Below are 227575 nucleotides of genomic sequence, written 5' to 3' on the forward strand. Positions count from 1 at the left end.
TACGAATGATAGGGCGTGCTGATGATCGCGATACCGCCCGGGACGAGCAGTTCATCGATCGCCTCGGCATAGCGTTTCGGCGAGAAGACATGCTCGGCCACCTCAAGGCTGACCACGGCATCGAACTGGCCGAAGCGCGCCGCTAGATTTTCGTCCGAGGAACCAAGTTCGAGGCGGCACTGCGGAAAATTCTTGTTGGCGATCTCGATGCCGGTCTCCGACGGATCGATGCCGGCGATCTCATAACCGAGACCGGCCAGTGCGATTGCGTTCGACCCGTTGCCGCATCCGAGTTCGAACAGCTTCTTGCCCCTGGCATTGGCCTCAAGCGATGCGCGCACGGCAGGGAAAAGATAGGCATGAGTGTGCGACACCCCGCTGTTGGAAAAGCCGTAATCGACGATCGACGATGTCTGGGTCATGCCGGTTGCTCCAATCCCCTGTGGCGCTTCGGCTGATCAGCTCGTGATCGCGTAAAGTGCGGCGGGGCGCTCCTCGTCGGGGCGGCGCGTTTCAGCCTCGCGCGCGACCACCTTCAGGTCCTCGCGCACCATTTCGGCGCACAATTCGTCGAGCGTGGTGGTTGCTTCCCAGCCGAGCAGGCGCTTGGCCTTGGCCGGATTGCCGATCAGCAAGTCGACCTCGGTCGGACGGAAATAGCGCGGATCGACCTTGACCAGAATCTTGCCGGTCTTGCGGCAGGTGCCGACTTCATCGACACCGGCGCCGCTCCAGTCGATCTGCTTGTCGACCTCGGCGAATGCCTTTTCGACGAACGAGCGCACCGTCTGCGTCACCCCGGTGGCGAGAACGAAATCGTCACCCTTTTCATGCTGGACGATGCGCCACATGCCCTCGACATAGTCGCGCGCATGACCCCAGTCGCGCTTGGCATCAAGATTGCCGAGCCATAGGGTTTCCTGCAGGCCGAGATGATTGGCCGCCACCGCGCGCGTGATCTTGCGGGTGACGAAGGTCTCGCCACGCAGCGGGCTTTCATGGTTGAACAGGATGCCGTTCGAGGCATGGATGCCATAGGCTTCGCGATAATTCACCGTGATCCAATAGGCGTACATCTTGGCCGCGGCATAGGGCGAGCGCGGATAGAAAGGCGTCGTTTCGGACTGCGGCACTTCCTGCACCATGCCGTACAGTTCCGATGTCGATGCCTGGTAGATGCGGGTCTTGTCGACCAGGCCAAGGAGGCGGATCGCCTCCAGCAGGCGCAAGGTGCCGATGCCGTCGGCATTGGCGGTATATTCCGGCGTCTCGAAGCTGACCGCCACATGGCTCATCGCTGCGAGATTGTAGATCTCGTCAGGCTGAACCTCTTGCACGATACGAGTCAGATTCATCGAATCCGTCATGTCGCCATAATGGAGATGAAGCCGTGCGCCCGCCTCGTGCGGGTCCTGATAGATATGGTCGATGCGTCCGGTGTTGAACGAGGATGATCGGCGCTTGATGCCGTGAACTTCATAACCCTTGGCGAGCAGAAGCTCCGAAAGATAGGCACCGTCCTGCCCGGTCACACCGGTGATCAACGCGGTTTTCGTCATGAGATGGCGCTCCAGGCGAAAAATATCGGGTCCAAACCGGTCGGTTTGAAAGACGCCGTTGCCATAGCAGCATGCGCTTATACGTCTAGTGCCGCAGTTGCGAAGAGAGTGCTGGCGGGATTTGGCAGCCAAAAGACGTAAGCATCGAGTTTTCTGGATTTTTTGTAAAAATCAGACGCCCATATAGCTGCGATACCAGTCGACGAAACGCGGTACGCCGTGCTCGATCGAGGTTGTCGGCATGTAGCCCAGATCGCGCTGGATCGCTTCGATATCGGCGAAGGTATCCTTCATGTCGCCGGCCTGCATCGGCATCGCGACGCGGATCGCGGGCGCACCGCACGCGGCCTCGACCAGTTCGATCAGCCGGTCGAGCTGTTCGGACTTGTGGTTGCCGATATTATAGAGCCGGTGCGGCGAGATGCTGCCGCCCGCCTTGATCTCACCGTCATCGGCGGGGGGGTGATCCAGACAGGCGATGATGCCGGCCACGATATCGTCGATATAGGTGAAATCGCGCCGCATATCGCCGCCATTGAAGACGTTGATCGGTCGACCTTCCAGGATCGCCGAGGTGAACAGCCACATCGCCATGTCGGGTCGACCCCAGGGGCCATAGACGGTAAAGAATCGCAGCCCGGTGAGTGGCGTACGATAGAGATGGGCATAGGTATCGCTCATCAGTTCGTCGGCGCGCTTGGTCGCGGCGTAGAGTGAGAGCGGGTGGTCGGCGCGGTCGTCGACCCTGAACGGCAGGGTCGCGTCACCGCCATAAATCGACGAGGATGAAGCATAGACCATATGCCCGACGCCGCGATGGCGGGCGAGTTCGAGCATGTTGAGATGCCCGGCGATGTTCGAACGGATATAGGCACGGGGATTGTCGATCGAATAACGAACGCCAGCCTGTGCACCGAGATGGACGATGCGATCGAACGCATGCGCCGACAGCGCGGCGTCGAGTGCCTCGTCGTCGGCAAAGTCGAGTTCGAGAAACTCGAAATCGCGATTGGTGCCGCGTCCGATCTCGGCGAGGCGCGCATGCTTCAGCCGCACATCGTAATAATCGTTGAGATTATCGATGCCGATCACGCGTTCGCCGCGCGCAAGCAGTTTCTGCGCGACATGCATACCGATGAAACCGGCGGCGCCGGTGACGAGGATTGCTGGCCTGTTCATGCCTGCTTCCTACGCGCAAGCCGTTGACAGATCGATACCGTGAATAACGACGGCGTTTGCGCAAGTGCGTTCATCCGGTTATGTGGGCAGTTCGACGCCCAAGCCACGGTGCTGCAGCGTTTTTTCGCGTGCAACGGGCCATTTATGCTGCGCATTTTCAGTTTGCCTTATGTGCGTCGGCCGATCGGCATCGCGCTTGGGGCCAGTCTTGCGATCAACGTGCTGACGCTGGTCACCCCACTCTACCTGACGCAGCTCTATGACCGCGTGATTCCGTCACGAAGCGGCGCGACGCTGATCGCGATTGCCGCGATCACATTGGTGGCGATCATATTGACATCGTTGCTGGAAATGCTGCGAGGCTTGGTGTTCGCACGGGCTGGTATGGGACTCTATGCCGAGATGGAGGCGGACGTGCTCGCGGTGTCGCGAAAGTCGGCATTGGCGGGCGCGCCGGGCCGTCGTGCGCGGGCGTTCGAGGATCTGGAGCAAGTTCGCGGCTTTGTGACAGGGCCGATTCCGGCGGCATTGTTCGACCTTTTGTTCGTGCCGCTGTTCGCGATCGTGTTGTTCGCGGTTCATGTGTGGATCGGTGTGGCGAGTCTCGGCTGCGCCATTGCGCTGGCGATTGCCGCCTGGGCGAGTCGGCGAACCATGGCGCGCACCTCGGACGAGATCGTCATGCGGCAGCGCCAGGCCGGCGACGCGCTTGAGGCGCATCTCGCCTCGGCGGAAAGCGCCACCGCGATGGGTTATGCCGGTCGTGCCGAGAGCCAGGCGGCGCAACTGAACCGGCTATCGCTGACCGCGCAGATTTCCAGCACGGTGTCGACCAGCGGTGTGGCATCGATCGCACGCGGGATTCGCTCGGCAAGCCAAATCCTGATTCTCGCGATTGCCGCCTGGCTCGCGGTGAATGGCCAAGTCAGCGGCGGTTCGATCGTCGCCTGTTCGATCGTTTTCTCCAAGGCGCTGGCGCCGATCGACCAGATCCTTGGCGCCTGGCGTCAGGTTTTCAGCGCGCGCAGCGCCTGGGCGCGGCTCGCGGGAATCGAGGGCGAGGGTGATTTGCGAGATACGCTGCGCCTGCCCGCGCCGCGTGGCGCGGTGGCGTTCGAAAACGTCATCGCGGCGTCGCCCGGTGGCACTGTGCCTATTCTCAAGGGCGTATCGCTCGCGCTTCAGCCCGGGCAGTCGGTCGGCATCGTCGGGCCGTCGGGGTCGGGCAAATCGACGCTTGCCAAGGTCATGGTCGGCGCCTGGGCCGCGGCACGCGGGACCGTGCGGATCGATGGCGCCGACATCACCCAGTATGACGCCGAGGAACTTGGCCGCCCTATCGGCTATCTGCCGCAGAACGTGACATTGTTGCCCGGCACGGTCGCCGACAATATCGGACGGCTGAACGAGCGTGACGACGAAGCGATCGTTGCGGCGGCGCGAGCGGCCAATGCGCACGACATGATATTGGGGCTTCCGCAAGGGTATGACACGCCGGTGTCGGGGCTGGGGTTCGGCCTGTCGGGTGGGCAGCGGCAGCGGATCGGGCTGGCACGCGCGCTGTATGGCGATCCGATCCTGGTGGTGCTCGACGAACCCGAAACCGGTCTCGACGGCGAGGGTGAGGTGGCGCTGAACCAGGCAGTGCAGGCAGCGCGTCGTCGCGGCGCTACCCTCGCGGTGATCGCGCACCGGCCGTCGCTGGTCCACACGCTCGACCTGTTACTGGTGATGAACGCCGGCACGATCGTCAAATTCGGCCCGATGGTGGAGATATTGCCGCAATTGTTGCCGCAGAATCAGAAACCCAGCCAGGTTGTGCGCACATGACCGACATACCCGTTCCGCGTAACGCCGAAGAGCGGCAGGAACTCGCCGAAACGCTGTCCGATCCGATCGCACGCGTGACGAAACGGCTCGCGATCGGCTTGGGCGTGGGGATTGCCGCGATCTTCGCATGGTCGGCGCTGGTGCCGATCGCCAGCGGCGTCGTTGCCGAGGGGCGCATCGGCGTCGAAAATAAACGCAAGACGGTCCAGCATCTCGATGGCGGGATCGTCAAGGAGATCGGCGTCCGCGAAGGGTCGAAGGTCAAGGCGGGGCAGTTGCTGTTCCGGCTCGATGACGGAGATGCGCGACTTGCGGTGCAGGTCTTGCAGGCGCAATTCGACTCGCTGCTCGCCGAGCGTGCCGCGCGGGAAGCCGAATTGACCGGGTCGAGTACGATCACTTTCCCGGCCGAATTGCTCGAGCGGGCATCCGAACCTTCGGTCAAGTCGGCGATCGCAACCCAGCGTTCGGCGTTCGCCGCGCGCCGCGCCGCGCCGGGCGGGGCGGGCAGGAAACCGGCATCGACCAGCGTGTGGTTCAGCTCGGTCAGGACGCGCGGGGGTCGACCGCGCAATCTACTGCCAATGCCGAACAGCTTGAACTGCTCGAACGCGAGATCCGCGATACCGAGACGCTGGTGGAAAAGGGTTATGCCACACGACCGCGCTTGCTTGCCCTGCAGCGCGCCGCAGCGCAGCTGCGTGGCCAGCTGGAATCGACCAATTCGCAGACCGCGCGATCGCGCGCGCAGATCACCGAGGCGCGCATTGCGCGCAGCCAGGTCGAGCGCGAGGGCGGCGTTACCGCGGCCGACGCGTTGCGATCGGTTCAATCCGAACTGGTCCAGCTGACCGAGAAACTCTCGGCAGCGCGCGAGGTCCTGGCGCGTAAGCGCATTCTCGCGCCGGTCGACGGCATCGTTGTCGCGCTCGCCGTGACGACGATCGGTGGCGTCGTTCGTCCGGGCGAGGCGCTGCTCGACATCGTGCCGACCTCTCAGCGGTTGATTGTTGAGGCCCAGATCACCCCAAACCACGCCGACGACGTACGGCGTGGCCAAAAGGCGTTTGTGCGACTCGAGGCGGGCGGTTTCCAGATGGCACCCGTGCTCGAGGGCGTCGTGCGCAATATTTCCGCCGATGCGCTCGTAGATCAGCGTACGGGGGAACGTTATTTCAACGCAAGCGTCGAGATTCTCTCGGCCAAGGGCGTGCCCGAACGTCTGCTCAAGCCCGGCCTGCCCGCCGCTGTGATGGTGCGGACCGGGCAACGCACCCTGTTCGGTTATTTCCTGGAGCCGATCTCGGTCGCATCGTTCGGTGCGATGCGGGAATAGCCCGCCCGACGGCGGAGGCGGCACTGGCGATCATCCGGACAGCCTTTGCCGATGGCGTTGCGAAGGTCGATGTGCTGCGCAACGGCGAGCGGCGGGCCTTCGTCATCCATGCCGAAAAAGCATGTGTGACCGTGTTTCAGGTGGTGACGGACGATGCCATGAATGGTGCAGCGGACGGCATTTATGCTCAGGTGTCGAGCGATCTCGCCGCACTGGCAGAAACGGACGACGAACTGGCGGCTGTGCTTGCGCACGAGCTTGCGCACAATATCCTCCACCATCGCCTGCGGCTTGACGGGTTGTCGGTGAGCCGCGGCTTGCTGGCGTCGTTCGGGCGCAACGCGCGGCTCATCCGTCAGACCGAGATCGAGGCGGATCGGCTGAGTATCTATCTGCTATCGCGGGCGGGGTTCGATGCGGAAAAGGGCATGGTCATCTGGGAGCGGCTTGGCCGGCGGGCATCCGGATTGCGCGATACGACGCACCCCCAATGGCGCGAACGGCTACGGCTGATGACGGTCGAGCGCGATCGACTGCGCAGGGACGGCAACATCGCGCTGGCCGCAGATCTGGCGGCGGCGGTTGCCGCCGCATCGCGTTGATCACCCCGCCAGGCGGAGCGGCTCCGTACGCGGTTTTGGCTGCGGCTGATCCGGCCAGATTCCGCGCGTGTCGTAAACCAGCTTGTCGATCCGTTCGTCGAGCGGCACCGATTTGAACATGTCGTGGTCGACAAGGACGATCATGATCCCGCACGTCTCGATCGCGGTGTCGATGTCGGTCAATGTCGCGCCCGATCCGTCGAAAGCGCCGGGCAGGCTGCGCGCATAGGGTTCGACCACATGGATACGATCGCCGAAGCGGTGCGCAAGTTCGCTTGCGACCTTGAGCGCTGGACTTTCGCGGAAATCGTCGATGTTTGCCTTGAAGGCGAGGCCGAGACAGGCGACCGGCATGCCGGGGTGCGCCTCGATCATCGCCGCGGCGCGATCGATCGCATAATCGACTTTTGCGTCATTCACTTCGCGCGCGGTGCGGATCAAGGGCGTGTTGGCACGGTCGGCATGGACCAGGAACCAGGGATCGACCGCGATGCAATGGCCGCCGACACCGGGGCCGGGGGACAGGATGTTGACACGCGGATGGCGGTTGGCGAGGCGGATTACCTCCCACACATCGACCTCCATCGTGTCGGCGACGCGGCTGAGTTCATTGGCGAAGGCGATGTTGACGTCGCGAAACGCGTTCTCGGTCAGTTTGGTCATCTCCGCCGCGCGGCTCGTCGTCGTGACGCAGGCGCCGCGCACGAAGCGGCGGTAAAAGGCGAGCGCCTTGCGTGCGCAACGTGGCGTGATGCCGCCGATCACGCGGTCATTGTCGATCAGTTCGACCAGGATGCGCCCGGGCAGGACGCGCTCGGGGCAATAGGCGATGGCGATATCTGCGCTCTCACCCGTTTTGCCTGGTACTTTGAGGTCGGGGCGAAGCTGAGCGAGCAGGTCGCGGACCTTCTCGGTCGTGCCGACCGGCGAGGTCGATTCGAGGATCACCACATCACCCGCCTTGAGCACGGTCGCGACGGTGGTCGCGGCCTGCAGGACGTAACCGATATTGGGTGCATGGTTGTCGGCGAAGGGTGTGGGGACGGCGATGACGAACACATCGGCCGGTTCGATCTGCATTGAGGCGCGCAGGCTGCCGCGCGCCACCACACCGGAGACGAGGCCATCGAGGTCGACTTCCTCGATATGCACCTTGCCCGAATTGACCGTGTCGACGATCGACTGGGTCACATCGACGCCAAGTACCTTGGCCCCGGTGCGCGCGATTATCGCGGCAGTGGGAAGCCCGATATAACCGAGGCCGACGACGACGACATTAAGTTCAGAATCCGAAATCATCGGCGATAACCTTTGCGATCCTTGCGGACGCATGGCCGTCGCCGAACGGATTGTGGGCGCGGGCCATGGCCGAGTAAGCGCCCTTGTCGTCGAGGAGAGTTGATATTTCGGAAACGATCCGGTCGGGATCGGTACCGATCAGCTTCGCCGTACCCGCCACGACGCCCTCCGGCCGCTCAGTCGTCTCGCGCATGACCAGCACAGGCTTGCCCAGCGCCGGCGCTTCCTCCTGCACACCGCCCGAGTCGGTCAGCGCGATGTCGCACAGGCCCAGCGCGCGCACGAAGTGAGGATAATCGAGGGGGTCGACCCTGGCGACATTGGCCCGGTCGCCGAGCATTTCGTCCATGACCGACACGACATTGGGGTTGGGGTGCACCGGAAACAGGATCGCGGTGTCGTCGCGGTCGGCGATGCGACCGATCGCGCGCGCGATATTGGCCATGCCGTCGCCGAAATTCTCGCGCCGGTGCGTGGTGACCAGGACGATGCGCTTGCCGGCGAAGCGTACGGCGATCTCGTCCAGTCCAGCCGCCATCAGCGGGTCGGCGGCGAGCTTTGCCTGAGTCGCGTAGAGTGCATCGATGACGGTATTGCCAGTGACATGGATCGTAGCGGGATCGATATTCTCGCGACGCAGCGCTTCGGCGGAGGTTTCGGTCGGGGCGAAATGCTGATCGGCGATCGGCGCGACGATGCGGCGATTCACTTCTTCGGGCCAGGGTTGATAGATATTGCCGGAGCGCAGGCCGGCTTCGACATGGGCGACGGATATCTTGCGATAATAGGCCGTCAGCGCGCCGACCATTGCAGTCGCGGTGTCGCCTTGGACGATCACCCGATCGGGTTTCTCGGCATCCATCACCTCCCCAAGCCCGGTGAGCAGGCGCGCGGTCAAGCGGTCGAGCGACTGACCCGGCTCCATGATGTCGAGATCGATATCGGGCGTGATACCGGCGATCGCCAGGACCTGGTCGAGCAGCCCGCGGTGCTGCGCGGTGACGCATGTACGGACATCGAGCCCCGGTGTCTGCTTGAGCGCCGCGATGACGGGAAACAGCTTGATGGCCTCGGGGCGCGTGCCGAAGACGAGCAGGACTTTGCGTTTATCGGCCACCAACTATTCCCATTTTCATTCGCGCGGAACGAATAACGGGAGTTGTTTAAGGTCGCGCTAACCGGCTCCGCATCCCGAACATCCGGGATCCTTCGGCAAGATGATCGTGCGGAAGCGGAAGGCGAGGGCGTCGGCGAGCAGCAATTTTCCCGCGCTGTCATCACCGAACCCGACGATCGTGCGCATCGCTTCCAGCGCGGCGAGGCTGCCGAGCACGCCGGTCATCGCGCCGAGCACTCCCTGTTCGGCGCAACTCGCCTCGGCGCGATCGGGGTCGCTGCCGACGAAACAGCGATAACAGGGCTTGTCCGCTTCCCAGCCGCGAAACACGCCAAGCTGCCCTTCGAACTGGCCGACAGCGGCCGAGATCAGCGGGATATGAGCGGCGAACGCGGCATCCGCGACCGCGAGGCGAGTCAGGAAATTATCGCAACCATCGAGTACGACATCGGCGCCAGCGAGTAATGAGCCCGCGTTGCCGGAATTGATCCGCACCGTATGGGTTTCGACGTTGACGTTCGGGTTGAGCCGCGACACCGCAATCGCCGCGGCGGCGACCTTGGGCTGACCGATATCGTCGCTGCCGAACAATGTCTGGCGTTGAAGGTTGGACAGGTCGACCGCGTCGTCGTCGATCACAATCAGCCGCCCGACGCCCGCCGCAGCGAGATATTGGATCGCCGGGGACCCGATTCCGCCCGCGCCGACGACCGCTACAGTGGCGCTGTGCAGCTTGAGCTGCCCCGCGCCGCCGACTTCTTTCAGCACGATATGGCGAGCGTAGCGCTCCAGTTCCGCGTCGGTCAGTGACATCGCTTCAGAACCAAAACCGTAAGGGTCATTTTTCCCAGTTATAGCTCATGCTGGTGCGGTACCAGGTGTCTGTGGCGGGCGATCCCTTGATATTATCGCGCGCCATACTGAGCACGAGGCCCGCGCTATATTGTTCAACAGTCGGGCAATCGATCGCCTGGGGGACGATGCGCTTCACCGTGCCACCCGGCACGACCAGCACGGCCAGGGAAATGTCGATCCGCTTTTGTCCGTCGATGCGTTTCGGCGGCACGCAGCGGCCAGCCTTGACCTCGTCGGCCACGAAGGTCGTCAGCCCGGCGGCATAATCGGGCTGTTTGGTGAAAGATAAAGGCGCGAGTGCCGACCAGTCCTTTGGCGGGCCGAGGTCGGGCACGGTCAGGACCGGGGCCGCCGCCTGCAAGGCAAGCGCGACGATCAGTGAAATCATCATCGTCCTGTCGATCCAAAGCCCCCGCTACCGCGCACAGTATCGTCAAGCTCGGCCAACTCGTCCAGAACTGCGCGTTGGACCGGGGCCGGAACGAGTTGGGCGATCCGGTCGCCGCGCGCGATGACGAAGGGCTCCGCACCGAGATTGGCAAGGATCACCTTCACTTCGCCACGATAATCGCTGTCGATCGTACCGGGCGTGTTGAGACAAGTGACGCCATGTTTAAGCGCAAGGCCGGAACGTGGCCGGACCTGCACCTCATAGCCCGCAGGGATGGCGATGGCGAAGCCGGTGGCGACGGCGGCGCGGCCGCCCGGCGCAAGGGTCAGATCTTCGGCGGAAACGATGTCCATGCCCGCAGCGCCGTTGGTCGCGTAAGCGGGCAGAGGGAGGTCTATGCCGTTAGGCAGGCGCTTCAGCGCGATGGTGATCGGAGTCGTCATGCGCCCTTCAATAACCATCGCTGATGGCTTGTCGAAGAGGTGTTCTGCTTTTGCTAGGTAAAGGATGGCTGACAGGATGGTGAAACTCCGGCAACCGCAGATTACAATCTGAAATCACGCAAACCTTTCTCGTAGGCGGCTTCGGCTTCGGCAAATTCTGTTTTCCGCCGTCGAAGATTGCGCCGGCGCCATTCGGTCATCGCTGCGATGAACAACGCCGCGCATGCCGACATCAACGCGAGTCGTCGTTGACCGCCCATCGCGGCAAAAACGCACCCCCAGCCGGTGGCCATGGCGCTCAACCAACCGAGCGCCGTGTGAAACCTAGCAACGCGCCACTCCAGTGGAGCTTCAGGGCGTCCGCTGCGTGCGTTGCAGCTGAAGCCCTTCGTGTCATCGAACATATGCAGGAGTCGCGGGAGCATGATGGATCCTAACCGATGGTAGCCACGAGCACATCGGCAATTCGATTCGCCAACCGGGCCGCTACATCCTTCTTGGGCAACTTATCCCAGCTTTCGACCCCCGTTTCGGTGACGATATGCACGGTGTTCGACTCGCCACCCATCACATCGCCCGACACGTCGTTGGCGACGATCCAATCAACCTGCTTGCGCAGTCGCTTGGCGGTGGCGTGTTCGATCACCTTTTCCGTTTCGGCGGCGAAGCCGATCAGCAATGCGGGGCGGCGCGGGCTCTTCGCCAGCCCCGCCAGGATGTCCGGATTTTCGACCAGATGAAGGACGGGCGGGGATCCGTCCTTCTTGATCTTCTGTCCTGCGCTCTCGACGCGCCAGTCGGCGACGGCGGCGACCATCACCGCGGCATCGGCGGGTAAAGCTCTATCCACTGCGTCCGACATCTGCAGCGCGGTTTCGACATCGACACGATCCACTCCTGCGGGCGTATCGAGCGTCACTGGTCCGGCGATCAACGTCACGCGCGCGCCCAGTTTCGCCAGCGCACCGGCAATGGCGAAGCCCTGCCGCCCGGACGAGCGATTGGCGAGATAACGGACCGGGTCGATCGGCTCATGCGTCGGTCCCGCGGTGACGAGGATATGCTTGCCGGTCAGCATTCAAGCGGAAAGATGATGCTGGATCGCGGCGAGGATCGCTTCGGGCTCGGGCAGGCGACCGGGGCCATATTCGCCGCATGCCATCGCGCCTTCGTCAGGTTCGAGCACCGTCACGCCATCACCGCGCAGCGTGGCGATGTTGCGGCGCGTCGCGGCATGGCCCCACATACGCACGTTCATCGCCGGCGCGGCGAGCACCGGCTTGTCGGTGGCGAGCAACAGGGTCGTCGCCAGATCGTCGGCGATGCCGGCCGCCATCTTCGCCATCAGATCGGCGGTGGCGGGGGTGATGACGACCAGGTCGGCCTCGCGGCTGAGCTGAATATGGCCCATTTCAGCTTCGTCCTTGAGATCCCACAATGTCGTATAGACCTGATTTTCCGACAGGGCGGCGAGAGTCATCGGCGTGACGAAATGCTGTCCACCGGCGGTCAGCACGCATTTCACCTCGATCCCCGCCTTGCGGCACAGGCGGATCAGCTCGCATGCCTTATAGGCCGCGATGCCGCCGCCGACGATGAGCAGAATCTTCATCGGGTCAGCCCCCTCTTGTCAGTCTGGTCACCGTGATCTTGCGCCGCTCGGTCGCCGCGCTGATCAGGTCGCGCACGCCATCGGGCGCGAAAGCGAGTCCGACCAGGATCGTGGGCGCGATCATCAATCCCCAATAGAAGGTATCGACCCGTCCGAACAGGCCAAGCAACGCAGCATAGCTGGCGAAGATCGCCAGCGCGCGTAGCGCCAGCGCGTCGTTCCAGGCCGCCCATCCGAACAGAGCCAGCCCGATGAGCAGCGCGGCGATCCAGGCCGGCGCGAGGTTGAGTGCGGTCGAGAGCGTCATCGTCTTCACGAAGAAGCCGAATCCAAGCATGCCGGCCCAGCCCGGCGAGCCCGGATCGAGTGGCCGGACGACTTGCGCAACGGCATGAGCATGAAGAACGACGACGACCGCCAGCACGCCGACCGGCACGCACCAGCCCAAAGCTTCGCGGCGATGCCCCTCGGCAAAGGCGAGAACCGCCATGATCCCCACATACAGCGCCGCCGTTTCGCGGATCAGCATCGCGATCAGGCCAAAGGCTGCTGCCTCGATCCAGCGATCGGGCCGGCGCAACGCCAGCGACAGCGCGATCAGCAGGCCCGCCCAAACCTCATGAAAATTGGCCAGTTCGGGCTGAACGAACACGACCATCCCCGCGGCGAGCAGGATCAGCGCGATGGCGAAGGGCGGCGCGCGCGCAAAGGCCGGGCGCAGCCGGATGAACCAGGCGAGCATCACCGCCGCTGCAAGCAGATAAAGCAACACGACGGTTACCCCGTCGGGAAGGGCTGCCTGCACCATCGCCAGGGTCGGCAGGCGGAATGTGACGAAGGGCTTGAGCGGATAATTGCCGGTGCGGAGCGCATAGGCGGTGACGGTATAATAATTGCCGCCCGCGCGGACGCCTGAGACGATCGATTCGTAAAGCACGACATCGGCCTGATCATCGGCTCGCTGCGCCGGGTCGTGGCTGACCGGTGGCGGCCCCGGAGAGGCAAGGGCGGTCAGCGTCGCGGCAAGGAGCAGGGCAAGCACAGCGAGGCCGAAACGGGCCATGGGTGCTCTGAGACCGGCGAAGCGGCTTGGCATGGTCAGCCAGAGTGGGGTGAGGGGACGGGGCATTTCTTCAGCCCCTCCCTTTTAAGAGTTCGGCAGCAGCCCTGCCCCCCGGGCAGGGCCAAGGGCTGCCGAACCGGGTTGGGATGGGTGCGCGCGTCTGCGCGCCTAAAAAGACTCGTTGCGTCAGGCGTAAAGCCCAAAGGGGGGCATCGAGCCCCGCTTTGGGCTGACCCACCCCTAGCCCCTCCCTCAAGAGGGAGGGGATGAAAAAGAAGCGCGCTTGCGTCACCCCAACACCAGCCATACCACCGCCGCGCTCGCCAGTGCGCTGACCACCGCGACAGCGACATAACGCCATCCGCCACCGATCCGCACCACCTCGATCTCACGCAACGGTGGCGCCGGTGGGGCGCCGCCCGGCGCCGGATAACGTCGCTCGATATTGCGGATCAGGTCAGGCAGCCGTGCCAGCGTGCGCAGGTCGGTGATGAGGCGGTCGGCGATCGCCGCTTCGGGGCCGAGCTCGGTCCTGATCCATTCACGCACGAACGGCGCGGCCGATTCCCACAGGTTGATATCGGGGTCGAGGCTGGTCGCAACACCCTCGACCATCACCATGGTCTTTTGCAGCAGCAGCAGATGCGGCTGGGTCTGCATGTCGAAGTCGCGTGTGATGTTGAACAAGCCGTCGAGCATCATGCCGATCGACATGTCCTTGACCGCCAGCCCGCGCATCGGCTCGCCCACCGCGCGGAGTGCCGTGGCGAACTCCGCGACATTGTGATGCGCGGGGACATAACCCGCCTCGAAATGGATTTCCGCCACGCGTTTGTAATTGCCGGTGATCAGGCCGTAGAGAATCTCCGCCAGCCACACCCGCGCGCGCCGGTCGATCCGGCCCATGATGCCGAAATCGATCGCCGCGATCTTGCCGTCGGGCAGCGCGAACAAATTTCCCTGATGCATGTCAGCATGAAAAAAGCCCTCCGCGATTGCCTGGCGCAGAAAGGCATGGACGAGCGTATCGGCGAGCTTCTTTCGATCATAGCCCGCCGCAATTAGCGCATCGCGATTGGACAGCTTGATGCCGTCGACCCATGCGAGCGTCAGCACCTTGGTTGTAGTGCGCTGCCAGTCGATCGTTGGGATGAAGAAGTCCGGCTCGGCGGTCATCGCCTCGGCCAGTTCGGACGCTGAAGCGGCCTCACGTCGCAGATCGAGTTCACGCAGCGTCCAGCGCTTGAACGTTTCGATCACGAGGCGCGGGCGTAGTCGTGACAATTCGCCACCCATCGCCTCGATCTGCGCCGCCGCCCATTGATAGGTATCGATTGCGTGCGCGAATTCCTCCTCGACGCCGGGCCGCAGCACCTTGACCGCGACCTGGCGGCCATCGGTGGTAACCGCACGGTGAACCTGGGCGATCGACGCGGCGCCGACCGGGACCGGATCGATCGACTGGAACAGTTCGGCCGGGTCACGACCGAATGCACGAGTCATCGCGGCGTGGATCGTCTCGTACGGGACCGGCGGCAGCGCATCCTGCAGGCGGAGCAGGTCATGCGCCGCGACATCCCCGACGATATCGGGCCGGGTCGCCAGCGTCTGCCCCAGCTTGATCGCGGCAGGACCGATCGCCTGCAGCGCATCGGCATAGGCCGGCACCTTAGGTACGCGCGCGCCAATCCGTAAGGCGCGCACTGCGCGACGAAGAGACGCCGGCGTGTTGGGGTCGCGCTCGATGCCGCGTAGCGCCCCGTGACGTGCCAGGATGCGGCCCCATTTGAAGAGGCGCCAGAGATGAACTGCTGGAGCGGTCACGCCCGTTAGATCTTCCAGCCGCTATGGATCGCGACCAGCCCGCCGAGCATCGGCTCGACCTGGGTCTGCACGAAGCCGGCCTCGGCGATCATGCCCTTGAATTTCTCCATGTCGGGGAAGCGGCGGATCGATTCGATCAGATAACGATAGCTGTCCTCGTCCTGTGCCAGCAGCTTGCCGACCTTGGGTACGATCTTGTGTGAATAGGTGTCATAGATTTCGCCGAAGCCGGGCCACAGCGTCGTCGAGAATTCGAGGCAATAGAAACGGCCGCCGCGGCGCAGCACCCGGTGCGCCTCGCGCAGCGCCTTGGGAATATCGGTCACGTTGCGGATGCCGAAGGCGATCGTATAGGCATCGAAGAAGCGGTCGGGAAAGGTCAGTACCTCGGCATTGGCCTCAGTCCAGACCAGCCCGTCTATGCCGCGCTTGGCGGCGCGCTCCATGCCGACCTCGAGCATTGCGGGATTGATATCGGCGACCGTTACCGCCGCGTCGCTTGCCGCAAGCCGAAAGGCGATGTCGCCCGTGCCGCCCGCCATGTCGAGAATCTGTTCGCCCTCGCGCGGTTTTACCCGGCGCACGAAACGGTCCTTCCACAAGCGGTGCATGCCACCAGACATCGCATCGTTCATTAGGTCGTATTTCGACGCGACGCTGGTGAACACACCGCCAACGCGGGCGGTCTTTTCGGAAGCGGCAATGTCTTCATAGCCAAAAGAGACGGTGTCGGTCATGGGGGCCGCTCTAGCTAAGCATCGGCTCAAGCGCAAAGCCGCGTTGACCCTTATTGTCATTCCCGCGAAAGCGGCAATCCCGCTGCCCTGGCGTTCGATGGCCCGTGCGGGGATGACGGAGACCGGATGCCTGAACTTCCCGAAGTAGAAACCACGGTGCAGGGGCTGCGTCCCGTCCTCGAAGGGCAACGACTGGCCAATGTCGAGACGCGGCGTGGTGACCTGCGCCATGCCTTCCCGGTCGACCTACGCCAACGGATGACGGGCGCCGTCGTGACGAGTCTCGGACGCCGCGCCAAATACGGCATGATCGACACCGATCGCGGCGATACGATGATCTTTCATCTCGGCATGTCGGGGCGATGGCGAGTCGATCCAGGCGAATTGCTGCCGCACGACCATCTGCTGATCGATACCGAGGCGGGTCGGCGGCTGGCGCTCAACGACGCGCGGCGATTCGGTTTCGTCGATCTGGTGCTGACGGACGAACTGGATCTCTATCCGCCATTTGCCGCGATGGGGCCGGAACCGCTCGGGCCCGATTTGACCGCGGATCGTCTGCTCAAGGCGCTGACCGGGCGCAAGGCGTCGATCAAGCTGATGCTGCTCGACCAGCGGATCGTCGCGGGCCTCGGCAATATCTATGTCTGCGAGGCACTGTTTCTCGCGCAAATCTCGCCGAAACGCGAGGCGGGGCGGATTTCGCTGCCCCGGCTCGAACGGCTGGTCGAAGCGATTCGGACTGTGCTGGAGGCGGCGATCGAGGCGGGCGGATCGAGCTTGCGCGACTATGCCCGACCGGACGGCGAACTCGGCTATTTCTCGAAACAATTCGCCGTCTATGGCCGTGAAGGCGAGCCGTGTGGATGTGGCGGAACGGTCAAGCGCTACACCGAAGGTGGTCGTTCGACCTTCTGGTGCCCGAAATGCCAGCGCTGACGGTTGACCGACGGGGCTGTCTTGAGTAATGAGCGCGCTTTCCGGGGCCGTGGGCTTTTCCGCCTGCGCCCTTTTCTATTTTAGATCAGAGGGCTTCATGGCGAACACGCCACAGGCGAAAAAGCGTATCCGTCGCAACGATCGTCGCGCGGAAGTAAACGGCAACCGGGTTGGTCGCATCCGCACCTTCATCAAGAAGGTCGAATCGGCGATCGCGGCTGGCGACAAGGACACCGCCGCCACTGCACTGGCAGCGGCGCAGCCTGAACTGGCGCGCGGCGTCGCCAAGGGCGTGTTCCACAAGAACACCGCGTCGCGCAAGTTCGCGCGCCTGACCAAGGCGGTCACCGCACTCGGCTAAGCCTTTATGGCTTCGCGAAAAACGCCCGCCGGGACATGTTCCGGCGGGCTTTTTGTCGTCCCCTCGACCGTTTGCGGTAACCATGTGAGGCCGCGGAACGTGCTGCGGCGCACCCTGAAAATCGGCTGACGGAACATATATAGAAACGTCAGGATTCACCGCGATTCGCACAGGCACGATTCTATCGGTATCTGAGTTAATCGCGTTATTACAGTGACTTGTAAGATTTCTGACGGGAATCCTTGGCTCATGCGGAGTCAACCGGATTATTTCAATTTTCTGACAGCCTCAGGCCTTGATCGACTCGCTGCGATCTTCATAATCAGACCTTCGCCACGACGATATCAGTCGTGCGCGCCAATGCGAAAGCTTTGCTGTCGGCGGACCTTGATTCCGACTGCGGGATGTTTTTGCCGGTCGAAATCAGGCGATGCGGGGGCAGAAACCAGCATCGCGCGGAGGGGGTAGTGCGTGACGGGGATGGATAACGGGTCAGCCAATCGACCCGGGCATCAGAATGAGAGTGCGAAGGCATGGGCAACCGTGCGTGGCCATTTGCGCGAATCGGCGGGGGTGCGCCTGTTCGACCAGTGGCTGAAGCCAATCGAACTGATCGAAAGCGGCGAGACCGATACGATTCGCCTCGCGCTGCCGTCCGCCTTCATGACCAACTGGGTCCGCAACCATTACGCCGACCGCCTTGTCGCGGAATTCCGCGCTATCCTGCCCGAAGTCCGCAGCGTGTCGATCGAGACTCGCACCGCCTCGGTGGCGCCGGCCGTACTAACGGTCGAATCGTCAAGCGCACCGGTGGCCAAACCAGCAGTGCCGTCCGCGCGTCCGTCGCTCGATTCGCGCTTTACCTTCGACCGATTCGTCGTCGATCAATCGAACAAGGTCGCGTTCAACGCGGCCAAGGCGCTGGCCGAGCCGGGCAAGCCTCGGTTCAGCCCGCTGTTCCTCCATAGCGGTACGGGGCAGGGCAAGACCCATCTGATGCACGCGATCGGCCATGCCTATCTCGCTGCATGCCCCGACGCCTCGATCATCCTGATGTCGGCCGAACGCTTCATGTTCGACTTCGTCTCGGCGATGCGCGCCAAGGATACGCACGCTTTCAAGACGCGGCTGCGCTCCGCCGATATGCTGATGATCGACGATCTGCAGTTCATCGCCGGCAAGGATGCGACGCAGGAAGAATTCTTTCACACCATCAACGAAGTGATGGGCGCGGGCCATCGCCTGGTGATTAGCGCCGATCGCTGCCCGCAAGGGCTTGATGGGGTCGAAACGCGGATCACGTCGCGGCTGTCGGTCGGTCTGGTCGCCGACATCAAGACGCCCGATCTGGCGCTGCGCCGCGCGGTGCTCGATCGCAAGCTCGCCGACCTGCCCGAAGCGAAAGTGCCGGCCGAGGTACTCGACCTGCTCGCGTCGCGCATCACCGCGAACATCCGCGATCTCGAAGGATCGCTTAACCGGCTCGTCGCTTATGCGCAGCTGACCGGCGAGGCGATCGACCTGGATTTCGCAGTGGCGACGCTCGGCGATGTACTGCGCGGTGCCGAACGCCGTGTGACGATCGATGAAATCCAGAAAGCGGTCTCGGCGCATTTTGAGATCAAGCCGATCGACCTGGTTTCAGCGCGCCGCGCGGTGGTCGTTGCGCGCCCGCGCCAGATCGCGATGTATCTGGCCAAGCGCCTGACCACTCGCTCGCTGCCGGAGATTGGCCGCAAGTTCGGCGGCCGCGATCACTCCACCGTGATCCATGCGGTGCGCCGGATCGAGGCACTGCGCGACACCGACCGCGAGATCGATGGCGCGGTGCGGATGCTGCTCCGGGAGCTGGAGGGCTAACGCTTCCTAAAGGCCAGGCCGTTTCGGGAAATCGTATGGCTTGCGCCTCTCGATCTCTCCGACTGGGCCGAGTGCCCGCAAAGCTTCCATCAACTCGGTAAGCTTGCGCTTCTCCGGAGAGGGGGCCGCTTGGGTAGCGTGTTTTGCATTCGATATATTTGCGTCAGGCTCCAGCGAGCGTCAATCACGCCACGAATATTCGCCCGACACATTCTGGAGCAACGCCCGGACCGGATCGAATGACCCCACCCCGTTCGTGCTGAGCTTGTCGAAGCACCGCTCTTCTTTTCCCACCACAGGAAAGAAGAACGGCCCATCGACAAGCTCAGGGCGAACGGAGGTTAGCGGATTAGCAGCTCGACAGCCGCCTCACACGTTCAGCCCCACGGCACGTTGCGCCTCGGCCAGCGTCGGTGCGGCCAGCGCGGTGGCCCGGGCGGCCCCCTTCACCAGCGCATTCTCCACCGCTGTGCGATCGTCTAGCAGGCGCGTCAACTGGTCACGGATCGGACCAAGCTTGGCAACCGCCAGATCGGCCAGCGCCGGCTTGAACGCCCCAAAGCCCTTGCCGGCGAAGTCGCTCATCACCGCGTCCGGCGATGCATCCGACAGTGCCGCATAGATCGTCACCAGATTCTTCGCCTCCGGCCGGTCGACCAGGCCGGCGAAGCTATCGGGCAGCAAATCGCCATCGGACTTCGCTTTTTTCAGCTTCTGGACGATCGTGTCGTCGCTATCGATCAGATTGATGCGCGATCCGTCCGACGGGTCGGACTTGGACATCTTCGTCGATCCGTCGCGCAACGACATGATGCGTGGCGCGGCGGCCGAGATCAACGGATCGGGTAGCGGGAACAGCTCGACACCGAAATCCTGGTTGAACTTGGTCGCGATGTCGCGTGCGAGTTCCAGGTGCTGCTTCTGATCATCGCCTACCGGCACATGCGTCGCCTTGTAGAGCAGCACATCCGCCGCCTGCAGCACCGGATAGGTGTAGAGGCCGACACTAGCGCCCTCGCGGTTCTTGCCCGCCTTGTCCTTCCACTGCGTCATGCGGTTCAACCAGCCGGTGCGCGCGGTGCCGCCCAGGATCCAGGCGAGCTCGCTATGTTCGCGCACGCGCGCCTGATTGAACAGGATCGCACGGTCCGGATCGATGCCGGCGGCGAGCAGTGTCGCCGCCATTTCGATCGTGTTGGAATTCAGTTCCTTAGGGTCGATCGCAACGGTCAGCGCATGGAGATCGGCGAGGAAGAACAGGCAGTCTTCACCGGACCCCATCGCATCCTGCATCGCAACCCATTGCTTGATCGCGCCGAGATAATTGCCGAGGTGGAGATTGCCGGTTGGCTGGATGCCGGAGACGACGCGCATTGGAACTTCTTTCAAATCAAACGGGCTTGCGACGCAGCAGCGCGCGCAGATCGGCGGGGCGATAGGCGCGCAACACGAAGCAGGCGACCGCGTAGACCAGCCCGCCGGTGCCGACCAGTATGAACATCGCCGCCCAGCGTGTCAGGCTTGGCCCGGTGGTGTAGGGCGTGAACAGATCGTCGAGGAAATACATCGCGATCCCCATGACCAGCGCTGCGCCGAGCAAACGGATCGCGCGGTGACGCAGCCGCAGGTCGGCGACGAAATGGCCGCGCTTCTTGAGCGCCAGATAGAGCAGCACGACATTGACGCAGCTCGCCAGCGCGGTTGCCAGTGGTGGTCCGAGATGCTGCAGCGGCACGATAAAGGCCAGGTTGAGTATCAGATTGATACCGATCGCGATCGTCGCGAAGCGTACCGGCGTCTTGGTATCGGATCGGGCGTAGAAGCCCGGCGTCAGCACCTTGACCAGAATATAGGCGGGCAGTCCGATCGAGAAAGCAGCGAGCGCACCGGCGGTCGCCAGTGTATCGGCGCTGGTGAAGGCGCCGTGCTGGAACAGGGCTGAAATGATCGGCACGCCGCACACGATCAGCGCGACGGTGGCGGGCAGGGTGAAAAACAGCGCCAGTTCCATGCCGCGGTTCTGCGTTTCCATCGCCTCGGCCTCATGCCCCTTGCCCAGCTGACGCGAAATGGTCGGCAGCAGGACGGTGCCAAGGCCGATACCGATCAGGCCGAGTGGCAACTGATTTAGCCGGTCGGCATAATAGATATAGGACACCGACCCTTCGGGCAGCAGGCTGGCGGCAAGCGCGGTCGAGATGACGAGGTTGATCTGTACCGCGCCGGCGCCAGCCGCGGCGGGCCAGATCAGCGACAGCAGGCGCTTCACATCGGGATTGAGCCGCGGGCGTTTGAGCTTGAGCTTCACGCCGGCACTGCGGCACGCCCAGATCAGCCAGAGCAGTTGCAGCACGCCGGACAGCGTCACCGCGATCGCCTGGTTGCGCGCGGTGCCGAGCGGGTTGGTGTGGAAGAACAGCAGAGCGGCGATCAGTGTCGCGTTGAGCAGGATCGGCGCGGCGGCATTGATCCAGAAACGGTGCAACGAGTTGAGGATTCCGCCGAGCAACGAGACCAGGCTGATCAGCAGCAGATAGGGGAAGGTGATCCGCGACAATTCCACCGCGAATTCGAATTCGGCCGTCGAAATGCCGTTGAAGCCGCCAGATAACGCCCAGGTTACGGGATAAGCGGCCAGCTCCATCACGACCGTCATGACGATCAGGATCGGCAGCAGCACTGACAACGCATCCTCGGCGAAGGACACACCCTTGACCAGGCTGCCTTCCTCGTCCTCTGCCATCTTGCGATTGAACATCGGAATGAACGCAGCGGAAAACGCGCCTTCGGCGAAAAGCGCGCGGAACATGTTGGGCAGGCGAAACGCGATCAGAAACGCATCCGACGCGAAACTCGCGCCGATAAAGCGCGCGAACAGCGAATCGCGGACCAGCCCGAGCACCCGACTGGCCAGCGTCAGCCCGCCGACCGATCCGAGTGCACGGGTAAGGTTCATCGCTAAAGCCTAACCAAATTGTCCGTTCGGACTGAGCCTGTCGATGCCTTGTTCTCCCCTCCGGCAATTAAGAGGAAGAACGGTCCTTCGACAGGCTCAGGACGAACGGGGAGTGAGACGCGCCCCCGATCAGGCTGTGCCGGTTTCCCCGGTGGTGACCGCAGGCTGGCCGTCGGCGGCTGCCTGTTGCTGATAGAGCGCGGCGAAATCGATCGGCTCGAGCATCAGCGGCGGGAAGCCGCCATCGCGGATCGCATCGGCCAGGACCCGGCGTGCGAAGGGGAAGATCAGGCGCGGCGCTTCGCCGAGCAGGAAAGGCTGGATATGTTCGGTCGGCACGTTGCGGATACCGAAGAGTCCGGCATAAGCGAGCTCGGCGATGAAGGCGACCTGGCCATCGGCCTCGGCGCGGACGTCGATGCGCAGGATGACTTCGTGCACATCCTCACCGACCTGACCCGATCCGATGTTGAACTGGACGTCGATCTGCGGCTGGTTCGGGTTCTGATAGACCGCCGGCGCGTTCGGATTTTCGAACGAGAGATCTTTCACATATTGCGAGATCAGGCCGACGGCGGGCAGCGTGTCCTCGCCATTCGCATAGGGCTCGCCGCCGGTCGCAATATTGTCCTGCTCGTCCATCGAAACTTGATCCTCTTATATCCGTAAAGAATGTAGGCGTTGCGTCCTGTCGCGAAAGGGCGCGTGCCGGTGGGGCGCGACTAGCAGGGGGCGGCGGGTTGTTCAACGGGCGCGACGCAAGCGGATTGCAACACCGTGCGCATCATTTGAAACATTCGCGCGTTGTGCCTATGTAGTCCGTTAGCCGAATATCGGAGACCCGAGTGTTTTACGTAGTTCTTCTCGCGATGGTGGCAGGTTTCCTTGCGCTGCGTCTGTATATGGTGCTCGGCAAGCGGACCGGTCATGAACAGCCCTTGCCCAAGGCGGCTGAGGATCGTCTGCCGATCACTACGCTGCCGCGCCCGATCGAGGCAGCGCCGGAGCCGCGTGAACTGGTCAATCGGAACATCGATCCGAAGGCCGAAGCTGGTCTGCGCGCGATCGTCTCGGCGGAAGCCGGCTTCGATGTCGGCCAGTTCGTCGAAGGTGCGCAAAGCGCCTATCGCATGATTCTGGAGGCTTATTGGAAGGGCGACGAGGAATCGCTCGGCTGGCTGGTCGAGGATGAGGTCAAACAGGCATTCGCCGACGCGATCGCCGCGCGCCGTGACGCCGGGCATGTGCTCGACAACCGCCTCGTATCGATTGAACGTGCGATCATCGCCGATGCCGCACTCGATGGCCGCAATGCGCGGATCACGGTGCGGTTCGATGCCGATATCGCCGCAGTGACGCGTGATGCCGAGGGCAATCTCGTCGCCGGGTCGATGAGCGACGCGGTTGAGACGCATGATGTATGGACCTTCGCGCGGACGCTGAAGAGCAGCGATCCGAACTGGAAGCTTGCCGACACCGACGAAGCCTGATTTGGGCTTGAACTAGGTTTGAAGGGGATTTGAGCATGCGCCGCTGGGGGGTGGCCGCGCTGGCCTTGATGCTGGGCGCGTGCGGTGGGCAGATGGTCCCGCCGTCCAATCCGTCTTCCGAGCCGCCGGTGCGTCAGCCGGTCGCCGCCAAGCCGATCGCCGCGGCACCCGTGACTGCATCGACCGGTGCCCTTACCGCGGCAGTTGCGGGCGCGATCGCCGGTCCGCCAATCTATTCGCTACCCATCACCGATGCGCAGGCGGCGCACGCGCTGGTGGCATTCCGCCTGAGCTGTCCGTCGCTGATCAAGCGCACCGACACGTCGGGCCTGACGCGCGGCGCTGACTGGCAATCGGCATGCGCTGCTGCGGCCACGGCACGAGCCGGAGAGGCCCGGGCGTTTTTCAATCAATGGTTCGAAAGCGTCCAGGTCGGCGACGGCCGCGCCTTTGCGACCGGCTATTACGAACCGGAGATCGCCGGTTCGCGCGATCGCCGCACTGGCTATGACGTCCCAATTTACGGCCGTCCTGGCGACTTGATCGAAGCCGATCTTGGTCAATTCGTCGAAGACCTGAAAGGCAAGAAGATCCGCGGCCGGCTCGATCGGGGTGCGCTGGTGCCCTATTATGATCGCACGCAGATCGAAACCGGCGCGCTCACCGGTCGCGCGCCGATCATTGCATGGGCAGCAGACCCGGTCGAGATTTTCTTCCTGCAGATTCAGGGGTCGGGCAGGCTCAAACTGCCCGACGGCTCGGTGATGCGGATCGGCTATGATACCCAGAATGGGCGCCCCTATACCGGGATCGGCGCACTGATGAAGGAACGCGGCCTGCTCAAGCCTGGTCAGACGTCGATGCAGGGTATCGTCGCCTGGCTGCACGATAATCCCGTGCAGGGCCGTGACATCATGCGCGAGAATAAGAGTTTCGTGTTTTTCCGCGAACAAAGCGGTGCACCGATCGGCGCGATGGGCCTGCCGGTGACCGGCCAGGTCAGTGCGGCCGCCGACCCGAAATTCATGCCGATGGGCGCGCCGGTCTTCCTCTCGCTCGATCGTACCGATGCGACCGGCCTGTGGGTCGTCCAGGATACCGGCGGCGCGATCCGGGGCAGCAACCGGATCGACACATTCTGGGGTGCGGGCAGCGAGGCCCGCGCAATTGCCGGCGGCATGAGCGCGCGAGGGTCGGCGTTCCTGTTTCTGCCGATCGGTACATTGACGCGGCTGGCGGGGGAGGCCGCGCGTGGCGGAGCGGCCGTTAAGCCCTGATGAAGCCGCGTTATGGGCGCGCGTGCTTGAGACGGTGCGGCCCATGCGCGTGGCAAAGACCCCGGTAAAGGCGGTGGCACCGGTCGCTAAGGCCGCTCTTCCCGTGGCGGATCGCGACCTCAAGCCACGGCCTGCACCGCCGGCAAAGATGCCGAAAAAGGCACCTGTGGCTCAACTTCGCATTCCCGTGGCACCCCCGCCGCCCAAAAAAACGGTGAGCAAGGAGCACGCCACGCTCGACGGATCCTGGGATCGCCAGCTGTCGCGTGGAGCGATCGCGCCGGATCGGGCGATCGACCTTCACGGACATAATTTGTCCACCGCCTACACGACGCTCGACAGCGCGCTCGACCGGGCGATCCGCGATGGCGACCGGGTTGTGCTGCTCGTCACCGGCAAGCCGCCACGCCCTGAAAGCGAGCGTCCCCATGCGCGCGGTGCGATCCGGGCTGCGGTTGGTGACTGGTTGGCCGGGTCGCGTCACGCCGCCGCAATCGCCGCAGTACGCGGCGCACATCCGCGCCATGGCGGGACCGGTGCGCTCTATATCATCCTGCGAAAACCGGCCCCGAAACCGGCCCCTAAACCGATGGGTACGAGGAAAAATTAACCTATTGCGCGCAATGTCCGCCTTTGGACCGGAATGGCGGGATTGCCACCGCGGGGGGATCTATAATCGCGATGGAAGGCGTATCGCTGAAGAGTCGTGCCATCGCTTTTGCGATGTGCGCGGGCGCGGTCGCGTTCATCCTCGCGTTGGTCGCGACCTCCAGCGGTAATATCGATATCGCCAATATATCGCGCGCGCTGATCCCGGCGATCGTGTGCGCCGTAATGTGCTGGGCATCGGCGGAACGGGCGATATCGACCACTGCCTCGTCGATCGATTCCGCCATCGCACGGCTGACGCGCGCCGCACATGGCGACCTGGATGGCGAGATTCCTTCTGAAATCGCTGAAAACGTGCCGCAGCTGGCCAGCGCGATGCGCGGTTTGTTTCAACAACTTGGCGCCAATCTGGAAAGCGTCCATCGCCTCGCGATGTTCGACCCGGTAACGGCGCTGCCCAACCGCACTAATTTTCGCCGCACCTGCGAACGGGTACTCAGCGATATGCCACAGGGCACCGACGCGGCCCTGTTCTTTATCGATCTCGATCGTTTCAAGGTGGTCAACGACACGATGGGCCATGCGATGGGCGACATGCTGCTCGGCATGGTCGCGAACCGCCTGCGCGCGGTGGCGGACCGGGTGGTGACGGAGATCGGTACCTCCCAACCGTTGATTGGCCGGCTCGCTGGCGATGAGTTCACCATCTTCTTTTCCGACCTGCGCGATCCCGCCGACGCCGCGCGGATCGGCCGCGGCATTTTGTTCGCGCTTGCCGAAGCGTTCGATCTGGCCGGTACGGAAGTTGAGATCGGCGCTTCGATCGGCATCGCGATGCGACCCGAACATGGCATCAACCTGACTGACCTGATGCGTGCGGCCGATGCCGCAATGTACCATGCCAAGGCGAACGGGCGCGGGCGCACGGAGTTTTTCAGTGTCGCGCTGGCCGAACAGATCGCCGACCGTGCCCAGCTCGAAAGCGACCTGCGCGAGGCGATCGAACAGAATCAATTCACGCTCGTCTTCCAGCCGCAGATCGGCTTGCCGGCCGGGCGGATTGTTGCCGCCGAGGCGCTGTTGCGCTGGCGTCACCCGCGTGACGGGCTAAGGTTGCCCGGCACTTTCATCAAGCGCGCCGAGGAGACCGGCCTGATCGTCGAGATTGGCGAATGGGTTATCGCAACTGTCGCCGACACCATTGCGCGCTGGGGCAAGATGGGGATCGAGCAACGCCTGGCGATCAACATCTCGCCGCGTCAGCTCGACCATGCGGCGTTCTTCCGCCGCCTGCGTGCGGCGATGAAGGCAGCGAACGCCCCGGCGCATCTGCTTGAGCTCGAGATTACCGAGACGCTGGCGATGCATTGCAGCAGCGAGGTGATCGAAGCGATCGCTCAATTGCGCGCCGATGGCGCGACGATCTCGATCGACGATTTCGGCACCGGCTATTCCAATCTCGCGCGGTTGCGCGATCTGCCGGTCGACCGGGTCAAGCTCGACCGCAGCCTGATCGAACATATCGCCGACAGCAACGAGGCCCGCACGATCGCACACGCGGTGATCGGGCTGATTCATGGCCTTGGCTGCGAGGCGGTGGGCGAGGGGATCGAAACCCAGGCACAGGCGGACGTGTTGCGCGTGATTGGCTGCGACGTGATCCAGGGATATGCCATCGCCCTGCCGATGGATGAGGAAGCCTTTATCGCCTGGTCGCGCACTGACGAGCGGCGCGCGCTCGCGGGGTAATCCAACCTTCGCTCGAAACGAACGGGAAAGGGGAACGATCACGCGATCCCTTCGACCAGCTTCCGATAGACGATGAAGCCGCTATCTTCGCCGACTTGATCGTACAGACGTCTGGCTACCGCGTTGCTCTCATGCGTTTGCCAATAGACCCGACCAGAGCCGGCGATCCGCGCGCGGTCATGGACCGCAGTGATCAGCGCGGAACCGATACCCCGACCGCGCGCAGCTTCGGTGGTGAAGAGATCCTGAAGGTAACAGGTATCGGCGATCGCCGTCGTGCTGCGGTGAAAGAGATAATGCGCCAGGCCGAGCAATTGCCCGTCATCCTCCGCCACCAGAGCATGGACCGGCTCCGCGGTATCATGGAAGCGGCCCCAAGTTGCCTGTGTGATCGCCGGAAAAAGTGCGGTCGGACCGGCCCTGCCGTAAAAGGCGTTATAACCATCCCATAACGGAAGCCAGGCATGGAAGTCGGCCAGCGTCACCGGGCGTATGCGAATGTCGGCCATTGTCAGCCCTTTCTTATATCTGTCCGGTTCCGGTTGCCGGTTCGGCCAGCGCCCGCTGGAGGATGTCGGCATAGATGTCACGCAAGGCGAGGAGGTCGTCGAGCGCGACCGCTTCGTCGAGCTTATGCATTGTCGCATTGACCAGCCCGAACTCCACCACCGGGCAAAGCGCGGACAGGAAGCGTGCGTCGGACGTGCCGCCGGTAGTCGACAGTTCCGGGCGTGTACCGATATGGGCCTCGATCGCGTCGCCGATCAGGGTCGAGAAAGCGCCAGGCGGCGTCAGGAAGGCCTCACCGGAGATGCGCGCGATCAGCTTACCCTCCGGTGCATGAGCATGGACAATGGCTTCGATCCGCTCGACCAGATCCTCGCCACGTTGCAGATCGTTGAAGCGGATGCTGAGCCGGGCCGAGGCATGGGCTGGAATGACGTTGGTCGCGGGGTTGCCGACGGTGATATCGGTCACTTCGATATTCGACGGCTGGAACCAGTCACTGCCGGCATCGAGGGTGATCGCATCGACGTCCGACAGGATCGACACGAGTCGGCGGATCGGATTGTCGGCCAGGTGCGGATAGGCGACATGGCCCTGCTTGCCGGGGATATCGATCCACATATTGACCGATCCGCGCCGCCCGATCTTGATCATATCACCGAGCCGAGCCGCGCTGGTCGGCTCACCGACCAGGCACAAATCGGGTTTCAGCCCGCGCTCGGCCATGCGCTCGATGATCGCCACGGTGCCATAGGTCGCGGGTCCTTCCTCGTCGCCGGTGATGATCAGGCTGATAATGCCGTCGGCTTCAGCGGGGATCGCCGCCACAAAGGCGGCGATCGCGCCCTTCATATCGACCGCGCCGCGTCCATGGAGCAGGCCGCCGCGGATTTCGGGCTCGAACGCACCACTGGTCCAGCCACTGCCCGGCGGTACGACGTCGAGATGGCCCGCAAAAGCGAAGTGTTTGCCCGACGCGCCGCGTACCGCGAGCATATTCTCGACTGGTCCGTCGGGCGCTTCGCCGGTCACGAAGCGCTCCACGTCGAAGCCCAGTGGAACCAGCGCCGCTTCGAGTACATCGAACACCGTGCCACGGGCGGGGGTTACGCTGTCGCAGGCGATCAGCGCCTTGGTAAGGGCGACGACTTCGGGCAGATTGTCTTCAGTTTGCATGGAGGGGACATTGCCCAAGCTCGATCTCGATACAATCCCGCAGACCAATGCGACGGGCTATCCGCCCGAATATGCGCGGCCGGTTCAGGGCCGTTGGTACAGGCGTCTGGCACCCGCGAGCGGGCTTTCCGACTATGGCGTCAGCCATGTCACGCTGGAACCCGGCGCCTGGTCGTCGCAGCGCCATTGGCATGAGTGCGAGGACGAATTCGTCGTGATGATTTCTGGCGAAGCGGTTCTGGTCGACGATGCAGGCGAGCAGATCATGCGCGCTGGCGACTGCGCTTCATTTCCGAAGAACGACGGCAACGGTCATGTGCTGCAGAATCGCAGCACCCGGCCTTGCGTGTTTGTCGCTGTCGGACGTCCCAATGCCGGCGATTGCCACTACCCCGATATCGACATGCACATCGCCGATGGCGGCGGTTTCACGCGCAAGGACGGCAGCGCCTTCTGACTCCTCTCCCGGCCAAGGGCAGGTTTCGACCGAGCAAGCCCTTGTCTGCACACTGTTCAGGACGGCACCGTCACCCCGGCGTCGCGGTGCCGCCGGTTGCCGCAAACCCAGCAATCGCCGCGTCTCCGGCTGCGCTTTCCGCCGAACGGGTGACGACGCCTTGCGAATCACATAAGTACGTGCTTATGTGTCGGCATGATAGAGAATGACATATTCAAGGCTCTGGCTGACCCCACCCGCTGCGCGATCTTCGAGAAGCTGGCGACCGGCAGCATGAACGCCAGCGCTTTGCGCAACGGCATGAAGATCAGTCAGCCTGCCATGTCCCAACACCTCTCGGTTCTGCGGAGCGCGAGACTGGTGCGGGAGGAACGACAGGGGCGCTTTGTGAACTACGAGGTCGATCCAGACGGCTTGGCACTCATAGCTGGATGGCTGGCCAAGTATCGCGCCTATTGGCCCGCGCGCATCGGCGCTCTCAAAGCCTTGCTGAAGGATATGGATCAATGACCGACGGAAAGACCGACGACCATGACAAGGGCATTGAGCTTGAGTATGAAATCGATGAGCCGCCGCATAAGGTCTGGCGCGCAATAAGCATTCCGGAATTCCGGGAGAACTGGCTGCCGAAAGAGGCATTGGCCGATCCGGAGGCGACCTCTCTCATGCCGGGGCACGAGGTCCGCTACCGCATGCGCGAAAGCGATCCGCCATTTCTGGAAAGCGTGGTCACCTTTCGGATCTCCCCCAACGCGACGGGCGGAACCAGTCTGCGGATCATTCACGAACTTACGGATATGAGGTTCGATCGGATGACCCGCGCCGCCGCAAACAATAACGGCCTGATCCTCATGCTCGCCGCCTGACGCGGCGAGCCCCCTTAAATTCTGGAAGACTGGAATTCGCCGATGCGCGAAGCGATGCAACTCGTCCCTATGGTCGTAGAGCAATCAAGCAGAGGGGAGCGATCATTCGATATCTATTCCCGCCTTCTTCGTGAAAGGATCATCTTCCTCAACGGCGAAGTGAACGACACAGTGTCTGCGCTCGTGTGCGCGCAATTGTTGTTCCTCGAAGCGGAAAATCCCAAGAAGCCAATCAGCCTCTATATCAATTCCCCCGGCGGCATGGTGACGAGCGGCCTCGCGATGTATGATACCATGCGCTACATTCGCGCTCCGGTGCATACGCTCTGTATGGGGACAGCCCGCTCGATGGGATCGTTCCTGCTGATGGCGGGTGAACCCGGACAGCGGGCGACACTGCCCAATGCGAGCATCCTCGTCCATCAGCCATCCGGTGGCTTTCAGGGGCAGGCATCGGACATGCTCATCCATGCCGAGGAAATCAAACGGACCAAGCACCGATTGACGCGCCTTTATGCCGAGCATTGCGGACGCAGCTATGAGGAATTTGAACGCGCGATGGATCGCGACCGCTTCATGACCGCGGAGGAATCTCTGGAATGGGGTTTGGTCGATCGCATCCTACAGGTCCGTGAAGAAAATCTGGACGCAACGGCATAAGCATCGCCCCGGATTTAAATGGTCTGTTCATGCGTAGATTGGTTGGAAGAACGCCTCCAGCCGCCCGCGCACGTTGCCTGTCCGCCTCCGTCAAAACGAAGGAGGAGTTGGTGTCCCAACGCTTATTTAGCCAGCGTCGCCGATTGATCGACCGGCACCACAGGCAGCCACACGCGGCTCGGTGTCGCGCCGCCACGCTCGATCGTGACCGTGGCTTTCCGATAGTCCGATTTCTTGGCGAGGAAGATGTTCGGCACATAGGCCTGAGGGTTGCGGTCGTAGAGCGGGAACAGGCTCGATTGCACCTGCACCATGATACGGTGGCCGGGCTGGAACACATGGTTCACCGTTGGCAAGCGGAACTTGTATTCCTGCACCTTGCCGGCCGGGATCGCCGATGGTTTTTCCAGGCTGTCGCGATAGCGCCCACGGAAGATGTCGAGGCTGATCGGTAGCTGATATCCGCCCATTTTGGGGTCGGACGCGACCTGATCGGGATAAACGTCGATCACCTTGACCACGAAGTCGCCGTCCGTGCCGGTTGTCTTGGCGAAGATATCGGCGATCGGCGCGCCCGACACGCGCACCGCGTCGGTCAGCGCCGGCGTCTGATAGGTCATCACGTCGGGCCGCCCATCGACCCCGCGCTGATCGCTGACCAGCCAGTCGCCCCAACGGCCATCGCCGAAATTCACCGGCCGCGGCAGATGCGGCACTGGCTTGGCCGGGTCGGAGACATAGGAATCGCCGCCGGCTTGCGCCTTTTCGAAGCCGAGGCCGCCATCGTCCTGCAGGTAGATCGGGGTCAGCGGCGCGGCACAGCCCTGCTTGCAGGCGAGCGGCCAGTTGCTGAACCGGTCCCAGTGATTCTCGCCGGTATTGTAGATTGCGGCGGCGGGCAGGTTCGCCGGCGGGCCGTCCTTCAGATACTGGTTAAACAGCGGCAGGACCATCTCGTCGCGATATTGCTCGGCGGTATCGCCATTCCACTCGAACACGCCGAGCGAGCGGCCTTCGCGGTTGATCTGGCTATGGCGCCACGGGCCCATGACGAGGAAGTTATTGCCCATCTTGCCCTTGGCCTTCAGCGCCTCCCAAGCGGTGATCGCGCCATATATATCCTCCTGATCCCACAATCCCTGTTCCCAGATGGTCGGCACGTTGGATAGATTGGCCGCGATCAGCTTGTCGAGCGCCTGGCCCTGCCAGAACGCGTCATAGGACGGATGCGATACCATGCGCTGCCAATAGGGCAGTTGATCATAGCCCGACTTTTTCGCCCAATCGCCGGCCGAGCCGATGTTGCGGAAATTGTCGTAATCGTCATAGCCGCCGGTCGGCGGTGCCTTGCCGTCGCCCTTGTAGCCGGTTTGCGCGCCGAGCCAGGCGATGTTGGCGAGCCGGAACGCGCCGTTATGCAGCCAGTCGTCGCCCATCCAGCCATCGATCATCGGACTTTGCGGCGCGGCGACCTTGAGCGCGGGATGCGGGGCGAGCAGCGCCATCACGACGGTGAAGCCCTCATAGGACGATCCGATCATGCCGACCTTGCCGTTCGATTGGGGCAAGTTGGCCTTGTTCACCAGCCAGTCGATCGTGTCATAGGCGTCGGTGACATGATCGACTTTGGTCGGGTTGAGCGGGCCGATCACCGGGCGAGTCACGACATAATCACCCTCCGACCCGTATTTGCCGCGAATGTCCTGATAGACGCGGATATATCCCGCCTTGACGAAGCTTTCATCGGCCAGGTTCAGCGTCGAGAGCATGCTCGGGCTGTCCATCCGCATCGCGCGGCCTTTGGCGTCGTACGGGGTGCGCGTGAGGATGATCGGCGCATTGGTCGCGTTCTTGGGGATGACGATCACGGTGTAGAGTTTGGTCCCGTCGCGCATCGGGATCATTTCCTGGCGCTTGATGTAATCATTCTGCGCGTTGGGCGGGGTGAACCTGGCCGGGATGTCTCCGCCGGTCGTGGAGCGGTTTTCAGCGGTTTTGGCCGGGGGTGAATCCTGTGCGACGGCGGGAGACAGAGCGAGCGCAGCCGCTGCTGTGAGCAGCATCGGTTTCATCATGGGGAGGCATCCTGCGACTATCGTTGATGGCGCAGTGGTGCAGCCGGCAGATGGCGAATGCAACCGCCTGGCAGGGATTTATCGAGGGAGGGTATAGGTTGAAGGCAACCCCATGACATTGCGTCGTCAAGCTGTCGAAGTGGCGGGTCCGGGGAGAAGGCCTGGCGCGGTCAGGGTGGTCCTGCCCGCCTGGTGTTCGCGCTGCTCGGCCAGGGCCTCGCGGTACAGCGTCACATTGGCCTGGGCAAAGCGGACCCATGGCAATTTCGCGGCGCGGTCGAGCCCGCGCTGACGCAGCGCGGCGCCAAGGCCTGGCTCGCTCACGACGCGATGCAGCGCCGCGGCGATACTGGCGATCTGGTTGGGATCGATCAGCACTGCCGCGCCGCCGGTGACTTCGGGCATTGCCGACACGTTGCTGGTCACCACCGGGCATCCGCATGCCATCGCCTCGGCGATGGGATTGCCGAACCCTTCGTAGAGCGAGGGATGACACAGCGCGAGTGCGCCATTGTAGAGTACGATGAGCTGTTCGCGGTCGAGATGGGGGACGAACAGCACGCGATCCGCCACGCCCAACGCGGCAGCGCGCGGGAGCAATACGGCGGCGCCATCGCCCTGCCGCTGGACGAAGACCAGCGCGATATCGGGATCGCCGCGGAACGCCATTGCGAACGCCTCGAGCGCGGCGATATGATTCTTGTACGGCGCATATTGTCCGACCGTCAGGATGTAGCGACGACCAGCCAGCGCGGGCAGGGCGATCGCGCCACCATCCTGCGTGGCCAGCCGGCGGAAATCGGGCGCGACGCCCGATGGCGTGACACTGGTCCGTTCCGCCGCCACCGGGTCGATCGTGGCGATCTCGTCGCGGGTCGCCTGACTGACCGTCGCGATCCGTGTCGACCGATCGAGCGCATGTTTCAGGCCATGGCGGTAAAAGGCGCGATCAATGCGCCCACGCAGGCCCGGTTTCGCCGCCCAGTCGGGGTGCTTCAGCCACATCACGTCATGCACCGTGGTGATGCTTGGCATGGGTAGGCCATGGGGCAGGATGTTGGCGGGCGCGTGGAACAGGTCAACGTCACTCAGGTCGGTCAGGCGCGACATCATCCACATCGTTGCCGGCCCGTTGGCGGCGAACGTCACCGTGCGCTCGGTCACGTTCGGCGCGGCCGACAGGATCGCGGGAGCTTCGAGGTGTTTGAGCAGCAGGAAGCGCAGTTCGGGCGCCAGCGCCGGGGCGTGATCGACCAGTGCCTGCACCACTTCGCCAATCCCGCTCGGCCGCTCGCGAATATAGCGGCAATCGATGCACACCAGCGGCGCCTTGATGACCGGATCGGGATTATCTGCGGTGGCGAGAGGGATGGTGGGATGACCTTCAGTCGAGGAGTCGATCGGCATGCCATGGCTTGGCGGATGGGTGAATCGACACTCAGTCGGCGGGAACCTCGAACTTCTCGATCACCCATTCCTCTTCCTGCGCGGCCGCGATCCAGTCCTGCATGAAGGGGTGCTGGATCACCGCATCCATATAACCGGCGGCGAAGCGCGCGATCGGCAGGCTGTAGGTAACAATGCGGGTCACGACCGGCGCGAACATGATGTCCGCCGCGCCGAACTGGCCGAACAGGAATTCGCCGTCGCCGCCGAAGCGCGCACGCGCCTGCGCCCAAAGCTCCATGATCCGGCCGAGATCGGCGAGCACATCCTCGTCCGGGTGCTTGGGCGGAAAGGCTTGCCTGATGTTCATGCTGTGCTTGCGGCGCAGCGCGGTGAAGCTGGAATGCATCTCCGCCGCCATCGATCGCGCCATCGCGCGTGGCGCATCGTCTTCCGGCCAGAATTTGGCCCGCTCGGTCTTTTCGGCGAGGTATTCGACGATCGCCAGGCTGTCCCAGACCACCGCATCGCCATCCCAGAGGATCGGCACCTTGCCCGATGACGGCGCGAACTCGTCGCCCTCGCGGCGTTTGTCCCATTGCTCGTCATAGAGCGGAACGACGACCTCCTCGAACGGCAGCCCTGACTGCTTGCACGCGAGCCAGCCGCGCAGCGACCAGGATGAATAGGCCTTGTTGCCGATGATGAGCTTAAGCATGGGGCCGGGGGATAGACGGGCAGGCGGCGGGCGGCAATCCTCACAAATTCCTCCCTCGCGCAGCGGGGGAGGAATTAGGCTTTTCTACAGGCCCTTGCTTGGGTTGATCAGGAATTTCTCGCCGGTCGCCTTTTTCGCATAGGCGGCGATGATGTCGGGCTGCAGCGCCTCGGCGAGCGAGATTTCCGACGTGTAGTGGCTGGCGAAGGTGGTGGTCAGTTCGGCGGCGACGCGCGCGCGCATGCGCTGGCCGACTTCGGCACCGGCCTTCATCAGGAAATAGGTCAGCAGGAACCCGCCAATGCCCCAGGCCATCCCGGTGTTGCGACCGATCTCGGTCGGGCGCAGGTCAAGCACGCCATAGATATAGACCTGCTTGTGCGTGGTCGAACCATAGCGGCTGTAATCGGTCATTTTCCGCGTCGCGGCGACTTCCATCGCGGCGATGATCTGGCCGGCGAGCGGACCGCCGCCGACCGCGTCGAACGCCAGCGTCGCGCCGGTTTCCATTAGCGCGTCGATCAGTTTTGCGCGGAAATCGGGCGCGGTGCTGTCGACGACATATTTCGCACCGATATCGCTCAGGATCTTCGCTTGCGCTTCGCTGCGCACGATGTTCACCAGCGCCACGCCATCGGCAATGCAGATGCGGTTGAGCATCTGACCGAGGTTCGACGCGGCGGCGGTGTGGACCAAAGCGGTATGACCTTCGGCGCGCATCGTCTCGACCATGGCGAGCGCGGTCAACGGATTGACGAAACAGGAGGCACCCTGTGCTGCAGTGGTGCCTTCGGGCAGGACCAGTGCGTCGGATGCCTTCATCACGCGGTACTGCGAATACATCGACCCGCCGAGCAGCGCGACGGTGCGGCCGATCAGGTGCTTCGCGTCGTCACCCGCGTCGACCACGACGCCGGCGCCTTCATTGCCCACAGCCATCGCCTCGCCAAGCCGTGCCTGGAGCGAGGGGAGGATCGCCGGAGCGACCGAGGCGGTCACGGTCGGGCGCTCGGCGGTGCCGCCGGCCTGGATCGTCGACAGATCGGCAGGGCCGAGCAGCAGGCCGAGATCGGAAGGGTTGAGCGGCGATGCCTCGATCCGCACGACGACCTGGTCAGCGCGCGGCGCGGGGATCGCGACATCGTCGAGCGACAGGCGCAATTCACCCTCAGGCGTAATCAGCGAGCTGAGCTGGAGTCCGGTAGTGATCGTCATCGCTTGTTCTCCGATATTTGCGTAGCGATATGCAACGGAACGGTCGTGAGGGCGAGGGGAATTTGCCGACAACAGGCCAGACGCTCTCCGGCGTGCGACGAAGAGGACAATCCGGCAGTCGCGATCTTTTTATTCGATGGCATGGATATCGACATCATTTGATGGCTGACCAAACTCGACCTCAGCCGGCCTCTCGAATTCCACAGCTACGGCATTCAGGATCGCGCCGCGTTCGTCGCGCCGTTCGCCGCGGACCAAGACCGGCGCGAAATCCGCATCCCGTTCAGCGCGTTCCGCAGCAGGGATGAGCATGCGGCACTCGACCTGGCGCGGCTCCGTGCGCTGATCGTGCAGCTTGACGGCGAGCCGGGCGGCAAGGCCTGGCTCGAACTGGCCAATGTGCGCTTTTATTAAGCGCGTTCAGAATTTGAACCACAGCCCGGTGTAGACGCCCCGCTCACGCAGCGCATTGCGCCCGGACACCGTCGCCAGGCCGCCCAGTTGCAGTGACACGCGATCGGTCAGATCATAGACGCCGCCAGCGTATATGTTGCTGTAGCGATAGGAAGGAAAAATTCCACCGCCCCGGCCGTCCGACCAGGTATTGAACGAATTGCCGATGAACATCAGCCGTTTGGTCGCGTGCAGCCCAAGGGTAAAGTCGCCATTGACTTCGTTGGGCTGGTCGCCCGCGCGGTAGCGATAACCGCCCTCCGCGCTGACAAAACCGTCGAGCTTGCCGATCTTGAATCCGTATCCGGCCTGCGCACGCGCGTCATATTGCGGATCGGTGCTGCCGATCTGCGCAACGACATCGCGCCGCCGGACACCTGGGATGAAGCCGCTGCCCTGTAACGAGACGACGAACCCGTCCTTGTCGATCAGCTTATAGCGCGCGCCGATCTCGGTATAACCCAGGCCGGTGCTGTCATCGCCTTGCTCGACCGTCACCCGCCTCAGGCTCGGTGTGAACAGCAGGGTAAGGTCGTCGGTTATGCCAAACTCCGTCTGGAAATAGGCTTGGTACTGGTCGTAGTCGGGCGCTTGCCTCGCTTCCCCCGACGCATCGTAACTTTCGCCAGCGTGCGAATAGATTGCGCTCACGATCACCCGGCCATCGCCCTTTGCCATGGTCCATGGCCCAGCCTTGGCCGGGGTCGGAACGAGCAGCGCAAATAGCGCAAGGGATGGTCCGGACCACAGCCCAGTTGGCACGCGCATATCTTCTCCAGGTAATGGCTTCGATTACACAACGCGCCTAGATAGGGGAAGTGCCCGACGATCCAGCACTCGCCGCAACCGATGCGCGAAAGGCCGCTTTTTCCCGCCGCTCGGTGCTCGCTGGCGTCGCGGCTGTGCCTTTGGTCGCGGCGGTTCCGGTTGGGTCACCGACGCTGCAGGAAGCCGCCGGGCGCGCCGGCATGTTGTTCGGCGCCGCCATGCGCGCAAACGTGATCGCGTCCGATGCGGCGTTGCGCACCGCCGTCGCGCGTGAATGCGGTGTCATAACGCCTGAACTCGAACTGAAATGGGCCTGGATCGAACCGCAACAGGGGCGGTTCGTGTTTCGCGATGCCGACCGCATCGCCGCCTTCGCCAGCACCACCGGCAAGACGATGCATGGCCATGCTTTGCTATGGCATCAAAGCATTCCGCCCTGGGTCGCGCAGGTGTTGGCGGATCGACCCGATTGGACGATCATGCGTCGTTTCATGGCTGCGGTCATGCCGCGCTACGCCGCGACTGTCCGGACCTGGGATGTCGTCAACGAGCCGATGGAGATGGGCCACCGCATGGACGGACTCCGTCCGTCGCCATTCCTGCAGGCATTCGGCCCCGACTATATCCACCGCGCGCTCGACGAAGCTCGTCAGGCCGCCCCGCGAGCGACGCTGTTCATCAATGAATATGGCCTCTCCCATGATCTGCCCTGGCAGCGGGATAAACGCTATCTGCTGCTCAAATTGCTCGAGGGGTTGAAACGCGCGGGCGCGCCGGTCGACGGTGTCGGTATCCAGGCGCATCTCGAGTTGGTCGATCAATCGTCGTTTCGCGAGCGGGTGCTGGCCGATTTTCTCGACGAACTCGGCAATCTCGGGCTCCAGGTCCGGATCAGCGAACTTGATGTCAAAGAGGCCGATCTGACCGCAACGGTTCCCGTGCGCGACCGGCGTGTCGCCGACGCGGTCGGTGCTTATCTGGATGTCGCGCTCGACAACAGGGCGGTTGGCAGCGTGACTTGCTGGGGCCTGACCGATCGATATTCCTGGCTCGACGAAGGTCGCAATGTCGGCAACCGCGGCTTGCCGCTCGATCGCGATTTTGTCCCCAAGCCGGTTTATGACGCGATCCGCCGCGCCTTTGAACGAAGACTGGTAAATGATTGATAAACCACGCCTGATGCGCCGGTTTTAAGCGAGCCCGCCGTAACGTTCCCGTCCAACAACGGGTTTGGACCGGCATATCATGGACATCGGCGCGTCACGGCGCGATTTATTGGCGACGATGTGCATCCTGCCCTTGGTCGCAATAAGTGGTTCGCGCGGTTTCGCGGCGGTGCCGCCGCTTCCGTTATCGGTTCCACCGGTACCGGTGCCGATACCATTGCGTGCGGGTCGCTTTGGCACCGCCGTTCGGCCTGATCAGCTGGTCGAAGCATCCCCCCTGCGCGACGCGATCACGGCCGATTGCGACCTGATCGTCCCGGAATATCATGGCCAGTGGAGCGCGGTGGAATGGCGTCGCGGCGATCCCTGGTATGGAAATTATGATGCGATCACGGAATTCGCATCGGCGCACGGCAAACGCGTGCGCGGCCATTCGCTGATCTGGGAACAAATGACTCCGGACTGGGCGCGTGAGGAGATGCGCGACAAGGGAGATTGGCGCACGATCGAACGGCATTTCGCGACGTTGTTGTCGCGGTATCGTGGGACGATCGGAGAATGGATCGTGGTCAACGAGATGATCGATACTGAAAACGGTCATGGTGATATGCGGCGCACCGGTTTCCAACGCGCCTATGGCAATGACTATGTTCGTCGCGCGCTTGAGACGGCGCATGGGTTCGACCCTGGCGCGCGACTGATGATCAACGATTATAGCCTGTGCCACGACAATCCGGTCGATGAAGCGCGGCGGATCGCGCTGTTGAAGCTGGTCGAGCGTCTTAAGCACGATGGCGCGCCGCTGCATCTCGTCGGGTTGCAGGGCCATCTCGAGCTCGCCAAGGGCAAGCTGCCGCAAGCGCGGCTGGCGCGCTTTCTCGCCGAACTTGCCGCGATGGAGGTCGAGATCTCGATTACGGAGCTCGACGTTCTGGAGGCCGACCGCACGCTGCCGGTGGCGCAGCGCGACCGTAACGTCGCCGACGCGATTACTGCCTTGCTTGACGTCGCACTGGATCAACCCGCGCTGACCAGTGTGGTGACCTGGGGGCTGAGCGATCGCGATAGCTGGCTGCAGGACTGCGCGCCTCAGACCAAAGAGGCACAGACCTGCACACCGGTCGATTGTGGCCGGCTCAACCGCGGGCTGCCTTATGACGGCGAGATGGCCGCCAAGCCGGTGCGAGAGGTGCTGGGTCGGGCGATGACCTGACTCAAACGAGCAGCTTGCCCCGCTCCAGAGCGGCCATGCTCTCACCCGAACGGTCCGCCGGCGTGTCGCCGGTCCGGACCCAGTCGATCAGTTCGGCCATGCCGGTCTCAAATCCGCGCTGCGGCCTAAAGCCGAATACGCGATCGATCTTTGCGATATCGGCGAAGCAGTGACGAATATCGCCGACGCGGTAGCGACCGAGGATTTCCGGCGCGATATTTTTGCCCAGCAGGCGGGCAAGCGTCTGCGCAATCTCTCGTACCGTCACCGAATGGCCGCTGCCGATGTTGAACGAGTCCCAGATTCGTGCCTTGCTTTCGAGCACGACCGCGAATGCCTCCGCGACATCAGCGACATGGACAAAGTCGCGGCGTTGCTCGCCGTCCTCGAAAACCAACGGCGGCGCGTCGTTAAGCAAGCGTGACACGAAGATCGCCGCGACACCGGTATAGGGATTGCTCAGTGCCTGGCGTGAGCCATAAGCGTTGAACAGCCGAAGTGCGACTGTCGGGATATCGAGCGCGCGACCGACCGTCAGGAACATCTCCTCATGGTCGCGCTTGTTGATGGCATAGATCGAGCCGGGCTGGAGTGGTTTCTCTTCCGTGGTCGCAAGCGGCTCCAGCAGTTCGTCATCGTCCGCGGGCTCCCATTGCTGCAGGCGCAACTGGTCGATCGACCGAGGCAGCGGCGCCACCCGTGCGCCGGTTGCCGGGTGCCGATACGCGCCTTCGCCATAGATCGACATCGAGGACGCGACCGCGATCCGCTCGACCTTGTGATCGGCCTGATTGAGTACTTCCAGCATGGTTGCCGCGCCCATCACATTGTTGCGGGTATAGTCGACGATGTCGGTCATGCTCTGCCCGACCCCGACCGAAGCCGCGAGGTGGACAAGGTGGGTGACGCCGTCGAGCGCATCGGTAAAAAGCTCGCCATCCAGTACCGACCCGCGAATGCGCCGCGCCTCTCGGTTCAAATAGGTCGGCCAGCCCTCGGCATCGACCGGCACGTCGGCATGGACCTGGGGCAGCAGCGCATCGAGCACCGTTACCTCAAATCCCCGCGCGATCAGCGTGTCGGTTAGATGAGATCCGATGAACCCGGCGCCGCCGGTGATCAATGCGTGTCGACTGGACATGGTATCTCCCTTAAATTTCATGCGTGATGCGGCGGACAAGCGATGCGTTGGCGTCAACCTTTTCGGTTCGTTCCCAGATCAGCCCGCCGTCGCGCCGGTACATCCGCCAGCCGATCCACAGCGGCACGATCCACACCAGACCCCAGATCATCAGTGCGACCGGATTGCAGCGCAGGAGGTAGCGTAGCCGGTCGCGGCGCCGTTCGAGCACCAGTGCGGTGCGTTGCCAGATGGATCGATAGAGCAGGCACAGCGACAGCACCCAGATGGTGACGTTCGCCGCCGACAGGATGATCGTCCAGGTCGGCAGCGGCCCAGAGCCTGACACCAGTCGCCACATCGCCCAGGCGCCGACCGGCAGCCCGATCGGATTGATCCAATAGCTGAGGCAGGGGATCAGGATCATCCATGCCTTGACCCGGCTCTGCCACGAATAACCGAGCGCCTTGAGCGGCACATCGAGACTCTGGAAGAAACCGGCGACCCAGCGTTTGCGCTGCGTGATGCCGTGGCCAAAGGTCGTCGGCACCTCTTCGATCAGCGGGTTGTCGATATAGCCGAGGCGCTTGCCATTAGCCCAGAAACGCAGACCGACTTCGGGATCCTCGATCGTGATCCAGGGATGGAAACCACCCAGTGCGAGAAGGTCGGAGGCCTTGAAGAACAGGCCTTTGCCGAGCACCCAGAAAGGCTGGCGGCCGCCGGCGGTCAGATGCTTATATTTGCGCCCGTCCCACGCCATATGGTCGAATGCGTGCCAGCTTGCCGCCAGCGTATCATTGAGATTGCCGGCGATGTTGCTCGCCTGCAGCACATCGAACCGTCTGATGCCGATCGCCGCGGCGATCAGGTGATCGGGCGGCGGGCAGCTGTCGGCGTCGATATAGTTGACCAGGAAATCGCTGCCGCCCCGCTCGCGTGCGGCGAGCGTATAAAAGGCATAGATCAACTGACGCGTTTTTTTAGGCGGCAGGTCGCGGTTTTCGGCGCGAGAGCCCTGATGCCACCAATAGCATTTCGGATTTTCCGACCAGGCGTCCCAAACCGTCGACCATGACGGATCGCTGGTCGCCGGAATCTCCATTATCTCGAGGAAATCGAACTCCTGCTGGAGCCGGCGCAAACTGGCGATCGTTTCCAGATCATTGGAATTGGGAATCGACATGACGCGAAACAGGCCGGCTGGATAGCGCAGGTGGCGCAGGCTGAGAAAGGTGGTGCGCATTGTCCCCTCGAGCTCGCGCAGCACCGGATAGAACAGGACGATGCGCGGATAATCGCCCGGCTCCAGATCCTGTTCTTCCGTCATGTCGACGCGATCGACCGGCAGGCGGAACAGGTAGATATCGATCATGGATGCAAGCGCGTAGAGGATCTGCGTGCCGATAAAGAGCGCGCACAACAAAACGGTCACGGATTCCCCGTAAAGCATCATCACGCGGCCTAGCGGACAGGCACGACGCGGCGGCGTCGCACCTGATTTCCCTCAGCAACGTAATAATAGGCCGTCATGCCGCGTCCTGCCCCGGCTTGGACTTCCTGACCGAGGGCCGGAACGACCAGGCGGTAATCAGCGACACGGCCAGCACGGCCGCGAGGATCAGCAACAGGCGTTGGTTTTGTTGCCACCAGGACGGTGCATTCACCGCTGTGGCGATCGCCAGGCGTGGCCGGGTCGATGAGATCGGCGTCACCGTTCCATCATCGGCGACCAACGCGACATCACCCTGATCAAGCCACATCGTCGCCGGCGGACCGGTCCGCGCCGGACGGATCCACAGGATCGGCCGTCCGTCCGCCTGCACCAGTTGGACGATCGTCGCATCGTGTGAGTCCGGCAGATCGAACGCCACTTCGCTACTCGCTCCGGTCAGCGTCAATCGGCCGCCCAGCATCACGAGCGGCGCGGTTGCGCCGGGTGGCGGTGTATCGGCGATTAGAATTACCGGTCCTGCGGCGGGCATTTGCCGCCATGAAACCGTGATCGGCACGCGACCATCGAGCAGCCCCGCCACGGCCTTGGCGGCAAGCGGTAATGCGTCGGGGCCGGGCAATACGACCGTGACGCCGGCATGGCTTGCTGCGGCAAAGTCATGAAAGTCACGAACCGGACCGGCGCCGCCCAACCGCACCATGCTCGATCCCAGCAATTGCGCTGGCCAGCCGCGCGGTATGTCGCCGCAATCGTCGCGGCGGCCACGCGTGATCCGCACCGCGATACCGTTCAGGCTGTGCATCAGGCCATCCGGCGCGTCGACATTCAAGCGGGTCCGGCCCGACCGGTCGAGCGGCGCGCTGCCCAGTAATGTGTCGTTGAGCCAGGCCGAGACGCTGTCCGACGGATCGGTCGAGAGCGCGGCGACATCGATCGATAGCCCGACAATGGTCTTGCCGATGGGCAGGCGTGACGCCGGGACCGCGAGCGCCCAGCCACCCTCGCCGGCGATCGATGTCGGGCTGAGATCGGCGCCCAGATCGGCGAAGGTCAAAGTGTCGGGTATATTTGGCGTGATGGCGAGATGATCGATCTTGGGGGCCGCAAGCGTGTCTCCGACGCGCGAGAAAATCGCCCGCGCCGTCGTTGCGGGATCGCGCCCGCCGATCGTCAGCGCAATCATATTGCCGTTGCTGGTTGCACTGAGTTCCGGATCGCCAACATTACCGATCCGGATATAGCGAGCGGGCGCGGGGGGTGTCGTTGTGACCAGCGCACCTCCACCACGCGCGGCGATCACCGTCAGTGCCGCCGCTGCCTGGGCAGCGTTGATGCGCGCAGGAAGCACCACGCTCGGCGCGGTACCAATCAGCGCGGCGGCCGCGCCCGCTGGCATGGTCGCACCGGGGACAATATCGAGCGCGAGGCCGCCTGCCGGATCGAGTCGTAAATGGTCGGCTGCAGTCCTGCGGTCGAAACAACGATTGGGCGTCGCGCCGCCGCTATAGATAAGCGTGAGGTGCAGCGTCCCACCAGCGATCGCGTCGCGCGGAACCGGCAGGTCGATCATGCCGTTGGCACCGATTGCCACCTGCCCGAGGACCCTGTCACGCGCCATGATGGTCAGGGTTCGCGCGACCGGTGTCGCGGCCACCGCGTCGAACGGCAGGATCAGCCGGGTGACAGTAAACCAGGAACCGTGAGGCACGCGGAAGAATAGTTCCTGGCGTCCCTCCAGCCCGGAAAAACTGACGCCATCACGATAACCGATCGAGGCCAATGACAGCATCGGTGCGGCCGCACTGGATGTTTCGATACGACCGGATGCCGCGGCTGGGCGGGTGTCCGCCTGGCCAATTGCGGCCCCGTTCATTGTCATCAATGATACTAAACTGCAGGTGGTGATTACGCACCTGACAACACGGCTTACCGCCATAGATACCCCTACGCCTACACGCAGGGAGGCCGAGCTCGTCTCGGCTTCTTATCCGTGTTGAGGTATCGGCTTCGCATCCGCATTGATTGGTAAACAATACATTAGCACCGATTCGGTTGCATCTCAATCGAAACATATTCTCGGGTTTCGAGGTAAATCTTGCTTAAATCACGGTCGTCCGAATGTCGCGCATCACGTATGTGCAGAGGAAGTCTATGGCAAAACCTGTTCGAACGTATATTTTTGAGGTCGAAGCAAAGGAGGATGCGTATTGGATATCCGTATCGACACCGCGTCGCGTATTATTAGCGCATCGCCGCAAACCCTCTACCACGCCTTTCTCGACCGCGACGCCTGGCTCGATTGGCTGCCACCCGAGGGCATGACTGGCACGATCGATTTGTTCGAACCTTGGGAGGGCGGCTGCTATCTCATGACGCTCCACTACGACGTGCCGCACCCCGAAACGCCGGGCAAGGCGTCCGACGATAGCGATATGGTTCGCGGGCGCTTCGTCGCGCTGGTGCCGGATGAGCGTGTCGTGCAGGTGGTCGAGTTCGAGTCTGACGATCCTGCCTATGCGGGAGAGATGACCATGACCTGGGCGCTGGCGCCGGTGGCGGGCGGGACCGAGGTGCGCATCTCATGCGAAAATGTGCCATCGGGTATCAGCCCGGAAGACCATGCGCTCGGCCTGGCATCCACGCTCGATAATCTGGCGGCGTTCACCGAATAAACCCGATCCCGCTCTAGACATAATGCGGCTCGCCATGTTCGCGCAGCGCTTCGTAGTGAACCAGTGCAGGCTCCGGGCCGAATGCGGCGGGCTTGCCGTCGCGGAACGCCCATTCGCCCCGGTCGCAATCCTCGGCACGGACATAACCGTTGATGTACAGCCGGCGCTGATGGTTCGACCGGTTGGTGCCCGATCCATGCACAAGGTAAGGACTCCACAGCGCGAGGTCGCCGGGACCAAGCACCACGTCGATCGCATCCTCGGGCGACAGGTCGGCAGAGAGCAGGGCGGAATCGCTCATCGACCGGCCGAGGACTTCGACCGAAACGTCCAGGTCGATATCGCCGCGCACGTGGCTCCTGGGAATGAACCGCATGCAGCCGGTTTCGGGTGTATGCGGATCGATCGCAAGGCCAGTCTGGATATAGGAGGTGCCAAGGTTGCGGTACGCTTTGTCGGGCTTGCGAAAGCGCGAATCCTGATGCCAGGCGAAATCACCCTGACCACCCGGTGCCTTCCAGTGGAGCTGGTTGATGATCTGCTTCAGGTCGCGCCCGATCAGTGGCGCGAGAATCTCCACGATACGCGGATCCGTCCGCACGCCGTTGAGCACTGCTTGATGATAGGATGGCCATTGCGTCATCCGCACTTGCGGCCCGCTCGGTCCCTCGGCGACATTGTAGAACAGATTGCCGTGCCGGAAGCTGCGGCCGTGCGCGACGCCCTCGGCATGGACCTGATCGATAGCGGCGCCGATCATCTCGATCTCGGCCGAGGAAAAGACACCGCGCACGATCGCATAACCGTCACGCTGATAGCTGGTGCGGAACTCGCTATCGATACTCGCCATGTCCACTCCTTCCATCGGCCGCGTCAATCGTCGTTCGGCGACCGGTAAATCTCTTCGTCCAACTCACCCTCCCAGCGCGCGACCGTGGTCGCGACGGTAAGGTTGGCGCTTGCGCTCGGCACGGTGCGCGTCATGTCGAGCAGCCGGTCGAAGGGCAGCACGAAGCCGACCACCAACGCGGTCTGTTCTGGCGCTACACCGACCGCCGAGAGTACCGCGGCGAGCATGAACAAGGAGGCTGAGGGGACGGGTGCGGTACCGAAAGCGGCGAGCGCGCCGGTCAGCAGCACCAGGCCGTAGACGCCGGGGGTGAGCGGGGTACCGAACGCCTGCAGCGCGAACATGCTGAGCAAGCCGACATACATCGCCGTGCCGTCCTTGCCGATGCTCGCGCCCAAAGGCAGCACGGTCGAGAAGACCGGGCGTCCGACACCAAGATTCTTCTCCGCAACGCGCATTGCGACCGGCAGGGTCGCCGAGCTCGACGCGGTCGAAAAGGCGACGACCAGCGCGTCGACGATACCGCGAAAGAAGGGCAATACCGGCAAGCGCGCGGCGAAACGCAGCAACAGGCTGTGCACCACAACGATCTGGATCAGCGAGCCGATCACGACCGCGAGTGCGAGCCAGCCGACATGCACGAACACCGCCGCGCCATTGGCCGCAACCGCGCCGGCGATCAGCGCGAAGACGCCGAACGGCGTCGCCTCCATGACGATGCCGACGATCCGCAGCAGCACCGCCGAAAGCGACTGGAGCAAGGCGGCGAAGGGTTTGCCCGCTTCGCCCGCGACCACCGTGCCGACCCCGAACAGGATCGCGACGAAGATCAAGGCGAGCATGTCGCCCTTGGCCAGCGCCTCGACGATGTTGAGTGGGATGATCCCGATCAGCTGGTCATAGGGCGTGACCGGATCGCCCAGCGGATGCGCGACCGCAGTGCCGATCGGCGCGCCGATCCCCGGCCGCACGAGTGCCGCGACCGCCATGCCGACCGACACGGCAATGGCGGTGGTGAAGGCGAACAGTCCGATGGTCCGCGCGCCGAGCCCGCCGAGCCGCTTGGGATCGGCCAGCGCGGTAATGCCCGAAGCGATCGTTACCAGCACAATCGGCGCGACCAGCATGCGGATCGCGCGCACGAACAGATCGCCCATGAACGCAACCGCCGGGGTCGCCGACGGCAACACCAAAGCGAAGATCAGCCCCAGCGCCAGCGCGCCGAGTACGCGTTTCCACAGGGCGATCGCAAACCAGGTGCGCAGCACGTTCAAGGGCAGGAACCGGGCGTCGGTTTGTGCGGGAGCGCGCGTCCCGCCGCGCGGCGCGTTAGCACGCCCTTGTCGACCGTCAGGACGCCGTTGACGATCACCGTGCCGACCCCGACGGTCAGTAGCGTCGGCTGTTCATAGGTCGCGCGCGGCGCATAGCGTTTCGGGTCAAACACCACGACATCGGCGAACGCGCCGGGCTTCAGGTGTCCGCGTCCCTCGAGATGGAAGGTGTCCGCCGTCAGTGCCGAACTGCGCTCGATGAACTCGCGCAAGCTGATGACCTTATCGGCAACGACATATTTCGCATATTTGCGCGCGAAGGTCGCATAGACTCGCGGATGCCCGGTCGAGGCGTCGGATCCGGTCATCACCCAAGGCTGTTTCATGAAAGCGGCGATGTCGGGCTCGATCTGGTTGAATGATGCAACCGACGGATCGTGCAGACGGATCAGCGCGATTGCGGCGGCGAGCGGGTCCTGTTTGCGCGCCTTGGCGATCTCAGCCAGGGTACGGCCCTTGAACTGCCCCTCGGTGATCAGCAGCGATGCCGCGCCGCCGCGCTTGCGCAGATTCTCCGTCATGCCGGTGCGCAACCGCTCGGCAAGCTTTGGATCGTCGAAGCGCTTGAGCAACGCGACGCGTCCGCCGTCCTGCGCCCAGAGCGGGATCAGCGATGCGACCAGACTCGTGCCCGATGCCGACCAGGGATATTGATCGGCGGTGACGTCCTGTCCCGAACGGCGTGCCGCCTCGACCTTGGCGATTATTGCGCCGGACTGCCCCTGCACATCGACGCCGAGTGCCTTGATGTGCGAGATATGCACCGGCAATCTGCCGAGCCGCCCGATTTCGATCGCTTCGTCGATCGCCGCGGCGAGGCCGACCGTATAGCTCGATTCGTCGCGGATATGGCTGTCATAGATGCCGCCGCGCTTGCCCGCCTCGGCGGCGAGCGTGCCCACTTCTTCGGTCCTGGCGAAGCTCTGAGGTGCGTAGAACAAGCCGGTCGAAAACCCCATCGCGCCCTGACACATGGCGCTTGCGGTCAGCGCCTTCATCCGGGCCAGTTCGGCGGCGGTCGGTGCGCGGTCCACCGCGCCGATCACGCGCCCGCGGATCGCACCGAAGCCGGCATAGGCGGCGAAGTTGATCCCGACCGGCAGCGTCTTCGCGCTGGCCAGCACCTTTGCGACATTCGGATCGCCACCGCCGTCATTGCCGATAAATGCAGTGGTCACGCCCTGCATCAGGAACGGAGCGATCAGGCGCGTCGCGGCCGACCGGTCGGTCAGCGATTTTTCGATATGAGTGTGCGGGTCGATGAAACCCGGCGCGACGATCATGCCGGTCGCATCGATCGTGCGTTTGGCGGTCACATTGGCATGGCGCCCGACGATGCGAATGCGGTCGCCGCTGATCGCGACGTCGCCGACGAACGGCGCATCCGATCCGGTATAGACGGTGCCGCCGCGGATCAGCATATCGACCCCTTGCGGCGCCGGTGCCGCGCCGGGTGCCAGGGCGGCGGCGGTTCCCACGGCGATGATGCGCGCGATGCGTTTCATATCGTTCCCCAGAAACCTTGTGCCGGAGGGGTGAGCATGCCGCTCTCGTCCCCGACGCCACCCGACCGATCCTCTCTGAGCCAGATCGGACCGTCAAGGTCGACAAAGTCCGACAGCCGCGCGATGTGCAGGGCAGGGGCGATCGACAGTGACGAACTGACCATGCATCCGGTCATCAGCCCAAGCCCGCGCGCGCGCGCGGCCTGAGCCAGTTCGAGCGCGGCGGTCAGGCCACCGGACTTATCGAGCTTGACGTTCACATGGCTGTAGCGCCGCGCGATCATGTCCAGATCTGCAGCGACATGCACCGATTCATCGGCGCAGATCGCGATGGATGACTTGAAGCCTTCGAGCCATGCATCGTCATCGGCCGGAACAGGCTGTTCGAGCAAATCGACTCGCGCCTCGATCAACACCGCCTGCATCGTTTCGACGAGCGCCTGATTCCAGCTCTCATTGGGATCGACAATCAGTGCAGCATTGGGTGCAGCATGTCGCACCGCGCGAATCTGTGCGGCGGGGTCGTTCGCGTCGACCTTGACCTTGAGCAACGGCGAGTCCGCGACCGCCGCCGCGGCCCGGGCCATTGCCTCCGGCGTGTCGATCACGATGGTCAGTGCGCTGGCCAGTCGTTCCGGCTCGGGATTGCCGATCAAGCTCGCGACGCTCCGGCCCGACCGCCGCGCTTCCAGGTCCCAGAGCGCGCAGTCGATCGCGTTGCGTGCGGCGCCGGGCAGGAGCAGCGCCAGCAGATCCTGCCGCGTCGCGCCCCGCTCGATCACTGGACTGACATCGTCAATTGCCGCGAGCGCTTTCTCGATGCTCTCGCCATAGCGCGGATAAGGCACGCCCTCTCCACGGCCGACCAAATCGCCATCAGTGATCGTCACCGTCACGACATCTGCTGCAGTCTTGACGCCGCGCGAGATGCGGAACGGCGCGATCAGGTCGAACCGGTCATGCTGCGCGTGGAGAGACAGCGTCATGCGAGCAATCGGTCGATCACGCTCTCGACCCCGAAGCGCATCGGATCGGTGCAGGGCAGGCCAAGTTGCGCGGCGGTGTCATCGCACTGCGCCCGTGCTGCTTCGGGCGTCATCGCCGAGGTGTTGAGGCACACACCGACCGCGCGCACCGCCGGGCTGGTGAGCCGCGCGACCTGCAGGTTCATCGCCAGGCATTCCTCGATGCCGGGAAGCGCCCGCCCCGGAATGCCGCGCATATCGGTGCGCATCGGATCGTGACACATCACGATCGCCTCGGCCTGGGCACCGTGGAGCAAGCCGGTCGAGACACCGGCAAAGGACGGGTGGAACAGCGAACCCTGTCCTTCGATCAGGTCCCAGCCGTCATCGTTGCGCGCCGGCGCAAGCTGCTCGATCGCACCTGAGATGAAATCGGCGACAACCGCATCGACCGGCACCCCGCCGCCCGCGATCAGGATGCCGGTCTGCCCGGTGGCGCGGAAGTCGGCGGCGACGCCGCGAGCCCGCAGCGCGGTGGTCAGCGCCAGCGTGGTGTACATCTTGCCGACCGAGCAATCGGTGCCGACGGTCAGCAGGCGATGGCCGGCACGGGCATAACCATTGCCGACGACGAGGTCCGCCGGCGGATCGCGCACGTCGAACAATTGCAATCCGCGTTGCTCGGCGAGCAGAGCAAGCTGCGGCACGTCGCGCAGCCGTTGATGCAGGCCGGCCGCGACGTTCATGCCCACCTCAAGCGCGGCGACGGCATCGGCGATCAAGTCGTCGCCCATCTTGCCGCCGGAATTGGCGATGCCGAGGACCAAAGTCCGCGCACCTGCCGCAGCGCCTTCGGCCATGCTCATGCGCGGCAGGTCGAGGGTGAACGGGCAATCGTCGTAACGGAACTCGCCGACACAGGCGTCGCGGCGGAACACGGCAAGGCCGCGCGAGGTCTTGATGCCGACGGCGTCGGTGCTGTGACCGAGATACAGGAGATAGGGTGCAGGGATCATCCGGGAGATCGTATCGCCGCCCTGTGCCGTATCCGGCATAGTGAGTGCGCGGCTGGCTATAGCTTCGCGTTATGGAGTGTCGATCACGCGCGCCAGCGTGTTGAGGAAATCGGTCGCCAGTGCGGTCGGTGGGCGGTTGACCAGGAACATGGCATGCACGTCGAACGTCAGCTGTGGTTTGAGCGGCCGGATCGACAGGCCGGGCGCAAGCGACGCCTGTGCGGTGAAGCTGTCGACCACCGTCATGCCGACGCCTTGTCGCACCAGGGCCGCAGCGATGTAAAAGGTCCGCGCCGACACCATTTCATCGAGTTCGAGATCGAGGCGCTGTAGTTCCTGCGCGAAGAGATGTCCCATCGGCCCGCTGCCCGCCAGGCTGATGAAACGCCGTCCACGCAACGCCTCAAGTTCGATCCGCGGCGGTGCGTCGGGCATATCCTGTTCGCGGTACAGCACGACCAGTTCACCTTCGCCGAGCCAGCGATGGCTGATCGGCGTTGCCGGCGGCACCTCAAAGGCGAGCGCGATATCGGTCTCGCGCTCGTACAGCTTGCGCAGCAAATCGTCGTGATGGACCGTTTGCAGGTCGAAGCGCACTTTTTCACGAGTGCGAAGGAAACGCGATACCGCGGTCGGCAGCGCGTCGAGCGCGAGCGACGGCAATGCGGAGATGCGCAGCATGCCGGTCGCGCCACGCTTCAGATTGCGCCCCGCCTCGCGCAGCGCATAGACCCGGTCCTGGATCTCGCTCACTTCGGCGAACAGGCTATGCGCGTCTTCGGTCGCGACCAGGCCGGCATTGGTGCGCTGGAACAGCTGGAAGCCGAGAAGCGATTCCGCATGGCGCAGCATTTTCGATACCGATGGCTGCGACACGTTAAGCGCGCGCGCGGCTGCGCTGACCGAGCCGTTGACGTACACGGCGTGGAAGATTTCAATATGGCGCAGGTTCATCGGTGGCCAGCTTTCGACATAGGATCAGCCTAGGGAGATTTGGCGATCATGCAAACCGGCGGCTGGCCATCCCTATCGGCGGGATCGGACGGTGTTTGAATCGCAACGCAGGGGTGGGAGCGAGAGGAGATATGGGACACCGGATGTGCAGTATCTTTGGTGCCGGACGATGGACGGTATCAAGCACGAGAATCTACAGAAAATATCCTATGTTCAATAGGTTGATTGCCCTTCTGCATTTCGCAGGGCTACTGGCCGAAATAGATATCGTGTCCCCACAACAGGCTTTGGTGATCATGCAAACGGCCGGCTGATCGTTGTCGATCGGCCGGCCGCTGGTATTGGCTGCAATGATGCTGCTGGAAAGTCTCAGGCCTGGGCGCCGATCACCCGGACATGGCCATTACCGTGCGCCATGCGCTTCAGGCCGGGAACGGCAGTCATCACATCGGCGAGCATCGCGCCGCGACCGGCAAGCGCAGCGACGCCACTGGTCGCCTTGAGATCGGGCACGATCGCGAGATAACCATCAAGCGCATGGCGACGCGCTTCATTCTCGGTTTCGGCGTCGAGCGTGTCGCCCTTGGGCATGACCAGCACGACGTTGAGCTTGGTCTTACCGCGCGGCGAGGCAAAATAGCCGTCGATGATCTTGCCATTGGCAAGCGCATAACGGCCCTTGAAGATGCTGAGGCGACGATCGGTCGGGTCGATGGTCGCTGCCATTGCGGGCGCGGCCATGGCTGGTGCGCTGAGGCCGGCGACTGCCGAGGTCGCGATCGGCACTGCGGCTATTCCGCCGACTACGCTGCGGCGGTTAAGCGGCTTTGCAACGATGCTTTCAACCGGTGCTGCACCAAGATCAGTTTCGTTCGACATGCTGGCCCCCAAAATGTCGCCACAACGGCATTATCGACAGCGTAACGATACATTCGGATCGTTACAACCATTTGCTCTACCCAATTGCTGCCCCGGCAATCCTATCGGGCGAGCATCACCTCGTCGATGTGGCGCCGGCCGCCGGAGCGGGCGAGTTGCACGAACACATCGACGGTGCTGCGGACATAATGATGCACATCCTCGCGGCCAAGCTGGGTGCCGGTTTGCAACACGAGCAGGGTGATCTGTTCGATCGCGCGTTCGGTGCTGTCGGCATGGACCGTGGTCATCGATCCGGGATGCCCGGTATTGACCGCGCGCAGGAAGGTATAAGCCTCATTACCGCGCAACTCGCCGACTATGATGCGGTCGGGCCGCATGCGCAGCGACGCGGCGAGCAGGTCGTCGGCGGTCACCCTCGCTTCGCCGAGCTCACCGCGCGCGGCGAGCAGGCCGATCGCATTCTCGTGGCGCAGCTTCAATTCGGGTGTGTCTTCGATCAGGATCAGCCGCTCATCCTCGGGGATTTCGCGCAGCAGCGCGTTGAGGAAAGTGGTCTTGCCGGTCGATGTGCCGCCGGACACCAGGATATTCTTGCGCGATCGCACCGCCAGCGCGAGCATCGCGGCAATGTCGCCCGCGTCGAGCAGGGCCGCGAGCTTGATGTCGATCTCGCTGCGCGCCGACAGGTCGCCATGCCGCGTATCGGCGAATGCGCCGGCCGCGACATAATCGTCGAGCGTCAGGTCGGGTGAGACATGCTTGCGGATCGCCAGCGCCAGGCCAGACCGGGTCGCCGGCGGGATGACGATCTGCACCCGTGCACCGTCGGGCAGCGATGCGGAAAGCAGGGGGTGTTCGCGGCTGATCCCCTGGTTGGACAACGCCGCGATCTGCCGCGCGAGCCGCGCCAATGTCGCTTCGTCGAGGCCGGGAGCATCATGGCGCTCGATCGCGCCCGCCATGCTCTCGATCCACACTTCGCCCGGACGATTGACATAGATGTCGGTGATATCGGGACGGATCAGATATTCGGCGAGCGGCGCGAGATAGCTTTGCAGATAAAGCGGCCGATCGCTGGCAATGGCGCTCATCTGCGCCCCTCGACCCCAGTGAAATCGAGATCGCGCGCGACGAACACGCTGATCGCGGTGCCCTGGCGCACGCGCAGGGTCGGTTGGATCTGCGAGCCGTTGGTCAGCGGCGCGGCGCTGTTCTGCACTGCGCCGGGCAAAGCGACCACGACCGCGGAGTTGTTGCCGCCGACGCGCGATGCGAGATTGACCCCGACATCCAGCGTCGATTGCAGGATCGCGGCGCCGAAACGCGCGAGGAAATGGCTGTTGACCTTGCCCTTGATACCTACCTGGCCGAGTGGGTCAGCGGCGGGTGAATTGAGCGCGATGGTCACGCCGTCGGGACGCACCAGCCGGGTCCACATGACCAATGCCCGATTCTGCCCGGGCTGCAGGTCGGCCTTGTACTCGCCGATCAGGCGACTGCCGCGCTGGATCAATATCTTGCTGCCGTCGAAGCCGCGCACATCATTCTGCACCAGCGCGCGGGCGAGGCCCGGCCGTGTCGAATCGAGAGCGGTTTCGAGCACCGCCGGGATCAGCGCGCCTTGCGGCACGGTGGTCGCACGATTGCGCATATAGCCGGCGCGGACACTGGCACCACCAACTGCGCTTGCCGCGCTGGCGCCATCGGGTGCCGGGGCCGCTGCCTCGCCACTGCCGAGATCGACCACCAGCACGGGGTCCGCCGAGCTACGCGGTGCCGCTGGCGGTGTGGGGGGCGGCTGATATTGCGGCGGCATCTGCTGCATCGGCGGCGGCATATAGATGATGCGCGGCTGCGGCACGGGCCGGTTTGGTGGCGGGGCGGGCGTCGGCGCGACCAAGGGCTGGCGCGCGGCGAGAACCACGTCGGGCGGGATATAGAGCGGCGCGGGCTGAACCGCTGCGCCACCCGACAAATCGGAGGCGCGTGCCTTGGTCGCGGGCGCGGTGAGCGCGCGGCGCCGGCCATCAAGGATCGTAAACAGCAGCACCGCGGCGATCACGATGCCGGCGCCGATCACCCAGATCGGCAAGCCCGATGACGGCATCGCGACCACCGGGCGGATGTCAGCCTCACGCTGGCCGGCGATGCGGGGATCGCCACCGGGTGACCGGGTCGCCATTAGTTCTTGGCCTTGATGCGTTCGGCGCGGGCGATCTTCTTGTCGAAGCGGAAGACCAGTTTTTGCTGCACACTGTCGATGACATAGATCCCGTCGCGCATCGCGCCGTCGACCAGCGTTTCGCGCTTCTTCGAATCAAGCGCGAACACGGCCGGCAATGCGCCGTTGGTCGGCCAGGAAATGAAGGTCTTTTCGCCATCGTCATCGATCGCGCTTGGCCAGATGTCCTTCGCGCCGCTCAGCTTGTAGCGCCCGGGCTGTTTTTCGGCCGTGGTCGCGACGGTCGCGACGGCGGGCGTGGGGTAAGTGAAGCGCACGGTGAACGCCATGTCGGGCAGCGGGCCATAGAGCGGCAGTAGCTCGAAATTATAACTCCGCGCATCGGTCACCACCGTCATGTTGGTCGACACGCCGTTCTGCAATGCCTTGATGAACAGATGGTCGCCGCGCTTGTTCGGCGTGACCTGCCACGCACCGCTATCGCCGACTGCGACATTCTCGATCCGCTCGCCGGGGCCGAATTCGACGGTCAATTGATAACCGCTCGCGACTTGCAGCGAGACGACTTGCGCCGCGTCGTACGCGATTGTCTGGATTCGCGGGTCGCCGGGGCCCGGTACCGGGCGTGTCTGTGCCGTGGCCGCGATCGGGGCAGCGAGGAGTGACAGGGCGAGCAACAGCCTCAAAGCGTGACCTCGATGCCGTCTGATCGCCGACGTGTGGGCTGCCGCTGGGGAACAGTATCGGGATAGCTTCGTATGCCACTCGTCGGCGCTGACCCTTGCGGGATCACCACTGCCCCCGGCGGAACGACGACTACCGGATCGGCCGGCGCCAGCGCCTCGGCGTCGCGGCGATAGCGCAGCACCTGGAAGCCGAGCGGGTTCACGAAACGGTCTTCGCGCTGCATCGGCTCGCCTGAGAAGCGGTAGCGGATGATCGACACCCAGGCCTGGGGCGGCTTCGCCTGCCCGCCGGCATCGCGTCGTTGCGTTTCGAACCGGACCAATGCGGCATTGCCGCCAAGCGGGGAGATGCTTTTCACGCGAGTCGAGATGACCGTCGATTTCGGCAAGCGGGCGAGCGGACTGTCGGGGTTCGAATATTGGACGCTCGATACATATTCCGATCGTGCCGGATCGGCCGACCAGAGCGACGTCTTGCGGTAATTGGATTGCAGTGCGTCGCTATCGAAGCTTTCACGCGCGATGACATATTGCACCAGAAACGACTGGGTCAACGCCTTGTCCGGCGCGATCGTCGCGGCGTCGAGTGGCTTCAGCGTCTCGACAAAGCCGGTATTGCGATCGACCAGCAGCGTATAAGGCACGACCGTTTTCAGCGGCATCAATATGATCAGCGCGATCGCCTCGAACAGGGCGATCACCACCGCCGCCGTCGCGACGATCCACGCCACCTTACGCGACGCGCGCAGCGCTTCCTGCTGGTCGTTGGCCCAGGTCTCTGCGGCCTGATAATAGCCTTCGCGCGGTATCTTCGTGGTCTTGTTCATCTGTTCCCGTCCCGCCGCGCGGCCCCGGCCGACACGCGCCCCCTGGTGCGGCGGCGATTGCTTTGACCGAGCGGCGTCGCCGCCGCCACCGGAATGTCACGCGATACCGCCTGGCTGCCGATCCGCGCGCCGATTTGCGTCACTGGCGGCGGCGGCGCGGCGGCGTCGCGCCGCTGGCTCGCGGCGACCGCATCGGCGATCGCGATTGCGCGCGAACGGGGTTCGTCGGCAACGGCCGATCGGCTTGGCGCGGGCAGCAAGGCCTGGCGCCGATCCTGACCGGACAGCGCATCGGCGAGGCGGGCAGGGGATAGCCGCCATGTATCGGGAATGCGGAAGCCATGCGCGACTTTCGCCACGGCGATCAGCGTGGCGATCAGCGTCAGCGCGAACACCAGAGTCATGACGAGCAATTCGACCGGTGCGGCCGGCGTCGCTATATCGGCGTAGCGCTGAGTCAGGACATTCGCCAGCCACGGCTCGATCAGCGCGAGTTCGACACCGAGGATGATCGCCGTCGACAGCGCACCGAGCGTCGCGCCGACCAGGCCGCGCACCCATCCCTCGAACAGCCCGCGTGTCGCATCGAACAGCAGGAACAAGGCGAACAGCGGCCCCAAAGCGAGCAACAGCCCGGCGACGAGGCGCACCGAGGCGAAGCCGGCGATCGCGCCGGTCAGGTAGAGCGTGCGCGCCTGGCCGAGCCGGTCATTATCCTTGGCGGGGTCCCAGCGCGGACGTTGCAGGCCGCGCTGCAGTCTTTGCTGCTCCTGCTGTTGTTGTTGCGGGGTGAGCGTCTGGGTCGGACCGGCGATCACGTCGGCATCGTCCGGCTTGCCCGTGCCGATCGCGATCAAGGCCGCGATATTATTGTCGACGCCTTGCAACCGCGAGATCAGCCCGCCGCCGGAGCCCGGCAGACCCGCCGGCTGGCCGATATTGGCGGCGAGCTGCGCCGGGCCATGCATCGCGACATTATAGGCAAGCGTGCGGAACGCCGGCCAGCTTGTCGCCAGCACCAGCACCAGCCCGATCTTGACCACCGCCGCGACACCATCGCGCGCATCGGGTGTCTGGCCCAGGATCATGCGATAACCGAACAGCGCGATGAACAAGGTCAGCACGCCGCCGAGCATCAGCGAAACGCCTGATCCCGGCGTCGCCAGCGCCTGATATCCACCCTGGCCGATCGCTTGCGCCTGGCAATCGACATAGTTGAGCACGCCCGCGAGGAATGCGTCGCCGGAATAGATCGAAGGACATGCCATCAGGCGCGCTCGAGCAATTTGGGAATCCAGTCGACCGGGTCGTCGCCGCTGGTCTCGCGGATCTCGTCGAGCAACCGCACCGTGCGCTCGCGTCCCGACAGGATGGTCAACAGGTCGCGCTCGCCGGTCAGGTTGAGCCTTGCGACGACGCTGTCGGTGCCGTGCTTGACCAGGAAGCAATGCGCATCGTCGGGCAGCGTCCGCACAAGTTCATATTCGTGCGGGGTCAGCCCGAAGCCGTCGATATAATCCGCCGCCCGCGCCTTGGGATTGGTCATGAAGATCTGCGTCGCGGCCTGTTCGATGATCGCGCTGGCGATCTTGCTTTCAAGCGCGTCCTGCGCGCTTTGCGTGGCGAAGCCGACAATGCCGTTGCGTTTGCGGATCGTCTTTTCCCAATCCTTGATGCGGCGCACGAACACGTCGTCGTCGAGCGCTTTCCACCCTTCGTCGACGACGATGATCGCCGCCGTGCCGTCGAGCCGTTCCTCGACGCGGTGGAACAGATACATCATTGCCGGCGTCCGCACGATCGGATCGTCGAGGATCGCGGTCATGTCGAAGCCGACCGCTTCCGCCGACAGATCGGTCAGGTCGCGCTCGTTGTCGAACAGCCAGGCACGTTCGCCGTCGCCCCACCATGGCCGCAGCCGTGCCCACATATCGGCAGCATGAGGGCGATGCCCGCCGCGGAACAGCTCGGCGAGATGGCGCAGGCGCCGATGCCCGATCGGTTGCGCGAAATTGGCGTCGATCGCGTCCTTGATCTTCGCCACATCATCGATGTCCGCGCCGCCGACGAGCATCGCGACCCAGTCGATCAGGAATTGCCGGTTGGCCGGATTGTCGTCGATCTGCAGCGGATTGAGTCCCGACGCGGTGCCGGGACGCAGCAAGTCGTAACGCCCGCCGATCGCGCGGATGAACAGTTCCGCACCGCGATCCTTGTCGAAGAAGATGATCCGCGGCCGGAATTTCCGCGCCTGGGCAAGCAGGAAGTTAAGCACCACGGTCTTGCCCGAACCCGACGGGCCGATGACGGTGAAATTGCCCAGGTCGCCCTGGTGGAAGTTGAAATGATAGGGGCCGGCCGCGGTCGTCTCGAGCAAGGTCACCGCATCGCCCCAATGATTGCCCTGCGCGCGCCCGAGCGGGAAATTATGGCTGCTGGCGAGGCCGGCGAAATTGCCCGTAGAGACCAGCCCACGTCGCGCGATATATTTGAAATTACCCGGAAATTGCGCCCAGAAAGCGGGTTCGAGCGCAATCTCCTCGCGCACCGCGATGATGCCGAGATCGGCGAGCGATGCCTGCACTTCGGCGACGCCGTCATCGACCTCGCCCGGCGTGCTGCCGCGCACCGCGATGGTCATGTGATGTTCGCCATAACCGGCGCGACCGGCGGCGACTTCGTCTTTCGCGGAGGACAATTCGGCGCGCAGGCTGACCGCTTCATCCTCCGCCGATTTCATGCGGCGCATCGCCAGGTTCATCTTGCCCAGCGCGGCGTTGCGATCGACGAAGCCGAACGACTGCGACACGGTCAGTTCGAATGGCAGGCGCAGCAATTCGTCGAACATGCCCGGCGCGGTCTGACCGGGGTAATCCTTGATCGATACCATGCCGACAAAAGCGCGCGGGGCATTGCCGGCGGGCGCCAGTTCGACCGTGTCCTGGCCGAAGCTGATCCGCCGATAAGGCAGGTAATCGCCGGCATCCTGCATCGGCAGCAGCACCGGGCGCATCTCGCCATTGTACAGCGAGGAGAGGAATTCGAGCGGTTCGGAACAGGGCCCTTGCGCGGTGTCGTAGACGCCAAGCAGACGCGGCGCATAGCTGCCGAGCTGCGCCAGCAGCGCGTCGCGTGCGGCATCGAGCTGGCGCAACTCATGGATCGATTCATCGTTCGCCGTCGTCACAGTGCGGCCGAGCAGGCCACGCACCCGGTCGGCAATGCCGACGCGGCCCTGCAATGGCCGGCGGATCAGCGTCAGGAACAGCTCATTGACGTATAACTGCTTGGCATCGAGCCGCGCGCGCCATGCCGCATCGAGTTGTTCGGAGAAGGCGTCGGGGAATTCGGCAACCATGTCGGTGTCGACGCGGCGACGTACGACATGATGGTAAAGCGCGAAGCGCGACGAGCCGATCGCCTGCAGCATCGCGTCGCGCAGGCCCTTGCGGTAATTGATCTCGTCCGTGTCGGCAGTCTCGAACAACAGGCCGCGCAGATGGATCACCTGCATGAGCATCCCGTCGCGGGTCGCGATCGTGTGATCGTCGACATGCCGCGCATAAGGGAGGTGATGGCCGGCCGGTTTCTCTCGTGCTGCCGCCTTCGGGTCCTGGCTCAGGGGCGGTAAGAGTTGCATCGCCAGATCGCATGGTTGCGGACGCGCGGGCAGCGCGACACGCGGGTCAGCCACAGGTCGAAGATGCGTGGTTCGCGCAGGCACAACAGCACACCTGCGACATGCACGACGAGCGCCACCGCCAGTACCCAGATCGAATGGAAGATCAGGAACAATTCGGTCGCGACGACCGCATTGACCACAAAATAACTATAGGTGACGCCGGCGAACATCTGCGGCCGGGTGAGGGCGACGAACACCGTATCGCGCTCCAGCCCGGTCATGCTCAGTTACCCAGGCCGGCGGTCGACTGAATGCCCGCGACGATGCTCGCCGCGCCGAACAGGATGAAACAACCCAGGATCACCGTCGCGCCGTAACGCCAGTTGATCCGCCCGGTCAGCATCATGAACCCAACCACCGCGACCGCGATCACCGCACAGACGGTGGCGACGGTACCGAGCAACGTGCCCTGCATCCATTGCACGGCGGACACGAGTACGCCGGAGCCGGCCGGATCGGCGAGCGAATCCTGCGCCATGGCGGCGCTCGATTGAACTGCGGCAGCGATGCTCGCCAGCCAGATTGACGCTGTTGAACGTTGAAACTTCACGCGATTACCCCACCCGGTCTTTTCGTCACCAGAATCGATCCGGACATTGCGCGTTCGCCTGCCGCTTGCCAATCCCTGTTTAAATTTTGGCCCCGTTGACGATCTGGGTAGCGGTGCGATCGGTGCGGTTCAAGCGGCTGCGCGCAGCATGTCCGCCAGCCAGTCATTGACCTCGCAATCGATGACGAGATGGACGCGATCCTCGGTGCCGCGATTGGCGACACGATGCGGGTCGGCGAGGCGCAAATACCACGCGCTGCCCGGCGCCATTGCGACCGGAATGCCGTTGAGCATGAATTCGACATCCGGATTGGTCGTGATCGGGATATGGATCCGCGCCTTGCCCCAATCGGCGGCAAGGTCATGATCATTATGTTCCTTGATCACCGAGCCAGGCGTCAGCCGCATCAGCCGCGCCGCGTGCATTGGGCATTTAAAGCTCGCCAGCACCGCGGTCAGATAGGCCGACGCGGCGAGATTCGGCCCATCGACGAATTCGGTCGCGGTCGGATCGGCATAGATCATCTTGATCGGATGCGTCGCGCCCTTGGCGAAACGCAGCGGCAGCACGCTCCAGTCGCCCTCGTAATTCTGCGGCACATAATGCCTGGTCCATGCATCTCGTTCGAGGCGTTCGAGATCGGCACGCAACTGAGCCGGATCAAACGAGAAGGGCAGGCACAGCCGATCAGCGTAACTATGGGCGGATTGTTGCAGCACATCGAGCATGATAGGCGGACACCCTTGACCGGGATCGACCCCCGATATCCGATCAGCCTATCGGCCGCGAGGGCGGTTGGAAAGACGGCGTGCGCGATTCATGACCACCGATACCGACACCTGCAATGTTCCGGCATTACTCGATCGTTTTCGCCAGTATCTGATGACCGACGGCCCGCTTCAGCAGCGTCTGGCCCCGCTGTACGATGACAATGTCTTCGCAGCGGCGGCAGCCGAGACTGCCGCCGCAGCCGGCATTCCGCTGTCGAGCGAGGATTTGAAGGCCTGTTTCCAGCCCGATCCGCTGGGCCTGTCGCGCTTCGACGATCGGCCGGCAAACGATATCGCCTGGCCGGGCAAGCATTGGCTTCCCTCGGCCATGGTCGCGGCCGGGCCGGAGTTCGTCGTCGATTGGATGCACTTCGCGGGACGGCGCCTTGCCGATCCGTTTTTCAATGAATCGCTGATGCACGCACGCGCCTTGCCGTTCAATCGGCTGATGCTGTACCGCACGCCGCTCGGCGCCTTTGCGCAAGGCGCCGCAGGCGAGGAACTGACCGTTCCGAACGGGTTTATCTTCCATCTTTCGCGCTGCGGCTCGACCCTGGCGGCGCAGATGCTCACCGCAATGGATGATACCATCGTCATATCCGAACCGCCGCCACTCGATGCGGTCGTCCAACTCACCCATATACGCAAGGACGTGCCGCTCGAAACACGGGTCGATCTGTTGCGCACCATGGTCGGTGCGCTGGGCCGCGACTGGACCGGCACGGCGCGCAATTATGTGGTGAAGCTCGACAGCTGGCATACGCTTGAACTGCCGCTGTTCCGTCAGGCATTTCCCGATACGCCCTGGATCTTCCTTTATCGCGATCCAGTCGAGATAATGGTGTCGCACCGGCGCATGCGCGGCCTGCAGGCTGTGCCGGGCGGCACAACGGTCGATTTCGGCATTGTCGATGGCGACCATATGCCGTTCGAAGAATTCACCGCCCGTGTTTTGCGCAGTGTCAGCAATGCAGTGATCGAGCATCACGGTCTGGGCGGCGGCCTGGTGATCAATTATGATTCGCTGCCGGGCGCGATCGAGACGCAGGTCCTGCCCCATTTCGGGATCGCGCACGATGCCAAGGGACTCGCCGCGCTGCATGCCGCGAGCGAACGCGATGCGAAGGCCCCAAGACAGGGTTTCACCCGCGATACAGAACGCAAGCAGCAGGATGCGACGCCGGAGATCCGCGCCGCGGCGGCCGAGTTTCTCGCCGAACCTTATCGTCAGCTCGAAGCGCTGCGTCTGGCGCAGGGCGCGGCGTGATCGCGACGCCACGATGAGCGCGATCTTCGGCGTTATCCGGACCGATGGCGGAACGGTGTCGGAACGCGAGCTTGGTCGCATGGCCAACACGCTCGCGCATCGCGGACCCGATGGCCGGCATATCGAGGTGAATGACGGTGTCGGTCTGGGACACTGCCTGTTGCGGGTCAATCGCGAGGACTGGTATGAGGCGCAGCCGATTCGCGACGGCGCGATCACGCTGGTCGCCGATCTCCGGCTCGACAATCGCGAGGCGCTGGCTGCAGCGCTCGGCATCGGCGAGGCGGTGCTCCGCGATATGCCCGACAGTGTGTTGCTGCTCGCCGCGTATCGCGAATGGGGCGCGGATTGCACCGATCGCCTGCTCGGCGATTTCGTCTTTGCGATCTGGGACGGCGCGTCGCGCAAGCTCACGCTCGCGCGTGACCATATGGGCCAGCGCGGCGTGTTCTTTCACCATGGCGCAGGGCTGTTCGTATTCGCCAGCGAGCCCAAGGCGTTATGGGCGGTCGAAGGCGTGCCGCGCCGACTATCCGAAGAAGCGATCGGCCAGCGCCTGCTTTTTCCGGTCGACCACACACTTGGTGCAACGCTGTACGAGGGGATCGAGATTCTGCCGGGCGGGCACGTGCTGACGCTGGCGGCTGACGGCGCTCGAGCCACCCGCGCCTATTGGCAACCTCGCGCGACGCCTGAGCATCTCGGCCGGGACGAGGCCTACTATGTCGACGCCTATCGCCGGATACTTGGCGAGGCGGTGGTCTGCCGAGTGCGCCGGCTCGGGCGTCCGCCCGCTTTGTTGTTCAGCGGGGGGTTTGACAGTGGCGCGATCGCTGCGCTCACCGCGCCGGTCATGACCGAGCAGGGGCGTCGCGTCGTCGCGCTATGCTCGGCGCTGGCCGAGGACGCGCCACCGCCGGTGCACGACGCACGCGCCGCGGCGGAGGCGTTCCGCGACTATCCGCACATCGATCTGCGGTATTTCGTGCGCACGGACGAAACGCCGTTCAGCGATATCGAAACGAGTTTCGCCGCGACCGATGACAGTGCGGGCACCGCTTATGTCCGGCGCGGATTATATCGCATGGCCTCGGCGGCGGACACCCGGCTGGTGCTGGATGGGATGGGCGGCGATCTCACGCTCAATGTGCGGAGCGGCGCGATGCTCGGCCGCGTATTGCTGGGCGGGCGCGTACCGAGCTTCCTGCGCGAGTTGCGCGCACGCCGCCACGCGACCGGGCGGTCGATGCTGCATATCCTGCGCGAGGATGTTATGCCGGCCCTTACGCCGTTGTGGCTGTCGGCGGCGATTCGCTCTTGGCGGCGGCGTGGCGTGCCGATGTGGCGGATGCGGCCGATCGCTGCGCGCTTCGCACAGCAATTGTTCGACCAGGAGGCAATCGACCCCGACCGCCTGACCGTGCCTGGCCCTGCCTATTATCGCTGGGAAGCGCGGCGGCTTGATTTCCTGTGCAAGGCGGCATGGGGGCAGCCGAACGAAACGATCCTGGCGGCGAGCGAGGGTCTTGAGCTTTCCCGCCCGTATTTTGACCGTCGCGTTGTCGAATTCGCGCTGGCGATTCCGGATACATTGCATTTGCGGTTCGGCAATGAACGCCATCTGGCGCGCATCGCGCTGGCCGAACATTTGCCTGTGCGGTTACTGCTCAGCGGTCCCGGCAATGTATCGGAAAGTCCCGATATGTACCGCGCGACGCGCGACAGCGCGCCCGAAGCATTGGTCGCCGTGCGGGCGCTGGATCATGATGGCCGCTTGTCGCGTTATATCGATTTCAAGGCGCTGGCGCATTCGATCGAGACGATCGATCCATCGGAACGCAAGGGCCTCCGCGCGCTGCACCGCGCGTCGCGCACGATCGCGCTGGCGCGCTTCATCGCCTGGTTCGACGACCGCAATCGCTGACGCGTGCGGTCGCCCGTATCAATCAGGAGCCGAAGGGGCCGTAGACCGGCGTGTTCGTGTCCGTTCCGAAGCCAACGGTATAGGCTTCGGTCTGTTGTTTGGTGCTCGCCGCGAAAACCATCGGCGTGGTCCAGGGTTTGCGCTGGCCAACGGCGAAATCGTCCGACTGCGTGACGTCGCAAATTGGCAAGTCCGCGGACATCCCAGCCGTTAAGTTATATGCCTTCATGATTTCAGCCGCTCCCCCAGGCCCCTGCGCCCTACTTTAGGGCTTTGAGGATGGCAGAACCGTTTTGCTTTCGCAACATGTTGGTAGCGTCGAGATGCGCCGGAATTGCGATGGCCATTTGGCTGCGTGCATAGCGCAGTGCTTTTCCAGGTATTTTATTGACTTGTTACAGTCGGATAAGACCGATGCAGGGTATGTGCCATATCGGTTGCGAAATATTTTCCTGTTGTGTGCGGTCGCGAATCGATCCATCCATGTCGCTCACTAACCGGGGGCGGGTAGCTGACGGCAACGCCCGCGACAGAATTGGGGGGATTCCGTGGCGCAACCATTTCTTGGCCAGATTGTCATGACCGGCTTTAATTTTGCGCCGCGCTTTCACGCCACATGCGACGGGCAGCTTCTGTCGATCGCGCAGAATACGGCGTTGTTCTCCCTGCTCGGGACGACTTATGGCGGTAACGGAACCACGACTTTCCAACTGCCCGATCTTCGCGGTCGTACGCCGGTCCATCGCGGTCAGGGGCCAGGGCTGCCAAATGTTACGCTGGGCGAGTCTGACGGCCAGGAAAAAGTGACTCTGCTAACCACCGAGATTCCCGCGCACCAACATGACATGATCGGCACGTCGAATCCCGGCGACAGGCGGCCTGCGAGCGGTAACACGCAAGCGCCGGATTCGCGCGCCGATGTGCAATTCTATTCGCCCGCGACCAATCTGGTGCAACTCTCGCCATCCGCGCTCGGTACGGTCGGGACCAATGCCGGGCACGAGAATATGCAACCGTTCGGCGTCATCAATTTCGCCATCGCGCTGTCGGGCATCTTCCCCTCGCGCAACTGATGCGGTCCCATTCGCCCGAGCGGCGTGGAGAATGACATGAGTGACCCTTTTCTTGGTGAGATCCGGATTTTCGCGGGGAATTTCGCGCCGCGTGGCTGGCAATTTTGTGATGGAACGCTGCTGTCGATCGCGCAGGACAGCGCGCTCTATGCGTTGCTCGGCACGACCTATGGCGGCGATGGCGTGACCACCTTCGGTGTACCCGATCTGCGCGGCCGGGTGCCGGTGCATCAGGGGACGGGCCCCGGCCTGACCACGCGCCCTATCGGGCAAAAGGCGGGGCAGGAAACCGTCACGCTGACGACGGCGGAACTTCCCGCTCATACCCATGCGGCGTATGCATCGACGACGCCGGCGACGCTCGATGGACCGGCCAATGCTGTCGCGGGCACCGTCAACCCGACCGCGTCCCAATATTCCTTCTACGTCAACACGGTCGGCACCAGCACCGCGACGCTGGCGCCGCTCGCCGCCACCAGCGTCACGTCGGCGGGCAACAGTGAGCCGCACGACAATCTGATGCCGACGACGACGCTGTCGTACATAATCTCTCGTGAGGGCATCTTCCCTTCGCGCAACTAATTCCGGAGTCTGGACCATGTCCTCGCCATTCCTCGCCGAAGTGCGCATCTTTCCCTATAATTTCGCGCCGCGCGGCTGGGCCGCTTGCGACGGGCAGATTTTAGGGATTGCGCAGAACACCGCGTTGTTCTCGCTGCTCGGTATCACTTATGGCGGTAACGGCCAGACAACTTTCGCGCTGCCCGACCTGCGTGGGCGCGCCACCAACAGCAGGGGGCAGGGGCCGGGCCTTTCGCCCTACGATCTCGGCGAACAGTTCGGTACGCCTACGGTCACCCTCGGGCTCAACCAGATGCCGGCGCATCGGCATCCGCTGAATGCCGCTACGCTGTCGCCGCTCAATCAAGCGCAGAATGTGCCGACGCCCAGCGGGACCACCGTGATGGGCATTTCCAACCCCGGCACCGCCTATTCCAGCGTGCCGACACCGGCCGTTGCAATGGCGACGGAAGCAATTCAGGGCGTCGTCGGCGGCAACCAGCCGCACAAAAATGATCAGCCCTATCTCGCATTCACCTTTTGCATTGCGATGGAGGGCATCTTTCCGACGCGTAACTAAGTTTCGTCGGATAACGTCCCGCTATTTCTGTTCGACGGGTATTGGACACTCCCAGCCAAGTTGTGGCCCTTTCTCTTCGATCGCATGTGATCTGACAGGTGTTGCGTTGCTGCTCGCGCATGGAACAACAAGGCATTCGTACCGGATGCGAAATATCTGTTGAGTCCTGACGCAAAACGATCCATCCCAGCAACTCAACACTTGGGGGCGAGTGGCTGGTAGCTTCTTTTCCCCGAAAGAAGCTTGAGGGGCTGGCATGGGCAATCCGTACCTGGGTGAAATTAAGCTTTGCTCGTTCAATTTTGCGCCGAAGGCCTACGCGCAATGCAATGGGCAATTGCTCCCGATAAATCAGAATCAGGCGCTCTTCTCGCTGCTCGGGACGATGTATGGCGGCGACGGCCGGGTGAACTTCGCGCTTCCCGACCTGCGCGGCCGCACCCCGATCTCCTTTGGTAATGGACATACGCAGGGCGAGCGCGGCGGGCAGGAAAGCCACACGCTGACCATCCCTGAAATGCCGCAGCATCTTCATCAGCTGAACGGTACGTCCGCCGTGGGCGATAAGCGGCCGGCCAACGGCGCCACGCTGGCTGCGGATTCGCGCAACGATGTGCAATTCTATTCGCCGCCGGCCAATTTGATTCCGCTGGCGCCGGCGTCGGTCGGCAACCGAGGCGGGAGCCAGCCGCATAATAATCTGCAGCCTTATCTCGCCATCATGTTCGTCATCGCGCTGCAGGGCATCTTCCCCTCGCGCACCTGATTCATCGTTCGGCCAATCGGCACGGAGAATTTTATGTCGCAACCCTATGTCGGTGAAATTCGCATGTTCGGGGGCAATTTTGCGCCCGCTGGATGGGCATTCTGTGACGGCCGTCTATTGCCAATCTCGGAAAACGACGTGTTGTTCGTCCTGATCGGTACGACCTATGGCGGTGATGGCCAGGAGACCTTTGCTCTGCCCGATTTGCGGGGTCGGTTGCCGATACATGCGGGGACCGGACCGGGCTTGTCGGCCTATGCTCAGGGCCAGGCTGCGGGCACCGAAAGCGTCACGCTGACGCTCAACCAGATGCCGCAGCACAGCCACACGCTGATGGCATCGACCACCCCGGCGACATTGCCTTCGCCCGCCAATGCCGTACCGGGCACGGTCAATCCGACCGCGTCGTCATACTCGATGTATGTCGTACCGGGAACCAGCACCATGGTTCCGGCGCCGATGGCTGCAACGAGCATTTCACCGCAGGGCGGCAGCCAGCCACATGAGAATCGGATGCCGGCGCTGGCCGTATCCTTTATCATCTCGCTGTTCGGTATCTTCCCTTCACAGAATTGATCAGGAGTCCCGGGCGATGTCTTCTCCTTTTGTTGCCGAGATCCGCATCTTCGGCTTTAATTTCCCGCCCACAGGATGGGCGTATTGTGCAGGCCAGCTCCTGCCGATCTCCCAGAACACGGCGCTTTTCTCGTTGCTCGGCACGACTTATGGCGGCAATGGCACGACGACATTCGCGCTGCCCGACTTCCAGGACAGGGCCGCCATGTCGAGCGGGCAGGGGGCTGGTCTTAGCGAGTATGTTCTCGGCGAAGAAAGCGGGATTGATAACGTCACCTTGTTGACCAGCGAGATTCCCGCGCACGACCACGCGCTGGTCGCCGCGACACTCAGTCCAATCAACCCGTCCCAGAATGTGCCGACCCCGATCAGCGGCGCGCAGCTGGGCATCTCCAATCCCGGCAACGCTTATTCGACCGTCGCGACGCCAGTGGCGGCATCGGCTCCACAAGCGCTCCAGCCGCAGGGTGGATCTCAGCCGCACAATAATATGCAGCCTTATCTCACGCTGAATTTCTGCATTGCGATGCAGGGCGTCTTTCCGGCGCGTAACTAGGCGCGCCGATGATCGCGAGTGCCGGTTTTCCGTTCGACCTGCCGGCGACACTCGTCGCGCAGGGCTTTTCGCTGCGCCCCGAAGCCGACGCGGATGTGCCGTTCGCGATGCGGCTCTATGCCTCGACGCGCGAGGATGAACTGGCACAGGTCTCTGGCTGGAGCGAGGAGCAGAAATCCCTGTTCCTGGCGCAACAATTCACCGCCCAGCGCCACCATTACAAGACGCAATTGGCATGCGATTTCCATGTCATCGAGCATCATGGAGAGCCGGTCGGGCGACTCTATCTCGAGCGCCGCGAGACCATCGTATCAATCGTCGACATCGCGCTGATGCCCGAGGCGCGGGGCAAGGGGACGGGGCGCTTCATCATCGAGGCATTGATCGAGGCGGCGGCGCAAACCGGGCGCGGCGTCGGCATTTTCGTTGAAAAATTCAATCCCGCGCTTCACCTCTATCAGCGGCTCGGCTTCACCATGGTCCGTGAGCTTGAGGTCTATCTCGAAATGGAAAGAGTCAGCACTCCGGCTTCGGCTAGCTGAAGCACGCTTCGTACGTCACGCCGCTCTCGTCCTTGGCTACCGGCACCAGGAAAATGTGCTGGTCGCCCATTGCCGCGTGCTGCAGCAAATAGCTGAACTGCGGCCGGACGATACCGTCGGCCGCCTTGAACTGCAGCGAGAAGGGCTCGCGCGGCGCATCGGCTCGCTTGAGCGAGCTCTGGGCTACTGCGTCGGTCAATACCAGTTCGGTCGTCGCGCCCTCGGGATCGACCAGCGTGAAGCTCGTGCCCAGATGAGCGGTGAAATCCTCACATGCCAGAATGCCGTCGACCATGTCCTTCTTGCTCCCCCTTGTTCGTCGAATTGATGCGTGGCCGATCAAATGCCGACAATCAAGCGACAGCATACTCCTGGGCTAACTTGGGTTTAAATTTCCAGGCTGGTTTGTCGCCGCTCAAGATCAGGCGAAGATATCCGATAGAGCATCGGTCGCGGGGCCGTCTTTCCAGTCGCGCAACTCGACATATATCGATGTCTGGATCGTAGTCGAAATCGCGGTCGAGACGGTCGATATGACGGAGGAGACGATCAGGTACCAGATCGGCAGGCCTTGCGCGAATGCGCCAGCGACGCCTTGCAATCCGTAGATCGCAAAAAGGGCCGCACCGAGCAACGCGGCAAACGCCCACATGATCACCACAAGAAGCAGGTTGATGCCGAATACCGGCCAACGCGCGCCGCTTGTGAGGTAGCGGCTCCTACCGAATGCCGCGAAAATGCCGCTGCGCTCTTCGACCAGGACCGGCCCGGCGACCGACCACATGATATAGAGCATGATGCCGGGCACGATCAGCAGGATCAGGCCGAACATGACCGCCAGTCCGAGCAGAAGTCCGACAATGAAAAGCGGCACGATGACTTGCAGGCCGGCCAGCGCGGATTCGCCAAAGCCGGCTTCGCGGCCCTGGCTGTGCGCGACCGTGGCCCGGACCAATGCGCCCTGGACGATCATCGCCAAAGCGATCCCGATCACGACCTGCGCGATCGGCAGCGCAATCGACCATGCGGTAAAATTCGGTGCCGTTGCCACTGACGTTCTTAAGCTCTGACCGAGATAGGCCATCGCTACACTGGGGAGCGCACCAAACAGGAATGCGATGCCAAATACGGTTAGCGGATTGCTGCCAATCGTCGAAAACGCGCGGCTGAACACGCGGCCGACTGAAACACTGCGGTCGGTCGAACCGCCGATATTGGTCGCCATGATCTTTTCCTCGTAACTTTCGCCGGTTGCGTCGGTTCCCTCGCATGGCTTTTTTCAGATTGGCGGTACGGCTTTGCGATGTCCAGAGGCCATTGGCGATTGCGCGGCGGCCCATATCCGCTAATCTGCACGCTGGCGCGCGGGGCTGCCGGGGAATGATGTGAGCGCGGGGAATACGCATCAGGCGGCTGCCGATGGTTTTGCGGCTGCCCATGCGGCGCTGAAGGCCGACGCGTCGACTCAGTTCACCCTCGGACCGGCCCCGAAACGACCGCCACCGCCGCAATGGCTGGAGGATTTCTTCAATTGGCTCGGCCATGCGTTAGGGCCGGTCGGCCGATTCTTCCAATGGGTCAGCAGCTTCATGCCCAACGCGCCCTATGCGCGTATCTTTCTGTGGTCGGTCATCGCGCTCGCCGCAGCGACGCTGCTCTGGATGGCCTGGCAGCGCATTCGTCATGGCGAATGGCGGCTGCCGCGACGACGTGCTGCGGCACCGCCAAAGATCGGCACGGTCGAGGATGAATGGGAGCCCGATGCGGCGCCGGTCCGTTCCTGGCTGCGTGAAGCTGATGCGATGGCTGAGCAGGGCCGCTTTGCCGAGGCGGTGCACCATTTGCTGTTCCGCTCGGTCGAGGACATTGCACGCCGCCGCCCGCGCCTCGTCCGGCCCGCGCTGACCAGCCGCGAATTGGCCGCTGCGGAGGCGATACCGCCTTCTGCGCGGGACCTGTTCGCCGGCATCGCGCGGCTGGTCGAGAAGAGCTTGTTTGGTGGTCGGCCGGTCGTCGCCGAGGATTGGCAGTCGGCGCGCGCTGCCTATGCCGATTTCGCCTTGCCGGGCACGTGGCGCGCATGAGCGATATCGTCATCGGCAAGGGCAGCGGCGAGGAGACCTTCCGGACGCGGACGGTGGTGCTCATCCTTGCTGTCGGCATTCTTGGGTTTATCGCGACATTGGTGCTCGGCGCCTTCGCGCCCGATCTGCGCTCAGGCCGCAATGGCGGCGCACATGCATTGTCGACATCGGCCACCGGCTATAGCGGCATCGTGCGTCTCGCCAAGGCAACCGGTCGCAATCCTCAGGTGACGCGCGACGAACATCTGCTCAACACGAAAAGCCTCGTCATCCTGACACCCGAAAAGGGCGCGACCGACATGTCCGGTGTGCTGGCGCAACGCGGCAAGCGGCCCACACTCGTCATCCTGCCGAAATGGGATACTTTGGTCGATCCGCTGCACAGCGGTTGGGTCCATTACACTGGGCTGAAACCGACCTTCGAGGCCGATGGTGTACTCGCGCCGGCGGACAAGCTCACCACCGTGCGTCACCCGAGCGGCGGCCGCCCTTTGCGCATCTCGACCGACTTGCCGCAGACCATCCGCCTGTTCGCGCCGCGCCCGCTGCAGACCATTTCCGGACGGGGAATCGTTCCGTTGATCACCGACCAGGACGGGCGCATCGTGCTTGCCCGACTGCCCGGCCGCGATCTGTTCGTGCTGGCCGATCCGGATCTGTTGTCGAACATTGGCATGGCTAACGCCACCCAGGCGAAATCGGCGCTCGAATTGCTCGATTCGCTGAATTATGCCGACCGGGAATCGATCCTGTTCGATGTCACGCTGAATGGTTTTGGTCATTCGCGCAGTCCGCTTAAATTGCTGTTCGAACCGCCCTTCCTGGCGATGACGCTCGCCGTGGCCGTCGCTGTGTTGCTGGCGGCGTTGCAGGGCATCGTGCGCTTCGGTTCACCGCGGCCGCGGGAACGCGCGATCGCCTTCGGTAAGGCGGCATTGATCGACAATGCCGCGATGCTGGTGCGCAAGGCGGGGCGCCAGGCGATGCTCGGCCCGCGCTACGTCGATACGATCCGCGAACGCGCAGTTACTGTGTTCGGCGTATCGCCACAGCTGCGTGACGGGGCGCTTGATACGTATCTCGACGGATTGGGACGGCGCGAACGCTTCACCGATCTCGCCGAAAACGCACGGAACGCGCGCGACCGGCGCTCGGTCTTCGCGGCTGCGCAGGCGCTGCATCTATGGTTATGGGAGAAGAACAGGTGACGGTAGAAGAAGTGCGCAACCTCGCCGCGGCGATCCGTATCGAGATCGGCAAGGCCGTGGTCGGGCAGGAAGAGACCGTCGAGTTGATGCTCGTTGCCCTGTTCTCGGGCGGCCATATCCTGCTCGAAGGGCTCCCGGGCACCGCCAAGACGCTGCTCGCGCGCAGCTTCGCGGCGGTTGTCGGGCTCGACTTCGGCCGCATTCAATTCACCCCCGATCTGATGCCGGGCGACATCATCGGCGCCAATCTGTTCAACTTCCAGACCTCGACCTTCACGCTGACGCGCGGGCCGATCTTCACCGATCTCCTGCTTGCCGACGAAATCAACCGTGCACCGCCCAAGACTCAGGCTGCGCTGCTCGAGGCGATGCAGGAGCGCACCGTGACGATCGATGGCGACAGCCTCGAACTCGGCGCGCGCTTCATGGTCGTCGCAACGCAGAACCCGATCGAGCAGCAGGGCGTCTATCCGTTGCCCGAGGCGCAACTTGACCGCTTCCTGTTCAAGCAGACGGTGGAATATCCGTCTGCGACCGAGGAACGGCGCATCATCGCCACGCACGGTGCGCGCCAATCGACGATGTCGCCGGCGGATTGGGGCGTCGAGCGCAAGGCCGATGCGGCAACGATCACCGCTGCGGTGGAAACCGTTGCGGGCGTGCGCCTGGTCGATGAGGTGATCGATTATATCACCGCGCTGATCCGCGGCACGCGCGATGTCGCTGACCTGGAAAGCGGCGCGAGCCCGCGCGCCGGGGCGATGCTGGCGGGTGCGGCGCGCGCGCGCGCGGCGATCGACGGCCGCGATTTTGTCATTCCCGACGATGTGAAGCATCTCGCACCGGCGCTGCTGCGCCATCGCCTGATCCTTTCACCCGCGGCGGAGATCGACGGGCGCGCGATCGAGGATGTGGTGACCGGCATTATCGAGACGATCGAGGCGCCGCGTTGATCTATCCAACGCGAGCGGCGGTGCTCGCGGCGGTGGCGGGGGCGCCCGTCGCGCTGCTGGTCGCCGTATTCATCCCTTCGATCTGGTATGCCGGTCTGGCGTGGCCGCTGGCCGTGCTGCTGTTGACCGCGGTCGACGCCTTTGTCGGCGCGCGCAAGGGCGAAGTGCGGATCGACAAGGTGCCGAGCATCTGCGTCGGCGCGACGTTCGACGCCAAGATCAGCGTGATCCTGACGGGGAGTCATGTACCCGGGTCGGCCGAGGTGGCGATTGCCGCCAATGCGCTGTTCACCACCGAGGATGACGGGCGGCTCGTCGTGCCGCTTGCCGCCGGTCGCGGGGCGACCTTCCTGCCGATCACAGCGGTACGGCGCGGGCGTGTGCGGATCGATCGCTTGTGGCTCCGCTGGCGCGGACCGCTTGGGCTTGCCTGGAAACAGCGATCGATTGCGATCGATACCGATTTCCCGATCCTGCCCGATATCCGCCCGGTCGAACAACGCGGTGCGCAGATCTTCCAGCGTCACGCGCTGCAGGGACTGATCGCGCAGATCGATCGCGGCGACGGCGCCGATTTCGAATCGCTGGTCGAATTCCGCGCCGGCATGGATCGGCGCGCGATCGACTGGAAACAATCGGCGCGCCATCAGAAACTCCATGCCAAGGAATTCCGCACCGAACGCAACAACCAGATCGTCTTTGCGGTCGATGCCGGGCGCCAGATGTCGGAGCCGGTCGCCGGCTTGCCGCGCGTCGACCGCGCGGTATCGGCGATGTTGCTGACCGCCTGGGTTGCGCTCAAGCTGGGCGACCGTGTCGCGCTTCACGCGTTCGATTCGCGCCCGCGCATCGCCAGCGGACTGATATCCGGCGCGGCCTCCTTCGCCGAACTGCAGCGGCTCGCCGCCGGTATCGACTATAGCAGCGAGGAGACCAACTACACCTTCGCGCTGACCACGCTCGGATCGCGCCTGACGCGGCGATCGATGATTGTGCTGTTCACCGAATTCACCGACCTGACCACGGCCGAGTTCCTGGTCCGCGCCGCCGCCCGGCTGGTCAAGACGCACTTGTTGCTGGTCGTCGTGCTGCGCGATGAAGAAGTCGAGACGATCGCCGACCGCGAGCCGCGCGATGTCGATGATGTGACGCGCGCGATCACCGCCGCCGCCCTGCTCAAGGATCGCCGCGTGGTGCTTACCCAACTCCACCATCTCGGCGTCCATGTGATCGAGAGCGAGTATGAACGGGTCGGGGAGCGGCTGGTCGCCGGTTATGTCGATCTCAAGCGGAGGAACCTGTTGTGAATAGCCGCAGTTCCGCCGTGCTCGATGCTCAGCCCGTGCTGGTCAACGCCAACCGCTTCCGCAAGGCGCACGCGGCGGATTGGGAACGGCTCGAGACGCTGGTCAAACGATGCGAGAAACGATCGGTCCGCGCCTTGTCCGATGATGATCTGATCGCCTTTCCGCTGCTCTACCGTTCGGCGCTTTCGTCACTGTCGATTGCGCGCGAAACGTCGCTCGATCGCGCGCTGGTGACGTATCTCGAACAATTGAGCACGCGTGCTTATTTCCAGATCTATGGCGTGCCGACCTCGGCATTGCGCCAGCTCGGTCGCTTCTTCGCGCATAGCTGGCCCGCCTCGGTGCAGGCGATCTGGCGCGAAACGCTTGTCGCCTTGCTGCTGACCGTCGCTGGCGCGGTCGTCGGTTACCTGCTGGTCGCCAATGATCCGGGCTGGTTCTTCGGCCTCATGCCCGGCGAGATGGCACAAGGGCGCGATCCGACCGCAACCGCGGAATCGCTCCGCGCGACATTGTATGACAGCCCGCAGGATGGACTGGCGACATTCGCCACCTTCCTGTTCACGCACAATGCCCAGATCGCGATCTTCGCCTTCGCGCTCGGCTTCGCCTTTGCCGTGCCGACCGCGCTGCTCATCCTATATAACGGGCTGATGATGGGCGCGATCATGGCGGTGTTTTCGGCCAAGGGATTGGGGTTTGAATTCGCCGGCTGGCTGATGATCCATGGCACGACGGAGATATTCGCGATCATTCTGTCGGGTGCGGCGGGAATCCGCATCGGCACCGCGATCGCCTTTCCTGGGCGCGAATCGCGTAGCGACGCCGCCATGCGCGCCGGACGAGCGGGCGCGACCGCGATGGCCGGCGCGGTGGTCATGCTGGCCATTGCCGGGCTGCTCGAAGGGATCGGGCGCCAGACGGTCAATGTCGATGGTACGCGCTATGCGATCGGCCTCGCCATGCTCGCCGGCTGGATCGTCTATTTCTATCTGCCGCGAAAGAAAGCCTGATGCGCTGGCCGTTCCGTCGCAAGGATCGCGGTCCGAAATCGCTGCGCCGCAGCTTTGTAACGCCCGAAGGTGTCGATCTTCAGCTCGAACTGGGCGGGGCCGGCGTGCGCGCGGCCGCCTTTATGATCGATGCGGTGGCGATCCTCGTCGTGCTGATCATACTGACGATCATAATCGGGCTGCTGCTCGTGGCGAGCCGGTCCTCGGCGATGGCCATATTATGGCTGATCGGCTTCTTCATCTTGCGCAACGGCTGGTTCGTGCTGTTCGAGATGGGCGGACGTGGGGCGACGCCCGGCAAGCGGTTGCTCGGCCTGCGTGTCGTGGCGCGGGACGGCGCACGGCTGTCCGGCGGAGCGGTACTCGCGCGCAACGCGATGCGCGAGATCGAAGTGTTCCTGCCGCTGTCCTTCCTCGCCGCGCAGACCGCGCAGGGCATGGCGGACTCGTTTTTGGTCATTTTCGCCTTGTCATGGAGCGGGATTTTTCTTTTCTTCCCGCTGTTCAACCGCGACCGGTTGCGCGTTGGCGATCTTGTCGCCGGAACCTGGGTGGTACGCACGGTCAGCGGCGAGCTTGGTGCGGATATCGTCGGCGCGGTCGAACGTGCGCGCTGGAACTTCACCGATGCCGAACTGAGTCTGTATGGTGAGTTCGAATTGCAGACGCTGGAAAATGTACTGCGCTCGGGACGCGAGGAAGCCGTCGCGACGGTCGCGGCGACGATCAGGGCCAAGGCCGGAATGGAGGAGCCACGCCATTATCGGGCCGGCGATGATTTCCGCTTCCTCTCGGACTATTACGCCGCGCTGTGCGCCCGGCTCGAACGCGGCATGATGGTTGGCCGTCGTCGCGCCGACAAGAACGCCGAGGTGCGCGTCCGGCAATAGCGGACGATCGGTCGGCCGACGCTTTACGACGACGGATATGGTGGCCTAGCATGCTCAATCCAATTGAATTGAAGGTCCGCGATGCTCCGTTATCTGCTGCTTGCCGCTACGCTGCTAACCCCCGCGATCCTGGCTGCCGCGGACGCTCCCAACAAGCCGCGCTATGGCACCTGGGGCGTCGCGGTCGAGGACATGGATAAAACGGTCAAGCCGGGCGACGGGTTCTTCGACTATGCGGAAGGCACTTGGCTGAAAAACTATGCCATTCCGGCCGACAAGGTCGGGGCGGGTTATAATTACCAGCTGCCGGACGAAATCGAACTGCAGGTACGCGGAATCGTTGAAGAAGTGGCGAAGCAGCCGACCACGCAGATTGCACGGCAAGTCGGAGATTTTTACGCCGCCTGGATGGATGAGAGCGGCATCGAAACGCGCGGTCTCGCACCGCTGAAGCCATGGCTCTCGCGGATCGATGCGGTGCAGACGCGCGGCCAGCTCGTCCAGCTCATGATGCAGCCGGGTTATGCAGCACCGGTGAATATCGGCATTTCCGCCGATCAGGACGATCCGACGCGCTATACGGCCACTGCCGGGCAAGCGCGCCTGGGGCTGCCGACGCGCGACTATTATCTGCTGAAAGGCGAGAAATATGATGCGATCCGCAAGGCCTATCGCGATTACGTGATCCATCTGCAGACCCTGGCCGGCTTGCCGGATGCCGCTGCGCGTGCCGATCGCATCATCGCGCTGGAGACGCGGCTGTCCGAGGACCAATGGACGCCCGAGGCGCGGCGCGATCCGGTCAAGACGCACAATCCCATGACGCGCGCGAAGCTCGACGCCCTGGCGCCGGAGTTCGACTGGACGGCGACTCTCGCCGCGATGGGGCTTGGCCAAGCGAAGACGGTCGATGTCGCCGAAACGACAGCGGTGACCGCTGCGGGCAAGCGGCTGGCCGATGTCCCGATCGCGACCTGGAAGGAATATCTCATCTTCCGCTTCATCAGCGACCATGCCAATTATCTGCCACGTGCCTTCGACGCGGCGCGCTTCGGTTTCTACAGCCACACACTCAACGACGTTCCCGAACAGCGCGCGCGCTGGAAGCGCGGCATGCAGATGATCGACAACAGCCTGGGCGAGGCGGTCGGGCAAATCTATGTCGATCGCTATTGGCCGGCCAGCACCGCGAAGCTGGCAGATGAACTGGTAGCCGATATGCGCGCGGCCTATGCCGACAAGATCGCCGGCGCGTCCTGGATGGACGGCGCGACACGCAAGGCTGCGCTGGCCAAGTTGGCCACGTTCGATCCTCGCGTTGGCCATCCCGCCAATTGGATCGATTATTCGACGCTGAAGGTCAGTCGTACGGATCCACTGGCCAATGACATGGCGACCGACGATTTCCAGTGGCGGCTGCAATTGGCGCGGTTCTCCAAGCCGGTCGATCGCAGCCTGTGGTTCATGACGCCGCAGACGGTGAATGCCTATTACGATCCGACGATGAACCAGATCACCTTGCCGGCGGCGATCCTGCAACCACCATTTTTCGATGCAGCGGCCGACCCGGCGGTCAATTATGCCGAAACCGGCGCGACCACGATCGGTCACGAAATGGGCCATGGCTTCGACGACCAGGGCCGGCAATATGACGAGAAGGGGCGGCTGCGCGACTGGTGGAGCAAGGAGACCGCGGCGAAATACACGGTCAAAGCGGACCGCCTGGCGGCGCAGTTCGACCGCTACGAACCGATCCCCGGCGTCCATATCAAGGGCAAGCTCACATTGGGCGAGAACCTGGCCGATCTTGGCGGCCTGGAAACCGCCTATGCCGCCTATCGCCGTTATGTTTCACGTCATGGCGAGCCCGCGGTGATCGACGGCTATACCGGTGACCAGCGTTTTTTCATCGCTTATGCTCAGGCATGGCAAGGCAAGAGGCGTGATGGCGCGGTGCGCCAGCAACTCCTCAGCGATCCGCATAGCCCGGACAAATATCGGGTCGACGGTATCGTGCGCAATTTCGATCCCTGGTACGCCGCGTTCGACGTCAAACCGGGCGACAAACTCTATCTGCCGCCCGAGGAGCGCGTCCATATCTGGACGCAGTGACAGGGAGCAGGCGGGGGCGATTGTCGCTGTTGTCTGCGCCACGCAAATACCGATCGCGCGCCACCGCCACGATGTGGCGACGCGAGATCCTCGAACCATTGATGACGCGAGTATCCAGCAGATCAGGGTAATTGGCGCGCCCGGCAGGAGTCGAACCTGCGGCCTCAAGATTAGAAGTCTCGTGCTCTATCCAACTGAGCTACGGGCGCGTGACGGATGCGGTTAGCGCGGATTGCGCGCGGGCGAAACCGGCTTCATAACTTCCTTCATGAGTGACGGGGAAAATCTCGGGCCGCGGCCCGTATCGGCGCGCGAGATTGCCGGGGGGCAGCTGCGCTATTTCGATTTCGTGATGGCCGCGTTCGTCGCGATCATCCTGTTGTCGAACGTATTGGGCGCGGGCAAAGTCGCGGTGGTCAACCTGCCGTGGATCGGTGCGTGGCCATTCGGCGCCGGTATCCTGTTCTTCCCGATCTCCTATGTCATCGGTGATGTGCTGACCGAGGTCTATGGTTATGCGCGCGCGCGCCGCGTGATCTGGGCCGGGTCGGCCGCGGTGCTGTTCATGGCCTTCATGTCCTGGGTCGTCGTCGCCCTGCCGCCGGCGCCGAGCTGGGGCAACCAGGCCGCGTACGAAACGGTGTTCGGCCAGGTGCCGCGCATCGTCTTCGCTTCGCTTTGCGCCTTTTGGGTCGGTGAATTCGTCAATTCCTATGTGCTGGCCAAGATGAAGCTGTGGACCAACGGCAAGCATCTGTGGATGCGCACGATCGGCTCGACCGTGGCCGGGCAGGGCGTCGACAGCCTGATCTTCTACCCGCTTGCCTTTTTGTACGCGGAAGGGTGGACAACCAGCCTCGTGTTGACGGTCCTCGTGACGCAATGGGTATTGAAAGTCGGCTGGGAAGTGATCCTGACGCCGGTGACTTATGCGGTGGTCGGTTTCCTCAAACGCCGCGAGGGGATCGACGTGTTCGACGAGGGGACCGACTTCACCCCATTCAAGGCGCGCGTCTGAGCCGGTGAGTCTGCTGCAAACCACCAAATTATGGCTCGTGAACCATCTGCACCTCGCCAAGGATGCGCTGCATATCTATGTCGCGCTTGGTCTTTTCTTCGGGTCGGCGTTGCTCTTCGGCTGGCGCCTGCGCAGCTGGAAACCGTGGCTGGTGGTGGCCGTGGCGGCGGTGCTCGGTGAGATCTGGGATATCCGCGATCGTTATACCGATGGCATCGCGCAGAATTTCGGCGCCAATTTCCATGACCTGTGGAACACGATCTTCTGGCCCAGCGTGATCCTGATCCTGGCCCGCCGAACCACATTGTTCCAAGGGTCTGGAAGAACCAGATAGGTTCTAAAGACATGGGAGTCCGAGGCCGGAATCGAGCCGGCCCATCGCGGGTTGCAAGTCCCAGCGTTCCCATTTCCCACTCGGGCACTCTTACGAAAGCGCCTGCTGCCCTCAGGGGTGACCGGCGGGATTTGCACCCGCTGACACCGGAATCACAAACCGGCCGCGCACTAAATTGCGTTCGGCCACACCTGAAGGCAGCAGAAATATTGGGAATTTGGTAGAGAAGGGGTTGGCCAAAGCGCGCGATGCGCCGCTTCTACAGCGAGTGACCCATCATTTGTGCCACGCCACGACAAACGGGCGCGGCTATGCGTCCGTCAATGTCGACAGGGTGTCGCGCGATGTCGCGTGGAAAGGATCGCCAGAAGCATGGCGCGTCAATGCCAGCGATTCGGCGGAAGCGCAAGAGCCTATCTGGATAAAAGCGCCATAGGGTATCTTGCGCGCCATTTGTCCTGCGCGCCAACAAGCCGGGCCGGCCCGCGCCGAAATAGTGCTTTAGCTTTCTAATACACGCGCTAAGATCGATCGGCCCCGGGGGAGAATCCACGTGCTCGAATTGAATGCCGTCACCCATGTCTATCCAAACGGAACGCGCGCGCTCGACGATGTGACGCTGAGCATTCCAAAGGGCATGTACGGTCTGCTCGGCCCCAACGGCGCGGGCAAGTCGACGCTGATGCGAGCGGTGGCGACACTGCAGACGCCGACCACAGGCAGCATCCGCTTCGGCGACATCGACATCATCGCCAACCCAGAAAAACTGCGCGAACGGCTCGGTTATCTGCCGCAGGATTTCGGCGTCTATCCGCGCGTGTCGGCATATGACATGCTCGATCATATGGCGGTGTTGAAGGGGGTCGCTTCGGCACGCGAGCGCAAGGAGACGGTCGAGACGCTGCTCGAACAGGTCAATCTCTGGTCGGTACGCAAAAAGGCCATCGCCGGTTTCTCCGGCGGCATGCGACAACGCTTCGGCATCGCCCAGGCGCTGATCGGCAATCCCGAACTGATCATCGTCGACGAACCGACCGCCGGCCTCGACCCGGAGGAGCGCAATCGCTTCCTCAACCTGCTCGCCGAGATCGGCGAGAATGTCGTGGTGATCCTGTCGACCCATATCGTCGAGGACGTCGCCGATCTCTGTCCACGCATGGCGGTGCTCGCCGCCGGCAAGATCCAGCTCGAAGGCGCGCCGCTCGAATTGATCCAGCAATCGCGCGGCAATGTGTGGGCGCATACGATCGACCGTGACCGGCTGGATGACTATCGCGCGCGCTTCGAGGTCATCTCGACCCGCTTGTTTGCCGGCCGGACGATCGTCCATGTCCTGTCGCCGTCCGACCCGGGTGAAGGGTTCGAGCTGGTCGATGGCGGGCTGGAGGATGTGTATTTCTCGACGCTCGCGCGCACCCGCCGCGTGCCCGTCGCTGCCGCCGCCTGAGCGCCCGCGATGTTCGGCAAGATCGCCAGCTTCGAGCTCCGCTATCAACTGCGCAACCCGGTTTTCTGGGTCGTCGCCATCCTGTTCTTCTTGATGACCTTCGGGTCGGTGACGGTCGAGCAGATCCAGATCGGCAGCGGCGGCAACATCCACAAGAACGCGCCGTCCGCGATCGCGCAGACGACGCTGATCCTGTCGTTGTTCTTCATGTTCGTAACGACCGCGTTCGTCGCCAATGTGATCGTGCGCGACGATGAAAGCGGCTTCGGCCCGATGGTGCGATCGACCCGAGTGAGCAAATTCGACTATCTGATGGCGCGATTCCTCGGCGCGTTCATCGCAGCGGCGGTCGCGTTCGCCGCCGTGCCGTTCGCGATCTGGTTCGGTTCGCTGATGCCTTGGGTCGATCCCGAGACGCTCGGGCCCAATCGCTGGGGCAATTACCTTTACGCCTATTTCATATTCGCACTGCCCAACATATTCCTGACCTCGGCGATCTTCTTCGCGGTCGCGACGATGACGCGATCGATGATGTACAGCTATCTCGGCGTCGTCGTATTCCTCGTGCTTTACTTCGCGTTCAACGTGACGATGCGGTCCAAGCCCGAGCTGCGCGACATTGCCGGTTATATCGAGCCATTCGGGCTTGCCGCCTTCGGCAATGTCACGCGCTACTGGACCGCCAGCGAGGCCAACAGTCTCACGCCCGGCGTGACCGGCATGTTGTTGCTCAATCGCCTGATCTGGATCGCTGTCGGGCTCGCCGCGCTTGGCCTTGCCTTTGCCCGCTTCAGTTTTTCCGAGCGCGGCGCGTCGAAGCGCAAGTTGCGCAAGCAGGCGCGCACCGCAGCCAGGCTCGCGGCAACGCCGGCGACGATGGTCGCGACCTTACCCCCGGTGCGTCCGGCGGCCGCCACATGGGCGCGGCTCTGGGCGCGTTGCCGGTTCGAGATGCGGCTGGTGTTTCGCAGCCCCGCCTTCTTCGTGCTGCTGCTGATCGGACTGTTCAATGCCGTGCTCGGCCTGACGCTGGCCGACGAAATCTATGGTACCGCGCCGCATCCGCGCACCTTCGCGCTGATTGGAACACTGACCGGGTCGTTCGCGATCATCCCGCTGATCATCGCGATCTATTATTCCGGCGAACTCGTGTGGCGCGATCGTGAGCGCAAGATGCACGAGATCATCGACGCCACCTCGCTACCCAACTGGGCTTATATGGTGCCCAAGGCGCTGGCGGTTACCGGCGTGCTGTTCGCGACACTGCTGATCTCGGTCGCCGCCGCGATCCTGGTACAACTATGGCGTGGCCAGACCGACTTTGCGCTCGGCCAGTATTTCGCCTGGTATCTGCTGCCCATGACCGTCGATATGGCGATCCTCGCGATCCTCGCGGTATTCGTCCAGGCGCTCAGCCCGAACAAATATGTCGGGTGGGCGATCATGGTCGTTTACATGGTTGCGCAGATCACCCTGTCCAATATCGGCTTCGACCATCCGCTGTACAATTATGGCAGCACCGGCACCCAGCAATTCTCCGACATGAATGGCGGGCAGATTGGCGGGGCGCTGGGCTGGTGGCTGCGGCTTTATTGGGGCGCGTTCGCGATCATGCTGGCGGTGCTGGCCCATCTGTTGTGGCGGCGCGGTACGGAAACCCGGTTGCGGCCGCGCCTCGCGCAATTGCCACGCCGGCTGGCGGGTGTCCCGGGTGCGATCCTCGGGATCGCGCTGATCGTCGCGGCGGTGACTGGCGGCTTCCTCTATTATAATATGAACATCCTCAACATCTATCGGCCGCAACAGGAACGCGACAAGCGGCTCGCCGATTATGAGAAGAAATACCTCAAATATGCCGCGGTGAGGCAGCCGTCGCTGACCGATATCACCATGAACGTCGCGCTCTATCCGGAGGAACGGCGTGCCGAGACGACCGGGCGCTACAGCTTCGTCAACGACACTGGCGCACCTGTCCCCGCGCTGCACGTGCGTTTACCCGACAATGATACGCGGATCGTCTCAATCACTGTCCCTGGTGCGACGCTGGCGATGAATGATGCGGATTTCAAATACCGCATCTATCGTTTCGCCACGCCGCTTGCGCCGGGCGCGACGGGCACGCTGAGCTTCGCGACCGAGCGCAAGACGCTGGGACTGCGGGCAACCGGCGACGATACGTCGCTGATCGCCAACGGGACCTTCCTCAACAACGCCAATCTGGCGCCGCAACTGGGCATGGATCGTGACGGCCTGCTCAGCGACCGCGTCAAGCGCCGCAAATATGGCCTGACGCCCGAACTCCGCATGGCAAAGCTCGAGGACGTATCTGCCCAGCGCCGCAATTATGTCGGTGATGCCGACTGGGTGCGGTCGGACATCACCGTATCGACCAGCGCGGACCAGATGCCGATTGCGCCGGGCCGCAAGGTTGCGGACAGCGTCGCCGGCGGCCGGCGTACCGCGCAGTTCGCGTCGCAGGCGCCGATCCTGGCGTTCTTCTCGATCCAGTCGGCGCGCTATGCCGAGAAATCGGAAATGGCGGACGGCGTACGCCTGTCGGTCCTGTATGACGCCAAGCACGCCTATAATGTCGATCGCATGCTTGCCGCGATGAAGCTGTCGCTTGGTTATTACCGCAAGAATTTCGGGCCTTACCAGTTCGACTATGCCCGGGTGATCGAGTTCCCCGGCTATGCGACTTTCGCGCAGGCGTTCGCCGGCACTATCCCATATTCGGAACGGATCGGCTTCCTCGCCGATGCGAGCGATCCGGAAAAGATCGACTATGTGACCTATGTCACCGCGCATGAGCTCGGCCATCAATATTGGGCGCACCAGATCATCAGCGCGGACATGCAGGGCGGCACCGTGCTGGTGGAGACGATGGCACAATATTCGGCGCTGATGGTGATGAAGCACCTCTATGGCGAGGACAAGATTCGCCGTTTCCTGAAATATGAACTCGACAATTATCTGCGCTCGCGCGGCGGCGAGCGGATCGAGGAGCTGCCGCTCGATCGGGTCGAAAACCAGCCCTATATCCATTACCGCAAGGGCTCGGTCGTGATGTATTTGCTGCAGGACCGGCTGGGCGAGGATCGCGTCAACAGGATGCTTGCCGCGTTGCTCGACAAGTATCGCTTCAAGAGCCAGCCTTACGCCCGCTCGCTCGATCTGGTGAACGGCTTCCTGTCGATCGCGCGGACGCCGGCCGAACGCCAATTGGTGCTCGACCTGTTCGATCGCATCACCATATTCGATCTGAAGGCGAAGACCGCGACCACGCGTAAACTGCCGGACGGCAATTTCGAAACGAGCATTACGATCGACGCGGCGAAATTCTATGCCAATGGCACGGGCGTCGAGAAAAAGGCTCCGCTGGCCGACAGCATCGATATCGGTTTGTTCGATCAGCGGCCCGGCATCGGCTCGTTCGCGTCGAAAAATGTGATCTCGATGCAGCGAATGCCCGTCAAATCCGGTCAGCAGGTCGTGCGCGTGATATCGAAGCGCAAGCCGCTGTTCGCGGGCATCGATCCGTATAACAAATATATCGACCGCAATAGCGACGACAATGTCGTCGGCACGACGGGGTGATCCGACAATAAGAAAAAGCGCGCCGATACAAGTCCGGCAAGCGAAGGCATGCCGGATCCAGTGTCGTGGTTGAATCGCCGCCGGCGACGGGCTGAAGAAACGAGCGTCGGGAGATATAGGACACCGGTTGTGTCGTATCTTTTCTCACCATCGCCTAGGCAGATTTCGGTATAATATTGTTATATATCATACACTAAGATGAAATGCCTCGCCTGAATGCGCGCGGGGCAAGTAGATATCTAGGCTAACCCTGTTTCACCGGGCGACAGAACGGCACCAGCACCAGCGCGGCGATGAACAGCCACGCCATGATGCGGAACACGTCGTTGAACGCGAGCGTCAGCGCCTCGCCGCCAACGACATGGCCGAGCGTCGCCTTGGCCATCAGCAGCGCGCGGTCGGGGTCGGGGGTGGTCTGGCCGAAGCGCGCGGCAAGGCGGGCGATCATCGTCGCGGCGCCGTCGCCCATCGAACCGAGCGCTTCAGAGATACGCAATGCGTGGAGCCGCGCACCGTCCTGCAGCCAGGTATTGACCAGCGCGATGCCGATCGCGCCGCCCAGATTGCGCATTAGGTTGAACAGGCCCGACGCATAACGCAGCTCCGGTCCGGCAAAGCCGCTCAGCGCCAGCGTCACGCTCGGCACGATGCACAGCATGATCGCGAAGCTGCGCACCGCCTGTGGCCAGAACAACGCGGCGAAGCCCCATTCGGGCGTCATGAAGGAGAACAGCCAGAGCCCGAGCGCGAACAGGCTCAATCCGAAGGTGATCAGAATGCGCGGATCGACACGCTGCGACAGGCTGGCGGCGATCGGCACGCCGAGCATCTGCACCACGCCGGCGATGAACACGGTCGTACCGATCTCCGACGCGTTGTAACCCCGCACCTGGCCGAGAAAGAGCGGCACGAGATAGGTCGCCGAATATAATCCGAACCCGATCACCAGGTTGAACACACAGGCGAAGATGAAGGTCGGGCGGCGGAACGGGGACAGGTTGACGATCGGGCTTGGCGATCGGAACGACCGTTCGAGGAACAGCAGGAATGCGACGAACGAGAACCATGCGCCGGTGGCGATCGCCGTGTCGTCGAACCAGTCGTTGCGCGGTCCTTCCTCAAGCACATATTGAAGCCCGCCGAGGAACACCGCCATCGCCGCGAGATGGACCCAGTCGATCCGCTTGAGCATCGACGGATTGGCGCGATCGACCCGGATAAAGGCGATCGCCAGCAGGCACACCAATGTGCCTGGAATGATGTTGATATAGAAGACCCAGCGCCAGCCGGCGGCGTCGGTGATCCACCCGCCAAGTGTCGGCCCGAGCGTCGGCGCGAGCACCGAGACCATGCCGAGGATCGCGGGGATCATTGCGCGCTGCTTGCCCTCGAACATCGCAAAGCCGGTGGCGAACACCGTCGGCACCATCGCGCCCCCGACGAACCCCTGCAGCGCGCGGAACGCGATCATCGATTCGATGCTCCATGCCAGGCCGCACAGCGCGCTCGCCAGGGTGAACAGCCCGGCCGACAGCGCGAACAGCCAGCGCGTCGACATCGACTGGGCAAGGAACGCCGCGAACGGGATCATCACCAGTTCGGCCATCAGATAGGCGGTCTGCACCCAGCTGATTTCGTCTGCGCTGGCGGACAGGCCGGCGCGGACCTCGTTGAGCGAGGCGGCGACGATCTGGATGTCGATCAGCGCCATGAATTGTCCGAACGCCATCACGCCGAAGATCAGGAACTTGATCCGGTCGGGCAACTTCATCGGATCGATGACGGGCGGGGCAGGGGGTGCGTCGGCGTTGGGCATGGGGCTCTCGTGCGGACCCCCTTGCGGATTGGGGCATCATTATATTATATGCATCATATAATCGGAGACGACAAGATGCGCTACGATAGCGAGCATAAGAGCGAGACGCGCAAACGTGTGTTGAAGGAAGCCGCGCGCGACATCCGCGCCAAGGGGCCGGGCGGTATCGCGGTGGCCGGAATCATGGCCCGTGCCGGCCTGACCCATGGCGGTTTCTATGCCCATTTCAAATCGAAGGACGACCTCATCGCCGAGGCGATCGGTACGATGTTCGACGATGCGCGCGCGCGTTTCGATGCGTCTGATGCGGCGATCGATCCGGCCGCGGCGCTCAATGCCTATATCGATTTCTACCTCTCGCCGCGTCATCGCGATTCGCGTGAGCGCGGTTGTCCGCTGCCGGCATTGTCGTCCGATCTCGCACGGCTCGATCCCGTTCCGCGCGCGCGTTTCGGTATTGGGGTCGCGGCGCTGACGGCGCGGCTGTCCGACGCGCTCGACCGGCACGGCATCGCCGATGCCGATGTGGCAGCGTCGTCGATGCTGTCCGAACTGGTTGGCGCGGTGTCGCTGGCGCGCGCCGTCGATGACGCGGCCCAGTCCGACGCGATCCTCAAAAATGCTGCGGCAATGCTGCGCCATCGCTTCGATCTGGAGTCCGCAGCATGAGTGCGCTCAGCGGCCTCGAACAGCTCCGCGCGATGATCGCGTCGAACGCGCAACCGCCGATCGGCCGGACGCTCGATTTCTCGCTGGTCGAGGTGGACGAGGGGCGCGCTGTGTTCGAGGGCAATCCCGACGCGCGCACTTATAATCCGCTCGGCACCGTGCATGGCGGTTATGCGGCAACCTTGCTCGATTCCGCCTGCGGTATCGCCACCCACTCGAAACTCGCGTCTGGCCAGGCCTACACGACGCTCGAACTCAAGGTTTCGTATCACCGCGCGATGACTGCCGATACCGGGCCGATCCGCGCCGAAGGAGCGATCACCGCATTCGGCCGGCGTGTCGCCTTTGCCGAGGCGAAACTGACCGATGCCAATGGACGGCTGCTTGCCTCCGCCACCTCGACCTTGCTGGTGATCACGCCATGAATGCCCCGTCGCTCACCATGGATCCGGCGCTCGCCACGGAGGTAACGGTCAAGCGGCGGAAACTGCCGCGCGCGTTGGTCGCCGGCGCAGCCGCGATCCTGCTTGCCGGTGCCGGTGCTGCGTGGATCGCCATGCCGGGTGCGAACGAGAGCACCGACAACGCTTATCTGCGCGCCGATGCGACAATTGTGTCGGCGCGGGTCGGTGGCACTGTCACCGAGGTGCTGGTTCGCGACAACCAGCAGGTCCGCGCCGGCGATCCGCTGATCCGCATCGACCCGCAGGAATATGACGCGAAACTCTCCGTCGCAGAAGCCTCGGTCAGCGATGCGGACGCCGGAGTCGCCAGCGCCCGTGCGGCACTGGTCACCTTCGTCGCCGATCGCCAGGTCGCCGAAGCCGATGTCGCCGTTGCGCAAAGCACGATCGTCTCGGCCGATGCCGAGCGCCGTCGCGCCGAAGCGGACACCGCGCGCTATTCCGCTTTGTCCGAACGCGGCTTCGTCACGCAGCGCGATGCGGAACGGATTGCCGCGACCGCAATCGATGCGCGCGCCCAGTTGCGGCGCAGCGTCGCCAGCCTCGCTGTCAGCCGCGACAAGGCTTTAGCGACGGGCGTGCGCCGCGCCGCACTCGAAGCGGATCTCGCTCAGGCCCAGGCCGTAGCGGCGCGTGCGCGGGCAAGCTTACGGCTGGCGCAACAGGATCGCGGCTACACCTTCATTCGCGCCGCGATCTCGGGCCAGATCGGCAACCGCCAGGCGCAGACCGGCGATCTTGTCCAGCCCGGCACCCGTCTGCTGACCATCGTGCCGCAAGCCGGCCTCTATGTTGTCGCCAATTTCAAGGAGACACAGACCGGCCGCATGCTCATCGGCCAGCGGGCGAAGGTTAAGGTCGATGCGCTCGATGGCCCCGCGCTGACCGGCCGGATCGACAGCTTCGCGCCCGCCTCGGGCTCGGAGTTCGCCTTGCTCCCGTTCGAACCCGGCTCAGGCAATTTCACCAAGATCGTGCAGCGCGTGCCGGTGCGTATCGCACTCGATCCGGGCCAGACGGCGGTTACAAGGCTGCGCCCGGGCTTGTCAGTGACGGCAAGTGTTCGGGTCAAGCCGTAACGACGGTTTTCGACTGGCATCGCGGCTTTATCGCCAGCTCGCCACCCCGCGGCGTTTATTGGGGTGGTTTGGTAGCCTCCCTCGGTCCTGTCTTGAGTAACGAACGGGGCGAGGCCGAAGAAGATTCTGAGGTGCATTGAACAAAGTTGGGAGGTTTGGCATTTGCGGTCTATCGGATAAACATTGCCGACAATTGGAGACTATCGAATGAACGACCCTGCAATGCTGGTAGCACTTACGGCCGATATCGCCGCGAGTTTCGTATCCAACAACCGCGTTGGGACGGGTGAGATCGGCGGCATGATCAAGTCGGTTCACGATGCCCTGACGGCGCTGAGCGAGGAAGTCGAACCGGAAGCACCGGTATTTGCGCCGGCAGTGACGGCGCGTAAGAGCTTGGCCAATCCGGCAAAGATCATTTCGATGATCGACGGGAAGTCGTACAGCATGCTCAAGCGTCACATCTCGCAGCATGGACTGACCCCTGCCGAATACCGGGCACGCTATAACCTGCCCGCCGATTACCCGATGACCGCGCCGGCCTATTCGGAACAGCGCAAGGCGCTGGCGGTGAAGATCGGTTTGGGACGCAAGGCAAAGCCGGCAGCCGCTGCCGCGCCGAAGGGGCGGCGGAAGCTGGGTGTCGCGACGCCGGCCAAAGCGCCGCCAAAGGCGTAAGGCTCCAGGTCAGTCCGTCTGGATCGCCAGCGGCTGAGGAAATATAGCCACTGCAGATGCGGGCTTGCGGCTCTAATCGAAGCTTGATGTGTTCGATTCCGCAAGTCCGTAGCAGCCGGAATTCCGCTCTGGAAATCTGTGAAGGCCTCGCCTATAGGCCTTTTCATCGTCGATCAGTGGCCTTGAAAATGCCCAGTCGGCATGCGGGCGTGGTGGAATTGGTAGACGCGCCGGACTCAAAATCCGGTTCCGAGAGGAGTGTGGGTTCGATTCCCACCGCCCGCACCATCCAAGATAGCAGGCTCTATAAAGTCCACCGCACGGGGGACAGGAGCCTGCATCAGCGGATCGCATGGGGTCGCACGTCCCGCGCTCCGCTGCGCGAAATGACAATCGAACGCATTGTCATGCTGGCACTTGGCAGCCCATCCGGGATGCGGCCATCGCCACAAATTGGCCTCGCGAAGCGACAATGTGTCTTTGCTGATTGACTGGCTATCGCTTTATCAATCATAATTGGGCTATGTCGTGATTGATAGAAAGGCATCCTATCGATCATGCGCTGGAATTGGCAACTTCCCGACTGGCCGGATTTCCGCTTCGACGCGGAACGAATCCGCGCGTCAGAAGAGCAATTTCTGAAAGGCTCCGGCGTCGTCATTGGCGCGCTCCACCACCTCGACACCGATGAGCGCGATGGGCTGACCATCGAACTCATCTCCCAGGAGGTTGTCGATAGCTCTGCCATCGAGGGCGAGATCCTCGACCGTGCCAGCGTTCAGTCATCGCTCGCACGGCATCTGGGCTTTGCAGCCGACCAGCGCCGCGCAAGCGCGGCGGAGGCCGGGGCCGCCGAACTCATGGCCGACGTTTATCGCCGTCATGCAGCGCCGCTCGACGATCGGACGCTGTTCGCATGGCACGCCATGCTGATGAACGGCCGTCGCGATATTGCCGATGTCGGGCGCTACCGGACACACGAAGACGCGATGCAGATCGTTTCGGGCGCACTCTATGCGCCGCGTGTCCATTTCGAGGCACCGCCGTCAGATGCCGTGCCGATGGAAATGTCCCGTTTCATCGCGTGGTTCAACGACAGCGCGCCGTCGTCACCAATCCCGCTTCCCGCGATCACCCGTGCCGCAATTTCGCACTTGTGGTTCGAGAGCATCCATCCCTTTGAGGACGGCAATGGCCGGATCGGGCGCGCGATTGCGGAAAAGGCATTGGCCCAAAATCTCGCTGCCCCGACGCTGACGGCACTCGCGGAAACGATCTATCGCCACCGCAAAGCCTATTACACTGCGCTTCAGCTTGGCAGCCAGAGCAACGACATCAATGCCTGGCTGACATGGTTTGCCGATATTGTGATCGAGGCGCAGGTGCGCACGATTACCCGAATCCGATTCCTGATCGACAAGACGCGGCTGCTCGATCGCTTGCGCGGCGCGATTAACGAGCGTCAGGAAAAGGCGCTGCTCCGCATGTTCCGCGAAGGGCCGGATGGTTTTGCGGGCGGTTTGAGCGCAGAGAATTATCGGACGATCACAGATGCCAGTCTCGCCACTACGACGCGCGATTTGAACGACCTAGTTGAAAAGAGGGCGCTGATCCGCAGCGGCGAGCGTCGCTATGCACGGTATCGACTTGCTGCTGGAATAACGGCCAATCACAGTGCAAGTGAAGAATGAAATTATTACAGATTATCACTGAAAATACTTGGCGAGCGATCTTGTACGGCGTCGATCATCCGACAGCAGCGACAAGTTGGCTGTAGCCGTCGCTGGTGCGCAGGTGAATATAAACCCGCACCAAGTTGACGCCGCCTGCTTTCCCGGCGGCAGGGCATCCCAGAAAGTAATATTTTCTGGGAACCCCCAAGGCCGGGGCCCAGTTGGCAAGCATTTGTTGGCCTGGCGCTTCGCCTTGTCACCTCGACCTTCTCGACTGGACCCCGGCCTTCGCCGGGGAAGCAGTAAAGGTGGGCCAACATCATGGTTGAATCACCGGCGGCGACGGGAGCGGTCTCGACCGCCCCTCAAACCGCCTCGGCGATCAGCGCGGCGAAACCACCGATCGACCAGCCATGGATTGCGCCGATCTGTTCGATCGGCCGCCAGCGCTCGGGATCGGTTGGCTGCCATTGCGTTGGGGCTGCGGCAAGGTTGAAGACGCACAACAGGCATTGATTTTGTGTCATGCGCTCAAAGGCCAGGATCGTTGCCGATGCTTCGACGATCTTCAGCTCTCCGGTCATCAACGCGGCATTGGCATGACGCAAAGCGATCATCCGGCGGGTGAAGTGGAGCAGCGAGCGCGGATCGCTCTCCTGACGGTCGACCGCAAGCGCGGCATGATCGCTGCCCAATGGCAACCACGGCCTGATGGTCGAAAATCCGGCATGGGGCGCGTCGGCATGCCATGGCATCGGTGTTCGCGCGCCATCGCGTGACAAGGTGAGTGGCCAGTTGGCGATCGCCTCGGGGTCGCGCAGATCGTCGAATGCGATCTCGACCTGAGTCAGGCCGAGCTCCTCGCCCTGATAGAGGAAGATATTGCCGCGCAGGCACATCAGCAGCGCGGTCTTCATCCTGGCGAATGCGTCGCGATGGTCGGGCGGCGCCCAGCGCGAGATGGCGCGGGGCGCGTCGTGATTCTCGAAGGCCCAACTCGGCCAGCCCGTGCTCGGCGCGGCGGGCCATTCGGCCAGCGCATCGCGGACCAGCATCGGCGTCAGGGCAGGCGCGTAGAGGAAGTTGAAGCCATAAGCGCTGTCGAGCCGGCGATCTCCGACAGTGAAGGCGTGCATTTCCGCTTCGGGGGCGGGGCCAGCGACTTCGGCCACGGTGAACCGGCCGCCATAAGCGTCGGTCAGCGTGCGCAGCCGCTCGAGGAAGAGCGGGATGCCGGGCTGGCTCTGGTTATGGATATGGCGCTGGAAATCGAACGGACGGGTGCGCGGCAATCCGGTGTCGGGTGCCGGCGGATTGTCGGTCAGTGCCGGGTCGTGCATCGCGAAGTTGATTGCGTCGATGCGGAAACCATCGACACCGCGATCAAGCCAGAATCTTGCGACCGCAAGCGTCGCATCCTGCACCGCCGGGTTATGCTGGTTGAGCTGAGGCTGCTCGGCCAGGAAATTGTGCAGATAATATTGCCCGCGCCGCGCGTCCCAGGTCCAGGCTGGGCCACCGAACACCGATTGCCAGTTATTGGGTGGCGATCCGTCGGGCCTGGCGTCGGCCCAGACATACCAGTCGGCATGATCGTTGCTGCGGTCGGCGCGGCTCGCCCGGAACCAGGGATGCTGGTTCGAGCTGTGCGAATAGACCTGATCGATGACGATCTTCAGCCCCAGCATATGTGCGCGGGCGATCAGCGCGTCGAAATCGGCCAGCGTACCGAACACCGGATCGACGTCGCAAAAGTCCGACACATCGTAACCGAAATCCGCCATCGGCGAGGTGAAGAAAGGCGACAGCCACACCGCATCGACACCAAGCGATGCGATATGATCGAAATGGCGGGTGATGCCCGGCAGATCGCCGACACCGTCGCCATTGGTATCCGCGAAACTGCGCGGATAGATTTGATAGATAACCGCGCCGCGCCACCAGGGATCGCGCGTGGTCACCGTCAACGCGGCAGGACGATGATCGCGTTGAGCCCGCCCTCCGGCCGGTTCTCCAACACGATATCGCCACCTGCATCACGCACGATCGCGCCGGCCAACGCCAGGCCCAGGCCGATGCCGCCGGTTTCCTTGTTGCGCGACGTCTCAAGCCGAGTGAACGGATCGAACACATCGACCAGTCGGTCCTCCGGAATGCCGGGGCCTTTGTCGGCGACGATGATCCGCACTTCGCGCTCGGTGCCGAGAATGCTGACTTCGGCGCGCTCGCCATATTTGATCGCGTTTTCGATCAGGTTGCGCACCGCGCGGCGCATCAGCGAAGGACGCAGATGCATGCGCAGGCGCGCGGTCTCCGCGAACGTCACGTCATGATCCAGGTCGCGAAAATCTTCGACCACCGCGTCGACCAGCGCGGCGAGATCGACATCGGTCAGCGGCTCTGACGGCCGGCCGAGCCGCGCCAGCGACAGGATGTCGTCGAGCGTGCGGTTCATCTCCTCGATCGTGTCGGCCATCTTGTTGCGGTCGGTGTCATCCTCGACCGATTCGATCCGCACGCGAAGCGCGGCGAGCGGTGTGCGCAGATCATGTCCGATCGCACCGAGCATGCGATCCTTCTCGTCAAGCATCGCGGTGACGCGCAACCGCAGCGCATTGAAGGCGGAGATGACGTCACGCACGTCCTGCGGCCCGCGCTCCTCGATCGGCACATCGACCTCGCCGGGCTTGAAATTGCCCGCGGCGATGGCGAGCGTGCGCAATGGGCTCGAGATACGCCGCCCGATCCACAGCACAGGGAGCAATATGACGCCGTAAAGGACCAATGTCTGCGCGATCAGCCGCCAGAACAGCCACATGTCGGTGGCCGGCCAGGGCGCCCTGATCACCAGCCAGCCTTCGCGGCGTTCGACCGCGATGGTCAATTCACCGCCAAGTCGCGCCATGCGACGCATGCGATGCGAGCTATGGTCCTTGAACCGCGGGTCGTCGGCACTGATCCTTTTGACGCCGGCCTGGATCCGGCCGACCTTGAGCCCGGCATCGGTCAAGGTGTCCCGCAGGCCCTGTTCCACATCGTCCAGGCGCCGTGCATCGGCGGCGATCGGCGATGCCGGCACCAGCCGTACCCGGCCGCGATCGGGTTGCAGGTGCGGCCCGCGGCCCGACTCGACACGCTCGACCGCATCGACCAGCCGCGTGATTGCGGGGCCGGTGACCTGTTCGAACAGGAAGGAGCGGCGCTCCTGCAGCAGCATGGCGAAGTTGATCGCCTGAGCGATGAACAAGGCGATTGCCACCAGCAGCGCCATCTGGCCCGACAGGCTGCGCGGCCAATAGCGGAGTACCGGACGCTGCCGGGGTGGCGGAGGCGCCCCATGCGCGTCTTCGCGCGTTTCGGAAGGCTCGGTCACAGCCGCGTGACTTCGGCCGCCAGCGTATAGCCGCCGCCCCATACGGTCTTGATCAGTTCGGGGCTCTTTGCGTCGATCTCGATCTTGCGGCGCAAGCGGCTGACCTGATTGTCGATCGCTCGATCGAACGCCGCCGCCTCGCGTCCCTGCGTCAGGTCGAGCAACTGGTCACGGGTCAACACCTGACGCGGCCGGGTGACTAGCGCGAGGAGGAGGTTATATTCGCCGGTCGATAGCGGCACCGACACGCCCTCGCGATCGACCAGCGCGCGCTCGCCCGATTTGAGCACCCAGCCGGCAAAGGCGAACGAGCCGCTTTCCGGTGCATGCTGGCGCGCTCCACCGGCAGCTGCGCGGCGCAGGATGACCTTCACGCGCGCTGACAATTCGCGCGGCGAGAAGGGCTTTACGACATAATCGTCGGCGCCCATTTCAAGACCGACGATACGGTCGGTCTCCTCGCTGCGCGCGGTGAGCAGGATCACCGGGATCTCGCCGGTCTCGCGGATGTGGCGGCACAGGCTCAGCCCATCTTCGCCCGGCATCATGATGTCCAGGATGATCAAATCGATGGCATAGGCCGCCAGGCGCATACGCGCTGCCTCGGCATCGCCGGCCTGAGTCACGCGGAAACCCTGCTTGGTCAGATATTGCGCGAGCGGCTCGCGGATCGAGCGCTCGTCATCGACCAGCAGCAAATGTGGCGTGTCTCCCATCGGATCGGGGCTTAGCATGATAATTCCCAAGTGAAAGTGCCGGGCGGGCGGAGGAGCGGCACCCGCCCGGCAACCGGTCAGTGGGGGGATTACTGGCCGGTATCTGGTTCCGGCGCATCGGCGCCCGATGGCGGCGGCATGTCGCCCGGGCCGCCCGGCTGGCCGCCGCGGCGCTGGTCGCGCATTGCCTTCATCTTTGCGCGGCTCGCGTCCATCTCGGCCTGGTCGATGAAACCATCGCCGTTGGTATCGAGCTTTGCGAAACGCCTGTCTTCCTGCGCGCGCATCTCATCGCGGCTGATACGGCCATCGCCATTCGTATCCGCTTTCGCGATTCCACCATGACCGCGGGCCGGCCCGTCCGTCGGGCTGGCCGTTGGCGCGGGGCGAACCATGTCGCCTCTGCCCGGCCGGTCGCCCCGCCCGGCGCGCGCTGCGGCCATTTCATCGGCCGAGATTCTGCCGTCATTGTTGGTGTCGAGTTTGGCGAAACGTTCATCGGCCTTGGCCAGGAACGCCTCCCTGGTGATCGGCGTCGCATCGCCGTCGGTCGTTCCCCTACGGCCGCGGTGCTTCAGTTCGTCGCCGGCGAGCTGGCCGTCATTGTTGGTGTCCATGCGCGCGAAACGCGCCTCGGCTTGGGCGCGGGCCTCGGCACGCGACACCGCGCCGTCATTGTCGGTGTCGGCGCGCATCATACCCCCGCCGCGCTGGCCAGGCTCGGCCTGACCAGCAATGGCAGCGCCACCAGCGAGCGCCGTCGTGGCGAGCGCAGCGGCAAGAAGCAGCTTCTTCATGGCAATTCCCTCGAGTAGCTCAGGCCGGCTCATCCGCGCCTTGGACAGCGTAATGCATCAAGGGTGTCGCGGCGCTGTGTCAGCGCGCAAGAGAATTGTCGCAAATTGTCGCAAGCGATCACGGGTTCGATCAAGTAGGCCATGCGCAAACGGGCATGTGGCGCGAGTTCGGGATGCGTATCGAAGCAGTATCCGCTAGGGGTTGAAACACGAGAACGGATGGATGGGGATCAAATGATTGAATTGTTTTACATGGTTTCGCTGGCCTTGGCGCAGTCCGCATCGCCCGCTCTGGACACTCCAACCGGCGCTGTCCCGCGCTACGATCCAGGAAATTGGTTCCCACAAGACTCCTATCCAAAGGATGCCCGCAAGAATGGCGATCAGGGCAGCGTTTCCATCAGGCTGGAAATCGACGAGACCGGAAAACCGACGGCATGTACGGTGACGGTCTCCAGCGGCTTTGCATCGCTGGACGATCATAGCTGCAAGACGGCGATGAAGAACGCCAGATTCAAGGCGGTCGTGGTGGATGGTGTCGCGGTGCCTTCCCATACCTTCATCAGGAACATTGTCTGGCGAAAGCCGTGAAATGAATTGCGCGAGCAGGCGCCTTCGTATCAACCCTAGGCGAAGATTGCCACGCTCTGCGCGCCTTGCGCGATCGGCACGCCGTCGGCGTTCCACAGCATCATCGTCTGGCTCGAGCAGCCGTTTTTGGCGTGATCCGACTTGGCCGAGAGCAGCCACCAGCCGTCGGTGGTCGCCGGTGCCGGGGTCAGCAGATTGACCATCCAGGTCAGCGAGCTGATCGGCGCGGGTGCCTTGCCGAGCAGTTTGAACGCGGCGGGTGGCAGTGCGTCGGCGAGCGCCATCACCTGCACCATAGGGTCGAGCCCGTCATAAGCGCGCAGCCGCGCCCAGCGTAGCCATTCGGCCTCGCCTTTCGCCTCTTCCTTCAGGTCGAAAAAGTTGAAGTTGCCGGTGAAGAACTCGTCCGGCCCGGTATAGAGTTTCGCATCGGGCGCGGGCGGGCGCAGCGGGCTGGCCAGCGCGCCCTCAAGGTCGATGCGCGATTCCTGATCCGACATGAAGACGAAGGTCGCCCGGAAGCCAAGCCCCGCTTCCGACACGATATCGGCCTGGATGAAAGCGGCGTTGCGCCCGCGACGCAGCTTGGTGGCGGTGACCGTCACCTCGCCGGAGAGCGGGCCAATGAACGCGACCAGCGCCGAGCGCAGCGGCGGCAGGTCAGGCTCGCAGCTTTGCGCGGCATGCAAGGCAAGTGCGCTCGACAGGCCGCCATAGGCGGTACGCCCCTGCAACCAGCCAGTCGGGATCGTCGCGCGAAAACCGCCTTCGACGGGTGTCGCGGCGCCGAGTATATCGCGGATCGGCGTCATGCCGCGCTGGCTGCCAACCGATCGCGCAATTCACGCTTGAGGACCTTGCCGATCGCGCTGCGCGGCAATTCGTCGATCGCGTGGAGTTCCGACAGGCGCTGCGTTTTGCCGAGTTGCGCATTGGTCCAGTCGCGGATTTCGCCGCTGCTCGCATCGACGCCGGTGTGCGGCACGTAGAAACCGACCGGCGTTTCGCCCCACGCCTCGGAGGGCACGCCGATCACGCTGCAATCCGCGACCGCCGGATGCTGCGACAGCACCGCTTCGAGGTCAGTCGGATAGATATTGAACCCGCCCGAGATGATCAGGTCCTTCTTGCGATCCATCAGGATCAGGAAGCCGTCCTCGTCGAAGCGCCCGACATCGCCGTGGCGGATATAGCGATTGCCCTCCGCATCGTGCCATTCGGCCGCCGACGTCGCTTCCTGGCGGCCGTGATAACCGGTCATCATCGTTGGCGAGCGGCCGACCACTTCGCCCATCTCGCCCGGTGCGACTTCTTTGCCGTCGTCGTCGATCAGCCGGATTTCATGCCCGGGCATTGGCTGACCGACAGTGTGCAATTTGTTCGGATACATGGTCGCGATCAGCGCGGTGGAGGCGCCGCCTTCGGTCATGCCATAATATTCGACCAGCAGGCCCGGCCAGCGCTTGAGGATATCGGCCTTGAGTGCGGTCGAGAAAGGTGCGCTGGTGCTCGTCTTGAAGCGAAAGCTCGACAGGTCGAAAGTGTCGAAATCGGGCAGCGCCATCAGCCGCTGATACTGGACGGGCACGAGCATGGTGTGTGTCGCGCGGTGGCGCTCGGCGAGTTGCAGATAACCGCGTGCATCGAACTTCTTCATCAGCGCCGCGGTGCCGCCCCAGCCCAATGTGGGCAGGAAGCTGACCAAAGTGGTGTTGGAATAAAGCGGCGTCGCGATCATCGTCACCGCATCGCCGAACCCGGCGGCCGAATTGCGCGCGATATGGACCCAGCGCATTTCATGGCTCTGCACGATGCCCTTGGGCGTGCCGGTGGTGCCCGACGAATAGATGATGTTGAAACCGTCCCCTGGCTTGATCTCCACCGGCTCCGGCTTCGCGCCTTCGGGGGCGAGCCAGGGGCCGAGCGATTTCAGATGGACCAGCTTGCCCGGGATGCGCTGCCCGGCAAGCGTGGTCGCGGCATCGGCGTCGATAAAGGTGATCGGCGCGCCGCAATCGGCGATCATCGCGACAATCGCCTCGCCGGTGGCCGATGGAGCGAGCGGGGTGGCGACGCAGCCGGCGCGCAGCGCACCGAGGAACACCGCGGCATATTCGATCGAAGCGGCGGCGACGATCGCGACCGAATCGCCCTGTTTGACGCCGTCGCGTTGCAGCGCGGCGACGATACGATCCATCAGCGCGTCGAGCCCGGCATAGTCGAGCTCGCCACCGGCTTCGGCGAGTGCGGTCTTGTCGCCGCGCTCCACGGCATGAGCCCGGATCAGGTCGGGCAGGGTGGCGAAGTCACTCTCGAGCATGATGGCGGCAGTAAGGGGGGCAGTCATGGTCTCTCCGGGTTCCCGATGTTCGAGTCCGCTAGGCCAAGGCAGGAAGAAATGCCATACGCCCGGTTCGAAAAACGAATCCGTCGAACAATCACAGGTGAGGGAACATGCTCTTTTACGATGCCGTCAATCCGGCCCCCAATCCGCGCCGGGTGCGTATCTATCTTGCCGAAAAAGGCCTGAGCGTTCCGACCGAGATCCTCTCGATCGTCAAGGGCGAACATCGCGCTGAGCCCTATCTCTCGGTCAATCCGCTCGGCCAGATCCCGGCGCTGAAACTCGATGACGGCACTGTTCTGACAGAGAGCGTGTCGATCTGCCGCTTCTTCGAGGCGATGCATCCGGAGCCGCCGATGTTCGGGACCAACCCAACCAGCCTGGCTGAGGTCGATATGTGGACGCGCCGGATCGAGCTGCGGCTGATGATCCCGCTCGGCATGGTGTGGGTGCACACTCACCCGTTCACCGCGCGTATCGTGAAACCGCAATATACCGAATATGGGGAAAGCCAGCGGCCGCGCGTCCTGGCGGCGATGGCCGAGTTCGACCGCGCGCTGGCCGATCGCGACTGGCTCGACGGCAAAAGCTATTCGATCGCCGATATCGTGCTGCTCACCACGATCGATTTCGCCGCATTCGTCGGCATCGCGATCCCCGACGATCTGGTCGCGCTGCGCGCGTGGCACGATCGCGCGTCCGCCCGCCCGAGTGCGCAGGCGTGAAGGACTCGGTAGCGATCGTCACCGGTGGCGGCACCGGAATCGGCGCTGCGGTCGTGCGCCGCCTTGCCGCGCGCGGCGTGCGCTGCGTGATCAATTACGCCTCAAGCCGCGACGATGCCGAGGCGCTGGCGGTCGAGGTGGGTGAGGGCGCGATCGCGGTGCAGGGCGATATCGTGGAGGATGCCGCCTGCCGCGCGCTTGCCGGGTCTGCCCTGGACGCTTTCGGGCGGATCGATTTCCTGGTCAACAATGCCGGGCGGACCAAGTTTGCCAATCATGAGGATCTTGAGGCGCTGTCGGCGGAGGATTTCATCGACATCTACCGGCTCAACACGATCGCGCCGTTCCAGATGATCCGCGCCTGCGCGCCTTCAATGAAGCAGGGCCCGCATAGCGCGGTGGTCAATGTCGCGTCGGTCGCCGGGGTGTTCGGCAATGGATCGTCGGTCGCTTATGCCGCATCGAAAGGCGCGCTGGCGACGATGACTAAAAGCCTGGCCCGTTCGCTCGCGCCGGCGATCCGCGTCAATGCCGTCGCGCCGGGTTATGTCGGCACCGGCTGGTTCGAGAAGCGTCTGGGAGAGGCCGGTTTCGCCGCGCTCAACGCGAGCATCGCGTCGAAGACGCCGATGGCGATGGCGCCCGGTGCCGACGATATCGCCGGACCGATCGTTATGCTGCTCGATCCCGCGAGCCGGGTGATCACCGGCGAGATCATGCTGCTCGATGCGGGCGGGCATCTCGATGTGGGGCTGTCGCGGCGCCCGGGGAAGGAGATCTGAGGCGGATTGCCATCTACCCTCATCGCCAAGCCGTCGGTGGCGGAGGATAGCGATGCGGTGTTTACTGATCGTCATGTCAAAGAGCGGGACGGCGACGGTGAAATGCCGTTGGGGCCAGTGGTAGCACTTCGAATGGGTGGAATTGAATCGGTGGAACGGCCCCGTTCGAAGTCGCAGCATCTCCGATACTGCGCGACGGGATGCCAATTTCACGCAGCTACGGGAAGTTTTTGCGGAAAATGTTTTTTTGAGCGTTTTACGGGAATTCACGGGAAAAGCTTCGGGAAAACCGGCGAACCCGTGCGGGAATTTTGCGGTCGCTTTACGGGAATATCGGGAAATGGTGGAGCAGAAGTCATCGTGTGTCCGGTTCCGAATCAGCTGATTCAAATCATTGGTCGGAGGGCCTTACCGTGAGGCAAGGCACCTCCGCCGAAAAGCAGACATGACAAAGCCGGAGAACAATCTGAATCGAGCCGGCATGCAGGCGATGGTAACACGATCCCCGCTTGTCGAAGCCAAATCCCGTCGCCAGACTGGCGACAGCGTTGACAGACTTAACCCCGCGCAGCGCAAGCATTCCCGAAAGGACCGCCCGTATGAAGGCTCGCAGCCACTTCGCGTCGATCGCGCTCGCCGCTTTGCTCACCACCAGCGCAATGCCGGCTCAGGCTGCAACACCCGATCCGCGTGCCGGTGAACCCGCGTTTCGCGCGCTGTACAAGGAACTGGTCGAGACAGATTCGAGCTGGCCCGACGGTAGCTGCACGCTGGCGGCCGAGCGCATGGGCGCACGGCTCAAGGCCGCGGGCTATCCGGAGGGCGATGTGACCGTGATCGTCGATCCGGCGCATCCAAAGGAGGGCAATCTCTCCGCCATTCTGCGCGGCAGCAATGCGAAGCTGCCGGCGCTGCTGCTGCTCGCCCATATCGATGTGGTCGCTGCGAAGCGCGCGGACTGGACTCGCGACCCCTTCGTCATGGTCGAGGAGAATGGCTATTTCTACGGACGTGGCACGTCGGACGACAAGGCGATGGCGGCTGCCTTTACGGACGCGCTGATCCGTTTTCGGCAGGAAGGTTACAAGCCGAAGCGCACGATCAAGCTTGCGCTGACTTGCGGCGAAGAAACCGAAAAGGCGCTGAACGGCGTCGAATATCTGCTCAAGAACAAGCGCGACGCGCTGTCCGCTGGATGGGCGCTGAACGAAGGCGGCGGCGGGTCGCTGGACGAGGCGGGCAAGCCGGTCAGCAATGGCATCCAGGCGGGCGAGAAAGTCTATCAGGACTTCACCTTCGCCGCGACCGCGCCCGGCGGCCACAGTTCGCGCCAGGCGCCGCATGTCAATGCGATCGGCTGGATGAGCGAAGCGCTTGCGCGGGTGAACGCCTATGACTTTCCGGTCGACCTGACGCCTGCAGCCAAGGCGTTTTTCGGCGCGTCCGCACCGCTCTATCCCGCCCAGACCAGGGCGATGGCGGCGGTCGGCACGGGCAAGGCGACCGACGCGGATTATGCCGCTGTCTCGGCCGCGAACCCCAGCTGGAACGCGACGCTGCGCACCACTTGCATCCCGACGATGATCTCCGGCGGCCATGCGACCAATGCGCAGCCGCAAGCGGTGACTGCAAACGTCAATTGCCGCATCATTCCGGGGGAGGGCGCGGACATGATCCTCGCCAAACTTGCCGAGCTTGGCGGTGACAAGGTCAAGGTCAGCTTTGCCGACCCGCCGCACGCCGGATCGCCCGCGCCGCCGCTGACACCGCAAATCATGGGGCCGATCGAGGCGATCTCGAAGGACATGTGGCCGGGCGTGCCCGTGATACCGCGTCTCGCGACCGGCGCGACCGATGGCCGTCACACCAACGCCGCCGGCATCCCGACTTATGGCGTCTCGGGCCTGTTCGCCGACCCGGACGGGCAGGGCGTGCATGGTCTCAACGAACGGATCAGGGTCAAGTCGTTGATGGACGGCAGGGCGTTCATGTACCGGCTGGTGAAGGCTTATACGCAATAGGAGCGGGGCTTCGTATCGGCGGGAGGCAAGAGTGACGGATCCGTTGAGCTTTGCAACAGAGTGGAGCGACGCCTGGAACGCGCATGACCTGGAGCGCGTCCTCGGCCATTTTCACGACGACGTCGTGTTCACCTCGCCGGTCGCCGCCGCCATCCTGCCCGAAACGCGTGGGCAGGTTCGTGGCAAGGAAGCGTTGCGCGCCTATTGGACGGAAGGGTTGCGGCGCATTCCAGACCTGCACTTCACGGTCGAGCAGGTCTTTGCGGGCGTCGACACGGTGGTGATCCGATATCGCAACCAGAAGGGCGTGTCGGTGAGCGAGGTGCTGATCTTCGATGGCGACAAGGTCAGGAGCGGGCACGGCACCTATCCTGTCGGAGCGGAGAACCCGGCGGGAGCGTGATCCAATCTCGGTTCGTTTCGAGTGATGTCGAGAATTGTAAGTAGCCAGAGCGAGATCGGACTCACTGGGATCACCCTAAATCCGTTCGTGCTGAGCTTGTAGAAGCACTGCCTTCGTTCTCCTGCGTTGGAAAGAGAAGAGCGGCCCTTCGACAAGCTCAGTGCGAACGGGAGGGAGTGGGTCAGAGAGTGATCTCGGTGTCTGGAGGATATGAAGCTCAGGCGTCCATCGGTGTGGTGGCCGGCTCTGGCGGCGGCACGCGGTCGAGCACTTTCCACACGATCGTGCCGAGCGCCGTCAGCGCCAATATGCCGGCGACCAGGAACGCCGCGCCGGGAAAGCCGCGATCGACGCCGGTCGCCAGCGCCTGAGTGAGCAGGAGCGGCCCGAGGATCTGCGATACGCTGCCCATGCTGCCGATCCCGCCCTGCAGCGAACCCTGGCGCGTCGCGTCGACCATGCGCGAAAGCAGCCCGTTCATCGCCGGGAAGACCAGCCCCGAACAGGCGCTCAGCAGGAACAGGGCATAGGCCTGCCAGCTGGCGGTGATGAAGGCGAAGATCAGAAAGGTCAGCCCGCCGCTGGCCAGCCCGATCACGAGTGCGCGGCGTTCGCCGATGCGCGCGATGATGCGGCCCGACAGGCCGGCCTGGAAAATCACGCTGATCAACCCGACAAAGGCCAGGCTCCACCCGATTTCGGCGGGACTCCAGCCGAAGCGGATCGCCGCCCAGAACGCCCAGGTTGCGGGATAGACCATATGCGCGAGCTGCCAGAAGAACCAGGCGAGCAGCAGCGGCGCGGCGTTGCCGGCGGCAAACAGCGGGCGGAACGCGCCGACGATATGCGCGTCGCGCAGGTGGAAGGGACGGCGATTTTCCGGTGCCAGCGTCTCGGGCATGGCGACGATCATCGCCACGGCGTTGAGCAGCGCGAGCACCGCTGCGGCAACGAACGGCGCGCGCGGCCCGAAATCGGCGAGCAACCCGCCGATCGCCGGGCCGATGATGAAGCCGACACCGAAAGCGGCGCCGATGAACCCGAACACGCCAGCGCGCTTTTCGGGCGGGGTGACATCGGCCAGCACTGAACTGGCCGGGCCGTACACAGCGCCCGCGATCCCCGCGATCGCCCGGCCGAGGAACAGCCAGGCGAGGGTCGGTGCGATCGCCATCAGCGCATAATCGGCGGCGAAGGCGAGCATCGAGGCGATCAGCACGACCCGCCGCCCGAACCGGTCGCTGAGATTGCCGAGTACCGGTCCGGCGAAGAATTGCGTGAAGGCGAACACGACCAGCATATAGCCGGCGATGCGCGTCGCCTGCTCCAGGTCGACATGGCCGAGGTGGGTGATCAGCTCGGGAAAGACCGGCATGACGATGCCGAAGCCGATCGTATCGACCAGCACGGCGGCAAGGACGATCGGTACGGCGCGGTGTTCGAATCGCATGGCAGGCTCCCCCGAAGGCGCTTCTAGCGGGCTAATGGGGCGGTCACAAAGACGCAGGTGCTGGCCCAAGCTCGACTCTTCCCCTCTCGCCTTGTGGGAGGGTGAGGGGGACTGATGGCGATGTTGCGCGTCCCCCTCCCCCTCATCCGACCTCGCTTTGCTCGGCCACCTTCTCCCACAGGGGGGAGAAGGGTTTTAACGCGTAACAAACCTCAGCATCCCTTCCACTCATCCGCAAACTATGCCACTAACCTCACCATACCCGATATTCAGATTCGGTCCCGAAGGAGAGGATTTATGGCCACCGCCGCCGAACTCGACGTTTCCGTCAACCCGCTGGATGCCTTTCGCACCGAGGTGCGTGAGTGGCTTGCCGCGAACTTTCCGCCCGCGCTGAAGGGTAAGGACAATGCCATGTCGGCGATCGACGGGCCGACCGATTTGTCGGCCGACGAAGCCGCCTGGAAAAAGGCGATGGGCGACAAGGGCTGGGGCGTGCCGACCTGGCCGGCGCAATATGGCGGTGGTGGTCTCGATCGGGGTCAGGCGCGCGTGCTGCAGGAGGAGATGGGCCGGATCGGCGCATGGAACCCGATCGGCGGCATGGGCGTGATGATGTTCGGCCCGACGCTGCTCGAATATGGCAATGAAGCGCAGAAGAGCGAGCATATCCCGGCGATCGCCAAGGGCGAGGTGCGCTGGTGCCAGGGCTATTCCGAACCCGGTGCCGGGTCGGATCTCGCTTCACTTCAGATGTTCGCCGAGGACAAGGGCAACCACTACGTCGTCAACGGCCAGAAGACCTGGACGTCGGGCGGGCAATGGGCCGACAAATGCTTCGCGCTGGTGCGCACCGACAAATCGAAAAAGCATGAAGGGATCAGCTTCCTGCTGATCGACATGACCAGCCCGGGTGTCGAGGTGAAGCCGATCCGGCTGATCTCCGGCTCGTCGCCTTTCTGCGAAACCTTCTTCACCGATGTGAAAGTACCCAAGGAGAATCTTGTCGGGCAGGAGGGTGAGGGCTGGACGATCGGCAAGCGCCTGCTTCAGCACGAACGGCAGAATCTGTCGGGCGGCGGATCGGCGGCGGGCCGGATGTTCGCCGGCAAATCGGTCAGCGCGCTGGCCAAGGAATATCGTGGGCTCGATGACCAGGGTCGAGTCACCGACAGCGATCTGCGCATGCGCATCGTGCGGCACGAGATGGACAGCCGCGCCTTCATGCTGACGCTGCGCCGCGCCGCGCTGGAATCGAAATCGAACCAGGGGCCGTCGGCGGCGACATCGATCATGAAGAATGTTGGCGCGCGCATCACCCAGGATCGCGCCGAACTGTCGATCGAGATCATGGGCATGAACGGGCTCGGCTGGGAAGGCGAGGGCTTTACCGACGAGGAATTGACCCAGACGCGAACCTGGCTGTGGGGCAAGGCGGTGTCGATCTATGGCGGATCGAGCGAGATCCAGAACAACGTCATCGCCAAACGCATCCTGGGCATGCTGGATCATCAATAATTCTTAGCCCTCTCCCCATCGGGGAGAGGGCAGGCAAGCGAAGCGACGCCGGGAGAGGGGCAGTGCGGAGAGGGCGGTGAGACACACTGCCCCTCTCCCCACCCTCTCCCCGGAGGGGAGAGGGAGTTAAGAACATGGCCGTACTCAACGACGAACAGACGATGCTGCGCGACATGGCGCGCGAATGGGCGGACAATGAAGCGCCGACTACTGCCTTCCGCAAGATGCGCGATGCCGCGCCGGTCGAGGGTTATGATGCCGATGCCTGGGCGGCGATGGGCCAGATGGGCTGGGCCGGCGTGATCATCCCCGAAGAGTTTGGCGGGTCCGCATTCGGTTACCTCTCGCTCGGGCTGGTGCTCGAGCAGCTTGGCCGTAACCTCGCCGCGTCGCCGCTCGCCGCGACCGCCGCGGCGTCGACCGCGATCGCGCTCGGCGACAATGAAGCGGCCAAGGCCGAATGGCTGCCAAGGATTGCCGCCGGCGAGATCGTCGCGACGCTCGCGATCGACGAAGGCCCGGTGCACGACCCGGCAAAGACCGCGACGAGGGTCACCGACGGTAAGCTGACCGGCACCAAGCAATTCGTCGCGGAAGGGGATGGCGCGCAGCTGTTCGTCGTGTCCGCGGTCGACGGCCTGTACCTCGTGTCGGGCGATGTCGGCGTATCGCGATCGGCGCGGCATATGGCGGATTCGCGTAGCCATGCGCAGGTGGTTTTCGATGGCGCCAAGGCGGAGAAGCTCGGCGGCACCGACCTGACCGCCAAAGTAGTCGACCGCGCGACCGCCGCGCTCTGTGCCGAGATGCTCGGGATGGCGGAGCAGGCCTTTGCCGTGACTAACGACTATCTCAAGGTCCGCGTCCAGTTCGGCCAGCAACTCTCGACCTTTCAGGCGCTGCAGCATCGCATGGCCAAGATGTTCACCGAGCTCGAACTGGCGCGCTCGGCGGTCGAGGGTGCGCTTGAGGCGATCGACGCCGGCCGTTCCGATGTCGATCAGGCGGTCAGTCTGGCCAAGGCGATCATGGGCGACACGCTTCATCTGGTCAGCCGCGAGATGGTTCAGCTGCATGGCGGCATCGGCATGACCGACGAACATGACGCGGGCCTCTATCTCAAGCGAGCCTATGTGCTCGAAACCATGTGGGGCAACGCGGCCTGGCACCGTGAGCGCTTCGCACGGTTGAACGGCTATTGAGGGAAGGTCAAAGACGCGGCGTCGGTTAAGCATTTTTGACGATTCGAATAGTCGTTCTGCCCGATCCGGCTGTTTTTCAGGTATGACTTTTTGGCAACAGGCGCACGACAAGGCGTGTCGTGGTTCGAGTTCCGCTTGACGTAACGGAAGTCCGTCTATCTATTCGAGTGTGGGGTACGGAGCCGATCAGCGTTCCGGTCCAACGGGAGATAGAGATGCTCAAGAAGCAATATATGTCGGCGTGCGCCTTCACCGTCCTCGCAATGGGTCTGGCGACGCCGGCATCGGCGCAAACCGCCGATGCCGCTGCGCCCACATCCGCCGCCGCCCAGGAAACCGATCAAGCCGGGAGCGCGAACGACGATATCGTCGTGACCGCGCAGGGGCGCGCGCAGGCGCTGGCCGACGTGCCGCTCGCCGTCACCGCGATCAATGCCTCCAGCATGGAGCGCACCGGCGCCAGCGACATCCGCCAGCTTGCCCAGATCGCTCCATCGTTGCAGGTCTCCTCGACCGGCAACGAAGCCAATGGGTCGGCCCGCTTGCGTGGTATCGGCACGGTTGGCGACAATCCCGGTCTGGAAAGCTCGGTCGCGGTGTTCGTCGACGGCGTTTATCGTTCGCGTTCGGGCATCGGCCTGAACGAACTTGGCGATATCGAGCGCGTCGAAGTGCTGCGTGGTCCACAGGGCACCTTGTTCGGCCGCAACGCATCGGCCGGCATCATCAGCATCGTCAGCAAATCGCCGTCGTTCGACCGGTTCAGTGCCGGCGCCGAGGCGTCGTACGGCAATTATGATTATTACCGCCTTGGCGGCAATGTGAACGTTCCGCTGGGTGAGACGCTCGCGGCGCGGATCGATGGCGTCTATGTCAACCGCGACGGCTTCTACAAGGATGTGACCAACGGCACGAAGATCAACAATCGCGACCGGTATTTCGTGCGCGGCCAGTTGCTGTTCGAACCGTCGAGCGACCTGAAGGTCCGGCTGATCGGCGACTATACCAAGCGCAATGAAAATTGCTGCACCGCGGTCTATATCGACCAGACCGTCGCGCCGGCCAATCGCGGCCTGTTGACCACTGCCAATCCGATCATCCCGGTACTCAGGGCGCTCGGGCAACCGACCGCCGCGTTCAGCGACCCCTATTCGCGCAACGTCTATCTGACACCAGGCCGCAGCTATGGTGGCGAGACCAAGGATTGGGGCGTTTCGGGCCAGATCGATTATGATTTCGGCGCCGCGCAGCTGACCTCGATCACCGCCTATCGCGACTATGGCAACTATCAGGCGTCGGATACCGACTATAGCTATGTCGACATCCTGTACCGCGCGCCGGGTAAGGATGCCGGCTTCCGCGGCTTCAAGACTTTCTCGCAGGAACTGCGTCTGCAGGGCAGCGCGTTCGGCGAGCATCTCGACTGGCTGGTCGGCGCCTTTTATGGCGACGAAAAGCTCGAGGTTCGCGACAATCTGCGCTTTGGATCGCAATATGGCCGGTTCGCCGCATGCCGCATCATCAATGGCGGCGGTCTCGCCTTCGCCTTCGATCCGACCGCGTCGGGCTGTATCCGTACTTCGCTGCGGCCAGTCGTATCCGGTGCGTTCGGCGCGGCCGGGCCGAGCATCCTGGCCGGGTTCGACCGCCTCGATCAGGTGCGCAATGTCGGTGAGACCCAATCCGCCTACCGGCAGAGCAGCAAGAACTTCGCGTTCTTCACCCACAACATCATTACGATCGTGGATGAGCTGAAGCTGACTGTCGGCCTGCGCTACACCAACGAAACCAAGAAGCTCGACGCGTCTTTCGGCAACGATAATATCTACTGCCCGGCGCAACAGGCGGCGCTCACGCCGTTCCTGACCAATGCAGGGCTTGCGGCCGTGGCCGGCGGCCTGATCAGCCTGACGTGCCAGGGCAATTCGACCTCCGAACTGAACGGCGCATCGATCAACAGCGAGCGTAAGGAAGACGAGTTCACCGGCACCGCGATCCTGTCCTACAAGGTCACGCCGGACCTGCTGATCTATGGCAGCTATGCGCGTGGTTATAAGGGCGGCGGCTTCAATCTCGATCGCTCGGCATTGAAGGCGCCGATCCTGCCGATCGCCGGCATACCGACAACGACCTTCGCCGCCGCCGGTGGCCCGCAGGCACTGGTCGGCAATCTGCAGTTCGACCAGGAAATAAACAACGCCCTGGAAATTGGCGCGAAATATTCGAGCGGGCCGTTCAGCCTCAACGTCGCGGCGTTCCGCCAGAAGTTCAAGAACTTCCAGCTGAACACGTTCAACGGATCGGTCTTCCTGGTGCAGAATGTCAATTCGTGCAGCACCGACCTCGCCGGCGCGGACCGCGACCTCAGTGCGGCAACCGGTGCCTGTGCCAGCAAGGATGTCCGTTCGGGCGTGATATCGCAGGGTGTCGAAGTCGAGGCATCGATCAACCCGGCGCGCAATTTCAACGTCACCGCCGGCTTCACTTACTCAGACACGCATTTCAGGAAGAACCTGGTCGGCAACGCGAAGGGCTCGGCGCTCGATCCGGCGCTCCGCCTGTTGCCGGGCGACAATTTGTCGAACGCGCCGGAAATCGTCGTCACGTCGAGCGTGAGCTGGACGCCGGAACTGGGCAGCAGCGGATTGTCGGCCCTGTTCTATGTCGATGGACGCCTGTCGAGCGATTATAACAGCGGCTCCGACCTGTTCCCGCAGAAGGAGCAGGACAGCTTCTTCGTCATGAATGCGCGCGTCGGCATTCGCGGCCCGTCGTCGAAATGGGCAGTCGAATTCTGGGCGCAGAACCTGCTTAACACCGATTACACCCAGGTCGCCTTCAGCTCGCCTTTCCAGGCCGGCTCGGGCGTCGGGGTTACGCCGGGCTTCCCGGCGGCGAGCTATCCCGGCGGTACGCAGACCTTCTCGGCGTTCCTAGCCGAGCCGCGGACCTATGGCGTTACACTGCGCGGCAAGTTCTGACCGCGCATGACCGACTTGCCCGTCGCGGCATGGGCTGACTAACCTCCCTCCCGCCGTCCGGTTGTTCCGGACGGCGGGTTATTTTCGACCTCCAGCGTACCGGAGTAACCATGCCGATATCCGCCGCGAGCCACCCCGAGCTCGACGAGACATTGGCGATGCGTCGCCGCACCCTGACTCTCGGCCTGCTGACGTTGACCTATTTCTTCAGCTATATGGACCGGCAGATTCTCGCCATCCTGCTCGAGCTGATCAAGGCCGACCTGAAACTCAGCGACACGCAGCTCGGCCTGCTCGCCGGCTTCGCCTTTGCGATCTTCTATGCCGGGCTTGGCATTCCCGTCGCGCGGTTCGCCGACAAGGCCAACCGGCGCAACATCATCGCCGTGTCGCTCGCATTGTGGAGCCTGATGACCGCATTGTGCGGGCTGGCGCAGAACTATGTCCAGCTTCTCCTCGCACGGATCGGCGTCGGCGTGGGAGAGGCGGGATCCAGTCCGCCGAGCCATTCGATCATCGCCGATCTCTATCCAGCCGAAAAGCGGGCGAGCGCGATGGCGATCTATTCGCTCGGCGTGGTGCTCGGCGGCGGGTTCGGCACGATGATCGGCGGCTGGCTGGCGAGCCAATATGGCTGGCGCATCGCGATCATCGCGGTCGGCATTCCCGGCATCATCCTGGCGGTGGTCGTGCGGCTGTTCGTGGTCGAACCGAAACGTGGCCTGTCCGACGCCTCGCGCGTCGCCGACGACGGGCTCCAGCACGGGGCCCAGCAGGGGCCCCAAGACGAACCAATGCCAAGCATCTGGTCGGCCTTTGCGGACATGTGGCGCAACGCCGCGGCCCGGCATCTCGTCATGGCGGTTACGCTGACCTCGCTGATCGGCTATGCTACAACCAGCTGGGGCCCGAGTTATCTGCAGCGCTCGCTCGGCTTCACCGTCGGCCAGGTCGCGCTGATCGTCGCGCCGATCGCGGCGATCATCGGGACGGTTTCCGGCATCGGCGGAGGGCGCGTTGCCGACTGGGCGGCGAAACGCTGGGGCATTCACGCGCAAAGCTGGATGGTCGGGCTGCTCAAATGCGCCGCCTTGCCCTTCACGCTGCTGTTCTTCATGACCGATGTGCCGGCGGTGGCGATCGGCGCCTATGTGTTCAACATGTTGTTCGCCAATTCCTATCTCGGCCCGACCTTCGCGATGCTGCAGGGCCTGGCGCCGCTGCGCATGCGGGCGATGTGGGCGGCGATCACCTTGCTGGTCATCAACATGATCGGCCTGGGCCTTGGGCCGACGATGATCGGAGTGCTGAGCGATGCTTATGTCCCTTATGCCGGCAAGGAGGAATCGCTGCGCTGGGCGTTGCTGACCGCCGTTGCCGCGACCCCCTGGGCGATCTTCCATTATTGGCGCGCGGGCGTGATGCTCAAACGACGGCAGGAAATGGTGGCGTAGCGCGCGCCAGCCTCTATCTTTGGGACCATGCCCAAGACACACGCGCCCAAACCACCCCCCGGCTTGCCCACGCGCGAGCAGATCCTCGATTTCATCGCCACGTCTGACACGCCCGCGGGCAAGCGCGAGATCGCCAAGGCGTTCGGCCTGACCGCGCAGCAGAAGATCACGCTCAAGGCGATGCTCAAGGACATGGCCGATGATGGTCTGATCGACAGCGCACCGGGTCGCGCCTTCCACAAGATGGGCGGCGTGCCGAAGGTGACGGTGCTGCGCATCGTCGATGCCGATGACGGTGGCAATGTCTGGGCGGTGCCGGAGAATTGGCATGCCGACACCCCCGCGCCACGGTTGCGCGTGCGCGAACGCAAGCATGGCGCGCTTGCCATCGGCGACCGCGTCCTCGCACGCACCGAGGAGGCCGGTAACGGCTGGATCGCGCACCCGATGAAGGCGCTCGCCAAGGGTGAGGAGCTGATTCTCGGCGTGCTGCGTCAGGAAGGCGGGAAGCTCTGGCTGCAGGGTGTCGAGAAGAAGGAACGGCGCGAATTCCAGGTGTCCGATGCGGGCGAGGGCAAACCCGGCGACCTGGTGCTGGCGGAGAAGGCCGGCCGTCCGCCGCGTATCACCGCGCGCGTGACCGAGGTGCTGGGCGATCCCTTTGCCCCGCGCAGCTTCTCGATGATCGCGATCCACAAGCTGGGTATCCCGACGGTGTTCACGCCTGAGACGATCGCGGAAGCCGAGCGCGTCGCGAGGACGCCGCTCGGCAAGGATAGCGAAGATCTGCGCCATATCCCGATCGTCGCGATCGACCCGGCCGATGCGCGCGACCATGACGATGCGGTGTGGGCGGCGCCGGATGACGACCCAAAGAACGAAGGCGGGTGGAAGGCGATTGTCGCGATCGCCGATGTCAGCTTCTATGTCCGGCCCGGTTCCGATCTCGACCGCGAGGCGCGGCGGCGCGGCAATTCGGTCTATTTCCCCGATCGCGTCGTGCCGATGCTGCCTGAAGTCCTGTCGGCCGATGTCTGTTCGTTGAAGGAAGGCGCGGATCGCGCCGCTCTGGTCTGCCACTTGCAGGTGTCGAAAGCGGGCGAGCTGAAATCGTGGCGCTTCTCCCGTGCGTTGGTGCGGATCGCGGCGAACATCGCCTACGAAGATGCCCAGGCGGCGATCGACGGCGTGATCCAGCATCCGCTGACCGAGACCGCGTTAAGGCCGCTCTGGGCCTGCTGGCGCGCGCTTTACGCGGCGCGCGAGAAGCGCAGCCCGCTTGATCTCGACCTGCCCGAACGTCGCGTGATGCTCGACGAAAAGGGGCGAATCATGTCGGTCGCACCGCGCGAGCGGCTCGATGCGCACAAGCTGATCGAGGATTATATGATCGCCGCCAACGTCGCGGCCGCCAAGGCGCTCGAGGCAAAGAAGGCGCCGGTGATGTACCGCGTGCATGAAGAGCCGAGCCGCGAGAAGCTGGTTGCACTCAAGGATTATCTCAAGACCTTCGGCGTGGAATTCGCACTCGGCCAGGTCGTGCGGCCGGCTACCTTCAACCATATCCTCGACAAGGTCGGCGAGGTCGATTTCCGCCAGCAGGTCATGGAACAGGTGCTGCGCACCCAGACCCAGGCCTATTATGCTCCCGCCAATCATGGCCATTTCGGGCTGGCGCTGGGCAGCTATGCGCACTTCACGTCGCCGATCCGGCGTTATGCCGACCTCATTGTCCACCGTTCGCTGGTCAGCGCATACAAGCTCGGCGACGGCGGCCTGACCGAGGGCGAAGCGGCGGGCATGGAGCGGATCGGCGAGGGCATCTCGGCGCTCGAACGCCGCGCGATGGAGGCGGAGCGCGATACGATCGACCGTTATGTCGCCGCCTTCCTGTCCGAAAAGGTCGGCGAAGTGCTGGACGCGCGCATTACCGGCGTGACCAATTTCGGCTTCTTCGCGACGGTCGAGGGCATTGGCGGCGACGGGCTGATGCCGGCGCGCGATATCGGAGGCGAATATTTCCGCTTCGACGAAGCCGCGCGGAAACTGATCGGCGATCAAACCGGTACCGAATATGCCAGCGGCCAACGCCTGCCGCTACGACTTGCCGAAGCCAATCCGGTATCGGGCGCGCTGCGCTTCGAAATGGTCGACGGCAAGGGCGCCCGGGTAGAGCGCGACGAGCGGCCGGGCAGGGTGATCAAACGGCGCGGCCGGCCGGCCAATATCCGCCATCAGGGACGCAAGCGTTAGCCATGGCGGAGCGGCAGATCGGCGTGCGCGTGCGCGGGCGGACGGCGGAGAAATTTCTCGCCCGCCACGCGATCTCGCCCGAGGACGCGATCGATCATGTCCCGGACGAGCGTGACCGCCCGGCGTTCGAGCGGTTGCGAGCGAAAGGCATTGTTCGCGAGGTCGGGCCCGGTCGTTATTGGTTCGATGTCCCGGCCGCCCTTTACGATGCCGATGCGCTGAGCCGCCGAATGGTGCCGATCGCCATTGTTCTGGCGCTTGTCGTTTCGGGCATCGCGATGCTGTTCTATCGCGGTTGAAGGAGCGGCGTGATGGTACGTAAATCAGCGACGTAAAGCCCTGCTTCTCCCCTCCCTTTATGGGAGGGGTCGGGGGATGGTGCGATCGCGAAGCGTATCGCTCGACGCATAGCGTCGAACGAGGCATCGAGCCCCGCTCGCCGCTGACCCTCCCCAACCCCTCCCATAAAGGAAGGGGCTTAAGCTGGTTCAGCCGCGACGGCCTATCCCGCCGTAAACGTCAGCCCCGCGCGGTCGATCAGCCGTTTGCGCAACGCATCGCCCATCAGCGCACCGGGGGTCCAGATGCCACCCTCTCCCCGTACGTCATGGACCAGACACAAGGCGGCCTCGGCGATCATCTTGCTGGTCGATCCGTAACCGGGGTCGCGGTCGCCGGTGACGACTGCGTCGATCCGTGTGCCGTCAGGCATCTCGCCGACGAACAGCACATCGTAAAAGCCGCTCTCGCGCTCCTCCTTCGACGGGCCTTCGCCGGGCTTCGGCCCCTTGTCGCTGGCCAGCGGGTTGATCTTGGCGATCGCTTCCGCCGCAGCCTTGCCCATGTCGCCCAGGCCCGGTGCGACCAGCATCTCGTCATAGACGAAGTCCGCGCCATAGCTCTGGCCGAGCAGGAAATTGGTGCGATGGACATTCTTGGTGTTGATCGGCGCCATGATGAACGGCGCGACCCATGCCTCGATCGTGCGGTCATATTCGGGCAGAAGCCCCTTGGGTTGGCTGGGGCCATCGAAGCCGGGGGTAAGCGCGAACGGATTGATCAGCAGACCGAGGATCGATGGCTCCTTGGCAGCGGCGGCGAGCGTCGCTTTCAGACTCGCCGCGGTGCCGCCGGAAAAGCCGCCCTGCATCTTGCGCACGCGGCATTTCACGCGCGGCGCGGGCTTGCCGTATTTGGCCTTCGCCGTCTCCTGCAGCGTCAACACGCCAAGATCGAACGGAATCGAATCGAACCCGCAACTGAACACGATCCGCGCGCCGGTGCGCTTGGCGGTTTCGTGATGCGCATCGATCATATGGCGCATCCAGGCCGGCTCGCCGCACAGATCGACATAGCCGGTGCCGGTCTCGGCACAGGCGGCGACCAGGTCATTGCCGTACAGCTGGTATGGCCCGACCGTGGTCAGCACGACCCCGGTCCGCTCGCACATCGCCTTGAGCGTGGCGGGGTCGTCGCTGTTCGCAACGATCAAGGCCGTATCTCCGGGCGCGCCGATCTCGTCGCGCACCTCCTGCAGCTTTGTCAGCGACCGCCCGGCCATCGCCCAGCGCGGCGTTCCCGTCTGTACGAGATATTCGGCAACGAGGCGGCCGGTAAAGCCGGTGGCGCCATATACGATGATGTCGAAGTCGCGGGCCATCTCGGCTCTCCCCAGGTTCGTCACCCCGGTTCCGGGGGCGACCGCTCCAATGGCGGTGGTTCATCTTGCGGCACGGTGGATGCCGGAACAAGTCCGGCATGACGTTATTTAAGTCGGAAGCGTTTGGAAAATGTGCCGTCAGAATGTCCGCTATTTGTGCTCAACGGTCCATCAGGTTTGGGGAAACAACAGGTTATACTTGCGGTTGGCGGACCTCGTCGAAACGGCGCGGCGGTCCATGTAGATCGGGTTTACACTGAGTCCGACACAGCGTGGAAATAGTAGTTCGACCCTTTATCAACATAGCTGTCTACGACGCGGCATCCCGCGCTGGCGAGCAGCTGCTGATATCGCTCCTCTCCCAGCGACAACGACGGCCGACCTGTCAGGGTGTCGTTCCACTGGCACATCTGGCGCGGAGCACTGAAGAGGAAGTGGCCGCCAGGGTGTATCGCCTGGCCGACATGCTCGATCACTGCACGCTGACTGTCTTCGGGCAGCAGAAACATGAGCCCTATGGCAACTGCCCCGTCGAAACGCCGGTCGAAGAAGCGGCTGACCTCGGCCGCTTCGCAAACTGTCTTAGCGCCGGGAAAGTGGCGACGGAATACCGCCATAAGCGTCGGGGATGGATCGATCCCGTAAACTTCGAAACCTTCGTCAATGAGGGTTTTGGAGATAGGCATGCCTGTTCCGCATCCGATATCTACCACGGTGCCGGCGGGCCGGAGCTGCTTCAGCCAGAGCTTCACGACATCGGTGCCGACATCGGAGCGGATGGCGGCAAACTTGGTGGCGATAGCTTCCCAGCCGGCGGACGGATCATCTATCAATCGACGCTCTCCGCGTGGTTAAACTACTTCCCCGTAGAACCTGCCATAACGGAATGGATGTCCGCAATCGGGCGCGCCATAAGCTGTTCAGAACGAATGAAGGTGGACGAAGGCTGTTACGCCGCTTCGCTGAACTGCAAACTCGCCAGCCGGGCATAGAGCCCGTTCTGCCCGATAAGTCCGCTATGCGTGCCGCTCTCAACGATCTGCCCGTCGTTCATCACGATTATCCGCTCCGCCGCGCGCACGGTGGCGAGGCGGTGCGCGATGACCAAAGTGGTGCGCTGCTGCATCAGGCGCTCCAGCGCGTCCTGGACGAGGCGTTCGCTCTCCGCATCGAGTGCGCTGGTCGCCTCGTCGAGCAGCAGGATCGGGGCGTCGCGCAGAAGCGCGCGGGCGATCGCCACGCGCTGACGCTGGCCGCCGGACAGGCGCGCGCCGCCTTCGCCCATGAAGGTGTCGAGGCCATCGGGCAGCTTGCGCAGGAATTCGGCGGCATTGGCGGCCTCGGCGGCGGCCCAAAGCTCGTCGTCGCCCGCTTCCCATTTGCCGTAGCGCAAATTGTCGCGCGCCGACGCACCGAAGATCACCGTTTCCTGCGGCACCATTGCGATACGGCGACGGATTTCCGCCGGATCGGCCTGGGGCAGGGGCACGCCATCCATGCGGATCTCGCCCGCATCGGGGTCGTAGAAACGCTGGATCAGCTGGAACAGCGTCGTCTTGCCCGCGCCCGATGGGCCGACCACCGCGACGGTTTCGCCAGGCGCGATGGCGAGCGAGAAATCGGACAGCGCCGACACGTCGCGGCGAGTCGGATAATGGAACCGGACATGATCGAACTCGATCGCGCCACGCGCCGGCAAGGGCAGCGAGGTCGGATTGGCCGGCGGTGCGATCTCGGGCCGTTCGTTGAGCAGCTCGCCGAGCCGCCCGGCGGCGCCCGCGCCGCGCAGCAAGTCACCATAAACCTCGGTCAGCGCGCCGAACGCGCCGGCGACGATCGCACCGGTCAGCACGAAGGCCGCGATCGATCCGCCGCTGATTCGGCCCGCCGCGGCATCGATTGCGCCTTCCCACAGCACCAGCGTGATCGAACCGAAAATCATGCAGATGACGATCGCGGTCATGATCGCGCGCGTGGCGATGCGCCGCCGTGCCGCCGCGAAAGTCGCCGCGACGGCGTCGGCGAACCGCGTCGCCTCGCGGCTTTCCTGGCCGAACGCCTGGACGATCTTCATCGCGCCAAGCGTTTCGGTGGCGATCGACCCGACATCGGCGACGCGGTCTTGCGAGGCGCGTGACTGGTTGCGCACGCGGCGGCCGAGCAATGTCATCGGCAGGATGATCGCCGGAATACCGAGCATCAGCATGCCGGCAAGCTTCGGTGAGAGCGCGAACAGATAGATCAGTCCACCGATACCGGTGAAAATATTGCGCAACGCGACCGAGACGGTCGTGCCGACCACCTGTTCGATCAGGGTCGTGTCGGACGTCAGCCGCGACGCGATCTCCGAAGGCCGGTTTTCTTCGAAGAAACGTGGCGTGAGCGTGAGCAAATGGCTTTGCACCGAGGTGCGGATGTCGGCGACGACGCGTTCGCCGAGCCACGACACATAATAGAACCGTACCGCAGTCGCGAGTGCGAGCACGACGACGATCATCAACAGATAGTGGAACGACGAGGCGACCGCGTCGGCATGACCGGGCACGAACCCACGATCGATCACCTGTCGGAACCCATAGGGAATCGCGATCGTCGCCGCAGATGTCGTGATCAGCGCGATCCCGGCGATGGCGATCTGGCGCGGATAACGCGATGCATGGTGCCACACCATCGCCAGATCGCCCAGCCGGCGCTTGGTGACGGGGTCGCCCGACGCGGCGGCAGGAGCGGGGACCGCGGGAGCGATCTGCGGAGTTTCAGCCATCGCCAGCGCCTAGCAGGACGCAGGCAGTCCCTCAACGGGCGATGGTCATTGTTGAGTGTTGTCGTTGTGGGATTACCGTTTGGGTATTGATTGCTTGTGCTGCACTGCACCACTATGTCGGTACGTCGAGGTAACCGTTTTCAAATTATAAGGGCGCCCATGCTTTACAATGCCTATGAAATGCAGCGGTCGATGCTGGCGGGCGCCAGCGCGTTCGCCGATTTCAGCGCTGGAATGCTGTCGAATCCGGCCAACCCCTTTGCCTATTTCGGCGGCGGGCCGATCATGGGCTCCGCGCTGGAGGTGTTCGCGCATGCCTCGGCGCCGCGCGGTAAGCCGGCCTTCGGGCTCGACCACACCGTAATCGACGGGCACGATGTGCCGGTGGTCGAGGAGGTCGTGCTGCGCAAGCCCTTCGGCCAGTTGAAGCGCTTCGTACGCCAGGGCGTCGAGGGCCAGCCCAAATTGCTGATCGTCGCGCCGATGTCCGGTCACTATGCGACGCTGCTGCGCGGCACGGTCGAGCGCATGCTGCCGGTCGCCGATGTGTACATCACGGACTGGCGCGACGCGAAGCTGGTGCCACTGTCGGACGGCAAATTCGACCTTGATGATTATATCGACTATCTGGTCGAATTCCTTGAAGTCATTGGAAAATCGACCGACGGTAAGCCAGCGCACATGCTCGCGGTATGCCAGCCCTCGGTGCCCTGCTATGCCGCCGCCTGCCTGATGAGCGCGGACAAACATCCCTATCGCCCCAAGACGCTGACCATGATGGGCGGGCCGATCGACACGCGCGAAGCGCCGACCGCGGTCAATACGCTGGCGACCGAGCGGCCCTTTGCCTGGTTCGAACAGAATGTCATCGCGACGATCCCGGCGACCTATTCCGGTGCCGGCCGCCGCGTTTATCCCGGTTTCCTGCAGCTTGCCGGCTTCATGACGATGAACCTCGGCAACCACATGATGTCGCATTGGGAGATGTTCAAACATCTCGTGCAAGGCGATGAAGAGGGCGCGGATTCGACCAAGGATTTCTACGAGGAATATCGCTCGGTCTGCGACATGACCGCGGAATTCTATTTGCAGACGATCGATGTCGTGTTTCAGGCGCATGCGCTGCCCAACGGCACGATGACTCATCGTGGCCGCACGGTCGATCCGGCGGCGATCACCGACATCGCGATCCTCGCGATCGAGGGTGAGCGCGACGATATTTCGGGGATAGGCCAGACCAAGGCGGCGCTGACGATCGCGACCAAGCTGGCGGCTTCCAAGAAGAAATATATGCTGGCCGAGGGCGCCGGGCATTACGGCATCTTCAACGGCAGCAAATGGCGCACCAAGATCGCGCCGGTGCTGGAAGAGTGGATGAAGAAGCACGGTTGAGCGCGCAGAGCGTCGCGATTGTTCGCGTGCCCTGTGACCGTCACCCCAGCGAAGGCTGGGGTCTCGTAGTGGCAGGCGCCGCGCCCACCTCACGAGATCCCAGCCTTCGCTGGGATGACGGTCGTTGTGGCTGGATCAGGCCGCGGTCGTCTCGACCTTGGCATGATGGCCTTCCTCGCTCTGGTCGATCTTGCCGCCGAACAGCATCTTGACCTTGCCGGCGAGCGACAGGTCGCTTTCCCACAGCTCCGCGCTGTCGATGTCGAAACGGATCAACGCAAGATTGGGATCGTCCTTGCCGCCCGGGAACCAGGATTCGACCGGCTTTGACCAGAGCTTCTCGATCATCGCGAAGTCATTGTCCTGGCGCACATTACCCGACAGGCAAGCGAAGAAATCGTGCCCCTTGGAAACGAATTGCGCCATCGCCGCGCCGCCCCTGATCAGGCGATTGTCCTTGCCGACGAAGAAGTACAGCGTGTCGACCTGATCCTTGTCGAGCTGAGCGGTCAGCGGTTCGCTATGCTCGCCGCTGTCGGTCAAGCCGATCATCAGGAACGGGCTGTTGGACATCTTGTCCCATAGGGTCTGCTTGATCTCGGCGTTGGTCGACATAGCGTCTCTCCTCGGTTCAGGGGGATAACGCTCGGGAGGGAAAGGGTTTCCGCTCGCTATTCTCCCCGTCATTCCCGCGAAAGCGGGAATGACGGTCGGCCAGGTAAGCGACCTTGTTCTCAGGCATAACTCACCACTTCGAACTCGATCCCGTCCGGATCGAGGAAATAGAAGCGGCGCCCGGGCGCGTAGTCGCCGTGCGAGAAGGGCTCGAGCCCCAGTGCGATGACGCGCTTTTCGACTTCGTCGAGATCGTCGACCAGCACGCCGATATGGTTGAGCGGTTCGCCCTTGGGATAACGCGTGGTGAGATGCCGGCCGCGCGGCCCGGTGTAGAAGGCGATATAGTCGGTCTCGTTGCCGACATGGATGGTGAAGCCGCCGTCGCGTGCGGGACCGCGCCAGCGCTCCTCCCAGCCGAACAGCATTTCCGCCATATGCGCCGAGCGTTCGGGATCGCTGACCGTCAGATTGGCGTGTTCGAGTTGTGCGTGCGTCATAGGGTCGGGCTCCTTATTGCCGATTCGGGTTGACGCAGGCCTTTTGCAACCTCAACCTAAGTTGAGGTCAAGCTATTTTCGAAAGGCTCGGACATGCGGGCAAACGACATCATTTCGATCGGCGATCTCGCCGCCCGTGCCGGCGTATCGGTATCGGCAATCCGCTTCTACGAAGCGAAGGGGTTGCTCAGTCCGTTTCGCAATGCCGGTGGGCAACGACGCTTTCTGCGCTCCGATATCCGCCGCCTGTCGTTTATCCTGATCGCGCAGCAGCTTGGCCTGTCGATCGAGGCGATCGGGGCGGAGCTGGCGAAGCTACCGGGCGAACGCACGCCCAATGCGAGCGATTGGCGACAGATGAGCGCCGGCATGCGCATCATGCTCGACGATCGGATCGCGGCGCTGACCCGGACCCGCGACCTGCTTGATGGCTGTATCGGCTGCGGCTGCCTGTCGCTCAGGAAATGCGCGCTGTACAATCCGGGCGACCGCGCCGCCGCGAAGGGGGCGGGGCCGCGCTATGTGATCGGGGACCGCGCCGGCGAATAGTTTCCACCTATTGCGCGTCGAAGCGCCTGGAATATCGAGCACAATGAAAACGCCGACGCAGGGTTTTGGGACTTGCGCTCGATGCGCTGTAACAATGCGGTTCCGACAATAAGAAAGAGCGAGCCGGATCAAGCCCGGCAAAGGCTCATTTCCAGATTCCATGTCGAGGTTGAATCGCCGTCGACCGCAGCCCCGTGGAAAGGAGTTGCGGAGATATGGGACACCGTATGTCGCACATCCCGCCTTGTCGCTCTGGCGTATAATATCATTAAATATCAGGTGCTTAATGTCAGACTAAGCAACGATAGATATGGGACATCGAGGTTGGCGCGGTCAGAAAGCAACGACCCAAATGCCGGACATAAATATCGAGCCCCGGCCGCTGATGCGACCGGGGCTCATAGAAACGCGGCTATTCTTCGCCCGCCGTGCAGAAGACACGGGGGGGTGGCTATCGGGCGTTCAAAGCACCTCGAACAAACCGGCGGCACCCTGGCCGCCGCCGATGCACATCGTCACCACGACATATTTGGCACCGCGACGCTTGCCTTCGATCAGCGCGTGGCCGGTCGCGCGCGCGCCGGTCATGCCGTAGGGATGGCCGATCGAGATCGCGCCGCCGCTGACGTTGAGCAGTTCGTCGGGAATGCCGAGCTTGTCGCGGCAATACAGCACCTGCACCGCGAACGCCTCGTTCAGCTCCCACAGGCCGATATCGTCCATTTTCAGGCCGAAGCGCTGCAACAGCTTGGGGATCGCGACGACCGGGCCGATGCCCATCTCGTCAGGCTCGGTGCCGCCGACCGCCATGCCGACATAACGGCCGAGCGGGGTCAGGCCGCGCTTCGACGCGATCGCCTCTTCCATCAGCACGCTTGCCGACGAGCCGTCGGACAGCTGGCTGGCGTTACCGGCGGTGACGTTCATGCCCGGGCCCATCACCGGCTGCAGTGCCTTCAGGCCCTCCAGCGTGGTCTCGGGCCGGTTGCCTTCGTCCTTGCTCAGCGTCACTTCCTTGTAAGTGACTTCCTTGGTCTCCTTGTTGACGATCGCCATGTTCGCGGTGACCGGCACGATCTCCTTGTCGTAATAGCCCGCGGCCTGGGCGGCAGCGGTACGCATCTGCGACTGATAGGCATATTCGTCGCACGCATCGCGGCTGATGCCATAACGCTTGGCGACGACTTCGGCGGTGCCGAGCATCGGCATGTACACATCCTTGTGCATCGCGATCAGTTCGGGATCGGGCGCGACGCGCATCTGCGGAGTCTGGACGAGCGAAATGCTCTCCACGCCGCCGCCGATGGTGATGTCCATATTATCGGTGATGATCTGCTTCGCAGCGGTAGCGATCGCCATCAGGCCCGAAGCGCACTGGCGGTCGATCGACATGCCGGCGACAGAGACGGGCAGGCCGGCGCGGAGCAGCGAGGTGCGCGCGATATTGCCGGCCTGGTGGCCCTGCTGCAGCGCGCAGCCGAACACAACGTCATCGACCTCTGCGCCATCGATCCCGGCGCGTTCGACCGCCGCCTTGATCGAATGGCTGGCGAGCGTCGGGGCGGGCGTGTTGTTGAATGCGCCGCGATAGGCGCGGCCGATCGGGGTGCGGGCGGTGGAGACGATGACGGCGGAACGCATGGGTGGTTATCCTTCTCTTGGTCGATCGTCACCCAGCGAAGGCTGGGGTCTCCTGGTTGGCTGACGCTGTGGCCCGAACCGGGAGATGCCAGCCTGCGCTGGCATGACGGTGATTGGTTGGCGGGGAATTAGACGAAAATCTGGCTGATCCATTCGGCGATCATCGCGGGCTTGTCTTCGCCCTCGATCTCGACGGAAAATTCATTGGTCTGCTGCCACTGGCCGGGGCGCTTTTCGGCGAATTCGATCAGCTTGAAACGGCCGCGCACGCGCTTGCCGGAGCGGACGGGCGTCAGGAAGCGGACTTTGTTGCCGCCATAATTCACGCCCATCTTCACGCCGTCGATCTTCACCGGATCGATGATCTTGGACGACAGGAGCGGCATCAGCGACAAGGTCAGGAAGCCGTGGGCGATGGTCCCGCCGAACGGCGTCATCTTGGCCATTTCCGGGTTCACATGGATGAACTGATGATCGCCGGTCGCGTCGGCGAACTTGTCGATCATCTCCTGGCTCACCTCGACCCAGTCGGAAACGGATTCGGTACCGATCCGGCCCGCCATTTCCTGTACGCTGATCGTCGTCATGGCATTCCCTTCGCGCCTGCTCGCTGTTGCGGGTCAGATAGGCGTCGTCCCCCCATCTCGGCAAGCCTCGACCGACCGTAAACCGGAAAATCGTTGGTGCCGTAACGTCGAGCACTGCAAATTCGCGTGCCCCGGGGGTGGGAAATAGCGAACCCTATATTCAAAAACGTGCGCCGTGCGGCTCGACTTGACCCATGCCACAGAGTCGGGCGAGGTTTGTCTCCGGCGAATCGCCGCGTAATCGGGGGATTAGGGGAATGAGGATCAAGGTTGCGGCCGGTGCGATGGCGCTGGGCCTGGCAGCGGCGCTGGGCGCGCCGGCGCATGCGCAGAACGAAGCGGCGCAGCGCCTTCCACCCGCGCTCGTGCAGTTTGAAAAAGGATTGCACAAGCAGAAGGGCGATGTGGCGATACCAGGCGCCAAGGCGGTGCTGCATCTCGGCGACAATTATTATTTCCTTGGCCCGGACGAGGCGAAGAAGGTGCTGACCGATGTGTGGGGCAATCCGCCAGCCGCGGTCAGTGACGTGCTCGGCCTGGTCCTGCCCGCGGACAAGACGGTGACCGACAATATCTGGGGCGCGGTCGTGACCTATGAAGCCTCGGGTTATGTGCCGGACAGCGACGCCGCGACCGCCGATTATGATCAAGTTCTGGCCGATCTGCGCAGCAGCGAGGTTGAACGCAACGCCGCCCGCAAACAGGCCGGTTATCCCGAATCCCATTTGGTCGGCTGGGCGCAGCCGCCTGCCTACGACCCGAAACAGCACGCGTTGATCTGGGCGCGCGATTTCCGCGTCGACGGCGACAAGGTGGATGGCCTCAATTACGATGTTCGCTTGCTCGGGCGGCGCGGCGTGCTCAGCCTCAACATGGTGTCCGACATGGGCCATCTCGCCGAGGTGCGTCAGGCGGCGTCCGTTTTCGGCAAGGCGGCGACATTTTCGCCCGGCGCGACCTATGCCGATTTCGATTCGAACATCGATAAAAAGGCCGAATACGGCCTGGCGGGGCTGGTCGCGGCCGGCGTCGGCGTGGCCGCGGCGAAGAAGCTCGGTTTCCTCGCGCTGGTCCTTGGCTTCGGCAAGAAATTCATCATCCTGCTGCTTATTGCCGGCGCGGCGATCGGGCGCTGGGCCAAGGGGCTGTTCAGTAAACCCAAGGATCCCGACATGATCTAGAGCATCGGCTTGGGTGGAATCATACTCCCTCCGTTCGGGCTGAGTTTGTCGAAGCCCCGTTCTTTTTTACAGCCGAGGCAGCAGAAGAAGAGCGGCCCTTCGACTAGCTCAGGGCGAACGGAAGAGAGCTGAGCTGCTGCCGGTTCCGTGGACACCGAGATAAGGTGTTTTTGGAACTGGAGGATGGAGATGCAACGACGGAAGTTCAGCCGCGAGTTCAAGCTCGAGGCAGTAAAGTTGGTCCGGGAACGCGGAGTATCGGTATCGCAAGCGGCTCGCGATCTGGACCTGCACGAGAACGTGCTGCGCAAGTGGGTGCGCGAGCAGCAGGTTGACCCGGGATCGGCATTCCCCGGCCACGGCGTGATGAAGCCGGAGCAGCAAGAGATTGAGCGGCTGCGCCGCGAGCTTGCTAGGATGAAGGCGGAGCGCGATATCCTAAAAAAAGCGGCGGCCTACTTCGCCAGGGACTCGATATGAAGTTCGAGTTCGTAGCGAAGCACCGAGGGATCTGGCCGGTATCGTGGATCTGCGAGACGCTCGGTGTTTCGCGCAGCGGCTTTCACGCCTGGCTGGTCCGGGCACCCAGTGCCCGCGCCCGCAGCGATGAGGAGTTCGGTGCCAAGGTGCGCGCCAGCTTCATTTCCAGCTATCGGACGTATGGTGCGCGCCGGGTCTGGCACGATCTTCTGGCCGAAGGCCTGTCATGTGGTCTGCATCGCATCGAACGGCTGATGCGTGTGCACGGCCTGAAGGCGCGCCCGCGACGTCGTGGTCTGCCCAAGGATGATGGCCTGCGGTCGGTCATTGCCGACAACATCCTCGACCGCCAGTTCACCGCCGAGGCACCCAACCAAAGGTGGATCGCTGACTTCACCTACATCTGGACCGCCGAAGGATGGCTGTACGTCGCTGTCGTCATCGACCTGTTCTCCCGACGTGTAGTCGGCTGGTCGATGAGCGATACCATGACCGCCCAGCTCGTGACCGATGCGCTGATGATGGCGATCTGGCGACGTGGAAAGCCTGACGCCTTGCTGCATCACTCGGACCAGGGCAGCCAATATACGAGCGAGCAGTTCCAGCGGCTGATGGCCGACAATGGCGTCACCTGCTCGATGAGCCGGTCGGGCAACGTCTGGGACAACGCGGCAATGGAGAGCTTCTTCTCGTCGATGAAGACCGAACGGATCGGCCGGAAGACATATCGAACGCGCAATCACGCAAAGGCAGACGTGTTCGATTACATCGAGCGCTTCTACAACCCGACACGCAGGCACTCGACCTTGGGCTATCTCAGCCCCATGGACTTCGAGCGGCAGGCTCATGTAGCCTAACTTGGTGTCCATGGGAGCGGCAGCAGCTCAAACGGACCAACTCAGCTCGAAGGTGCTCTGGCGCCCTGGCTCTAGGCGGCGTTGCTGATGTCGTCGGCGTCGGGCAGCGGCTCGATGTGCGGCCCGTCGATGAACGCGGAAGGTCCGGCCGCGGACACTGCGTGGGGATATCCCAACAGAAAGCCCTGGGCTTCGTCGCAACCCTCGCGCCGCAGCACGGCAAGCTGCACACCGGTTTCGATGCCCTCGGCGAGGACCGGTATCGACAGGCTCTTGCCCAGCGCCAGGACAGCGCGGATGATGGCGATCGTCTCCGGACTGCCTTCGAGTTCGGAAACAAACAGCCGGTCGAGCTTGATCTTGTCGAAAGGAAATGCCCGCAGGGTTTCCAGCGACGAATAACCAGTGCCGAAATCGTCCAGCGCCACGCCCACGCCAAGTGCCTTGATCTGGCGTAGAACGTGAAGCGCATGGTCACGATCGGCCATGATCGCGGTTTCAGTGAGTTCGATTTCCAGCCGGCGCGGGGGGAGTCCGGTGTCGAGCATGATCTGGTGGAACAGCCGGGGCAGATCGGCATGGGCAAGCTGCACCGGCGACACGTTGACCGCCACCTTCAGGTCGTTTTCCCAACCCACCGCATCGGTGCAGGCACGGCGCATGACCCACTCGCCGAGCGGCAGGATCAGGCCGTTCTCCTCGGCGATTGGAATGAAGACGGACGGCGATATTGAGCCGCGTTCCGGATGCGTCCAGCGCAGCAGCGCTTCATAGCCTGTCACTTCATTCGTCGCGATCGACGCCTGTACCTGATAATGAACCTCAAGCCGGTTCTCGTCGATCGCACGGCGCAGATCATTTGCAAGCTCGCGCCGGTCGCGGATCAGTTCGTCGAGCGGTGCGTCGTAATAGCAGGGAGCCGGTGAGCCTTCGCTCTTCGCGCGATACATTGCGAGATCGGCATTGTTCGCCAGGGTTTCCGCATTGTCGGCATCGTCCGGATAGACCGCGATGCCGATGCTCGCGCCGACGCTCGTGGCGAACGGCCCAACCGAAAGCGGCGCCTTGAGTGCGGCTTCGATGCGGGTGACGAACGCAACCAGCTGAACGCGGTCGTCGAAACGGGTGATGGCGACGAATTCGTCGCCGCCGGGCCGCGCCACCACGTCATGCCGGCCCATTTCGCTGCGCATGCGGTGCGCCAGTGCGGTCAGCACGTCGTCGCCGGCCTTGTGGCCATGGACATCGTTGATCTCCTTGAAGCGATCAAGGTCGATGGCGACGAAACCGAGCCGGGTATGGGTGGCCCGCGCGACGCCGAGCTGACGGGCCAGCTCGCTCTGGAATCCGGCCCGGTTGGGCAAGTCGGTAAGCGCATCGTTCATCGCCATATAATGCAGGCGCTGCATCGCATCGGATCGAGTCCAGCGGTCGATAAGCGCCGCGAAAACACCGGTGGCGATCACCACCAGCCCGACCAGCGCGGTGGCCAGGCCCAATGCGTGCATTTGTGTCGAATCGAGTGGCGCCGTGCTGAGGCGGAGCGGGGTGATGCGCAGCGCGGTCATCGCCACGAAATGCAGCGTCGCGATCGCGATGACGAGCAAGGCGGTGCCGACCGGGATACGATATCGGCCGAGCGTTGCGGTGCCGAGCGCAGCGAATGCCGCTCCCGAGAAAGTGGCGGCGCACAGCAGCGACGCGATGACATAGGGCCAGCGCCACTCGATGATGCCGTCCACGCGATAGGCTGCCATGCCGGTGAAGTGCATCGCGGAGATGGCGGCACCAACCAGGACGCCGCCGATGATGGAGCAAAGGCGATTCTGGCGCCACGTCGCGACGGCGAATCCGATACCGGTCCCACCGATCGCCACGATCAGCGAAATGATCGTCAGCACCGGATCCAGGGTGACCGGGACACCGGCTTTATAGGCGAGCATAGCGACGAAATGCGTGCACCAGATCGTCGCCCCGGCACCGACCGAAGTCAGGAACAGCCATCCGAAGCGCTGCATTCCCGCCGTTCCCTGAGCGCGGTTGAACATCTGGACGATGGCGAACGCGCCGGTGCAACAGACGAAAACGGCGAGCAAAACCAGCCAGGGGTCATGTTCGCGCACGATGCAAAGGGCGACATCGACCATGAAAACAATCCGCAAATTGCGGACTGGCAGGTTGCCGGAACCGCGAAATAGACGTCCTTCTGCGGGGAGGCTCGTTAAAATGCCGTGAAACTATACATGTTATACGTAATCTGCCGGGGAGCCCGGCATTCCTGCGCTGAACAGCTCGGCGAGACGTTCATCATCATGCCACTGGTCGGCGGCGCGGCGATCGGCCGTCGGTTCAAAGGCCTTTTCGCAAAACCCTAGAATCACGGCATGACCTGATGGCTAGGACGGCTCCTTTGCGACGAACTTGCCGTCCTTGTAGCTTGCCCCGAAATACACCTCGACACTGCGGATCTGCTGGTCCCGTACGGTCAGATATTCGGTGTTGCGGAACTGCGCGCCGTTATCGGTCGTGACGAAATAGGTCACGAACGCGCCATCGGCATCGACCGTCACCCGCTCGATCGTGAAATCGGCGAAATGATCGCCACCAGGCCAGCATCGCTCGAAAAAGGCGTCGCGGTCGATCGCGTCGTCATAGGGGCTGGTGAAAGTGAAGTCGGTGGCCAGCAACGCTTCGCTATCGGTGCGACGGCGATCCCGGAACGCCTCGTATTGGGCGCGCACGATCGTTTCGTGACGGTCCTGTTCGGTCATGTCTGATGTCCATCCTGATCGACCGCAGATCGATCGGGTGACGGCACTGGCGGTCCTTTCGGTTCGGGCGGCGCCGCCTTCACCCTCGGCTCGACCGGTTCTTCCTCGCCGGGATAGGGGTAGATCATCCCGCCTTGCGGTGCGGCGGTGAAGGCGGTCTGGGTCGGGTAGGCGAACTCGATATCCTCATTGTTGAAGCGACGGATGATCGCCAGCCCCACAGCGTTGCGCGCGTTGAAGAAATCTTCGTAAGCGGCGGTTTCGGAGTCGAATTCCAGATCGAAATCATAGCTGCTGGCGCTGAAGTTCAGAAAGCCAGCTCGGACGAACTTGTAGCCACACCCCTCGACCACTTCCTTCAGTATATCGGGCAGCCGATCCATCACATCGATCGGCGTCCATTGCACCAGTCCGAGCGTGAATTTGATCCGCCGATATTCACGCTGGCTATTGTTGAGGATTTCCTTGTCGAGCAGATTCTTGTTGGCGATGATCCGCTCTTCGCCGGTGGCAGCGCGGATCCGCGTCGATTTCAGCCCGATCGCCTCGACCGTGCCCGAAGACTGGTCATAGGTGATTGCGTCGCCGCGACGGAACGGGCGGTCGAAGATGATCGCAAGCGCGGCGAACAGATCGGCAAAGATGCCCTGCGCCGCGAGACCGATCGCGATGCCGCCGACGCCAAGACCGGCGACCAGGCCAGTCACGTTGACCCCGAGATTGTCGAGCACGACGATCAGCGCGATCGCGAACAACGCGAAAGTCACGAGCAAACGGATGATGCCCATCGCACTGCCCAATGCCTCGCCCGAATATTGTTCGGACTGGGTGCGGTGTTCGATCGCGCCGAGAATGATCTCGCGCGCCCAGATCGCCGCCTGGAACACCGCCGACAGGGTGAACAGGAAGTTGATCGTTGTGGTGATTTCGGGTGGCGCGTTGGCGTAGCCGCTGACCAGTTTCGCCGCGACCATGATGATGAAGAAATTGCCGGTCTTGATAATCGCTCGACCGAACACCTTGCCCCAGCCGGCGGTGCCCGGGCTGCGTTCGCACAATTTGTTACCCAGGCGGCGCGCGAAAAACAGCGCAAGCACGATCGCAGTGGCGACCGCGACGGCGATGATGATCTGCAGCCAGTGCGTCTGGAGCCAGGCAGTGCTGGCGTTGATGAAGCTTTGCGCCTGCTGGTCGATATTGGCGGGATCGATCTTCGGCGTCCGCACGGCGGCAATGGAATTGTTGGTCGTCATGTCGGGAGACCTAGGCGGCCTTTGCGCTGGGGCCAAGGCTTCCGGATTCGAGGAAGTCGATCAGACCGCGTTCGGCACGCGACAGATATTGCGTGCGGCGGGGCAGGGCGCACCCGTCACGGAACACCGTCTGCCCGTCCTTGACCAGCGCGATCAGCGCGGGATGGACATAGGATTTGCGCGCAATCGCCGGCGTGTTGCCAAGCGCTTCGGTGACCGGCTCGAGCATGGTCTTCAGGCTGATGTCGTGATCGGCACAGGCCAGCGCCTCGAACGCAAGTACGCTCGCGCTCCAGGTACGGAAATGCTTGGCGGTATAATCCTCGCCCATCGCCTCGCGGATATAGTCGTTGACGTCGGACGAGGTGACCGGACGCGCCTCGCCATTGGCATCGAGCCAGCGAAACAGATGCTGGCCGGGCAAGTCCGAACATTTCTTGACGAAACGGCTGAGCGATCCATCGGTGATGGTCAGGACGCGCAACTTGCCCGACTTGGCCTTGTATTGCAGCTTCAGCGTCTGACCGCGGAGCTTGGCGTGACGCTTGCGCAAGGTGGTCGCGCCGAAGCTCTTATTCTCCTTCACATAGCCTTCGTTGCCGATCCGCACATGACCAAGATCGAGCAACCGAACGATCGCCGCGACCGCCGTCTCCTTGCCGATGCCACGCCGTTTGAGATCCTTTTCGACGCGCGCGCGCAGCTTGGGCAAGTCGCGGCCGAACGGCGCGCATAGCTCATATTTCGCGGATTCCTGCGCTTCGCGGAATTCGGCGTGGTAGCGATATTGTTTGCGCCCCTTCTCGTCCCAACCGACCGCCTGGATATGGCCATTGGCCTTGGGGCTGTACCAGGCGTCGCGATAGGCGGGGGGCAGGCCGACCGCGTTGAGCCGGTCGATCTCCTCGCGATCGGTGATGCGATTGCCGTCGGTGTCGAAATAGCCCCAGCCATGGCGCATCTTTTTACGCGTGATGCCGGGTTCGCTGTCGTCGGAATAAGTGATCTTCGCCATGCGACGAGAAATGCGCGGGAAGGCGAGGAGGTTCCCGCCGTTACTCCTCCCCGGCACGGGGAGGGGGACCATTCGCTTCTTCAGCGCGTGGTGGAGGGGGCGCGCCAAGCAGCGTCACGTTTGGGGAGAGTCCCCTCCACCATTTTCCTGAAGGGGCAAATGGTCCCCCTCCCCGTGCCGGGGAGGAGTAAAGGCCATTGACCCATTTCTGCGCCGGTCTCTCGATCAGATGATACAGCGCAACCGAACTGCCCAGCACGAGCAGCAGGAACAGCGCGACCAGTATCGGCGGCACCGCGTGCGGATCATCGACCAGCGCGAGCTTGAACACCACGAACAGCAGGAAATGGCCGAGATAGGTCGCATAGCTGATCTCGCCGAGATAATGCAGCGCGCCATTGTCGAGTGGATTACGCCGCATGCCCGAGGTGAGTGCCAGCGCGAGCAGCAGCGCGGCGAACAGCGCGGGCACGGCAAGCGTTTCGGGCATGCCCGCCGCCCAGAGCGTCGCGATGAGCAGCGCGATCATCGCCGAAATGATTGCCGGTGCGTGCGGGCGCGCTTTCCATCTTAGCCACAACGCACAGATCGCCGTCCCGGCGGAAAATTCGATCAAGCAGCGTATCAGCCCGAAACGGGGGATATCGGTGCCCAGCGAGGGAGCGCCGCCGCGCGCCATAGTCGCATGGAGCAGCGCGACCAGCGCCGCGATCGCCGCGAGAACTGCCCAGTTCGGTACGCGTCGCCAGTCGATCGCCAAAGTGAGCAGCGGAAAGAGCAGATAGGCGCCAAGCTCCGCGCTGATCGACCAGCTCGGGTCGTTCCAGCTCAGCTGGCCGGTAAAGCCCCAATTCTGCACCAGCGCGATGTGCAGCGGCAGTTCGCGGAATGGATAATTGACCTCCTCCTGCCGTCCGGTTGCGGCGAACAGCCCGGCGAGACCGACCGCGCAGCCAAGCATGAAGAGGTGCAGCGGCCAGATTCGCGCGACACGCTTGTGCAGGAAACCGGGCATCGCCGCGAAACCGGAAGCGCGGAACTTCTCGCTCCAGCTCAGCCAGATCACGAAGCCGGACAGCAGGAAGAAGAAATCGACCGCGAGATAACCTTTGGCGAAGAAGCCGACCCATGGTGCGGGCAGGCCCGCGATCGACAGGCGGATATGATAAAGCACGACGAACCACGCCGCGATGCCGCGCATGCTGGTCAATGCGCGCAGTTCGGGTTTGCCCGTCATACCCGCCATTACGCCCACCATCACGAAAGCATCGGCTCGAGCGCGGGCGGGCGTTCCTTGCGGATCGGGCGCCATGCCTCTTCGCGGCGTTTGCGCGCGAGATAGGTGTCGAGCCCGATCTGCGCGCCCATCAGCATATAGACGAACGGCTGGAAGGCGATCGCGATAAAGGTCGCGCCGAGCAGATAGACGATGTGTCCGCTCTGCAGCGCGCTGGCGAGCGGCGCGATCCATTCCTGGCCGGGCAGTGGCTTGCGGTAGCGACGGCGCACCACTTCCATGCGCACGATGCCGGTAATGTTGATGATCAACCACAGCAACAGGCCCGGATAACCCTGTTCGCCAAGCATCTCGAAATAGGCGCTATGGAAGGCGCGCGCCTTGTCGACGGTCAGTTTCTTCTCGACGGTCTGTTGTCCGTCGACATTCTCGACCTTTTCGGTGTCGTAGCGGATCTGGTTCTGGCGATACATTTCGAAGCCGCCGCCGAACGGATGGATCCTGGCGTACTCCATCGTCCATTTCCATACCGCGAGCCGGGTCGAGGCGGATTCGTCCGCCTTATAAGTCTTGATCGTGCTCATCCGGTCGGTGAACGTGCTGGGCAGGAACGGGATCGCAGCGACGCCCATCATTGCCAGCACGCCGATATAAAGGCCTTTGCGTTTGGTATCACGGATCATCAGCGCGGCGAGCAGGCCGATGCACAGCAACCCGGTGCGCGTCGAGGTGCCGACCGGGATCAGCAAGCAGGCAAAGATCAGCGCGTAGCAAAAGCCCTTCACTTTCCAGTCGGGCTTGAAGATCGTGCCGTGGCGGGTGAACCACAGGATTATCGGGATGATCGCGATCGCCACCGCGGAGATCGTGCTACCCTCATAAAGACCGGAATTGTTGGTCACCATCAGGTTGAGTTCGCCATAGCCGCCGCCGCCCGAGGCGATCGTCTTGATCCCGCCGACGATGATGATCGACGCCGCCGACAGGATCATGATCAGCAGGAGCGATTCGATGCGCAGCCTAGTGCGGAGCGTGAGCGGCAGAAAGGCGGCGAAGGCCAGCGCCTTCCATACCCAGTCCCATTTATCGAGCGCCTCGATCGGAAAGTCCGCCGACCGTGTCGTCTGGGAACAATAGAAAAGCAGCAGCACGATGAGGAACTGGCGCGGTGCGATGCGCGTGTCGCGCTTGTCGTCGATCAGCGCCCAGGCCGCAACAGCCAGTCCCGCCGCGATCAGCGAGATCGGCACCGAATTGAGCATGAGATAGGTCAGCCGCTGCGGGCTGACGATGTCGATATAGACATAGACGAGCACGAACAGGAACGGCTTGCGAAAGCCCAGCGCGAAGAAGGACGCGAGGAAACCGACAAAGACGAGATCACGCACCGGGTTTCTCTCCCGATCGTGCTTTGGGCTTCCGCGCGTCGCCCGCGATATCGTTCGGGCCGGGCTCATGATCGAGATCGGGCCGGCGCAGCAACAGCCACGCGGCGAGCAGCATCAGGCCATGGCTGATCGCGAGCGCGAGATTGTCGATCATGCCGCCTTGTCCGTCCCTTGCTTCCGTTCGTGCTGAGCTAGTCGAAGCACCGTTCTTCTTTCATCGACCGGCACAAAACGGCCCTTCGACAAGCTCAGGGCGAACGGACGTTGGACAATGCTCTAGCGCCCTGGGGTTGACGTGCCGTTAAACACTGCTGTGGCAGTCATGCTGGCGATGCGCATCCTCCACGTCCTCGATCACGGTCTGCCGCTGCAAAGCGGTTATACCTTCCGTACCCGTGCCATATTGAAGGCGCAGTCGCGTCGCGGATGGCAAGTCGCGGCCGTCACCGGCCCGCGCCACGGCGCGAGCGACGTCATGTTCGAGCAGGTCGATGGAATTGATTTTCACCGCACGCCGGTAATGAAGGACTGGCCGAGCCCATTTGGCGAATGGCGTGAGATCCATGGCTTCGCCAAACGAATCGCCGCGGCGGTCGATGAATTCAAACCCGATATCCTGCACGCGCATTCGCCGGTGCTCGACGCGGTCGCCGCGCTACGCGTCGCGCGCAAGCGCCGCCTGCCTCTGGTCTATGAGATCCGCGCCTTTTGGGAAGATGCGGCGGTCGGCAATGGCACCGGGCGCGAAGGATCGCTGCGCTATCGCGCGACGCGCGCGCTTGAAACATGGGCGGTGGGCAAGGCCGATGCGGTCGCGGTCATCTGCGAAGGTTTGCGTCACGATCTGGTGGAGCGCGGTGTCGATCCGGCCAAGATCTTCGTCTCGCCCAACGGCGTCGACCTGACGGTATTCGGCGCGCCGCTCGAATATGATGCGCCGCTCGCGCTGTCGCTTGGGCTGAGTGGCACCGAGGTGATCGGGTTTATCGGCAGCTTCTATGACTATGAGGGGCTGGACGACCTGATCGCCGCGATGCCCGCCTTGGTCGCCGCGCGGCCCAAGGCGCATCTCGTGCTGGTCGGCGGTGGCCCGATGGAGGAGGCGTTGCGTGCACAGGCGGCTGCCTCGCCGGTCGCGAAGCACATCAAGTTCATCGGTCGCGTGCCGCATACCGAGGTCGACCGTTATTACAGCGTGATCGATATCCTGGCCTATCCGCGCAAGCGCATGCGGCTGACCGATCTGGTCACGCCGCTGAAACCGCTCGAGGCAATGGCGCAGCGTCGGTTGGTTGCGGCGTCCGACGTGGGAGGGCACCGCGAACTGATTCGCGACGGCGAAACCGGCACGCTCTTTCCGCCTGACGACCCTGCCGCGATGGCGCTCGCGATCGGCGGGCTGCTCGCCGATCGGCATGTGTGGGAGGCGCGGCGTGAGAATGGCCGCGCGTTCGTTGAGGCGGAGCGCAACTGGCAAGTTAATATTGCTCGTTATGCTCCTGTTTACCAAAAACTTACCGACTCTGCTGCATCACGCGACTCATGGTCGCGCTTTCCCGTCGTAAACGCCTGAATCTCCCGCTCGCGCCGGTTGCTGCCGGTGCCGTGGCCGCGCTTGCCGCTTTGGTCTTTGCACTGCTGCCGGCGGAGCTTCTTGGGCAGATCGTGCTCGATAGCGGCATTGCTGCACTGGTGCCCGCTGCCGAACCGCCGCTCGGAGCCACCGCGCGCGCCGCGCTGATTCTCATCGTCGGTGGTGGTCTCGGGCTGGTTGTCTGGTTCACCATGTTCCTGTTGGTCGGGGCACGGACCATTTCCTTCTCCGGCCGGGCCGGCGATGGCGTACCGGTGCTGCGTCGCGCCGATGCGCATCCCGACGCTCCGGCGCGACGCCCGGTATTCGCCAACGAGGATCTCGGCACGCCGTTTCTCGAAGTCCGCGCTCGTCCGGTGCATGCCACGGCCGAACAGACGGCCAATCCATTTATCGAATCGACCCCGGAGGCGATTCCCGAAGCGATCGAAGACGCGGTGTTCGAACCCGCCCCACCAATCGATCAGGCGCCGCTCGAACAGAATCTGCCCGCCGATCTCGACCAGCCGCTATCGGCCTATGATCCGGCGGCCATTCCCGACGAGCCGCTCGACTGGTTCCCGCCATCGGCGCAGGCGATCATCGCATCATCGCGGCCGCCGGTATTCGACGCCAGCGAGCGCTTCGAGACCTTCGAACTGACCCCGTTCACGCGTCCGGCACCCGAACCGGTTGCCGCGCCCGCGCCTGTTTACGAGCCGCCGGTTTCCGAGCCTGTCGTTGTCACGCCGCCGCGCCGCGCGGTCGATTATGATGCGTCGGCCAGCATCCATGCCTTGCTCGACCGGCTCGAAAAGGGCGTTACGCGCCGCGAGGCGATCGCTGCCTCGCCCGCGCCGCCACCACCGCCGCCGCCGCCGCCGCCGCCGCCAATGCGCGAGGAATCATTGCAGGACGCACTTGTCTCGCTCCGCCGGCTGGCGATCCGTGCGGGCTGACATCTATTGCTCGACGGTCAACGCCTCGAGTTCGATCACCACCTGATCCCTGGATCGCTGTATCGATTCGATCGCGACACTCGCCAGCAAATGTCCGCTCAGGGCGATCTCCGCCTCGGGTAAAGCGGTCAACCAGGCGTCCAGCTGGGGCGATGCCGACGCGTTCAACCTGATCATGTGCCGTGCACCGGAAAAGGTCGCGCTGGCCCAGCGTGTCCAATCCGTCGCCACGATCTCGACCGGACAACCGGCACGATCGGCGTCGCGCCCCAGCGCACGGACCAGCAATGTCGCGGCATCCGGGCCGCGGCTCATTGCGGTACTCCGGCATTGATAAACGCCTCGATCCGCGCAGCCGTTCTCGCGCCCGGTTCGCGACCGCCGCGTAAGTCGCGCACCAGCCGCGAATCGTTCAGCGCCAGCCGCCCGAACTTCGTCTCGGCCATCCCGGTTTGGCGTAAATAGCGCTCGACCTTCCACAACACAGACATCTCCCAATCCTTCTCGACTCGCCCTCGACTCGGCTAGTGTTCATGATCTGTTCCAGCATTTCCAACTTGTCTAGGAAAATTCCTATGCTATTGATCCTGGATGGATGCGATTGACCCACGCAGCGCGCTCGACGCGCTTGTCGCGGACAGCGGCGAGAGTTTTGCCGCGCTGTCGCGCATGCTCCGGCGCAACGACGCCTATCTTCAGCAATATGTGAAACGCGGCTCACCACGCGTGCTGGCGGAGCGCGACCGTAAATTGCTCGCCGCTTATTTTGGGGTGGATGAATCGGTGCTCGGCGGCGCGGCCGAGGCGCCGGGGTCATCGATCGTATCGGTGCGCCGCCTCGATGTCGCGGCATCGGCCGGGCCGGGTGGACTGGTCGAGGAGGACAGGGCGATCGGCGACGCACCGTTTGATCGGCGCCTGCTCGATACACTCGGCATTCGCGCCGGCACGCTGGCGATCATTCGCGCTCAGGGTGAGTCGATGGTGCCGCTGATCGAGGATGGCGACCAGATCATGGTCGACGAGGGAGACCGGCGCGTCGGTGTTCGCGGCGGCGTCTATGTCATCCGGCTCGACGGCGCGCTGATGGTCAAGCGCGTCGCGCGAGCGGGTGAGCAAGTCGCTATCACCAGCGATAATCCCGCATTTCCGGCAATGCCGATGCGGGACACAAACGAGGTCGAGGTGGTCGGCCGCGTCGTATGGTTATCGCGCAGCCTGCGCTAACTAAGCCCCTCCCCTTTAGGGGAGGGGTTGGGGTGGGGAAGTGCGGCCGGACCAGCGCTCGGGGAGGGCGTTCAACTTGGCCAAAATCGTCTCAACCACCCCATCCGCATTCTGCATCACATCGAGATTCGAAAACCGAAGAACCGCAAATCCGAGTGCCGCAACACGCTGATCGCGCAGCACATCCTTGGTATCGTCATGCGTATCGCCATCGACTTCGATCAACAGCCCAACCGAGGGGCAGAAGAAGTCGGCAATGGCTTGAGCCTGAAAAATGACATGCTGCCGCCGAAACTTGAAACCGTCGAGTTGCGAGTTGGACAGACACCGCCACAAACGCTTCTCAGGTTCGGTGGGATTACGCCGCATCACCAGCGCGCGCCTCTGGAGTTCGACCTCAGTCGCCATGTCGTTCCCCACCTCAACCCCTCCCTGAAGGGGAGGGGCTTTAGTTAGATCTTCCCACCAACCAGATCCCCACCGCGATCGCCACGCCGACACTCACCCCAACCAGAAACCCCAAGGTCGGCTGGTCCAGGAACAATCCGACGCCCGCACCGACAACGGCGCCGACAGCGATCAGGAAACCGCCGGCGGCGGGGGTGCGGGGAGTATTGGTCATGGCGCTCGCTCTGCCATGTCCCGCCACAGGACGCCAGCGTCCCGCAATGGGATGCGTAGGGCAGGGCGCGAACGGGCGTTTACCAATGTCACCCGCGCATTTGCTGGCTTGGGCCGATCTGGCATGCGGATTGAAGGCACCCGGGCAGAGCCGCTGGGGGAAATCCATGTCATATATGCCGTATCTTGCCAGCCATGACGTTGCCGACGCCACCGACCTGATCGCGCGCTTCGGCGACGATGCCGGTTTCGAAGCGGCGGCACGGGCCGACAAGAGCCGGGATATCGGCAATCAGTTGCATTTCTGCCGCTGGCGCCAGATCGAGCGGCTGATCCTGCTGCTCTCGGTCGACCGCGCGATCGGCACGATTCACTAAACCATACCGCTATCCCCCTGTTGCTCGGGGAATTGTCCGTCTAGGACGGGTGCCATGTCGTTGTCTGTCGGGCGGCGTGGCGCGTTGTGGTGCGCTGCTGCGGGTCTTTTTGTGGTCGTCGCTCCCTGTGCGCAAGCGCAGGACAGCGCCCGGACCGACACGCCTCCCGCCGATGCCCCATCTGAGGTACAGTCGGTCGTGCCCGACGCCGGCGCGCTCGATCCCAATTCGCCGCTCGCGCCGCTCCCGGATATCGGTGTCGACTGGCCCGATCTGTCGGCCATGCCCGCAGAACCGGTCGATCCGTCCGCGACGCCCGAGATCACCGGCGAAACGCGTTATGCGTATGCGATCGAAGGCATAGATGCGGTTGCCACACCGCTGCTGCGCCAGCGCTTCGACGCGGTATCGACGCTGAAGATGCATGACGGCGACCCGGCCAATGCGGCGCAACTCGACCGGCGCGCGCGCGAGGACGTGAACCTGCTCACCGAATTGCTCCGCGCCGAGGGGTATTATGACGCGCGGGTGACCAGCCGGATCGAACCCAAGGGCGGTCGTCCGCTGGTCACGCTGGAGGCCGATCCCGGCGTGCAGTACAAGTTTGGCGGGGTCACGCTCAACGGCCTCGCTGCGGCCGGCGACAAGACTGACGAACTGCGCACGGCATTCGGTATCAAGCCCGACGATCCGGTCAATTCCGACGCGGTGGTCGCGGGTGAAGCCAATCTGCGCACCCGGATCGGACAAAAAGGCTTCCCCTTCGCGACCGTCGGCGAGCCCGAGATCGTCATCGATCGTGCCGCACGCACCGCGACGCTCGACCTGGCGGTCGCGCCGGGCGGGGAACGGCGCTTTGGCCAGATCACCACCGCGCCCAACAACCGCGTATTTGGCGCCGACCATATTCAGGATATCGCGCGTTTCGTGCCGGGTGAGCCCTATGACCAGTCAGCGCTGGTCGACCTTCGCCGCGCGCTGATCCAGACCGGACTGATCTCGACCGTCGATATCAAGCCGGTCGAGGGCAAGGATCCGGGCACGGTCGATATCGCCGTCGCGCTCGAACCCGCACCGCCCCGCACGATCGCCGCAGAACTCGGCTATGGCACCGGAGAAGGCGCACGCGCGGAAGTGAGCTGGACGCATCGCAACCTGTTCCCACCCGAAGGCGCGCTGACCCTGCGCGGTGTGCTCGGCACGCGCGAGCAATTGGCCGGGGCGACCTTCCGCCGAAACAATTTCAATGCGCGCGACCGTGTGCTGACTTTTCAGGCGATCGCCTCCAACCTCAATCGCGACGCTTATCAGGCCAAGACTTTCTCGCTGTCCGGCACGATCGAACGTCAGACCAACATCTTCTTCCAGAAGACCTGGACCTGGTCGCTTGGCGCGGAACTGGTCGCCTCGGACGAACGTGACGTGATCGTGTCGACCGGTGCGCCGCGCCGCCGTACCTTCTTCATCGGCGCGTTGCCGACCAGTCTCAGCTATGACGGGTCGGACGATCTGCTCAACCCGACGCGCGGCTTCCGCCTTAGTGGACGCTTGTCGCCCGAGCTGTCGCTCCAGGGCAGCGTGTTCAGCTATGCCCGGGTGCAGGTCGATGCCAGCGCCTATCAACCGATCAAGGACGGCGTGGTCGTGGCCGGCCGGGTCCGGCTCGGCACGATCGTCGGCGCACCGCGCGACGCGATCGCACCGTCGCGCCGCTTCTATGCTGGCGGTGGCGCTTCGGTACGCGGTTATGGCTATCAGGATATCGGGCCGCGCGATCCCAATAACGACCCGATCGGCGGGCGCAGCCTGACCGAATTCTCGCTCGAGGCGCGGGTCAAGGCGTTCGGCAATTTCGGCGTCGTGCCGTTCATCGACGGCGGCAATATCTATACGTCGCCGCTGCCCAAGTTCAGCGACTTCCGCTTCGGTGCAGGTCTTGGCGTGCGGTATTATTCGAATTTCGGGCCGATCCGCGTCGATGTCGGCACGCCGCTCAACCCGCAACCGGGCGACGCACGGATCGCAGTGTATGTCTCGCTGGGGCAGGCATTTTGACCGAGGTCGACGTCGCACCCGCGCCAGTGTCTGTGCCCGGGCCCGTCAAGCGCAAGCGCCCGATCGGGAGGGGGTGGCGCTGGCTCATTACTGCGTTGCTCGGCCTGGTCACGCTGATCGCGCTGGCGCTATTCGTGCTCGATACCAGTGTCGGCCATCGCTGGGTCGCCGACCAGATCGCGGCGCAGAAACCATCCAATGGCCTGCGCTACAGCGTCGGCCGGATCGATGGTTCGCTCTATTCCAATGCAGTGCTGGTCGATGTGCGGATACGCGACCAGAAGGGGCTGGTGTTCCGTGCGCCGCGCGCCGAACTGAGCTGGTCGCCCTTTGCCTGGCTGTCCAACCGGCTCGACATCTCTCGCCTGGTCATTCCCCAGGCGCTGTTCGCCAAGGTGCCGGAAACGATCAAGACCGGGCGCAAGGGGCCGACCCTGCCCGGGTTCGACATCCGCATCGGCGAATTGCGCATCGACCGGCTGACCATCGCGCCGGCCGTCGCCGGTAAGGCCCGCACCGCGCGGCTCGCCGGCAAGGCCGATGTGCATTCGGGGCGGGCGCTGGTCGATCTCGCGGCTGTCGTCGCGGGCAGTGATACACTGAATCTCAAGCTTGACGCCGAGCCTGATCGCGACCGGTTCGACATCGGCGTGCGCGCGCGCGGCACTGCCGACGGCGTTCTCGCAAAGATGATCGGCATTGCGCGGCCGATCTCGCTCGACGTCGCTGGCGACGGCACGTGGAAGACATGGCAGGGCAGCGCACAGGGCGATATCGGCGATGTCCGTGCGATCGATCTGAAGCTCGGCAACAAGGCGGGCAGTTATTCGCTTTCCGGCACGCTGACGCCGGCTCCCTTCACCAAGGGCAAGCTGATGCGCCTGACCAGCCCGCGCATCACCGTCAACGGCGCCGCCACCTTGGCCAATCGCCGGCTCGACGGCACGCTCGCGCTGCGCACCGCCGCGCTGAGCGTCGACACCACCGGCGTGATCGATCTTGCCGAGGGCGCCTATCGTAACGTGCGCATCGCCGCCCGGCTGCTGCATCCGCCCGCGCTGTTTCCCAATATGAGCGGACGCAATATCGAACTGCGCGCGATCCTCGACGGCGCCTTCGCCACCGCTGCGTTCGATTATCGCCTGACCGCCGACCGCTTCGCTTTCGACCAGAACGGCTTCGAGGTTGCACGTGCGGCGGGCAAGGGGCGCTTTTCGAAATCGCCGATCCTCGTGCCGGTCAAGTTCAGCGCGGTGCGCGTCACCGGGGTCGGCGATGTCGCCGGCGGCATCTTGCGCAACCTGACGCTCGACGGTGTGTTGCGCGTGACCAGCGCGTTCGTCACCGGCGATAATCTGCGCCTGCGCTCCGACAAGCTGACCGGGCGGATCAACCTGATCCTCGATCTCAAGACCGGTCGCTACGAAGTCGGCATCAACGGCGCGCTCGGCCGTTACCTGATCCCCGGCCTTGGCATCGTCGATGTCACGTCCAAGCTGCAGGCGGTGCCTGGTCCCAACGGCAAGGGCCTGCGCATCATCGGCACCGGCACCGCGCAGATGGTGCGGCTCGACAATGCGTTCTTCCGTTCGCTCGCCGGCGGCCTGCCGCGAATCGTCACCGGGCTCGAACGCACGCCCGACGGCATCCTCCACTTCAAGGGGCTGGTGCTGACCGCACCGCAGATCCGCATCACCGGCACTGGTTTCCGCCGCCGCGACGGGACCTTCTATTTCGAAGGCAGCGGACGTCAGGCGACCTATGGCCCGTTCACCATCAAGCTCGACGGGCGGATCGAAAAACCAACGCTCGACCTGGTATTCGAACACCCCAATGAGACGATGGGCCTGACCAACGTCGTCGCGCATCTCGACCCGACGCCACAGGGTTTCGCCTTCACCGCACGCGGTGGATCCCGGCTTGGGCCGTTCACCGGCAATGGCGCGATCCTGTTGCCGCCCGGCCAGGATGCGACGATCGCGATCCAGCAGCTTGATGTCAGCGGCACCCGGTTGAACGGTTCGCTGCAAGTGGCCGATGGCGGTTTCAACGGCCGCCTCGCGGTCGCGGGCGGTGGCATTTCGGGCGAGTTGTTGTTGCGGCCGGTTGGTACCGTGCAGCGGATCGAGGCGCATCTCGACGCCGCGTCGGCCAAGCTGGCGGAGATGATCACGTTGCGGCGCGGGCATATCGATCTCGTTGCGTTGCTCGATCCTGCCGGCACCTCGATCGAGGCGACCGCGACCGGCAATGGCCTGAGGCGCGGTGCGCTGACCATCGGGCGCTTCGCCGGTAACGCGACGCTGCGTGGCGGGGTCGGGCAGATCAAGGTGTCGGTCGCCGGTTCGCGCGGCCGCGCCTTCGACATCCAGTCGGTGATTCAGGTCACGCCTGACAGTTACAACGTCTCGGCCCAGGGCACGCTTGACCGCCGTCCGTTGAAACTGATCACCCCGGCGATCTTCACGCGCGACGGGGATGGCTGGCGCCTTGCCCCCGCCAAACTCAGTTTTGCCGGTGGCGAGGCGCAGATCGCCGGGCGCTTCACTGGCCGGTCGAGCGCGATCGACGCCGGCCTGACGCGCATGCCGCTGGCGATCCTCGACATCGGTTTCCCCGGCCTTGGCCTTGGCGGCAGCGCATCGGGCAAGCTGGTCTTCGCCCAGGGGGAGGGGCAGGCGCCGACCGGGCGGATGGATATGACGGTGCGTGGCCTGACCCGCTCCGGCCTCGTCCTGTCCTCGCAGCCGATCGATGTCGGCATCGCCGCGGTACTCCAGCCCAACAAGGCGGTCGCCCGCGCGACCATGGCAAGCGGTGGCAAGACCGTCGGCCGCGCACAGGCGCAACTGACTCCGCTCGGCTCGGGCGATCTCGCAACGCGGCTCGCCAAAGCGCCGCTCTTCGCCCAGCTGCGTTATAACGGACCCGCCGATACGCTATGGCGGCTCGCCAATATCGAATTGTTCGACCTGACCGGCCCGGTTGCGATCGGCGCCGATCTCAGCGGTACGATCGATGATCCGCGCATCCGCGGCGTCCTTCAGGCGAACGGCGCGAAGATCGAAAGCGGCACGACCGGTACGGTGCTGACCAATGTCCAGGCGCGGGGCCGTTTCGGCGGATCGAAACTGGTGATCGACAGCTTCGGTGCCGATGCCGGCAAGGGCGGGCGCGTGTCGGGTACCGGCACGTTCGATCTCGCCGCGGCGCGTGGCTTTGGCATCGACCTCAACATGCGCGCGGAAAGCGCCCAGTTGATCAACCGCGACGATATCGCAGCGACCGTCACCGGTCCGCTCAGCTTCAAATCGGACGGGTCGGGCGGTGTCATCTCGGGCGATGTCGTGCTCGACAAGAGCCGCTACCGGCTCGGCCAGGCGACCGCGGCCAGCGCCGTGCCGCGCCTCAACATCCGAGAGATCAACGTGCCGGGCGGCGACGATGATGGCGATCTTGTGCCGAGCAAGCCGTGGCGACTCGATATCCACGCGCGCGCGCCGAACCGGCTCACGGTCAGCGGGCTCGGATTGGCCAGCGAATGGTCGGCCGACCTGAAGATCGGTGGCGTCCCCGAAAATCCCGCGATCACCGGCCGCGCCGACTTGATCCGCGGCGATTACGAATTCGCCGGCCGCGAATTCGAACTCGAACGCGGGATCATCCTCTTCGCAGGAGAAGTCCCGGCAAATCCGTCGCTCGACATTGCCGCCAATGCCGATTCGACCGGGCTGCGCGCGACGATCCGCGTTACCGGCAACGCGCTGAAGCCGGAGATCAGCTTCTCCAGCGTTCCCGCGCTGCCCGAAGACGAGTTGCTGTCGCGCCTGTTGTTCGGAACGTCGATCACCAACCTGTCAGCCCCTGAAGCGCTGCAACTCGCGGCGGCGGTGGCGGCGCTGCAGGATGGCAAGGGCGGGCTCAATCCGATCAACGCGGTGCGCCGTGCCGCCGGGCTCGACCGACTGCGTATCCTGCCAGCCGACCCGCAGACCGGGCAGGGCACCTCGGTCGCAGCGGGTAAATATATCACCCGGCGCCTGTTCGCGGAGATCATCACCGATGGGCAGGGTTATTCCGCGACGCAGGTGGAATTCCAGGTCACGCGCTGGCTGTCGCTGCTGTCGAGTATCTCAACGATCGGGCGGCAAAGCGCCAATGTGCGCGTGTCGAAGGATTATTAGAGCACCAGGCTTTATCAGAAGCGCGAGGTGGATGACTCAGGTCATGCCGGGGCATGGCGCTGATCGCGCGGTGCCGAAGCAGTTTTCCGACGATAAGAAAAAGCGCACCGGTATAAGGCCGGCAAGGGATGATCTGCCCGATCCGGTGTCACGGTTGAATCACTGCTGGCGGCAATCCGGTCGACGGAGCGGCGGGAGATATCGGACACCGGTAATGTTGCATATCTCTCGCCACCGCCTCGGCGAGATACCTTTATAAATCTTTATATATCAGTTACTAAGAGAACAGGGGTCGTTACCCAAGCGGTTGCCGTCCAGCATGAATCGACCCGATTCAATGCTCGGTGCGCTAAGCGGCCAGAAGGCTGCGTCGTCGGAAGAAATGGATCGCCAGCGCCACAATCACCGCCACGGCCAGCACGCCGATCACAACATGTTCGACTGATTTTATCTTGCCGAACAACCGCTCGATCCCGTCGGCAAAGACATAGCCGATACCGGTGAACAACACCGCCCACAGCATTGCCGCAGCCGCATTGAGCGCGGCGAACTTGCGTGTCCTGATCGCCGACGTGCCGATCGCCATCGGGCTGACCGTGCGCAGTCCGTAGAGAAAGCGGAAACCGAACACGAACGCGGTCGGATGCCGTTCGAACAGGGCGAGAGCCCTGGCGAATGCCGGACGTGCCTCGATCCGCTTGACGCGCGGATGTTCGCGGAAGCGCCGCCCGATCGCGAAGAATAATTGGTCGGCGACGAACGATCCCGCCGCAGCGGCGATCGCCACGCCGGCCAGCGGCAGCAGCCCGTCATGCGCGAGCAGCCCGCCGGTGACGACCATCGTCTCACCTTCGATCCCCGCGCCGAAAAAGACCGCGGCGAGGCCAAAGCGCGCAATGAGGGTTTCGATCGCCATGGATCACGCGTTGCCCGCGATATTTGGCGAATGCCAGCCCCGACCAGGGACATTGTTGCGATGTCGCGAGTTTGACTGCCATCTTTCATCATCGCGCGAGGCCGGATGACGCTGCCCCAATATCTGTCGATCGCCACGCTCATCGGCATGATGGCGCTCTTCATCTGGGGTAAATTCCGTTACGATGTGGTCGCAATCATCGCGCTGCTCGCCGCGCTGGCACTGGGCATCGTCGCGCCCAAGGAAGCATTCAAGGGTTTCTCCGACGACATCGTCATCATCGTCGGCTCGGCCCTGGTCATCTCGGCGGCGGTGCAGCGCTCGGGCGTGATCGAGATGGCGCTGTCCTTCGTGTCGAAACATGTGACGCGGGTGCGCACGCAATTGCTCGTGCTGACCGCGTCGGTCGGGTTCGCCTCGGGCTTCGTCAAGAATATCGGCGCGCTGGCGATGCTGATGCCCGCGGCGTTCCAGATGGCCAAGAAATCGGACACCAGCCCGTCGGTCTTCCTCATGCCGATGGCCTTCGCCTCGCTGCTTGGCGGGCTGATCACGCTGGTCGGTACATCGCCCAACATTATCGTCAGCCGGGTGCGCGAACAGATGACCGGACAACCGTTCGGCATGTTCGACTATGCCCCGGTAGGGCTGGGCCTGACCGTAATGGGACTGATCTTCCTGCGCTTCGGTTATCGCCTGCTGCCGCGCGATCGGCGGGCGGCGCCGACCATGGGCGAGGCGCTCGACATCAAGGGCTATGTGACCGAGGCGGCGATTGCCGAAGGGTCGCCCGCGATCGGCGAGACGGTTTCGGCATTCCTCGACCGCCACGACCGCGAGGTTACGATCACAGCGATCCTGCGCGCGGGCATGCGCAGTGCGCCATTGCCCAATACCGCGCTGCGCGAGGACGACATCCTGATTATCGGCGGCGATCCTGAGGAACTGGAGCGCGTCATCGCCAAGGACAAACTCGCGCTCGAAGGCCAGGAACGCGATGTACCCGAAGGCAGCGAGGGTGAAGAAATCGGCGTAATCGAAGCGGTGATCGGCGCAGAGTCGCTGCTGGTCGGCCAGACCGCCGGACGCATGCGTCTGCAGCGGCATTATGGCATCAACCTGATCGCCGTGTCACGGCAGGGGACACGACTGGTCAAGCGGCTCGGCGACACCATACTCGCTGCCGGGGACGTCGTCGTGCTTCAGGGGCCGCTTACATTATTGCCCGAGCGCTTACGCGATCTCGGCTGCTTGCCGCTCGCCGAACGCGCGCTGCGGCTCGGCAGTTCGCGGCGCGGCTGGTTGCCGATCGCGATCCTGGCCGTTGCGATGGTCGCAACCGCCACCGGTTATGTGCCGGTGGCGGTCGCCTTTTTCGCGGCGGCCGGACTGGTCATGGCCAGCGGCGCGTTGCCCGTGCGCGAGGCGTACGACCATGTCGAATGGCCGATCCTGATCATGCTCGGCGCGCTGATTCCGGTCAGCGATTCGCTACGCACGACCGGCGCATCGGACGTCATCGCGACCTGGCTGTCCTCGACTGCGGCGACGCTGCCGCCCTGGGGCGCGGTCGCGCTGATCCTCGCGGCGGCGATGGCGGTGACGCCGTTCCTCAACAATGCCGCGACGGTGCTGGTAATGGCGCCGATCGCCGCGACCTTTGCCGGTGATCTCGGATATCGGCCAGAGGCTTTCCTGATGGCGACCGCGGTCGGCGCGGGGTGCGATTTCCTGACCCCGATCGGCCACCAGTGCAATACGCTGGTGATGGGGCCGGGCGGTTACAAGTTCGGTGATTATGCGCGGCTGGGCGCGCCGCTATCGGTGATGGTGTTGCTGGTCGGCGTACCGCTGCTCATGTGGACATGGCCGGTGCATTGATCCCCAGTTCGTTGCCGAGCGCGTTCGCGAGACGGGCGGGCAATTCGGGTTCGAGATGCGGATAGAGATCGGGCTCGATCGCCTCGAGTTCCATCAGCGCCAGATTGCCATCGGCCAGCCGCAACAGGTCGACCCGTGTGTAAAGCGCGGGTTCGGGCAAGGCGGCGATGATCCGGTCGGCCAGGTCGCGCTGTTCGGCTTCAGGAGCGAAGCGCGTGAAGATCCCGCCGAATTGCGGTTGGATACGGAAATCGCCCGCCGCGGCGACCTTGCGTACCGCATGGCTGAATTGCCCGGCGATGTAGAGGAAGGACAGTTCGCCTTCGCCCGACACGGCGGCGACGAAGGGCTGGATGATCGCATCGTCGAGCGGCTCGACCGGATCGCCGCGCCCGACACGTACTGTGCGGTGGCTGCCGCCCGACACTTGCGGTTTGATCACCAGTTCCTCACCGCCGAAATGGTCGAAGGCGGCGGCGATACTGGCCGTGTCGGCGTGTCCGAACCGGCTCGGTACGATCGGGATGCCGTTGGCTTCGAGCTCGGCGAGATAGGTCTTGCGTGTGTTCCAGGCGAGCAAAGCCGCCGCGTTGAACAATGGCCGGTCCGCCGGCCACGCCGCCAGCATCGCCTGCCAGCGGCCGACATCGAGATGATAACCCCAGGCGAACAATGCCAGTGTCGCATCGCCATCGCCTGGCCCCAGATCCCAGGGTCGTGGACGAAGAGTCATGCCGCGTTCGCCGAACGCGGCGCGATAACCGTCCAGGATAGAACCGGCGGCAGCGCCATATTCGCTACCCGCCGCCGGCATCAATACATCGATGATGATCGCCATGCCGCGTTACGCCGGTTCGCCGACGATGGTTTTCAATTCCATGAAGTCGGCCAGTCCGTATTTGCCACCCTCGCGGCCATTGCCCGATTGCTTGTAACCGCCGAACGGCGTGCCGCCGCCGCCGCTCCAGGCGTTGATCGTGACGAGGCCCGCGCGCAGTTTCGGCGCGATCTTGGCGGCGGCGGCGGGATCGCCGGAGATCGTTGCCGACAGACCATAATCGGTGTCGTTGGCCATCTCGATCGCCTGATCGCCATCGTCATAGGTGGTGATCGTCGCGACCGGACCGAATGTCTCCTCGCGATAGATGCGCATCTCCGGCGTCACGTCGGCGAACACGGTCGGCTTGATGAAGAATCCGGCATTGCGCCCGTCGGGTCGTCCCATGCCGCCGGTGACCAGGGTCGCACCCTCGTCGATCGCGGACTGGATCAGTCCCTGGATCTTCTCATATTGCGCCTTGTTGACCACCGGGCCGATATGCGCGCCCATCACCGATGCGGCGTCGACCGTGACCGCTCCCATGATCGATTTGACGATCTGCGTCGCTTCGCCGGCCTGGCTCCTGTGCACCAGCAGCCGAGTCGGTGCGATACAGCTCTGGCCGCTATTGGCGAGCACGCCTTGCACCGTCGGCGGCAGCACGGTGGCGAGGTCGGCACCTTCCAGCACGAGATTGGGCGCCTTGCCGCCAAGTTCCTGATGCACGCGCTTGACCGTCGCGGCGGCGGCTTGGGCTACCGCGATGCCGGCGCGGGTCGAGCCGGTGAAGCTGACCATATCGACATGTTTGTGCTTCGAGAGTGCCGCGCCAACGCCCGGGCCATCGCCATTGACCAGGTTGAACACGCCCGCCGGCACGCCGGCCTTGTCGAGGATTTCGGCGAGGATCATCGCACAGCCCGGTGCTTCCTCGGATGGCTTCAGGATCATCGTATCGCCAGCGGCAAGGGCAGGGGCGACCTTGGCGCAGATCTGGTTGAGCGGCCAGTTCCACGGCGTGATCATCGCGACCACGCCGAGCGGCTCGTGCACCACGCGGTTCTTGCCGACTTGCTCCGAGAAGCTGAATTCCTGCAGCGCCTTTAGCGTGCCGAGAAAATAGCCCAGGCCGGCGGGTGCCTGCGCCATGGTCGCAAAGCCGATCGGCGCGCCCATTTCCTCGCTCGTCGCCGCCGCCAGATCGGGCATGCGCGCCTTATACTCTTCGATCACGCGGCCGAGCAGCGCGATACGCTCGTCGACGCTGGTCTGCGAATAGCTGGCAAAGGCCTTTTTCGCAGCAGCCACGGCCTTGTCGACATCCGCCTGCGTGCCAAGCGTGATCTCGCTCACCGGCTGTTCGGTCGAGGGATCGATCACCTCATGGCGCTCGCCACCTTCGCTATCGACCCATGCGCCATCGATATAATGCTTGAGGTAGCTCTTCATCGTCGCTCTCCGATTTTTGAACCTGCGGTATGTTTCGCCTGCTTAAATGGCGGCAGCGACGGTCGGTTGCAACCTGAAACTCAGCACCTATCTGCAACCCACCTTGTCAGGAGATCGATCGATGGCGCGCATTGCTCAAATCACTCGTACCGGCGGCCCGGAAGTGATCGAATGGGTGGATGTGGATCTCCCACCGCCTGGTCCCGGCGAGGTGCGCATGCGCAATACAGCGGTGGGGCTCAACTTCATCGACACCTATCACCGTAGCGGCCTGTATCCGATCGAGATGCCCGGTCGCCTCGGCGGCGAAGCGGTCGGCATTGTCGAGGCGTTGGGAGAGGGCGTGACCGGCCTCGCGATCGGCGAGCGCGTCGGTACCTTCGGCCCGGCTCGCGGGGCTTATTCGACTGATCGCAACCTTCCCGCCGATCAGCTTATCAAGCTGCCCGACAGTGTCGATGACCGGACCGCCGCGGCGCTGCTGCTCAAGGGCGGTACGACCGAATATCTAGTTGAGCGCTGTGCCAAGGTCGAGCGCGGCCAGGCGGTGCTGGTCCATGCGGCAGCGGGTGGTGTCGGCCATTTGCTCGTTGGCTGGTTGAAGGCGGTCGGCGCCACGGTGATCGGTACGGTCGGCACGGAGGAGAAAGCGGCACAGGCGCGCGCCGCCGGTGCCGATCATGTCCTGCTCCACAAACTGGTCGATGTCGCGAAAGAGGTGAGGGCGATCACCGATGGCAAGGGCGTGTCGGTGGTGTTCGACGGGATCGGCAAGGCGACGTGGGAAATCTCGCTCGCCTCAACCGCGCGGCGCGGGTTGATCGTCAGTTATGGCAATGCCGGCGGCGCGGTGGATGGCGTCGATCTCGCCATCCTGGCGCGCCGTGGCTCGCTGTTCGTCTCGCGCCCGACCATGTTCGACTATTACGTCACCGTCGAAGAACGCAAAGCCGGGTTCGATCGCGTATTCGAGATGCTCGCCAAGGGCGCGATCACCGCGGAGATCGGCCAGACCTTCGCGCTGGAAGACGTTGCCGATGCTCATCGCGCGCTCGAAGCGGGCGAGACCAAGGGTGCGACGGTGCTGATTCCATAGCTCGGCCTAAAGATCTCACTTCCCCGGTTTTCGCCGAGGAAGCATCTTTTGCATGGCGCGCAACCACACGGCCTTAACCCGGATAAGGCTTGTCCTTCAGCAACCCGGCCAAATGCGCCGCGTTTCCGGCCAGCATTCCGGCGGTCTTGCTCACGATCTCCGGCGTCTTCTTCAACTCCTTGAAATCGACCGATCCATAAGCTTCGCCGACCCAATAGATTGCCCCGACCGCCGGGATCGTCCAGCCGGTATCGTTCAACGACTGGAATAGTTGCGCGGTGGAAAAATGCGCGCCGTCCTCATTGCCGACGATCGCTGCGACCGCGATCTTGGAATAACTCGGCATGCGGCCTTGATCGTCGGTTTCGTCGAGGAACGCATCCATCCGCTCAAGCACGCGCTTGGCGACACTACCGATCTGCCCCATCCAGATCGGCCCGCCGAATATCAAAATGTCGTGCGCCAGGATCTTCTCGCGCAACGCCGGCCATTGGTCGCCATCGCCCTCGTCGGACGTGACACCAGGCTTGATGTCGAGCGCGGCGACGCGGACCGTTTCGGTCACCATCACGCCCTTGGCCTCGAATGCGGTCTTCACCACCGCAATCATCGCATCGGTCGAGGACTCCTGCGATGTATCGGCCTTGAGTGTGCAATTCAGGGCGAGGGCTTTGAGAGTCATGAGGGGCTCCTGTCATGGCCTCAACATGACTCCCCGCAGCGCCGGCAGTTCCTTAAAGTGGCTGGCCAGGCTCTCCGGAGGCCGGCTGCTCTCGTTGACGAAGAAGGACGATCGCTTGAGATACTCTCTGGGCCTCGCCCTTGTCGCTATGCTCGCTCAGTCATCCGCCGCTGCGGCGAAGGAAGTATCATGGTCCAACACGCCGCTCGCCCGGGTCGAGATCCTCGCTCTGTTGCAGTCGCTCAACGCGACATTGCTCAGTCATGACAGTGCGACGCTCACGCTCGACGACTGGTGTGCAAGACACAGGCTTGCCGCGCCGGGGACGACGATCGTCGCCGAGCGGGTGCGCGATGTGACCAAGGCGATCGCACCCGAACAGCGCACTGCGTTGCGCATCGGCGCCGACGAACCGATCCGCTATCGCCGGGTGCGCTTGCGCTGCGGCGCGCATATCCTGTCGGAGGCGGACAATTGGTACGTCCCGTCGCGCCTGACGCCGGCGATGAACGCCGCGCTCGACGAGAGCGACATTTCGTTCGGCCGCGCGGTGAAGGGCCTTCATTTTCGCCGCCAAACGCTGTCGGCGATATTGTTATGGTCACCCTTGCCGGCCGATTGGGACCAGCGGACAACGGCCATCGCGCCTGAAGATGGCGCAACCGTCGTCATTCCCGACCACGTGATCGAACATCGCGCGACGCTCAGTCTGCCGGACGGTACGCCGTTCAGCCAGGTGGTGGAAACCTATCGCGGAGATCTGTTCGATTTCGCGCCGCCGGCCTTTGCCGAGCCCAGCCTAAAGTCCCGATAGGGATCAGCACTGTGTCGCAAGGCACCAGCTACCGCCTCGTAAGCGGCTGATCGATCGGCGGCGATAGGGGGACGGGAAGGCCCTTTGCTTCCCACTAGAAGCGTATAGCGGACCGGGGGGCTTGCGGCAAGACCCCGGTCATGCGCCATGAACGTTACCCAGCTCAAGAAATGGGAGTAACGAAATGCGCGTATTGTTAACGACTTATGGGTCGCGTGGCGATGTCGAGCCGTTGGTTGGACTCGCGGTTCGGTTGCAGGCGATCGGCGTGGAGGCGCTGGTCTGTGCGCCACCCGATCGCGACTTCGCGGACCTGCTGGATCGTGCGGGCGTGCCGCTGGTGCCGGCCTTTTCGTCGGTGCGCGAATGGGTGACCAAGGCGCTGGAAAACAAGGCGGCGGTCGATTTGCCGACGCGCGCGGCCGAGATCGTCGCCGCGCAATATGAGGCGCTTCTCCCGGCAGCCCGGGGATGCGACCTGATCCTCGCGACGGGCCTGTTTCCCTCCACCGCAGCTGCGCAAGCTGTGGCCGAGCGGCTTGGCATCCGTTATGTCTATGCGACTTATTGCCCGATCTGGCTGCCATCCACTCAGCACCGGCCGCAGCCATTTCCGGGTCATCCCGTTCCAGCCGAGGTGACCGACAACCGGCTGCTATGGGACCTGAACGTCGAGACGATGAATGCGATATTCGGCGGCGGGATAAACGCGCTGCGCATATCGATCGGCCTGCCGCCGATCGACAATGTCCGCGACCATGTCTTCACCGATCGCCCATGGCTGGCATCGGATCCGGTGCTGAGCCCGTGGCAGCCGACCGACCTGCGCGAGGTGGTGCAGACCGGGGCGTGGATCCTACCGGATCAACGGCCACTTCGGGCCGAGTTGCTGGCGTTCCTCGATGCCGGTTCGCCGCCGGTCTATGTCGGTTTCGGCAGCATGCCGATGCAGGCCGCGCGCGACGCCGCACAGGTCGCCGTCGCAGCGATCCGCGCGCAGGGCCGTCGTGCCATCCTGTTACACGGTTGGGCCGATCTGACGCTGGGAGATGATCAGCAGGATTGCTTCCTCGTTGGAGAGGTAAACCAGCAGGCGCTGTTCGGCCGGGTCGCCGCGGTTATTCATCATGGCGGTGCCGGCACGACAACCGCCGCCGGGCGTGCCGGAGCGCCGCAGGTGATCATCCCCCAGATCGGAGACCAGCCCTATTGGGCTGCGCGCGTCGCCGAACTTGGGATCGGTGCCGGACATGACGGCCCGACGCCGACTATCGAGACGCTTTCGACCTCGCTGGCAATCGCGCTGGCCCCCGAAACTCGCACCCGAGCGGCTCATGTCGCGGGCCTGGTCCATGCCGATGGAGCGGCGGTGGCGGCGCAGATGCTGATCGACATGATCGGCCGCTGATCGCCGTCCAGATCGTTTTTTCTTGGATATGGGAGTGTTGAAATGCGTGTTTTGTTATCGAGCTATGGCTCACGCGGCGATATCGAGCCGCTGGCGGCGTTGGGTGCCGGCCTGCAATCGCTCGGCGCGGAGGCGATCGTGTGTGCGCCGCCGGAAGCAGAGTTTGCCGAACTGCTGAATCGCGCCGGGCTGCCGTTGGTACCGGCCTTCTCTTCGGTGCGGGACTGGGTGCAGACGGCGAAGGAGTCGGGGCTCGGCTTGCCCCGGCTCGCGGCCGTGATGGTCGCGGCACAGTTCGAGGTGATGGCCGCCGCCGCCACAGGCTGCGATGCAATCGTCGCGACTGGTCTGTTTCCCTCCGTCGCCGCCGCTCGGGCGGTGGCCGAGACATTGGGCATACCCTTTGTCTGTGCGGTTTTCTGCCCGCTCCTCCTGCCATCGCCTCATCATCCGCCCTTCGAATATCCCGGTCAGCCACATCCGCCCGGGATGACCGACAATCGAGCGCTCTGGACGTTCAACATCGAGGCAAAGCAGGCGCTGTTCGGTGAGGCGGTCAACACGCACCGCGCCTCGATCGGCCTGCCCCTGGTCGATAATGTTCGCGACCACATCTTCACGCGCCGGCCATGGCTCGCGTCGGACCCGGTGCTTGGTGCCTGGCAGGCGACCGATATGATCGATGCCGTGCAGACCGGCGCGTGGATCCTGCCCGACGATCGCCCCTTGCCGGTCGATCTGGCCGCGTTTCTCGATGCGGGTCCGCCGCCGGTCTATATCGGCTTTGGCAGCATGGCGATGAGCGTGGCGGGAGGCACGCCGGGCGACGCCGCCAGGATCGCGATCGAAGCAGTTCGCGCGCAAGGTCATCGTGTGATCCTTGCCCGCGGCTGGGCCAACTTGGCACAGGTCGATGATCGCGAAGACTGTCTCGCGATCGCGGAGGTCAACCAGCAAGCATTGTTCTGCCGGGTCGCCGCCGTCGTCCATCACGGCGGCGCTGGTACGACCACCACTGCCGCCCGTGCCGGCGCGCCGCAGGTGGTCGTGCCTCAGGTCGTCGATCAGCCTTTTTGGGCGAGGCGCGTGGCCGAACTAGGCATCGGCGCGGCGCATGACGGCCCGGTCCCGACTTTGGATTCGCTCTCGGACGCACTCGGTATTGCCCTGGCTCCGGAGACGCGGGCCCGAGCGACCGAAGTCGCCGGCACGATTCGCGGCGACGGCGCGATGGTCGCCGCGAGGATGATGATCGATCTGATCGAGCGCTGATCACGCAACGAAAAAGGGCGCCCGGATCATTCCGGGCGCCCTTGATCGCGTGCTGACCGGCAAGGATCAGTAGCTGTAGTACATGTCGAATTCGACCGGGCTCGGGGTCATTTCCCAGCGCGCCACGTCCTGATACTTCAGCTCGATATAGGATTCGATCTGCTCCTTGGAGAAGACGTCGCCCTTAAGCAGATAGTCGTGATCGGCAGCCAGGCTTTCCAGTGCCTCGCGCAGCGAACCGCATACGGTCGGGACCTGGGCGAGCTCTGCCGGCGGCAGGTCGTACAGGTTCTTGTCCATCGCTTCGCCGGGATGGATCTTGTTCTGGATGCCGTCCAGGCCAGCCATGAACAAGGCCGCATAGCAGAGATACGGATTGGCCATCGCGTCGGGGAAGCGCACTTCGACGCGCTTCGCCTTGGGCCCGGTGCCGTAAGGAATGCGGCACGATGCCGAGCGGTTGCGTGCCGAATAAGCGAGCAGCACCGGCGCTTCATAACCCGGCACCAGCCGCTTGTAGCTGTTGGTGGTCGGGTTGGTGAAGGCATTCACCGACTTGGCGTGCTTGATGATCCCGCCGATGAAGTAGAGGCAGGTGTCGGACAGACCGGCATAACCATTGCCGGCGAACAGCGGCTTGCTGCCTTCCCAGATCGACAAATGGGTGTGCATGCCCGAGCCGTTATCTTCCTTGATCGGCTTGGGCATGAAGGTCGCGGTCTTGCCGTAAGCATGAGCGACCTGATGCACGACGTACTTGTAGATCTGCATGCGATCGGCGGTGGTGGTCAGCGTGCCGAAGGTCAGGCCAAGCTCATGCTGTGCCGCGGCGACCTCATGATGGTGCTTGTCGCAGGGCAGGCCCATTTCGAGCATGGTCGAGACCATCTCGCCACGGATATCGACCGCGCTATCGACCGGTGCGACTGGGAAATAACCGCCCTTGGCGCGCGGGCGATGGCCCATATTGCCGCCTTCATAGGTGGTGCCGGTGTTGGTCGGCAGTTCGATATCGTCGATCTTGTAATAGCTCGTCGAATAGCTGTTCTCGAACTTCACATCGTCGAACATGAAGAATTCGGCTTCCGGGCCGACATAGACGGTGTCGCCGATGCCGGTGGTCTTGAGGTACGCCTCAGCGCGCTTCGCGGTAGAGCGCGGATCGCGGGCATAGAGTTCGCCGGTCGCCGGCTCGACAATGTCGCAGATCAGGATCAGCATCGGCGTGGCCGAAAACGGATCGATATAGATCGCATCCAGATCCGGCTTCAGGATCATGTCGGATTCGTTGATCACCTTCCAGCCCTCGATCGACGATCCGTCGAACATGAAACCGTCGGTCAGTTCATCTTCACCGACGACGCCCGCGACCATCGTGAGATGCTGCCACTTACCCTTGGGATCGGTGAATCGCAGATCGACCCACTCGATCTCCTCATCCTTGATCTTCTTCAGGACGTCGTTCGCCGAATTCGCCATAATATCCCATGCCCTTTCGTGGTCGATAGTCACTCCGGTCTCCCGGAGAATCATGTTACGTGCACAGCGCCTGCTGTCACACAATGTTGCAGCGCGTCAAATTCCTTCGAACTGCCTAGATGGCGTCGTCGTTGCGCTCTCCGGTGCGGATGCGCAGCGCGGTCTCGACCGGAATGACGAAGATCTTGCCGTCGCCGATCCGCCCGGTCTGCGCCGCCGCGGCAATCGCCTCGACCACACGCTCGGCCAGGCTGTCCTCGACAACGACTTCGAGCTTCACCTTGGGCAGGAAATCGACGACATATTCGGCACCGCGATAGAGTTCGGTATGGCCTTTTTGCCGGCCAAAACCCTTCGCCTCGGTCACCGTGATGCCCGACACTCCGACTTCGTGCAGCGCTTCCTTCACCTCATCCAGCTTGAACGGCTTGATGATCGCCTCGATCTTTTTCACGCGTACTTGCCCCTGCTCCCGGCGAAAGCGCCTCATTCCTGCCGCGCGTCTTACAACAAGCGTGCCAGTCGCGCGAGGGGCAGCGCACGCTGTGGATGGGCCGAAATGCGCTTAAGGAATGCCTAACGTGCGTGCATGAGGCGGGTACTGCCTGCTTTTGAGGCAGGATTGATTGCTGACGAATTTGTGACTACATTATGTAGACACGAAGGATGAAGCGATGACCGTGCACGCCACCATTGTCGGAGTCCGCGAGCTACGCGGCAAGCTGAGCGACTATCTTCGACGCGTCGCTGCGGGCGAGAATTTTGATATCATGTCTCGCGGCAAGAAGGTCGCGGAACTCCGCGCGCCAGAACCCGATGCGAATTTTCGCAAACCTGGCGCTCTTAAGGGGCGTGGCTGGATCGCCGACGACTTTGACACATGGCCGCCCGAGATCGAAGCGACGTTCGATGCCGATATCTTTCCGCCCGATCGATGAGGCTGTTGCTCGATACCCACGCACTAATCTGGTGGATATTCGATCTACCCAAGCTCGGTGTAAAAGCGCGGACCTTGATCAATGATCGTAGGAACGAGATATTGTTCAGTCCGGCATCGCCATGGGAAATGGCGATAAAGATCAGCACCGGAAAACTGGACATCGACGTCGGTGATGCTCTTACCGTATTCGCCCAGCGGGGTTTCGTTCAACTCGATATCGCGAACAGTCATCTCATCGCGCTGGCCAGACTGGAACGGATTCATGGCGATCCGTTCGACCGGATGATTGTTGCCCAAGCCATGGTCGAGGGTGCGACGATCATGACAGAAGACGCGGCGATCGCCCGTTATGCCGTTAGTACGATAGGCTGCGGCTGAACTCGCTCAGTAAGGCGGCTGGTGGAATCCGCCCGGGCTGACCGTGAAGATCTCATTGCCCTCATCGGTAATGCCGATCGAATGCTCGAACTGCGCCGATAGCGAGCGGTCGCGCGTCACGGCGGTCCAGCCGTCGTCGAGCAATTTCACGTCGGGGCGGCCGATATTGATCATCGGTTCGATCGTGAAGATCATGCCTGGGCGTAGTTCCGGGCCGGTGCCGGGGCGGCCGACATGGACCACTTCGGGTGCGTCATGGAACAGCCGGCCGAGGCCATGGCCGCAGAAATCGCGCACGACGCCGAAGCGGTGCTTCTCGGCATGGGTCTGGATCGCATGCGCGACATCGCCCATCGTGTTCCCTGGCTTGGCCTGTTCGATGCCGAGCATCAGGCATTCATAGGTCACGTCGACCAGCCGCTTCGCCTTGATCGGCACGTCGCCGACCAGATACATGCGGCTTGAATCGCCGTGCCAGCCATCGACGATCGGCGTCACGTCGATATTGACGATATCGCCGCTTTTCAGCGTCTTGATGCCGGGAATGCCGTGGCACACGACATGGTTGATCGAAATGCAGCTCGCATGCGTGTAGCCACGATAGCCAAGCGTCGCGGGAATGCCGCCGCCCGCTGCGATGAAATTGCGGATCAGGTCGTCCAGCTCGCCGGTGGTCACCCCGGGCACGACATGCGGCACGATCATGTCGAGCGTTTCGGCGGCAAGGCGTCCGGCCTTGTGCATGCCGTCGAACGCGTCGCGTCCGTGCAGCTTGATGGCGCCGGTCCGGCCCAGTGGGGCGTCGGCGGTGACGGTTACATAGTCGGTCATAAACACGATATAGCGAGCCTCTCCGGGCTTTGCGAGGGCGGTTCGTCGGGCTATGCCCACCCCATGACGCAACGCATCTGGACGGCCGCGCTGGCGGTGATCGGCGACGAGATATTGTCGGGCCGCACACAGGACAAGAATGTCGCGCAGATCGCCGCCTGGCTCAACGTCCAGGGCATCCGTCTGGCCGAGGTGCGCATCGTACCCGACAAGACCGACGCGATCGTCGAAGCGGTCAACACTCTGCGCGCGCGCAACGACTATCTCTTCACCACCGGCGGGATCGGCCCGACGCATGACGACATCACCGTCGACGCGATCGCTGCGGCGCTCGGAGTGGGCGTGGTGTTCCATCCCAAGGCGCTCGCGGTGCTGGAGCGTTATTACACCGAGCGCGGCGGCCTGACCGATGCGCGCAAGCGTATGGCGCGCGTGCCCGAAGGATCCGACCTGATCGAGAATCGCATGTCGGGTGCGCCCGGTATCCGGGTCGGCAACGTCTTCATCATGGCCGGCGTGCCGCACATCACCGCCGGTATGCTCGACGCACTGACCGGTACGCTGGAGGGTGGCCTGCCCGTGCTGTCGCGCACGATCGGTTGCTGGGTGCCGGAGAGCGAAGTCGCTGACCTGCTCGGCGCGGTGGAGCGGGCGCATGAAGGTGTCGCGATCGGCAGCTATCCATTCTTTCGTGACGGTCGCACCGGTGCGAACTTCGTCGTGCGCGCGACCGATGCCGCGCTGCTCGATGCATGCGTCGTCGATCTTACCGCGCGGCTCGAGGCGGATGGGCGTATCGTCACGGCCGACGGAATCTGAACGAATATGGAGGAGTGACGTCGTGAAAACTCAACTGATGATCATCGTCCTGGCCTGCGCCGCGCTTGCCGGCTGTGGCGACCCGCCGCCGCGCGGCACCAATGTGACGGTCGAGGATCTCGGTCCCGATCCGATGGAAGCGAATATCGCCGCCTTGCCCGAGTCACTGCAGCACGTGACCTTCTTTCGCGCGATCCAGGATGCTGGCTTCCCGTGTCAGCGCATCGTCAACGTCGTGCCGCGCGATAGGGTCGACGGTCACCTCGTCTGGGCGGTCGAGTGCGATGTCGGTGCCCAATATGTCATCACGCTGCAGCGTGGCGGCATCTTCCAGGTCAGCGGCGTGCCGAAGCCAACCCAGCCTTAAGCGGAGAGGGGGGCCGCACGATCACGGCAGCGCCTCGAGCCAGCCCCGACCGACGATCGCGACATCGCCGCCGACCTTGACCGAGACTTGGTCGCCGTCGTCCCATGGCTGGACGGTCAACTGGCTCGGCCGCCCGGCGAAGCGCCCCTGGTTCAACGTGAAGGACTGCCCCGACACCGCGCCGCAATGACGCAGGCGATAAGCGCCGATCGTGCCGGCGGCGCTGCCCGTCGCGACGTCCTCGACCACGCCGTCATTGTTCCAATGCCTCACCTCGAGCGCCGCTTCGTCGAGCAGTACGGCGAACTGCGCGCCGAAACTTCGTACCAGCTGCGAGATATCGACCCCGATCCGGGCGCATTCGAGTACGCCTGGCCGCACCGGTACGATGAGATAACTCAGCCCGGTACTCACCACCGCCAGCGGCAGGGTTTCGTCGAGGTCGTCCGGTCCAATGCCGAACGCAGCGGCGACCACGTCACGGTCGGCGACGTCGCCGAGGAATTCGGCCGCCCCTTGATTAAGCAGGCCGAAGAAACCCGCCGCTGTGCGAGTCGTTGCGACCGTTACGCTCTTATGTACGAGATCGAATGTCCATTCCGCATGGTCGGCATGGTCGCCCGCCGCATGCAACGCCGCCGCCGCGCCGATGAGCGGATGCCCGGCAAAAGGCAGTTCCTCGAACAGGTCGAAGATTCGCGCGCCGAACCGACCGGGCTCATCGGTCGGCATGAGAAAGACGGTCTCGAAATGCCGCAGCTCCTGCGTGATCGTCAGCATTTGCCGCGCGTCGAGCCCATCGCTGTCGGCGAACACGGCGAGGCTGTTGCCGGTATAAGGTCTCGGCGCGAACACATCGACATGACGATAGGCGAGCGGACGATGAGCGGGGGGGCGATGAGCGGGGGGCGGCCGGTTCATCACCCTCAAAGCCCGGTTCGCAGCCCGGCAGTGAACCGCGCGATTGCCGCTTCGTCACGCCGGTAGAAGGTCCAGCCTTTCTTGCGCGTGGCAATAACCAGCCCGCTATCGGCGAGCAGGGTCAAGTGCCGCGATGCGGTCGCTGCCGCGATCCCAAGCTTGTCGCGCAGAAAATCCGCGCACACGCCGTCGAGGACCAGGTCGCCATCGACCTGTGGCGAGAAATTGCCGGCAGGGTCCTTGAGATACTCCAGCACTGCCAGCCGTACCGGGCTGGCTAGCACCTTCAGAATCTCGAGCGTATTCGCCCGGTCATCATTCGATTCGTTATTTCGCATAAAGACGAAATAGACTTCAGTACCGTCAACATCAAGAGGCGAGCTTCGAGTACTGGACGCCGGTTGATTGGCGTAGGCCAACTAGCTCGGGCGTGTCAGCGTGAAATCGCTTTCTGCAAAGATCTGCCCGTTCACCAACAACTCGACCTTGTGCCGGCCGGCATGATGGGTCCGCGTGGTGAAGTCGCGCACTGTCTGGCGATGTGCGAACGGCCGTGTCGTGCCACCCTCGAGGTCGAAACTGCGCAGTTTGAATATCTTGGCGGCGGTACTTCCCGACTTCTTCACATAATGGATCGCATAGTCGACGATGAGACGCTGGCGCTCGGCGATGGTCGAACGCAGCTCGAATGTCAGGGTGACGGCATCGCCCAGTGCGATCGATCGCGGACTGATCGCAAATCCCGATACGGTGATCGCGGCCGCTTTTCCCGCGCCGACGATCGTCAGCGCGCGCCGGTCGCCCTTCTTGATCAGCGAGCGCAACGCATGCTTCGCAATCCACACCGTTGCCGGATTATCCAGCGTCCAGCTCTCGATCAGGTCGAGCGCCAGAGCGGGATTGTCCTTGGTCACGTCGTTGAGATGGTTGGCGACCGACTTGCGCACATACAGACTTGGATCGGCCTTGAGATTGTCGATGATCGCGCCGGTCAGCGCGGGATCGGCGATGATCGCGTCGAGTTTGAACGACCAGGGCAGGCGAGGGCGGCTGCCTTCGCTGGCGAGGCGGCGGACATGTTCGTTCGCGTCGCGCGACCATTCTTCCATGATCTTCAGGCTGCGCGCCGGGTCCTGTTTCAGGAAGTGCCGCATGGCGAATTCCGACGAGCCGAAGACCGTGAAATATTTCAACGCCTCCATCGAGACATGGAAATCGTCGCGACCATAAAGCGCGACATAGTCCGGCAGGACCATCGTTACGAAACCGCTGTTCAGTCGCGGCGCGAGGCGATGAAGGATGTCGAGGGTGGTACGATAATCGCCCGGCAAGGTGGCGTGCAGCGCTTCGCTCACCCGCCGCAGCCGTTCCATCAGCGATAATGCGTCCAGCCCGTCAGTGACCAGGGCGGTAAAGGCGGCCCGATCGAACGCCGGATACACGGCATGAGTCTCGTCGGCGATGTGCCGAATGCGCGCGGCGTTGAAAATCTCCTTCAGCGCCGTTGTTTCTGCCGCTTGGGCCATTTGCTGGTTCCTGACTCCCGGGTCGCGCTCACTACGGGAAAACGTCTTTTCTGGCCATGTTTTGCCAATCACCGAGACAATTTCGTTGATAATGAGAGTGACTCGCACTAGCCGAATGCCGACCGGAGAGATGGGCCGGGATTGTGGGAAGCAAGATTGAATGTCGGTCGGACTGTTATGCACGCTGCTGACCGGATCAGCTTTGCTCCCAGCGCTATCGACCGCCCATGCACGAGTCCTCGTGACACCGGGGGCGCGGCGCGACTGGCGCCCGTTCAGCCGCAAGTTCTGACCATCGAGTCGCCGCGCATGAAGGCCGCCATATCGATCCGCTATCGCCTCGGTGTGCTCGTGCGCGTGCTCGCCGGAGTGTTCGGCGGTTATGCCTTTGCCGCCGCGCTCGCCTACACACTGGCGCGTGCCCTGCCGATGGCCCGTAGCGAAGCGACGACCGCCGCCACCCTGATCGGCGTGCTGGCGATGCCAGCGGCGGTGATCTGGATCTTCGCGGTGGTGAGCGCACGGCGCGCGCTTGCCGGCATCGTCATCGTCACATTGTTGGTCGCCGCTGCTGGTTGGCTGTTGGGAGCGCCGGCATGAAGCAGGGGTTCCGCCAGTCGATGGCCTGGCTGCACAGCTGGAGCGGGCTGGTGCTCGGCTGGCTGCTCTTTGCGATCGCCGCGACGGGCACCGCGACCGTGTTCAAATCCGAGATCGGCGACTGGATGCGCCCGGAGCTGTCGGCCAGCGCCGATCCGCAAGCCGCGCTGGCGGCGGCGGTGGACTATCTCGCCGTCACCGCGCCTGCCGCGCCTGGCTGGTATCTCACCGCGCCCGACGATCGCACGGCCTCGACCATTGTCTCCTATGAAACCAGGGGAGCGAATGGCGAAGCGGGCTACCGGGTCGAGGCACTCGACCCCGTCACAGGCAGCGCGAAGGGCATCCGCGACACCTTGGGCGGCGAATTCTTCTACCGCTTCCATTTCGAACTTCAGCTGCCCTATCCCTGGGGCCGGATGCTCGCATCGGCGGCGGCGATGCTGATGCTGATCGCGCTGATCTCCGGGATCATCACGCATCGCCGCATCTTCGCCGATTTCTTCACGCTGCGGCCGGGCAAGGGCAAACGGTCATGGCTCGACGCGCATAATGTGCTCGGCGTGCTTGCGCTGCCATTCCATCTGATGATCACCTTCACCGGGATATTGACCTTGGTCACCATGACCCTGCCCTGGGCGGAGGTCGCCAATTACGGCTCGGACAGTGCGGTCTTTTACGCCGAGGCGTCGCCCGGCTTCTACTCGCGGCCGCGTGCCGAACGCCCGGCGCCGCTCGGCGATATCTCGACGATGCTGGTGGATGCGCGGCGCCGCTTCGATGGCGGGCGGATCGGGCGGATTTCGATCGATAATCCGGGCGATGCCGCCGCCGTGATGCTGGTGACACGGCATGACGGCGATCAGCTTGCCTATGCGCCATCGATCCTCGCTTATGACGCCGTCACCGGTCGCCTGTTGTCGCGTTATGTCGAAGCACGGCCGGCCAAGCGCACTTTCGACGTGCTTTACGGCCTGCACATGGGTCGCTTCGCACCCGAATTCAGCCGCTGGCTCTACTTCCTGTGCGGCTTTGCACTGTCCGCGACGATCGCCACCGGCATGGTGTTGTGGACCGCCGGCCGAACCAGGGATCGCGGCTTCAGTCATCAATTGGTCGAGCGGCTGACCGTCGGCGCGATCGGCGGCTTGCCGCTGGCGATGGTCGCATTCCTTTGGTCCAACCGCCTGTTGCCTATCGGCGCGGCCGGCCGCGCCGATCAGGAAGTGCGTTGCTTCTTCATTACCTGGGGCGTCACACTCCTGTTCGGCCTTGTCCGCACGCCGAGGCGCGGCTGGATCGAGTTGATGGGCGTGACGGCGCTCGCCTGGCTGTTGCTGCCGATCCTGTCCGGCGTTGTAACCGGCCGCTGGTTGCCGTTAAGCATCTGGCGTGGCGATTGGCTATTCGCCGGGGTTGATCTCGTGGCCATTGCGCTTGGCGCCCTGGCCGCCGCGATCGCGGTCAAGATCATGCGCCATCGCCCGCCACCACCGCGCACGCGGGCGCAACGCGCGTGACCGCTTTACCCTCGCTCCTGCTCGCGATCGCCGGTCTCGGCTGTCTCGGCCTTTCGCTTCATCGCCACGCCGGCCAGGCGGGCATCGGCAAGCAAATGCCCGCCCGCCTGCGCCCCGCCGGATGGGGCCTGCTGATCCTGTCGCTGGCGGCTGCGGTCAGCGCCGATAACTGGCGCATCGCGCTGGTGGAATGGATCGGGCAAGCCGGCCTCGCCGCGGCGGTGATCGTGATGCTGCTGATCTATCACCCGCGCGCGTTGCCCGGGGCGGCGCTGATTGCCGGCGTGTGTGGCGCGGCTGCGCTGTTCGCGGTGCGCTAGCACTGGATTGCTCCCATTCCCCGTTCGTTTCGAGCGAAGTCGAGAAACGTTGCGCAGCTTTTCGTGGCTTGCCTGTCGACCTCGCTCGAAACGAACCGGAGGGGGAGTTCAACCACAGCGTAAACACAGCTTCACGTTGACCGATGCCGTCCGGCTGTGGCAATCGGCCCCCGTCGCGGGTGTAGCTCAATGGCAGAGCAGAAGCTTCCCAAGCTTACGACGAGGGTTCGATTCCCTTCACCCGCTCCAGCTCCAGCTCCACACAGATATGCATCGAGCGCTGGCGAATTCGCGCGACACTCGGGTTGCATCCTTTGCCCCGCGATAATCTCGTCTCGTCCCGCACCCGCTGGCGCGCGCGGCGGGCCGATCGATTTAGCGACGAAGCGACGCAACCAATTGATCGGCTGAAGCTTATACCGCCGATGAAAACTCCCGATGCACCCAGCAAGCAACTGACTCGAGCATATCGATTGTCGAAGGAGGCGAGCAATTGCCTGACCATCGCCATCGGCAGCCGATCGACCGCCGACGCGGCGGAACTGATCGACGAGGCGATCAAGCTTGCAACCCGCGCGCACGAACTGCGCCAGTGCGCCTGAAACCCTATCGCGCGCCGCTCGTCGTTGCGCCGGCCACCGCACCGGCCGGATCGGCGCGCAACAGCGACCAGCCCGGCGGCAGATAGTCGACCGACATGTAGAAATAGAATGCGCAGCTGCCGTCGCGGCGATAGCTGCCGCCCTTCAGGATGCCGAATGCGGTGGTGCCGCTGAACACCGGCGATCCGCTGTCGCCGCCCTTGCAGGTCGGTCCTGATACGGTGACCCAGGTCGGCAGGCACGCGCCGCCGCAAATGTCGCCGGCCGGCGCGAAATCGGTGAGTTCGACCAGTGCGCAGCTATAGCCGGTGCGCTCGCCGCGATGGCACACGAAATCGCCCGCTCGTGTCGCGGCGCGAGTGCGCTGCCCGGTCACCGGTCGCAGCCGCGTCTTGGCCGTGTCGGCGTAGAATAAAGGGGGCAGGGGACCCGCACTGCCGTTGATCTGCAGGTCGCGATAACCCCAGCCCCATTGACCGATGAAATCGAGCGGCACCGTGCCGGCTTGCGGGTCGCGGTAGGACAGCGCGTCGAGGCAGTGCGCGGCGGTCGTCACGGCCTGCCGCTGTCCATCGCCGACATTGAAGCCGGTGGTGCAAAGATAGCGTTTGCCATCGGCGGGGCTGACCCCGTCGACCCGCGCGCCGCCGGCCACATCGAGATTGACATCGACCTGATTGACCATGCGGATCCGCACCGGCACGCCCGCGATCCCCTCGAATTTGGCCTTTAGCGCATCCGCCCCCGCGACCGCATTGGCGCCGCCGACGATCACCACCAGCTCGCCGGTGCGCGGGTCGAGCCCCATGCTCGGCGGGCTCGGCAGCGCCGCGCGAATCTCCGCCTGGTGCCAGGTCATCGCCCAGATCACCCGGTCGCGCGTCACCTTCGCGCCGGTGCGGAATATGATCGGCACGGTCATGCCGCCACCGCGTACGCCCATCGCGGCGACTGGCGCGTCACCGGTCAGATAGACCAGGATGCGATAGGCCGGCTTGTGCTCGATCGCGATGCCCGCGAGCCGGTCGCGATACATCGTCTCGATCCGGTCGGTCGCCGCGACGCTTTCTTCCTGCGCGGTCAACCGGCGCACCGCCTCGGCGACCGGCACGCCGAACTGCCGGCCATATTCCACCGCATCGCGTGCGATCGCGTCGGCGGGAGTTTCCATGATCGGCGGCGCCGGCGGTAGAGGCGGGCGCGCGGTGCTCACGGCCGGCGGAACCTGCGTCTGTGCGGTGGCCTGCGCGGCCGATAGCCCCATTACCGCCAGTAGCGCGCCGAATATCAGCTTAAACACTATTCGAGGCTAGCATCATAAACGACGGCTTGCGAGCGCTGCCGCAAGGCCAACAATCTTTGTCGGGCTATGCGTCGGGCTCCGGGGTCACCGCCGCACCGTCCGAAAGACGCGTCGGATTGGTCGGGACGACCGGGGCACCTTCCGGGGCCTCGTCGGGACGGCGCGGCTTACGCTGCATCAGCTTTGCCGCCAACCGCGCGACACTGGCCCGCGACGGCGCCTTTTCGGGCAATCCGTGCAAGTCCTTGTGCGGACCGGGAAGGTCATGGCGAGGCTGGTCGCGCTCCATCCCTTTAATTTAAGCCTTTTTCGGCGGATTGCCAGATGGCCACGTCATCGTCTTTGCGCTGGTCCTCATGGCGCTCGACGCTTGCTCTCGCTAAGGCGCCCGCATGCTCCGCCTCACCGAACTGGCCTTACCCCTCCACCACCCCGACGAGGCGCTTCCCGCTGCGATCTGCAAGCGGTTGCGCATCACGCCGCGCGAACTGGTCCGCCACGTCGTCGCGCGCCGCGCTCATGACGCGCGCGACAAGACCAATATCATGCTGGTCTATTCGGTCGATGTGAACGTGAAGGACGAACCCGGCGTTCTCGCTCGCTTCAAAAAGGATCGCCAGGTCCAGCGTACCCCGGACACGCGCTACCATTTCCTCGCCAAGGCACCCGAAACCGACACCACACTCCGCCCGGTAGTCATTGGTGCGGGCCCATGCGGCCTGTTCGCCGGCCTGATCCTCGCCCAGATGGGGTTTCGTCCGATCATCCTCGACCGCGGAAAGGTGGTGCGCGAACGGACCAAGGATACCTGGGGCCTGTGGCGGCGCAGTGTGCTCAACCCCGAATCCAACGTGCAGTTCGGTGAGGGCGGGGCCGGCACTTTTTCCGACGGCAAGCTCTACAGCCGGATCAAGGATCCGCGTCATCTCGACCGCAAGGTGCTGACCGAATTCGTCAAGGCCGGCGCGCCCGAGGAGATCCTCACCGAAGCGCATCCGCATATCGGCACCTTCCGCCTCGTCACCATGGTCGAAAGCATGCGTGAGACGATCGAGGCGCTCGGCGGCGAATATCGTTTCGAACGTCGTGTCGATGGCGTCGATATTGCCACGGATGCCGGCGGTGCGCGGACAGTGCGCGGCCTGCACCTCCACAATGGCGAGTATCTCGAGGCCGACCATGTCGTGCTCGCGATCGGCCATAGCGCGCGCGACACCTTCGCCATGCTCCACGCGGCCGGTGTTCATGTCGAGGCCAAGCCCTTCTCGATCGGTGTGCGCATCGAACATCCGCAATCCTGGATCGACGCCGCGCGCTTCGGTGCCAGCGCCGGGCATCCGATCCTTGGCGCGGCCGATTACAGCCTCTCGCATCACTGCAAGAATGGCCGTACGGTCTACAGCTTTTGCATGTGCCCCGGTGGCACGGTGGTCGCCGCGACGTCGGAGGAAGGGCGTGTCGCGACCAACGGCATGAGCCAATATTCGCGTAACGAACGCAATGCCAATTCCGGGCTGGTCGTGGCGATCGACCCGGCGCGCGACTATCCCGGCGATCCGCTCGCCGGGATCGCGCTGCAACGCCATTGGGAATCGCGCGCCTATCTCGCGGGCGGCTCGACCTACAAGGCACCCGCGCAGCGGCTTGGCGATTTCCTCGCCGGCCGTCCCTCGACCGCGCTGGGGCAGGTGATCCCGTCCTACCGTCCCGGCGTTCAAATGACCGATCTCGCCGAATGCCTGCCCGAGTTCGCAGTGACCGCGATGCGCGAAGCGCTGCCGGTGTTCGGCCGCCAGATCCCCGGCTACGACCATCCCGATGTCATCCTCACCGGCGTGGAAACCCGCACCTCCTCGCCGGTTCGCTTCACCCGTGGTGACGACCTGCAAAGCCTCAACACCGCCGGCCTCTTCCCGGCCGGCGAAGGCGCTGGTTATGCCGGTGGTATCCTCTCGGCAGCGGTCGACGGCATCAAGATCGCGGAAGCGGTCGCGGCGAGCCTGACCGGTGTGGCGATGCCGGTTAACCGGTGATGGGAGCAACGGGCATGCGGATCGGCAGGCGAGAGATCTTGACGAGTGCGGCGGGGCTGTTCGGCGCGGCGGCAGCGGCGCCGCTCACCGCGCGATCCAACGGCCTGCGTGCCTGGAAAACACTCGCCGAAGATGTGAAGGGCGAGATGGCCTGGGCCTGGGATCTCTACCGTCAGCACGCATGGGGCAAGGACGAGATCAAGCCAGTCAGCGCCACCACCTCCAGCTTTCCGCTCAAACACCATCATCTCGGCCTGACCCTGATCGAGGCGCTCGACACGCTCTGGGTGATGGGCCTCGACAGCCGGTTTCGCGACGGGGTCGACTGGGTCAAGGGCAATGCCGATTTCGACGTCGACGGCGAGGTGTCGGTGTTCGAAACCTCGATCCGCCTGATTGGCGGCTTGCTCTCGGCACACCATGCCAGCGGCGATCCGGTGCTGCTCGCCAAAGCGAAGGATCTCGCCGATCGCTTGCTTCCGGCGTTCGATACCCCGACCGGTTTTCCCTATCGCTTCATCAACCTTAAAACCGGTGCGGTGCGCGATCCGGAAACCAACCCGGCCGAAATCGGCACTTTCCTGCCCGAATGGGGCACGCTCAGCCGGTTGACCGGCGACCCGCGTTATCATGACGTGACGCGGCGCGCGATGGTCACGCTGTTCGAGAAACGCTCGAAGCTCGATCTGCTCGCGGTAAAGATCGATGCGCGGAGCGGAGAATGGCTCGATCGCCGCGCGACTGTCGGCTCCTATGCCGACAGCTATTACGAATATCTGTGGGACAGCTGGCAATTGTTCGGCGACGCCGAGTGCCGCCAAATGTACCAGCTGTGCACTGCCGCGATCCTGCGCCATCAACAGGTGTGGCGCGACGGCCGACTGTGGATCGCCGATGTCGATTTCGAAACCGGCAGGATCATCAACGCCGAACAGGACGAACTCGCGTCCTTCTATGGCGGATTGCTCGCGCAGGGCGGCGCGATGAAAGAGGGCGCCGCACTCACCGAAAGCTGGGCCGGGTTGCAGGATCGTTTCGGCGTGCTTCCGGAGGGGTATGACTATGCCACCGGCAAGCCGATCGCGGTCGGCAATGCGCTGCGCCCCGAGCTCGCCGATGCCGCATTCAACCTGTGGCTGCTTGACCGAAATCCGCGCTGGCGTGAGATCGCCCGTATCCATTTCCTCGCGATGAAGCGGTGGAACAAGGTCGAATATGGCTATACCGACCTCGCCGACGTCACCAGCGAGCCCAAGCGTCAGGCCGATCATTGCCCCGGTTATTGGTGGTCGGAACAGATGAAATATTATTATCTGATGTTCGCGGACACGCCGCGGTTCGATTACAAACGCAATTATCTCACCACCGAAGGCAATGTTTTGCTCGGCTTCCGCCGTGGGGCGTAAGGCCGGTTATTCCTTGAGCAATCGCGCTACATTCTTGTCTTCAGCGTCCGTATCTGACGCCAAGAGTTTATTTTCCCGCAGATGGCGCTAGCCAAGGGCGATGAGTGCCGCTCCGCCACCCGACCTGATCGACCGCCTGATCGACGACTGGAAGCGCGAGCGTCCGAATACCGAACCCGACGCGATGCACGTGGTCGGCCGGATCATCCGGCTCGCGCACATTTATGAAGAGGATGTGTCGCGCATGCTGCACGATCACGGCCTGGCCTATTCGGATTTCGATGTCATCGCGACCTTGCGCCGGTCGGGCGCACCCCATGAACTGATGCCGACCCAGTTGCAGAAGAGCGTCCTGCTCAGTTCGGGCGCGATGACCGCGTGTCTGAGGCGGCTGGAATCGGCTGGCCTGATCTCACGCGAGGCTGGTCAGCAGGATCGCCGGCGGCTCTCGGCGAAGCTCACCACCAAGGGATTCGACCTGGTCGAAAAGCTGATCGACCAGCGCTTCGATATTGCGCGCAAATCCGTAACCGGGCTCAGCGCGACGCAGTTCGCGACGGTAACGAACCTGCTGCGAAAACTCGGCTCATAATGCCCGCTCCCTAGCCGGTAGAGTCGGGAGCGTATTGCTATTCGTCATGTCAAAGAGCGGGACGGCGGTTTGCTATCGTGCCGTCGGGACGGCGTTAGCGGTCTGACGGGCGGGATTGAATCGATGGCTGCCGCCATTCGAAGCGGGCGCGCTTGCAGCGGGCGCGACAGGGATGCCGATTTCCCGCAGCTACGGGAAGATCTGCGGAGAATGCTTTTTGGGATGTTTTACGGGAATCCACGGGAAAAATTACGGGAAAATCGGCGAGTCAGAACGGGAATTTTGCGGGTGCTTTACGGGATTATCGGGAGATGATGGGGTGGAAATCATGGTTTGCTGGTTGCGAGTAGTCGATTCAAATAATTGGTCGGATGGGCTTTATCGTCGCTTAGAGGCCAACGTCGAAAAGCATTCATGACGATGCCGGGAAGCAATCTGAATCGAGCCGGCGTGCAGCCGGATATTTATCGCTACGTCTTCGCGTGAATTGCCTTGGGCTGACGCCCGAGAATGCATGGCGATCCGGCCTAGGCGATCAGCTTTCCGATCCATAAACTCCGCTAAGAATCGAAAGGCCGGACCATGCCCATCTTCCCCGACGACGTCTTCACCGAGCCGAGCGATGTCGATCCCGACACGCTCGCCAATCTCGGTCCGCTGCGCCGGCTTGCCGGCACATGGGAGGCGCGCAAGGGCGTCGATCTCAATCCCAAGGCGGACGGGCCGGAACGCCGCACCTTCATCGAGCGCATCGTTTTCGAACCGATCGATCCGCAAGCCAATGGGCCGCAGCTCTTCTACGGCCTGCGTTATCATATCCACATCACGACCGAGGAGGAGGACATCACCTTCCACGATCAGGTCGGTTATTGGCTGTGGGAACCGGCCACCGGCCTGGTGTTACAGACCGTCGCCATCCCGCGCGGCCAGGTTGCGATCGCCTCGGGCCAGGCGAGCGCCGATGCCGATCATTTGTCGCTCGTCGCCGAGCGCGGCCAGACCGAATACGGCATCTGCTCGACCGCCTTTCTCGAATACGCCTTCCGCACCGACCGCTGCCAGATCGACGTGACCTTCAACGCGGATGGCAGCTGGAGCTATGTCACCGACACCGTGCTGACCGTGCATGGGCGAAGTGAACCGTTTGCGCATCGTGATGAGAACACGCTGATATTGATCGAGAAGGCCAAGCCGAATCCTTGGTTCCAGATCGTTACGGCGAAGAAGGCCATTGCTGCGACATAGCTCGACAGAACGGGCGCAGCCGTTGGCAAAGCGGAGTTGGTGGCTTTGCGGCGGTTCGCTCAGCAGCTGAGACGAAAGGAGACACTGGTTCTAGCTCAACTCGATCGGCGTGTTAGTTACATCGCGTGCCAAGCGATGAAGCGCGTCCAACAGCGAAGCTCCATCGCCGACTGGGAACCGAGCCAACTCAGACGAGCGGACAAAAATCAGTTTTGCCTCGCCAGGCCAACCCGGACCGCCGTGCTCAATCGCGTCCCAGAAGGCATCCAAGTTGCGTCCGAATATGTTCGTTTGACCAGGGTTGGCTGCATCGACGTACCGTTGCCAAAATCAGCCGCCGATGTCACGCCCGTGCAGTCAATTTGGATCGTTCGCATATTGTGTCTCGTTCGCTGGCCTAATGTTCGCCCCTGGGATCGATAGTCGCCATTCGGTCCATCTGTACTACGCATGTCCGCTGTGGTGAATCCGGGCAAGATTTTCGTACCCTGATCTGCTGAAGTTGTAGGAGTAACAACCTCCCGTTCGCGCTGAGGAACGACACAGGGAGGCACCATTGGAGAAGGCCTGATATGGACACGCTGCACCTCGTCGACCCCGAACTCCGTCCCCTTCTGCAGGCATGGCCGACGACGACTGTCACCGCCGAAAATCTCGTCGCGATGCGCAACCGCGAATTGCCGTTGCCGCCGATCGATACCAGTATGACGACGCTTGAGACCTTGACCGTGCCCGGCCCCGATGGCGCACCCGGAATCGGGCTGCACATCTACAGGCCGAATGATTCAACCGGGCCGCTGCCGTGCATTTATCACATTCATGGCGGCGGTTTCATCGGGGGCTCGGCGAAGCAACTCGAGGCGATTCATCGTCCGATGGTCGCGGAACTCAACTGTGTCCTCGTGTCGGTCGACTACCGCCTCGCGCCCGAAACCATCTTTCCCGGTGCGATTGAGGATTGTTATGCCGGTCTCGCCTGGACCTTCGCCAATGCCGATCGGCTCGGCATTGATGCGACGCGGATCGGGGTGATGGGCGAAAGCGCCGGTGGCGGTCTCGCGGCGGCGCTCGCGCTGCTCGCGCGCGATCGCGGCGAATATGGTCTTGCCTTTCAGCATCTCATCTACCCGATGATCGATGACCGCACCTGCACATCCGCCGATCCGCACCCGATCACCGGCGAATTCATCTGGCACGCGCATAACAATCACTTCGGCTGGACCTCGCTGCTCGGCCGTGAGCCGGGCGGGGAGGGAGTGTCGCCCTATGCCGCCGCTGCGCGCGCGCAGGATCTGGCGGGCCTGCCGCCGACCTTTATCGCCACGGGCGGTCTCGACCTGTTTCTCGAAGAGGACATTGAATATGCGCGCCGCCTGATGCGCGCCGGCGTGCCGACCGAACTGCATGTCTATCCCGGCGGCTTCCATGGTTTCGACATCATGCCCGGCACGCGCGTCGGCGGCGCGGCCAAACGCGATAGCCGCGCCGCGCTGACGCGCTTTCTCCAACAGAAGGTCTGACCATGGCCATGGTGCCGTTTTTGGCCGCTTCGGACCAACCTATCGGATAGGTATTGCATTGGCATCGCGATCCGCTATGCGTCCTTTGACGGCTAACAGAGTCGATGGGAGAGCGCCATGGAAGCCTTGCTGAAGCAGACGCCGGTTCAGGCCGTGGTCGTCGCTCCCGAAATGACCACCTTGATCGGCGTTGGCAGTATCGATGGTGTCGTGCTGCCCGCCGATTCCGCGCTGCTCGTCTTCTGCTTTGGCGGTGTCGGCCTGCCCGCGACGCTGCGCATCGCGCATGATGCTGACGCCGAGCCGCTCGGCCAGGCGGCCGAAGGTGCTGCCAGCCTGTCGCTGGTCGTGACGCACGAAGTGCTTGGCCGTTTGTTCGGCTGGGAGGCGGCGCCCGAGCATGGTCGGCGCTATCACCTGACTTCCGAACAGCGCGCGATCGGCCTGGCGCTGCGCGATTACCCGCCGGGCACTTTCTGCGAAGCCTATCGTACCGGTAAGAGCATCGAATTGCTGTGCGAAACCGGCCGCCTGCTTGCCGATGGCGATCTCGTTCCCGTGGCTGTCGATGGCGTATTGTCGCTCGCCGACAGTCGTCGCCTGGTCGATGCGCGGCGCATCATCGACGAGCGCTGGTCGGAAAAGCTGACGCTGGACGGTTTGGCACGCGCCTGTGGCATCAACCGCGCCAAGCTGACCCGGGGGTTCCGCGAACTCTATCGCTGCACCGTCGCCGAGGCCTTGGCCGAACGCCGCCTCGCCGAGGCGAGCCGCCGCCTGCTCTCGACCGACCTGCCGGTGTCGAAGATCGGCTATGAAAGCGGCTATCTCAATAATGCCAGTTTCGCGCGCGCTTTTGGCCGTCGCTTCGGGGTGTCACCCAGTGAATATCGCGGCCGCACGCTCGCCGCGTGATGGTCTCGCGGCGCGGACTCAGCGACCTGTCCTGCACCGCATAGGCGTCGTCGGGAGAACCGCGTGTCCGACATGATTGTTGACGGCAGCGGATCGCTGGTCCGTCGCGCGATGGACGCGGTCAATGCCCATATCGTCGATCAGAAACTGCACGTCGGCGACACGCTGCCGGGCGAAGGCCGGTTCGCCGAACAGCTCGGCGTCAGCCGCGCGGTGATGCGCGAGGCGTTCGGCGCGCTCGCCGCGCTCGGCCTGCTCAATGTCGGCAACGGCCGCCGCGCGCGGGTCGGCGCGATGGACGGGTCGGTCATGGCGACCTCGCTCACTCATGCGATCAGTACCGATCAAGTCACTGTATCGGAGATCTGGGACGTGCGCCGAACGCTCGAGGTGCGCACCGCGGTCCTTGCCGCCGAGCATCGCAGCGAAGAAGACGCAGCATGCATTGTCGAGCTGGCTGAGGCGATGGCCGGCGAGGAGATCGATATGAGACTGATCACGCAGTTCGATATCGAATTCCATCAGCGTATCGCGCGCGCGGGCCGCAACGCGCTGTTCGTGCAGATCGTCCAGTCCTTCGCGCCCTTGATGGAGATCGCCGTGCCAGCCGCGTGGCGCACGCGCGTCTCGATCGAGCGGCGCGGGTTGATGATCGAACGCCACCGCGCGATTGCCACCGCGATCGCGGCGCGCGATCAGGTCGCCGCACGGATTGCGATGGAAGCCCATTTCGACGCCTCGGTGGGTGCAGTGCTCAGCGAGCTGGTTTAGGCACGTTCTTCTCCCCTCCCTTTATGGGAGGGGGCGGGGGAGGGTGCGATCGCGAAGCGCATCGCTCGACGCGAAGCGTCGAACAGGGCATCGAGCCCCGTCCGTCGCTGAACCCTCCTCAACCCCTCCCACAAGGGGAGAGGCTATCAAGCAAGTCGAGATCAGCGCTAATCCCGCAACCTGGTCCGCCACAGGCTGGCCGCCAGCAGCAGCGACACTACCGATGCGCCGATCCAGACCCAGATCGCGGCGCTGAAATCATAATGCCGCACGCCGTCGACCATGGTCATCCCGTTATTGATCAGCTTGCCGCTGACCCGCTCCTGGATCGCCGCGCCGAGATAGGAGAACACCCCGACCATGCCGAGCGCCGCGCCGGCGACGCGCTTCGGACAGATGTCGATCGCGAACAGTCCGCCGATCGACGCGAACAGCCCGGTCATGCCGAGCCCGAACAGGATCAGCGCGAACACCGTCCATAAAGTACCCGTGGGGCCGAAGAACAGCAGCACCAGGCCGGCAATCTCGACCAGGCCGAAGATCAGGTTCACCGGCGGGCGCCGCGCGCCGAAGAAGCGGTCCGAGATGTATCCGAAGCCGACCGAGCCGATGATCCCGGCCACCGTACTGGCCGCGAGCATCGATCCCGCCGCGGCCAGCGAATAACCGCGCGCTTCCTGCAGATAAAGCACGCCCCAGCTATTGATCGCATAACGCGTGACATAGATCGCGGCGCTCGACAGCGCGACGATCCACACCGCCGGGATCTTCAATATCTCGAGCTGATCGGCGAACGTCGCCTTGACCGGCGCGACCCGCGCGGCGGCGGGGTCGTAATGATCGTCCTTCCAGTCGGCGACCGTCGGCAGGCCCAAGGTGCGCGGCCGATCCGCCATCGCGAAATAACACGCGCCCGCCGTCACGATCACCGCGACCGCCGGTCCCCAGAACCCCCATTGCCAGCCAAGCGCCCCAACCAGCACCGAGCCCAGCGCGAAGGTCAGGCCCTCGCCGACCGAGTGCGACGCCGCCCAGATGCCGTAATAGCGGCCGCGCTCCTTGTTCGAGAACCAGCTCGCAATCGACACGATGCTGGCCGGCGCGCCATAGCTCTGGAACCAGCCGTTCAGGCCCCAGAACAGCGCCGCGAGCCACACCGTGGTCGCGAAACCCATGCCGATATTGCACAGCGCCGACAGCAACAGGCCCATCGCCATAAACAGGCGTGCATTGGCGTGGTCGGCGATAAAGCCGTTGATCAGCTTGCCCGCCGCATAGCTGTAGAACAGTGCCGAGCCGATCTGGCCGAGATCGTCGGGGGTGAAGATATTGGCGTCGATCAGCGGTTTCTTGACCACGTTGATCGCCAGCCGGCAGGTATAGCTGAACGCATAACCCGCGGTGATCGCGATGATGATGCGCAGCCGGTAGCGGCGGAACGTTGAATCGATATCGATATCGGTTCGGACCGGCCGATCGGGTCCTGTCGCGAATACGCCCAGCATCACGACTCTCCCCGCCGCCGCCGGTCGTTACCCGCGGTTCATCACCTGAGCATAGTGTGCGGGCCGGGCGGATCAACCGCCGACTTCGAGCCGGCTTAGCGCAGCGCCAGCCCCTTCTGGTGCATGCGCCACTTCATCTGGTCGAAGCGATCCTGACCAAAGAACGGCTCGTCTTTGAAGACCATTAGCGGGACGCCGTAATGCCCGCCGACGCGCTGCGCATCCTGCGAGGCCTGAATCGCCGCATCGAGCCGCTCGGGCTCGGCCGCCACCGTCGCATCCAGCTCCGCCAGGTCGAGTCCCGCGCGTTCAGCGGCGCGCTTCAGGTGATCGCCTTCGTGCCAGTTATCGACCGTCCCGTCCCAGATCACCCGGCTGACCTTGTCGATGAAGCACAGCCCGCGCCCGCGCTCGGTCGCCGCCTGACCCAGCCGGGTCAGGCGGTGGATATGCGGCTGTTCCGGGGGATAGGTTCGCGTTGCCATATCCATCTCTACTGGATCGGGCACCGGCCAGCGCAGTGGCAGGCCGACATATTCCGCGCTGCGATGAATGTCGCGCATCAGATAGCTGAACCAAAGCGGATCGGAATGAGTGAAGAAATCGGGCTGGCGGACCGCGATCGGATAAACGATCCGAACATTGCAGGCGACGTCATAGTCGCGTTCAAGTTCGACCAGCCGCCGCGTGACCAGATAGGAATAAGGCGAGCGGAACGACCAGTAGAGATCGTAGCTCAGCGTCATGTCGTCGGCGCGCGGACAAATGCGTCGATGATCGCGCAGAGTTGCTCGGGCGCATCTTCTTGCAGGAAATGCCCCGCATTCCCGATCGTCACGTGCGGCTGGCCCTTCGCGCCGGGCACGCGCTCGATAAACGGCTTCGCGCCGCCCGCCGTCACCGGGTCCTTGTCGCTGAAGCAGGTCAGGACCGGTTTGTCGAAACGCTCCAGTGCCTTCCATGCCGCGATGTTCTCGGCCACCGAGGGCTGGTCCGGCTTGACCGGCACCAATGTCGGAAAGATCCGCGCGCCGCTCTTGTAGCTCTCGTCGGGATAGGGCGCGTCATAGGCGGCCATCTCCGCCGGGCTGAGGTCGCGGACCACGCCGCCATTGACGATGAAGCCGGTGGGGAAGGGATCGACCTTCTGGCTGAACTGCCGCCATGCCTCGAACGCCGCGGAGAAATTGGTGCCGGTGGGCAAACCGGTATTGCCGACGATCACCCGCGCGAAACGGTCGGGAAAGGCGGCGACCAACCGGAGGCCAATCAATCCGCCCCAATCCTGACAGAACAGCGTGATGCCGGTCAGGTCGAGCGCTTCGAGCCAGTCGCTCATCCACGCGACATGGCGTTCATAGCTATAGTCATCGAGTGCCGCAGGCTTATCCGACCTACCGAAGCCGATCAGGTCGGGTGCGATCACACGGTGCCCGCTGGCGGCGAGCGTGGGCACGAATTTGCGGTAGAGATAGGACCAGCTTGGCTCGCCATGTAGCAACAGGATCGGCGCGGCGTCGGCGGGGCCCTCATCGACATAATGGATTCGCAAGTCGGTGCCGTCAGTGTCGCTGATGGTTTCGTAATGCGGCACGAAATCATAATCGGGCAGGGCGGCAAAGCGCGTGTCAGGCGTTCTCAACACTTCCACGGCGCTCTCCTGATCTATTGGCACTATTAATGCCATATACTCGGGAAATCGTCAATGGGCGGGCGCGGCCTTGCGATTGTCCACCAAGCGGAAACCGATATGATCGGTGCCGAGTCCACGTTCCTGGAACTGGCGCGCGGCGGGCCGATAGCGCGCGCAATAATTGGCGGCGCAGAGATAGGACCCGCCCTTGATCACGTATCTGTCCGGCCCGGCCGGATCGCGCGTCCACTCCCAGACATTGCCGATCATGTCGTGCAGGCCGAAAGCATTGGCGGGAAAGCAGCCGACCGGCGCGCGGCCCTTATAGCCGTCGGTGCCAAGGTCGCGCTCTGGGAAGACGCCCTGATAATAATTAGCGGTCGGCTTGCCATTGCTCGCCAGCGGCTCCGGCAGCGCCTTTTGCCCGCCATGTGCGGTATATTCCCATTGCGCTTCGGTAGGCAGTTCCTTGCCCGCCCAGCGCGCATAGGCGGCGGCATCGTCATAGGCGATCTGCACCACCGGATCGGCATCATGGCCGGCGATCGACTCCTTCGGTCCGGAAGGATGCCGCCACTGTGCGCCGACTGCCCAGCGCCACCAGCGCGGATCGTCGGGCGTGGGTATGGTGAACACCGCCGATCCCGGCACCTTCATCTCCGGCGGGGCGTCCGGCAGGGCGGGCGGGTCGCGCTCCGCCAGCGTGCGATATCCGGTCGCCTTCACGAATCTGGCGAATTCGGCATTGGTCAATTCATGGGTATCGATCCAGAAACCCCTCACTGTCACCAGCCGGGGTGGCCCTTCTTCCGGGTAACGCGCATCCTCTCCCATGATGAAGCTGCCGCCCGCGATCCAGCGCATCGCCGGGGCGGGATCGGCGCAACGTGCTGCCGGCGTGACATCAGGATGTCGGTTGCACGCCGCGAGCAACAGCAAGGCCAGCACGACATAGGGCCGACCTGTCACCCCTTGCTTTGCTCGAGAACGGCATCGGCCAACCGCAGGAATACCGCACGGGCGGCATCGATACCGAGTTCCTGATCGTGACGCAGCACGCGCCAGCACTGGAAGCTCAGCGACAGATGCACGGCGCTCAGTTGAACCGGATCGGCGTGGACCGATGCAGGCAGGATCGCATCGATCGAACTGCGCTCCATCCGCAACATGCGGCGATAGTCCTGCATGAGGAAGGTCGACTGGAATCGTTTCAGGCTGGCGGTGATGCGATAGGGCAGGATTGCCTCGAAGACCTCGCAGCGCCGCGCGGCCAGTTCGCGCATCTGTTCGCGCCAGGTGCCAGTGGTGAACGGCCGGAGCATGACGGGCAACACACGCGCCTCGATCGCCTCGGACATTTCGCGATAGAGCGAATCCATATCGTCGAAATGACGGAACACGGTGCGCAGACCGACCCCGGCCGCCTCCGCGACGCGCGCGGCGCTCGGCTGGACATCGCCGCCCTCGACCAGGTCCAGCATCGCCGCGACGATCTTTGCGCGGCTCGACACGCTGCGCTCGCGTCGCCCATCGACCGATTTTTGTTTGGCTCCGGCTGGCTGGGTCATGGCCATGCGGTCATTCTCGAACTCCAGCCTCAAGGATAAAATGACACTATACGCGCCAATAGATCGGTGGCAAACATGAACATATAGAAAGGGAGGGAGTGATGCCAGCCACCGACCGGCGCGTAAAGTGCGCTGCCGTCATCCTCGCCGTCCTCGCGGTGCTGGGCGCGGGCGGCTATGCCCTGTTCCAACACTACAAGATCTATTTGCCCGGCATTATCGGGCAGTGGCGCGAGCCGATCCTCGACAATCACCCGGTGGTGTGGGCGGGACCAAAACTGGCGCTGGCGGGTCAGCGGCCGCCCAATATCATCCTGATTTTGGCCGACGATCTCGGCATGAACGACATCAGCCTTTACGGCCGCGGCGTCGCCAATGGCGCGGTGCCGACCCCGAACATCAATGCGATCGCGACGCAGGGGCTGAACTTCTCCACCGCTTATGCCGCCAACGCGACGTGCTCGCCATCGCGTGCCGCGCTAATGACCGGGCGTTATCCAACCCGCTATGGCTTCGAATATACCGCCGCACCGCCGTCCTTCGCCGCCAACCTCGCGCATTCCGGTGGGCCATCCCCCTATCCCGTGATCTATCACCGCGAGCTCGATCACGATTTGCTCGACTATCCCGACATGGGCGTACCCGCGAGCGAGATCACCATCGCCGAGGTGCTCAAGGCGCGCGGTTATCACACGATGCATATCGGCAAATGGCATCTGGGTGAATCAAAGGCGCTGCGGCCGACCGGGCAGGGCTTCGACGAGAGTTTGGGTTTCCGCGCCGGCGGGGGCATGTACATGCCGCCCGGTGATCCGAACGTGGTCAACGCAAAGCTGCCGTTCGATCCGATCGACCGCTTCCTGTGGCCCAATCTGCCCTACGCCGTTTATTGGGGCGACGATCAGCGCTTCAAGCCGGTCGGCCATGCCACCGACTATTTCACCGACAATGCGTTGAAGGCGATCGAGGCGAACCGCAATCGGCCCTTCTTCCTCTATCTCGCCTATAACGCGCCGCACACGCCGCTTCAGGCGTTGCGCTCCGACTATGACGCGCTGCCGCAGATCAAGGATCATACACAGCGCGTCTATGGCGCGATGATCCGGCAAATGGATCGCCGTATCGGCGACGTGATGGCCAAGCTCAAGGCGCTGAATCTGGACGACAATACGCTGGTCATTTTCACCAGCGACAATGGCGGGGCGTGGTATACCGGCATCCCTGATCTCAACGCGCCGTATCGCGGGTGGAAGGCGACTTTTTTCGAAGGCGGCATCCGCGTGCCGATGATGATGCGCTGGCCCGGTCATATCGCGCCGGCGACCACGCCGGTGATCGCCGATCATCTCGACATCTTCGCGACGATCGCGGCGGCGGCGGGGGCCAGGGTTCCCACGGATCGGCCGATGGATGGCTTCAACTTGCTCGGTCCGGCGCCGAAACGCGACGCTCTGTACTGGCGCTCGGGCGATTATCGCGCGGTGCGCCAGGGCGACTGGAAACTGCAAGTCTCGAAGCGGCCCGACAAGGCATGGCTATTCGATCTCGCGATCGACCCAACCGAGAAGATCGACCTCGCGTCGCGCGAGCCGCAACGGGTCGCGGCAATGCGCAGGCTGATCGAGCACCATAATGTGGGGATGGCCAAGCCGCTCTGGCCGGGCCTGATCGAAGGGCCGGTGCGCATCGACGTGCCGCTCAACGCGCCGTGGCGGCCGGGTCAGGAGTATGTCTACTGGACGAACTGAACCGTTGTTTCGATGTGTCGCGCTGAACTTGTTTCAGCGTTCGAGCGAGAGTGTGTTCGCCCGAACCCACTCTTCGGCTGGCCGGGGGGCAAGCCTAAGCTCGAGCGCTGAAACAAGTTCAGGGTACGAGACTTTAGCGCCGGTGATGCGTTCCGGGTCGCAATGAAAAACCTGTGGTTCATCACCAATCCCTCGTCCGGCTCCGCCACGCCCGAGAAATGCGCCGCGATCGAGGCGGTGTTCGAGGAACGCGGCCTGCGCCTTGTCGGGCGCACTGGCTTTCCCGACGAGGCATTGCCAACCTCGCAATCGCTCGACGCGGCGAAGGTCGATACCGTCGTGCTGTTCGCCGGCGACGGGACAATCAACGCCGCGGTCTGTGCACTCGCCGAGTGGAAGGGCGCGATCCTGATCTTGCCCGGCGGGACGATGAATCTGCTGGCCAAGGCGCTGCACGGCAACGCCGATCCCGCCGCGATCATCCATACCGCGCATGAAGGCGGCGGGAAGGTCGCGCTGCCGTTCGTCGAGGCGGGCGGGCGCCGAGCGCTGGTCGGCCTGATCCTCGGCCCCGCGGCGAGTTGGGTGCGCGCGCGAGAGATGGTGCGCGCTGGCAAGGTCCGTGGGCTGGGTCGGGCGATGCTGATGGCATGGCGGCGAACCTTTGCGCGCGGGATCAAGCTGGAGGGCGTGCGCGGTTTGCGCGAGCGTGCCCAGGCGGTGTTCGTGCGGCCCGAAGCCGACCACCTCGATGTCGCGGCGGTCGATGCGCGCGATTTCCGCTCGATCACGGCGCTCGGCTGGGAATGGCTGACCGGCGACTGGGTCGCCGCCGCCGCCGTGACCCAGGTACGCGCGACGGTGATCCGGGTTGCCGGCTACAAACCGGCGCTGGCCTTGTTCGACGGCGAGCCGGTGATGCTTGAGCCCGACATCCCGATCACCGGCGGGATGACCGCGCGACAGTTTCTGAGGACCGTGGAGGCAACATGATTCGGCTGTTTCATGTCAGCGACGTGCATTTCGGTCGCGAGGACCGTGCGGCAGTCGCCTGGTTCGAGGGACTGGTGCACGCTGAAAAGCCCGACGCGGTGATCATGACGGGCGATCTGACGATGCGTGCGCGTACCCATGAATTCGCCGCAGGACTTGCCTGGCTGCAGGGGCTCGGCGTGCCGACCACGGTCGAGGTGGGCAATCACGACTTGCCCTATTTCAACCCGATCGCACGCTTTTTCCGGCCCTATCACCGTTATGAAGCGGTCGAACGGATGATCGAACAGCCGCTCGACCTGCCCGGCATCATGATCGTGCCGATGGTCACCACCGCGCGCTTCCAGTGGCGGCTCAACTGGTCGAAGGGGCGGGTCAGCCGCCGATCGCTGCAACAGGCGCTGGCGCTGGTGGAGTCCGCGCCGAAGGACGCATTGGTATTTATCGCCTGCCATCATCCGCTGATCGAGCCGCGCACCAGCGCGACGTCTGCGACGCATCGCGGGGCGGAGGCGTTCGCGGCACTGGCGCAGGCGGGGGCAGTCGCGGTGCTGACCGGCCATGTCCATGACCCGTTCGATATCATGCACGAGGTCGACGGGCGGAAAATGCGCATGATCGGTGCCGGGACACTGTCGGAACGGACGCGCGACACGCCGCCCTCGTTCAACGAAATCCGCGTTCAGGAAGGGCGGTTCGAGGTCAAGCTGCGGACGCTCGGGCCTGAGCCGGATGTCGTGCTGCCCAAGGAGCGGGCGGAACCCGGCCAGACCGGCGCTGAACCGGAATGAGCGCGCGCGCCAGGCAGATGCGGGTTTGAAGGTCGAGGTACGGGGCTCCATTCCCGCCGCGCTAGCGAGGCTTGGCGAGCGATTGAATCATGCTGTGGCGCGGGGAGATATGGGACACCGGTGGTTGCAGATCTTTGGCGCGGTGAACGCGGTACGGTGTTGGGCGAGAGGCGTCATGTAAAATGTCTAAAATCAATGATATAAGGTCATTTTTTGGCGTACTGTAAGAACGATTTCATCTGCGAGATAAGTGTTCCGCCCTCACAATTCTGAAAGCTACTTCTCCCCCCCATAAAGGGAGGGGAGAGAATGAGGGGCATTCCTGCGCTCTTCCGCAAGTCTGCTTGACTCCCTCTCCAATCTGTAGTTTCTGTTAAAACAGAAATATCGGAATAGGAGGAAGAAATGGCAAGCCTGGCCGCGACACCCTCAGCGTTACGGTTCCGCCAACCCGCGCCGCGTAACACGACGGTGGTCGATCCGCGCTTTCGCCAATTGCTCGGCGACACCGGCTGGGCATATTTGCCACCCAGCGTCCGTGCGCGCTTCGGGCGTAAGGCGCTGGCGACGCAGACGATCAGTTATGTTGGCGAGGTGAGCGAGTGCCGCATGAACCTTGCCGGGCGCGTCCTCGCCAATTTATGCCGGCTGGTCGGCGCACCGTTGCCGCTCAATACCGATACCGGCGTTGCCGCAGCCGTCTGCGTGACAGAGGATGCTGCCGGCAGTGGCCAGTTCTGGAGCCGGCAATATTGTCGCCGGAACGGTTTTCCACAGGTTATCCACAGTTCCAAACGTTTCGCCGGGCCTACCGGGCTGGAGGAATATCTCGGCATGGGGTTCGGCATTGCGCTGACCCTGAGCGTCGAGGCGGAGGTGCTGTATTTCGACAGCGACCATTATTTCTGGCGCGCCGGCCCCTTGCGCTTGCGCCTGCCGGCCTGGCTCGCGCCAGGGCGGTTAAGGATCGGCCATGTCGATTGCGACCAAGGCTGGTTCGCCTTCACGCTTGCGCTCGACCACCCGTGGTTCGGCGCGCTGGTGCGCCAGACCTGCCTGTTCACCGAATATCGTCCGGGAGCCGCGTCATGAACGACCCAGTCTTCATCAGCTTGCTGTTGGCGCAGGTCGCGATGGGCGGGTTCGATACCATCTATCACCATGAACTGACTCAGCGGCTCGCCTGGAGGCCGGGACAGGCGACCGAGCTGCGTCTGCACGGCGTACGCAACATGATCTACGCGCTGGTCTTTCTGATGCTTGGCTGGACCCAGCCGCACGGACTGGCGGCAATGCTGCTGATTGGCGCGCTGCTGGTCGAGCTCGGGATCACCTTATGCGATTTCGTCGAGGAGGACCGGGTCCGCGCGCTGCCCGCCAGCGAACGCGTGACTCATACCTTGCTCACGCTCAACTATGGCGTGCTGCTGGCGATGCTTGCGCCGGTGTTGCTGGCGGGTGCGGCGCGGCCGACCGGCCTTGTCATTGAGGGGCATGGCGTCGTCTCGATCCTGCTGAGCATCGCGGCCGGCGGCGTGGTGGTCAGCGGCATTCGCGACCTGCTGGCGGCGGCGCGCAACCATCGGCTCGATGAGTCACAAGCCAGCGAACTGGCGAACGCGCTCGGTGAGCGCAAGGCGATCCTGATCACGGGAGGCACCGGCTTTATCGGCCATCGCCTGGTCGCGGCGCTGGTCGAGGCGGGGCACGACGTTACGGTCCTGACGCGCGATCTCCGCAAAGCGCTCGGACTGGCCACGCCGGTGCGCATTGTCACCGACCTCGCCGCGCTGCCCGATGATTTCCGCTGTGATGTCGCGATCAACCTAGCCGGTGAGCCGATTGCGGCGGGGCGCTGGACGGGGAAGCGGAGGGCACTGGGTCGACTCCAGGCTCGCCGTGACCAGCGCGCTGCTGGCGTTTTTGACCCGGCTCGAGCATCGGCCCGAGGTGCTGGTCAGCGGTTCCGCGATCGGCTTTTACGGTATCGAGGATTGCGGCGCGATCGACGAGAGTGTCGGACAAGGCCGGGGCTTTGCCGCCGAGCTCTGCGCGCGTTGGGAAGCGGCGGCGCGCCAGGGCGAGGCGCTGGGTATTCGCACCATCCTGTTGCGCACCGGGATCGTGCTTGGGAATAGCGGCGGGATGCTGGCGAGCCTGTTGCCGATCTTCGAAGCCGGTCTTGGCGGACCGGTCGGGCATGGGCGGCAGGTGATGAGCTGGATCCATCGCGACGACCTGGTCCGCCTGATTGTCGCCGCGGTCGCCGATGTGGAAATTGACGGCGTGCTCAATGCAACGGCGCCCAATCCGGTGAGCAGCCGCGCCTTTGCCGCTGCGCTCGGCCAGGCATTGCGTCGGCCGGCGAACCTGCCGCTCCCCTCGGCGCCGCTTCGTCTTGCGCTGGGTGACCTGGCCGAGGAGCTGCTGCTTGGTGGGCAGAAGGTGTTGCCGGTCAAGGCGGTCTTCCATGGCTTTCGCTTTCGCTATCCGCGCATTGAACAGGCGTTGGGCGATCTCGTCGGACATCCGGCGGCCCATATTCCGACGCCGACACGACCGTTTGTCGAAGCAAGGCTGCTGCATTGACCGCGCGTGAGGCGGACGGGCTACGTTGTGGCCGCGCGGCAGCTGTTGCCGCTGCGGCTGCCGTCGCGGCGACTCTTTTAACGATGCCCAAATTGATCACTGTGCCGGGCGCTCTCTATATCGTGATTATCGGCTTCGTGATCGCACTCGCCCACGCACTTTTCCTTGGGCTGCCAGCCTTTTTCGCCTTGCGAGACTATTGGCGGCTGCATTGGTGGAGTGCGGCGCTCGGCGGCGCGGTGGTCGCAGTGATTCCCATGATATTGCTCAACCTGACGCCGCCGGCATACGACATCTTCCGGCAAGGGGGCGTGACGTTGATCATCGATGGCACTTACACACGAGCCGGCCGGATCGATCTTGCCCGGCGCGTGAGCTGGCAGGCAATGATAGGGGCGGTCGCGGGGTTTGCATTCTGGCGCGCACTTCGAAGCTCGCCGTCGGTCTCACACCTTAACTGAATCGCCCTCGTGCTCGTGGCCGTCCCGGTCGAATGGGCGGTCTTCGCCCTAGCGCAGCCAACGCCGCATATGGGGGAAGGGCGAAGCACCTGTTTCCGCAGCCTGGCGAGGATCGACGGTCATGCCCCAATATTGCAGCATCGGCAGTCCGATATAGGCGCCGCCGGCATAGGTTTCCGCCAACTGGCTACCGCCACCGCGATAGCCGCCATCGTGAAACACTGTGGCGGGTTCGAGATCCATCGCGACTGCGGCGGCATAGGACCAGCACATCGCCGACATTTCCTCGGCCGGATCGGACTGGACATCGCACAAGGTTGGACGGATCGCGGGGTCGGTCACCGCGATATGCCCGGCCTCATGCAGCAGGTCGCCGGGCCAGGCGAGGCGCTCGGGATCGACGAGCAGCACGCCGTTGCGAATCGCCATGCCGGGCATGAAGGTCGCATCGCCAAGCGGCTCAACCGAGGTTGGGATGCCGATGCTTTCGACGAACGAGAGGATACGTTCGGTGATTTCGTCCGGGACGATGGCCGTGCTTGGGGTCGGGCTTTGCTTATCCATGTCTCGATCTACCTCAACATGGTGAAACGAAAAAGGGCGGCCCGTTGCCGGACCGCCCTTCGCGTTTGGTTGTGAAAACCGTTTAGCGCTTCGAGAACTGGAAGCTACGACGGGCCTTCGCCTTGCCGTACTTCTTGCGCTCGACCGTGCGGCTGTCGCGGGTCAGGAAACCGGCGGCCTTGACGGGCGCGCGCAGGATCGGCTCGAACTTGGTCAGCGCCTGGCTGATGCCGTGCTTGACCGCGCCGGCCTGGCCGGAAAGGCCACCGCCCTTGACCGTGCAGACGACGTCATAGGCGCCGTCACGCTCGGCAACGCCGAACGGCTGGTTGATCACGAGGCGCAGCGTCGGACGTGCGAAATACACTTCCTGGTCGCGGCCGTTGATCGTGATCTTGCCCGAACCCGGCTTGATCCACACACGAGCGACGGCGTCCTTGCGGCGGCCGGTCGCATAGGCGCGGCCCTGCTTGTCGAGGATCTGCTCGCGCAGCGGCATCGGCTCACGCACGACGACCGGAGCGGCCGGTGCGTATTCGTCACCGGCGAGAACCGGGGCCGAAGACGCGACGGGTGCCGGCTGATTGGTCAGGCCGGCGAGATCGGAAAGCGACTGGCGATTATCGGACATTAGTTGCCCACCTTGTTCTTGCGGTTCATCGAGCCGATGTCGAGAACCTCTGGGTTCTGTGCTGCGTGCGGATGCTCGGTGCCGGCGAAGACGCGCAGGTTGCGCATCTGCTGACGGCCGAGCGGGCCGCGCGGGATCATCCGCTCAACGGCCTTTTCGATGATCCGCTCGGGGAAACGACCCTCGAGGATCTTGCCCGCCGCGACGCCCTTGATGCCGCCGGCATAACCGGTGTGGCGGTAGTAGATCTTGCCCTTGAGCTTGTTGCCCGTGAAGCGGATCTTGTCGGCGTTGATGACGATGACATTGTCACCGCAATCGACGTGCGGGGTGAAGCTCGGCTTGTGCTTGCCGCGCAGGACATTGGCGATGATCGACGCTGCGCGACCGACCACCAGGCCGTCGGCATCGACGATATGCCACTTCTTTTCCACTTCGTGCGGCTTGACCGACTTGGTGGTCTTCATCAGCGCCTTCATGGGGCCAGGACCTTTATCGTTGAAACGGAACGCGCCGCCCAACAGGGGACGGCGCGATTGAGGCGGCTAATGATTGGAAGGGGTGTGAAAGTCAAGCGATCCGCGGGTTTCGTGACGGGTATCATGATACCGCCCTGTTCCGGCAGAGCTTAAAGCGCTTTCTTTCCGATCGCGTGCGCGGCGGAGGTGGCGGCGATCAGCAGCAGTGCGGCATTGACCTGATGCGCGACGGCGATGTCGATCTGCACGCCGCTGAGCAGAGTTGAGATGCCGAGCAGAATCTGGAAAATGACCAGGGCGATCACCGCATAGGCGGATCGCCGCCCGCCCGCGCTTGCCGCGCGCCAGGCCAGCGTGACCAGGCCCGCCGCCGCGACAAAGGCGAACCAGCGATGGATGAACTGGACCACGACCGGATTGTCGACCGCGTTGCTCCAGCCCGGGGTCATCATCGGCACGCCAGCGGGGAACAGGCCATCGCCCATCAGCGGCCAGCTCGAAAAGGCATATCCGGCATCGAGCCCGGCGGTGAACGCGCCGAAGACGATCTGCACGAACAGCAGGAGAAGCGCGGTTGCCGCCAGCGGGGTCAGCCGCGCCGGTGTGCTCAGCCGGTGCCGCGCGACCGCTCGCAGGTCGAACGCGGTCCACACGATGCCGGCGAGGATCACCAGCGCCGCGACCAAATGCACCGCGAGCCGCACATGGCTGACATCGGTGCGTACCGACAGGCCCGATGCGACCATCCACCAGCCGATCGCGCCTTGCAGGCCGCCGAGCGCGAGCAGCGCGGTCAACCGCCAGCCATAACCGGCCGGAATGCGCTTGCGCACCGCGAACCAGATCAGTGGCAGCGCGAACGCCATGCCGATCACCCGGCCGAGCAGGCGGTGAAGATATTCCCAGAAGAAGATCGCCTTGAACCCGGCGAGAGTCATGCCCTTGTTGATCAACTGATATTCCGGGATGCGCTGATAATTGGCGAACTCGGCGAGCCATTGTTCATGGGTCAGCGGCGGGATGATCCCGCTGATCGGTTTCCACTGTGTGATCGACAGCCCCGATTCGGTCAGCCGGGTGATGCCCCCGACCATCACCATCAACACGATCAGCACGGCGACCGCGAACAGCCAGATCGACAGGGCGCGCGGGCGCGCGGGATACAAGGTTGGGGATACCTGCAACATGCGGTGCGCCTAGCGCGAAACCTGCTGCGCGTCGATTACCGGCGAGCTGGATCGAACAGTCCGCTTCGGCACAAAAAAATCTCGATGATATATTGTAACCAGCGCATGATTGTGCCACATGGGCTGCACGATGTCGGAACATGTTCACCCCCGCTATCTCGGCTGGATCGAGTCGCATGCCGATCGCCTGGCGATCGGGCTATCGGGGCTGTGCATGGTGCACTGCCTGACCAGCGCGGTTCTGTTCGCGCTGCTATCGACGGCAGGCGGGCTGCTGCTCGCGCCGATCTTCCACGAAGTCGGCCTGACCATTGCGATCGGCTTCGGCATCATCGCGCTGGGTCGCGGTATCGTCACGCACGGCTATATGATGCCGGCAGCAGTCGGATCGATGGGCCTTGGCATCATGGCGGGCGCGATGACCCTGCCGCATGACGGCAGCGGCGGCGAGACGATCTGGACACTGGTCGGCGTCGGTATTCTCGCGCTCGGCCATGATCTCAACCGCCGCGCGGTGAACTGAGCTCCAACCTTGCCGATCGGGGCGACAACGCCTAGATTCATTCCCATGGCCGCGCATCATCATCACAACGAACCGCAAGGCGCCGATCTTGCCAAAGCGGCACAGGCGACGCTCGAGAAGTCGGGCGAGCAATGGACCGCGATGCGCGAGCAAATCTTCAAGGCGCTCGCCGGATTCGACAAGCCGGCTTCGGCCTATGACATCGCGGAGGCGGTGTCGAAATCCGAAGGGCGTCGCGTCGCCGCCAACAGCGTCTATCGTATCCTCGACCTGTTCGTGGCGTCGAACCTCGCGCGTCGCGTCGAAAGCGCCAATGCCTATGTCGCCAATGCGCATCCCGACTGCCTGCACGACTGCATTTTCCTGGTTTGCGACAGTTGCGGACAGACCGTTCATATCGACGACGACCATATCACCAAGGGCGTCCGCTCAGCCGCGGCCGCTACCGGCTTCTCGCCGGTGCGGCCGGTGATCGAAGTGCGCGGTACGTGCGCCGAATGCGAAACGCCGAGCTAGACGATCGACGACCTTTGCCAGACGACGAATATGGCGTTCTCAGTTGATGCCATCGCCTCTATCATCTTGCCATGATCGAAAGAGGGAAGTGTCAACAAATAGTCGATCACCGCTTTTTCGCCGGTTGCTCCCTGCGGGAAGGCGAAAAGCATTTGTCCATCGCTGCGGAAAAATAGCCACCACAGGTCAGCTCCCCATGGGCCGCTGTCGTTTGTCTCTATCGCGACCCCGGACAGGTCATGCTTGGCAGCACGCTTGGTCTGTGCCGCCGCATCGCTGACGCCAATGTGCTCACCGTCGAATGTGACGACCCACTTGCTTTCGGGTTCGGCCTTCCCGGACTTCTTTTTAAACCAGTCGAACATGTTCTGCTCCGTGCAACCACCGCAAGCCACGTATCAAGAAATAGGGCGACTGATTGGTCAGCGGTCGGGCGCTTGGGCATGGCAACGTCTTCGGTATAACATCCGTTCGTTTCGAGCGCAGTCGAGAAACCTTGCGCAGCGTTTTCCGCCTGTTTCTCGACTTCGCTCGAAACGAACGGGGAAGGAGGCGGGTGTGAATTGTCGCCACATGGTTCCGCTGATTCGCCTCAGACCAGCGCCTTCCCCATCCGGACGCCGGGCACCGGCGGTCCTTCCACCGTCATCTTCATGACCCGCTCGATCGGCTCGTATCCGCACGCCAGGTAAAGCGGTTCGCCCGACAGCGTCGCCATCATCTCGGCGCGCTTGAAACCGGCTGCACGCGCCGCCGCTTCGGACAGCGACAGGATCAGCCGGCCGACGCCGCGCCGCACGAAATCGGGGTCGGTATACATCGCGCGAATCCGCGCCGGCTCGGTTGCCGGGTCGAGCAGGCGATCGTCGCGCAATTCGGTGCTGTGATTGCCGCCATAGAGTGTCGCGCGGTGGCTCCAACCGCCACAGCCAGCGAGGCGAGCGCCGTCCTCGATCAGGAAATAGGTGCCGTCGGCGATCAGTTGCGTATCCAGGCCCATGCTCAGCCGGCTCGCCGCGACTTCTTCGGGCGACAGATAGGCACTCTGTAGTGAGTCGATCGCGCGGTTCATCAGGGCGGTGATGGCAGGGATGTCGTCGTGCGTCGCAAGGCGGTGGGAGAAGCTGCTCATCGCCCTATGTCGCCGCACGGTGGAGGGCGCGTCAAGAAGCGGTGCAGTTTGATCTGCGGCAATCGACACCCGTTTCCGCCTCGTCTAAGCTCATGTCATGTCTGACGTTCCAGAAACGCCGTTGCTCGACACGGTTCATACACCTGCGGATCTTCGCAAACTGCCGGTGGCCCAGCTGCGGCAACTCGCCGACGAGCTTCGCGCCGAAACCATTTCGGCGGTCGGCACCACCGGAGGGCATCTCGGTTCGGGACTCGGCGTGGTCGAACTGACCGTGGCGATCCATTATGTGTTCGACACGCCCGACGACCGGCTGGTGTGGGACGTCGGTCACCAATGCTATCCGCACAAGATACTGACCGGACGGCGAGATCGCATCCGCACCTTGCGCATGGGCGGTGGCCTGTCCGGCTTCACCAAGCGTAGCGAGAGCGAATATGACCCGTTCGGTGCGGCGCATAGTTCGACCTCGATCTCCGCCTCGCTCGGCTTCGCGATCGCCAACAAATTGTCGGGCAAGCCCGGCAAGGGTATTGCGGTGATCGGCGACGGGGCAATGTCGGCGGGCATGGCTTATGAGGCGATGAACAATGCCGCGCGCGCGGGCAACCGGCTGATCGTCATCCTCAACGATAACGACATGTCGATCGCGCCGCCTGTCGGCGGGCTGTCGGCCTATCTTGCGCGGATGGTGTCGTCGAGCGAGTATCTCGGCCTGCGTAGCCTCGCCAAGAAGCTGACGCGGAAACTCTCACGCCGGGTGCATCAGGCGGCGGAAAAGGCCGAGGAGTTCGCGCGCGGCATGGCGACCGGCGGGACTCTGTTCGAGGAGTTGGGCTTTTATTATGTCGGGCCGATCGATGGCCATAATCTCGACCATCTCATCCCGGTGCTGGAGAATGTCCGCGACGCAGCCGAAGGTCCGATCCTGGTCCATGTCGTGACCAAGAAGGGCAAGGGCTATGCCCCGGCCGAGGCCTCGGCGGATAAATATCACGGCGTGCAGAAATTCGACGTGATCACCGGCGCGCAGGCCAAATCGCCGCCGGGACCGCCCGCCTATCAGAATGTGTTCGGTGCGGCTTTGGTCGCGGAAGCGGCAAAGGACGACCGCATCTGCGCGATCACCGCGGCGATGCCGTCGGGCACGGGGCTCGACAAGTTCGCGGCGGCCTATCCCGATCGCTTCTTCGATGTCGGCATCGCCGAGCAGCACGCGGTGACCTTCGCAGCGGGGCTCGCGGCGCAGGGCATGCGGCCCTTCTGCGCGATCTACTCGACCTTCCTGCAGCGCGCCTATGATCAGGTCGTGCACGACGTTGCGATCCAGAATTTGCCGGTACGCTTCGCAATCGACCGTGCCGGGCTGGTCGGCGCCGATGGCGCGACTCATGCCGGCAGCTTCGACATTACCTATCTCGCGACCTTGCCCAATTTCGTCGTGATGGCCGCGGCGGACGAGGCCGAGCTGGTGCATATGACGCATACTTGCGTGATGCACGACAGCGGCCCGATCGCGGTGCGTTATCCGCGCGGCAATGGCACCGGGATCGCGCTGCCCGAGGTTCCGGAACGGCTCGAGATCGGCAAGGGCCGTATCGTGCGCGAAGGCAAGAAAGTGGCGATCCTCTCGCTCGGTACGCGCCTGGCGGAAGCGCTCAAGGCGGCCGATGCGCTCGACGCCAAGGGGCTGAGCACGACGGTCGCCGATCTGCGCTTTGCCAAGCCGCTCGATGAGGCGTTGATCCGCAAACTGCTGACCACGCATGAAGTCGCGGTGACGATCGAGGAAGCCTCGGTCGGCGGACTTGGCGCGCATGTGCTGACACTGGCGAGCGATACCGGCCTGATCGATGCAGGGCTGAAGCTGCGCACGATGCGCTTGCCGGATGTGTTCCAGGATCAGGACAAGCCGGAAAAGCAGTACGCCGATGCCGGATTGGATGCCGATGCGATCGTCGAGACGGTGCTGAAGGCACTGCGGCACAATAGCGGCGCGGTGATCGAGGGCGCGCGGGCCTAGCCTGCTATTTGCTCGCCACACTACCCGCCCGTTCGCCCTGAGCTTGTCGAAGGGCTGTTCTTCTTCATCTTGGTCGAGAGAAAGAAGAGCGGTGCTTCGACACGCTCAGCACGAACGGGGTGAGTGAGCGCTCTCATCATCCCGGAGGGATATGGGGCGCGCTCTATGCCCCCAGATAATGCTCCTGCGCGGCCTCGGTCGCGTTGATCGCGAGGATCGAGCGCGCGTCGCTTGGCTGGCGCGTCTTGCCGCGACGGTCGCTGCCTGCGGCGATGACGCGTTCGAGCAGTTCCTGCCCTTCACTCCACCAGCCGATACCGCTCGCCGCGTTCAAATGCCCCTGTTCCCCGGCGTCGACGAAATGGCTGCCCCAGGATACCGCCAAGCTGTGCGCGCGGTCGATATCGATCCATGGATCATCGCGGCTGGCGACGACGATCGAGGGGAAGGGCAGGGGCGTGGACGGCGTCGGGCCGAACGCCTTCAATTCATCCTGCGCCTTGGCACGATCGGCATCGGCCGGTGCGACCAGCAAGGCGCCCGCTACCGGCCAGCCATAGGGCTGGCGCGTCAGTTCCGCCCACCAGGCAATGGCGAGGCAGCCCAGGCTATGCCCGGCAAGGATCACCGGCGCCTGCGCCCGACGGATCGCCTGGTCGAGCTTGGTCACCCAGGCGTTGCGATGCGGCGTGTTCCACATGCCGAGCTCGACACGAACCGTGTCGGGCCGCGAGCTTTCCCATAGCGTTTGCCAGTGCGAGGGGCCTGAACCGCCCAGCCCGGGGACCGTCAAGATGGTCGGTTGCGCAGGGTCGAACGGCGAAAAGATGCCCATCTTCTGTCTCCCGAAAAATTGGTGAGAAGACGTGGCCGTGCTTTGCTCTAGGGGACGCCGAACAGCCACGCTTCCCAGTGCAAAAGGTATTCCTACTAATCTGATAGGCAATAGGGTGTGCGCCAGAATGCGCGCGCGTTGCGACAGCCGGAAAAACCTGCGCCGTTCATCGTAGAGAAAGGTTGGTTCGACCCGCGGTTCAGCCGATCGGGATGATCGTGGCCTGTGCAACAGCGGCAAGGACCGGATCCGAATCGCCGGATTCTGACCACACATCGGCCCGTACGATCACCTGTCTTTTGCCCGCCTTGATTACGCTCCCTTTCGCGCGCAGCCGGCTGCCCCTGGCGGGGGAGAGGAAATTGATGCTGTACGATCCGGTCAGGACATCGCCGGCGACTGAGCTTGCCGCCCAGGCACAGGCATTGTCGGCCATCAGCCCGATGATCGCGCCATGCGCGAAGCCGTGATGCTGAGTCATGTCGGGGCGCACATCAAGGGTCAGTTCCGATTCTCCTTGCCAGCACAGCACCGGCTCCACGCCAAGGAAATGGGTGAAGCCCGACGCGTCGACCGCAACCCGCTTCATATGGGCGATCGACTCTTCATTGCTGGCAAACGCGGTGCGGGTCATGGCTGGCTCCAATAAGTCTGTAAAACAGACTATATCCATGCTATCCCCTGCGCGGCAAGTTTCGTAACCGTCGGTGTCATGAAATCCTATCAGCCGTCCCGTTCGCCATGCCCGGTCGGTCGCGCCTCGCGTGTTATCGGCGATCGCTGGGCGCTGTTGATTCTGCGCGAGGCGTTCCTCGGTGCGGAGCGGTTCGACCAGTTTCTCGAGCGGCTCGACATTTCGCGCGCGGCGTTGAGTTCGCGGCTCGGCATCCTTGTCGCTGGCGGCGTTTTCGAACGCGTGCCGCCGGAGGGGAAGCGCGCGGTCTATCGCCTGACCGATGCAGGGCAAGCGCTGAAGCCGACCTATGAGGCGTTACGCGCCTGGGGCGATGCCTGGTTATTCGCGGGGGAGGACCGTGATGGCCAAGGCGCGCGTTGATCAATTGCTGGTCGATCGCGGCCTGGTCGAGAGCCGCACTCGGGCACAGGCGCTGATCATGGCCGGGCTGGTGTTCGCCGGCGAGCGTAAGATCGACAAGCCGGGCCAGACGATTGCCGACGATGTCGTACTCGATGTGCGTGGGCGCGATCATCCCTGGGTGTCGCGCGGCGGGATCAAGCTTGCGCATGGGCTCGACCATTTCGGCTGGGATGTAACCGGGATGGTGGCGATCGATGTCGGATCGTCGACCGGCGGCTTCACCGATGTGCTGCTCCAGCGTGGCGCGACGCGCGTCTATGCGGTCGATAGCGGCACCAACCAGCTCGCCTGGAAACTGCGCCAGGATGACCGCGTCATCGTCCATGAACAGACCAGCGCGCGGATCCTGACGGCCACGCACATTCCCGAGCCCATCGACCTGGTCGTGTGCGACGCGAGCTTTATCGGCCTCGCCAAGGTGCTCGACGTGCCGCTCGGATTCGCGCAGCCGGGCGCGCGGCTGATGGCGCTGATCAAACCGCAATTCGAGGCGGGGCGCGAGGAAGTGGGCAAGGGCGGCGTCGTGCGCGATTCCGCGATCCATCGCCGCGTCTGCGACGAAGTCGCGGCCTGGCTGGATGCGAAAGGCTGGACTGTATCCGGGGTGGTCGAAAGCCCGATCACCGGTCCCGAGGGCAATATCGAATTCCTGATCGCCGCTACTCGCCAATAGGGGCCGCGAATAGGACAGGAGCGAGACCGTCCTATTTTGTTCGCAGCTGCAGAATTTAACGCTCCGTTTCCGCGCTGATTCTTTATATATGGGCAACAATTGCCGTGGGGGCAGCATGGAAGGGCGATCGCGTTGAGGGAAATCGCATCGAGAGAGCAGCTGCGAATGGCGTATCTGCGCTGGGCAGTGGTCACTGTGCCTTTCATCATGCTGCTTGGCTTTGCGTCGGCGCGGATCGTGCCGACCGGGTCCGAAAACAGATGGTATGCAGCACTGGTCAAACCGGAAGCGACGCCGCCGAACTGGGCATTTCCGGTTGCCTGGACGACAATCTACATCCTGATGGGGCTCGCTCTGGCGATGATCATCCATGCGCGCGGATCGAAGTTGCGTGGCACGGCGATCATCCTGTTTGCGGCGCAGATGGTGGTCAATTTGGTCTGGAGCCCATTGTTCTTCGGTGCGCACCAGGTGTTCTGGTCGCTCATCGTGATCGGCGTGATGTTCGTACTCGCGCTGGCGACGACGATGATATTCGGCCGGATTCGCACCGCCGCGGCCTGGTTGTTCGTGCCCTATCTGGCCTGGCTGGTGGTCGCGGGAATCCTGACCTACAGGATCGATCAGCTCAACCCCAATGCCGCAACACTTGTGCCGTCATCGAGCAGCACCCAGATTAGCCTTTAGAACTTACCCGGGAATATTGACCATGCAGTCCGACAACAAGCTCTTCGACGATTTCGTGAAGTTCGTGAACGGCGCCGCCGGCACGCTCGCGGGCGTTGGCCGCGAAGCCGAGGCAGGCGCCCGTTCGCGCGCCAAGGAATGGATCGGCGGGCTTGATTTCGTGTCGCGCGATGAGTTCGAAGCGGTCAAGGCGATGGCCGCCGCCGCACGTGACGATGCCGATGCGCTGCGCGCGCGGCTCGACGCGCTCGAGGGCAAGGGCGCGGCGGACAAACCCGCCAGGAAGCCGAAAACCGGAGTCTGACCATCTTTTCCACAAGTTTTTCGAAATACTTGCCGATGTCCGGCTTGCATGAGATCATCTCCCCCGGCACCGCTGTGTTTATGAGCGATGCTGCTGGGGGTTTCGAGTGATGCTCGACGAAGCCGATTATGAACGCGACGACGCCGCGCCGATCGACATGCTCGAGAGCTATTTCGCGGCGCATGGCTGGGAACATGAGCGCCTCGAAGATGAAGTGATCGCCAAGGTCAAGGGCAGCTGGACCCAGTATGAGCTTCGCGCGCTGTGGCGCGACGAGGACAGCGTCCTGCAATTCCTCGCTTTCCCCGACATCCGCGTCACGGACGAGCGTCGCGCCGCAATCTACGAAGCGATCGGGCTGATCAACGAACAGCTCTGGGTCGGCCATTTCGAGCTCTGGTCGTCGAGTGGCATCCTGCTCTATCGCCACGCCGCGATGATTGAGGGCGATGGTGGGACCTTGTCGCTTGGCGCGGCCGAATTGCTGGTCGATTCCGCGATCGACGAGTGCGAGCGTTTCTATCCGGTGTTCCAGTTCGTCCTGTGGGGCGGCAAGAGCCCGAAGGAAGCAATGGCCGCCGCGATGACCGAGACGCAGGGCGAGGCGTGAGCATTTCGCGGCTGTGGATGGTCGGGTGCGGCAATATGGGCGGCGCGATGCTGCGCCAGTGGATCGCCAGTGGCGTGATTGCCGCCGACCGGGTCGATGTGGTCAATCGCGACGACCGCGACTTGCCGCCGGGCGTGCGCCAGGCACGCGACCTGCCCAACGCGCCGCTGCCCGATATGGTGATGCTTGGCATGAAGCCGCAGCAGATCGGCGACATCGCCGCGCGGTTCGCCGACCGGTTGACCGGCGTGCCGGTGCTGGTCTCGATCCTTGCGGGAGTCGAGGAAGCAAGCCTCGCCAACCGGTTTCAGGCCGGCGCGATCGTGCGGGCGATGCCCAATCTGCCGGTTGGTATCGGCAAGGGCGTGGTCGGGCTTCACTCCGATAGCGCAGGTCCGGTGGTGCGCGATGACATCGCCAGATTGATGGCACCGCTCGGTCTGGTCGAATGGATCGACGACGTCTCGTTGTTCGACGCCGTCACCGCGCTGGCCGGCAGTGGGCCGGGGTTTCTCTACCGCTTCATCGATGCACTGGCCGCCGGCGGCGTCGCGTTGGGCTTTTCCGCCGATCAGGCGCAGCGGCTCGCGGTTTCCACGGTTGAAGGATCGGCGCTGCTCGCCGCCGCCGCCGATGTTTCGCCTGCGGCACTGGCCGATCGTGTGGCGAGCCCGGGCGGTTCGACCCGCGAGGGGCTGAACATACTCGATCGCGACGATGCGCTACAGAAACTGCTCATCGAGACATTACAGGCCGCCACGCGGCGCAACGCCGAAATGGCGGCTGCCGCGCGCCAATAACGGCCTGCCGCCAGGGCAAGGACCGGGTACGAACGATCGCCTCGGAATTGTGTGCAAGACGACACAAAGCCTGTGCCTCAGTCACGCAGTCCTTCGACACGCGGCCGTTCCTCCGCCGGAATGAGCCCCTCGAGCACCGCCCAGAAGCCACCGACCGCTGCCTGTCCCGCACTCGCATAGGCGGCCGACAAGCGTTCGCGAAGCGCTTCGAACAATTCATTCTCCAGCGCGGTACCGTCCGCCGTCAACCGCAACAGGCGCTGCCGTCGATCGCGCTCGCCGGGGCGCACATCGATGAGCTTACGGTCTGTCAACTCATTGAGAACACGGCCCAAAGACTGTTTGGTTATCGCGAGCAGGCCGAGCAACTGGCTGACCGTCATGTCGGGCTGACGCGCGACGAAATAGAGCGCGCGGTGATGCGCGCGGCCAAGGCCCTGCGCCGCCAGCCCGCGATCGATCGCCCGGGTCAGGTGGCTGTTACCGAAATAAAGCAGTTCCACCCCGCGCCGGATTTCGGGCTCGCGGAGGAAAAGTGGTGAAGCGGAGGGGGGTGGGGCAGCCATGTTGACCCGTTTTGCCATCCGCCTTAGGCGTTCGCAACCAGTTTGCCATGATCCGATCCGGGTCCGGCGATCCCGACCGCCAGAGGAAGACCATGACCGCGACTACCGGCTTGTCGTTCGAATTCGAGGCCAACCCTTCGCCCGTCGCGGCGAATGAGCGAGCGGCGCGACTGGTCGACCCGGGTTTCGGCCGGGTCTTCACCGATCATATGGCGGTGGTGCGTTATACCGAGGGGCAGGGGTGGCACAGCGCCAAGATCCAGGCGCGCGCGCCGCTGCAGATGGATCCGGCCTCCTCGGTGCTGCACTATGCGCAGGAAATCTTCGAGGGCATGAAAGCCTATCGCCTCGCCGATGACGGCATCGCGCTGTTCCGGCCCGAGGCGAATGCGAAGCGTTTCCAGTCTTCGGCGCGGCGTATGGCGATGCCCGAATTGCCTGAGGAAATCTTTCTCGAATCGGTTCGCCGGCTGGTCGAGATAGACAAGGACTGGATCCCGGACAGCGATGGGGGCTCGCTTTATCTGCGACCCTTCATGTTCGCCAGCGAAGTGTTTCTGGGTGTGAAACCGAGCTCGGAATATCTCTACATCGTCATCGCCTCCTCGGTCGGCGCCTATTTCAAGGGCGGCGCGCCGAGCGTCTCGCTTTGGGTTTCGCAGGATTATACCCGCGCGGCACCCGGCGGCACCGGTGCGGCCAAGTGTGGCGGCAATTATGCGACCAGCCTGCTCGCACAGTCCGAGGCGATTCGTCACGGTTGCGATCAGGTCGTCTTCCTCGACGCGGTCGAGCGCCGCTGGATCGAGGAACTGGGCGGCATGAACATCTTTTTCGTGTTCGAAGACGGATCGATGGTGACTCCGCCGCTGACCGGCACGATCCTGCCCGGCATCACCCGCGATTCGATCCTCACATTGGCGCGTGATCAGGGCATCACGGTGCGCGAGGAGCCTTATTCGCTCGAGCAATGGCGCGCCGATGCAACAAGCGGCAGGCTGACCGAGAGCTTCGCCTGTGGGACAGCGGCGGTGGTCACGCCGATCGGCAAGGTCGCGACGCCCGAGGGCAGCTTCACGATCGGCAGCGGTTCAGCTGGGCAATTAACCTCGCAGATGCGCACCCGGCTGGTCGAGATTCAGCGTGGCCAGGCGCCTGATCCACATGGCTGGGTCTCGCGGCTCGACTGATCGGCGCTTTGCCCCTTTTCATGGGGCATAACCGGCTTTAAGGCCGCGCATTCTTGTTGGGGCGTCGCCAAGCGGTAAGGCAGCGGCTTTTGATGCCGCCATGCGCAGGTTCGAATCCTGCCGCCCCAGCCAGAGACCTGAAGCCGAGCGCGAGCAGACGCACTGCGGCACGCTTGCTTTCCCTGCATCGTCCCGCATTGGTTTGGCCTGTCGTTCGCGGCCGGTAATCCGGGAGCCGAATTGAGAAGCTCGTGCAGGTCTGAAATAGGCCTCAGAATCATCGTGCTTTCATGCCCTAAGTGCCGCTCATCCCGACTGTCGACGACAAACTTGTCCAAGCCAATACGGTAAAGGAATTGCTCAGCATAAATAATGGGATGCGGGGTTCTCCACACATTGTTTCAGAACCGTGGAAGACTTGTGTCAAGCAATTGACGCAGTTGACATCGCACCCCGATTTCGTCTCTCTGGCCGCGCGCCGCCTTGTATGTGGCGCCTGAAACAGGAGAGTTTATGCGTGTATTTCCAGCTGCTTCCGTCACGGCTTTGATTGCAGCGCTCGCGCTTGCCGGCTGCGGCAAGGGCGAAAAGCAGGTTTCCGCAGAGAATGCGTCGCTCGAAAGCGTCGCGAGCCAGGCGAAGGACGCGATCAAACTGGAACCCGGACAGTGGGAAATGACGTTTGAAATCGGCAAGATGGAAATTCCCGGCATGCCCGCCGGCGCGCCGCAGATGAAGCAGGCCGCGCAAACTTCATCGACCTGCATCACGCCCGAGCAAGCGGCCAAGCCCGCCGGTGACATGTTTGCCGGCAAGGGCGCCGGAGACTGCAAGTTCGACTCGTTCAACATGGCGGGGGGCAAGCTTGATGCGGTCATGTCGTGCAAATTGCCAAACATGCCGGGTCAATCGAAGACGACCATGGCGGGCACTTATTCGCCGACTGCGTTCAGCAATGAGATCACCTCGTCCGTCTCGGGTATGCCAGGTGGGCAGACCATGACGATGCAGGCCAAATCGTCCGGTCGTCGCACCGGCGAGTGCGTCGCCAAGGCGAGCTGACCCTGACCTATTGGGCTCCGGGGATTGGATGACGTGCCGATCCCCGGGGCTTTCACATCTGACCGATCGCGGCCTCGATCTTCATCACCGTACCCCAGTTGCGATTGGTGCCCACCGCGCCGAGCGATTTCAACCCGAAGCCGCCGATCAGCTTCGATCCCGCAATCTCGCCATTGCCGAACCAGCAATAGAAATCGCCGCTCGCCGATCGTTCGACACGCTCGACGCCTTGCATGCGCCGGTGCAACTGGTCGAGCCCATGATCGGGCAGCGGATCGCGCATTGCCCAGGCAATCACCCGCGACGGCGTTGCTTCGGCTTCGGCCTTGAATGGATTGCCGGCGATCAGGGTGCGCCATTGCGCCGCCGTCTTGACGATGACCTCGGTCGCGCGGCCATATTCCTCGGCACAGGCTGATTCGAGCTCGCGCGTCAGCCGATCCACGCTCTTATGCGACCGGAACAGCAGATTGCCGGTGGCGATCACGGTCCGGGCGTCGGCCCCGCCGACCGCTTCGGCGATACGCAGCAACGCTTCGCGCGTCAGCCGGCGATCGCCGATCACCATGCTTCGGAACAGGGCGATTTTGATCGGCATCCGATCGTTCAAGCGCCGGCAGGATCGCAAGACTGCGGGCCTAGGGTGCGTTCGGGCGAATTCATCATCGGGATATCGCATGAATCGAGGGCAGATATCGAGTTCATCAGAGTCAACTTCCAAGGCCCCATGGATGTCGCTGCTACGCGTCTCCTGAAAGCCGCATGGCTCGACCTTTGGGCCGATCTCGATACAAGAAGCAATCAGCCGCGAAGAGGTTTGTCATGTCCCGGATTTGCCTGTCGCTTGTCCTGCTGCTCGCCGCGCTTGGCTGGTCCGCGCCGGCAATGTCGAGCGGTGATTTCGGATGTTCGACCTCCTGGAAGCTGAAACATCGCGACATGACCGGTTGCGACAATATGGCGATCCTGTCGCCCGGCAACGATACGCGGGTGAATCTGGTGCTGTTGATCGGTCGAGGCGCTCCGAAACAAGGTGTGATCCTGCCGGAATCTGCAGCGAAACCGGGTGCCTTGTTCGATTGGGCGATGTTTGCGGGTTATAATTATTCCGGCCCGGAAACGACCGCCAATCTCAATTATGCCAATGGCGAGGGATCTCGCTGCCTGAGCAACCATTTCGGCACCGATGATTTCGTGGCGGCGGTCGAGGCGGAGCGCAAGGTCCCGCAGCGTGATCGGGACGAATTGGTCCGCGCCCGACGCGCGTTGCAACCGAACTGCGCGGGCGCGGCTGGAGCGGCGCCGATCGCTCAGGCCATCCAGTCGCCGCGCGGAAAGTTATTCGAGCGCTATCTGACCGGCGCGGCAGCCTTTTATGCGGGGGATTATGACGCCGCCGCCACAGCGTTCCGGGGCCTGGCTGGCGCGGACCAGGCATGGGTCGCGGAAACGGTGCGCTATATGCTGGCGCGCGTCGAAGTGAACCGTGCCCAGGTCGATGCCTTTGACGAATATGGCTCCCCCAAAGAGGGGTTTTCGGCTCAGGCCGGGATCATCGACGCGGCCGAGGCCAATCTGCGCGACTATCTCCGCGCCTATCCGCAGGGGCGCTACAGCAACTCGGCGCAAGGCTTGTTGCGGCGGGTCTATTGGCTTGGGCGGCGGACCGACAAGCTGGTGGCGGAATATGTCGCGCTGTTCAGGCTCGCGCCGGAAAAGCGCGGTATCGAAACCGCGGACCTTGTGCAGGAAGTGGACAACAAGCTCCTGCCGCTGCTCACCACAGCCAATACGACCGATCCGATCCTGCTTGCCGTGATCGATCTCGCGCGGATGCGCGGGCCCGATAGCGATAAGCCAACGGACTGCTGCGGCACGCCGCTCACGCTTGACGAACTACAGGCGCAGCGCGCGCATTTTTCCGGCAATCCGGCGCTGTTCGAGCATTTGCTTGCCGTGCATGCGCTGTTTATCGACAAGCGTCCTGCCGACGTCCTGCGGCTCATTCCGGATGCGGCGCGGCAGCGCGGGTTCGACTATCTCCAGTTCAGCCGGCAGATGCTGCGCGGCATGGCGCTAGAGCAAAGCCGGGATCGTAACGCGCGCGGTTTCTGGGTCGAGATGCTACCCGGCGCGACTTTGCCGTTCGAACGCCCTGCGCTCGAACTCGCGCTGGCGCTGCACGACGAACGCTCCGCTGGCCTCGAGCGTATCTTCGCCAAGGAATCGCCGGTTCGAACACCGGATATCCGCGAGATATTGCTCAAGAATGTCGCGGGGCCGCAATTGCTCCGACGTCAGGCCAGAGACGGCGGCATTTCGCGCCACGAACGCGGCGTTGCGCTTGCCACCTTGCTGTACAAGGAGATGGGGCATGGCTTGTATCAGGACTTTCTCGACGACCTGAAATCCGTGCCGGCCAATGCGTCGGTCGAGGGCAGCCTTTATGATTTTGCCGCGACCAATGATCCGCCATTGGGAGTCTTTCTGAAGTCCGGCAATATGGGGGATTATGGCTGCGCAACTTTCCGACAGACCATGATATCGCTGGCGAAGGCGCCGCGCGATGTGACGGCGCGTCTGTGCCTGGCCGAATTCGTGCGGGCGAACAATTTCGATCAGTCCGAGTTTGACCGTCAGCCACCCGCTGACCAACTTGGCGGCACGCAATCGCTGTTTCCGGGCGAGCCCTATTCGCGGCTGGAAGTCTATAAGTCGATTATCGCCGACCCGCAGGCGCCCGCACGCGGCAAAGCCTATTCGCTGTATCGCGCGATCCATTGTTACGCACCGGGTGGCAGCAACGAATGTGGTGGGACCGACGTACCGCGCGCGCAGCGCAAGGCCTGGTTCGCCCGCTTGAAGAAGGATTATCCATCGTCGGAGTGGGCGCAGGACCTGCGATATTATTGGTAATCGATGATCCGCGGAACGATCGCCCTGATCCTGCTTGCGGTCGCGAGCGTGTCGCAATCACCGGTTCCGGCGGACCGGGTCGACGCGCGTCGTTACGATGCGTTCTGGCTATGGGCCGGGGTCAAGCCGCAACCGGTCCTGAAGCAGGCGAAGCGGATCTATTTGCTGCAAGGGCAGGTCGAGGCAGGCGACCCGGTGCGGCTGGTGCAGCAGCGCCCCGCCGTGCCGCATATCATCGGCCGGGAAATATGGATGGTGGTGCGGGTTGAAACGCTGGCCTGGTCGCCGCAGATTCATCAGCAGGTGAGGGAGCAGCTTGCCCGGTGGCGTGCCGCCGGCAATCACGTGGCCGGGATCCAGATCGATTTCGACGCCCGTACACGCCATCTCGACCATTATGCCGTGTTCCTGGCGGACCTACGCCGCCGCCTGCCGGCCGATTGCCGGCTGGGCATCACCGGATTGCTCGACTGGAGCGCCAATGGCGATCCCAAGGGGCTCGACGCACTGGCCGGCACGGTCGATGAGATCGTGCTGCAAATCTATCAGGGCCGTCGGGTTATCCCGGGCTATGCGAGCTATCTCTCCCGGCTCGATCGCATGAAGACGCCGTTCCGGATCGGTTTACTGCAGGGCGGCGAGTGGCAGCCGCCCGCCGCGCTGGAATCAAATCCGAACTTCAGGGGCTATGTCGTCTTCCTGCAAAACGGCGCGGCCGAATGAGCCGCGCCGGTCGCCCGAGCGTCGACGATCAGGCGCCGATCAGTTCGCGCCCGATGAGGAAGCGGCGGATTTCATTGGTACCCGCGCCGATATCGTAGAGCTTGGCATCACGCAGGAAGCGTTCGACCGGCCATTCCCTGGTATAGCCGGCGCCGCCGAGCGCCTGAATCGCTTCAAGCGAGGTCTTCACGGCATTTTCGGAGGCAAGCAGGATCGCACCGGCTGCGTCGAAACGCGTGGTCTTGCCCGCATCGCAGGCGCGCGCGACGGCATAGACATAGGCGCGGGCAGAATTAAGCGCGACATACATGTCGGCGACCTTGGCTTGCATCAGCTGAAAGCTGCCGATCGGCGTGCCGAACTGTTTCCGCTCGCGGACGTACGGCAGGACCACGTCGAGGCATGCCTGCATGATGCCGATCGGTCCGCCGGCAAGCACGGTGCGCTCATAATCAAGTCCCGACATCAGTACACCGACGCCCCCGTTGACCGGACCCATGACATTCTCCGCCGGGACTTCGCAATCTTCGAAAACCAGCTCGGCAGTGTCGGAGCCGCGCATGCCCATTTTGTCGAGCTTCTTCGAGACCGAGAAACCGGCCATGCCCTTTTCGATCAGGAATGCGGTGATGCCGCGCGGACCCGCCTCGCCATCGGTCTTGGCATAGACCACGAGCGTGTCGGCCTCGGTCGAATTGGTGATCCAGAATTTGGTGCCGTTGAGCAGATAGCGGTCATTGCCCTGCAAGGTCGCCTTGAGCTTCATCGAGACGACGTCGGAGCCGGAACCGGCCTCCGACATGGCAAGGCTGCCGACATGTTCGCCGGAGATGAGTTTGGGGAGATACTTTGCCTTTTGCTCATCATTGCCCCAGCGGCGGATCTGGTTGACGCACAGGTTCGAGTGCGCGCCATAGCTGAGCCCGATCGAGGCGGAGGCACGGCTGACTTCCTCCATCGCTATGACATGTTCGAGATAGCCGAGGCCCAGGCCGCCCCATTCTTCCTCGACGGTAATGCCATGCAGGCCGAGTTCGCCCATTTCCGGCCAGAGCGAGCGGTCGAACTTGTTGTTCTCGTCGATCTCGGCGGCGCGCGGCGCGATCCGGTCGGTCGCGAACCGCTCGGTCGTGTCGCGGATCATGTCGGCATTCTCGCCCAGGTTGAAATCCAGGGTCATGCTCATTGTCGCTCTCCAGCACTCGGTTGAGCGTTCCTCCTACCCGCCGATCTGGCGATGCGCCACAGTGTCACTATGCCGATCAGCAGCCATAATATGTTCAACACGGTTGATGGCAGCGCGCCATGCCAGCCGCTGTTGACGATGAAACAGGCCGCCCCGAGCAGATTCATCCACTGGAACGCAGCGGACTGGCCGGTGAGCCGGCCCGCCGAGACCATCAGATAGGCGACGAGAATGAGGACGGCGCCGGTCCATCCCACAATCTCGATCGCAATGTTCAAGCGGCAAGATTCCTGAGGACGTACTGCAGGATGCCGCCATGGAGGAAATACTCCAGTTCGTTGACGGTATCGATGCGGCAGCGAGTCATGAAGGTCTCGATCGTGCCATTGGCGCGGGTCAGGGTGACCTCGACATCCTGACGCGGGCGGATCTCGGCGACCTTCATGATGGTGAAGCTTTCCGATCCGTCCAGTTCGAGCGTCTGACGTGTCACGCCATCGGCGAACTGCAGCGGCAGCACCCCCATACCGACCAGGTTCGAGCGGTGGATGCGCTCGAAGCTCTCGGTGATCACCGCGCGCACACCAAGCAGATTGGTGCCCTTTGCCGCCCAGTCGCGCGACGATCCGGTGCCATATTCCTTGCCCGCGATGACGACCAGCGGCACGCCGTCCGCCTTGAAGCGCATCGCCGCGTCGTAGATCGGCATGAGCTCGCCCTTGTACGACGACATGCCGCCTTCGATGCCGGGGACCATTTCGTTCTTGATGCGAATATTGGCGAAGGTGCCGCGCATCATCACGTCATGGTTGCCGCGGCGCGCGCCATAGGAGTTGAAGTCGGCCTTGCTGACCTGATGCTCCTGCAGGAAAACGCCGGCGGGCGAATCCGCCTTGATCGACCCGGCCGGCGAGATGTGATCGGTAGTGATCGAATCGCCGAGAATGGCGAGCGGCCGTGCCTCGATGATGTCCTGCACGGGAGCCGGGGTCATCGTCATGCCGTCGAAATAGGGCGGGTTGGCGACATAGGTCGACCCGGCGCGCCACTGATAGGTATCCGATCCTTCGATCTGGATTCCGCTCCACTTCGCGTCACCCTGATAGACATTGCCGTAACGCGCGCGGAACATCGAATCGTCGATGTTCGCGGCCATCAACTCGTTGATCTCGGCATTGGTCGGCCACACGTCCTTCAGGAACACGTCCTGCCCGTCCGAGCCCTGGCCAAGCGGCGTTTCGATCATGTCCTCGGTAACGGTGCCCTTGATCGCATAAGCGACGACCAGTGGCGGTGAGGCGAGGAAATTGGCGCGCACATCGGGCGACACACGACCTTCGAAGTTGCGGTTGCCCGACAGTACCGACGCGGCAACGAGGTCGTTCTCGTTGATTGCCGCCGACAATTCGGTCGCAAGCGGGCCGGAATTGCCGATGCAGGTGGTGCAGCCATAACCGACCAGGTTGAAGCCCATCGCGTTGAGATCTTCGGTCAGCCCGGCCTTGTTGAGATAGTCGGTGACGACCTGCGATCCCGGTGCGAGCGAGGTCTTGACCCATGGTTTGGAGCTCAGGCCGGCGGCGCGCGCCTTGCGTGCGACCAGGCCTGCGGCGACCAGCACGCTTGGGTTCGAGGTGTTGGTGCAGCTGGTGATCGCGGCGATCACGACATCGCCGTCGCCGAGGTCATGGTCGCGGCCCTCGACCGCGACGCGGGTTGGACGGTTCTTGTTGTAAAGCTTGAACAGGTCGCCGTTGAACACTTCGTCGACCTTGGACAGCGAGACGCGATCCTGCGGGCGCTTCGGCCCGGCGAGCGACGCGGTGACTGTACCCATGTCGAGTTCGAGCGTGTCGGTGAATACCGGATCGACGCTGTCCGCATCATGCCACAGGCCTTGCGCCTTGCAATAGGCCTCGACCAGAGCGACGGTTTCGTCGGGTCGGCCGGTCAGCTTGAGATAATCGATCGTCTTGGTGTCGATCGGGAAGAAACCGCAGGTCGCGCCATATTCGGGGGCCATATTGGCGATGGTCGCTCGATCGGCAAGCGTCATCGTGTCGAGGCCGGGGCCGTAGAACTCCACGAAACGTCCGACCACGCCCTTGGCGCGGAGCATCTGCGTGACGGTCAGCACCAGGTCGGTCGCGGTGATGCCCTCGGCCATCGCGCCGGTCAGCTTGAAGCCGACGACTTCGGGAATGAGCATCGAGACCGGCTGGCCGAGCATTGCCGCTTCGGCTTCGATTCCGCCGACGCCCCAGCCGAGCACGCCCATGCCATTGACCATCGTGGTGTGGCTGTCGGTGCCGACCAATGTGTCGGGATAAGCGATGGTGGTGCCGTCGCCATAATCGCCGACGCTGTCGGTCGACCACACGCCGCGGCCGATATATTCCAGGTTCACCTGATGGCAGATGCCGGTGCCGGGGGGGACGACCGAGAAATTGTCGAGCGCCTTGGAGCCCCATTTGAGGAACTCGTAACGCTCCATGTTGCGGCTATATTCGAGATCGACATTGTCGGTGAACGCCTTGGGCGTGCCGAATTCATCGACCATCACCGAGTGATCGATGACCAGATGGACCGGTACCAGCGGGTTGATCTTGGCCGCGTCGCCGCCGAGCTTGGTGATCGCGTCGCGCATCGCTGCGAGATCGACCACGCAGGGAACGCCGGTGAAATCCTGCATCAGCACGCGCGCCGGGCGATACTGGATTTCGCGGTCGGAGCGGCGCTCCTGCTGCCAGTCGATGATCGCCTGCACATCGTCGGTGGTGACCGTCTTGCCGTCCTCGAAACGCAGCATGTTCTCGAGCAGCACCTTCATCGAGAAGGGCAGGCGCGAAATGTCGCCATATTTCTCCGCCGCGGTGGCGAGCGAATAATAATCGTAGGACTTGCCACCAACGGTGAGGGTCTTGCGAGCGGAGAGCGTGTCCTGGCCGATGGCGGTCATGTGGCGGAGAGTCCTTCCCGTTGTGCTCAGCCGGAGCGCGGCGGGGAGGCGGGACGTAAAGGCCCGCGCGGGCGCGCTAGCGGCATGTGCGAATGCCTAGAGGCGGGCGGGCTTTAGCAAGGGGGTGGGGCGGGGGGAAGGGCTGGTTGGATGCAGCGGTCATTCTCATCCTGACGTGATGTTCCGAGCAATTTCGATGCGCGCCGGATAGCGGTGGACGACGACGACTGAATCGCGTGGATTGACGGGCGATCGGGAATTCCGGGACACAGGTTTGCCGCACCGCCCCGGCAGCCGAGCGCGGTCTCACGCCGATCCGTTCGGATATGCGGCAATGCCTGACGAAGCGGCAGGCCACGGAAGCAATAAACCGATTGCGATACGAAATCGGGTCGATCTAGCTTGTCACCGATTGCATATTGCAATCAGATGCGCGCGATGGCCGCGCCGGGAAAGGATGTGGGTATGGCAAAGCTCGTATTCGGGATGAACCAGTCGCTGGACGGCTATGTCGATCATATGGCGTTCGCGCCGAGCCCCGAGTTATTCGACCACTTCATCGCCGAGGCTGAAGGGCAGGCGGGCAGCGTGTATGGGCGCAAGATGTACGAGATCATGCGTTACTGGGACGAGGATCGAACCGAATGGAAGGCGGCGGACCACGGCTTTGCGGCGGCGTGGCGGGCGCAGCCGAAATGGGTCGTCTCGCGATCGTCGCCGTCGGTCGGGCCCAATGCCAGCCTTGTCGAGGGCGATCTCGAGCATGCGATGCGTGCGTTGAAGGCCGAGCGCGAGGGGGAGATCGAAGTTGCCGGTCCGGACCTGGCGCAAAGCCTCACCAGACTTGGCCTGATCGACGAGTATCGTATCTACCTCCACCCCGTCGTGCTTGGCCGGGGCACGCCCTATTTCGCCGGAGCCCGGCCGCCGCTGCGCCTGATGGCTCATGACCGGATTACCGAAGATGTGATCAGGTTGACCTATGTTCCCGCCTGAACTCGTCAGGCGCCGCTGCACCATCCTCCTTCCTGGAGCACCGGCCAGCGCGCCTACGCAGGAGAATGGCTAATTCAATCCGCCACGTCACCGTGGTTGCCTCGTCTTCGAAGGATGCTTGCGGCACACAAACGTGGCGGGGCCTAACGGAACCCTTGTCCGGGCGGCGGGTTCGCCCGATAGGATGTGCGGCACATGCCGCTTCGGCGATGGGAGACAGGAAATGCGGACGGTTTTGATCGGGACGGCGGCGCTGGCGATGCTCGCTCTGGCCGGATGCGACGACAAAAGCATGGAAACCGGTATGCCTCTGGCGGGCGGCGCACATGCGGTGGCGATCCTCAAGACTGCGGCCGGCGCGGATGTCGGCCGAGTCAGCGCGAGCGAAGTCGCGGGCGGCCTGCGCTTCACCATCGACGCCAGGGGCATGCCGGCGGGTACGCACGGCGCGCATGTCCATACGACCGGGCTGTGCGAAGGGCCCGAATTCACCAGCGCGGGCGGCCATTGGAACCCGACCGGCATGAAGCATGGCTCGATGAACCCGCAAGGGCCGCATGAGGGCGACCTGCCCAATCTGATTATTGGTACCGATGGTCGCGGTACGCTCGGCATAACCATTCCGGGCGCGACCATGGCCGGGCTGCTCGATGGCGATGGATCCGCGCTGGTCGTTCATGCCGCTGCCGACGATCTGATGACCGATCCGTCGGGCAACAGCGGCGCGCGCATCGCCTGTGGGGTGTTCGGCGCGAGTTGATCTGGTTCAGCCGAGCGGCCAGCGCCCGATCGGCTCATAGTGGGCGGCGTCGCTGTCGAGATGGCTTTCGTACAGGATGATGTGCGCGATGGCGAAAGGCTCGCTGACCAGGCCGCTATGCGCGGCGAGCCATTCGCTGGTCTCGGCTTGCTGTCCGGCACGCCGGGAGAGGCGGGCCAGCGTGATGTGCGGTCGATAGGCGCGGCCCTCGGGCGGGAGGCCACAGCGGACCAGCGCATGATCGATCTTGCGGTGCAGCGCGGCGAGCGGCTCGTGTGGCAGGACCCCTGCCCATAGGCTGTCATTGCCGCTTTGCGGATCGAACCGGCCGACGCCGGAGAGGCGCAGGTCGAGCGCCTGCGCCTGGATGCTGCCCAGCGTCACGGCGATGTCCTCGGCCATGTGGCGATCGACTTTGCCGATATAACGCAGCGTCAGGTGAAGCTGCTCGTCATCTTGCCAGCGCGCATCGGGAACGCCGTCCATGATGAGGTCAAGCGTCTCACGGATCGGGGGGGGAGGGCGGAGCGCGACGAACAGGCGGTGCATCCGCTTCGTCTAGCCCGGACCGCATGGGCAACGCCAACCGCTTTCGCTTGAAAAAAAGCCCCGGACCGACGATATTGACGCTTATCCGGCATGAGGCCGGGCATAGGAGTTACTTCGACATGGCTAACTGGTCCGACCCCCGGCCGAACGCCGCGAACTTCGCGACGACGGGCGCGCGTACGGAAACGTACGATGCGGGTCTTCGCGCCTATATGCTGTCCGTCTATAATTACATGACGTCGGGCATCCTGCTGACCGGTGTGGTCGCGATGTTGTTCGCATCGACCGGCTATGCCGAGGCGGTGTTCTTGAACCCCGGCATCCTGAAATACGTCATCATGTTTGCGCCGCTCGGCTTCGTCTTCGCGATGAGCTTCGGCCAGGGCCGGATGTCGTTCCCGACGTTGCAAGCGATGTTCTGGGGCTTCGCGATCGCGATGGGGCTGTCGCTCTCGACCGTGTTCCTGCAATATACCGGAACGTCGATCGCCGGCGCTTTTTTCGCGACCGCATCGGGCTTTGCTGCCCTGTCGCTCTATGGATACACCACCAAGCGCGATCTGTCGGCGTTCGGTACCTTCCTGATCATGGGCCTGGTCGGCCTGATCGTCGCCAGCGTTGTCAGCATATTCCTGGCGCCCGAGGCGCAGCGTATGATGACTCTGATCATCAGTGCGGTCGGCGTGCTGCTGTTCGCGGGCCTTACCGCTTATGATACGCAGCGCACCAAGAGCATCTACGCACATGTCGCGGGCACCGCTGATGAGGGCCGTACGGTCATTATGTCGGCGCTGTCGCTGTATCTCGACTTCATCAACATGTTCCTGTTCATCCTGCGTCTCTTCGGTTCCAGCCGGAACTAAGGCAGGCGAAATGGTTCGGCGAAAGGCCTGGCGGGGAAACCTGCCGGGCCTTTTTCTTTGCGCGTGCGTTGGGGATGTTGAGCGAAGTCATTTCGCTTACATCTCGCTCCTCTAAGCAAGCTCAATCATCCATCGCGCCGTACCGGTGCGATCGGGATTCTCCGGGAACATCAATGCGCCTCTCGATCGACGTCATGCTGGATTATTTCGTCGACGACAGTGCGGAAGTGCTGTTGCAGATCGAGGCGGCGGCGATGGCCGATCAGTGGCTCGAACATCAGGATTTGCGCATCTATTGCAACGATCCGTTGCGCGCGGTGCCGGGCGAGGATGGGATTGGGCAGCGCACCTGGGCGCGTGGCACCGGGTCTTTTCAAGCGGAATATCGCGCGACTGTGGTGATCGACCGGGCCGGCGTCGATCTTTCGACTCTGCCGCCGACCGCGATGGCCGAGCTGCCGGCTGAAGCGATCCCCTATCTGTTGCCGAGCCGTTATTGCGAATCCGATCGGTTCGAGGGATTCGTGCAAAGCGAATTTGCCGGGATCGAAGGCGGCGCACTGGCCTCCGCGATCGGCACATGGGTGCGCGAGCATCTGACTTATGCGTCGGGCTCGAGCAGCGGGGTGACCACCGCGATGATGACGTTTGCCGACCGGCGCGGCGTATGCCGCGATTATGCCCATCTGCTGGTCGCGCTGGCCCGGGCGGGAGGCATTCCGGCGCGCTGCGTCTCTGCTTATGCGCCCGGCGTCGATCCGCCGGATTTCCACGCGGTCGCCGAAGTGTGGCTGGCCGGCAGCTGGCATTTGATCGATGCGACGGGCATGGCCAGCTGCGACGAGATCGCTCGCGTGGCGGTCGGTCGCGATGCGACCGATATCGCGTTCATGACTGTGTTCGGCACCGCAACGATGTACGCGCAGACCGTAAAAGTCACTCGCCTGGACGACCATATCGGAACGACCGCGCAAACCGATCGTTCTGTTACCGCAACAGCCGAGAGAGGATTGGCCATGAGCGATGACAGCAAGACGATCGACCCAAAGGCGCTCGACAGCCTGTCGGTCGCACCGCCCGAGCCAGACGAGAATGACCAGATCCACCATCCGCGCCAGAATGCCGGCCAGGATGAATCGATCAAGAAGCGTTTGGAGAAGAATCCGGAGGACGAGGAAGCACGGCTCGATGCGGCGCTGGACGAGTCGATGGATGCGTCGGATCCGCCGGCATCGACTCAACCGGTGCACAACAATGCGCCGGCCGTGTCGTCGGGTTTTGACGCCGATGCAGAAGAGAAGATCCAGAAGAACCGCGACTGACCCGCCCGCGGTTCGGGCTTTCCGCCAAAAATTGTTGCGTAAACGTCGCACCTGACGACCTTTTTGTCCGCAACAATCCATTCATCGCAACCTTTGTTGCGTCGCAGCACGAACTATGATTCCATGCTTAACGCCGGACGACACGGCGTTAAGCATGGTGTTAACCATCTTGGCGCATGATCCGCTCCGGTCCAACAATGCGGGCGGGGTGACGACATGGGTTCCAGGATGAAACCGGCCAACGGTGCGATGACCTTGGCGGAAATGAAGGAATTTGCCGGGTTCAGTTCGGCGACGCAGCGTTATGTACGCCGCTCGCTCGATATCGGGCTTGATCGCGACGATGCGATGGCGCGCTGGTCGCGCGACATAGTCGAAGCGGCGAGCATCCGTGCCCAGGCGAGGCTCTACGAGCGCCTGCCTGACATTCGCGCCATGGTGCCCGACGATAGCGGCCTCGACGCGGTCGAGCCGTTCCTCGCGCCGCTGATGACGGTCACCGCGTTCGATCTGGGGCAGGAGCGGCTGACCACTTTTTCGGCGTATCGCTTCCTTTATGAGCGGTTGATCGGCGCCGATGTGCGGCCCTGGCTGCCGGCTGCCTTTTGTTCGGCCTCGGCCTTGCCGCATCTCCATCCCGACCTGCGGCGAAAATTGCTGCAGTCGATCAGCGAAGCCGCGGCGACCGCGTCGGGCTGGTCCAACCGGGCACCGGCGTTCTTCCCGAAATGGGTTGAGAAGGTCGACATGGCGGCTCTGCCGAACTGACTTGGCCGAACTGATCGCCAACTGATCGCTTGCCGCTAACGGCACGATCGCCAGCTCATCTGGCCCCGCTCGGCCTGATCGAGGTGGAAATGATCGCGATGCGCCGCATTGTAATCGGGCGAGAGCGCGGTCGAGAACAGGCGGCACGCGCCGTTGCGTACAGCGCGCAGGAACGTGCCCTTGTCCCCGGTATCGGCCCAGTCGGCGAGCACGGTGATCTTCGTGCCGTCCTCCAGTGTGAAGCCGGCGATATCGATCGCGTCCGCCGTTGCGTGTTCGCTCAGCGAGCCCGTCGCCCGGCCATACATGTTGCGGCAATTATAACTGCCGAGATGATCGATGCTGGCGACGCGCTGACCGAAGAAGCGGCGCGCCTCGGGCTGCACGACATTCCATTCCCACACCGAGAGGGCGGCCGCGACCGGGCATGATGTGCCAAGCTCTGCCGGTTCGAATGCGATCCGCCGTGCACCGCCCGCATCGAAGCGGACGCCATCGCGGTAACCGCATCGGCCCGCGCTGACCGGCGCGAGCGCAGTATATCGCACCCCGGCGCGGTCGAGCAGGGCGCGGCATTTGGGGAAATCATGAGTCAGGCCGGCAAGTTTGCGTCCGGTGAACATGCCGACCGGCTGCGACAGGTCGAGCGGAGTCCAGGGCAAGTCCTGCGGTCGCCCACGCAACGCAGCGAAGACCGCCAGGAAGAATACCAGCATGATCGCGCCCGCGACGGCGGCGCCGGCGATGCGCCGCACCGCGTGCATCAGGCGCGCCCGGCCTCGACCTCAAACCCGATCTCAACCACGCATCGCACTCGCGATCGTTTCCGAAGCGACCGGATAACCGATGTCATGTGGGATGCAGAGATAGTCTTCGCCGCCGCGCTGTTCGATCCACGGCGTGACCGTCCTGATCGGATGGCGGATCGTATCGTCGACCGCTTCAGCGAAGCTGCGATATTGTGCGAGCCGTTCGAGATTGCGCCGCGTCGGAAAGATGATTCTCGCCCGGCCGGCGTCGGCGTCATCGAGCACTTGCTGCGCCGTCGTCCATAATACCCGGACATTCTCCGTCGCATCGACCTCGGGCAACGGCGCGTTTGCCGGCAGCCGGGCGAGATAGAAACGCGTGTCGAAGATACGCATATTGGCATGGCGCGGCAGCCAGCGCGCATAGGGCACGAGCGATGACGGATTAAGCGACAGGCCGGCATCGGCCAGTGCCTCGCCGAACGAGGTGCCCGCATGAAGCGCCGCACGCAGTGCGGCGAGCTCTTCTGCTGTTGGTACCGGCTCAAGCCCGATCGGCATCGCGACTTCCTCGATCGTCTCGCGGATCGCGGCGATGCGCCCCGCCGTATCTTCGCGATCGCCTCCCAGGATCGTCGCGAGCGAATGATCGCCCGGGTCGATGCGTCCGCCGGGGAAGACCAGGGCACCCGCGGCGAAGACCATCGCCTTGGCGCGTTCGACCATCAGCAATTCAGGCGCGCCGCCCGGACGTTCGCGGAACAGCACCAGCGTCGCTGCAGGAATGGCTTCGAGAAATTCGTCGGTCATGGGTTGGATGTAGTATCGCCCGGGCGGTGGCGATAGTTCCCTTGGCAGCGGCGCTGGATTGCCGCTATCCATTGCGGCCATGAACCATATCGCTCTTCGCGCGCTGTTCGGCGCCGCCCTGATCGCCTTCATCCCCGCCACCGCCCAGGCAAAGCTCAGCGCAGCCGAGGCGCGCATGGCGAAGACGGTCGATGCCGAATATGAGCGCTCGGTCGCGCTGCTGCAGAAGCTGGTCGACCAGAACAGCGGCACGATGAACTTCGCCGGCGTCGATGCGGTCGGCAAGATGATGCGCGCCGAACTCGAGCCACTCGGTTTCACCGTGGAATGGAAAACCCAAGCCGCCGCCAATCGCGCCGGCCACCTGATCGCGACCAAGACCGGCAAGCCCGGCGCGAAAAAGCTGTTGCTGATCGGCCATCTCGATACCGTGTTCGAGAAGGATTCACCGTTCCAGAAATTTACCCGCAAGGGTGAAAAAGGCGAGGGGCCCGGCGCCGGCGACGACAAGGGCGGCATGGTCGTGATGCTCGCCGCGTTGCGCGCGATGCAGGCGGCGGGGACGCTCAAGGACGCCAATATCGAGATCATGCTGTCGGGTGACGAGGAGGATGCGGGCGACCCCATAGAAGTTGCTCGTGCCGACCTGATCGCGGCGGGCAAGCGCGCCGATGTCGCGCTCGATTTCGAAGGGCTGTCGATCGAGGACGGCAAGGATATGGGTTCGATCGCACGGCGGTCGTCCAACACCTGGACGATCACCACCATCGGCAAGACCGGCCATTCCTCGCTGATCTTCTCGAACGAATATGGCGACGGCGCGATCAACGAGATGACGCGCATCCTGGCGGCATTCCGCAAGGAATTGCCCGAACCCAATCTGACCTTCAACACCGGGATCATTGCCGGCGGGTCGAGCGCTGCGCTCGACGCCGATGCGGTGCGCGCGACTGCGGCGGGCAAGGGCAATATCATTCCGCAAACGGCGGTCGCACGTGGCGATTTCCGCACTTTGTCGCCCGAGCAGACCGACCGTGTCCGCGCCAAGATGCAGGCGATCGTCGCGGCGCACGCGCCGGGCACCGATGCGAAGATCGCGTTCGATCCGGGCAGCTATCCGGCAATGGCGCCGACCGCGGGCAACAAGGCGCTGCTTGACGCACTCAATGTCGTGAACAAGGATCTCGGTCTTGAAACGATGGCGGCGCTCGATCCGCTCAAGCGCGGTGCGGGCGACATTTCCTTTGTCGCGAGCGATGTCGACGGGCTGATCGGGCTCGGTACCAGCAGCAGCGGCGATCATGCGCCCGGCGAGACGGTCGATCTCGACAGTATCCGCCGCCAGGGCAAGCGCGCGGCGATCCTGATGACCCGGCTTTCGGCCGCCAAATGAGCGACGCGACAACCATCGAGGATCTGCCACCCCACCACAAAGCGACGCAGAGTGAGAAGCTCGTCATCGCGGCATCGTCGCTCGGCACGGTGTTCGAATGGTACGACTTCTACCTGTACGGCCTGCTCGCGACGATCATCACCGCGCAATTCTTCTCCGGCGTGAATGAGACGACCGGGTTCATCTTCGCGCTGGCGGCGTTCGCGGCGGGTTTCGCCGTACGGCCGTTCGGGGCGCTTCTTTTCGGCCGGATCGGTGATTTGGTCGGGCGCAAGAATACGTTTCTCGTCACCATGGGCATCATGGGCTTGTCGACCTTCGTCGTCGGCCTGTTGCCAAGCTATGCGACGATCGGCGTCGCCGCGCCGATCCTGCTGGTGGTTCTCCGCCTGTTACAGGGCCTTGCGCTCGGCGGCGAATATGGCGGCGCGGCGACCTATGTCGCGGAACATGCGCCGAACCATCGCCGCGGGCTTTACACCAGCTTCATTCAGACCACGGCGACGCTCGGCCTGTTCGCGGCGTTGCTGGTGGTGATCGGCGTGCGCACCGCGATCGGCGAAGCGGCGTTCGCCGACTGGGGCTGGCGCGTGCCATTTATCGTTTCGATCATATTGCTCGGCGTTTCGCTGTGGATCCGCATGCAGCTCGAGGAAAGCCCGGTTTTCCTCACGATGAAGGCCGAAGGCAAGGGATCGAAGGCGCCGCTGACCGATGCGTTCGCCAAATGGGGCAACCTTCGCATCGTTATCATCGCGCTGGTCGGTGCGGTCGCGGGGCAGGCAGTGGTCTGGTACACCGGGCAATTCTACGCGCTGTTTTTCCTCGAAAAGATGCTCAAGGTCGATGGCGCGACCGCCAATATCCTGATTGCTATCGCGCTTGCGCTGGGCACACCATTCTTCCTGATCTTCGGCTGGCTGTCCGACAAGATCGGACGCAAGCCGATCATCCTGGCGGGCTGCGCGCTGGCCGCGCTGACTTATTTCCCGTTGTTCCATGCGCTGACCTACGCAGCCAATCCGGCGCTCGCTGCGGCACAGGCAAGTGCCCCCGTCAGCGTCGTCTCCTATGACGATAAATGTTCGTTCCAGTTCGACCCGATTGGCAAGAATCGTTTCGAATCCTCAAGTTGCGATGTCGCCAAATCCTATCTCGCCAAGGCTGGCGTACCCTATCAGGCGGAGCAGGTGCTGGCCCCGGGCGTCCGTCGCCTGACCGCGATCACGATCGGTCAGGAAGTCTATTCGATCGTCGACCCGGCAACCATGACCGCAGCCGCCCGAAAGACCGCGATCGCGACCTTTCAGGGTGAAGTGAAAGCCGGCCTCACCAAGGCCGGCTACCCCCCCAAGGCCGATCCGGCGCGGATCGACAAACCGATGGTGGTCGCGATCCTGTTCGTTCTCGTCCTGCTGGTGACTGCCGTCTACGGACCGATCGCCGCACTGCTGGTCGAACTGTTCCCGACCAACATCCGCTACACCTCGATGTCGCTGCCCTATCATATCGGCAATGGCTGGTTCGGCGGTTTCCTGCCGACCACCGCGTTCGCGATGGTCGCCGCGACCGGCGATATCTATTACGGCCTGTGGTATCCGATCATCGTCGCGGGGCTGACCGTCATCCTCGGCCTGTTCCTGCTGCCCGAGACCTTCCGGCGCAGCATCGACTGAGGCGAGGCCGGATCAGGCGCCGACCAGCTCGAGCAGTCCCTCGAACAATCGGCGGCCGTCGCTGCCGCCATGCGCTGCCTCGATGCGGCGTTCCGGGTGGGGCATCATGCCCAGCACGTTGCCGCTCGCATTGATCACGCCGGCGATGTCGCGCGCCGAGCCGTTGACCCTGCCGTAGTAACGGAACGCCACCCGGCCTTCGCCTTCAAGGCGGTCGAGCGTCGCTGTATCAGCGAAGAAATTGCCGTCATGATGCGCGACGGGAATGGTGATTTTCTCGCCCTGGGCGTAGCGGCTGGTGAAGATCGACTGGGAATTCTCGACCGTCAGCTTGACGTCGCGGCATACGAAATCGATCCCGGCATTGCGCATCAGCGCCCCTGGCAGCAGGCCGGCTTCGGTCAGCACCTGGAAACCGTTGCACACGCCGAGCACCGGCACACCGCGACCCGCCGCGTCGATTACTGCACGCATGATCGGGGAGCGCGCCGACATCGCGCCCGAACGCAGATAATCGCCATAGGAAAAGCCGCCGGGCAGCGCGATCAGGCCGAGATCGTCGGGCAGGTCGGTATCGCCGTGCCACACCATCGTCGGCGCGGTGCCGCTGACATCGCGAATCGCCACCGCCAGATCGCGGTCGCAGTTCGATCCGGGAAAGACGATGACTGCGGATTTCATACCCGTTCCACCCGATAATTTTCGATCACTGTGTTGGCGAGCAGCTTACGGCACATCTCGTCGATCGTCGCGTCGTCGGTCGAATCGGCGACATCGAGCTCGATCAGCTTGCCCGCCCGCACGTCATTGACCCCGGCAAAACCCAGGCCGTCGAGCGCTTTGTGGATCGCCTTGCCCTGCGGATCCAGCACGCCGGATTTCAGCGTGACGAAGATGCGGAGTTTCATGGGCAGATCCTGATGCTTTTGGCGGGCACGGGTCCTATGGCGAGGCCGCCCGCGTGCCGCAAGCTTCATCGCTCGTTTACGAATTGCGCGCGATGTTCGCCGCGGCGAATCGCGCTGAAGCGAGGCGCCATTCGGGGAATCACACCATGGCCACCCTCGCAATGACCATGTTCGTCGCGCTGTTCGCGTTCGGCGGGCAATATTTCGGCTGGACCGACCCGGTCGGCCGGGTTCAGCTCGCTTTGTTCAGCGCCTTTGTGTTCGGCATCATCTGCGGGTACCGCGTGAAGGGATAAGGCCTATTTGCCCTTGCTCTTGCGGTGCTTTTCAAGGTCTAGCACGGCACCGTCGGCGCCTTCGGGCATCAGGCCAAGACGACGCGCAACTTCCTGATATGCCTCAACTTCGCCGCCGAGATCACGGCGAAAACGATCCTTGTCGAGCTTCTCGTTGGTTTCCATATCCCAAAGTCGGCAACCGTCCGGGCTGATCTCGTCGGCGAGAATGACTCGCGCATAGTCATTGTCCCAGATGCGGCCGAATTCGAGCTTGAAGTCGACCAGGCGGATGCCGATCCCGGCGAACAGGCCGCACAGGAAATCGTTCACGCGTATCGCCAGGTCGGCGATGTCGTGCATCTCCTCCTGGCTAGCCCAGCCGAACGCCGCGATATGTTCGTCGGTGATCATCGGATCGCCGAGCGCATCGTCCTTGTAATAATATTCGATGATCGTGCGGGGCAGCTGTGTGCCCTCCTCGATCCCGAGCCGCGTCGAAAGCGAACCCGCCGCGACATTGCGAATCACCACCTCGACCGGAATGATCTCGACCTGACGGATCAGCTGCTCGCGCATATTGAGGCGGCGAATGAAATGGGTCGGCACGCCGATCAGGCCGAGCAGGGTGAAGATATGTTCGCTGATCCGGTTGTTAAGTACGCCCTTGCCGCTGATCGTGCCCTTTTTCTGGGCGTTGAAGGCGGTCGCATCGTCCTTGAAATACTGGATCAGCGTACCCGGCTCCGGACCCTCGTACAGGATCTTTGCCTTGCCTTCGTAGATTTGGCGGCGGCGAGCCATGCGGCATTACCCCTGAAAAGACGGTCACGAAAAGACAGCCCCGGCGGCGCGGGTGCGCGGGCCGGGGCCAGGAACGCGGAGCTATACGCCAAGCGTTTCAGAGGCGCAATTATTCAACACCATCCAATTTCGCCGCAGCCGGCCGGCGGCGCGGCCGAAACCGCCGCCAGGCGAGCCAGCCGAGCAGCAAGAGAAGTCCCGGTGGGCCGAAGATCGCGATCGCGCCGAGCACCACGGCAATGGTGATTTGGACCGATCCGATTCCGGTATCGAGTGCACTGCTCAGTGGCGCACTGGCGTCGAAGCCACGGATCGCCTTGCCCGATTCATAATTGAAGGTCATCGGCGTGGTGGCGAGGCTCTCGCGCTGTTCCGCGCGGCTGTCATCGGTCGCGCTGATATTCTGCACGATCTCCGCACGTTGCCGCTGCAACTCGGCGCGCTCGCTGGCGGTCAGTTTGGGCTTGGCCAATTCGCCATCGATGCGGCGTAGTTCGTCCGAAGCGCGGCTGCGCTGCGTGGTCAGCCGGTCGATCGCCGCGCCGGCATCGGTGCCGGTAATCTCTGCATCGACCAGCGCGCCCTTCGCTGTAGTGACTTGGGCGATGGCGTTTTTACCGAACTCACGCGCGATGGTCGGATCGAGCTTGAACGACAGCATCGCTTCAATGTTGTTCTCGCCGAGCAGGCGATAGCGCATGCCGGTAATCCGGCACCGCGCGATGCCGAGCTTCTCGCACGCTGTCGCATGCGCCTCCTGCGAAGCGGAGATGCTCGTTGAGGGCAGGCGAAAGGCGTAGCGATAGGTGAAGGCGACGCCGGGTGCTGCGGTGACTGCAATGCCTGGAGGTGCCTGTTCCGCCACATCCGCTGTGGTCATGTCGGCTCTGGCTGTTTCGGAAGCTTCAGGGGCGCGACTACAGGCCGCGAGCGCAAGGGGAATTGTCACCAACAGCAAGCCACGCATCGCCGATCTCCCGTTGAATTCGATACAACATCACATTGATGGAAGATCAAGTCAACGTGAAAACCTACCGCTTTGCCGCACTCTTTATCTTGAGTGCTGCACGGATCAGGCGTTTGGCTTCCGACCAGGCGGCGGTTTCTGGCGCAACGAGTTCAACATGACCGGTATTCGGCACGATGTGCAGGGTCGCTCTGTCGCCGGCCTTCTTCGCCTGCTCTTCATATCCGGTGCCGAGCCGGATCGGGATGATGCTGTCCTCGCGGCCATTGACCAGATCCTGCGGCACGCCAAGCGGCAACAGGCGTGGGACCGACGTATCGGCATAGACGTCACTGCGCGTGGGGGAGGGCACGCCGACCAACCGCGCGATCACCTCGGTACCGCAGCCATTGTCGGGGCTGGCGGCGGTCGCTTCGAGATCGGGCAGGCCGCCAAGGCTGATGACATGGGCGATGGCGATCGGCTTGCTGGTGTGAAGCGGGCTGTTCCGGGGCAAATTGGCGCGCGCGGCCAGCCATAGCGCGAGGTGACCACCGGCCGAATGTCCGACCGCGACGATATGTTTCGTGTCGAGGTGGAAGTGGGTCGCGTTGGTGCGCAGCGCGTCCGCCGCCGCCGCAGTGTCGAGGAAGGTGCCGGGGTATCCGCCACCCGTACGGTCGATCCCGCGATAATCGATATTCCACACCGCGATTCCGTCCCGGCGCAAATCGTCGGCGATCCAGTTCATCAGGCTGCGGTCGGCGATGCTCGTTGTCCAGCATCCGCCATGGACCATCAGCACGGTGGGATGTTTTTTCTTACCGTGGCGACCGCCGGCCGGAAGCCAGACATCGACCTTTTGCAGATGGTCGGCGCCATAATCGATCGTGGCATCGGGCTTGGGCTGAGGGCGACCGGTCAGGTCGGGCCAGGTCAGCAGCTTCGGTTCGGCGGCTTTGGACATGGTCGGGGTGAACGCGAGAAGCGCGACGAGAGCAAGCCTGAACATGCGCCATCTTAGCCCTGCTTGACCTTGTTGTCGAAAGCCTATCGGGGCTGGCTCAGCCCGGAATGAGGAGGTTGTTCAGGCAAGTCGTGCGATATGCCGGCCGCGAGGGAAACGGCCGGCATCCGCGCCGCGCGATCAATGCCTGGCCGCCGTCCTGGTTTTCGAGCGAGGGCGCCAGGGCGCGTCGAACTGCTGGGCGTTCAGCCGATTGAACGTATGACCAATGGCATGAAATAACCGATCGACCGCAGCGCTGAGTTCGCCATGATGGTCGGCCCATGCGGCGCTCTGATAATCGTCACGCATTGTCTTTCTCCTTGTCTGTTTGAGGATGCTGACAACGCGAATATGCTCGCCTAGCAGGCCGTCCGCCAACAAATCGTTGGACAGGATCGACAAGCCAGCCTTATCAAGTCGCCATGCGCCGCATTCCCCCGCTCGCCGCCGTCCGCGTCTTCGAGGCGGCGGCGCGTCACGAGAATTTCACCGCCGCAGCGGCGGAACTGGGCATGACCCAGGCCGCGGTCAGTTATCAGATCAAATTGCTCGAGGAGCGGCTCGGCGTGCCGCTGTTCCGTCGCGAAAAGAAACGCGTGCTGCTGACCGATGCGGGACGGCGCGTTTCGCCGCAGGTGGTGCGCGCGTTCGACGCGCTCGATTCGGCATTCGGGTCGCTCCGCGCGGAGGATGAGGCACTGCTCACCGTGTCCACCACCAACACCTTTGCCAATACCTGGCTGGCATGGCGGCTGGGCGGGTTTCAGATGGCGCATTCCGACATGGCGGTGCGGCTGCTGACCAGTGACGTGTTGGACGATTTCGTATCGGGCGATGTCGATGTGGCGATCCGCACTGGGCAGGGGGAATGGCCGGACGTTGCGCGGGAATTGCTGCTGCCGATCGACTTCACGCCGATGTGCAGCCCGGATTTCCTCGCCCAGCATGGCGGCAAGATCCTTCCCGCCGATCTGACGTCGCTGCCACAGATCAGCCCGCAGGATACATGGTGGTCGCTATGGTTGCGCGAAGCCGGCATCGATGTTCCCCAAGGCCCGCCCCGTCTCGGCGTGCGGCTCGATTCGCAAGCGCATGAAGGCCATGCCGCCATGGCCGGGCAGGGCGTGGCGATGCTCACGCCATTCTTCTGGCGCAACGATATCGCCGAGGGGCGGCTGGTGCGGCTATCCGATCAGGCGTCGACGCGCGGTTATGCCTATTGGCTGGTCTATCCCGAGCATCGTCGTAACGCGCCGAAGATCCGGCGCTTCCGCGACTGGCTGGTCAGCGAAATCGCGCGCGACCGCGGGCTGGATGCCTTGCCGCCGAAGGGGTGATTCGTACGCTGAGCGCGCACTGCGCATGTCCGCGTTGCGTACCCGCGCGCCTTCTTTCTCCAGGACGTCACGGACGGATCTGGATGCGCGACTCCGCGCGTTGCAGCCAGGCCTCCGCCGCGATCAGGTTCGGAACCCAAGCGAGGAACGAGATGGCGCGGTACCAAGGCAGAAACTGCAGGTCCAAGGCCATGACCAGCGGCAAATAGAGCCGCAGCGTGACGGCGGCCAGAGTGAGCGCCCAGGAGCGGATCATCCAGCGACGGTGTTCGGCGAAGCGGCCCTGCACGGCCGCGCGCCAGCCCAACAGAGTCACCGCGATCCAGATGACGGCGAGGCTGCCAAAGCCCGCCGAGGCGATCGGGCCTGCGGCCGAGCCAAATGCCAGGATCAGCCCCGCCGTGCCACCGACCAGGCATCCGATCACATAAACTCGCCCAATCCAGCGGTGCGGTGGCCCCGAGCCTTGACGCAAGGCGGGCAGGAACTGCAGCGAGCCAAGCGCCAGCGCAGTAACCGCGCCGGCGACATGAATGAAGAGCCACGGAACCCCGAACGGGTTGTGCAACGCCTGGGCCTGCGTCTGCGGCGGGTGCAGCAGGAAGCGTGCTGAATAGGCCGCGATCCCCAGGCAGAGGATGGTCAGCAGAATCCAGGCGGCGCGGGCGGGCCAGGACATGGTCCTGGTCCTGGTCGGGAGCGTGGCGACGGTGGTGGTCAAGCGGCGTATCCTTGTTGGCGATCTCGCCGAACGTCGTTGCCGGCCAGGCGGCGGCTCGCTAGGCCTTGCTTCGCGAACGGTGCCAGGATTGCGCGAACGGGGCGGCATGGACGATAAGGCAAGGGGGCAGGGCGGGGCGGCAACTGCGCGACGGTGGGCGATCGACCTCGCAATACTGGTCGCGATCGGCTTGCTGATGGGGTTCCTCGGCCCCTTCGCTTCGGAGCGCGCGCCGATCGTCGGGCGCTATGTCTACTGGATGATCTGCATCGTCGGCGGTGGGCTGATCGGGGTCGTGGCGGACGTGCTGTTGAGCCGGTACATGGCCGCGACCTGGCGGCGGGTGGCGGTGGTCTCGGTGCTGATGACGCCGGCTGTATCGCTGCTGGTCATGACCACCGAGCACTACCTTATGGGCGGACTGTTCGGCTGGCTGGGCTACCGGCGGCTGCTCTGGCAGGTATGGCCAATCTTGCTGGCGGTGATGGTGGTCCGGGCCCTGGCCTGGCGGCGCTTGCCTGTGCGGGTCGAGACGCGAACCGTCATCGCCCCGCCGCTGCCCGAGACCGAAGCAATCTTTCGGCGGCGGCTTTCCGCGAAACGTCGCGGGGCGCAGCTAATCGCGATCGAGGCGCATGACCATTACCTGAAGGTCCATACCGACGCCGGCGTGGAGCTTATCACGCTTCGTTTCGCCGACGCGCTGGATGAACTGACGCGAGCCCATGGCTGGCGCGTCCACCGCTCATGGTGGGTAGCGGCTGACGCGGTGGAGGACGTGCGCTGGCGGCGTGGCGCAGGGGAGATGCGCCTAGTCGGCGGCGTCATGGTGCCGGTGAGCCGAACCTATGCTCCGGTGTTGAAGGAGGCCGGCTGGATATAGTGGCTGTGATGACCCCGCTGCGATCGCAACAGCGGGTACGGCAGCGCCTAACGGCTTGCGCTACGGTCTATTCGTAGATGGCCCATTGAGCGTCCATACGCGCGGCAGCTATTGCCGGCTTGCGATCCACAGTGACCATCCAGGTTGCCCCGGCGGCAGCGTAAGGAAAGGTGAACTGAACATGTGCCGGTCCCCACGGCGCATCGGCGGGTTTGCGGTCGCCGACATAATAGGGTTCGCCTCTTGGGTTTACTTGTTCGACGGAGCCGAGTGCGCTCCAGTCAATTGAAGCTAAGGTCTGCCTGGGATTCGAACCGCACGCACCTTTCTGGCCCTTGCACCTGACGGTGATCTTGCGTGGTCGGGAGGCGAGCGCAAAGGCATTGCGGGCCTGTGCAACCAGAGCGGCGGCTTGCTGCAGACTGAGGCCCCCGGTTTCGAAACCTGATGCTTGCGCGGGAGCAGTGGCACATGTTGCAGCGGTCGCCACGCCGGTCGGGGGCACCCAGAGTCGATCATATTCCTCGATATTCACAGGATGGGTCGGCACCGCGTCGACATAGGGCTTCGCGTCAGGATCGGATTTCATCTCGATGTCGAATACGTGTGACCGACATAGCTTGGCGTCGAAGGGCACCATTTGCTCTACCAGCCAGAGCCGATTGAGGCTTTTGCTTGGGGGTGTCAGCGCACCCCGGCCGTTGAATATGACATCTACGATCGGGCCAAGCTTGCGGTCGGGCATCAAGCGACCGGCAAGGGAGGTCGGCGACATCGCCGTGGCCTCGCCCAGCGTCACGGACGGCGGGAGAGGCGAGGCGGCTTGCAGGAGAAGTGCGAGTATCATCTTGGAGGAAGTCCTGTCACGGTCCAGGCTAGCCTCTGAGCCAACACCTTACCAGCCCGGCGGTGGATCCGACGTGTCATTGGGCATCGCTAAGAAACGTCAGCTATGCGTCATTGTCGGTAATTCAGCGGCCACATCGACAATCTCGAAAGCGGTTGCATGTTGAGAAGCTGCAGCAGGCCCGGCTTTCCGCTGCCAACATTGAGGGCGACCTGTCGCACGTCAGTCACGCGATATTGAAAGCCCTGCGAGAAGTGGCGCGTGCGCGGTTAGCTTGCGAGACACGAACTCGGTGAAGAGCCGCACGCGTTTCGTCTTGCGTGTCTCACCCTGGGTGAGAATCCAGAGCGTTCCGTACAGGTGCAGGTCGGTGCCTGGCACCCTCGCAAGTAGCGGGTCGGCATCTCCGACGAAGCATGGCAGCGTCGCGATCCCGAGCCCTTGCCGTAGAGCAACGATCTGCGCCGCCGCGTCCGTGGTCCTGAAGGGAACCCCGGTGGTGCGAACCTCACCCTCGCCGGCCCACTCCGGAATGCCATGCATGGTTATGACGATCCACCGGATGGGATCAGGCGCGCCCGCACGCCACGCGTCCAGCCGATCCCAGGATATATAGACGCCACCGAACAGCTCCGGTCCCTTCATGCCATGAAGGTTGAGCGGCAGGGTTTTGCGATCATAGACGACGCGGATCGCC

General features: G+C 63.5%; 225 protein-coding genes, 4 tRNA genes and 3 pseudogenes (2 of these 232 only partly in view). 116 read left to right on the top strand and 116 right to left on the bottom strand.

Features of this window, described 5'->3' with window-relative positions:
• The 3 genes from G4G27_RS03965 to G4G27_RS03975 form a co-directional block, all read right to left on the bottom strand.
• On the bottom strand, positions 1-422 hold the 5' portion of the coding sequence (locus G4G27_RS03965; RefSeq protein WP_183112146.1) for a methyltransferase domain-containing protein. It extends 211 nt beyond the left edge of the window; 422 of the gene's 633 nt are visible here — the first part of the coding sequence; its start codon is at positions 420-422; its stop codon lies off the left edge, out of view.
• A gap of 36 nt (positions 423-458) precedes the next feature.
• Positions 459-1559: a GDP-mannose 4,6-dehydratase gene (gene gmd, locus G4G27_RS03970; RefSeq protein WP_183112147.1), complete on the bottom strand. Its 1101-nt coding sequence runs from the start codon at positions 1557-1559 to the stop codon at positions 459-461.
• Positions 1560-1730: 171 nt separating this feature from the next.
• On the bottom strand, positions 1731-2738 hold the full coding sequence (locus tag G4G27_RS03975) for an SDR family NAD(P)-dependent oxidoreductase (protein WP_183112148.1): 1008 nt from the start codon (positions 2736-2738) through the stop codon (positions 1731-1733).
• Positions 2739-2882: 144 nt separating this feature from the next.
• Between G4G27_RS03975 and G4G27_RS03980 the strand changes: the two genes are divergently transcribed.
• On the top strand, positions 2883-4568 hold the full coding sequence (locus G4G27_RS03980; RefSeq protein WP_183112149.1) for a type I secretion system permease/ATPase: 1686 nt from the start codon (positions 2883-2885) through the stop codon (positions 4566-4568).
• Here G4G27_RS03980 and G4G27_RS03985 read toward each other — a convergent pair.
• Entirely contained in the window at positions 4538-4903 is a 366-nt protein-coding gene (locus tag G4G27_RS03985) for a hypothetical protein (RefSeq protein ID WP_183114010.1), read from the bottom strand. The genes G4G27_RS03980 and G4G27_RS03985 overlap by 31 nt on opposite strands.
• A gap of 197 nt (positions 4904-5100) precedes the next feature.
• Here G4G27_RS03985 and G4G27_RS03990 point away from each other — a divergent pair, with 197 nt between their 5' ends.
• Both G4G27_RS03990 and G4G27_RS03995 read left to right on the top strand, forming a co-directional pair.
• Positions 5101-5904 carry an HlyD family type I secretion periplasmic adaptor subunit gene (locus tag G4G27_RS03990; protein ID WP_183112150.1) on the top strand — a complete coding sequence of 268 codons (804 nt, stop codon included), beginning with the start codon at positions 5101-5103 and terminating at the stop codon, positions 5902-5904.
• Positions 5905-5975: 71 nt separating this feature from the next.
• On the top strand, positions 5976-6506 hold the full coding sequence (locus tag G4G27_RS03995; RefSeq protein WP_244624548.1) for a M48 family metallopeptidase: 531 nt from the start codon (positions 5976-5978) through the stop codon (positions 6504-6506).
• Here the strand turns inward: G4G27_RS03995 and wecC are convergent, their stop codons facing one another.
• The 10 genes and pseudogenes from wecC to G4G27_RS04045 form a co-directional block, all read right to left on the bottom strand.
• Positions 6507-7805 carry a UDP-N-acetyl-D-mannosamine dehydrogenase gene (gene wecC, locus G4G27_RS04000; protein ID WP_183112151.1) on the bottom strand — a complete coding sequence of 433 codons (1299 nt, stop codon included), beginning with the start codon at positions 7803-7805 and terminating at the stop codon, positions 6507-6509.
• A complete protein-coding gene (wecB, locus tag G4G27_RS04005) occupies positions 7789-8925 on the bottom strand; it encodes a UDP-N-acetylglucosamine 2-epimerase (non-hydrolyzing) (RefSeq protein WP_202049659.1) in 1137 nt (378 codons plus the stop codon). Before wecB ends, wecC begins: the two co-directional genes overlap by 17 nt.
• A gap of 54 nt (positions 8926-8979) precedes the next feature.
• Positions 8980-9735 carry a molybdopterin-synthase adenylyltransferase MoeB gene (moeB, locus tag G4G27_RS04010; RefSeq protein WP_183112152.1) on the bottom strand — a complete coding sequence of 252 codons (756 nt, stop codon included), beginning with the start codon at positions 9733-9735 and terminating at the stop codon, positions 8980-8982.
• Between the two features lie 25 nt (positions 9736-9760).
• Entirely contained in the window at positions 9761-10168 is a 408-nt protein-coding gene (locus G4G27_RS04015) for a hypothetical protein (RefSeq protein WP_244624549.1), read from the bottom strand.
• On the bottom strand, positions 10165-10611 hold the full coding sequence (gene dut, locus G4G27_RS04020; RefSeq protein WP_183112153.1) for a dUTP diphosphatase: 447 nt from the start codon (positions 10609-10611) through the stop codon (positions 10165-10167). The genes G4G27_RS04015 and dut overlap by 4 nt, the downstream gene beginning before the upstream one ends.
• A gap of 101 nt (positions 10612-10712) precedes the next feature.
• Complete coding sequence (locus tag G4G27_RS04025; RefSeq protein ID WP_183112154.1) at positions 10713-11015, bottom strand: hypothetical protein; 303 nt, start codon at positions 11013-11015, stop codon at positions 10713-10715.
• A gap of 29 nt (positions 11016-11044) precedes the next feature.
• Positions 11045-12223: pseudogene (gene coaBC / locus G4G27_RS04030) on the bottom strand (bifunctional phosphopantothenoylcysteine decarboxylase/phosphopantothenate--cysteine ligase CoaBC).
• 4 nt (positions 12224-12227) lie between these two features.
• Positions 12228-13352, bottom strand: coding sequence for a hypothetical protein (locus G4G27_RS04035; RefSeq protein ID WP_183112155.1), 1125 nt, complete (start codon positions 13350-13352; stop codon positions 12228-12230).
• Positions 13353-13574: 222 nt separating this feature from the next.
• On the bottom strand, positions 13575-15110 hold the full coding sequence (ubiB, locus tag G4G27_RS04040) for a 2-polyprenylphenol 6-hydroxylase (RefSeq protein ID WP_183112156.1): 1536 nt from the start codon (positions 15108-15110) through the stop codon (positions 13575-13577).
• Positions 15111-15115: 5 nt separating this feature from the next.
• The gene (locus tag G4G27_RS04045; protein ID WP_183112157.1) at positions 15116-15847 is read right to left on the bottom strand and encodes a class I SAM-dependent methyltransferase; all 732 of its coding nucleotides are present in this window, start codon (positions 15845-15847) and stop codon (positions 15116-15118) included.
• 126 nt (positions 15848-15973) lie between these two features.
• Between G4G27_RS04045 and mutM the strand changes: the two genes are divergently transcribed.
• From mutM to dnaA, 3 genes are all read left to right on the top strand, one after another.
• Complete coding sequence (mutM, locus tag G4G27_RS04050) at positions 15974-16786, top strand: bifunctional DNA-formamidopyrimidine glycosylase/DNA-(apurinic or apyrimidinic site) lyase (protein WP_183112158.1); 813 nt, start codon at positions 15974-15976, stop codon at positions 16784-16786.
• Positions 16787-16883: 97 nt separating this feature from the next.
• The gene (gene rpsT, locus G4G27_RS04055; RefSeq protein ID WP_183112159.1) at positions 16884-17147 is read left to right on the top strand and encodes a 30S ribosomal protein S20; all 264 of its coding nucleotides are present in this window, start codon (positions 16884-16886) and stop codon (positions 17145-17147) included.
• A 480-nt stretch (positions 17148-17627) separates the two neighbouring features.
• A complete protein-coding gene (gene dnaA, locus G4G27_RS04060) occupies positions 17628-19007 on the top strand; it encodes a chromosomal replication initiator protein DnaA (protein ID WP_183113603.1) in 1380 nt (459 codons plus the stop codon).
• Positions 19008-19376: 369 nt separating this feature from the next.
• On the opposite strand, the gene trpS is transcribed toward dnaA, so the two are convergent.
• The 3 genes from trpS to secB all read right to left on the bottom strand — a co-directional run bounded on the left by trpS (position 19377) and on the right by secB (position 22605).
• Positions 19377-20381 (bottom strand): tryptophan--tRNA ligase, encoded by a 1005-nt coding sequence (trpS, locus tag G4G27_RS04065; protein ID WP_183112160.1) that lies wholly within the window; start codon positions 20379-20381, stop codon positions 19377-19379.
• Between the two features lie 16 nt (positions 20382-20397).
• Positions 20398-21963, bottom strand: coding sequence for a murein biosynthesis integral membrane protein MurJ (murJ, locus tag G4G27_RS04070; RefSeq protein WP_183112161.1), 1566 nt, complete (start codon positions 21961-21963; stop codon positions 20398-20400).
• 129 nt (positions 21964-22092) lie between these two features.
• Positions 22093-22605: a protein-export chaperone SecB gene (gene secB, locus G4G27_RS04075; protein ID WP_183112162.1), complete on the bottom strand. Its 513-nt coding sequence runs from the start codon at positions 22603-22605 to the stop codon at positions 22093-22095.
• A gap of 203 nt (positions 22606-22808) precedes the next feature.
• On the opposite strand from secB, the gene G4G27_RS04080 reads away from it, so the two are divergent.
• The 4 genes from G4G27_RS04080 (at position 22809) to G4G27_RS04095 (ending at position 27088) form a co-directional block, all read left to right on the top strand.
• Positions 22809-23453: a Tim44/TimA family putative adaptor protein gene (locus G4G27_RS04080; protein ID WP_183112163.1), complete on the top strand. Its 645-nt coding sequence runs from the start codon at positions 22809-22811 to the stop codon at positions 23451-23453.
• A gap of 35 nt (positions 23454-23488) precedes the next feature.
• On the top strand, positions 23489-24730 hold the full coding sequence (locus tag G4G27_RS04085) for a murein transglycosylase A (protein ID WP_244624550.1): 1242 nt from the start codon (positions 23489-23491) through the stop codon (positions 24728-24730).
• Positions 24731-24773: 43 nt separating this feature from the next.
• On the top strand, positions 24774-25340 hold the full coding sequence (locus G4G27_RS04090; protein ID WP_183112164.1) for a Smr/MutS family protein: 567 nt from the start codon (positions 24774-24776) through the stop codon (positions 25338-25340).
• A 71-nt stretch (positions 25341-25411) separates the two neighbouring features.
• Entirely contained in the window at positions 25412-27088 is a 1677-nt protein-coding gene (locus G4G27_RS04095) for an EAL domain-containing protein (protein ID WP_183112165.1), read from the top strand.
• Positions 27089-27126: 38 nt separating this feature from the next.
• Here G4G27_RS04095 and G4G27_RS04100 read toward each other — a convergent pair whose 3' ends face one another.
• Both G4G27_RS04100 and dapE read right to left on the bottom strand, forming a co-directional pair.
• Positions 27127-27597 (bottom strand): GNAT family N-acetyltransferase, encoded by a 471-nt coding sequence (locus tag G4G27_RS04100; protein ID WP_183112166.1) that lies wholly within the window; start codon positions 27595-27597, stop codon positions 27127-27129.
• 13 nt (positions 27598-27610) lie between these two features.
• Positions 27611-28771, bottom strand: coding sequence for a succinyl-diaminopimelate desuccinylase (dapE, locus tag G4G27_RS04105; protein ID WP_183112167.1), 1161 nt, complete (start codon positions 28769-28771; stop codon positions 27611-27613).
• Positions 28772-28781: 10 nt separating this feature from the next.
• On the opposite strand from dapE, the gene G4G27_RS04110 reads away from it, so the two are divergent.
• The 4 genes from G4G27_RS04110 to G4G27_RS04125 all read left to right on the top strand — a co-directional run bounded on the left by G4G27_RS04110 (position 28782) and on the right by G4G27_RS04125 (position 30754).
• The gene (locus tag G4G27_RS04110; RefSeq protein WP_183112168.1) at positions 28782-29228 is read left to right on the top strand and encodes a cupin domain-containing protein; all 447 of its coding nucleotides are present in this window, start codon (positions 28782-28784) and stop codon (positions 29226-29228) included.
• Positions 29229-29423: 195 nt separating this feature from the next.
• Positions 29424-29738: a metalloregulator ArsR/SmtB family transcription factor gene (locus tag G4G27_RS04115; RefSeq protein ID WP_183112169.1), complete on the top strand. Its 315-nt coding sequence runs from the start codon at positions 29424-29426 to the stop codon at positions 29736-29738.
• Positions 29735-30094, top strand: coding sequence for a hypothetical protein (locus tag G4G27_RS04120; protein ID WP_183112170.1), 360 nt, complete (start codon positions 29735-29737; stop codon positions 30092-30094). The genes G4G27_RS04115 and G4G27_RS04120 overlap by 4 nt, the downstream gene beginning before the upstream one ends.
• Positions 30095-30136: 42 nt before the next feature.
• On the top strand, positions 30137-30754 hold the full coding sequence (locus G4G27_RS04125) for an ATP-dependent Clp protease proteolytic subunit (protein WP_183112171.1): 618 nt from the start codon (positions 30137-30139) through the stop codon (positions 30752-30754).
• Positions 30755-30876: 122 nt separating this feature from the next.
• Here the strand turns inward: G4G27_RS04125 and G4G27_RS04130 are convergent, their stop codons facing one another.
• The 6 genes from G4G27_RS04130 to G4G27_RS04155 form a co-directional block, all read right to left on the bottom strand.
• Positions 30877-32829 carry a CocE/NonD family hydrolase gene (locus G4G27_RS04130; RefSeq protein ID WP_183112172.1) on the bottom strand — a complete coding sequence of 651 codons (1953 nt, stop codon included), beginning with the start codon at positions 32827-32829 and terminating at the stop codon, positions 30877-30879.
• A gap of 126 nt (positions 32830-32955) precedes the next feature.
• Positions 32956-34236 carry a glycosyltransferase family 1 protein gene (locus G4G27_RS04135; RefSeq protein ID WP_183112173.1) on the bottom strand — a complete coding sequence of 427 codons (1281 nt, stop codon included), beginning with the start codon at positions 34234-34236 and terminating at the stop codon, positions 32956-32958.
• A gap of 31 nt (positions 34237-34267) precedes the next feature.
• Positions 34268-34933 carry a glutathione S-transferase family protein gene (locus tag G4G27_RS04140; protein ID WP_183112174.1) on the bottom strand — a complete coding sequence of 222 codons (666 nt, stop codon included), beginning with the start codon at positions 34931-34933 and terminating at the stop codon, positions 34268-34270.
• An 84-nt stretch (positions 34934-35017) separates the two neighbouring features.
• Positions 35018-36148 carry a zinc-binding dehydrogenase gene (locus tag G4G27_RS04145; protein WP_183112175.1) on the bottom strand — a complete coding sequence of 377 codons (1131 nt, stop codon included), beginning with the start codon at positions 36146-36148 and terminating at the stop codon, positions 35018-35020.
• 129 nt (positions 36149-36277) lie between these two features.
• Positions 36278-36460, bottom strand: a complete 183-nt coding sequence (locus G4G27_RS04150; RefSeq protein WP_183112176.1) for a hypothetical protein — start codon at positions 36458-36460, stop codon at positions 36278-36280.
• A gap of 108 nt (positions 36461-36568) precedes the next feature.
• Complete coding sequence (locus G4G27_RS04155; RefSeq protein WP_183112177.1) at positions 36569-37369, bottom strand: hypothetical protein; 801 nt, start codon at positions 37367-37369, stop codon at positions 36569-36571.
• Between the two features lie 50 nt (positions 37370-37419).
• On the opposite strand from G4G27_RS04155, the gene G4G27_RS04160 reads away from it, so the two are divergent.
• Together G4G27_RS04160 and G4G27_RS04165 are read left to right on the top strand one after the other, a co-directional pair.
• Positions 37420-38535 carry an endo-1,4-beta-xylanase gene (locus G4G27_RS04160; RefSeq protein ID WP_183112178.1) on the top strand — a complete coding sequence of 372 codons (1116 nt, stop codon included), beginning with the start codon at positions 37420-37422 and terminating at the stop codon, positions 38533-38535.
• A 79-nt stretch (positions 38536-38614) separates the two neighbouring features.
• The gene (locus tag G4G27_RS04165) at positions 38615-39748 is read left to right on the top strand and encodes an endo-1,4-beta-xylanase (protein WP_183112179.1); all 1134 of its coding nucleotides are present in this window, start codon (positions 38615-38617) and stop codon (positions 39746-39748) included.
• A 1-nt stretch (position 39749) separates the two neighbouring features.
• On the opposite strand, the gene G4G27_RS04170 is transcribed toward G4G27_RS04165, so the two are convergent.
• The 3 genes from G4G27_RS04170 to G4G27_RS04180 form a co-directional block, all read right to left on the bottom strand.
• Positions 39750-40889, bottom strand: coding sequence for an NAD-dependent epimerase/dehydratase family protein (locus G4G27_RS04170; protein WP_183112180.1), 1140 nt, complete (start codon positions 40887-40889; stop codon positions 39750-39752).
• Between the two features lie 10 nt (positions 40890-40899).
• The gene (locus G4G27_RS04175; RefSeq protein ID WP_202049660.1) at positions 40900-42303 is read right to left on the bottom strand and encodes a glycosyltransferase family 2 protein; all 1404 of its coding nucleotides are present in this window, start codon (positions 42301-42303) and stop codon (positions 40900-40902) included.
• A gap of 94 nt (positions 42304-42397) precedes the next feature.
• Positions 42398-44113 (bottom strand): hypothetical protein, encoded by a 1716-nt coding sequence (locus G4G27_RS04180; RefSeq protein ID WP_183112181.1) that lies wholly within the window; start codon positions 44111-44113, stop codon positions 42398-42400.
• Positions 44114-44531: 418 nt separating this feature from the next.
• Between G4G27_RS04180 and G4G27_RS04185 the strand changes: the two genes are divergently transcribed.
• On the top strand, positions 44532-44996 hold the full coding sequence (locus tag G4G27_RS04185) for an SRPBCC family protein (protein WP_183112182.1): 465 nt from the start codon (positions 44532-44534) through the stop codon (positions 44994-44996).
• 13 nt (positions 44997-45009) lie between these two features.
• On the opposite strand, the gene G4G27_RS04190 is transcribed toward G4G27_RS04185, so the two are convergent.
• The 16 genes from G4G27_RS04190 to G4G27_RS04265 all read right to left on the bottom strand — a co-directional run bounded on the left by G4G27_RS04190 (position 45010) and on the right by G4G27_RS04265 (position 61158).
• A complete protein-coding gene (locus G4G27_RS04190; RefSeq protein WP_183112183.1) occupies positions 45010-45846 on the bottom strand; it encodes a phytanoyl-CoA dioxygenase family protein in 837 nt (278 codons plus the stop codon).
• 23 nt (positions 45847-45869) lie between these two features.
• Entirely contained in the window at positions 45870-47114 is a 1245-nt protein-coding gene (locus G4G27_RS04195) for a dicarboxylate/amino acid:cation symporter (RefSeq protein ID WP_345940687.1), read from the bottom strand.
• A 2-nt stretch (positions 47115-47116) separates the two neighbouring features.
• Complete coding sequence (locus tag G4G27_RS04200) at positions 47117-48685, bottom strand: amidohydrolase family protein (RefSeq protein ID WP_183112185.1); 1569 nt, start codon at positions 48683-48685, stop codon at positions 47117-47119.
• Positions 48682-49671, bottom strand: a complete 990-nt coding sequence (gene dgcA / locus G4G27_RS04205; protein ID WP_183112186.1) for an N-acetyl-D-Glu racemase DgcA — start codon at positions 49669-49671, stop codon at positions 48682-48684. Before dgcA ends, G4G27_RS04200 begins: the two co-directional genes overlap by 4 nt.
• Complete coding sequence (gene dgcN / locus G4G27_RS04210) at positions 49668-50666, bottom strand: N-acetyltransferase DgcN (protein WP_183112187.1); 999 nt, start codon at positions 50664-50666, stop codon at positions 49668-49670. The genes dgcA and dgcN overlap by 4 nt, the downstream gene beginning before the upstream one ends.
• A gap of 69 nt (positions 50667-50735) precedes the next feature.
• Positions 50736-51620: a LysR family transcriptional regulator gene (locus tag G4G27_RS04215; protein ID WP_183112188.1), complete on the bottom strand. Its 885-nt coding sequence runs from the start codon at positions 51618-51620 to the stop codon at positions 50736-50738.
• Positions 51621-51989: 369 nt separating this feature from the next.
• Positions 51990-52499, bottom strand: coding sequence for a hypothetical protein (locus tag G4G27_RS04220; protein ID WP_183112189.1), 510 nt, complete (start codon positions 52497-52499; stop codon positions 51990-51992).
• A 101-nt stretch (positions 52500-52600) separates the two neighbouring features.
• A complete protein-coding gene (gene virB11, locus G4G27_RS04225; protein ID WP_183112190.1) occupies positions 52601-53593 on the bottom strand; it encodes a P-type DNA transfer ATPase VirB11 in 993 nt (330 codons plus the stop codon).
• The gene (locus G4G27_RS04230; RefSeq protein ID WP_244624551.1) at positions 53590-54684 is read right to left on the bottom strand and encodes a TrbI/VirB10 family protein; all 1095 of its coding nucleotides are present in this window, start codon (positions 54682-54684) and stop codon (positions 53590-53592) included. Before G4G27_RS04230 ends, virB11 begins: the two co-directional genes overlap by 4 nt.
• Positions 54684-55370 (bottom strand): TrbG/VirB9 family P-type conjugative transfer protein, encoded by a 687-nt coding sequence (locus G4G27_RS04235; RefSeq protein ID WP_183112191.1) that lies wholly within the window; start codon positions 55368-55370, stop codon positions 54684-54686. The genes G4G27_RS04230 and G4G27_RS04235 overlap by 1 nt, the downstream gene beginning before the upstream one ends.
• Positions 55367-56197 carry a VirB8/TrbF family protein gene (locus G4G27_RS04240; RefSeq protein WP_183112192.1) on the bottom strand — a complete coding sequence of 277 codons (831 nt, stop codon included), beginning with the start codon at positions 56195-56197 and terminating at the stop codon, positions 55367-55369. Before G4G27_RS04240 ends, G4G27_RS04235 begins: the two co-directional genes overlap by 4 nt.
• Positions 56194-57465, bottom strand: coding sequence for a type IV secretion system protein (locus G4G27_RS04245; RefSeq protein ID WP_183112193.1), 1272 nt, complete (start codon positions 57463-57465; stop codon positions 56194-56196). The genes G4G27_RS04240 and G4G27_RS04245 overlap by 4 nt, the downstream gene beginning before the upstream one ends.
• On the bottom strand, positions 57465-59837 hold the full coding sequence (locus G4G27_RS04250) for a VirB4 family type IV secretion/conjugal transfer ATPase (protein WP_183112194.1): 2373 nt from the start codon (positions 59835-59837) through the stop codon (positions 57465-57467). The genes G4G27_RS04245 and G4G27_RS04250 overlap by 1 nt, the downstream gene beginning before the upstream one ends.
• Positions 59816-60100 carry a type IV secretion system protein VirB3 gene (locus tag G4G27_RS04255; RefSeq protein ID WP_183112195.1) on the bottom strand — a complete coding sequence of 95 codons (285 nt, stop codon included), beginning with the start codon at positions 60098-60100 and terminating at the stop codon, positions 59816-59818. The genes G4G27_RS04250 and G4G27_RS04255 overlap by 22 nt, the downstream gene beginning before the upstream one ends.
• Positions 60101-60102: 2 nt before the next feature.
• Positions 60103-60357, bottom strand: a complete 255-nt coding sequence (locus G4G27_RS04260; protein WP_244624673.1) for a TrbC/VirB2 family protein — start codon at positions 60355-60357, stop codon at positions 60103-60105.
• 201 nt (positions 60358-60558) lie between these two features.
• Positions 60559-61158: an aspartyl/asparaginyl beta-hydroxylase domain-containing protein gene (locus G4G27_RS04265; protein ID WP_183112197.1), complete on the bottom strand. Its 600-nt coding sequence runs from the start codon at positions 61156-61158 to the stop codon at positions 60559-60561.
• A 91-nt stretch (positions 61159-61249) separates the two neighbouring features.
• On the opposite strand from G4G27_RS04265, the gene G4G27_RS04270 reads away from it, so the two are divergent.
• Together G4G27_RS04270 and G4G27_RS04275 are read left to right on the top strand one after the other, a co-directional pair.
• A complete protein-coding gene (locus G4G27_RS04270) occupies positions 61250-62467 on the top strand; it encodes an aspartyl beta-hydroxylase (protein ID WP_183112198.1) in 1218 nt (405 codons plus the stop codon).
• A gap of 13 nt (positions 62468-62480) precedes the next feature.
• Positions 62481-64391, top strand: coding sequence for an asparagine synthase-related protein (locus G4G27_RS04275; protein WP_183112199.1), 1911 nt, complete (start codon positions 62481-62483; stop codon positions 64389-64391).
• Between the two features lie 22 nt (positions 64392-64413).
• Here the strand turns inward: G4G27_RS04275 and G4G27_RS04280 are convergent, their stop codons facing one another.
• The gene (locus G4G27_RS04280; RefSeq protein ID WP_183112200.1) at positions 64414-64620 is read right to left on the bottom strand and encodes a hypothetical protein; all 207 of its coding nucleotides are present in this window, start codon (positions 64618-64620) and stop codon (positions 64414-64416) included.
• A 319-nt stretch (positions 64621-64939) separates the two neighbouring features.
• Between G4G27_RS04280 and G4G27_RS04285 the strand changes: the two genes are divergently transcribed.
• From G4G27_RS04285 to G4G27_RS04315, 7 genes are all read left to right on the top strand, one after another.
• Positions 64940-65464, top strand: a complete 525-nt coding sequence (locus tag G4G27_RS04285; RefSeq protein ID WP_183112201.1) for a tail fiber protein — start codon at positions 64940-64942, stop codon at positions 65462-65464.
• A 36-nt stretch (positions 65465-65500) separates the two neighbouring features.
• Positions 65501-66046 (top strand): tail fiber protein, encoded by a 546-nt coding sequence (locus tag G4G27_RS04290; RefSeq protein WP_183112202.1) that lies wholly within the window; start codon positions 65501-65503, stop codon positions 66044-66046.
• Positions 66047-66062: 16 nt separating this feature from the next.
• The gene (locus tag G4G27_RS04295; protein ID WP_183112203.1) at positions 66063-66605 is read left to right on the top strand and encodes a tail fiber protein; all 543 of its coding nucleotides are present in this window, start codon (positions 66063-66065) and stop codon (positions 66603-66605) included.
• 256 nt (positions 66606-66861) lie between these two features.
• A complete protein-coding gene (locus G4G27_RS04300) occupies positions 66862-67371 on the top strand; it encodes a tail fiber protein (protein ID WP_183112204.1) in 510 nt (169 codons plus the stop codon).
• A gap of 33 nt (positions 67372-67404) precedes the next feature.
• Positions 67405-67947: a tail fiber protein gene (locus G4G27_RS04305; RefSeq protein WP_183112205.1), complete on the top strand. Its 543-nt coding sequence runs from the start codon at positions 67405-67407 to the stop codon at positions 67945-67947.
• 16 nt (positions 67948-67963) lie between these two features.
• Positions 67964-68503, top strand: a complete 540-nt coding sequence (locus G4G27_RS04310; protein WP_183112206.1) for a tail fiber protein — start codon at positions 67964-67966, stop codon at positions 68501-68503.
• An 8-nt stretch (positions 68504-68511) separates the two neighbouring features.
• On the top strand, positions 68512-69045 hold the full coding sequence (locus tag G4G27_RS04315) for a GNAT family N-acetyltransferase (RefSeq protein ID WP_202049661.1): 534 nt from the start codon (positions 68512-68514) through the stop codon (positions 69043-69045).
• On the opposite strand, the gene G4G27_RS04320 is transcribed toward G4G27_RS04315, so the two are convergent.
• Both G4G27_RS04320 and G4G27_RS04325 read right to left on the bottom strand, forming a co-directional pair.
• Positions 69038-69340 carry a hypothetical protein gene (locus G4G27_RS04320; RefSeq protein ID WP_183112207.1) on the bottom strand — a complete coding sequence of 101 codons (303 nt, stop codon included), beginning with the start codon at positions 69338-69340 and terminating at the stop codon, positions 69038-69040. The genes G4G27_RS04315 and G4G27_RS04320 overlap by 8 nt on opposite strands.
• A 126-nt stretch (positions 69341-69466) precedes the next feature.
• A complete protein-coding gene (locus G4G27_RS04325; protein WP_183112208.1) occupies positions 69467-70270 on the bottom strand; it encodes a hypothetical protein in 804 nt (267 codons plus the stop codon).
• A gap of 160 nt (positions 70271-70430) precedes the next feature.
• Between G4G27_RS04325 and G4G27_RS04330 the strand changes: the two genes are divergently transcribed.
• The 7 genes from G4G27_RS04330 (at position 70431) to G4G27_RS04360 (ending at position 78612) form a co-directional block, all read left to right on the top strand.
• Positions 70431-71129, top strand: coding sequence for a DUF4129 domain-containing protein (locus G4G27_RS04330; RefSeq protein WP_183112209.1), 699 nt, complete (start codon positions 70431-70433; stop codon positions 71127-71129).
• Positions 71126-72337: a hypothetical protein gene (locus tag G4G27_RS04335; RefSeq protein ID WP_183112210.1), complete on the top strand. Its 1212-nt coding sequence runs from the start codon at positions 71126-71128 to the stop codon at positions 72335-72337. The genes G4G27_RS04330 and G4G27_RS04335 overlap by 4 nt, the downstream gene beginning before the upstream one ends.
• The gene (locus tag G4G27_RS04340; RefSeq protein WP_202049662.1) at positions 72334-73290 is read left to right on the top strand and encodes a MoxR family ATPase; all 957 of its coding nucleotides are present in this window, start codon (positions 72334-72336) and stop codon (positions 73288-73290) included. Before G4G27_RS04335 ends, G4G27_RS04340 begins: the two co-directional genes overlap by 4 nt.
• Positions 73287-74597, top strand: a complete 1311-nt coding sequence (locus tag G4G27_RS04345; protein ID WP_183112211.1) for a DUF58 domain-containing protein — start codon at positions 73287-73289, stop codon at positions 74595-74597. Before G4G27_RS04340 ends, G4G27_RS04345 begins: the two co-directional genes overlap by 4 nt.
• Positions 74594-75610 (top strand): stage II sporulation protein M, encoded by a 1017-nt coding sequence (locus G4G27_RS04350; protein ID WP_244624552.1) that lies wholly within the window; start codon positions 74594-74596, stop codon positions 75608-75610. Before G4G27_RS04345 ends, G4G27_RS04350 begins: the two co-directional genes overlap by 4 nt.
• The gene (locus G4G27_RS04355; protein ID WP_183112212.1) at positions 75610-76500 is read left to right on the top strand and encodes an RDD family protein; all 891 of its coding nucleotides are present in this window, start codon (positions 75610-75612) and stop codon (positions 76498-76500) included. The genes G4G27_RS04350 and G4G27_RS04355 overlap by 1 nt, the downstream gene beginning before the upstream one ends.
• 81 nt (positions 76501-76581) lie before the next feature.
• Positions 76582-78612 (top strand): M13 family metallopeptidase, encoded by a 2031-nt coding sequence (locus tag G4G27_RS04360; RefSeq protein WP_183112213.1) that lies wholly within the window; start codon positions 76582-76584, stop codon positions 78610-78612.
• A gap of 132 nt (positions 78613-78744) precedes the next feature.
• Here the strand turns inward: G4G27_RS04360 and G4G27_RS04365 are convergent.
• Positions 78745-78821 (bottom strand) — tRNA-Arg (locus tag G4G27_RS04365).
• Between the two features lie 59 nt (positions 78822-78880).
• On the opposite strand from G4G27_RS04365, the gene G4G27_RS04370 reads away from it, so the two are divergent.
• From G4G27_RS04370 to G4G27_RS04385, 4 genes are all read left to right on the top strand, one after another.
• A complete protein-coding gene (locus tag G4G27_RS04370; RefSeq protein WP_183112214.1) occupies positions 78881-79630 on the top strand; it encodes a queuosine precursor transporter in 750 nt (249 codons plus the stop codon).
• 4 nt (positions 79631-79634) lie between these two features.
• Positions 79635-79964 (top strand): hypothetical protein, encoded by a 330-nt coding sequence (locus G4G27_RS04375; protein WP_183112215.1) that lies wholly within the window; start codon positions 79635-79637, stop codon positions 79962-79964.
• 553 nt (positions 79965-80517) lie between these two features.
• On the top strand, positions 80518-81411 hold the full coding sequence (locus G4G27_RS04380; RefSeq protein WP_183112216.1) for an ABC transporter ATP-binding protein: 894 nt from the start codon (positions 80518-80520) through the stop codon (positions 81409-81411).
• 9 nt (positions 81412-81420) lie between these two features.
• Positions 81421-85008: a M1 family aminopeptidase gene (locus tag G4G27_RS04385; RefSeq protein ID WP_183112217.1), complete on the top strand. Its 3588-nt coding sequence runs from the start codon at positions 81421-81423 to the stop codon at positions 85006-85008.
• A 244-nt stretch (positions 85009-85252) separates the two neighbouring features.
• Here the strand turns inward: G4G27_RS04385 and G4G27_RS04390 are convergent, their stop codons facing one another.
• Entirely contained in the window at positions 85253-86824 is a 1572-nt protein-coding gene (locus tag G4G27_RS04390) for a DHA2 family efflux MFS transporter permease subunit (RefSeq protein WP_183112218.1), read from the bottom strand.
• 75 nt (positions 86825-86899) lie between these two features.
• Between G4G27_RS04390 and G4G27_RS04395 the strand changes: the two genes are divergently transcribed.
• The 6 genes from G4G27_RS04395 to G4G27_RS04420 all read left to right on the top strand — a co-directional run bounded on the left by G4G27_RS04395 (position 86900) and on the right by G4G27_RS04420 (position 91405).
• Complete coding sequence (locus G4G27_RS04395) at positions 86900-87493, top strand: TetR/AcrR family transcriptional regulator (protein WP_183112219.1); 594 nt, start codon at positions 86900-86902, stop codon at positions 87491-87493.
• A complete protein-coding gene (locus G4G27_RS04400) occupies positions 87490-87918 on the top strand; it encodes a PaaI family thioesterase (RefSeq protein WP_183112220.1) in 429 nt (142 codons plus the stop codon). The genes G4G27_RS04395 and G4G27_RS04400 overlap by 4 nt, the downstream gene beginning before the upstream one ends.
• Positions 87915-89036, top strand: coding sequence for an HlyD family secretion protein (locus tag G4G27_RS04405; protein ID WP_183112221.1), 1122 nt, complete (start codon positions 87915-87917; stop codon positions 89034-89036). Before G4G27_RS04400 ends, G4G27_RS04405 begins: the two co-directional genes overlap by 4 nt.
• 207 nt (positions 89037-89243) lie before the next feature.
• Positions 89244-89714, top strand: coding sequence for a MucR family transcriptional regulator (locus G4G27_RS04410; RefSeq protein WP_183112222.1), 471 nt, complete (start codon positions 89244-89246; stop codon positions 89712-89714).
• 203 nt (positions 89715-89917) lie between these two features.
• Positions 89918-90002: transfer RNA gene (locus tag G4G27_RS04415), tRNA-Leu, on the top strand.
• A 269-nt stretch (positions 90003-90271) separates the two neighbouring features.
• A complete protein-coding gene (locus tag G4G27_RS04420; RefSeq protein WP_183112223.1) occupies positions 90272-91405 on the top strand; it encodes a Fic family protein in 1134 nt (377 codons plus the stop codon).
• 347 nt (positions 91406-91752) lie between these two features.
• Here the strand turns inward: G4G27_RS04420 and G4G27_RS04425 are convergent, their stop codons facing one another.
• The 4 genes from G4G27_RS04425 to G4G27_RS04440 form a co-directional block, all read right to left on the bottom strand.
• Positions 91753-93348, bottom strand: coding sequence for an alpha-glucosidase (locus tag G4G27_RS04425; RefSeq protein ID WP_244624553.1), 1596 nt, complete (start codon positions 93346-93348; stop codon positions 91753-91755).
• Positions 93349-93350: 2 nt separating this feature from the next.
• Positions 93351-94658 carry an ATP-binding protein gene (locus G4G27_RS04430; RefSeq protein ID WP_183113610.1) on the bottom strand — a complete coding sequence of 436 codons (1308 nt, stop codon included), beginning with the start codon at positions 94656-94658 and terminating at the stop codon, positions 93351-93353.
• Positions 94659-94756: 98 nt separating this feature from the next.
• The gene (locus G4G27_RS04435) at positions 94757-95476 is read right to left on the bottom strand and encodes a response regulator (protein WP_183113611.1); all 720 of its coding nucleotides are present in this window, start codon (positions 95474-95476) and stop codon (positions 94757-94759) included.
• Positions 95477-95565: 89 nt separating this feature from the next.
• Positions 95566-96273, bottom strand: a complete 708-nt coding sequence (locus G4G27_RS04440; protein WP_183112225.1) for an EF-hand domain-containing protein — start codon at positions 96271-96273, stop codon at positions 95566-95568.
• Between the two features lie 234 nt (positions 96274-96507).
• On the opposite strand from G4G27_RS04440, the gene G4G27_RS04445 reads away from it, so the two are divergent.
• A complete protein-coding gene (locus G4G27_RS04445; protein WP_183112226.1) occupies positions 96508-96864 on the top strand; it encodes an energy transducer TonB in 357 nt (118 codons plus the stop codon).
• 35 nt (positions 96865-96899) lie between these two features.
• On the opposite strand, the gene G4G27_RS04450 is transcribed toward G4G27_RS04445, so the two are convergent.
• Both G4G27_RS04450 and G4G27_RS04455 read right to left on the bottom strand, forming a co-directional pair.
• A complete protein-coding gene (locus tag G4G27_RS04450; protein ID WP_183112227.1) occupies positions 96900-97676 on the bottom strand; it encodes a thioesterase family protein in 777 nt (258 codons plus the stop codon).
• A complete protein-coding gene (locus tag G4G27_RS04455) occupies positions 97673-99211 on the bottom strand; it encodes a class I adenylate-forming enzyme family protein (protein WP_183112228.1) in 1539 nt (512 codons plus the stop codon). The genes G4G27_RS04450 and G4G27_RS04455 overlap by 4 nt, the downstream gene beginning before the upstream one ends.
• Positions 99212-99318: 107 nt before the next feature.
• On the opposite strand from G4G27_RS04455, the gene G4G27_RS04460 reads away from it, so the two are divergent.
• From G4G27_RS04460 to G4G27_RS04475, 4 genes are all read left to right on the top strand, one after another.
• Positions 99319-99933, top strand: coding sequence for a glutathione S-transferase family protein (locus tag G4G27_RS04460; protein WP_183112229.1), 615 nt, complete (start codon positions 99319-99321; stop codon positions 99931-99933).
• Positions 99930-100715: an SDR family oxidoreductase gene (locus tag G4G27_RS04465; protein ID WP_183112230.1), complete on the top strand. Its 786-nt coding sequence runs from the start codon at positions 99930-99932 to the stop codon at positions 100713-100715. Before G4G27_RS04460 ends, G4G27_RS04465 begins: the two co-directional genes overlap by 4 nt.
• A 599-nt stretch (positions 100716-101314) precedes the next feature.
• Positions 101315-102736, top strand: coding sequence for a M20/M25/M40 family metallo-hydrolase (locus tag G4G27_RS04470; RefSeq protein WP_183112231.1), 1422 nt, complete (start codon positions 101315-101317; stop codon positions 102734-102736).
• A 31-nt stretch (positions 102737-102767) separates the two neighbouring features.
• Positions 102768-103139, top strand: a complete 372-nt coding sequence (locus G4G27_RS04475) for a nuclear transport factor 2 family protein (protein ID WP_183112232.1) — start codon at positions 102768-102770, stop codon at positions 103137-103139.
• Positions 103140-103356: 217 nt separating this feature from the next.
• Here G4G27_RS04475 and G4G27_RS04480 read toward each other — a convergent pair whose 3' ends face one another.
• Positions 103357-104589, bottom strand: coding sequence for an MFS transporter (locus tag G4G27_RS04480; RefSeq protein ID WP_183112233.1), 1233 nt, complete (start codon positions 104587-104589; stop codon positions 103357-103359).
• A 297-nt stretch (positions 104590-104886) separates the two neighbouring features.
• Between G4G27_RS04480 and G4G27_RS04485 the strand changes: the two genes are divergently transcribed.
• From G4G27_RS04485 to G4G27_RS04510, 6 genes are all read left to right on the top strand, one after another.
• The gene (locus G4G27_RS04485; RefSeq protein WP_183112234.1) at positions 104887-106107 is read left to right on the top strand and encodes an acyl-CoA dehydrogenase family protein; all 1221 of its coding nucleotides are present in this window, start codon (positions 104887-104889) and stop codon (positions 106105-106107) included.
• Positions 106108-106241: 134 nt separating this feature from the next.
• The gene (locus tag G4G27_RS04490; protein WP_183112235.1) at positions 106242-107309 is read left to right on the top strand and encodes an acyl-CoA dehydrogenase family protein; all 1068 of its coding nucleotides are present in this window, start codon (positions 106242-106244) and stop codon (positions 107307-107309) included.
• A 215-nt stretch (positions 107310-107524) separates the two neighbouring features.
• Positions 107525-110290 carry a TonB-dependent receptor gene (locus tag G4G27_RS04495; RefSeq protein ID WP_183112236.1) on the top strand — a complete coding sequence of 922 codons (2766 nt, stop codon included), beginning with the start codon at positions 107525-107527 and terminating at the stop codon, positions 110288-110290.
• Between the two features lie 110 nt (positions 110291-110400).
• Complete coding sequence (locus G4G27_RS04500) at positions 110401-111744, top strand: MFS transporter (RefSeq protein WP_183112237.1); 1344 nt, start codon at positions 110401-110403, stop codon at positions 111742-111744.
• A gap of 27 nt (positions 111745-111771) precedes the next feature.
• Complete coding sequence (locus G4G27_RS04505) at positions 111772-113997, top strand: VacB/RNase II family 3'-5' exoribonuclease (RefSeq protein ID WP_183112238.1); 2226 nt, start codon at positions 111772-111774, stop codon at positions 113995-113997.
• 2 nt (positions 113998-113999) lie between these two features.
• The gene (locus G4G27_RS04510) at positions 114000-114296 is read left to right on the top strand and encodes a hypothetical protein (protein ID WP_183112239.1); all 297 of its coding nucleotides are present in this window, start codon (positions 114000-114002) and stop codon (positions 114294-114296) included.
• A gap of 203 nt (positions 114297-114499) precedes the next feature.
• Here the strand turns inward: G4G27_RS04510 and G4G27_RS04515 are convergent, their stop codons facing one another.
• The 3 genes from G4G27_RS04515 to G4G27_RS04525 all read right to left on the bottom strand — a co-directional run bounded on the left by G4G27_RS04515 (position 114500) and on the right by G4G27_RS04525 (position 118328).
• Positions 114500-115657: a saccharopine dehydrogenase NADP-binding domain-containing protein gene (locus G4G27_RS04515; RefSeq protein WP_183112240.1), complete on the bottom strand. Its 1158-nt coding sequence runs from the start codon at positions 115655-115657 to the stop codon at positions 114500-114502.
• Positions 115658-115908: 251 nt separating this feature from the next.
• Positions 115909-116490: a class I SAM-dependent methyltransferase gene (locus tag G4G27_RS04520; RefSeq protein WP_183112241.1), complete on the bottom strand. Its 582-nt coding sequence runs from the start codon at positions 116488-116490 to the stop codon at positions 115909-115911.
• Positions 116491-116606: 116 nt separating this feature from the next.
• On the bottom strand, positions 116607-118328 hold the full coding sequence (locus G4G27_RS04525; protein WP_244624674.1) for an ABC transporter transmembrane domain-containing protein: 1722 nt from the start codon (positions 118326-118328) through the stop codon (positions 116607-116609).
• Positions 118329-118580: 252 nt separating this feature from the next.
• Between G4G27_RS04525 and phaZ the strand changes: the two genes are divergently transcribed.
• Complete coding sequence (phaZ, locus tag G4G27_RS04530) at positions 118581-119813, top strand: polyhydroxyalkanoate depolymerase (RefSeq protein ID WP_183112243.1); 1233 nt, start codon at positions 118581-118583, stop codon at positions 119811-119813.
• 135 nt (positions 119814-119948) lie between these two features.
• Here the strand turns inward: phaZ and G4G27_RS04535 are convergent, their stop codons facing one another.
• Positions 119949-120428 carry a pyridoxamine 5'-phosphate oxidase family protein gene (locus G4G27_RS04535; protein WP_183112244.1) on the bottom strand — a complete coding sequence of 160 codons (480 nt, stop codon included), beginning with the start codon at positions 120426-120428 and terminating at the stop codon, positions 119949-119951.
• 119 nt (positions 120429-120547) lie between these two features.
• Complete coding sequence (locus tag G4G27_RS04540; protein ID WP_183112245.1) at positions 120548-120928, bottom strand: VOC family protein; 381 nt, start codon at positions 120926-120928, stop codon at positions 120548-120550.
• Positions 120929-121021: 93 nt separating this feature from the next.
• On the opposite strand from G4G27_RS04540, the gene soxR reads away from it, so the two are divergent.
• Entirely contained in the window at positions 121022-121477 is a 456-nt protein-coding gene (gene soxR, locus G4G27_RS04545) for a redox-sensitive transcriptional activator SoxR (RefSeq protein ID WP_183112246.1), read from the top strand.
• 462 nt (positions 121478-121939) lie between these two features.
• On the opposite strand, the gene G4G27_RS04550 is transcribed toward soxR, so the two are convergent.
• Both G4G27_RS04550 and G4G27_RS04555 read right to left on the bottom strand, forming a co-directional pair.
• Positions 121940-123118: an acetyl-CoA C-acyltransferase gene (locus G4G27_RS04550; protein ID WP_183112247.1), complete on the bottom strand. Its 1179-nt coding sequence runs from the start codon at positions 123116-123118 to the stop codon at positions 121940-121942.
• 128 nt (positions 123119-123246) lie between these two features.
• Positions 123247-123705, bottom strand: a complete 459-nt coding sequence (locus G4G27_RS04555; protein WP_183112248.1) for a MaoC family dehydratase — start codon at positions 123703-123705, stop codon at positions 123247-123249.
• 257 nt (positions 123706-123962) lie between these two features.
• Between G4G27_RS04555 and G4G27_RS04560 the strand changes: the two genes are divergently transcribed.
• Together G4G27_RS04560 and G4G27_RS04565 are read left to right on the top strand one after the other, a co-directional pair.
• Positions 123963-124886: a DUF2167 domain-containing protein gene (locus G4G27_RS04560; RefSeq protein WP_183112249.1), complete on the top strand. Its 924-nt coding sequence runs from the start codon at positions 123963-123965 to the stop codon at positions 124884-124886.
• Between the two features lie 189 nt (positions 124887-125075).
• A protein-coding gene (locus tag G4G27_RS04565) for an IS3 family transposase (protein ID WP_183112250.1) occupies positions 125076-126223 on the top strand; the annotation gives its coding sequence in 2 pieces (ribosomal slippage) (positions 125076-125337 and positions 125337-126223; 1149 coding nt in all).
• Between the two features lie 71 nt (positions 126224-126294).
• Here G4G27_RS04565 and G4G27_RS04570 read toward each other — a convergent pair.
• From G4G27_RS04570 to G4G27_RS04600, 7 genes are all read right to left on the bottom strand, one after another.
• Entirely contained in the window at positions 126295-128370 is a 2076-nt protein-coding gene (locus G4G27_RS04570) for a bifunctional diguanylate cyclase/phosphodiesterase (RefSeq protein ID WP_244624554.1), read from the bottom strand.
• 249 nt (positions 128371-128619) lie between these two features.
• Positions 128620-128994, bottom strand: coding sequence for a nuclear transport factor 2 family protein (locus G4G27_RS04575; RefSeq protein WP_183112251.1), 375 nt, complete (start codon positions 128992-128994; stop codon positions 128620-128622).
• Positions 128991-130247: a mechanosensitive ion channel domain-containing protein gene (locus G4G27_RS04580; protein ID WP_183112252.1), complete on the bottom strand. Its 1257-nt coding sequence runs from the start codon at positions 130245-130247 to the stop codon at positions 128991-128993. The genes G4G27_RS04575 and G4G27_RS04580 overlap by 4 nt, the downstream gene beginning before the upstream one ends.
• A gap of 10 nt (positions 130248-130257) precedes the next feature.
• Positions 130258-131262: a DNA topoisomerase IB gene (locus G4G27_RS04585; protein WP_183113613.1), complete on the bottom strand. Its 1005-nt coding sequence runs from the start codon at positions 131260-131262 to the stop codon at positions 130258-130260.
• A 40-nt stretch (positions 131263-131302) separates the two neighbouring features.
• Complete coding sequence (locus tag G4G27_RS04590; protein ID WP_345940667.1) at positions 131303-132508, bottom strand: acyltransferase; 1206 nt, start codon at positions 132506-132508, stop codon at positions 131303-131305.
• An 11-nt stretch (positions 132509-132519) separates the two neighbouring features.
• The gene (locus G4G27_RS04595; protein WP_183112253.1) at positions 132520-133887 is read right to left on the bottom strand and encodes a putative O-glycosylation ligase, exosortase A system-associated; all 1368 of its coding nucleotides are present in this window, start codon (positions 133885-133887) and stop codon (positions 132520-132522) included.
• Positions 133880-134041 carry a hypothetical protein gene (locus G4G27_RS04600; protein ID WP_183112254.1) on the bottom strand — a complete coding sequence of 54 codons (162 nt, stop codon included), beginning with the start codon at positions 134039-134041 and terminating at the stop codon, positions 133880-133882. The genes G4G27_RS04595 and G4G27_RS04600 overlap by 8 nt, the downstream gene beginning before the upstream one ends.
• A gap of 177 nt (positions 134042-134218) precedes the next feature.
• Between G4G27_RS04600 and G4G27_RS04605 the strand changes: the two genes are divergently transcribed.
• Both G4G27_RS04605 and G4G27_RS04610 read left to right on the top strand, forming a co-directional pair.
• Entirely contained in the window at positions 134219-135460 is a 1242-nt protein-coding gene (locus G4G27_RS04605; RefSeq protein WP_183113615.1) for a TIGR04063 family PEP-CTERM/XrtA system glycosyltransferase, read from the top strand.
• Positions 135430-136419 (top strand): hypothetical protein, encoded by a 990-nt coding sequence (locus tag G4G27_RS04610; protein WP_183112255.1) that lies wholly within the window; start codon positions 135430-135432, stop codon positions 136417-136419. Before G4G27_RS04605 ends, G4G27_RS04610 begins: the two co-directional genes overlap by 31 nt.
• Before the next feature lie 3 nt (positions 136420-136422).
• Here G4G27_RS04610 and G4G27_RS04615 read toward each other — a convergent pair whose 3' ends face one another.
• Both G4G27_RS04615 and G4G27_RS04620 read right to left on the bottom strand, forming a co-directional pair.
• The gene (locus tag G4G27_RS04615; protein ID WP_183112256.1) at positions 136423-136734 is read right to left on the bottom strand and encodes a hypothetical protein; all 312 of its coding nucleotides are present in this window, start codon (positions 136732-136734) and stop codon (positions 136423-136425) included.
• Positions 136731-136910, bottom strand: a complete 180-nt coding sequence (locus tag G4G27_RS04620) for a hypothetical protein (RefSeq protein WP_183112257.1) — start codon at positions 136908-136910, stop codon at positions 136731-136733. Before G4G27_RS04620 ends, G4G27_RS04615 begins: the two co-directional genes overlap by 4 nt.
• Before the next feature lie 100 nt (positions 136911-137010).
• Between G4G27_RS04620 and G4G27_RS04625 the strand changes: the two genes are divergently transcribed.
• Entirely contained in the window at positions 137011-137646 is a 636-nt protein-coding gene (locus G4G27_RS04625; protein ID WP_183112258.1) for a S24 family peptidase, read from the top strand.
• A 15-nt stretch (positions 137647-137661) separates the two neighbouring features.
• On the opposite strand, the gene G4G27_RS04630 is transcribed toward G4G27_RS04625, so the two are convergent.
• Both G4G27_RS04630 and G4G27_RS04635 read right to left on the bottom strand, forming a co-directional pair.
• Entirely contained in the window at positions 137662-138054 is a 393-nt protein-coding gene (locus tag G4G27_RS04630) for a DUF559 domain-containing protein (protein ID WP_183112259.1), read from the bottom strand.
• Positions 138055-138094: 40 nt separating this feature from the next.
• The gene (locus G4G27_RS04635) at positions 138095-138268 is read right to left on the bottom strand and encodes a hypothetical protein (protein ID WP_183112260.1); all 174 of its coding nucleotides are present in this window, start codon (positions 138266-138268) and stop codon (positions 138095-138097) included.
• Positions 138269-138434: 166 nt separating this feature from the next.
• Here G4G27_RS04635 and G4G27_RS04640 point away from each other — a divergent pair, with 166 nt between their 5' ends.
• The 3 genes from G4G27_RS04640 (at position 138435) to G4G27_RS04650 (ending at position 144883) form a co-directional block, all read left to right on the top strand.
• Positions 138435-138644, top strand: coding sequence for a hypothetical protein (locus G4G27_RS04640; protein WP_183112261.1), 210 nt, complete (start codon positions 138435-138437; stop codon positions 138642-138644).
• Positions 138645-138698: 54 nt separating this feature from the next.
• Positions 138699-140699, top strand: coding sequence for an autotransporter assembly complex family protein (locus G4G27_RS04645; protein WP_183112262.1), 2001 nt, complete (start codon positions 138699-138701; stop codon positions 140697-140699).
• Between the two features lie 86 nt (positions 140700-140785).
• Positions 140786-144883: a translocation/assembly module TamB domain-containing protein gene (locus G4G27_RS04650; RefSeq protein ID WP_244624675.1), complete on the top strand. Its 4098-nt coding sequence runs from the start codon at positions 140786-140788 to the stop codon at positions 144881-144883.
• A gap of 349 nt (positions 144884-145232) precedes the next feature.
• On the opposite strand, the gene G4G27_RS04655 is transcribed toward G4G27_RS04650, so the two are convergent.
• Positions 145233-145799: a DedA family protein gene (locus tag G4G27_RS04655; RefSeq protein ID WP_183112263.1), complete on the bottom strand. Its 567-nt coding sequence runs from the start codon at positions 145797-145799 to the stop codon at positions 145233-145235.
• A gap of 105 nt (positions 145800-145904) precedes the next feature.
• On the opposite strand from G4G27_RS04655, the gene G4G27_RS04660 reads away from it, so the two are divergent.
• Positions 145905-147680 (top strand): SLC13 family permease, encoded by a 1776-nt coding sequence (locus G4G27_RS04660; RefSeq protein ID WP_183112264.1) that lies wholly within the window; start codon positions 145905-145907, stop codon positions 147678-147680.
• Here G4G27_RS04660 and G4G27_RS04665 read toward each other — a convergent pair.
• On the bottom strand, positions 147655-148518 hold the full coding sequence (locus tag G4G27_RS04665) for a transporter (protein WP_183112265.1): 864 nt from the start codon (positions 148516-148518) through the stop codon (positions 147655-147657). The genes G4G27_RS04660 and G4G27_RS04665 overlap by 26 nt on opposite strands.
• 6 nt (positions 148519-148524) lie before the next feature.
• The gene (locus G4G27_RS04670) at positions 148525-149949 is read right to left on the bottom strand and encodes an aldehyde dehydrogenase family protein (protein WP_183112266.1); all 1425 of its coding nucleotides are present in this window, start codon (positions 149947-149949) and stop codon (positions 148525-148527) included.
• 121 nt (positions 149950-150070) lie between these two features.
• On the opposite strand from G4G27_RS04670, the gene G4G27_RS04675 reads away from it, so the two are divergent.
• Positions 150071-151045, top strand: a complete 975-nt coding sequence (locus tag G4G27_RS04675) for a quinone oxidoreductase (protein ID WP_183112267.1) — start codon at positions 150071-150073, stop codon at positions 151043-151045.
• A 73-nt stretch (positions 151046-151118) separates the two neighbouring features.
• Here G4G27_RS04675 and G4G27_RS04680 read toward each other — a convergent pair whose 3' ends face one another.
• Positions 151119-151727 (bottom strand): NAD(P)H-dependent oxidoreductase, encoded by a 609-nt coding sequence (locus tag G4G27_RS04680; RefSeq protein WP_183112268.1) that lies wholly within the window; start codon positions 151725-151727, stop codon positions 151119-151121.
• Positions 151728-151842: 115 nt separating this feature from the next.
• Between G4G27_RS04680 and G4G27_RS04685 the strand changes: the two genes are divergently transcribed.
• The 3 genes from G4G27_RS04685 (at position 151843) to G4G27_RS04695 (ending at position 155221) form a co-directional block, all read left to right on the top strand.
• Positions 151843-152541, top strand: a complete 699-nt coding sequence (locus tag G4G27_RS04685) for a hypothetical protein (RefSeq protein WP_202049663.1) — start codon at positions 151843-151845, stop codon at positions 152539-152541.
• Between the two features lie 184 nt (positions 152542-152725).
• The gene (locus G4G27_RS04690; RefSeq protein WP_183112269.1) at positions 152726-153949 is read left to right on the top strand and encodes a glycosyltransferase; all 1224 of its coding nucleotides are present in this window, start codon (positions 152726-152728) and stop codon (positions 153947-153949) included.
• 42 nt (positions 153950-153991) lie between these two features.
• Entirely contained in the window at positions 153992-155221 is a 1230-nt protein-coding gene (locus tag G4G27_RS04695) for a glycosyltransferase (RefSeq protein ID WP_183112270.1), read from the top strand.
• A 66-nt stretch (positions 155222-155287) separates the two neighbouring features.
• On the opposite strand, the gene glnA is transcribed toward G4G27_RS04695, so the two are convergent.
• Both glnA and G4G27_RS04705 read right to left on the bottom strand, forming a co-directional pair.
• Complete coding sequence (gene glnA / locus G4G27_RS04700) at positions 155288-156700, bottom strand: type I glutamate--ammonia ligase (RefSeq protein ID WP_183112271.1); 1413 nt, start codon at positions 156698-156700, stop codon at positions 155288-155290.
• A gap of 115 nt (positions 156701-156815) precedes the next feature.
• The gene (locus G4G27_RS04705; protein ID WP_183112272.1) at positions 156816-157154 is read right to left on the bottom strand and encodes a P-II family nitrogen regulator; all 339 of its coding nucleotides are present in this window, start codon (positions 157152-157154) and stop codon (positions 156816-156818) included.
• A 220-nt stretch (positions 157155-157374) separates the two neighbouring features.
• Between G4G27_RS04705 and G4G27_RS04710 the strand changes: the two genes are divergently transcribed.
• Positions 157375-157638 carry a hypothetical protein gene (locus G4G27_RS04710; protein WP_183112273.1) on the top strand — a complete coding sequence of 88 codons (264 nt, stop codon included), beginning with the start codon at positions 157375-157377 and terminating at the stop codon, positions 157636-157638.
• Positions 157639-157643: 5 nt separating this feature from the next.
• Positions 157644-158018 carry a type II toxin-antitoxin system VapC family toxin gene (locus G4G27_RS04715; protein WP_183112274.1) on the top strand — a complete coding sequence of 125 codons (375 nt, stop codon included), beginning with the start codon at positions 157644-157646 and terminating at the stop codon, positions 158016-158018.
• Between the two features lie 6 nt (positions 158019-158024).
• Here G4G27_RS04715 and map read toward each other — a convergent pair whose 3' ends face one another.
• The gene (gene map, locus G4G27_RS04720) at positions 158025-158849 is read right to left on the bottom strand and encodes a type I methionyl aminopeptidase (RefSeq protein WP_183112275.1); all 825 of its coding nucleotides are present in this window, start codon (positions 158847-158849) and stop codon (positions 158025-158027) included.
• Between the two features lie 63 nt (positions 158850-158912).
• Between map and G4G27_RS04725 the strand changes: the two genes are divergently transcribed.
• Both G4G27_RS04725 and G4G27_RS04730 read left to right on the top strand, forming a co-directional pair.
• Entirely contained in the window at positions 158913-159668 is a 756-nt protein-coding gene (locus tag G4G27_RS04725; RefSeq protein WP_183112276.1) for a molybdopterin-binding protein, read from the top strand.
• A gap of 22 nt (positions 159669-159690) precedes the next feature.
• Positions 159691-160035 carry a hypothetical protein gene (locus G4G27_RS04730; protein ID WP_244624555.1) on the top strand — a complete coding sequence of 115 codons (345 nt, stop codon included), beginning with the start codon at positions 159691-159693 and terminating at the stop codon, positions 160033-160035.
• 21 nt (positions 160036-160056) lie between these two features.
• Here the strand turns inward: G4G27_RS04730 and G4G27_RS04735 are convergent, their stop codons facing one another.
• The 3 genes from G4G27_RS04735 to G4G27_RS04745 all read right to left on the bottom strand — a co-directional run bounded on the left by G4G27_RS04735 (position 160057) and on the right by G4G27_RS04745 (position 162482).
• On the bottom strand, positions 160057-160956 hold the full coding sequence (locus G4G27_RS04735; protein ID WP_183112277.1) for a PhzF family phenazine biosynthesis protein: 900 nt from the start codon (positions 160954-160956) through the stop codon (positions 160057-160059).
• Positions 160957-160961: 5 nt separating this feature from the next.
• Positions 160962-161240, bottom strand: a complete 279-nt coding sequence (locus tag G4G27_RS04740) for a helix-turn-helix transcriptional regulator (RefSeq protein WP_202049664.1) — start codon at positions 161238-161240, stop codon at positions 160962-160964.
• A 135-nt stretch (positions 161241-161375) separates the two neighbouring features.
• Positions 161376-162482: a DNA alkylation repair protein gene (locus G4G27_RS04745; RefSeq protein WP_183112279.1), complete on the bottom strand. Its 1107-nt coding sequence runs from the start codon at positions 162480-162482 to the stop codon at positions 161376-161378.
• A gap of 309 nt (positions 162483-162791) precedes the next feature.
• Between G4G27_RS04745 and G4G27_RS04750 the strand changes: the two genes are divergently transcribed.
• From G4G27_RS04750 to G4G27_RS04770, 5 genes are all read left to right on the top strand, one after another.
• Positions 162792-163082 carry an iron transporter gene (locus G4G27_RS04750; protein ID WP_183112280.1) on the top strand — a complete coding sequence of 97 codons (291 nt, stop codon included), beginning with the start codon at positions 162792-162794 and terminating at the stop codon, positions 163080-163082.
• Positions 163079-164602, top strand: a complete 1524-nt coding sequence (locus G4G27_RS04755; RefSeq protein WP_183112281.1) for a PepSY-associated TM helix domain-containing protein — start codon at positions 163079-163081, stop codon at positions 164600-164602. Before G4G27_RS04750 ends, G4G27_RS04755 begins: the two co-directional genes overlap by 4 nt.
• Positions 164599-164922, top strand: a complete 324-nt coding sequence (locus G4G27_RS04760; RefSeq protein WP_183112282.1) for a DUF3325 domain-containing protein — start codon at positions 164599-164601, stop codon at positions 164920-164922. The genes G4G27_RS04755 and G4G27_RS04760 overlap by 4 nt, the downstream gene beginning before the upstream one ends.
• A 175-nt stretch (positions 164923-165097) precedes the next feature.
• Positions 165098-165171, top strand: a tRNA-Gly gene (locus G4G27_RS04765).
• A 176-nt stretch (positions 165172-165347) separates the two neighbouring features.
• The gene (locus G4G27_RS04770; RefSeq protein WP_183112283.1) at positions 165348-165524 is read left to right on the top strand and encodes a hypothetical protein; all 177 of its coding nucleotides are present in this window, start codon (positions 165348-165350) and stop codon (positions 165522-165524) included.
• A 4-nt stretch (positions 165525-165528) separates the two neighbouring features.
• On the opposite strand, the gene G4G27_RS04775 is transcribed toward G4G27_RS04770, so the two are convergent.
• Both G4G27_RS04775 and G4G27_RS04780 read right to left on the bottom strand, forming a co-directional pair.
• On the bottom strand, positions 165529-166824 hold the full coding sequence (locus tag G4G27_RS04775; protein WP_244624556.1) for a S1 family peptidase: 1296 nt from the start codon (positions 166822-166824) through the stop codon (positions 165529-165531).
• Positions 166825-166891: 67 nt separating this feature from the next.
• On the bottom strand, positions 166892-167116 hold the full coding sequence (locus G4G27_RS04780; protein ID WP_183112284.1) for a hypothetical protein: 225 nt from the start codon (positions 167114-167116) through the stop codon (positions 166892-166894).
• 103 nt (positions 167117-167219) lie between these two features.
• On the opposite strand from G4G27_RS04780, the gene G4G27_RS04785 reads away from it, so the two are divergent.
• The 7 genes from G4G27_RS04785 (at position 167220) to G4G27_RS04820 (ending at position 175309) form a co-directional block, all read left to right on the top strand.
• Positions 167220-168860, top strand: a complete 1641-nt coding sequence (locus tag G4G27_RS04785) for an NAD(P)/FAD-dependent oxidoreductase (RefSeq protein WP_183112285.1) — start codon at positions 167220-167222, stop codon at positions 168858-168860.
• Positions 168861-168898: 38 nt separating this feature from the next.
• Complete coding sequence (locus G4G27_RS04790; protein ID WP_244624557.1) at positions 168899-170266, top strand: glycoside hydrolase family 47 protein; 1368 nt, start codon at positions 168899-168901, stop codon at positions 170264-170266.
• Between the two features lie 100 nt (positions 170267-170366).
• Positions 170367-170858 carry a MarR family transcriptional regulator gene (locus G4G27_RS04795; protein ID WP_183112287.1) on the top strand — a complete coding sequence of 164 codons (492 nt, stop codon included), beginning with the start codon at positions 170367-170369 and terminating at the stop codon, positions 170856-170858.
• A gap of 582 nt (positions 170859-171440) precedes the next feature.
• Positions 171441-172103 (top strand): heme-binding beta-barrel domain-containing protein, encoded by a 663-nt coding sequence (locus G4G27_RS04800; RefSeq protein WP_183112288.1) that lies wholly within the window; start codon positions 171441-171443, stop codon positions 172101-172103.
• A gap of 572 nt (positions 172104-172675) precedes the next feature.
• A complete protein-coding gene (locus G4G27_RS04810; protein WP_183112290.1) occupies positions 172676-173623 on the top strand; it encodes an alpha/beta hydrolase in 948 nt (315 codons plus the stop codon).
• Between the two features lie 117 nt (positions 173624-173740).
• Positions 173741-174538, top strand: a complete 798-nt coding sequence (locus G4G27_RS04815) for an AraC family transcriptional regulator (RefSeq protein WP_183112291.1) — start codon at positions 173741-173743, stop codon at positions 174536-174538.
• 72 nt (positions 174539-174610) lie between these two features.
• Positions 174611-175309: an FCD domain-containing protein gene (locus G4G27_RS04820; protein WP_183113620.1), complete on the top strand. Its 699-nt coding sequence runs from the start codon at positions 174611-174613 to the stop codon at positions 175307-175309.
• Between the two features lie 167 nt (positions 175310-175476).
• Here G4G27_RS04820 and G4G27_RS04825 read toward each other — a convergent pair whose 3' ends face one another.
• The 5 genes from G4G27_RS04825 to G4G27_RS04845 form a co-directional block, all read right to left on the bottom strand.
• Positions 175477-176814, bottom strand: a complete 1338-nt coding sequence (locus G4G27_RS04825) for an MFS transporter (RefSeq protein WP_183112292.1) — start codon at positions 176812-176814, stop codon at positions 175477-175479.
• 95 nt (positions 176815-176909) lie between these two features.
• Positions 176910-177560 carry a DsbA family protein gene (locus G4G27_RS04830; protein WP_183112293.1) on the bottom strand — a complete coding sequence of 217 codons (651 nt, stop codon included), beginning with the start codon at positions 177558-177560 and terminating at the stop codon, positions 176910-176912.
• On the bottom strand, positions 177557-178465 hold the full coding sequence (locus G4G27_RS04835; protein ID WP_183112294.1) for a haloalkane dehalogenase: 909 nt from the start codon (positions 178463-178465) through the stop codon (positions 177557-177559). Before G4G27_RS04835 ends, G4G27_RS04830 begins: the two co-directional genes overlap by 4 nt.
• Positions 178466-178516: 51 nt before the next feature.
• The gene (locus G4G27_RS04840; RefSeq protein WP_244624558.1) at positions 178517-179416 is read right to left on the bottom strand and encodes a formylglycine-generating enzyme family protein; all 900 of its coding nucleotides are present in this window, start codon (positions 179414-179416) and stop codon (positions 178517-178519) included.
• A complete protein-coding gene (locus tag G4G27_RS04845; RefSeq protein WP_244624559.1) occupies positions 179413-180021 on the bottom strand; it encodes a TetR/AcrR family transcriptional regulator in 609 nt (202 codons plus the stop codon). Before G4G27_RS04845 ends, G4G27_RS04840 begins: the two co-directional genes overlap by 4 nt.
• Positions 180022-180116: 95 nt before the next feature.
• Between G4G27_RS04845 and G4G27_RS04850 the strand changes: the two genes are divergently transcribed.
• The 7 genes and pseudogenes from G4G27_RS04850 to G4G27_RS04875 all read left to right on the top strand — a co-directional run bounded on the left by G4G27_RS04850 (position 180117) and on the right by G4G27_RS04875 (position 186597).
• Complete coding sequence (locus G4G27_RS04850; RefSeq protein WP_183112295.1) at positions 180117-181763, top strand: sulfatase-like hydrolase/transferase; 1647 nt, start codon at positions 180117-180119, stop codon at positions 181761-181763.
• A 162-nt stretch (positions 181764-181925) separates the two neighbouring features.
• Positions 181926-182756 (top strand): diacylglycerol kinase family protein, encoded by an 831-nt coding sequence (locus G4G27_RS04855; RefSeq protein WP_183112296.1) that lies wholly within the window; start codon positions 181926-181928, stop codon positions 182754-182756.
• Entirely contained in the window at positions 182753-183547 is a 795-nt protein-coding gene (locus tag G4G27_RS04860; protein WP_183112297.1) for a metallophosphoesterase, read from the top strand. Before G4G27_RS04855 ends, G4G27_RS04860 begins: the two co-directional genes overlap by 4 nt.
• Positions 183548-183952: 405 nt before the next feature.
• Positions 183953-184639, top strand: coding sequence for a DUF4166 domain-containing protein (locus tag G4G27_RS04865; RefSeq protein ID WP_183112298.1), 687 nt, complete (start codon positions 183953-183955; stop codon positions 184637-184639).
• A 341-nt stretch (positions 184640-184980) separates the two neighbouring features.
• Positions 184981-185331 (top strand): annotated as a pseudogene (locus tag G4G27_RS24130) (NAD-dependent epimerase/dehydratase family protein); the annotation flags it as partial.
• A gap of 115 nt (positions 185332-185446) precedes the next feature.
• The gene (locus G4G27_RS23985; RefSeq protein ID WP_244624560.1) at positions 185447-186136 is read left to right on the top strand and encodes a TIGR01777 family oxidoreductase; all 690 of its coding nucleotides are present in this window, start codon (positions 185447-185449) and stop codon (positions 186134-186136) included.
• A gap of 83 nt (positions 186137-186219) precedes the next feature.
• Positions 186220-186597 carry a hypothetical protein gene (locus G4G27_RS04875; RefSeq protein WP_183112299.1) on the top strand — a complete coding sequence of 126 codons (378 nt, stop codon included), beginning with the start codon at positions 186220-186222 and terminating at the stop codon, positions 186595-186597.
• A gap of 48 nt (positions 186598-186645) precedes the next feature.
• On the opposite strand, the gene G4G27_RS04880 is transcribed toward G4G27_RS04875, so the two are convergent.
• From G4G27_RS04880 to G4G27_RS04895, 4 genes are all read right to left on the bottom strand, one after another.
• A complete protein-coding gene (locus tag G4G27_RS04880; protein WP_183112300.1) occupies positions 186646-187161 on the bottom strand; it encodes a hypothetical protein in 516 nt (171 codons plus the stop codon).
• Between the two features lie 82 nt (positions 187162-187243).
• On the bottom strand, positions 187244-187792 hold the full coding sequence (rpsI, locus tag G4G27_RS04885) for a 30S ribosomal protein S9 (protein ID WP_183112301.1): 549 nt from the start codon (positions 187790-187792) through the stop codon (positions 187244-187246).
• A complete protein-coding gene (rplM, locus tag G4G27_RS04890) occupies positions 187792-188271 on the bottom strand; it encodes a 50S ribosomal protein L13 (protein ID WP_183112302.1) in 480 nt (159 codons plus the stop codon). Before rplM ends, rpsI begins: the two co-directional genes overlap by 1 nt.
• Before the next feature lie 149 nt (positions 188272-188420).
• Positions 188421-189458: a COX15/CtaA family protein gene (locus G4G27_RS04895; protein WP_183112303.1), complete on the bottom strand. Its 1038-nt coding sequence runs from the start codon at positions 189456-189458 to the stop codon at positions 188421-188423.
• Positions 189459-189588: 130 nt separating this feature from the next.
• On the opposite strand from G4G27_RS04895, the gene G4G27_RS04900 reads away from it, so the two are divergent.
• Entirely contained in the window at positions 189589-189981 is a 393-nt protein-coding gene (locus G4G27_RS04900) for a MerC domain-containing protein (protein ID WP_183112304.1), read from the top strand.
• Between the two features lie 45 nt (positions 189982-190026).
• Positions 190027-190497: a transcriptional repressor gene (locus G4G27_RS04905; protein ID WP_183112305.1), complete on the top strand. Its 471-nt coding sequence runs from the start codon at positions 190027-190029 to the stop codon at positions 190495-190497.
• Here the strand turns inward: G4G27_RS04905 and G4G27_RS04910 are convergent.
• Entirely contained in the window at positions 190494-190862 is a 369-nt protein-coding gene (locus G4G27_RS04910) for a hypothetical protein (RefSeq protein WP_183112306.1), read from the bottom strand. The two genes, G4G27_RS04905 and G4G27_RS04910, sit on opposite strands and share 4 nt — an antisense overlap.
• Before the next feature lie 227 nt (positions 190863-191089).
• Positions 191090-191629 carry a GNAT family N-acetyltransferase gene (locus G4G27_RS04915; RefSeq protein ID WP_183112307.1) on the bottom strand — a complete coding sequence of 180 codons (540 nt, stop codon included), beginning with the start codon at positions 191627-191629 and terminating at the stop codon, positions 191090-191092.
• Positions 191630-191726: 97 nt separating this feature from the next.
• Here G4G27_RS04915 and dxs point away from each other — a divergent pair, with 97 nt between their 5' ends.
• Entirely contained in the window at positions 191727-193652 is a 1926-nt protein-coding gene (gene dxs, locus G4G27_RS04920) for a 1-deoxy-D-xylulose-5-phosphate synthase (protein ID WP_183112308.1), read from the top strand.
• Positions 193653-193815: 163 nt separating this feature from the next.
• Here dxs and G4G27_RS04925 read toward each other — a convergent pair whose 3' ends face one another.
• Both G4G27_RS04925 and G4G27_RS04930 read right to left on the bottom strand, forming a co-directional pair.
• Positions 193816-194487 (bottom strand): alpha/beta hydrolase, encoded by a 672-nt coding sequence (locus G4G27_RS04925; protein WP_183112309.1) that lies wholly within the window; start codon positions 194485-194487, stop codon positions 193816-193818.
• A 199-nt stretch (positions 194488-194686) separates the two neighbouring features.
• Entirely contained in the window at positions 194687-195121 is a 435-nt protein-coding gene (locus G4G27_RS04930) for a PaaI family thioesterase (RefSeq protein ID WP_183112310.1), read from the bottom strand.
• Between the two features lie 78 nt (positions 195122-195199).
• On the opposite strand from G4G27_RS04930, the gene G4G27_RS04935 reads away from it, so the two are divergent.
• The 6 genes from G4G27_RS04935 to G4G27_RS04960 all read left to right on the top strand — a co-directional run bounded on the left by G4G27_RS04935 (position 195200) and on the right by G4G27_RS04960 (position 198660).
• Entirely contained in the window at positions 195200-195544 is a 345-nt protein-coding gene (locus tag G4G27_RS04935; protein WP_183112311.1) for a helix-turn-helix domain-containing protein, read from the top strand.
• Entirely contained in the window at positions 195525-196259 is a 735-nt protein-coding gene (locus G4G27_RS04940; protein WP_183112312.1) for a TlyA family RNA methyltransferase, read from the top strand. Before G4G27_RS04935 ends, G4G27_RS04940 begins: the two co-directional genes overlap by 20 nt.
• 165 nt (positions 196260-196424) lie before the next feature.
• On the top strand, positions 196425-196946 hold the full coding sequence (locus tag G4G27_RS04945; protein ID WP_183112313.1) for a TspO/MBR family protein: 522 nt from the start codon (positions 196425-196427) through the stop codon (positions 196944-196946).
• A gap of 22 nt (positions 196947-196968) precedes the next feature.
• Positions 196969-197250 carry an accessory factor UbiK family protein gene (locus G4G27_RS04950; RefSeq protein ID WP_183112314.1) on the top strand — a complete coding sequence of 94 codons (282 nt, stop codon included), beginning with the start codon at positions 196969-196971 and terminating at the stop codon, positions 197248-197250.
• Positions 197251-197359: 109 nt separating this feature from the next.
• Positions 197360-197860, top strand: coding sequence for a YbjN domain-containing protein (locus tag G4G27_RS04955; protein WP_183113623.1), 501 nt, complete (start codon positions 197360-197362; stop codon positions 197858-197860).
• A 35-nt stretch (positions 197861-197895) separates the two neighbouring features.
• Complete coding sequence (locus G4G27_RS04960; protein WP_244624676.1) at positions 197896-198660, top strand: pyrroline-5-carboxylate reductase dimerization domain-containing protein; 765 nt, start codon at positions 197896-197898, stop codon at positions 198658-198660.
• A 77-nt stretch (positions 198661-198737) separates the two neighbouring features.
• Here G4G27_RS04960 and G4G27_RS04965 read toward each other — a convergent pair whose 3' ends face one another.
• Entirely contained in the window at positions 198738-199226 is a 489-nt protein-coding gene (locus tag G4G27_RS04965) for a helix-turn-helix domain-containing protein (protein WP_183112315.1), read from the bottom strand.
• 92 nt (positions 199227-199318) lie between these two features.
• Here G4G27_RS04965 and G4G27_RS04970 point away from each other — a divergent pair, with 92 nt between their 5' ends.
• The 3 genes from G4G27_RS04970 (at position 199319) to G4G27_RS04980 (ending at position 201478) form a co-directional block, all read left to right on the top strand.
• The gene (locus G4G27_RS04970) at positions 199319-200416 is read left to right on the top strand and encodes a branched-chain amino acid aminotransferase (RefSeq protein WP_183112316.1); all 1098 of its coding nucleotides are present in this window, start codon (positions 199319-199321) and stop codon (positions 200414-200416) included.
• Between the two features lie 57 nt (positions 200417-200473).
• Positions 200474-200548, top strand: a tRNA-Gln gene (locus tag G4G27_RS04975).
• Between the two features lie 357 nt (positions 200549-200905).
• Complete coding sequence (locus G4G27_RS04980) at positions 200906-201478, top strand: DUF3617 domain-containing protein (protein ID WP_183112317.1); 573 nt, start codon at positions 200906-200908, stop codon at positions 201476-201478.
• Between the two features lie 52 nt (positions 201479-201530).
• Here G4G27_RS04980 and G4G27_RS04985 read toward each other — a convergent pair whose 3' ends face one another.
• Positions 201531-202076, bottom strand: coding sequence for a DUF1697 domain-containing protein (locus G4G27_RS04985; protein WP_183112318.1), 546 nt, complete (start codon positions 202074-202076; stop codon positions 201531-201533).
• Between the two features lie 224 nt (positions 202077-202300).
• On the opposite strand from G4G27_RS04985, the gene G4G27_RS04990 reads away from it, so the two are divergent.
• Together G4G27_RS04990 and G4G27_RS04995 are read left to right on the top strand one after the other, a co-directional pair.
• Positions 202301-204394, top strand: a complete 2094-nt coding sequence (locus tag G4G27_RS04990) for an outer membrane assembly lipoprotein YfiO (protein ID WP_183112319.1) — start codon at positions 202301-202303, stop codon at positions 204392-204394.
• 3 nt (positions 204395-204397) lie between these two features.
• Positions 204398-205117 (top strand): DUF3142 domain-containing protein, encoded by a 720-nt coding sequence (locus G4G27_RS04995; RefSeq protein WP_183112320.1) that lies wholly within the window; start codon positions 204398-204400, stop codon positions 205115-205117.
• A gap of 28 nt (positions 205118-205145) precedes the next feature.
• Here the strand turns inward: G4G27_RS04995 and G4G27_RS05000 are convergent, their stop codons facing one another.
• From G4G27_RS05000 to acnA, 3 genes are read right to left on the bottom strand one after another with little or no spacing between them, the layout of a single operon-like run.
• On the bottom strand, positions 205146-206297 hold the full coding sequence (locus G4G27_RS05000; protein ID WP_202049690.1) for an isovaleryl-CoA dehydrogenase: 1152 nt from the start codon (positions 206295-206297) through the stop codon (positions 205146-205148).
• A gap of 2 nt (positions 206298-206299) precedes the next feature.
• Positions 206300-206581 carry a hypothetical protein gene (locus G4G27_RS05005; RefSeq protein ID WP_183112322.1) on the bottom strand — a complete coding sequence of 94 codons (282 nt, stop codon included), beginning with the start codon at positions 206579-206581 and terminating at the stop codon, positions 206300-206302.
• Positions 206578-209262, bottom strand: coding sequence for an aconitate hydratase AcnA (gene acnA, locus G4G27_RS05010; RefSeq protein WP_183112323.1), 2685 nt, complete (start codon positions 209260-209262; stop codon positions 206578-206580). The genes G4G27_RS05005 and acnA overlap by 4 nt, the downstream gene beginning before the upstream one ends.
• 465 nt (positions 209263-209727) lie before the next feature.
• On the opposite strand from acnA, the gene G4G27_RS05015 reads away from it, so the two are divergent.
• A complete protein-coding gene (locus tag G4G27_RS05015) occupies positions 209728-210258 on the top strand; it encodes a dihydrofolate reductase family protein (protein WP_183112324.1) in 531 nt (176 codons plus the stop codon).
• A gap of 223 nt (positions 210259-210481) precedes the next feature.
• Complete coding sequence (locus G4G27_RS05020; RefSeq protein ID WP_183112325.1) at positions 210482-211018, top strand: superoxide dismutase family protein; 537 nt, start codon at positions 210482-210484, stop codon at positions 211016-211018.
• Between the two features lie 6 nt (positions 211019-211024).
• Here G4G27_RS05020 and thpR read toward each other — a convergent pair whose 3' ends face one another.
• Positions 211025-211567: an RNA 2',3'-cyclic phosphodiesterase gene (gene thpR / locus G4G27_RS05025; protein WP_183112326.1), complete on the bottom strand. Its 543-nt coding sequence runs from the start codon at positions 211565-211567 to the stop codon at positions 211025-211027.
• A gap of 119 nt (positions 211568-211686) precedes the next feature.
• On the opposite strand from thpR, the gene G4G27_RS05030 reads away from it, so the two are divergent.
• The 3 genes and pseudogenes from G4G27_RS05030 to G4G27_RS05040 all read left to right on the top strand — a co-directional run bounded on the left by G4G27_RS05030 (position 211687) and on the right by G4G27_RS05040 (position 214520).
• A complete protein-coding gene (locus G4G27_RS05030) occupies positions 211687-212430 on the top strand; it encodes a Bax inhibitor-1/YccA family protein (RefSeq protein ID WP_183112327.1) in 744 nt (247 codons plus the stop codon).
• Between the two features lie 173 nt (positions 212431-212603).
• Positions 212604-213377: pseudogene (locus G4G27_RS05035) on the top strand (transglutaminase family protein); the annotation flags it as partial.
• 591 nt (positions 213378-213968) lie between these two features.
• Positions 213969-214520, top strand: coding sequence for a hypothetical protein (locus tag G4G27_RS05040; protein ID WP_183112329.1), 552 nt, complete (start codon positions 213969-213971; stop codon positions 214518-214520).
• 35 nt (positions 214521-214555) lie between these two features.
• Here G4G27_RS05040 and G4G27_RS05045 read toward each other — a convergent pair whose 3' ends face one another.
• Together G4G27_RS05045 and G4G27_RS05050 are read right to left on the bottom strand one after the other, a co-directional pair.
• Positions 214556-215236 (bottom strand): extensin family protein, encoded by a 681-nt coding sequence (locus G4G27_RS05045; RefSeq protein WP_244624677.1) that lies wholly within the window; start codon positions 215234-215236, stop codon positions 214556-214558.
• Positions 215237-215317: 81 nt separating this feature from the next.
• Complete coding sequence (locus G4G27_RS05050) at positions 215318-216079, bottom strand: NUDIX hydrolase (protein WP_183112331.1); 762 nt, start codon at positions 216077-216079, stop codon at positions 215318-215320.
• 79 nt (positions 216080-216158) lie between these two features.
• On the opposite strand from G4G27_RS05050, the gene G4G27_RS05055 reads away from it, so the two are divergent.
• Both G4G27_RS05055 and G4G27_RS05060 read left to right on the top strand, forming a co-directional pair.
• Complete coding sequence (locus G4G27_RS05055) at positions 216159-217472, top strand: M20/M25/M40 family metallo-hydrolase (RefSeq protein ID WP_183112332.1); 1314 nt, start codon at positions 216159-216161, stop codon at positions 217470-217472.
• On the top strand, positions 217469-219148 hold the full coding sequence (locus G4G27_RS05060) for an MFS transporter (protein ID WP_183112333.1): 1680 nt from the start codon (positions 217469-217471) through the stop codon (positions 219146-219148). Before G4G27_RS05055 ends, G4G27_RS05060 begins: the two co-directional genes overlap by 4 nt.
• A gap of 12 nt (positions 219149-219160) precedes the next feature.
• Here G4G27_RS05060 and purQ read toward each other — a convergent pair whose 3' ends face one another.
• Both purQ and purS read right to left on the bottom strand, forming a co-directional pair.
• Positions 219161-219829 (bottom strand): phosphoribosylformylglycinamidine synthase subunit PurQ, encoded by a 669-nt coding sequence (purQ, locus tag G4G27_RS05065; RefSeq protein ID WP_183112334.1) that lies wholly within the window; start codon positions 219827-219829, stop codon positions 219161-219163.
• The gene (gene purS / locus G4G27_RS05070; RefSeq protein ID WP_183112335.1) at positions 219826-220056 is read right to left on the bottom strand and encodes a phosphoribosylformylglycinamidine synthase subunit PurS; all 231 of its coding nucleotides are present in this window, start codon (positions 220054-220056) and stop codon (positions 219826-219828) included. The genes purQ and purS overlap by 4 nt, the downstream gene beginning before the upstream one ends.
• A gap of 146 nt (positions 220057-220202) precedes the next feature.
• Here purS and G4G27_RS05075 point away from each other — a divergent pair, with 146 nt between their 5' ends.
• Positions 220203-220352, top strand: a complete 150-nt coding sequence (locus G4G27_RS05075; RefSeq protein ID WP_183112336.1) for a hypothetical protein — start codon at positions 220203-220205, stop codon at positions 220350-220352.
• A gap of 3 nt (positions 220353-220355) precedes the next feature.
• On the opposite strand, the gene purC is transcribed toward G4G27_RS05075, so the two are convergent.
• From purC to G4G27_RS05095, 4 genes are all read right to left on the bottom strand, one after another.
• A complete protein-coding gene (purC, locus tag G4G27_RS05080; RefSeq protein WP_183112337.1) occupies positions 220356-221135 on the bottom strand; it encodes a phosphoribosylaminoimidazolesuccinocarboxamide synthase in 780 nt (259 codons plus the stop codon).
• A 109-nt stretch (positions 221136-221244) separates the two neighbouring features.
• On the bottom strand, positions 221245-222015 hold the full coding sequence (locus tag G4G27_RS05085; RefSeq protein ID WP_183112338.1) for a hypothetical protein: 771 nt from the start codon (positions 222013-222015) through the stop codon (positions 221245-221247).
• Between the two features lie 151 nt (positions 222016-222166).
• On the bottom strand, positions 222167-223093 hold the full coding sequence (locus G4G27_RS05090) for an alpha/beta hydrolase (protein ID WP_183112339.1): 927 nt from the start codon (positions 223091-223093) through the stop codon (positions 222167-222169).
• A gap of 135 nt (positions 223094-223228) precedes the next feature.
• Positions 223229-223492 carry a hypothetical protein gene (locus G4G27_RS05095; RefSeq protein ID WP_183112340.1) on the bottom strand — a complete coding sequence of 88 codons (264 nt, stop codon included), beginning with the start codon at positions 223490-223492 and terminating at the stop codon, positions 223229-223231.
• Positions 223493-223512: 20 nt separating this feature from the next.
• Between G4G27_RS05095 and G4G27_RS05100 the strand changes: the two genes are divergently transcribed.
• Positions 223513-224427: a LysR substrate-binding domain-containing protein gene (locus G4G27_RS05100; RefSeq protein WP_183112341.1), complete on the top strand. Its 915-nt coding sequence runs from the start codon at positions 223513-223515 to the stop codon at positions 224425-224427.
• A 67-nt stretch (positions 224428-224494) separates the two neighbouring features.
• On the opposite strand, the gene G4G27_RS05105 is transcribed toward G4G27_RS05100, so the two are convergent.
• On the bottom strand, positions 224495-225106 hold the full coding sequence (locus G4G27_RS05105; protein ID WP_183112342.1) for a DUF2306 domain-containing protein: 612 nt from the start codon (positions 225104-225106) through the stop codon (positions 224495-224497).
• Here G4G27_RS05105 and G4G27_RS05110 point away from each other — a divergent pair.
• On the top strand, positions 225105-226031 hold the full coding sequence (locus G4G27_RS05110; RefSeq protein WP_244624561.1) for a LytTR family DNA-binding domain-containing protein: 927 nt from the start codon (positions 225105-225107) through the stop codon (positions 226029-226031). The genes G4G27_RS05105 and G4G27_RS05110 overlap by 2 nt on opposite strands.
• Before the next feature lie 67 nt (positions 226032-226098).
• Here the strand turns inward: G4G27_RS05110 and G4G27_RS05115 are convergent, their stop codons facing one another.
• Both G4G27_RS05115 and G4G27_RS05120 read right to left on the bottom strand, forming a co-directional pair.
• Positions 226099-226806: a hypothetical protein gene (locus G4G27_RS05115; RefSeq protein ID WP_210275216.1), complete on the bottom strand. Its 708-nt coding sequence runs from the start codon at positions 226804-226806 to the stop codon at positions 226099-226101.
• Between the two features lie 294 nt (positions 226807-227100).
• A protein-coding gene (locus G4G27_RS05120; RefSeq protein WP_183112344.1) for a LysR family transcriptional regulator crosses the window boundary here: on the bottom strand, positions 227101-227575 show its 3' portion. Its footprint extends 422 nt past the window's final position; only the last 475 of its 897 coding nucleotides appear in the window; its start codon lies off the right edge, out of view; it ends in the stop codon at positions 227101-227103.

Source organism: Sphingomonas sp. So64.6b, assembly GCF_014171475.1.
In the GTDB taxonomy this organism is placed as follows: domain Bacteria; phylum Pseudomonadota; class Alphaproteobacteria; order Sphingomonadales; family Sphingomonadaceae; genus Sphingomonas; species Sphingomonas alpina_A.

Coding starts and splice junctions, on each gene's coding strand:
- G4G27_RS04690 (WP_183112269.1), top strand. CDS start 152,726: ATGCGCGTATTGTTAACGACTTATGGGTCGCGTGGCGATGTCGAGCCG.
- G4G27_RS04935 (WP_183112311.1), top strand. CDS start 195,200: ATGAAATCCTATCAGCCGTCCCGTTCGCCATGCCCGGTCGGTCGCGCC.
- G4G27_RS04495 (WP_183112236.1), top strand. CDS start 107,525: ATGCTCAAGAAGCAATATATGTCGGCGTGCGCCTTCACCGTCCTCGCA.
- G4G27_RS04675 (WP_183112267.1), top strand. CDS start 150,071: ATGGCGCGCATTGCTCAAATCACTCGTACCGGCGGCCCGGAAGTGATC.
- G4G27_RS05110 (WP_244624561.1), top strand. CDS start 225,105: ATGGTCCTGGTCCTGGTCGGGAGCGTGGCGACGGTGGTGGTCAAGCGG.
- G4G27_RS04355 (WP_183112212.1), top strand. CDS start 75,610: ATGCGCTGGCCGTTCCGTCGCAAGGATCGCGGTCCGAAATCGCTGCGC.
- G4G27_RS04645 (WP_183112262.1), top strand. CDS start 138,699: ATGTCGTTGTCTGTCGGGCGGCGTGGCGCGTTGTGGTGCGCTGCTGCG.
- phaZ (WP_183112243.1), top strand. CDS start 118,581: ATGCTTTACAATGCCTATGAAATGCAGCGGTCGATGCTGGCGGGCGCC.
- G4G27_RS04785 (WP_183112285.1), top strand. CDS start 167,220: ATGCTCCGCCTCACCGAACTGGCCTTACCCCTCCACCACCCCGACGAG.
- G4G27_RS04915 (WP_183112307.1), bottom strand. CDS start 191,629: ATGAGCAGCTTCTCCCACCGCCTTGCGACGCACGACGACATCCCTGCC.
- G4G27_RS04310 (WP_183112206.1), top strand. CDS start 67,964: ATGTCTTCTCCTTTTGTTGCCGAGATCCGCATCTTCGGCTTTAATTTC.
- G4G27_RS04280 (WP_183112200.1), bottom strand. CDS start 64,620: ATGAAGGCATATAACTTAACGGCTGGGATGTCCGCGGACTTGCCAATT.
- G4G27_RS05085 (WP_183112338.1), bottom strand. CDS start 222,015: ATGACCACAGCGGATGTGGCGGAACAGGCACCTCCAGGCATTGCAGTC.
- purC (WP_183112337.1), bottom strand. CDS start 221,135: ATGGCTCGCCGCCGCCAAATCTACGAAGGCAAGGCAAAGATCCTGTAC.
- G4G27_RS05115 (WP_210275216.1), bottom strand. CDS start 226,806: ATGTCGCCGACCTCCCTTGCCGGTCGCTTGATGCCCGACCGCAAGCTT.
- G4G27_RS05045 (WP_244624677.1), bottom strand. CDS start 215,236: ATGCTGGTATTCTTCCTGGCGGTCTTCGCTGCGTTGCGTGGGCGACCG.
- G4G27_RS04830 (WP_183112293.1), bottom strand. CDS start 177,560: ATGACGCTGAGCTACGATCTCTACTGGTCGTTCCGCTCGCCTTATTCC.
- G4G27_RS04445 (WP_183112226.1), top strand. CDS start 96,508: ATGATTGAATTGTTTTACATGGTTTCGCTGGCCTTGGCGCAGTCCGCA.
- G4G27_RS04130 (WP_183112172.1), bottom strand. CDS start 32,829: ATGATGAAACCGATGCTGCTCACAGCAGCGGCTGCGCTCGCTCTGTCT.
- G4G27_RS04875 (WP_183112299.1), top strand. CDS start 186,220: ATGCCCAAATTGATCACTGTGCCGGGCGCTCTCTATATCGTGATTATC.
- virB11 (WP_183112190.1), bottom strand. CDS start 53,593: ATGAGCGCCATTGCCAGCGATCGGCCGCTTTATCTGCAAAGCTATCTC.
- G4G27_RS05050 (WP_183112331.1), bottom strand. CDS start 216,079: ATGACCGACGAATTTCTCGAAGCCATTCCTGCAGCGACGCTGGTGCTG.
- G4G27_RS04455 (WP_183112228.1), bottom strand. CDS start 99,211: ATGACTGCCCCCCTTACTGCCGCCATCATGCTCGAGAGTGACTTCGCC.
- G4G27_RS04665 (WP_183112265.1), bottom strand. CDS start 148,518: ATGGCGATCATCATCGATGTATTGATGCCGGCGGCGGGTAGCGAATAT.
- G4G27_RS04150 (WP_183112176.1), bottom strand. CDS start 36,460: ATGCTCATCCCTGCTGCGGAACGCGCTGAACGGGATGCGGATTTCGCG.
- G4G27_RS04930 (WP_183112310.1), bottom strand. CDS start 195,121: ATGACCCGCACCGCGTTTGCCAGCAATGAAGAGTCGATCGCCCATATG.
- dxs (WP_183112308.1), top strand. CDS start 191,727: ATGTCTGACGTTCCAGAAACGCCGTTGCTCGACACGGTTCATACACCT.
- G4G27_RS04440 (WP_183112225.1), bottom strand. CDS start 96,273: ATGAAGAAGCTGCTTCTTGCCGCTGCGCTCGCCACGACGGCGCTCGCT.
- G4G27_RS04965 (WP_183112315.1), bottom strand. CDS start 199,226: ATGGCTGCCCCACCCCCCTCCGCTTCACCACTTTTCCTCCGCGAGCCC.
- G4G27_RS04305 (WP_183112205.1), top strand. CDS start 67,405: ATGTCGCAACCCTATGTCGGTGAAATTCGCATGTTCGGGGGCAATTTT.
- wecC (WP_183112151.1), bottom strand. CDS start 7,805: ATGATTTCGGATTCTGAACTTAATGTCGTCGTCGTCGGCCTCGGTTAT.
- G4G27_RS04850 (WP_183112295.1), top strand. CDS start 180,117: ATGCCAGCCACCGACCGGCGCGTAAAGTGCGCTGCCGTCATCCTCGCC.
- G4G27_RS04260 (WP_244624673.1), bottom strand. CDS start 60,357: ATGGCGCAGGATTCGCTCGCCGATCCGGCCGGCTCCGGCGTACTCGTG.
- G4G27_RS04735 (WP_183112277.1), bottom strand. CDS start 160,956: ATGAACCGGCCGCCCCCCGCTCATCGCCCCCCCGCTCATCGTCCGCTC.
- G4G27_RS04095 (WP_183112165.1), top strand. CDS start 25,412: ATGGAAGGCGTATCGCTGAAGAGTCGTGCCATCGCTTTTGCGATGTGC.
- G4G27_RS04190 (WP_183112183.1), bottom strand. CDS start 45,846: ATGGCGAGTATCGATAGCGAGTTCCGCACCAGCTATCAGCGTGACGGT.
- secB (WP_183112162.1), bottom strand. CDS start 22,605: ATGGACGAGCAGGACAATATTGCGACCGGCGGCGAGCCCTATGCGAAT.
- G4G27_RS04390 (WP_183112218.1), bottom strand. CDS start 86,824: ATGCCCAACGCCGACGCACCCCCTGCCCCGCCCGTCATCGATCCGATG.
- rpsI (WP_183112301.1), bottom strand. CDS start 187,792: ATGTCCGATAATCGCCAGTCGCTTTCCGATCTCGCCGGCCTGACCAAT.
- G4G27_RS05090 (WP_183112339.1), bottom strand. CDS start 223,093: ATGTTCAGGCTTGCTCTCGTCGCGCTTCTCGCGTTCACCCCGACCATG.
- dgcN (WP_183112187.1), bottom strand. CDS start 50,666: ATGATCCCTGCACCCTATCTCCTGTATCTCGGTCACAGCACCGACGCC.
- dapE (WP_183112167.1), bottom strand. CDS start 28,771: ATGCAAACTGAAGACAATCTGCCCGAAGTCGTCGCCCTTACCAAGGCG.
- rplM (WP_183112302.1), bottom strand. CDS start 188,271: ATGAAGGCGCTGATGAAGACCACCAAGTCGGTCAAGCCGCACGAAGTG.
- G4G27_RS04510 (WP_183112239.1), top strand. CDS start 114,000: ATGGCGGAGCGGCAGATCGGCGTGCGCGTGCGCGGGCGGACGGCGGAG.
- G4G27_RS04525 (WP_244624674.1), bottom strand. CDS start 118,328: ATGGTGTGGCACCATGCATCGCGTTATCCGCGCCAGATCGCCATCGCC.
- G4G27_RS04655 (WP_183112263.1), bottom strand. CDS start 145,799: ATGGCGATCGAAACCCTCATTGCGCGCTTTGGCCTCGCCGCGGTCTTT.
- G4G27_RS04640 (WP_183112261.1), top strand. CDS start 138,435: ATGTCATATATGCCGTATCTTGCCAGCCATGACGTTGCCGACGCCACC.
- G4G27_RS04240 (WP_183112192.1), bottom strand. CDS start 56,197: ATGAACAAGACCACGAAGATACCGCGCGAAGGCTATTATCAGGCCGCA.
- G4G27_RS04815 (WP_183112291.1), top strand. CDS start 173,741: ATGGAAGCCTTGCTGAAGCAGACGCCGGTTCAGGCCGTGGTCGTCGCT.
- G4G27_RS04290 (WP_183112202.1), top strand. CDS start 65,501: ATGAGTGACCCTTTTCTTGGTGAGATCCGGATTTTCGCGGGGAATTTC.
- G4G27_RS04570 (WP_244624554.1), bottom strand. CDS start 128,370: ATGGTCGATGTCGCCCTTTGCATCGTGCGCGAACATGACCCCTGGCTG.
- G4G27_RS04515 (WP_183112240.1), bottom strand. CDS start 115,657: ATGGCCCGCGACTTCGACATCATCGTATATGGCGCCACCGGCTTTACC.
- G4G27_RS04430 (WP_183113610.1), bottom strand. CDS start 94,658: ATGGCGCTGCTGGTGGCAATCGCCTTGTTCATCGCTCAGGCGATCAAC.
- map (WP_183112275.1), bottom strand. CDS start 158,849: ATGACCGACTATGTAACCGTCACCGCCGACGCCCCACTGGGCCGGACC.
- murJ (WP_183112161.1), bottom strand. CDS start 21,963: ATGAACCTTACCCGTGCACTCGGATCGGTCGGCGGGCTGACGCTGGCC.
- G4G27_RS04635 (WP_183112260.1), bottom strand. CDS start 138,268: ATGACCAATACTCCCCGCACCCCCGCCGCCGGCGGTTTCCTGATCGCT.
- G4G27_RS04420 (WP_183112223.1), top strand. CDS start 90,272: ATGCGCTGGAATTGGCAACTTCCCGACTGGCCGGATTTCCGCTTCGAC.
- G4G27_RS04625 (WP_183112258.1), top strand. CDS start 137,011: ATGGATGCGATTGACCCACGCAGCGCGCTCGACGCGCTTGTCGCGGAC.
- G4G27_RS04555 (WP_183112248.1), bottom strand. CDS start 123,705: ATGACGACGATCAGCGTACAGGAAATGGCGGGCCGGATCGGTACCGAA.
- G4G27_RS04100 (WP_183112166.1), bottom strand. CDS start 27,597: ATGGCCGACATTCGCATACGCCCGGTGACGCTGGCCGACTTCCATGCC.
- G4G27_RS04015 (WP_244624549.1), bottom strand. CDS start 10,168: ATGATGATTTCACTGATCGTCGCGCTTGCCTTGCAGGCGGCGGCCCCG.
- G4G27_RS04770 (WP_183112283.1), top strand. CDS start 165,348: ATGAAAACTCCCGATGCACCCAGCAAGCAACTGACTCGAGCATATCGA.
- G4G27_RS04560 (WP_183112249.1), top strand. CDS start 123,963: ATGAGGATCAAGGTTGCGGCCGGTGCGATGGCGCTGGGCCTGGCAGCG.
- G4G27_RS05030 (WP_183112327.1), top strand. CDS start 211,687: ATGGCTAACTGGTCCGACCCCCGGCCGAACGCCGCGAACTTCGCGACG.
- G4G27_RS05105 (WP_183112342.1), bottom strand. CDS start 225,106: ATGTCCTGGCCCGCCCGCGCCGCCTGGATTCTGCTGACCATCCTCTGC.
- G4G27_RS04460 (WP_183112229.1), top strand. CDS start 99,319: ATGCTCTTTTACGATGCCGTCAATCCGGCCCCCAATCCGCGCCGGGTG.
- gmd (WP_183112147.1), bottom strand. CDS start 1,559: ATGACGAAAACCGCGTTGATCACCGGTGTGACCGGGCAGGACGGTGCC.
- G4G27_RS04115 (WP_183112169.1), top strand. CDS start 29,424: ATGATAGAGAATGACATATTCAAGGCTCTGGCTGACCCCACCCGCTGC.
- acnA (WP_183112323.1), bottom strand. CDS start 209,262: ATGACCGCCATCGGCCAGGACACGCTCTCCGCTCGCAAGACCCTCACC.
- G4G27_RS04940 (WP_183112312.1), top strand. CDS start 195,525: ATGGCCAAGGCGCGCGTTGATCAATTGCTGGTCGATCGCGGCCTGGTC.
- G4G27_RS04385 (WP_183112217.1), top strand. CDS start 81,421: ATGTTCGGCAAGATCGCCAGCTTCGAGCTCCGCTATCAACTGCGCAAC.
- rpsT (WP_183112159.1), top strand. CDS start 16,884: ATGGCGAACACGCCACAGGCGAAAAAGCGTATCCGTCGCAACGATCGT.
- G4G27_RS04680 (WP_183112268.1), bottom strand. CDS start 151,727: ATGACTCTCAAAGCCCTCGCCCTGAATTGCACACTCAAGGCCGATACA.
- G4G27_RS05100 (WP_183112341.1), top strand. CDS start 223,513: ATGCGCCGCATTCCCCCGCTCGCCGCCGTCCGCGTCTTCGAGGCGGCG.
- G4G27_RS04985 (WP_183112318.1), bottom strand. CDS start 202,076: ATGCCGATCAAAATCGCCCTGTTCCGAAGCATGGTGATCGGCGATCGC.
- G4G27_RS04325 (WP_183112208.1), bottom strand. CDS start 70,270: ATGGCGACCAATATCGGCGGTTCGACCGACCGCAGTGTTTCAGTCGGC.
- G4G27_RS04660 (WP_183112264.1), top strand. CDS start 145,905: ATGACGCTGCCCCAATATCTGTCGATCGCCACGCTCATCGGCATGATG.
- G4G27_RS04670 (WP_183112266.1), bottom strand. CDS start 149,949: ATGAAGAGCTACCTCAAGCATTATATCGATGGCGCATGGGTCGATAGC.
- G4G27_RS04825 (WP_183112292.1), bottom strand. CDS start 176,814: ATGCTGGGCGTATTCGCGACAGGACCCGATCGGCCGGTCCGAACCGAT.
- G4G27_RS04895 (WP_183112303.1), bottom strand. CDS start 189,458: ATGTTGCAGGTATCCCCAACCTTGTATCCCGCGCGCCCGCGCGCCCTG.
- G4G27_RS04165 (WP_183112179.1), top strand. CDS start 38,615: ATGGACATCGGCGCGTCACGGCGCGATTTATTGGCGACGATGTGCATC.
- G4G27_RS04960 (WP_244624676.1), top strand. CDS start 197,896: ATGGGCGGCGCGATGCTGCGCCAGTGGATCGCCAGTGGCGTGATTGCC.
- G4G27_RS04725 (WP_183112276.1), top strand. CDS start 158,913: ATGACGCAACGCATCTGGACGGCCGCGCTGGCGGTGATCGGCGACGAG.
- G4G27_RS04600 (WP_183112254.1), bottom strand. CDS start 134,041: ATGATCGACAATCTCGCGCTCGCGATCAGCCATGGCCTGATGCTGCTC.
- G4G27_RS04590 (WP_345940667.1), bottom strand. CDS start 132,508: ATGGCGGGTATGACGGGCAAACCCGAACTGCGCGCATTGACCAGCATG.
- dgcA (WP_183112186.1), bottom strand. CDS start 49,671: ATGACGCTGTCTCTCCACGCGCAGCATGACCGGTTCGACCTGATCGCG.
- G4G27_RS04955 (WP_183113623.1), top strand. CDS start 197,360: ATGCTCGACGAAGCCGATTATGAACGCGACGACGCCGCGCCGATCGAC.
- G4G27_RS04490 (WP_183112235.1), top strand. CDS start 106,242: ATGGCCGTACTCAACGACGAACAGACGATGCTGCGCGACATGGCGCGC.
- G4G27_RS04605 (WP_183113615.1), top strand. CDS start 134,219: ATGCGCATCCTCCACGTCCTCGATCACGGTCTGCCGCTGCAAAGCGGT.
- G4G27_RS04215 (WP_183112188.1), bottom strand. CDS start 51,620: ATGAACCTGCGCCATATTGAAATCTTCCACGCCGTGTACGTCAACGGC.
- G4G27_RS04295 (WP_183112203.1), top strand. CDS start 66,063: ATGTCCTCGCCATTCCTCGCCGAAGTGCGCATCTTTCCCTATAATTTC.
- G4G27_RS05015 (WP_183112324.1), top strand. CDS start 209,728: ATGGCAAAGCTCGTATTCGGGATGAACCAGTCGCTGGACGGCTATGTC.
- G4G27_RS04585 (WP_183113613.1), bottom strand. CDS start 131,262: ATGGCGAAGATCACTTATTCCGACGACAGCGAACCCGGCATCACGCGT.
- dut (WP_183112153.1), bottom strand. CDS start 10,611: ATGACGACTCCGATCACCATCGCGCTGAAGCGCCTGCCTAACGGCATA.
- G4G27_RS04035 (WP_183112155.1), bottom strand. CDS start 13,352: ATGCCCCGTCCCCTCACCCCACTCTGGCTGACCATGCCAAGCCGCTTC.
- G4G27_RS04755 (WP_183112281.1), top strand. CDS start 163,079: ATGAAGCAGGGGTTCCGCCAGTCGATGGCCTGGCTGCACAGCTGGAGC.
- G4G27_RS04695 (WP_183112270.1), top strand. CDS start 153,992: ATGCGTGTTTTGTTATCGAGCTATGGCTCACGCGGCGATATCGAGCCG.
- G4G27_RS04410 (WP_183112222.1), top strand. CDS start 89,244: ATGAACGACCCTGCAATGCTGGTAGCACTTACGGCCGATATCGCCGCG.
- G4G27_RS04910 (WP_183112306.1), bottom strand. CDS start 190,862: ATGTTCGACTGGTTTAAAAAGAAGTCCGGGAAGGCCGAACCCGAAAGC.
- G4G27_RS04855 (WP_183112296.1), top strand. CDS start 181,926: ATGAAAAACCTGTGGTTCATCACCAATCCCTCGTCCGGCTCCGCCACG.
- G4G27_RS04780 (WP_183112284.1), bottom strand. CDS start 167,116: ATGGAGCGCGACCAGCCTCGCCATGACCTTCCCGGTCCGCACAAGGAC.
- G4G27_RS04245 (WP_183112193.1), bottom strand. CDS start 57,465: ATGGCATGTCCTTCGATCTATTCCGGCGACGCATTCCTCGCGGGCGTG.
- G4G27_RS04925 (WP_183112309.1), bottom strand. CDS start 194,487: ATGGGCATCTTTTCGCCGTTCGACCCTGCGCAACCGACCATCTTGACG.
- G4G27_RS04250 (WP_183112194.1), bottom strand. CDS start 59,837: ATGCAACTCTTACCGCCCCTGAGCCAGGACCCGAAGGCGGCAGCACGA.
- G4G27_RS04180 (WP_183112181.1), bottom strand. CDS start 44,113: ATGCTGTCATTGGCCTCGATCGGTTATCGTGATGGCGTCAGTTTTTCC.
- G4G27_RS04155 (WP_183112177.1), bottom strand. CDS start 37,369: ATGCGCGTGCCAACTGGGCTGTGGTCCGGACCATCCCTTGCGCTATTT.
- G4G27_RS04505 (WP_183112238.1), top strand. CDS start 111,772: ATGCCCAAGACACACGCGCCCAAACCACCCCCCGGCTTGCCCACGCGC.
- G4G27_RS04405 (WP_183112221.1), top strand. CDS start 87,915: ATGAATGCCCCGTCGCTCACCATGGATCCGGCGCTCGCCACGGAGGTA.
- G4G27_RS04990 (WP_183112319.1), top strand. CDS start 202,301: ATGTCCCGGATTTGCCTGTCGCTTGTCCTGCTGCTCGCCGCGCTTGGC.
- G4G27_RS04820 (WP_183113620.1), top strand. CDS start 174,611: ATGATTGTTGACGGCAGCGGATCGCTGGTCCGTCGCGCGATGGACGCG.
- G4G27_RS04550 (WP_183112247.1), bottom strand. CDS start 123,118: ATGCGTTCCGCCGTCATCGTCTCCACCGCCCGCACCCCGATCGGCCGC.
- G4G27_RS05020 (WP_183112325.1), top strand. CDS start 210,482: ATGCGGACGGTTTTGATCGGGACGGCGGCGCTGGCGATGCTCGCTCTG.
- G4G27_RS05040 (WP_183112329.1), top strand. CDS start 213,969: ATGGGTTCCAGGATGAAACCGGCCAACGGTGCGATGACCTTGGCGGAA.
- G4G27_RS04615 (WP_183112256.1), bottom strand. CDS start 136,734: ATGAGCCGCGGCCCGGATGCCGCGACATTGCTGGTCCGTGCGCTGGGG.
- G4G27_RS04300 (WP_183112204.1), top strand. CDS start 66,862: ATGGGCAATCCGTACCTGGGTGAAATTAAGCTTTGCTCGTTCAATTTT.
- G4G27_RS04580 (WP_183112252.1), bottom strand. CDS start 130,247: ATGACGACCAACAATTCCATTGCCGCCGTGCGGACGCCGAAGATCGAT.
- G4G27_RS04120 (WP_183112170.1), top strand. CDS start 29,735: ATGACCGACGGAAAGACCGACGACCATGACAAGGGCATTGAGCTTGAG.
- G4G27_RS04025 (WP_183112154.1), bottom strand. CDS start 11,015: ATGTTCGATGACACGAAGGGCTTCAGCTGCAACGCACGCAGCGGACGC.
- G4G27_RS04540 (WP_183112245.1), bottom strand. CDS start 120,928: ATGACGCACGCACAACTCGAACACGCCAATCTGACGGTCAGCGATCCC.
- G4G27_RS04045 (WP_183112157.1), bottom strand. CDS start 15,847: ATGACCGACACCGTCTCTTTTGGCTATGAAGACATTGCCGCTTCCGAA.
- G4G27_RS04620 (WP_183112257.1), bottom strand. CDS start 136,910: ATGTCTGTGTTGTGGAAGGTCGAGCGCTATTTACGCCAAACCGGGATG.
- G4G27_RS04140 (WP_183112174.1), bottom strand. CDS start 34,933: ATGCTTAAGCTCATCATCGGCAACAAGGCCTATTCATCCTGGTCGCTG.
- dnaA (WP_183113603.1), top strand. CDS start 17,628: ATGGATAACGGGTCAGCCAATCGACCCGGGCATCAGAATGAGAGTGCG.
- trpS (WP_183112160.1), bottom strand. CDS start 20,381: ATGCGCGTCGTCTCCGGCATCCAGCCAACCGGCAATCTCCACCTCGGC.
- G4G27_RS04905 (WP_183112305.1), top strand. CDS start 190,027: ATGGCCGCGCATCATCATCACAACGAACCGCAAGGCGCCGATCTTGCC.
- G4G27_RS04500 (WP_183112237.1), top strand. CDS start 110,401: ATGCCGATATCCGCCGCGAGCCACCCCGAGCTCGACGAGACATTGGCG.
- G4G27_RS03980 (WP_183112149.1), top strand. CDS start 2,883: ATGCTGCGCATTTTCAGTTTGCCTTATGTGCGTCGGCCGATCGGCATC.
- G4G27_RS04255 (WP_183112195.1), bottom strand. CDS start 60,100: ATGACCGGGCTGGAGCGCGATACGGTGTTCGTCGCCCTCACCCGGCCG.
- G4G27_RS04395 (WP_183112219.1), top strand. CDS start 86,900: ATGCGCTACGATAGCGAGCATAAGAGCGAGACGCGCAAACGTGTGTTG.
- thpR (WP_183112326.1), bottom strand. CDS start 211,567: ATGCACCGCCTGTTCGTCGCGCTCCGCCCTCCCCCCCCGATCCGTGAG.
- G4G27_RS04450 (WP_183112227.1), bottom strand. CDS start 97,676: ATGACGCCGATCCGCGATATACTCGGCGCCGCGACACCCGTCGAAGGC.
- G4G27_RS04970 (WP_183112316.1), top strand. CDS start 199,319: ATGACCGCGACTACCGGCTTGTCGTTCGAATTCGAGGCCAACCCTTCG.
- G4G27_RS04145 (WP_183112175.1), bottom strand. CDS start 36,148: ATGACGATCACTACCGGACTCCAGCTCAGCTCGCTGATTACGCCTGAG.
- G4G27_RS04995 (WP_183112320.1), top strand. CDS start 204,398: ATGATCCGCGGAACGATCGCCCTGATCCTGCTTGCGGTCGCGAGCGTG.
- G4G27_RS04125 (WP_183112171.1), top strand. CDS start 30,137: ATGCGCGAAGCGATGCAACTCGTCCCTATGGTCGTAGAGCAATCAAGC.
- G4G27_RS04810 (WP_183112290.1), top strand. CDS start 172,676: ATGGACACGCTGCACCTCGTCGACCCCGAACTCCGTCCCCTTCTGCAG.
- G4G27_RS04795 (WP_183112287.1), top strand. CDS start 170,367: ATGAGTGCCGCTCCGCCACCCGACCTGATCGACCGCCTGATCGACGAC.
- G4G27_RS04275 (WP_183112199.1), top strand. CDS start 62,481: ATGAGCGCGATCTTCGGCGTTATCCGGACCGATGGCGGAACGGTGTCG.
- G4G27_RS04745 (WP_183112279.1), bottom strand. CDS start 162,482: ATGGCCCAAGCGGCAGAAACAACGGCGCTGAAGGAGATTTTCAACGCC.
- G4G27_RS04630 (WP_183112259.1), bottom strand. CDS start 138,054: ATGGCGACTGAGGTCGAACTCCAGAGGCGCGCGCTGGTGATGCGGCGT.
- G4G27_RS04485 (WP_183112234.1), top strand. CDS start 104,887: ATGGCCACCGCCGCCGAACTCGACGTTTCCGTCAACCCGCTGGATGCC.
- G4G27_RS03975 (WP_183112148.1), bottom strand. CDS start 2,738: ATGAACAGGCCAGCAATCCTCGTCACCGGCGCCGCCGGTTTCATCGGT.
- G4G27_RS04320 (WP_183112207.1), bottom strand. CDS start 69,340: ATGGTCGACGGCATTCTGGCATGTGAGGATTTCACCGCTCATCTGGGC.
- mutM (WP_183112158.1), top strand. CDS start 15,974: ATGCCTGAACTTCCCGAAGTAGAAACCACGGTGCAGGGGCTGCGTCCC.
- G4G27_RS04845 (WP_244624559.1), bottom strand. CDS start 180,021: ATGGCCATGACCCAGCCAGCCGGAGCCAAACAAAAATCGGTCGATGGG.
- G4G27_RS04535 (WP_183112244.1), bottom strand. CDS start 120,428: ATGTCGACCAACGCCGAGATCAAGCAGACCCTATGGGACAAGATGTCC.
- G4G27_RS04470 (WP_183112231.1), top strand. CDS start 101,315: ATGAAGGCTCGCAGCCACTTCGCGTCGATCGCGCTCGCCGCTTTGCTC.
- G4G27_RS04400 (WP_183112220.1), top strand. CDS start 87,490: ATGAGTGCGCTCAGCGGCCTCGAACAGCTCCGCGCGATGATCGCGTCG.
- purQ (WP_183112334.1), bottom strand. CDS start 219,829: ATGAAATCCGCAGTCATCGTCTTTCCCGGATCGAACTGCGACCGCGAT.
- G4G27_RS04865 (WP_183112298.1), top strand. CDS start 183,953: ATGGCAAGCCTGGCCGCGACACCCTCAGCGTTACGGTTCCGCCAACCC.
- G4G27_RS04090 (WP_183112164.1), top strand. CDS start 24,774: ATGCGCGTGGCAAAGACCCCGGTAAAGGCGGTGGCACCGGTCGCTAAG.
- G4G27_RS04880 (WP_183112300.1), bottom strand. CDS start 187,161: ATGGATAAGCAAAGCCCGACCCCAAGCACGGCCATCGTCCCGGACGAA.
- G4G27_RS04270 (WP_183112198.1), top strand. CDS start 61,250: ATGACCACCGATACCGACACCTGCAATGTTCCGGCATTACTCGATCGT.
- G4G27_RS04265 (WP_183112197.1), bottom strand. CDS start 61,158: ATGCTCGATGTGCTGCAACAATCCGCCCATAGTTACGCTGATCGGCTG.
- G4G27_RS04085 (WP_244624550.1), top strand. CDS start 23,489: ATGCGCCGCTGGGGGGTGGCCGCGCTGGCCTTGATGCTGGGCGCGTGC.
- G4G27_RS04370 (WP_183112214.1), top strand. CDS start 78,881: ATGAGTGACGGGGAAAATCTCGGGCCGCGGCCCGTATCGGCGCGCGAG.
- G4G27_RS05055 (WP_183112332.1), top strand. CDS start 216,159: ATGAACCATATCGCTCTTCGCGCGCTGTTCGGCGCCGCCCTGATCGCC.
- G4G27_RS04220 (WP_183112189.1), bottom strand. CDS start 52,499: ATGTCGAACGAAACTGATCTTGGTGCAGCACCGGTTGAAAGCATCGTT.
- G4G27_RS04480 (WP_183112233.1), bottom strand. CDS start 104,589: ATGCGATTCGAACACCGCGCCGTACCGATCGTCCTTGCCGCCGTGCTG.
- glnA (WP_183112271.1), bottom strand. CDS start 156,700: ATGGCGAATTCGGCGAACGACGTCCTGAAGAAGATCAAGGATGAGGAG.
- G4G27_RS04170 (WP_183112180.1), bottom strand. CDS start 40,889: ATGTCCAGTCGACACGCATTGATCACCGGCGGCGCCGGGTTCATCGGA.
- G4G27_RS04335 (WP_183112210.1), top strand. CDS start 71,126: ATGAGCGATATCGTCATCGGCAAGGGCAGCGGCGAGGAGACCTTCCGG.
- G4G27_RS04710 (WP_183112273.1), top strand. CDS start 157,375: ATGACCGTGCACGCCACCATTGTCGGAGTCCGCGAGCTACGCGGCAAG.
- G4G27_RS05060 (WP_183112333.1), top strand. CDS start 217,469: ATGAGCGACGCGACAACCATCGAGGATCTGCCACCCCACCACAAAGCG.
- G4G27_RS04435 (WP_183113611.1), bottom strand. CDS start 95,476: ATGGGAGACACGCCACATTTGCTGCTGGTCGATGACGAGCGCTCGATC.
- purS (WP_183112335.1), bottom strand. CDS start 220,056: ATGAAACTCCGCATCTTCGTCACGCTGAAATCCGGCGTGCTGGATCCG.
- G4G27_RS04860 (WP_183112297.1), top strand. CDS start 182,753: ATGATTCGGCTGTTTCATGTCAGCGACGTGCATTTCGGTCGCGAGGAC.
- G4G27_RS04750 (WP_183112280.1), top strand. CDS start 162,792: ATGAAGGCCGCCATATCGATCCGCTATCGCCTCGGTGTGCTCGTGCGC.
- soxR (WP_183112246.1), top strand. CDS start 121,022: ATGCGGGCAAACGACATCATTTCGATCGGCGATCTCGCCGCCCGTGCC.
- G4G27_RS04950 (WP_183112314.1), top strand. CDS start 196,969: ATGCAGTCCGACAACAAGCTCTTCGACGATTTCGTGAAGTTCGTGAAC.
- G4G27_RS04200 (WP_183112185.1), bottom strand. CDS start 48,685: ATGAAACGCATCGCGCGCATCATCGCCGTGGGAACCGCCGCCGCCCTG.
- G4G27_RS04800 (WP_183112288.1), top strand. CDS start 171,441: ATGCCCATCTTCCCCGACGACGTCTTCACCGAGCCGAGCGATGTCGAT.
- G4G27_RS04360 (WP_183112213.1), top strand. CDS start 76,582: ATGCTCCGTTATCTGCTGCTTGCCGCTACGCTGCTAACCCCCGCGATC.
- G4G27_RS04315 (WP_202049661.1), top strand. CDS start 68,512: ATGATCGCGAGTGCCGGTTTTCCGTTCGACCTGCCGGCGACACTCGTC.
- G4G27_RS04945 (WP_183112313.1), top strand. CDS start 196,425: ATGGCGTATCTGCGCTGGGCAGTGGTCACTGTGCCTTTCATCATGCTG.
- moeB (WP_183112152.1), bottom strand. CDS start 9,735: ATGTCACTGACCGACGCGGAACTGGAGCGCTACGCTCGCCATATCGTG.
- G4G27_RS04900 (WP_183112304.1), top strand. CDS start 189,589: ATGTCGGAACATGTTCACCCCCGCTATCTCGGCTGGATCGAGTCGCAT.
- G4G27_RS04575 (WP_183112251.1), bottom strand. CDS start 128,994: ATGACCGAACAGGACCGTCACGAAACGATCGTGCGCGCCCAATACGAG.
- G4G27_RS04610 (WP_183112255.1), top strand. CDS start 135,430: ATGGTCGCGCTTTCCCGTCGTAAACGCCTGAATCTCCCGCTCGCGCCG.
- G4G27_RS05000 (WP_202049690.1), bottom strand. CDS start 206,297: ATGACCCTGGATTTCAACCTGGGCGAGAATGCCGACATGATCCGCGAC.
- G4G27_RS05075 (WP_183112336.1), top strand. CDS start 220,203: ATGGCCACCCTCGCAATGACCATGTTCGTCGCGCTGTTCGCGTTCGGC.
- G4G27_RS04135 (WP_183112173.1), bottom strand. CDS start 34,236: ATGCCGATCGACTCCTCGACTGAAGGTCATCCCACCATCCCTCTCGCC.
- G4G27_RS04230 (WP_244624551.1), bottom strand. CDS start 54,684: ATGGCGACCCGGTCACCCGGTGGCGATCCCCGCATCGCCGGCCAGCGT.